Here is a 230,686-nt window from a genome sequence, read left to right on the forward strand (position 1 = left end):
CCGCTTTAAAAAAGCGTAACGCGTAAACGAGAGTAAGGTTGAACGTGAGGGTTCAGCCTTACTCTTTCCCGCTAACCACTCGCCACTCAACAGCCAGCTTACCGCCAGGAACATCAGACTCAGTAAACAGCATTGAAAGTAGAACCCGCTCCAACCATTGGTTATCAATTTAAACAACACGACACTGACCAGAATTCCCGTAATTGTATGAATTGCAAACTTAATAATCCTGAACATGCCGCGTCTTTTCCTCCTGAAAATACGTTTACTGTTTTGCAAACTGCGAAAGCAAACTTGCCGGTGACCCGGCAGAGTTAATGAGGAAAGATTTTCACATGAAGTGTGAGGGAGATCCTGACCGACTTTCGAATGAGAAATCCAGTCAGTTAAAGGTCCCAGCTGACTGTTGCGCAAACTGGTGCGGTGTTACGCCATAGTACTGGCGGAAAGTATTAATAAAGTACGACGTACTGCTATAGCCACATTTTTCTGCGACCATCGGCAGCGGGATTTGTCGTAACTCGAGTAATCGTCTGGCCATCGACATTCGCGAGGCCAACAATATTTTACTGAAGCAGGTATTTTCATCCTGCAATTTTTTCTTGATTAGGCTTTCACTGGTATACATTTTTTCGGCGATATCACGCAGATACCAACGTTTGGCTATATCACAGCCAATAATGCGTTCAACTTTACCTGAAACGGTACTAATGCTATTAAAAAGGAAAGGAATAAGTTCTTTATTTCGTGAAAACATCGAAAGGCAGGAAAAGTAAAGCATATTACTTAATGTCCTGGACGCAATATCTTCTTGAGCAAAACTATCAAATATCGCAGTGACCAGCGGCATTGGTGGTGTTGGGTTAACTAGCAACCGTTTTTTACCATGCAGCCCTAAACACCGCCCCGAAAGACGGATATTGTGCAAGTAATAGCTAATGATCCTTTCATCGATATCTAGTCTGCGGGCATAGGATTCATCAAAAGGAAAACTCTCCACCATATTTTTGTCCATCAAAAGAATACTCTCTTTTTGCAAATAGAGTTTCTGCTGCTCATGATAAATATCAAATGAACGGCGGGTGAGGATCACTGAGCAAACGTGTGTCATGACAAGCCCTTATATTCCATTACTACAACCATTACAATTTCAGTATACAAATGAAATGATGTATGACTCCTGTAAAAATCCAAAACTGCCAAAATTGGTAGGACCAAAAAGTAATCACATACATAAGCGCATATATCAGTTAAGCCATAAAAAGTAAATGCATGCGTGATATATCTTAAATTTGTGTATAGCTTATGTTTATAAAAAATTGGCTGATCTTATCTCCAGCAAAAGTTATATTTAACCCACTGAGAGCACAAAGTTTCCCGTGCCAACATGGAGTGTTATAACGGCTTATTAGTCTGGAGACGGCAGACTATCCTCTTCCCGGTCCCCTATGCCGGGTTTTTTTTATCTTCAAAAAGCAATTATAACCTTACTATCCTTTCATGGTGACAACACTTTTCTGCTACACAAATATCCATCATCAGATGGTTATCACACCCTCTTTCAGCTATTCGTTCATGATACTCTGTCGGTGTCATGCCATAATAATTACGAAAAACATAAATAAAATACGACACACTGTTATAGCCACACGACACGGCCACTCGCTTTATAGAAAAGCCATGAATTACAATGAGTTGTAACGCACGTCGCATTCTACATTCGGTAAGCAGTTGCGAATAAGACGTCTCTTCTTCACGCAATTTTTTCTTTAACAAACTTGGACTCATCAATAACTCGCTGGCTATTTTCGCCAATGACCATTCATGAGCGATATTACGGTTAATAACCGTACAAACCCGCGTTCGCATATTGGGCTGTAGGATATTCATGAGTAGCGCTATAAACTGTTCATCTTCAAGAAAAATCGACAATATCGCGAATATTAATGCCCTTTTACGTAAAACCTCACCATAGCGGAGATTTTTACTCTGCGAAAGTTGTATAACTTCCTGAAAAACAGGGATATCTCGTGTACAGTGATGAACGATTAACGAAGGAACTTTTTTACAGGCATGAAGATTTAATGCCTCCTCCTTGAGCATCGGGAGAAATAATGAAAGTGTTTCCTTCGTGACAAAGACTACGTTCTCTGCACATTTATCAACTACAATCTGGTTTGCATCCGCAAAAACCAAATCACCACCGTTAAAACAGCGATATTCACCATTCTGCATGGTGAGAATATATTTATGCTTTGCGTACGCAATTAAACAAGCTCCATGTAGTGATTGCATCATTAATACACTATAACAGAAACATATTGTTGTATTTAATGTAGCACGCCAACACCCTAAGTCAAATCGCGACTTAAACAAAGTTTAAACGAAAAAAAGAGTAGCACCCTAAGTGGTTAGAAGCATTGTTCCGGGTCACTTATTTTTCAATCTGTTAGAGAAAAAAATAAGCAATAATAACGGATATGAATAATAACTGATGCATTCTATTGTAATTTGCACAAGATTTAATTTACATTGCAATTTATTCAATTATCTGAATTTCCCAAAAAACAAAAAAATGATCAGAATTAGCATCCTGATCATTACGCCACTGCTCTTATTTATAGGATATATTTCTTTACCGTGAATGAATTACACCCGCATGCTCCTGGCATGCAGGTGACATTCTGTTATCAGGTATGTTTAAAGCTGTTCTGCTGGGCAATACCCTGCAGTTTCGGGTGATCGCTGAGGTATTTCAGGGAGGCTTTGTAGTCTTCCAGTAACAGTTCAGCGAAGTCCATTTCGAAGCCACGGCGGCACATAATGCGCATTACCACGATGTCGGTGGCTTCACCGCCGAGGGTAAATGCCGGAACCTGCCAGCCGCGCAGACGCAGACGTTCGGAAAGGTCATACAGGGTATATCCTGGATTTTCCCCGTCTTTCAGTTTGAAGCACACCGCCGGGATACCTTCATCCGGGCGCCCCGTACAGATGAACTCATACGGCCCCAGTTTGGCGATTTCATCCGCCAGGTAAGCAGCAACCTGGTAAGAGGCGTTCTGTACTTTGGTATAGCCTTCACGACCGAGGCGCAGGAATTCATAGTACTGGGCAATCACCTGACCCGCCGGACGGGAGAAGTTGATGGCGAAAGTACCAATCTGACCGCCGAGATAGTCAACGTTGAATACCAGTTCTTTCGGCAGCGCTTCTTCGTCACGCCAGATAACCCAGCCGCAGCCCAGCGGAGCCAGACCGAATTTATGGCCTGAAGCACTGATCGATTTCACGCGCGGCAGGCGGAAGTCCCAGACAATATCCGGTGCCACGAACGGCGCAAGGAATCCACCGCTGGCGGCGTCAATGTGCATGTCGATGTAGATACCGGTGTCGGCCTGGAATTTATCCAGTGCATCGTGCAGTGGTTGCGGGAATTCATAGTTACCGGTATAGGTCACGCCGAAAGTCGGCACCACGCCGATGGTGTTTTCGTCGCAGGCCTCAATCATGCGTTTCGGATCCATAAATAGCTGGCCGGGACGCATAGGGATCTCACGCAGCTCGACATCCCAGTAGCGGGCAAATTTATGCCAGCAGATTTGCACCGGACCGCAGACCAGGTTTGGTTTATCGGTCGGCTTACCTGCGGCTTCCATACGCTTGCGCCAACGCCATTTCATCGCCATCCCACCGAGCATACAGGCCTCGGAAGAACCAATGGTGTTGGTGCCAACGGCCTGGCCGTTTTTCGGTGCAGGCGCGTGCCACAGGTCAGCAACCATATTTACACAGCGCAGGTCGATGGCTGCGGATTGCGGATATTCTTCTTTGTCGATCCAGTTTTTATTGATCGACAGGTCCATCAATTTATGGACATTTTCGTCGTCCCAGGTCTGGCAAAAAGTTGCCAGATTCTGACGAGCGTTACCGTCGAGAAATAATTCATCATTGATAATTTGAAATGCGACATCATCACGCATTTCATGCAGCGGAAAATGTTTAGATTCCGCGATAGTAGAAATTGCCTTCGCGCCAAAACGCGAGTCGAGTAGTTCTGAGCGGAAATCCGTTAACAGCTTCTGGTCCATTTCGAACTCCTTAAATTTATTTGAAGGCAATAAAAAAGTAGGATTTATCTGGAATGGGCGCAAGGGGTTACGGGTATAATTTAAATAACAAAATCCTAAGCATAAAATTGATTTATTTATATAATAAAAGAGCACTATTAATATTTACACCAGAAATTACCAAATTGATTTCAAATATATATTTGAGGAATGCCTGTTATTTCTTTAATTACCAAATAGATTTTACTTCCTTCGGCATTCTTACACAGATAACCGCCACTCTTATTTGTAACAACAACGATGTACTTGCTTTTATCATAGAGTGCGTGAATGTTCCGAAAATGAAATTTCGCAAAAAAACGTTTATCACTCATTTTCTTTGTATATTAATGGGTTATATTTTTTGACACATTAATAAACGTGATCTTCCGCACACTTCATCCCCCATCGACCGTAGCGAATGACTACTCTTAAAGGAAAGCCCGATAATTAGAGACGAATTTCGGAGGTCGGATCCTTATGCTCAATCAGAAAATTCAAAACCTTAATCCAGATGAACGGATGATCGAAGTCGATCTCTGCTATGAGCTGGATCCGTATGAATTAAAACTGGATGAGATGATGGAGGCAGAGCCAGAACCCGAGATGATTGAGGGGCTACCCGCCTCTGATGCGCTGACCCCTGCCGATCGTTATCTCGAACTGTTCGAGCATGTCCAGTCGGCGAAAATTTTCCCTGACAGCAAAACCTTCCCTGACTGCGCCCCCAAAATGGACCCGCTGGATATCTTAATCCGCTATCGTAAAGTGCGCCGTCATCGCGATTTCGACTTACGCCAGTTTGTTGAAAAGCACTTCTGGCTGCCGGAAGTCTACTCCAGCGAGTATGTATCGGACCCGCAAAATTCCCTGAAAGAGCATATCGACCAACTATGGCCGGTGTTAACCCGCGAACCCCAGGATCATATTCCCTGGTCTTCCCTGCTGGCGCTACCGCAATCGTACATTGTCCCGGGGGGCCGTTTTAGCGAAACCTACTATTGGGATTCCTATTTCACCATGCTGGGGCTGGCAGAGAGCGGGCGTGAGGATTTACTGAAATGCATGGCCGACAACTTCGCCTGGATGATAGAAAACTATGGCCACATCCCCAACGGCAACCGCACCTATTATTTGAGCCGCTCGCAGCCACCGGTTTTTGCGTTGATGGTGGAGCTATTTGAAGAAGATGGTGTGCGCGGTGCACGCCGCTATCTCGACCACCTGAAAATGGAATATGCCTTCTGGATGGACGGCGCAGAATCACTGATTCCGAATCAGGCCTATCGCCATGTGGTGCGGATGCCGGACGGCGCCCTGCTCAACCGTTATTGGGATGACCGCGACACGCCGCGCGATGAATCCTGGCTGGAAGATGTGGAAACCGCGAAACACTCCGGTCGCCCGCCTAACGAGGTGTATCGCGATTTGCGCGCAGGTGCCGCCTCTGGCTGGGATTACTCATCACGCTGGCTACGTGACGCGGGCCGTCTGGCAAGCATTCGTACTACCCAATTCATCCCCATCGACCTTAATGCTTTCCTGTTTAAACTGGAGAGCGCCATTGCCAACATCTCGGCGCTGAAAGGTGAGAAAGAGACAGAAACGCTGTTCCGCCAGAAAGCCAGCGCCCGCCGCGATGCAGTTAACCGTTATCTCTGGGATGATGAAAACGGCATCTACCGCGATTACGACTGGCGGCGCGAGCAGTTAGCCCTCTTTTCCGCTGCCGCTATTGTGCCGTTATACGTGGGCATGGCGAATCACGAACAGGCAGACCGCCTGGCAAACGCCGTACGTAGCCGTTTACTGACGCCGGGTGGGATTCTGGCGAGCGAGTATGAAACCGGAGAACAATGGGATAAACCCAACGGCTGGGCGCCGTTGCAGTGGATGGCGATTCAGGGATTTAAAATGTACGCCGATGACTATCTGGGTGATGAAATCGCGCGTAGCTGGCTGAAGACAGTGAACCAGTTTTACCTGGAACACCACAAACTGATCGAGAAATACCATATTGCCGATGGCATTCCCCGTGAGGGCGGCGGGGGCGAATATCCGTTGCAGGATGGATTTGGCTGGACCAACGGTGTGGTACGGCGCCTGATAGGTTTGTACGGCGAACCGTAATATTTTTACAGCCAGCCACGAACAACCTGCTGGCTATAAAATTACCCTCTTCAGGAGGCGATATTTAACATCATCGCCGCCTGAGTGCGGTTTTTCACTTCCAGGCGGCGGTAAAGCGACTCCAGATGCGCTTTAACCGTTCCGGTACTGATATTTAGCGCCCTGCCGATCTCTTTATTTGATTCACCTGCCGCCAGCATAGTTAAAATTTCCCGCTGGCGGGCGCTTAGCGATTTGAGATCTTTTGTGTCTTTTTCCGGTGTAGTTCGCCAGTCTCCGGGCAGAAACATCATTCCCATCGCCGCGCTATTTACCGCCAATGCAAACGTCTCGACGGCTGAATCACGCGGTACAATTGCCATCACGTTAAAATGGATAACTTCCTGTAACCATCGTTTGCTGCAATCTGTCGCCGTTATCAACACTTTAACATCAGGAAATTGCACTACGGTTTTTTGCAGTAACCAGTAGCAAAACTCACCATCCTGATCGCCATCAAGCATGACTAAGGCTTCAGGGGAGCTTTCCAGTTTTTGCCACAGTGCATCTGCCTGATCGACGCCCTGAATACTCACTCCTGGAATACGCTGCTGTAAGCTGATTTTCATTCCGTGAATAAATATTGACTGCCTGTCAAACATGATTATATGCATTACTGAATCTCCACCTGGATACGTTAAAACTCTTAAGTAGGGGAAGGGTATTACCCGAGAGGCAAAATAAGAATTCGCCATTTGGCGGTAGCCATTCTACAGATATGCAATGTGGAAAATAGTTACCGATATAAATAGTTACAGCTGACAGCCTGAAATTACATGTCGAGGGCATTATTTAAAACATTTTTGAGGATATCCTTATATCTTCATCTGGCCGCCATTCAAATAAACCGTGATTTTCGCGAGAACTGACTAAATACCTGACCGCAAAACGATTAAATTGCGCACGAATAGCCAATACTACATTTACTATTTTGCAGGAATTTGCTGAAAAGACAGTCTTTCAAGCGTTAATTTTCCTTTTCCGTGCAGCTAATCAGACATTTCCTTCTAAAAAATACCTGTATTAATCATTACTACATTGTGAAACCTTGCATTAGATGCTAGAAAAAACAATAAATAATGCGATATACGCGTTACTGTTTCGCTGTGAACAACAATCGGTCAAAGAAATGGATAAAATTCACGCAATGCAGTTGTTCATTAAGGTCGCAGAGCTGGAAAGTTTTTCCCGCGCAGCGGATTTCTTTGCTCTGCCAAAGGGAAGTGTTTCACGCCAGATACAGGCGCTGGAACATCAGCTTGGCACCCAGTTGCTGCAGCGCACTACGCGGCGGGTCAAACTTACCCCCGACGGCATGACCTATTACCAACGAGCGAAAGATGTGTTGAGTAATCTCAACGAACTGGACGGCCTGTTTCAGCAGGATACCACCAGCATCAGCGGCAAATTACGCGTCGATATCCCGCTCGGAATTGCGAAAAACCTGTTGCTGCCGCGCCTGCCAGAATTTCTTCATCAGTACCCAGGGATTGAACTGGAATTAAGTAGCAGTGACCGGGCGATTGATATTCTTCGTGATGGCTATGATTGCGTGATGCGCACTGGATCGTTGCCCGACGAGGGTATTATTACCCGCCCCCTCGGCAAACTGACGATGATCAACTGTGCCAGCCCGCACTATCTGACGCGTTTTGGTTATCCACAAAGTGTGGACGATCTGACTTCGCACGCGGTGGTGCATTACACGCCGCATTTGGGCGCGCATCCATTAGGTTTTGAGGTTGCCACCAGTAATGGCGTCCAGTGGTTTAAGTCCGGCGGCATGTTGACGGTAAACAGTAGCGAAACCTATCTCGCCGCCGGCCTGGCGGGTCTGGGTATTATTCAAATCCCCCGCGTCGCCGTGCGCGAAGCCCTACGCGCCGGGCGGCTTATTGAAGTGTTGCCCAACCACCGCGCCGAGCCGCTATCCATTTCTCTGGTTTATCCCCAGCGTCGGGAGCTTTCCCGCCGTGTAAATCTGTTTATGCAGTGGCTGGCTGGCGTAATAAAAGAGCACCTGGACTGACCGACTATACTTTTAAAGACAGACAACGACAGAAGGACTAAAGAGCGGATGACGCAGGAAAACGAGATCAAACGTCCCACCCAGGATCTGCAGCACGAGCCGATTAAACATCTGGATAATAGCGATAAAGGCAGCAAAGTCAGTCAGGCGTTGGAAACCGTCACCACCACTGCCGGGAAAGTCCAACGTCAACCAATCATCGCTCACCTGATACGCGCGACAGAACGCTTCAATGATCGGCTGGGTAACCAGTTTGGCGCGGCAATCACTTATTTCTCGTTTTTATCGATGATCCCGATTTTGATGGTGTCGTTTGCCGCAGGGGGCTTTGTGCTGGCCTCCCATCCGATGCTGCTGCAGGATATCTTCGACAAAATTCTGCAAAACATCAGCGATCCGACGCTGGCGGCCACATTGAAAAACACCATCAACACCGCCGTTCAGCAGCGTACGACCGTAGGGCTTGTCGGCCTTGCGGTGGCGCTTTATTCCGGGATTAACTGGATGGGAAATTTGCGTGAAGCAATTCGCGCTCAATCGCGTGATGTTTGGGAACGTTCGCCGCAAGATCAGGAGAAGTTCTGGGTAAAATATCTGCGTGACTTTATTTCGCTGATTGGTTTGTTGATTGCGCTGATTGTGACGCTCTCGATCACTTCCGTTGCAGGTTCTGCGCAACAAATGATTATCAGCGCGCTGCACCTGAACAGCATTGAGTGGCTGAAACCAACGTGGCGGTTGATTGGCATGGCGATTTCTATCTTCGCCAACTATCTGCTTTTCTTCTGGATCTTCTGGCGGTTGCCGCGCCACCGCCCGCGTAGAAAGGCGCTGATTCGCGGGACATTCCTTGCGGCGATTGGTTTTGAAGTAATAAAAATCGTGATGACGTATACCCTGCCGTCGCTGATGAAATCCCCCTCTGGCGCGGCATTTGGTTCCGTGCTGGGGCTGATGGCGTTTTTTTACTTCTTTGCCCGTCTGACGTTGTTTTGCGCGGCGTGGATTGCCACCGCCGAATACAAAGACGACCCGCGAATGCCGGGGAAAACGCAGCATTAAAATAGGTCGGATGCGGCGTAAACGCCTTATTCGGCCTACGAATTTATTCGACCTGGCTCCCCGTAGGCCGGATAAGCCCCTGTAGGTCGGATAAGACGCGCAAGCGTCGCATCCGACACCGGCATCAAAACCATCAACCAGGTATTTTACTACCCCACTCCTTACCATATCAGCATATAAATCCAGTTGGTAACTTTTATTTAACCTGAAACCAGTTTTATCCACCATTTATGAAATTATGTGAAGCATTTCATAGAAGAAAAATCACTAGTCTAAACATTATCCGCTTTTTGCCTGATTTTTAACCTTTTCCGCGATTTGTTACACATTGAAATATCACTTTTGCTGTGCGTAATATGGCTATTCGTTCGCCAAAAAATAAGAAAAGATTATGCAAGCAACAGCCACAACACTCGACAACGAGCAAGAATACAAGCCGATAAACTCACGTAATAAAGTCCTTGTCGCCTCCCTCATTGGCACGGCCATTGAGTTCTTCGACTTCTACATTTACGCCACTGCGGCCGTTATTGTGTTCCCGCATATCTTCTTCCCGCAGGGTGATCCGGCGGCAGCGACGCTACAATCGCTCGCTACCTTCGCCATCGCTTTCGTCGCACGCCCAATCGGTTCTGCCGTATTTGGTCATTTCGGCGATCGCGTTGGGCGTAAAGCGACGCTGGTCGCCTCGTTGCTAACGATGGGGATTTCAACAGTGGTGATTGGTCTGCTGCCGGGCTACGCCACGATTGGTATTTTCGCCCCGCTGCTGCTGGCACTGGCTCGATTTGGTCAAGGTCTGGGATTAGGCGGTGAATGGGGTGGCGCAGCGCTGCTGGCAACCGAGAACGCACCACCGCGTAAACGTGCGCTGTACGGATCCTTCCCACAGCTGGGCGCACCGATTGGCTTCTTCTTTGCTAACGGCACTTTTCTGCTGCTTTCCTGGCTGCTGACTGATGAGCAGTTTATGAGCTGGGGCTGGCGCGTGCCGTTTATCTTCTCGGCGGTGCTGGTCATTATCGGCCTGTATGTTCGCGTGTCGCTGCATGAGTCACCGGTGTTTGAGAAAGTCGCTAAAGCGAAAAAGCAGGTGAAGATCCCGCTGGGTACTCTGCTGACCAAACACGTACGCGTCACGGTGCTCGGTACCTTCATCATGCTGGCAACCTATACGCTGTTTTACATCATGACCGTCTACTCTATGACCTTCAGTACCGCCGCCGCGCCAATTGGGCTTGGCCTGCCGCGCAATGAAGTGCTGTGGATGCTGATGATGGCAGTTATTGGTTTTGGCGTGATGGTACCAGTAGCCGGATTGCTGGCCGATGCCTTTGGGCGGCGTAAAAGCATGGTGATCATCACGACGCTTATCATCCTGTTCGCGCTGTTCGCCTTTAATCCACTGCTCGGTTCTGGCAATCCGATTCTGGTTTTTGCTTTCCTGCTGCTGGGGTTAAGCCTGATGGGGCTGACCTTCGGGCCGATGGGCGCGCTGTTACCAGAGCTGTTCCCGACAGAAGTGCGTTACACCGGAGCATCATTCTCTTACAACGTATCGTCGATTCTCGGGGCTTCCGTTGCGCCGTATATCGCGGCCTGGTTGCAAACTAACTACGGGTTAGGTGCGGTGGGGTTATATCTGGCGGCAATGGCTGGCTTGACGTTAATCGCCCTGCTGCTGACGCATGAGACGCGACATCAGTCGTTGTAATCTGTTTAACCGCCGGATGTCAGACATCCGGCAATTTCCATCACTTCTTCATCTGCGACAAAATCATCCGGCACTGATTAGCTTCACCTTCTGAAGGGGAAATCAGCGCCAGTAACGCCGCCGCAGGCGTCACCAGCGTTGCCAGTGCCGCCGCAACAGCACCTCGGGCAATTAACGGCCCGGCTTTCACCCCAGCCTGCGGATTTTTAAACGTCCCACGCACATACAGCGGCGAACGCAGTGTGATAATCCGAATCCCTTTACTCTCCGGATCAATAGTCAAATCCAGCTGTTCCGAAGCAAAACTTGCCGTGCCGGTAACATTAATCAACGCGTTCTCAGTATCAAAAGCAAAAATCTGCGGACGCGCCACGCCGTTGGCAATATTCAGATTTGCTGCCGCGCAGTTCACCCGCACCTCATCATCACCGAAAATCGCACCGACAATGTAGTTACCGACGTTCAGCCCGACAATCTCCATCAGGTTGCGGCTCACCAGCCCGTCATTCATCAACAGTTTCAGGTTACCGTTACTGTTCCCCAAAAGCGCCGCCACTGAGTTACCGCTACCGCGTAGTTCCGCATCACCGTTCATTTCCCCCAGCGTCTTCTGCATCAATTCCACATCCGGCATCAGTTCTTTCAGTTTCAGCCGACGAGCCTGAATATCTGCCCGTCCTTGCATCGGCTTTTTATCGCCTTCCAGATGAATATTCGCCGCAATGCTGCCGCCCGCCATGCCAAATTTCAGCGGTTGCAGGCGTAGGTCAGCGTTTTTGAGGATGATATGGGTAGAAAGATCGCTAATCGGCAGGCTGCTGCCATGCTCAATACGACGGCCTTTGAATCGAACATCGGCATCCATGACGTCCCATTTATCGGTTTCGAAGCGGTCATACGGCAGCACTTTGCCCGCAGGCTGAACGCTTTTTTCGCCCTTCTTCTGTTCAGACCGTTTCGACTTTTCCGCTCCTTTACCGGAATCAACGCCAATTAACGGCCCTAAATCAGCCAGCCGCAATTGCCGCGACTCGACATCACCTTCCAGTTTTGGCCGTGGCTTACCGGTGGTGTAGACCAGAGAACCGTGAATATCGCTATCGCCAATACGCCCGTTAAAGCCACGATAATCAAAGACCGACGATTTTTCCGTGTCAATTTTCGCTACCAGCCGACCATCGGTTTCAAACGGTGGGGTATCAGGCAGCAGAACGCCCGTCAGTTCATAGAGATCGCCCAGCGAATCGCCGGAAAATTTAAGCCGTAAATCGACGCCGCCCATTTTCATTGGGTCATTCACTACGCCATCAAAAGCAACACGGGTGTTACCAGAGCGGAAATCAGCCTGTACCGGAAACGGCGTCCCTTCGCCACGCAGCGCCAGCATGCCGCCGATTTTTCCCGTGCCAGTGAGCGGTTCGCCGTTATAACGTCCCTGCGCCTTCAGGCCAAAAACGTAATCGCCCACCTTTTCTTTCTCGTTCTTACCTTTCGATCCGCTGACTTCACTGAACGGTAACGGCTTGCCTAATGGATCGACAAAAATTTCCAGATCCGCTTTGCTTACTTTGTCATCAATAGCGATCCGCCCTTGATCGAACAGAATATTATCCAGCCGAAACGACCACGCCGACGGCTTTGCATTCGCGTCTTTGTTGTCATCGCTGGCGAGATTAAACGTCCAGTTGTTGTTCTTTTCTGAGAGGCGAATCAGGCGTGCGTCGGGCTTTTCCAGTTTGATCCACGGTAGCCAGACCGTTTTGGTCAGCAGCGCCAGAGGGGCCAGCGTTGCTTCTACCCGTGGCAGATGCACCATTGTGACTTCGGGAATGTCTGGCGGGTTGCCGAGAATGATGTCTTCCGCGTGTACATGGGGCCACGGCACCCAGCTGCGCCAGCCGGTTTCCTGTTTTTGCCGCTCCCATACCACGCCCAGATCGCCACGAATAGCGAACGGACGATTCAGCTCCGCAGAGACTTTCTGGTTGATGGTCGGTTTGAGTCGATTCCAGTCAAAAGTCGCAATCAAAATGATCGCCACAACGAGCAACAACAAGAAAGCCCCTGAAATCGAAGCGGTTATTTTGCCTGCCTTGCTCATAGTTCGCTTCCTCATATTCTTCCTGGGCCAGTCCTAAAGATAGTCCAGCCAGGCGGAAAATGAGGCGGCTACACCACCAGAGCCACCGTATCCAGCGTTTCTATCGGTGCCGGACGCGAAAGAAACCAGCCCTGTGCGGCGAATGCGGGCGAGTTCTGTACATCGAGCCACTCTTCCGGCGTTTCCACGCCCTCGACAATCACCCCGCGACAATAGCGATTCATTAGATGTAAAAGCTGCGAAAAGAGCGTGCGGCCTTCCGGCGACTGGCGCAGCATCACAAACAGTTCGCGAGCGATTTTAATGTAGTCATAACGGACTTCACTTAGCGCGGAGAAATTTGCCATCCCGGTGCCAAAATCATCAAGCCATAGCGGACCAAATTCGCACATCGAGGCAAAGGTTGAATCTTTTGGCAGGCGGATATGTTCTACCAGTTCAAAACGCAGCCAGGGAAGGCGGTCAATCTGACGCAAAATTTCCGGCTGCTGACGTAGGGCGAGAAGTGTCGGACCATCGATATTAACCGATGCCAGCAGGCCATGCTCAACAAAGAACACGGCTTTTTGCGCCAGCAAATCAATCTGTTCTTTCACCACATCCATACGATGTCTGATGGTGATTTCAGCAAAATAACGATCCGGCGGCAGTCGTTGCGAAGGATCCTCGGGATGAGTAACGACCGTTAATAGCTCTACGGCCATCAACCGACCGGATGTCTGGTAAATCGGTTGCCAGGTGTAAGCACGTTCACACTGCAACCAAAAGCGTCGTTCCTGCAAGCTTTCGATACTTGCTTCAGGATGGCTTATTCGCTGAATAACCTGCCTTATCATCGAAGATGTCCTGTGTTTAAAAGTGATGCTGCCCGGACTCGACAAATGTTATCGGCGCGCAACGTCAGAACTTTACCGCCCGAAGCGGCTAAATTTGCCCGTCCTGCGGCGAAATCGTCCAGGAATACGTTCTGGCTCAAAAAAATAATGGAACAGTGTTTTAATATAGTTGACCAACAAACCACCACAGCGCAAACTAACGCTAATTTTTTTACAGATCAGGTTCACGACTATGTCCAAAAAGATTGCCGTGATTGGCGAATGCATGATTGAGCTTTCCGAGAAAGGCGCAGACGTTAAGCGCGGTTTCGGCGGCGATACCCTGAACACCTCCGTCTACATCGCCCGTCAGGTCGATCCTGCGGCATTAACCGTTCATTACGTGACGGCGCTGGGAACGGACAGTTTTAGTCAGCAGATGTTGGACGCCTGGCACAGCGAGAACGTTGATACTTCCCTGACCCAACGGATGGAAAACCGCCTGCCGGGCCTTTACTACATTGAAACCGATGACACTGGCGAACGTACGTTCTACTACTGGCGTAACGAAGCCGCGGCAAAATTCTGGCTGGAGAGCGAGCAGTCAGCGGCGATTTGCGCAGAGCTGGCGAATTTCGATTATCTCTACCTGAGCGGGATTAGCCTGGCGATTTTAAGCCCAACCAGCCGCGAGAAGCTGCTTGCTCTGCTGCGCAAATGCCGCGCCAATGGCGGAAAAGTGATTTTCGACAATAACTACCGTCCGCGCCTGTGGGCCAGCAAAGAAGAGACGCAGCAGGTGTATCAGCAGATGCTGGAATGCACGGATATCGCCTTCCTGACGCTGGACGACGAAGACGCGCTGTGGGGTCAACAACCGGTGGAAGACGTTATTGCGCGTACCCATAACGCAGGCGTGAAAGAAGTGGTGGTGAAACGCGGGGCAGATTCTTGCCTGGTGTCCATTGCTGGTGAAGGGTTAGTGGATGTTCCGGCGGTGAAATTGCCGAAAGAAAAAGTGATCGACACCACTGCTGCGGGTGACTCTTTCAGCGCCGGTTATCTGGCGGTACGTCTGACAGGCGGCAGTGCGGAAGATGCCGCGAAACGTGGGCATTTGACCGCAAGTACCGTTATTCAGTATCGCGGCGCGATTATCCCGCGTGAAGCGATGCCAGCGTAATGGTTTTTGGCGGAGAACGGATAGATATTCGTTCTCCGTTAATAGTTTCGGCAGTACACTATTGCCCTGTTGATAATCGTTATGCCGTGACAATATGCCATTTTGCAAAAGGATTTTTGCAGCTTTACTTCTTCTGATTTGCCTGGGTTACGGGCTGCATATTTTATTTACCCCCGCACAGCCGCTTCGCTTTGATCAGCAAGTCTATATTTGGCAACGCGTCTGGACGGCAGAACATAACGACGCACTAAAACAAAGCCGCCCACTTTTCTCTACGCTACGCATACTCGAGATGCAATTTCATCCACAGGAAGGCATCCGACATTTTGCGGTGAATACTTCGCTTATTAAGCAAGATGGTCGCCCGGTCTGGCTGGTTGCGAGACTCGATGGTCAGCTTACACGACTTAATAACCAGCAAATTATCCAGCATATTCAACAGACACTACGTGAGTGGCAAAAGGCAGGTATTACGCTGGCAGGTGTGGAAATTGATTATGACGCGCCAACAGCAAAATTGCCGGACTATCTGACACTACTTAGTACGTTACATCAGACGCTTCCTACAAATATAAAACTTAGCGTTACCGCCCTGCCGACCTGGCTTGAATCACCACATCTCGCCCGATTATTGCGCATTGCGGATACTTCGGTTTTGCAGGTACATAACGTGCTATCACCCGAAAAAGGTCTGTTCGATGCCAGCCTGGCGCAACGTTGGGTAAAGCAGTATGCCAGGCAAACTACGCATCCTTTTTTCATCGCATTGCCCGCTTACGGTTCCGCGCTCACCAGTGATAATCGCGTCGAGAGCGAAGCTCCGCTATACGTTGCTGAGGAGATGCGTGAGCTAAGCGTGTCGCCACAAACGCTTGCCGATTTCATTCAATATTTAAAACAGCAACCACCGCGTGGATTACAGGGCCTGGTATGGTTTCGACTACCGTTAGCAGGCGATCGTCGCGCCTGGTCCCTGACGACGCTGGAAGCCGTGATTAGGCATAAACCGCTGACGCCATGCTGGTCGTTAATAATTACTCAACATACAGACGAGCAACTTTTTGATCTGGCCATTAAAAACAGCGGCGAAATTGATGCGCCGTTGCCGAAACAAATAATTCTACCCAATGCAGATTGTCTATTCGCGGATGGAGCCAGCCACTATCAAGTGCTACCTGGCTCATCCAGCCTGAATCTTGTGAGAGGAAGCGCCAGACAACTGCGCGCCGGAGAAAGCAGTCCGCTGGGATGGGCGCGCTGCAATAAAAGACTACAAGGAGAGTTTAATGTTACGCCATGAGATATCACGGATTGCCAGCGTTGTGTTATTCACGCTTATTTGCGAGAACACTTATGCTTGCGGGCCTTATGCGCCGAACTCACTTTTGCACGATCGACAACACACATTAACAGAAATGCCTAATGGTAGTTTCATATATGAAGCTCGCCATTTAGTCGAACGTGATCCACGTTTACCTTTATGGCAACCAGAAATCAAACCAAACAATTTAGAGGACTATTATCAGTACAGAGAAACACAAAAGGATACCGATTATCAACATTATACTCGCGAAAAACGTCTACAAGAGATAGCAGAGAAACTTAAGACAAAGCTACCTACAGCGGAACGACTCTATTATCTGGGAGCCATAGACTTTTATAACTTCATCTATGACAGCCCCTGGTTCGATAAATTATTAGCCTTACCCAAAAGCGAACAAGGTGAATGGCGGCTGAAGGCAATGTATACGCAAGCCCGTAAAATATTCGATTCAGGTGAAAATGACGAGTTAGCTTATAATAGCGGAGTGTATATTAGTGAGGAATCCATAAAGGGGATTAATCTTTATCAACAAATTATAGAAGAAGTTCGCAATGGTGAGCCAGACCCCGAACAACTCTCTCTCGCCAGTTTGGGACAGTTAGGTTTTTACAGGCTGAATAAAGCGGATATGAAGGGAGCCATCAAATATTATGCGCAACAGGCCGCACAAGGTTCCCCTGTAGGTAAAGTCTCATTACGCAGAATTGCACTGTATCTGACAAATAAAAAAAATCTCGCCCTTCTGGAAAAAATTATTGATGATCAAATAGTTCAGAAATTAATCATTGCAGAACTTTTTATTCGTCACGACAGAAAATATAACCAGGATGGGTGCATTACCGCATACAGTGAATATTTCTGCACAACGCAGCGTGATAAATTGATAGATTTATTGGCAAATCATCGAATAAAAGGTTTTATTTATAGCGATCGACTAGCGGCATTAGCTTATCGCAACGGTGATTACTCGTTAACAAAAATCTTATTAGAGGATGCACCAGAAAGTGGCCTCCGCGAATGGTTAAACGCAAAAATGGCGCTGCGTGAAGGTAATATTCCTTTAGCGACTCGCTATTATTCCAGTGCGGCAAAATTCTTCCCGGAAAATGAAACGTGGGGCAACCCGATGACAGAAAGTGATTACTACCACGGTAATGAGATCATTATGCCATCATGTCGTATTGCTGGCGAGCAAGCAATTCTGGCGTTGAAGCGCGATGATTACTTGCAAGCAATGACGCTGTTTTATAAAGGCAAAGATACTTATTGGGCAGATTTAGCTGATGTGGGGGAAAGTGTATTAACGTTACAGGAGCTAAAAACGTTTATTGATAAAAATGTGCCACCGCCAGACCAACAACTGAAACCCTTTAATTTACAGTCATCTCAATATGATGATGACAGCGAATATAGCGGTTACTTCGTCCCCCCAACGCTCATCCCAACTGACGTGAAATTACGTGCATTACTGGCCAGAAGGCTTATTCGTAATGGTCAGTATCAACAAGCCGTCAGCTACTTTGATATTCCAAATTACCGTAAAATGGCGCAGCAACTGGCAGATTTAATGGAGAAAAGCCGGAAAAAGAATATCAATAATCGGGAACGCGCGCAGGCGCAATATGAGGCTGCAAGCTTATTACGATTTAACGGCATCGAACTTATCGCCTACGAAATGTATCCCGACTATGCTATTACCAGTAGCGCATATTCAACACCCTATGCCTACACTAATGATGGCGGTTGGATAAGCGAGAAAGAAAACCGTCGTTTTGCTAATGCAGTGCCTGACAAAAATCATCACTTTTTGCATTACCGCTGGCAGGCTGCGGAATGGGCCGGACAATCTGCCGATTTACTTCACCCTAAAACCCAGGCATGGGCTGCCGTGTTATGCCATGCTGCAAGTTGGGTCAGATATCTTGATCCAGAAACCGGTGCATTAATTTATCAACGCTACGTGAAAAACGGTAAAGCTTTTGGCTGGGCTGCGCATTTTGGTCGTGATTGTCCAGAACCGGTATTCAGGAAGGAACTGAAAAAATAACCTTGCAGGGATGAGAAGTGCTATCTTTATAGGTTGGCGAAAACTGCTGACGCGTATCATTCAAACTACGCGTAAATTTAAGTGGATTCTCGCCTTTAATTTCGACCGTGACGAAGATATTTCCATTATTGCTAAAGAAGTCAAAATAATAATCATGTTGATGTCGACGACTAGTTTTAAAGTGACGAAATGACAAATAACACCGTTCGTCATAGGTAATCAAAAAATCATTTTCCCCGTACTCATTTACCATCTTGTTTTTTAATTTACCCTCGAAGAGAACAGTATACTTATCTCTGTCAGCAAATAATTCGGCATCCGTTTCTCGGTTGATCGTGTTGACGCTGATGCCGAATTCTATCTTTACCTTGTCTTTATCGATATTATTTCTTGTACTGACATAAATATTATTCGCATCCCAGAGTAAGAGGAAGTTCTTGTTGCAGGAATAGAGTCCTGTTAAGCAGAGAATCATGGTCAGCAAGAACAATGTGACTTTGTAGCGCATTTATATTTCTTTAGCATGTTACGTTCACAAAGTGTGGTTACTTCCTTTTGCATAAACCACAGCAGTCAATAATTATTCGCGCGCTACCGCCGTGCCTGGAAAAATATCTGCGGGTATATCACGGTAACTTATTTATTACCGTTAATCCCGGCTGCGTAGAAGAAACGCTGCCGGGTTATTTATTACTGCGCAGGTGGAATATCCGAAACTTCAGGATGGACGTCATCCGTGGCAACAGATGTGGCGGCAGCCGCAGTCGATGGGGCCATGATTTGATCCCAGGCCGCCTGCAACGATTTCATGTTAAATTCCGGCTCGCCTTTCGGCTGCAGCAGAATTAACGCCATGTCGTTCGACAACTGCTGACGCAGATCCTGATTTAACATCTCTACCGTCAGGCTGTTAAGGAAATCCTGACGCAGTTTCTGATATTGCTCCGGTGCGATATCGACAACCTGATTTTGCAACGAACGCATCCGCTGGCCCATCAGAATATCGGTATCAGCTCGCGCATAGGCGGCAAACAATTTCTGCAGCTCCAGTTTCTTTTGCGCGACCAGGGCGTTGAACTCTTCTTCCGGCAGACCTTTGTCACGAACTTTCGCCAGTTCACGCGCCACCAGATTAAGGTTGCTGTTCAGCTTGTCATTTGGTGACTCGATGTTGATGGCACACTGCGCACGCAGATATAGCACACGGCAGTCAAAACCAAGACCGATATCTTTGCTGTTATTGGCGCTTAATGCTTGCTGAACATGCCAGAACAGCGCCTCACGGGCCAGGTCCGCACGCCAGTAGCGCAGGAGTGCAGCTGACTCACGAATCGGCTGCCACGGCGTATCCCACATGATGGATAACCGGTCCTGGCGTACCGCATCGGTCATAATACTCACCGCTTCCGCACGCAGAGGAGAAAGCGTCGGCACCGGAGCTGGTGTTTCACGTTTGCCTTTCAGTTCGCCAAACGTTTTGTTGATTTGGTCTACAACCGAGCGCGCATCAACGTTCCCCACCACCAGCAGCGTCATTGCATCCGGGGTGTACCATTTCTGGTAGAAGTCTTTAATCTTTTCTGCTTCAACGGGTTGTTTCAGCGGATCGGCAGGATCGTGACCTAACAAGGTTGATCCTTTCAGACGATAGCGCCACCAGCCTTCTTTGGTGTCGGCAGGCCAGGTTGCCACCATGTCCTGACTTTGCAGCGCGTGGTTGATGGTTTCTGGCGTGATAGTCAGTTTGCCACTGGCATTTGCCAGATAAGAGAGCGCCTCTTTCAGCAAGTCGTTGCGGTTATTTGGCAGACTAAGATTAAACAGCGTGGTGTCGTAAGAGACGATTACCGGCGGCATCGGACGCTTAGGGTCGATACCCTGTTGCCACAATGAACGCGCCTGCGCTGCGTCAAGGCCACCGCTTTGTGTCAGCGCAATGCGGGGAATGGCATGACTATAACCGCTCTGTTGGGTACTTTCGGCGAGCGAACCGGTATTAACCAGCAGGCGAATTTCAACACGATCGCTGGGACGCTGGGGCGTGGTCAGCACTTGCCACTGTAAACCGTTGGAGAGCGTCCCCTGTTGCCATGCTGGATCAGGCTGGAGCGCATCTGCCTGCACATAGCCAGCAGTGGCCATCATCAGCAAACCGCCCGCTAAAAGTCGAATTTTTGTGCCCTGCATGTGAACCCCTGATCAACTATCCTGGTAATAAAAAACTGCCCGTTGTCGGTCAGTCTAAATGACATTGAAAACACTTCGTGTTAGACCGCAAGAATATAAAAATGTCACGGAAGAAGTGAAATAAACCTGAACTCACCCAGGTGGTAAGTTCAGGCACAGGGGGCAATTATGCGCAAACACCCGCACTCGGGGAAGGGAGTGCGGGCATAAGTGGTGAGATTAAGAGGATAATTCGTGCGTTTTGCCTTCCGACGCACGATTATTCAGCACATCGTCCAGTTTTTTGTGGTCCAGTTCTTTAACCCACTTAGCGACCACGATGGTTGCTACACCGTTACCGACCAGGTTAGTCAGCGCACGAGCTTCCGACATGAAGCGGTCAATACCGAGGATCAGCGCCAGACCCGCCACCGGTAAATGACCCACCGCAGAGAGCGTCGCCGCCAGCACGATAAAGCCACTGCCCGTTACCCCTGCCGCCCCTTTAGAAGAAAGCAGCAACACGATTAACAACGTGATTTGGTGGACGATATCCATCTGACTGTTAGTGGCCTGGGCGATAAATACCGCCGCCATCGTCAGGTATATCGATGTGCCATCAAGGTTAAACGAGTAGCCTGTCGGGATGACCAACCCCACCACCGATTTCCGGCAGCCGAGTTTTTCCATCTTGTCGAGCATACGTGGCAGCGCCGATTCGGAAGACGATGTTCCCAACACAATCAGCAGTTCTTCACGAATGTAGCGGATAAATTTGAAGATACTGAAACCGGTCGCTTTAGCGATTGAACCCAGTACCAGCACCACAAACAGGATACAGGTGATGTAGAAGCAGATAATCAGCTGCCCCAACTGCACCAGTGTTCCGACGCCGTATTTACCGATGGTAAATGCCATCGCCCCGAACGCCCCTATCGGTGCCAGGCGCATGATCATATTGATGATGCCGAAGATGACCTGCGAGAAACTTTCGATAACGTTAAAAATCAGCTGGCCTTTGCTGCCCAGACGGTGCAGCGCAAAACCAAACAGTACGGCAAACAGCAGCACCTGCAGGATGTTACCGCTGGCAAACGCGCCAATGACGCTCGCCGGGATGACATCCATAATGAAGGCGACAATGCCCTGGTCTTTCGCCTGCGCGGCGTAAACGGCTACCGCTTTCGCATCCAGACTCGCCGGATCGACGTTCATTCCAGCACCTGGCTGTACAACGTTAACGATAATAAGACCAATAATCAGCGCGATGGTACTGACTATCTCAAAGTAAAGCAGTGCGACTGCGCCGGTACGACCGACCGCCTTCATGCTTTCCATGCCCGCAATGCCAGTGACGACGGTACAAAAGATGACGGGAGCGATGATCATCTTAATGAGCTTAACGAACCCGTCGCCAAGCGGTTTCATTTGCTCGCCTATTTCAGGGTAGAAATGGCCAAGGAGAATACCAATGGCTATCGCTGTCAGGACCTGAAAGTAAAGGCTTTTAAACAGAGAGGTTTTCATAGGGTGTCCTTTAGTAAAACCACAGGTCTTGTAAGGTTATGGGGTACCTGCGGCCTTAAAATAACACCCAGACAACATCACAGAAATGTACCTGGATCATAATTGAAACAAAAAGGTTAAAAAGTTTGAGCTGGCTCGCACAAACCAGCACTTTTTAAAGTTTTGTAATCAGTTTGGGGTAGCTATTTTTCTTCCAGGTAACTTTCTTCGAAGATTTCAATGGGAAGTGGACGTGCAAAAAGGAAGCCCTGGGCAATTCCAACGCCCGCCTTTGCCAACCAGTCACGTTGCGCTTCTGTCTCTACGCCTTCAGCAATGATTTGCAGATTCAGGCTTTTCGCCAACATGATAATCGCGGCAATCATGCTGCTATCTTCCGGCAAACCATCAATGAACATTTTGTCGATTTTCAAAACGTCCACCGGGAGAGATTTCATATGCTGCAACTGACGCAACCCTGAATAGCCCATACCGAAATCATCCAGCGCCACCTGTACTCCGGCGTTGCGCAGCGGACGAAGGATTGCCACCGCCGCGTGAGGGTCATCAATGCGTCGGCTTTCTGTCACTTCCAGAATCAGCGTTCCTGGCTGAACACGATAGCGCGTTAGCAGTTCCAGCATATCCGCCACCATATTCGGGTGCATCAGTTGCAGAGCTGAGATGTTCACCGATAATGGCAGCATAATGCCGCGCTCCTGCCAGGCGGCAAGCAGTCGGCATGACTCTTCCAGCACCCAGTGACCGACGGTAACCATCAGTCCACAAGACTCAATACGATCAATTAACCCATCCGGTAGGTCCCAACTCCCATCCGGTTGCTGGATACGCAATAACACTTCCGCGCTGACTAATTTGCCGCTGGTCATCTCAACTTGTGGCTGTAGCCAAATCGCAAACTGATGATTTTCAAGAGCATTAAGGATATCGCTCTCTTCCGTCAGCCGCTGTTGAGCGGCTTCCATCTGCTGCGGATCATAGAACTGAATCTGATTCTTCCCTTTATGACGAGCAGTAAACGCCGCAGAAATAGCACGACCATAAAGTTGTTCGGCGGTGATATCGCCATAGAACATCGCCACGCCGATGTTACAGTGTGGGCGCAGTTGAATGCGTTCAATCGGCAAAGGCTCGCGAATGATAGTGAGTACTTGCTGACCTAACGTAATAGCGTGCCACGGCTCCTGCACACCGTTGGCGATAACAGCGAAGTCATAGCCACTGACCTGCGCGAGAACCATGCGTGGTGACAGCACCGACTTGAGTTTTTCCACCAGCGTAAGTAGCAGGATTTCCCGCTGCGCCTCTTTCAGCACACCGGCGGTGTCGCGCAGGGTTTCGCAGGTGATAATCATCAGCGCAGTAGTCTGTTTACGCGTCACCACCTGTTCCAGCATCTCCATCAGCAGGGCTTTGTTTGGCAAGTCCGACACCGGGAAGCGCATCGCGTTTTCGATCTGCTCTTCATAATGGCGCTGTAACAGTTGCTGGTTAAGGTTATAACTGCGCACCAGCATGCCTATTTCATCGTCCTGATGCAGACGCGGCAGCGCCAGCTGATGGCCGATGATCTCTTGCGGTGGAATGGCGTTCAGCTCACGAGCAATATTGCGTAAAGGATGTAATATCAGTCGGTTAATACACCAGCTAATCGCCACTGTCAGGATGAGCGACAAAAGTAAGTAAATGGTCACTAACGTTGAGAGCGTACTCATCACGAACTTATACATGCGAAAGGAATCCGCCTGTAACACCAGATAGGCAATCGGTTGTGGGTTTGCCGGGCGCTCCAGCGAGTAGACGCCCAGCGAGATTTGCACCGGTAGTTCGAGCAGTCGGGTAACCATTACCGGCACCGGGCGTTCAGGAATAAAACTTTTACGCAGCGCCTGGAACTGGTTAGGCAGCACCACATCTGCGCGGCTGACCACGCCCGCAGGTTTGATGCTGGAGAGAATGGCCTCCGCCTGGGGAATATCCCCTTTGAGGATGGCTGAGGACAAGGGTTCGCGGACAGAACGAGCAATGCTTTCCAGTTGCGTAGCCGTGTTATAGCGATTCTGCTGTACCAGGTGGAACAGCAAAACGGTGCAAAAAACAAAGACAAACACCAGAACAACGGCCGCCACCATTGCCATCTGCTTGATTGTTAACGAACGACTAACGCGCAAATTATCTCTCCCCCGGAAATCCCAGACTGCCGCCCGAGTATACCCGATCGCAGCGGCATTAAGAGAGGCGCTATCTGAAAACTTACCAGTCGGCGTAAGGTATCAGCGGCTGTGGCGGTAAATCCATATCGCCCTGCCATCCGGCGGCAGAATACCGTACGTAGAGCAGGAAATGGCTTGGCGCATAATCTTTCGCCTGTTGGATATCAATCGCCGTGCCGACAAACCAGTTGGATGTGACACGTCGTTCAAGTAACGCTCGCGCCGTATAGCCAAAGCCCTGACTGCTGCCGCCGTCGTTGGTCTGGCTGGCAGCATCATCTTTCCAGTCAGTCGGGATCAGGTTCATCAGCGGATAACGCGGCATGGTTTTGGTGCGCGAATGCGACCATGAGCCAGACGCGCCCAGCTCCCATGACCAGTTTTCCGTGCGCTCACGCCACATCACCGGTACGGCAAACGACAGATATTCCTGCGGGCTGTAGTAGCCGCCCTGCCCAAGTGAGTACCCACTCAGGTCTTTGTCGTAATGCCAGATCATGTTGTTCAGGCCGATAGTGACGCGACGATTATTCTGGTTGATGACTTTATAGTAATAGCCCGTCATCCAGCGCACGCGCCAGTTATCTTCGACATTTTTGCCGGTTAACTGGTCACCGCTAAGTGATGCCCAGATGCCGTTTGCCTCGCCTTTATCATAGCTCAGACTTAACCCCACACCATCGGCACGTACGCCGCCCCATTTTTTCCCGGTATTGCTCGGAGAGTCTTTCTGTCCGCCGAAGGCAAGTAATGAACTGGAAATAGGTCGGCGATGGGCGTTAACGGTGTAGCCAAGCGGACCGACATCGTCGCTGTAACTGACGCCGCCGACCACGTCCACGACGTTGAAGCCCATCGGCGTGGTGCCGATATCCCAGCTCCAGACGTCATTTCGCCAGCCGACCGCCACGCTGGCGCCGGAATCCGACTGGCTGCGATTACCGCTGCAGTCCTGCAACGTACAGGTGCCCCAGTTGTTATCCCATTTACCCTCAGCATCGGCGGAAAAACTGCCGACATTCATATTGACGAAATCGCTGCGGAAGAACATTCGTCCATCCGCATATGGCGCATCTACCTGCAACATGGTGGTGTGCGCTTTCAGGTCGGAGTAGCCGCCAGTACCGCTCGATCCCCAGTAATCGTGTTCCAGGGTGACGTTAAGATCCTGCTGACGATAGAGGTCCGCCGCATCGCTACGTACGCCGCGTTTCAGCCAGTCATCTTTTTCATCATTACGCGTAAGACGAGTGAAAGTGTCGTTATCCTGCGGACGCGTCGTGGTCACACCGGATGCGACCATCGCGTCTTTGTAGGTTTCCAGCGCCTGCTTTGGATCGCCCGCCTGTGCTTCAAACTTCGCACCATCGCGCAGTACCATCGCGCTTTCCATCGACGGCGGCTGAGATTTTGCCTGCGGGATCAGCTTGTTAAATGTCTGCTGCGCCGCTGCGATATCGCCAAGCTGCGCCTGCGCCAGCGCCACGCGCCGCTGAGTGTTCAGAGAGGCGTTATCGGTGGCGGGCAGTTTCGCCAGCTGGCTACGTGCCGCCGCTTTGTCACCAGCAGCGATATCCACTTCCGTCAGACCAAGAATGGCGTCGGCGTTAGTTGGCTCGCGCGTCAAAACGTTCTGATACGCCGCACGGGCGGCGGTGTAATCGCGCCGTTGCTGCGCCCAGTCGGCCAGGGTGAGATCAATGCGTGTGGAAGGTGGCTGCTGGCGCAGCATCGCTTCCGCTTCGGCTTCTTTGCCGCTTTCACGCAGGCGACTGGCTGTTTCCAGCACCTGATCGCTTTGCAGTCGGTTTGCCAGTTCATGAATATTGCTGTTCCACTGCGCGCGCGGCAGGCTGTTTATATGCGCCAGTGCCGCCCGGTCCTGATCATGACCGGAGAGATACAGCCCGTAGGCGTAAACCTGCTCCGGGTCGTTCGGCTTCTGCTGCGCCAGATTGCGCATCAGAGTATCTGCCTGGCTGCGTTGTCCGGCCTGCCAGAGATCCTGCGAAAGCCGGTAAGTAATCCACACACTGCCGGGGTCCAGCGCCAGTCGCTGGCGCTGAAGTGCTGCTGCCTGCGCCCATTTGCCCTGTTTTTCCAGCGCTTCGGCCTGCTGTGACAAACGGTCGTTTTGCAGACTGCGTTCGATGTCATCAACGCTGCGCCGCTGGCTGGCAGAGAGCGAGGCAATAAATGCTTCAGCCTTTTCCGGCGATTGCTGGCGATAAAGATTCGCCAGACCGCGCACGGCGTTGGTGTTGCCGCTGTCCATCCGCAGCGTCTGCTGATAATAACGTTCGGCGGCGGGGTAATCTTTGCGCGCCATCGCCACATCGCCCAGCCCCAGCACCGCATAGCTGTCGGCGTTATCGACATTGCGCGCCTGCTGGAACAGACGCTCTGCGCGGTCAGGATTATTGGCTTTCAGCGCAGCATCGCCCTGCTGGATCGCCAGCCAGTAGCGGTTCACTTTCAGCAGACTGTTCCACTTGTCGTTGTTGCTGCTGTGCGGGTCCAGCGCGAGGGCTTTTTCCAGATTCGCCACCGCATTAGCACGATCGCCATTCTGGGAATACGCTTGCCCCAGCGCCCCAAGGGCTTCACTGTCTTTCGGGTTAGCACGCACCGCCTGTTGCAGTTCGGGAATGGCTTTACCTGCCATGCCTGAGTCCACCGCTGCTAAACCTTGCGCACGGGCGCGGAAATTAGGATCGGCCAGCTGCTTTTGTTGTTCTGCCAGTTGCGATTGCGCAGCCGCCACATTATCGCCATCGCTAAAAATAGAGAGATATTTTTTCAGTGCCGACACGCTGGCGTCGCTAACGGGCATATCTTTTATCTGCCCGTACCAGATTTTAGAAGCACCATCACGACCGGCGTTAGATTTCGCCATCTGCTCCAGTACGGCAAAACCTTCGTCACGGCGATCGCTACTAAACAGCAATAGCGCCAGATTGTTTTGCAGGGCCGTGTTGCCCGGCGTATCCGCATTGATGCGTTTTAGCTGATTAATCGCTTCGCCACGGCGAGCCGGAATTTTTGCTACCGTACTCCAGTACTCGACGGCAATGTCACCTTCCGGCGGTGCCCCGTTGAACAGTTTGTTGTAACCCGCCACGGCTTCTTCCGCATGCCCGGTGGTGGCCTGCAATCGTGCCTGTTGCAGTGCCTGGCGACCATCCGGCGTGGAAAGCAACATCGTCGTCCGCGACGATTTGTAAGCGTTTGAACTCGGCGCTAATTGCGACAATCGGTCGAGTTGTTTTTGCGCCCCATCAACATCACCCTGCCGTAACAGAGAGCGAAAGCGGGCAGCAACGACGTCCGGGTTATTCGGATCAATAAGTTCCAGACGATACAGAGACTGCTGCACCAGGTCTTCGCGGTGAGTCGCTTCGCCAACTCGTACCTGCTCCAGTAACTGTTGCTGGGCGGTTGGCGCCGCCTCGACCATCGGCATCACAGCCAGACCGAGGGAAAGTGTGAGGATGTTTAGTGTGAATTTGCGCATTCCTGGCCCCAGTCAGGTAATAACTCACCTTTTGTCGAGAAGCGGAAACGGTGTTGATCCCAGCCTTGCCCGAACAGGGTCAGCACATAAGTGTAATAGGCATCGCTGCCAGGAAAGTTATCTGCCACACGCTGGCGCTGTACAGCCTGCGCGTCACGGTCCTGTAGAAACGGCAACATAGCCGCAGAAAAACCTACCAGCCCTTTACCCTGCGCTTTACCCGTAGCGACATCGACTTTCTCCGGCGGATAGCCGTTTTTCTCGGTGAATGTCGCCATCGGTTTAAAACGGTTGAGCATCCGCGCTTTTTGCGGATCGCTGTCGGGCATCATACCAACCCACATATAAACACGAATGGCGTCATAGCTGCTGATCAGCGTTTTTTCAGCTTTCAGCTGCCAGCCTTTATCTTTTTCATAACGCACCCAGTCAGGCGAAAAACCTTTCGGTGCAGTTTCCAGCAGCAAACGTTGATTCGTTTCGCGCAACGTAGTCCAGGGCGCGCCAAAGCGGGTGAAATACTGTGCCAGCGTCGGTGGTAGATAACTCGGGTTAAAACGCCAGGTGTTATCCTCAGCAAAGCCCACTTTGCCTGGTAACAGCATCGACCCCAACCCCGGCACAGTCACCACTTCCTCTTGCGCAATGCGTTTTAACAATGCGCTACCGATGTCGGTATAACGTTGTTCTTTCCACAAGCGGCCCGCCTCAAGCAATGACCAGGCCATCCAGATATCACCATCAGAGGCCGAATTGCTGTCCAGCACTTCCCACTTACTGTTCTCTTTTTTGCCCCACAGCCAGGCAGGCAAATGTTCGTTTAAGGCCCCCTGAGCAAGATTGTTCTGGGTCCAGTCAAGTAGGTTGTCAAATGTCGCACGATCATTAGCCGCCAGGGCAAAGAACATGCCGTAGCTTTGCCCTTCAGAGGTGGTAATTTTGCGTGCGTCACTGGGGTCAATGACGCGCCCTTCCTGACTGATGTAATCCTTTTTGAACTGCTCCCAGGCAGGCCAGTTGCAGGCGGCCTGAACACTGAAAGCAGCCAACAGCAGCATCGTCACGATCCCACTACGCAAAACTTTCATCATCGATTACTCATTATCCGGATTAAGACGACGACGGCTGATGATACGCAGCAGACGCCACAGTACCCAGGCCAGCAGCACCACGCTGATTGCCGCCAGTATCGCCAGCAGAATCGGATGGTTCGCCAGTGCGTACCATAAACGTTCAAACCACGGCAGATGACCGACGTAATAGACGTCGCCAACGCGCAGGCTGTTAACACCGGACTCGCGAATCACCGCTACGGAACCAAACATAGTGGCGCGTTTACCGCTGTCGTTCACCGCATCGTTGAGCATCTCGTAACCGCGTGGACTATCCGCCAGTAACGCAATTACGCTGCGCTGGTCGTTATACGGTGACTGGAAGCCAATCACCGCCGCCATCGCACCAGAAGAGGTCAGTGTGGACTGAGTTTCTGCTGCGCGGTCGTTTTCGTCTGGCACAATGCCGGGGAACGGAGTCTGGCGCATCGGCGTTTTCACCCAACTTTCGGTAGCCTGCACCAGCATATCGATCTGCTTGTCATCTTTTAATTTGTCCGGGATACCGCCAATTATCATGATATCGGCGTCTTTCCCCTGAATAGTGCTGCCATCATCGGTCACCGTCAGGTTGATCGCCGGGAAGCCCGTCTGTGCACCAATAAAGCCCACGGTATTAAGCAGTGTTTCCATCTGTGCTTCGTTTGGTGTTTTTGGCATCACGGTAATGGTTTGCGACAAATCCGCCATCCGGCTGAACGGGAAGCCCGCATTAGCAAACGCGCGCAGATCCGGCATCGGGATGAAGTGGTAATACTTTGAGAAATCAATAGTTGAGTCATCGCCAATCACGACGTGATTCTGCACCGGCTGGAAGGTAATGCAGTTATCCACCGAACCGCCCGGCATTGGGTTCATATACTCAAAATCGAAACGCAACTGGTTGGTCGCCCCCAGTTTCAGCGCCGGGATGGAGACATCGGTTTTACCATCCAGCAAACCTTGCAACACCGGGATCCGCAGCAGCAGGCGGTTCGCCTCCTGTTTACTGCTCAGGTTGAAAGATTGCAGGAACTGGTTGTTCAGGCTGATATCCATCCGCGAGCTGTCTTTCACCGGCGGCATGGTGTAGCGATAGTTGATATCCATATCGATACCGGTGCTGCGCATCAGGTAGAGATCTGGCGGCAAGTTCAGCGAGATGTTAATCGCTGCCGGCTCCAGCCCGCTGGACTGTAACTGTTCTTCATAGGTTTTCAGCTCACCAAAGGTGACCGGACGATCGGTTCGCACCCAGTTTGGCGCATCGTACGGTTTACGCGGCAATAGTGGTTTAACATCGTTCACCACTACGCTGTCGCCACGGAACAAAATATTGCCCTGAGCAATGCCTTTCGCCGCCTGCAATAGATCTTTGTCATCACGCCCAAAGACCACCAGCAATTTGACGTAAGGATTCTCCGGATGGTTGATCATCTCAATCACCGGGGCTTTTACTGCCGGATGATCGCGCAGGAAGTCCGGTCGCTTGTCATTGGTCGCAAAGACAATCGCATTGCGGTCCGGAAGCTGATTATAGAGTACCGGGAAGTTCTGTCCGCGCCAGCCAGAACGGGAACCAAACCACGACGCAACAATCGCCGAAGCCTGTTGCAGACCAACATCCGGCGCACCAGCAAAAACTATCGGCAACGTATTGGCTCGGTTATCCCTCGGGTCGAAAAACGGAATCGGGAAGTGCGACAGATCATTTTTCACATTCAGTGATTGATATGTCAGATCCAGTCCGCTACTGCGTCCGACATCCAGCCAGAGCGTTGTGCTGGCCGGGTTTTCACAGACATCCTGATAATGACCAACAAACTCCAGCCGCACGCGGTTGAAGTCGGTGATAAACAGCGGATTAATCGGCATTTGCGCCAACGTCTTTTTACCCAACTGCTCTTTGGTCACTGGCAGCACGCCCATCAACTCATCGTTCAGATAGACTTTCAACTGTGACTGTATCGGCAGCAGTGATGGCGACGGCGTATATTCAAGGTTAAGCATCGCCTTCGTCACCACTTCATCACTGCGCATACCAAACTCTATGCTGCCGTTCGGGTTAATACCACGCAGTACCATACTGCCCGGCGGCGGCGCGATTTGCGCAAAGGTCAGCTTCACATCGCGCGAAGGGCCATTCTGCGCCACGATGGGCGCGTCCGCGCCCTGCACGCCTGGCATCACCTGTCCGACCCGCGGATTTTGCTCCGCCTGGGCGGGTACAGCTGGCTCAGCATTGATCAGTGGTTGCGTCGTCGGTGTCGCCTGCGTCATGAAAGAGGGGAACGCACTCATCCCCATAGCCACTGCACAAATCCAGAATAGTTTTCTTTTCATCGCGTTATCATCATTGTTGAGCCAAAGCCTGATCCGATGGTTGTACCGTTTCGCTCCGCTCCGGGCGACGCGGAATGAACGAAACAACCCAGGAAACCAGAGAAGTCAGCACACGGAAAATGCCCTTCACCGAAGAAGGCGCAAACTCCGCCAGATGGCGGTAGCCACGGAAGCCGAGCTTCAAAATATCCAGCAGACTTTCCAGCGGCTTATCTTCCGGGTAGCTGTCCTGCCAGAGCGCCCATGTATCCGCACGGGCAAACGTACACTGCACAAAATCGATATGTTGCTGGGTAGTGAGCGGCATCAATTGCAGCCCCACTTCGTTACCCATCACGCGCGCAACCTGAGTCGGGAAGGCATACTCTTGCTGACCGCGTTTGAGCAGCAGATTCACTTTCTGTCCTTCCAGAATCTGCGCCTGACCGTTGATCTTGATCCCCAGTCCACCGTCAGAGAAGTCCTGAACGGTGCAGGAGAAAAGATGCCCATCTTCCCGGGCAATCGCCGCTGGCATGGTCATCTCAACACGGTGTGAACGACGTACCTGCTTGCTTTCTACCGATACCGCTACTGCGCCACCGAGAATAATCAGGTTGTAGAACACCCAAACCATACTAACGACCACGGTGAGCATTTCGGTCGGCGGGCCATAGAAGTAACGCCAGATGCCGACAGCAACACCGACCAGGTTGAGTAATACGAGGAAGATGTACGGTCGCGAGATCACCCAGTCGACGTACTCTTCCTCCACCAGACCACCTTTGGCGGTGACGTTAAATTTGCCTTTGTGCGGGTTAATCAGCGCCACCAGCGTCGGCGGGGCGATATACCAGGCGAGCACCGTCTCGTAGATTTCGCTCCAGAAGGAGTGGCGATATTTACCCTGAATCTTCGAGTTGGTCAGGCTGGCGTGAATCATATGCGGCAGCACAAACAGGGCTATCATCAACGCAGGCGCGTAAATGATGTAGGCGTGCAGCAGCAGAAACGCCAGCGGCGCGGTCAGGAAGATCAGCCGTGGAATCCCCGACAAAAAGTGGAACATAGCGTTGACGTAGCACAGCCGCTGGGCGAACTTCAGCCCTTTACCCGTAAGCGGGTTATCAAGACGGAAGATTTGCACCATCCCGCGCGCCCAACGGATACGCTGCCCAATGTGCGCCGAAAGGCTTTCAGTCGCCAGCCCCGCCGCCTGGGGAATACGCATATAAGCGGAAGTGTAGCCACGACGGTGTAAACGCAGAGAAGTATGCGCATCTTCAGTAACGGTTTCGACCGCGATGCCGCCAATCTCGTCCAACGGCTTACGACGAATCACCGCACAGGAACCGCAGAAGAAAGTGGCATCCCACATGTCATTACCGTCCTGCACCAGACCGTAGAACAGCGTACCTTCGTTCGGCGTTTTACGAAAACGCCCCAGGTTGCGTTCGAACGGATCTGGCGAGAAGAAGTGGTGAGGCGTTTGCATCATCGCCAACTGCTTTTCTTTCAGGAACCAGCCCATGGTCATTTGCAGGAACGAGCGTGTGGGAACGTGGTCGCAGTCGAAAATCGACACGAACTCGCCTTTGGCATATTTCAGTGCATTGTTGATGTTGCCTGCTTTCGCATGTTCATGCGTCGTTCGGGCGATATATTTCACCCCAACGTTTTGCGCAAACTGGCGGAACTCTTCCCTGCCACCGTCATCAAGGATCCAGATGTTGAGTTTGTCTTTCGGCCAGTCGATACCCAGCGAGGCATAAATGGTGTTTTTCACCACGCTGAGATCTTCGTTGTACGTTGGCACGAAAATATCCACTGACGGCCATTGCGACATATCTTTCGGCAGCGGTACTGGCTGACGATTCAGCGGCCACACCACCTGGAAGTAGCCGAGCACCAGCACAATCCACGCATAAGTTTCCGCAAATAGCAGGATTAAGCCACATACCAGACTGACCGGATCGTCCCAGTTCAGTGTGGAGGTGTAGCGCCACCAGATATAGCGACACGAGACAGTCAGCGACAGCACAATCAACATCAACGCCGAGAAGCGCCCTGGCAGACGCCGCACCATTAGCGCCACGCCCCACAGCAACATCAGGAAGATAAATTGCGACAACGGGTTAAAAGGCTGAGTGACGCAAATTAGCGCCAGAATCAGCGAGAAAGTCACAATGACGCCAAGAATAAAACGCCGTGCTCCGGCGCTCAGATGGCCCAGTTCTTTTTTCTCATCAAGATGTTGCGTGTTCTGGCTGACACGCTCTGGCAGTTTGTCCATCCATTGATGGTAACGCCCACGGATATTCTGCAAGCCAGAAAATGCCCGCCAGCGTGGTTTTGGCGTCTCTCTGCGTGAAGCGCCGATCAACAACCAGCAAGTCTGAATGACATAGCGGACCGGATCCAACGGGCGCGGACGCGAAGCGTTGATATGTGGGTAAAGATTTTTATGTTCTGCGCGAATACGCTGCCAGCGCGGGTGTTCAAGCGGAATGAACACCCAGGCCAGGATCAGCCAAAAACAGCCAAGCGTCGCGCTGAAAGCCGATGCGCCGTGACGACGATAATCCCGATAACGCCCGATAAGACGCGCGTTGACCGGCGGGATAAGCAACCACCGGGTCAAGATACTCATGACGCGCTCCCGGCTGGCTTTTTCAGACCGGAATAGTTCAACAGGCACCAGTTTGCCAGCGTCAGAACTTCCTCCGCCGCCAGCGCATCACTGCGGTATTCACCTAACGGCTGTTTCGCCGCCTGGCATTCAGCCATCGCTTCATCGCGATGAATCAACATTGGCAGTAACCGGCGCTGGCTTTGCAACCACAACTGGTAAATATCTTCCTGAACCTGGCTGCCAATGCGGAAATCATTAATCAATATATGCGCGCCAGCAGGCAGTGCTTGCTGATGCAGCCGAATATGGCAGTTAGCATCCACTTTAACGATTGCCAGCGAGTGATCGCACAGGCTCAGGATTTGATGCGTTATCTGCGAGGCGTCGCGCGGTAAGTCGATCAAAATCCATTGATAACGCCCACTGGCCTGCAGCTGCTGCAAGCCTTCGCAAATTGCACCCAACTGAGTTTGCCAGTGCTGGGGATTCTCTTGCTCTTCAATGGTTAACTGACCAAAAGGCAGCAGATCGAGCTGCGAGGTATAGCGCATCCCGGCATCTCGCCAGTCGTGACCATCCAGTATGGCTCTGGCCCAGCCCTGACGATGGGTAAAATCAACGTTGAACGACAAGCGCAACAAATTGTCCGGGCAGGCATCAACCACCAGGACATTTTCTCCCAACATTTGCAATGACCAGGCCAACGCGGCGGTGATGGTTGTTGTACCCACACCTCCCCGCACCCCCTGTAATCCCAGTACGGCCATTCACTACTCCCCTACTTCTGTTGCGCAAACTCAGCCAACAATGGCCAGCGTTTTAACGCTGCAGCCAACTGCTCACGCTGAGAAATATCGGCATAATCGATATCAGGCAGTGAAAACGCCTGCTTTAACGCCAAAATATCATTCTGAAAGATATAGCCTATCGCGGGATCAGGCAGAGTATCCTGTTCGTTGTTATTCATTATGCTTAATCTCGATAAAATATACCCGCCACGCATCAGTCAATTCTAATCAACAGAATTTTGCCCGTATAATGCCAGACGGCAATACGTAATCCGTTCATTTTTTAACTTTCATGTACGCAACTAACGAAAGTAAAAAACGAAAAGACTGATATCATAAGGCTTCCAGCCTGCTAAATTGATTCACATGCTAAATCTGATAAGTTTTAATTTCAATGGTAGGTTTATTTCTTAGCTTTCGCTAGTAAACTGATAATCAGACAAAATGGTGACTTGAGGGACGTTGTGGACCCTGTATTCTCTATCGGTATCTCATCTTTGTGGGATGAGTTGCGGCATATGCCAGCAGGCGGCGTCTGGTGGTTTAACGTCGATCGTCAAGAAGATGCTATCAGCCTTGTGAATCAAACGATGGCTTCTCAAGCTGAAACCGCGAAAGTCGCGGTCATTAGCATGGATAACGATCCCGAAAAAACCTTCAAATTAGATGATTCTCACGGACCGGAAAAAATAAAATTATTTTCAATGCTAAATCATGAAAAGGGGCTATACTATTTGCCCCGTGATTTACAATGTTCTATTGATCCCGAAAATTATCTTTTCATTCTTGTTTGCGCCAATAACGCATGGCAAAACATTCCAACTGAGCGGCTTCGTTCATGGCTGGATAAAATGAACAAGTGGAGCAGATTATACCATTGTTCACTGCTGGTAATTAATCCAGGAAATAATAACGATAAACAATTTTCATTGTTGCTAGAAGAGTACCGTTCTCTTTTTGGCCTCGCCAGTTTGCGTTTTCAGGGCGATCAACATCTGCTGGATATCGCCTTCTGGTGCAACGAAAAAGGGGTTAGCGCCCGTCAGCAACTCATCGTTCAGCAGCAAGAGGGTATCTGGACGTTAGTTCAGCGTGAAGAAGCGGAGATCCAACCACGCAGCGATGAAAAACGCATTCTTAGCAATATTGCTGTGCTGGAAGGCGCCCCCCCGTTATCAGAACACTGGCAACTGTTCGACAACAACGAAACTCTGTTCAATGAAGCCCGGACTGCACAGGCTGCAACCGTCGTTTTCTCTTTACAGCAAAATGGGCAAATTGAACCACTGGCCCGCAGCATTCATACCCTGCGTCGCCAGCGTGGTAGTGCGATGAAGATCCTCGTGCGGGAAAATACCGCCAGTCTGCGCGCCACGGATGAACGCCTGTTACTGGCCTGTGGCGCTAACATGGTTATTCCCTGGAACGCCCCGCTCTCCCGCTGTCTGACGATGATTGAAAGCGTGCAAGGGCAGAAGTTCAGCCGCTATGTTCCGGAAGATATCTCGACCTTGCTGTCAATGACCCAACCGCTGAAGCTACGCGGTTTTCAAAAGTGGGATGTGTTCTGTAACGCAGTAAATAACATGATGAACAACACGTTGCTGCCTGCACATGGTAAAGGGGTGCTGGTAGCACTGCGCCCGGTTCCTGGCATTCGTGTTGAGCAAGCCCTGACACTATGCCGTCCAAATCGCACTGGCGACATTATGACCGTTGGTGGAAATCGACTGGTCCTGTTCCTCTCATTCTGCAGGATCAACGATCTGGATACTGCGTTGAATCACATTTTCCCGTTACCTACCGGCGATATTTTCTCTAACCGCATGGTCTGGTTTGAAGATGACCAAATCAGCGCCGAGCTGGTGCAAATGCGTCTGCTGGCCCCGGAACAATGGGGGGTACCACTGCCTTTAACTCAGGCCTCCATGCCGGTAATCAATGCCGAGCATGATGGGCGTAACTGGCGACGAATACCGGAACCGCTGCGACTGTTGAGTGATCCTGTGGAGCATTCATCATGATGACCATCAGCGATATCATTGAAATCATTGTCGTTTGTGCGCTTGTTTTTTTCCCGCTGGGCTATCTGGCGCGCCATTCCCTACGGCGCATTCGTGACACCCTGCGTTTGTTATTTGCGAAACCTCGTTATGTAAAACCGGCCGGTACGTTACGCCGCGCAGAAAAAGCCAGGGCTACCAAAAAATGACTCAATTTACCCAAAATACCGCTATGCCTTCTTCCCTCTGGCAATACTGGCGCGGCCTTTCTGGCTGGAACTTTTATTTTCTGGTTAAGTTCGGCCTGTTGTGGGCGGGCTACCTTAACTTCCATCCACTACTCAATCTGGTATTTGCCGCATTCTTGCTAATGCCGATTCCGCGCTACAGCCTGCATCGCCTGCGCCACTGGATCGCCCTGCCGATCGGCTTTGCCCTCTTCTGGCATGATACCTGGCTACCTGGCCCGGAAAGTATTATGAGCCAGGGGTCACAAGTGGCAGGCTTTAGTACCGATTATTTAATCGATCTGGTCACGCGCTTTATTAACTGGCAGATGATTGGTGCTGTCTTTGTTTTGTTAGTGGCCTGGTTATTCTTGTCACAATGGATTCGCATCACCGTTTTTGTGGTCGCCATTCTGGTATGGCTGAACATACTTACGCTGGCTGGTCCAAGTTTCTCCCTGTGGCCAGCCGGTCAACCGACCACCACGGTAACAACGACGGGCGGTAACGCTGCAGCTACTGTCGCGGCAACCGGCGGCACGCCAGTAGTTGGAGATATGCCAGCGCAAACTGCGCCACCGACAACCGCAAACCTCAATGCCTGGCTGAATAATTTCTATAACGCCGAGGCGAAACGTAAATCGACCTTCCCATCCGCGCTGCCAGCGGATGCGCAGCCATTTGAGCTTCTTGTGATTAATATCTGTTCGCTTTCATGGTCGGATATTGAAGCTGCCGGATTAATGTCACATCCGTTGTGGTCGCATTTCGATATTGAGTTCAAGAATTTCAACTCTGCAACCTCATACAGCGGTCCGGCGGCGATTCGTTTGCTGCGCGCCAGTTGCGGTCAGCCATCGCACACCAATCTGTATCAACCAGCAAATAATGACTGCTATCTGTTCGATAACTTGTCAAAACTGGGCTTTACCCAGCATCTGATGATGGGACATAACGGCCAGTTTGGCGGCTTCCTGAAAGAAGTTCGCGAAAACGGCGGTATGCAAACCGAATTGATGGATCAAACAAATCTGCCGGTTATTTTACTGGGCTTTGATGGTTCGCCGGTTTATGACGATACTGCCGTGCTTAACCGCTGGCTGGACGTTACCGAAAAAGATAAAAACACCCGTAGCGCTACGTTCTACAACACGCTTCCACTGCATGATGGCAACCATTATCCGGGCGTCAGCAAAACGGCGGATTACAAAGCGCGAGCGCAGAAGTTCTTTGATGAACTGGACGCCTTCTTTACTGAACTGGAGAAATCGGGTCGTAAAGTGATGGTCGTCGTAGTACCGGAACACGGTGGCGCGTTGAAAGGTGACAGAATGCAAGTTTCTGGTTTGCGTGATATCCCCAGTCCGGCAATCACTGATGTACCGGTTGGCGTGAAATTCTTCGGCATGAAAACACCACATCAGGGCGCGCCAATTGTCATCGACCAACCAAGCAGCTTCCTGGCAATCTCTGATTTGGTGGTTCGCGTTCTCGATGGCAAGATTTTCACCGAAGACAATGTTGACTGGAAAAAACTCACTAGTGGATTACCACAGACTGCGCCTGTTTCCGAGAACTCGAATGCGGTGGTCATTCAATATCAAAATAAACCGTATGTTCGCCTGAACGGTGGAGACTGGGTGCCTTATCCGCAGTAATTACGAAAAAGGCCGCAGAGTTTCCCCCTGCGGCCTGGTCCGGGCGCAAATTGCCATTACGGCAGCCTGACACCCGCATGACATATTACTTCCGCTTATTCAGCCAGCTCACGATCAGGCTGGCGAGGATGCCAGCAATGACCGGAGCCGCTAAATCGTGCCAGAAGGCCATGCCCAACTCTGCGAGCGTCATATAGCCGCCTCTGTTGTAATGACAACGTTTCGCGGCTATTCTTGAATGGTCTAGATGCAAGAATGGCCCCCGTGATGTTGTCAGGTGCATACCTGCAGCGTGCGGGGGTTTTCTCTCTCCAGCAACCAATGCCACCAGGGATAAAGCCCCCGCAACATTGCGCCTCACCGGAATCTTCCGGCTTGCCGCTGATTCTACGATTGTTTTTCTGTTCCGGAATCCGTCAATTCTTCACTCTGTGCTGCGCATTCCGCAGAATATTATCCGCTTGCAACCATTGCATTTTTCTTACGAAAAAGGCCGCAGAGTTTCACCCCTGCGGCCTGGTCCGGGCGCAAATTGCCATTACGGCAGCCTGACGCCCGCATGACACGTTACTTCCGCTTATTCAGCCAGCTCACGATCAGGCTGGCGAGAATGCCAGCAATGACCGGAGCCGCTAAATCGTGCCAGAAAGCCATGCTTAACTCTGCGAGCGTCATATAGCCGCCTCTGTTGTAATGACAACGTTTCGCGGCTATTCTTGAGTTGTTCAGGTTCAAGATTAGCCCCCGTGATGTTGTCAGGTGTATACCTGCAACGTGCGGGGGTTTTCTCTCTCCAGCAACCAATGCCACCAGGGATAAAGCCCCCGCAACATTGCGCCTCACCGGAATCCTTCCGGCTTGCCGCTGATTCTACGATTGTTTTTCTGTTCCGGAATCCGTCAATTCTTCACTCTGTGCTGCGCATTCCGCAGAATATTATCCGCTTGCAACCGTTGCATTTTTCTTACGAAAAAGGCCGCAGAGTTTCACCCCTGCGGCCTGGTCCGGGCGCAAATTGCCATTACGGCAGCCTGACGCCCGCATGACACGTTACTTCCGCTTATTCAGCCAGCTCACGATCAGGCTGGCGAGAATGCCAGCAATGACCGGAGCCGCTAAATCGTGCCAGAAGGCCATGCCCAACTCTGCGAGCGTCATATAGCCGCCTCTGTTGTAATGACAACGTTTCGCGGCTATCCTTGAGTTGTCTATTATCAAGAATGGCCCCCGTGATGTTGCCAGGTGCAGACCTGCAACGTGCGGGGGTTTTCTCTTTCCAGCAACCAATGCCGCCGGGGATAAAGCTCCCGCAACATTGCGCCTCACCGGAATCCTTCCGGCTTGCCGCTGATTCTACGATTGCGTTTTACCGTCAGCATCTGGCAATTTTCCTCATTGCGTGATGCCTTCCAGCTTAATTTCTTTGTTTACAATAGTTGCAGTTCATATCCGAGCTGACTCCAGACTGGTAGTGAAATGCGCAATTTTGTAGAATTGCGCCTCCTCGCAATCTCCCCAGTGAATCTGTTGTCTCATTCATTACACACTGCGTATTCAACTTCTCTACCAGTTGCGCAAGAGAAGCTGGGGTTATTCATTTTTACGAGGCTGACTTCTTTCTGGACAGGACTTTATGCAGCACAACACACAACCATTACACGATCACAAATTGCCGTTTACGCGCTACGACTTCGGCTGGGTTTTATTATGTATAGGAATGGCGATTGGTGCCGGAACCGTGCTGATGCCGGTACAAATTGGCCTGAAGGGGATTTGGGTATTTATTACCGCTGCAATTATTGCTTATCCGGCAACCTGGATAGTGCAGGACATTTATTTAAAGACACTTTCAGAAAGTGATTCCTGTAATGACTATACAGATATTATCAGTCATTACCTGGGCAAAAACTGGGGAATTTTCCTCGGGGTCATCTACTTTTTGATGATTATTCACGGGATTTTTATCTACTCTCTCTCCGTAGTTTTCGACAGCGCCTCATACCTGAAAACCTTCGGTTTAACCGATGCCGATCTTTCACAATCTCTACTTTATAAAGTCGCTATTTTCGCCGTACTGGTGGCGATTGCGTCTGGTGGTGAAAGGTTGCTATTTAAGATCTCCGGGCCAATGGTGGTGGTCAAAGTCGGCATTATTGTCGTGTTCGGTTTTGCGATGATCCCGCACTGGAATTTCGCCAATATAACCGCCTTCCCACAAGCCTCCGTATTTTTCCGCGACGTCCTGCTCACCATTCCATTTTGTTTCTTCTCTGCGGTATTTATTCAGGTGCTTAACCCGATGAATATTGCCTATCGTAAGCGGGAAACAGATAAAGTACTGGCAACTCGGCTCGCGCTGCGTACCCACCGGATTAGCTATATCACGCTCATCGCGGTGATCCTGTTTTTTGCCTTTTCGTTTACCTTCTCAATTAGCCACGAAGAAGCCGTTTCTGCCTTTGAACAAAATATCTCGGCACTGGCACTAGCCGCGCAGGTGATCCCCGGGCATATCATTCATATCACCTCTACGGTGCTGAATATCTTTGCCGTACTGACCGCATTCTTTGGCATTTACCTCGGTTTCCACGAGGCCATTAAAGGCATTATTCTCAATCTGTTAAGCCGAATTATTGATACCCAGAAAATTAACTCGCGTATGCTGACTCTGGCAATTTGCGCTTTTATCGTCATTACGCTGACAATTTGGGTTTCATTTCGTGTATCGGTGCTGGTGTTCTTTCAGTTAGGAAGCCCGTTATATGGCATTGTGTCGTGCCTGATTCCGTTTTTCCTGATCTCTAAAGTTTCACAACTGAAAAAACTACGCGGGCTAAAAACATGGCTTATCCTGTTTTATGGCATTTTGCTGTGCTTTTCGCCGCTGTTGAAGCTGATTGAGTAAAAGTAACGGGGGCTGCTCACAGCAGCCCCAGACGATGTCGATAGCATTTCAGTACAGCCTGGATATGCTCCTGAGTCATAAAGGACTGTTCATACGTTTCCATAACAATGGAATTTTCTTTACGTATATCCTGAAAGATTTTTTCCAGCAATCTGGGCGCTAATCCCATCGATTCACCCAACAGCAAAAAGTCCTGCCCGATATACTCGCCATAACCACTGTCAAATCCAGGAGCCAGTTCCCGGCCGCCTTCTTCTCGCATCAATAACGGCAGCGCCAGATAGTTTGAGTGAAAATATTCCGGATAGGGAGCGACAGAAACAAAGTCATACACCGGCGCTAACGCTGGCGTCAAACCATCGGAGTACACTAAGCCAAAGTTTCGTAAATGCATGTCGTTATTACCCAGCAACCAGGCGTAAACAATGCGACGAAAGAGATCGATTTTAAATGCGATGTTGTCGTTAACATGGGCAATTAAAAATCGGGCCAGCGTTTCATAGCTGACGTATTGCTCGTTATCATTTCCCGTTTTGCCATATTTATCTGTAATCTGCATCGCGCCATCAAGTTGCTCCTGATGCACTGGCTGCCCCTTGTCATCCCGGTCATAGCGCCGGATAACAAACGCGTATTCAAGCTCCTCCTCTGATTGTGGTGCAAAACTCAGCAGGCCATGCACAGGTACGTCAAATCCCAAACGAGACATTAATGTCATTGTTGCGTGTTCATTTTCGGCCAAACCGGGAAAGTCGGCTGGAGAGGGCTTAAGGATAAAATTTCCCTGATGATCTACGACGCGGAACTCTCCTTCATCCAGCACTAATTGCAACTTGGGCTGGTAACCGGAAATACTCATCCCTTTTTGTTGACGCGGAAGTTCCTGCACAAACTGAGTTCGCGTAAACCCCAGCCGAGGATTCAATTTTGTAGTGCCGCTCAGGCGCTTCAACCCCTGTGTCGAATATCCGCGCTGTTCGTCACGTTCATTCAGCGGCGTTAACAGAATGCGACAATTCGCCATTATTCCTCCCAAGGTAAAATTTGGATTGCCCCCAGCAGATTCTTGCCGTTATCAATAAGCATTCCCAGCGGATCGTTTTCGTCACGATGCTGTATCTGGCTGTAGCGTTGACGCAGCCATCCTTCTGGCGCCAGTGAGGCAAAATAAGGATGCAACGTCTCACTGGGAAACTGACGCTGTGCGACGGGCAGACTGATTGAGATTGCCGGTCCGTGGTAATCCGGGGCGTACTGGAACAAAAAACCACTGTCGTTCTGAGAGAGTTCACCCACTACCTGACCATAGAGCAACACTTTCACTCGTCGATGCATAGTTTCACTCCAAGAACGTTCGCCACCGCAAACACACTGCCGAATTTAACCTGTTCAGGATCCTTAAAAAGTCGCTTTAACGTGGACGTTGAGATCCCCGTTTGTAGTTCAAGGGTGTATAAATCAATGCCCAATTCTTTGCGCCGTGCGTTCAGTTTTTCCCCCAAATGACGGGGAGTCTCAATGGTCCGGAGGGGGCGTGGTTGACTAATATTCGGCCCCTGGATAAGTTTCTTCTGCAACTCCTGGAGCTGGTCGCCGATCGCTTTCAACTCTTGAGCCAGATTCTGTGACCCCGTGTAGATCATTAAAGAACCTTTCAATTGATAAAAGACAAAAAAAGATCATTTATGGTTAAAGGAGTTCGTTAAGAATCCACAAATGAGCCATTGTTTATTAATTATTATAATTTAGCTCATATATAATCCATTGGCAACAAAAATGGTCAAAAAAGATCTATAAGTGATAGTCAGAGTACAATGAGGTCATATTTGACATGAGACCAGCATGAAAACCGGTCTCATCGGGTGGGTTATACAGCTGGCTTCTGCGGATTTTCATCCTGATCAACAGCAAAGCAGGCAACCAGTTGACCGCCGTAGTCTTTTAGCTGCGGCTGCAACTGGGTGCAGGGGCCGAAGCGTCGACGACAGCGGGCGTTGAAGGCGCAGCCCGGCGGTGGATTCAGCGGGCTTGGCAGTTCACCAGTGAGTTTGATGCGCTCGCGGCGATCGTCCGGGTTCAGGCGCGGCGTCGCAGAGAGCAGTGCCTGGGTGTACGGATGACGTGGGTTATTGAAGATTTGGTCCTTCGTTCCCTTCTCCACGCAGCGGCCCAGGTACATCACCATCACTTCATCAGCAATGTGCTCCACCACCGACAGATCATGCGAGATGAAGACATAAGACAGCCCCAACTCTTGCTGCAAATCCATCATCAGATTGAGCACCTGCGCACGCACCGAGACGTCCAGCGCAGAAACCGGTTCATCGGCAATCACCACATCCGGGTCGAGCATCAGACCACGGGCAATGGCGATACGCTGACGCTGACCACCGGAGAACATATGCGGATAGCGGTCGTAGTGCTCGGTTTTCAGGCCAACTTTTGCCATCATCGACAAGGCTTTTTCCCGACGCTGTTCTTTGCTTAAGCTGGTATTAATCAGCAGCGGCTCTTCAAGAATTTGCCCGACTTTTTTACGCGGATTCAGCGAACCATAGGGATTCTGGAAGACGATCTGGATTTTCTGCCGACGCAGCTTCTGCGCCTGCGGATCGTGCTTGAGCAGATCCTGCCCCTGGTAATACAGTTCACCGCCGGTGGGCGTTTCAATCATCGTCAGCAACCGACCGAGGGTCGATTTACCGCAGCCAGATTCACCTACTACCGCCAGCGTTTTGCCGCGTTCAAGAGTAAATGAAACGCCGTCCAGCGCTTTAACCAGACGTTCCGGCGCGAACATGCCTTTCTTCACCGGGTAATGTTTTTTCAGGTCGATAGCCTGCAACAGCGGTTGTTGCGAGGTGGCCTCATGCGTACTCATAGTGTCGGCCTCCCGGCATCATCAAGTGGGTAGTGGCATTTGGACTGACGCCCGTCAGCGAGCATATTCAGCGCCGGTTCTTCAGCGCGACATCTGTCCGTGGCATAGGGGCAGCGCGGGTTAAGCAGGCAGCCGTTCGGGCGGTCGTACTTGCCGGGAACGACGCCAGGTAACGACGCCAGACGTTCTTTGTCCTGAGCAAATTCCGGCAGCGCGCGTAGCAATGCCTGAGTATACGGGTGACGCGGCGCACGGAAGATGGCATGGGCTTCGCCCGTTTCCACTACCTGACCGGCATACATCACGATGATTTTATGCGCCGCTTCCGCCACCAGCGCCAGGTCATGGGTAATCAACACCAGCGCCATGTTCTCTTTCTGCTGCAATTCCAGCAGCAGTTCGATGATTTGCGCCTGAATGGTCACGTCCAGCGCGGTGGTCGGTTCATCAGCAATCAGCAGTTTTGGTCGACAGGCAATCGCCATCGCGATCATTACACGCTGGCTCATGCCGCCGGAAAGCTGATGCGGGTAAACATCCAGACGCGATGCTGGATCGGGGATGCCAACCAGATTCAACAGGTCAATCGCCCGCTGACGACGGGTACTTTTGTTGCCGCCCTGATGCACTTTAATCGCTTCCATAATCTGGAAACCCACGGTGTAGCACGGGTTAAGGCTGGTCATCGGGTCCTGGAAGATCATCGCCACTTCGGCACCCACCAGATTGCGGCGCTCTTTTTCTGAGATACGCTGCAAATCCTGGCCGTTAAACTCCAGCTTTTCCGCCATTACGCGACCCGGATAATCAATCAGCCCCATAATCGCCAGTGAACTGACCGATTTACCCGAACCGGATTCACCCACAATCCCGACCACTTCTCCCTGTTTTACGCTGTAGCTGATGCGGTCTACGGCGCGGAACGGTGCGCTTTCGTCGCCGAAATGCACCGATAATTTATCTATATTTAATAACGCCATCTCGAACCTCTTACTGCTTCAGTTTGGGATCGAGCGCATCACGCAAACCGTCACCCATCAGGTTAAATGCCAGCACCGTCAGCAGGATCGCCAGACCCGGGAAGGTCACGACCCACCAGGCGCTTTGCGCGAACTGCAACACATCGGAGAGCATGGTGCCCCACTCCGGTGTTGGCGGCTGCGCCCCCATGCCGAGGAAACCAAGAGCAGCCATATCGAGAATGGCGTTAGAGAAGCCGAGCGACGCCTGAACAATCAGCGGTGCAAGGCAGTTGGGAAGAATATTGATAAACATCTGGCGCAGCGCCCCGGCACCTGCCACGCGAGACGCGGTGACGTAATCGCGATTCACCTCCACCAGCACGGCGGCGCGGGTTAAGCGCACATAGTGCGGCAAGGCAACGAAGGTTAGCGCCAGCGCGGCGTTACCAATCGACGGGCCGAAAATCGCCACCAGCACCAACGCCAGCAGCAGACTTGGCAGCGCCAGCATGATATCGACCACGCGCATGATGATGTTATCGACCAGGCCGCCGAAGTAACCGGCGATCAGGCCGAGAATAACGCCCATAATCAGCGATAACACCACCACCAGACAGCCGACCAGCAGCGACAAGCGCGCGCCGTACATCAGGCGCGACATAACGTCACGACCGACGTCATCTGTACCGAGCAAGTGCGCCATGCTGCCGCCTTCCTGCCAGGCTGGCGGGGCGAGTAGCGCATCGCGGAACTGTTCTGCCGGGTTATACGGCGCAATCCAGTTGGCAAAGATCGCGATAAACAGCACGATGACGACGTAAACCAGCCCGACAACCGCGCCTTTGTTGCGTTTAAAATAGTGCCAGAACTCCTGTAACGGGGTCATCGGCACCGGTGCGATAATCACTTTATTTTCAGTAATCTGTGACATGACGTTCCCTTACTTCTTATGACGAATACGCGGGTTCACCACGCCGTACAGCAGATCGACCAGCAGGTTGACGAGGATAATCATCGTCGCCACCAGCAATACACCGCCCTGCACTACCGGATAATCACGGCGTTGCAGCGCGTCAATTAACCAGCGACCCAGACCGGGCCACGAGAAGATGGTTTCAGTCAGAATCGCCCCCGCCAACAGCGTCCCTACCTGCAGGCCGATAACGGTCACCACTGGCAGCATCGCGTTACGCAGCGCATGAACGATAATCACCCGCATACGAGTAAGGCCTTTGGCGCGCGCGGTGCGGATGTAATCCTCGCCCAGCACCTCCAGCATCGAAGAGCGCGTCATACGCACGATAACCGCTAGCGGAATTGTGCCCAGCACCATCGCAGGTAAGATCATATGGGCGACGGCATCGATAAAGTTACCGTCTTCACCCCAGATAGCGGTGTCGATCAACATAAAACCGGTTAACGGATTGGAGTCGTCAAGGAACACCATGTCGCTCACGCGACCGGAGACAGGCGTCAGGTTCCAGTGCACCGAAACCAGCATGATCAGCATCATGCCCCACCAGAAGATAGGCATTGAGTAGCCGGTCAGCGCCAGGCCAACCGCAGTGTGATCGAAAATGGAACCACGTTTAACCGCTGCCAGTACACCGACCGGAATACCGACTGCCGTAGCAAAAATCATCGCGCAGACACCAAGTTCCAGCGTGGCCTGGAAGCGTGGCACGAACTCTTCCCAAACCGGGATGCGGCTTTTCATCGAAATGCCTAAATCGCCGTGCATTACGCCCCAAATGTAATGGAGATACTGCTGCCACATCGGTTTATCCAAGCCGAGTTCTGCCAGCAATTGCGCGTGACGCTCTGGGGAGATCCCACGTTCACCCGCCATGATCATCACCGGATCGCCCGGGATCATGTGGACAAAGGCAAATGTGAGAAGGGTAATACCGATAAACGTGGGGATGACGAGTCCCAAACGTCGGAGAATAAACTGCAACATAACCCGGATTCTCTGTAGTGACCCGCAGCCTGGAACTGCGTGTCTGTATTGCTCACAAATCAATTCCCGCCCGTGCCGGACAGAGAATGAAGTATTGCTGCCGGATGGCGCTGCGCGCAGAGGCACAGCACCACCGGGTATGCAGATTGTTGACAAAGTGCGCTTTGTTTATGCCGGATGCGGCGTTAACGCATTATCCGGCCTACAAAATCGTGCAAACTCAATAAATTGCAGAATTTTCGTAGGCCTGATAAGCGGAGCGCATCAGGCAGTTTTGCCTTTGCCATCAGTCTTGTATGGCTTTTAATTATTCGATAGAGACGTTTTCGAAGTGATGTTTGCCTAATGGATCAACCACATAGCCTTTAACTTCTTTGCGTACCGGTTCAAACACGGTGGAGTGAGCGATGATCAGTGCCGGAGCCTGATCGTGCATCACCACCTGTGCTTGTTTGTACAGTTCAACGCGCTTGTTGTGGTCGTCGGTGGCACGCGCCGGTTGAATCAGGTCTTCAAACGGTTTGTAGCACCATTTTGAGTAGTTGGAGCCTTGTTCAGAGGCGGCGCAGCTGAAAAGGGTGGCGAAGAAGTTATCCGGATCCCCGTTATCGCCAGTCCAGCCCATCATTACCGTCTGGTGCTCGCCATCTTTCGCACGCTTGAGGTACTCACCCCATTCGTAGGTGACGATTTTGGCCTGCACGCCTACTTTCGCCCAGTCAGCCTGAATCATCTCTGCCATGCGGCGAGCGTTCGGGTTATACGGACGTTGTACTGGCATAGCCCACAGGTCGATGGAGAAACCTTTTTCCAGACCCGCTTCTTTCAGCAAGGCTTTCGCTTTTTCAGGATCGTAGGTGTAGTCCTGAACGTCATCGTTATAGCCCCACATGGTTGGCGGGATCAGGTTTTTCGCTGCCACGCCCGCGCCCTGATAAACCGCTTTGATGATCGCATCTTTGTTCACTGCGTAGGTCAGAGCCTGGCGAACTTTCACGTCATCCAGTGGTTTTTTCTGCACGTTATACGAGAGATAACCGACGTTCAGCCCCGGCATTTCCATCAGGTTGATGGATTTATCCTGCTTCATGCGGGCAATGTCTGCCGGGTTCGGGTACGGCATCACCTGGCATTCATTTTTCTGCAATTTTGCGTAACGCACTGAAGCGTCAGGGGTAATAGAGAAGACCAGCGTATCGATCTGCGGTTTGGTACCCCAGTAGCCATCAAACGCTTTGTAGCGAATACGGGAATCTTTTTGATACTGCTGTAACTGGAACGGGCCGGTGCCGATCGGGTTGAGGTCCAGTTTTTCCGGCGTACCGGCTTTCATCATCGCGTCTGCATATTCTTTTGACAGAATAGAGGCGAAGTCCATTGCCAGATCAGCAAGGAACGGCGCTTCCGGGCGAGTCAGCACGAATTGAACGGTGTTGTCGTCCACCTTTTTCACTTCGCTGATCAGCTCCGGCAAGCCCATGCCTTCGAAGTATTCGTAGCTGCCGCCAGAAACTTTATGGTACGGGTTTTGCGCGTTTTTCTGACGGTCGAACGAGAACACCACGTCATCGGCGTTCAGTTCGCGCGTCGGTTTGAATTCTTTGTTGTCGTGCCACTTCACACCTTTACGCAAGTGGAAGGTATAGGTTTTACCGTCATCGCTGACTTCCCACTTTTCAGCGAGGCCCGGAATCACTTCGGTGGTGCCGATTTTAAATTCAACCAGACGGTTATAAAGCGGTACGGAAGAGGCGTCATAGGTGGTGCCGGAAGTAAACAGCTGCGGGTTAAACCCTTCTGGAGATCCTTCTGAGCAATAAACCAGAGTTTTAGCCTGAACACTTGCTGCGACGGTCATAGCCACCAGGCTGAGACCAAGCTTCAGCATCCCTGACTTTTTCAAGGAAATACGCATTATTCTGCTCCAATTGTGATGTTTGTTGTTTTAACCCTTTGCAGTGGGTTGTCGCTGCCTGACCTTTTTTGTTTTTTGCCCGGTCGGGTCAACGTTATGAGGTGGGGATGCCGTACTAATTAACATCAGTGTTACAGTGCGGATCCTCCATAAAATGCCCCTCGTGACCTACAATCTGTCAACAGAATGTGAAAACGTCAATACAGCCCACCGGGATTTACACCAACGGTGAGAATCCACAAACAAAGATTAAAAAAACTTCAAACAACTATTTGCAGCAGAGAAATTTGTGCTACGCCAACATAACCAGAACAATCAGCTTAATATTTGGCAACAATTGGTGATTAAGTTTTATGCATTTAGTGAAAAAAATCTGATGGAAAGGTGGATATCTGAGCGATTAATACCATGAACGCTAAACCGCACAGCGGAAAATGCCAGCGCCAGCCATAAGTAACGCAAAAAAAGATTTAAGCAAATATAGAAAAAGACAATGGATTCTGTCACAAATCCGTTAATGGATAGTGAGATATGGGGCGCAAATTTGGCAGGGAAATGTGTGGTGTGTAGGTCGGATAAGGCGTTCACGCCGCATCCGACAATAAGTGCGGTGCCGTTGCCTGATGCGACGCTGCCGCGTCTTATCAGGCCTACGTTCGAGCGGGTTACAGAAAGCAAAAAACCAGCCCGTAGGCTGGTTTTTCTAAATTGGTCGGTGATAGAGGATTCGAACCTCCGACCCCTTCGTCCCGAACGAAGTGCGCTACCAGGCTGCGCCAATCACCGAATGCGGGGCGCATCTTACTGCGCAGTTACGCCCTCGTCAATCCCTTAATAGCAAAATGCCTTTTGATCGGCGAGAAACTCAGCAGTGCATTTAGTTAGCTTCTGCCTTCTTCGCCTGAGGGATTCGACACCAGTTGTTGTTTTCGTTGATACCACCGTCCGGTGAAGTATAACCAAGGCAACCTAAAATGGTGTCGTACAGTTCTACATGACGGCGTGGCACTTTGATATCCGCCTCTTTTTTCAGCTGCGCGAATGCCTGCGCGTTGGCCGGATTCTCCAGATATTTATCCGACATCCAGACCATCATCGGTACGCGAAACTGCTCCGGTGGCGCATATTCACGTGGTGTGCCATGCAAGTGCTCACGCTCATTAATTGATTCACCGTGGTCCGCTGCATAGAAAATAATGGCCTTCTTATCGCGGAATTTGTCGATGACTGTGTCGATAAAATGATCAACATAGGTGATGGAGTTATCGTATGAGTTAATCATCGGCGCTCGTGGGCATTTGCGGTCAATTGCATAGCACTCTGGCTTCCACTGGGCAAACTCACGGGGATAACGTTGAGTATAATTATAGTGTGACCCTTTGGTATGCAGCACAATCAGATGCTTACCTTCTGGTTTTTTCTCCAGAGAGCGCTCGATTTCATTGACCAGCAACATATCGTCCACCGCTTTCCCACGGTTACGCGGCTCTGCTGCAATTTGCTCGCGATAGGCAATGTTGTCAGCCATGGTGTTGCTATAGAACCACATCTCACTCTGCATAGCGTACAAATCAGAGCTAAAGCCCAGCTGTTTGAGAACCGCAAATACGTTCTGCTCTTTAAGCGTACGTTGTGGGTTATCTTCCGTTCCACCTTCACGCACAAACATACAACGTAGTGATAATTTAGTCGCGGTATCACAAGAATAACCACGGTACATCACCAGGTTTTTCTCTTTGGCCAGCTTCGGCGTGGTATCGCGCTCGTAGCCCAGCATCCCCATATGATCCCAACGCGTAGTTTCGCCAATAATGAAAACCACATAGGTGTCGTCGAGATTTTGCGTCGGGGTATAGGTGAATTTTTTTGCCGGATTCATCAGCGACCGATTGTCTGACGATTCATCCACTTGCGCCCAGGCATACAGCCCCAACGCAGAAAGCCAGTTCGAAGGCAAATAAGAGTTCGCCAGTACGCCACCGTAGCTCGGCATATCCACTCCGGCCATACGGTCTGCACGCTTTTGCACTACATCCATCAGACGAATTGGACCCCATACCAACAAGCCCGCCAAAAGCACGGTAAGCGCACTACGCCAGCGAGTTTTCGGGGTACAAAGCTGACGCCAGAAGGTGTCTTGTGAGCGGTTCATCCAGATAAATAGCAACGGGATAATACTCACCAGTACAACCCATGCGATAAGCGTCCAGCCAACCACTTCTTTCGATAAGTCAATGTCGGTGGTCATCACCGAAGCAACAATCCCGTAGCCAATCATGACATTCATAAATGTCATGTAGTAGCTGGCTCCGGCAGAAATCAGCACCAGCAATGAAGCCAGCACTTTCCAGGCCGTTCTGCCAAAGAGTGAAATTAAACGTAAAAAGAAGAAGGTTGCCAGAACCGTCCCTGCCAGTTCGATAACCGCCGAGACGCCATTAAGAAAAGTGAAGTTATGCGCGTAACCGTCAAACCGACGGAAATAGACTGCGCAATTCATAAACAGACCGATATAGACAGCGAGCAAAAAGCTTAGCTTTTGCTGCGTTATCGTTTTGATATATCTCATGCAAACAAACCCTGGAAAAACAGGTGATAACACCCTGCATAATGGCCTTTCAAGCCAGGCAAGGGAAAAGTGCGAAGGTCGTCAGATAAGGAAAATCTGCACACGCTGATAAGTAGACCACAGCAAAGGGAAAAAGTGTGGGGAAAGAATGTACTTGAAGCACAAATTTACAAAAATACAAGTATGAAAGGAAACTTATGCGGTAATTGAACGCTTAAAAGGGCCAGCTTTATGGCCCTTTTAATCTCAGGACAACTCTAAAACCTGTCGCTAAACTTAACCATGTACTTCGCGCAACACTCTGATCTCAGGCTGGCGAATGGTCGTTGAAAGCGCCAGAGACAAAATCAGCAGGGCAAAAATGACGTAGAAAGTCACATAGAAGCCGCCAAACAGCGAGGCGATAATCGAACCACAAATGCTACCGATACCGAAGCCGAGATAAATTACGCCGTAGTTTTTCGCCAGGTTATTGAGGCCGAAGAACTCACTGACCAGTGACGGGAAGACGGTAATTGTGCCACCGAAGTTAAACGCCACACAGGCAATCGCCGCGAAGAACGTCACCGCATTCAATGGTGCAAATAGCAGTGCTGCCATACCCACCAGCGAAATCACCTGTCCGATAGTGATGACGCGGATACGGGCGATTTTGTCAGACAGAATGCCCAGCACCAGACGACCAGAAAGGTTAGCAATAGAAATAACCGTTACTGCGTTGGCCGCGGAAATTGCATCAAGATGCGCCAGGCTCTGAGCAATATCTTTCGCCACACCAATCACATACAGACCGCTCATGCAGGCCGTGAGGAACATCACCGCCAGCATCCAGTATTGCGGTTTACGCATAGACTCTGCCAGGGTGTAGTCCTTCTCTACTACGCCATTACTGGTTTTCACTTCCTGTTTCGGCGCATCTTTCATTAACGTCGCGCCAAAGACAATCATCACCAACGCAATCGCACCCCAAATTACAAAGGTTTTTTCCAGACCGACCGTTTCCAGCAGTTGTGTGTCGATAAATTTGAACCCCAGGCTTCCCAGGCCATAAGAACCAATGGCGAATGCGGAGATCAGACCTTTACGCTCCGGGAACCACTTCACGCAGTTAGAAAGGGTCAGCAGGTAACCCGCACCATCTGCCAGACCGACCAGCACACCAGCGCTCAACCAGAGCATCATTAGGCTGTTGGAATGCGCGGTAAGGAAGAAACCCAATCCCAGCAGAATACCAGAAGCCATTGTGACGCGCTTGACACCAAAACGTTCCTGTAACTTGCCAGCAACAGAAGAAGAAATTGCCAGTCCCAGACTCAACAGGCCGAAGGAGAAAGCAACCTGACTGACCGGCGCATCCAGTTTGGCAGAGAGCGCGCCATTAAACAGGCTCCAGGTATAAACTGACCCCAGCGCAAACTGGGTAATAATGGTACCGATAAGGGTAAGCCAGCGCGTACGCTGATAGTTTGAAGGTGTCATGGCAGTATTCCTGCGGTAGTAAAAAGGAAAATTCTCTGCCGACAAACATAACGAAGTGCATTTTATGCAGGGGGAAAAAAGGCATGAAATGCCATCAAAACGGAATGAAATGCCTTAGTTCGGGAATGAATGACGTGACAAATATTCACCACAATAATTATTTGGTCAGTTAGCACCCACTATCATTGCAATGGTTGTTATTAGCAGCACATGTTTGTAACAAATCCGTTAAAATCTGGCACTAACGCCCATGGTATACAAATAATCACTATCATTGGCGCTATTCTCCGCCTGGGATAACGCGGCATAGGCGGCAATATGCTGGTTAAGCAACATATCGGCTCCTACGGTTACATCGAGCCAGTTACCATTCTGATTTGTCGCTGTCATGCGACTTAGGCCTGATTGAGCCTTCCAGATATTTTCACCAAATTGCTGGTTGTAGCTGATTTGCGCCCAGGGACGGAAATCGCCAAGTCGGGAATCGACACGCCAGCCTAACGTACTGACGCTGGCATGCCATAACGGATCAGTCAGCGTTGCAGTACTGTCGCCAAACTCGTTATACATGGAGGTGGTTGTGCCATCGTAATGTAATGCGGCGACTGGACCCGTTGTAACCTGCTCATATAAAGGAAAGTTCCAGCCCATACTCATACTGCTGGTCACATCCGCAGGGGTTTCTTCCGCCAGATTAACTTCCAGTCCCAACGCTCTTTGGCTACTTTGAATACGTTGCGACAAAATATCGTTGTAGTCCGGTTGGTGATCGCTATCCCAGGTATAACGCTCAGTGGTATGTCCTGGTTGCGTATCAACGATATATTCTTGTTGCCAGGCGTAAGCTGTGTTGAGAAAAAAAGAACTGATTACCACGCTCGCCAGCAGACTTAAGTGCCAGCGACCACCGCATTTTTTTATGATCATTAACACGACTCCAGGGAAGAGCCGAATTCGGCAATATTATTGTCATTGTATGTAGGATGTCGGGCATCTTAGCCCTGTATTAAATATTGACTTTTTCACCGATGCGTCAAGACAAGAGGGTGAAATATTTACGATCTGGTACATAGCGAGGGAAAGTATGGAACGTTGCGGCTGGGTGAGTCAGGACCCGCTTTATATTGCCTACCACGATAATGAGTGGGGCGTGCCTGAAACCAACAGTAATAAACTGTTCGAAATGATCTGCCTTGAAGGACAACAGGCAGGGTTATCCTGGATTACCGTTCTCAAAAAACGTGAAAACTATCGCGCCTGTTTTCATCAGTTCGATCCGGTAAAAGTCGCGGCTATGCAGGAAGAGGACGTTGAAAGACTGGTGCTTGATGCCGGGATTATCCGCCATCGTGGGAAAATTCAGGCGATAATTGGTAACGCACGGGCATACCTGCAAATGGAGCAGAACGGCGAACCGTTTGCCGACTTTGTCTGGTCGTTCGTAAACCATCAACCACAGGTGACACAAGCCAAAACGTTGAGCGAAATCCCCACCTCAACGCCCGCCTCTGATGCGCTTTCCAAGGCACTGAAAAAACGCGGCTTCAAATTTGTTGGCACGACGATTTGTTACTCCTTTATGCAGGCATGCGGACTGGTGAACGATCATGTCGTTGGCTGCTGTTGCCATCCGGGGAGGAAATAATGATTCGAGAAGCGCAACGTTTGGAATTACCTGCGATCCTTGAATTATGGCTGGAAAGTACAACCTGGGGACATCCTTTCATAGAAGAAAGCTACTGGCGTGACTGCATTCCGCTGGTGCGTGATGCTTATCTTGCCAACGCGCAAAACTGGGTGTGGGAAGAAGATGGCAAGCTTCTCGGTTTTGTCAGCGTGATGGAAGGACGATTTTTAGCTGCGATGTTTGTCGCACCAAAGGCCGTCAGGCGCGGTATTGGTAAGGCGCTGATGCAACATGTGCAACAACGCCATCCCCATTTATTGTTGGAGGTTTACCAGAAAAACCAGCCCGCGATAAATTTCTACCATGCGCAAGGATTCCATATTGTCGACTGCGCCTGGCAGGAAGAAACCCAACTTCCCACCTGGATTATGGATTGGCAGGCGGATCAAACGCCGTAAGTGGCAGTTCCGGGCCAGTGTATTTCTCCAGCCACGCTAACGCCGTGTTACCCGCGCATCCATTCCCCAGCCGCGAGCTGGGGAGATCTTTCGTCAGCACGTTCACCGCGCCGTTTTTACAAATGCCGCCAGCGGTTAAATCCAGATCGGGCCATGCCCCTTCGTGAATGCAAATCACGCCAGGTTTAATACCTTCGCTAATGACCGCTCCGGCAAGAATTTGCCCGCGCGAGTTCCACACTCGTACCGTGTCGCCCTCTTTTATGCCTCGCGCTCGTGCATCATCAGGGTGAATGGTGGCAGGTTCACGGTTTGCCACCGCATATAATTCACGCAGAGAACTGTAATTTAGCTGGCTGTGCAAACGATGTGCGGGGTGGGCAGAAAGTACCTGCAACTGTTCCGGTTCGGCATTGCCCTGCCACTCATCCGGCTCCAGCCACATGGGATGCCCCGGACAATCCGGGTAACCGTAATCCGCGATACGCTGCGAGAAGATTTCAATCTTACCACTGGCCGTTTTTAACGGATGCGCCAGTGGGTCGCGGCGAAAATCAGCAAACCGGATAAACTGTTCGCTGATTGGGTTTTCCGGCATCTCAATGAATTGGTTTGCTTCCCAAAACGCGTCAAACGATGGTAATTCAACCTGCTGACTTGCCCCTCGTTGTCGGGCGACGTTATAAAAAGTTTCCAGCCATTGCAGCTCAGTTTTCCCTTCCGTAAACCGCGCGTAGCCCCCCTTCTCCCAACGTTCGCTTAATTCAGCAAAGACGTCGAAATCATTACGCGCTTCGTCACGCGGCGGCACGACTTGTTTCATCGGAACAAGATGCTGATTGCTGTAATCTCCGGTCATGGTGAGATCGTTACGCTCAAAAGACGTGGTTGCAGGCAGGACGATATCGGCATGTTTCGCCGCCGCCGTCCAGAAGCATTCTGAAATGACCACCAGTTCCGGTTTTTGCCAGGCACGAATCAGACGATTAGTGTCCTGATGATGTGTAAAATTGGCGCCGCCCGCCCACCAGATAAAGCGTATATCCGGAAAGTGACGATTCATGCCGTTGTGTTGGTATGCGCCACCAGGATTTTCAAGAGCCTCGACAATACGGGCGACAGGAATTTTTTCTACCGCATCCGTACCACCCGGCAAACTGCCCTGCATGGAAGAGAGCACTGCGGCGCGGCGCGTGGGGTTACCACCATTCGCAAAATGGTAGGAGAGGCCAAAACCGCCACCAGGTGTGCCAATTTGCCCCAACATTGCCGCCAGCGTGACGAGCATCCAGTGCTTTTGCTCGCCAAACTGCTGACGCTGCATTCCCCATCCTGCCATCAGCATGGTGGTATTTTGATGGAAAATAGCCGCCAGTTCGCGGATTTTATCTGCCGGTACACCACAAATCTCCGCCGCCCATTCGGCAGTTTTCGCTATGCCATCACTCTCGCCCTGTAAATAAGAAGCGAAGACGCCATAGCCGATAGTGCAACGTGCCAGAAACTCTTCGTCGTGCCAGCAGTTTTCCACCAGCGTATGGGCGATCCCCAGCATCAGCGCCACATCTGTTCCCATATGCGGTGCTACCCATTCCATTTTATCGCCAAAGAAATCAACGGTTTCCGATCGCATGGGATCAATGCAGATCAGCTTTTTCCCGCTATCCCGCAGTGCGGAAAAGTAAGAAAGCCCCTGCTCATCGGATGCATTCCACGCAATTTTCAGTGTATTTAGAGGGTTAGCACTCCACAGCACCACCACATCGCTATGTTCAAGCACCAGCGACCAACTGGTCTGCTGCTGATAAACTTCGCTGCCGCCCACAACATACGGCATGATCGCCTGTGCTGCGCCGGTCGAATAATCCCCCAGATGGCCAGTATAGCCGCCTGCCAGCGCCATATAGCGTTGTAACAAGGTTGACGCTTTATGCAGCACGCCATTTGAACGCCAGCCGTAGGAACCGGCAAAAATCGACGCCGGACCATAAGCTCCGCGAATGCGTTTGTGTTGTTGGTGAATAAGATCCAGTGCCTCATCCCAACTCACGCGAACAAATTCGTCCTGCCCGCGAATCCCTTGTGGATTTTCTGGTGACGCAAGAAAGCCTTTACGCACCATCGGAAATCGCACCCGCGTATTGCTATGAACCTGGTCGCGAACCGCACTCTGCAAGGAGTTTTCCATTCCTGTGGTTAACGCACCACGCGAGCTGAAAACTGTTTCACCGTCGGTTTCAACCAGCATTGGTCCCCAGTGGGCGGCAGTAAGAACAGAAAAACGTGAGGATGAGTTGGCCAAACCGAAGGCTCCTGAAAAGTTAGATGTATTGAGCAGTTAAATATTACTTACAAATTTCCGAGTATTCCCAGGAATAATCTTCATGTTCACACGGCATAATCTTCCGCCACGAAACCCGTGGCAAAGAATAAAAAGGTTATTAAGGATTAACAATGAAGAAACGTGTTTATCTTATTGCCGCCGTTGTGAGTGGCGCTCTGGCGGTATCTGGCTGTACAACTAACCCTTACACCGGCGAACGCGAAGCGGGTAAATCTGCTATTGGCGCGGGTCTGGGCTCTCTCGTTGGCGCGGGCATTGGCGCACTCTCTTCTTCGAAGAAAGATCGTGGTAAAGGCGCACTGATTGGCGCAGCAGCAGGCGCGGCACTGGGCGGCGGCGTTGGCTATTACATGGATGTGCAGGAAGCGAAACTGCGCGACAAAATGCGCGGCACTGGCGTTAGCGTAACGCGCAGCGGGGACAACATTATCCTCAACATGCCGAACAATGTGACCTTCGACAGCAGCAGCGCCACTCTGAAACCAGCAGGTGCTAACACCCTGACCGGTGTTGCAATGGTACTGAAAGAGTACCCGAAAACGGCGGTTAACGTGATTGGCTACACCGACAGCACTGGTGGTCATGACCTGAACATGCGTCTGTCGCAGCAGCGTGCAGATTCCGTTGCCAGTGCATTGATTACCCAGGGCGTTGACGCCAGCCGTATTCGTACCCAGGGTCTTGGCCCAGCTAACCCGATCGCCAGCAACAGCACCGCAGAAGGCAAAGCCCAAAACCGTCGCGTAGAAATTACCTTAAGCCCGCTGTAATCACTTTCATGCCAGGTGGTGATTCAATCACCTGGTATTCTTAGGTTTTCCTGCTTCTTTTTTCAGGCTAAGGTGATCGCCTAATCAGTGAATGGAGAGAAGCATGAAGCCGTCCGTTATCCTCTACAAAGCCTTACCTGATGATTTACTGCAACGCCTGCAAGCACATTTCACCGTTCACCAGGTGACAGACCTCACTCCACAGACCGTCGCGCAGAACACGGAAATTTTTGCCGAAGCCGAGGGCTTGTTAGGTTCAAATGAAAATGTTGATGCCGTGTTGCTGGAAAAAATGCCGAAACTGCGTGCCGCATCAACTATCTCTGTAGGCTACGACAATTTCGATGTCGATGCGCTTACCGCCCGAAAAATCCTGCTAATGCATACGCCAACCGTATTAACGGAAACGGTGGCCGATACACTGATGGCATTGGTGCTGTGTACCGCGCGTCGGGTTGTCGAGGTAGCAGAACGCGTAAAAGCAGGCGAATGGACCGCGAGCATTGGCCCGGACTGGTACGGCAGCGACGTGCATCATAAAACACTTGGCATTGTCGGGATGGGACGGATCGGCATGGCACTGGCACAACGGGCACACTTTGGCTTCAACATGCCTATCCTCTATAACGCTCGCCGCCACCATAAAGAAGCTGAAGAACGCTTTAACGCCCGTTATTGCGATCTGGATACGCTGTTACAAGAGTCGGATTTCGTTTGCCTGATCCTGCCGCTAACTGAAGAAACGCATCACCTGTTTGGCGCTGAACAATTCGCCAAAATGAAATCCTCCGCCATCTTCATTAATGCAGGACGTGGACCGGTGGTTGACGAAAATGCACTGATTGCGGCATTGCAGAAAGGGGAAATTCACGCCGCCGGACTGGATGTCTTCGAACAAGAGCCGCTGTCAGTAGATTCACCGCTGCTCTCAATGGCAAATGTCGTCGCAGTCCCACATATTGGTTCTGCTACTCATGAGACGCGTTATGCCATGGCCGCCTGTGCGGTGGATAATTTGATTAATGCGTTACAAGGGAATGTCGAGAAGAACTGTGTGAATCCGCAAGTCGCGGAATAACCGCGACTGCGTGAAGAAAAGCCCGAAAATCTCTCGGGCTTTTACTCTTTATTGGGTTGCAGTTACTGCTGCGGTCCAGGCCTGATTAAACGCCTGATGCTGTGCCGGTAATGGCGCAATCAGTTTGTTATATTCACTCGCCTGCTGCGAAGTCGGGAACTGAATGCCATTCGCCACAAAGCTTACCTGAGTACCCTGCTGGGAAATATAGTCACCAACCATCACCAGTTGTTGTGTAAAGGTTTGTGCCGCCGGAATCAACGGTTGTAACGCATCAGCCGGTGTCGTCACCACTTTGGTGAATGCCTGATCAAAGACCGGTTTCAGATCATCAGTCTGTTTCAGCGCAGAGTGCGCTGCATCGGCCTGCAACTTCGCATTTTGTAGCTGTTGCGCCAGTACACCCAGCGAACCGTTCATTTCACGCAGCGGACCACTTTGCGTGACATAATCCTGTGGTACACGAATTGCGTTAACGCTGTCTACAACCGGACGCAGACCGGAATCCATCGCCTGATTCACCTGTTGGGAATAGCCATACAGAATCGCGTAATCAGAGACAAAAGGACCAAATTGTTTTTTCTGATCGGCAGTCAGGGTTGGTAGACGTTCACCGCTACGCATCACTGTATTCTGCAGGAAGTCGATAAACGCTTTACGCTGATCGCCTTCTTTATCAAAACACCCACTCAGGCTAACTACCATTAATAACGCCGCAAGAGGCGCAAACCAGCGAGAGCAGGACTTTCCTGTCGCCATTTTCTTACTCCTTTCACCCAAAAAAAGCGCACAACGACACACGCGTGTCTGACGTGACAAGGATAGTCCAGGACAAGCTTGCAAGATACCCTTTATGCATAATCTTCCTGGGAAAATGATGTAGAAAATGAAGGAAGGTTAATTTGTTGTTTCATTGTTAAAAACAGGCATTGCTATTGCGTTTTTTAGCCAGGACTTTACTTCTCTTCGCTAAGTGAAATTTTCGGAATCTTTACAATCCGGGATTCTGCGAAATATATCGGCATTAATCATATCGTTAGGCAACTATAAGTCACAGTTATTGATAAGCTGAATCGAATCACACTCCGGTTGCTTCCCGCTGAGTCAGTGTTTCCCGACTATTCTTAATGAGCTTCAATGCAATTCACGATCCCGCAGTGTGATTTGAGGAGTTTTCAATGGAATATAAAGATCCAATGCTTGAGCTGTTGAGCAGCCTGGAACAAATTGTTTTTAAAGATGAAACACAGAAGATGACCCTGACGCACAGACCTACGCCCTGTACCGAGATTGAGCAATTACGCAAAGGAACGGGGTTAAAAATTGATGATTTCGCCCGTGTTTTGGGCGTATCCGTTGCGATGGTAAAGGAATGGGAATCCAGACGAGTGAAGCCTTCCAGTGCTGAACTAAAATTAATGCGTCTGATTCAGGCCAATCCGGCATTAAGTAAGCAGTTGATGGAATAGAGTTTTATTAACTTTTTTGATGTTTACGGTCCTGATGACAGGGCCGTTTTCCGACCGATTAATCATAAATTTGAAAAATAATTGTTGCATCCACCTTCAATGCGTGGCTTAATGCACATCAACGGTTTGACGTACAGACCATTAAAGCAGTGTAGTAAGGCAAGTCCCTTCAAGAGTTATCGTTGATACCCCTCGTAGTGCACATTTCCTTTAACGCTTCAAAATCTGTAAAGCACGCCATATCGCCGAAAGGCACACTTAATTATTAAAGGTAATACACTATGTCCGGTAAAATGACTGGTATCGTAAAATGGTTCAACGCTGACAAAGGCTTCGGCTTCATCACTCCTGACGATGGCTCTAAAGACGTGTTCGTACACTTCTCTGCTATCCAGAACGATGGTTACAAATCTCTGGACGAAGGTCAGAAAGTGTCCTTCACCATCGAAAGCGGCGCTAAAGGCCCAGCAGCTGGTAACGTAACCAGCCTGTAATCTCTGCTTAAAAGCACAGAATCTAAGATCCCTGCCATTTGGCGGGGATTTTTTTATTGGAAAAACCGCTTTATATGTAGAGAAGAACAGTCCCAGGAACAATCCAGATCCGGCACCGGAATGTTCGGGCAAAAGTCCGGGATGTGGCAATCACGACAGACCGCACCATCACATCCGGAACAATCACAATCATTATTCTTCTTTTTACGTATAACCTCGTTCAGTTGTTGCTTCTGCCTGACTGTCTGTGCCGCAAGTCGGCAATCTGCAAAACGCTGACGTATCTCGCCTCAGCCTGCAATAACACCTTTCTGTTGAATAATCTCTTTGACTGCCCCCGAACATCCCTGCGTTTGGTACAACACACTGTAAGCACAGCGATATCCTTTGCGAGGAGAAAGATGTCGTTGATAAAGCATTATCAACAGTAAAAGCAGTTTATTCATGAAGGCTCCGAACCAATCCTGTTCTCAATTAAAAATCTATTTAATAGCCAAATCCATTCGTATTTTTTAAATAATATTCATCAAGGAAATAAATTAGGGTGCATTGAGAATACCCAACACCGTAAGAAAGGCGGGAATAACTTCCCGCCAAAGACTCTTACTCTTTCAAATTGCAGGCTAAAAATGCCGCCAGCTCATAACTCCCCTGTTTAATATGCAATTCACACAATGAATCTCTTATCATCCAGGTGAAAAATAAAAGCGTGAAACAAATCACTATTAAAGAAAGCAATCTATATTTCTGCGGCATTCCCAGCCTCCTGTGTTGATTTCCAACGAGTAAGAGGCTAACCTTATGGTGTTCAGGCATAGGGTAGCCTCACTTTGATTTATAGTCAGGTGGGGCTTTTCTCTGTCTGCCTTTCGGTGATACCTGAGACAAACAGTCTCAAGCACCCGCAGCTATTCTAGCGTAAATTCTGATTTCACTCTTGTTGATAAATTCCGAAAAAAATCTCACTTACTGAATAGATAAATAATATTTTATTCAACCGGTGATTATTAATGATAATCATATTAACCAGGAATCATGGGATATGTGGATTTTATTATTTATAATCAAACTCATACCCAATCTGCTGTAATATCTCAGTACCGTTCTCGTACTCGATCACACCTGATGGTGTACCTTGAAGAATATTCTCCAACACATAAGTAAGTAACTGAGCCACAAAGCGAGGTTGATTCAAATTAATATTGATTTTTACATTATTGTATAAAGCTGGCAGGCCATCATTAAATGGGCAACCACCGTAATGGCAAGTAGCAGTTCTGAAATAGATTAAAATCTGTGCTTTTTTATCTTTGCTTATTATCCTTAAATAACAATCTCGCTCATCTGCATAGTAGTAACGATAAACCCAAAGCCAGGTGCGGCCAGCCACTACTATCTTTCGTAACTTTGCCATATCTCATTCCTTAAGATAAAAAAAAACCGACACCCAAAATGAATGTCGGTTTTTCGATTACTTATCAATTACTGCAACAGCGAAATATCCGCAACGCGCAGGAACAATTCGCGCAGTTTTTCCAGCATGGTCAGGCGGTTGATACGCAGATCTTTATCATCAACCATGACCATCACTTTATCGAAGAAAGCATCGACAGGTTCACGCAACTCGGCCAGTTCGACCAGCGCATCCTGGTAACGACCTTCAGCAAAGTACGGCTCCAGTTTGTCTCGCAGAACAACCACCTGCATCGCCAGTTTAATTTCTTCCGGCTCTTTCAGGGTAGAGGCATTCACGCGGTCGCTCAGCACTTCGTCAGATTTCGCCAGAATGTTGGATACACGTTTGTTCGCCGCCGCCAGTGCAGCAGCTGCATCCAGGGTACGGAAATGCGATACCGCCTTCATACGGGCATCGAAATCTGCCGGACGGGTCGGACGACGCGCCAGTACCGCCTGGATGGTGTCAACGGTGTAACCTTCGTCCTGATACCAGGCGCGGAAGCGACCGAGCATAAAGTCGATAACATCATCAACCACGTTGGCATTAGTCAGCTTATCGCCATACAAACGCACCGCTTCTTCTGTCAACGTTTGCAGGTCAAGGTTGAGGTTCTTCTCAACGATAATACGCAGCACGCCAAGTGCCGCACGACGCAGCGCAAATGGATCTTTGTCGCCTTTCGGATGCTGACCGATACCGAAGATACCCGCCAGGGTGTCCATCTTGTCAGCAATCGCCAGCGCACAGGCTACCGGGTTAGACGGCAGGTCATCACCGGCAAAACGCGGCTGATACTGTTCGTTCAGCGCTACCGCGACATCTTCCGCTTCGCCATCGTGACGCGCGTAGTGCATCCCCATCACGCCCTGGGTGTCGGTGAACTCGAAGACCATGTTGGTCATCAGGTCACACTTAGACAGCAGGCCCGCACGGGTAGCGTGGTTAACGTCAGCGCCAATCTGTTCAGCAATCCAGCCAGCCAGCGCCTGAATGCGGTCAGTTTTGTCGCGCAGCGTACCCAGCTGTTGCTGGAACAGCACGGTTTGCAAGCGCGGCAGGTTATCTTCCAGACGTTTTTTACGGTCGGTGTTGAAGAAGAACTCGGCATCTGCCAGACGTGGACGAACGACTTTCTCGTTACCGGAGATAATTTGCTGCGGATCTTTCGATTCGATGTTGGCAACGAAGATAAAGTTCGGCAGCAGTTTGCCGTCGTTCGCGTACACCGGGAAGTACTTCTGGTCACCTTTCATGGTGTAAACCAGTGCTTCAGACGGCACAGCGAGGAATTTCTCTTCGAATTTCGCGGTCAGAACAACCGGCCATTCAACCAGAGAAGCCACTTCTTCCAGCAGACTTTCGCTTAAGTCAGCGTTACCGCCAATCTTACGCGCTGCTTCTTCGGCATCGGCTTTAATCTTCGCCTTACGTTCTTCATAATCGGCGATGACTTTCCCGCGCTCACGCAGAATTTCCGGATACTGATCGGCATTGTCGATAGTGAATTCCGGCTCGCCCATAAAGCGGTGGCCGCGAATCACGCGATCGGACTGAATGCCCAGAATGGTTGCCGGAATGACTTTGTCGCCCAGCAGCAGGGTCACGGTGTGCACCGGACGCACGAAGTGTACGTCGCTTGCGCCCCAACGCATCAGTTTCGGGATCGGCAGTTTCGCCAGCGAAGTCGCAACCATATTCGGCAGCAGTGCTTCGGTGCTTTCGCCTTTCACGTGGGCGCGATACAGCAGCCATTCACCTTTATCGGTAGTCAGACGCTCAGCCTGGTCAACGGTAATACCGCAACCACGCGCCCAACCTTCTGCCGCTTTGCTCGGTTTACCTTCGGCATCGAACGCCTGGGCAATTGCCGGGCCACGTTTTTCGATTTCACGGTCAGGCTGGGCTTCCGCCAGGTTAGCCACTTTCAGCGCCAGACGACGCGGAGCAGCAAACCATTGAACGGTGCCATGTGCGAGGCCAGCGTTATCCAGCTCCGCAGTAAAGTTCGCAGCAAAGGACTCAGCCAGACTGCGCAGTGCTTTTGGTGGCAGTTCTTCAGTGCCGATTTCCACCAGAAAAGTTTTCTCAGACATAGCCGCCTCTTACTTATCTTTGTTGCACATCGGGAAGCCGAGGGCTTCACGGGAAGCGTAGTATGCTTCTGCCACTGCTTTTGTCAGGGTGCGAATGCGCAAAATGTAACGCTGACGCTCGGTGACGGAGATGGCTTTACGCGCATCCAGCAGGTTGAAGCTGTGGGCGGCTTTCAGAATACGCTCGTAGGCTGGCAGCGGCAGCGGATTTTCCAGCGCCAGCAGCTGCTGGGCTTCTTTCTCGTACTGCTCGAAGCAGGTGAACAGGAAGTCCACATCCGCGTATTCGAAGTTGTAAGTGGACTGCTCCACTTCGTTCTGATGGAACACGTCGCCGTAGGTGGTTTTACCCAGCGGGCCGTCGCTCCAGACCAGGTCGTAAACGCTGTCTACGCCCTGAATGTACATTGCCAGACGTTCCAGACCGTAGGTGATCTCGCCGGTAACCGGTTTACACTCCAGACCACCAACCTGCTGGAAGTAAGTGAACTGTGTCACTTCCATGCCGTTCAGCCACACTTCCCAGCCCAGTCCCCAGGCCCCCAGCGTCGGGTTTTCCCAGTTATCTTCCACGAAACGGATATCGTGGATAGTCGGGTCCATGCCCAGCTCTTTCAGAGAACCGAGGTACAGCTCCTGAATATTGTCCGGCGATGGCTTAATGACCACCTGGAACTGATAGTAGTGCTGTAAACGGTTGGGGTTTTCGCCGTAGCGACCATCGGTCGGGCGACGAGAAGGCTGGACATAAGCAGCCGCCATCGGTTCTGGCCCCAGCGCACGCAGACAGGTCATTGGGTGAGAGGTTCCCGCGCCGACTTCCATGTCCAATGGTTGAACAATGGTGCAGCCCTGGCGAGCCCAGTAATCCTGTAAGGTCAGGATCAAGCCCTGGAAGGTCCTGGTATCAAACTTTTGCATATTATTTCGTGCTGGATACGTGTGGATTTAAAGGAAGGGATCAGTATACCCGCTGGATGGAAGATATACAGTACGAAACGGGAAAAAGCAGGGCTTAACGCATGGAAAGATGCAAAAAATGGCCATCTGCGTCAAAAGAACAGACAAACTGCTCTTTCCGGAAGGTATAACCACGCATTTCGTAGCTCCCCTGGAACTGTTCAAATGCGGTGACGTCGATTTTTTGCTCACCGGTGTTATAACGTTTTGCTGCCTGATCCTTGCACAACGCTTCCATATTCAATGAACGCAGCGGCTCAACCTTTACCCGCTGTGCTTTCTGCTCGGGTGGCGGTGTCGAGCATCCCACTAACACAATAAGTGCCATTGCTGGAAAGAAATAGTTCATCATCATTAAATTACCGTCTTATTTGCAGGTGAGTCTTATTATTAATATCGGTATAGTGGCTGAATCTAACTAATTTCCTCAAGCCTCTATAAGCTGTAGAGATAAAACTCGGATTATTCCAGTGCACCAGCTGAATGATTTATCGGTCAGACCTTTTTTAACCAGTTACAGAGACACAGATGCAGCCCAAAATTTATTGGATTGATAACCTGCGAGGGATAGCCTGTTTAATGGTGGTGATGATTCATACCACCACCTGGTATGTAACCAACGCCCATAGCGTTAGCCCCATAACCTGGGATATCGCGAATGTTCTAAATTCTGCCTCCCGTGTCAGCGTGCCGCTATTTTTCATGATTTCAGGCTATCTCTTTTTTGGCGAACGTAGCGCCCAACCGCGTCATTTCTTGCGTATTGGCTTATGTCTGCTGTTTTATAGTGTCATCGCGTTGATCTACATTGCGCTTTTTACCGCTATCAATGTGGAGTTAGCGCTGAAAAACCTGCTACAAAAGCCTGTGTTTTATCACTTATGGTTTTTCTTCGCGATTGCGGTGATTTATCTGGTTTCGCCGCTGGTTCAGGTGAAAAACGTTAGCGGTAAAATGTTGCTGGTACTAATGGTGGTGATTGGCATCATCGCTAACCCAAACACAGTGCCACAGAAGATCGACGGCTTCGAATGGCTACCGATTAACTTATATATCAATGGCGATACTTTTTACTACATCCTGTATGGCATGTTGGGCCGCGCCATTGGCATGGTGGATACGCAACATAAATCACTGTCGTGGGTGAGCGCCGTACTGTTTGCTGCGGGGGTATTTATCATCTCTCGCGGGACATTATATGAATTACAGTGGCGCGGAAATTTTGCCGATACCTGGTATCTCTATTGCGGACCGATGGTTTTTATCTGCGCAATCGCGTTACTGACTCTGGTAAAAAATACGCTGGATACACGCACAGTTCCCGGGCTTGGGCTGATATCACGCCATTCTTTAGGTATATACGGGTTCCACGCATTGATTATCCATGCGCTGCGTACCCGGGGGATTGAGCTTAAAAACTGGCCAATACTGGATATTATCTGGATCTTCTGTGCCACGCTGGCCACAAGCTTATTACTTTCTGTGCTGGTGCAACGAATTGACCGAAACAGATTCGTAAGTTGAGCAAAAGCCCGGTCACATTGGCCGGGCTTACAAGGATTATTCGCTATATTCTTCCTGAGCAACCACTGTTTCTTTTGATGGGTTAACTCCAGCATCACGAATATTCTTCTGTACTGCTACTGCACCAAACAAACTTAAAAAGAAGGCCAGACCATAAAACCCTTTTTCGCTGAGTAATAATGTTGCATTCCACAGACCAACTATCAGTAATGCGACAGAAATGATAAAGACAACCAGACAGGTCATATAATAAATGGATGTAGTGGGGATGCCTTCATATTTGTCCCGCACAGTTTTTTGATAAGATGCGGCTGAAAATAGTCCTAGCACCAGAACAGCAAAGTAATATCCTTTTTCATTTAACTGCATTTCCGCATTCCATAGCCCTAATAAATAGGTAACAATACCGCCGCCAAGCGCTATCCATGACACAATGCTAAATGCTGGAGAATAGGTTGATATTTCGTTTTCCATCACAGAGTTCCTTTCATATTACATTGTAAGAGCTACATAGCTCATGCTGAACGCAATAACCGCATCTGACCAAACAAGCAAGTAAAGAAGGCAATGGGATAAATCACCATTTCATAAGCGTTAACGGGTGCATTTAAAACACCGATAAACAACAGACCGATAGTGATTAACGCAACTAACTGGCAGATGCGAATAAACATGTCATCCAGTTGCCCGAGTTTTTCAGCACGAAGGTAAGCATAATTGCCAAACGTTCCCGTCATTATCACACCGAGAAAATAGCCTTTGCCGCTTAACAATGGGCATGAGATCCATAGCCCAACCAGATAAACTAACGCCCCGACAACGAATAATAGTTTTGCCACAGTCTTTGAGGTTTTCATAATGATCTCCGTATCTACCAGCGATACATTACGATTAACCAACGAAAGACAAAACTGAAAAACACTATTAACAAATGATTTTCAGAATAAATTCATATGAAATATTAATGAATTGATAGTATATATAGACAAGAATTATCCCCTGCCCGGCCAGGCGGGGGATAAGTTTACGCCATTAGTGGCAGAAGTTGCTGATAGAGACGACGGAATGTTTCGCGTCGTGGCTGATAAGCGGCATGATGCTGCGCGTTCGGCATATGCGACTGCTCTAACGGCAGTTGCGGCAACAATTCACTGAGCGATTTATCTGGATTCACCGCAATCTGCGCCAACCTTGCTGCGCCCAGTGCAGGCCCTACATCACCACCCGTGCGGTAATCCAACTGCTGACCGCTGATATCCGCCAGCATCTGACGCCAGTACTCACTACGCGCTCCACCACCAATCAGGGTAATACTTTGCGGTTTAATACCGCAGGCGTGCACTACATCCATGCCGTCGGCCAGCGCATAACCCACGCCTTCCAGCACTGCTCGCGCCAGTTCATTAGGGCCGTGTTGATGGGTCAGGCCAAAGAAAACCCCCTTCGCCTGTGGATTATTGTGCGGGGTACGCTCGCCGGAAAGATAAGGCAAAAACCAGATTGGCTCGGCACTTTCATCTGCCTGTTGCGCAGCTGTAATTAAGGCCTGGACATTACTCAGGCCGGTTAATTTCGCTGCCCAATCCAGACACGATGCCGCACTCAACATCACCGACATTAAATGCCAACGCTGTGGTAATGCATGGCAAAAGCTGTGTACGGCGCTTTCCGGCTTGCTTAAGAACCCTTCGCTCACCGCAAAATAAACACCAGAAGTTCCCAGCGACAGCATTGCCTGGTTGGCATCAACCATACCCACACCAACCGCGCCAGCCGCATTATCGCCGCCGCCCGCGACAACGGGCACTGCCGCCATTCCCCATGCTTTTGCCACCTCAGGTAGCAAAGTTCCGGTAACTTCACTGCCTTCGTATAATGCTGGCATCTGGTCACGGGACAGCTGGCAAGCTTGCAGCATGACATCACTCCAGTCACGCTTCGCGACATCCAGCCACATGGTGCCCGCCGCATCAGACATATCACTGGCAAACTCTCCGGTCATACGCAGACGCAAATAATCTTTTGGCAATAAAACTTTGTCTACCTGACGGAATATATCTGGCTCATGGCGTTGCACCCACAGCAGCTTAGGCGCGGTAAATCCGGGCATCATCAGATTGCCGGTTATAGCGCGCGAATCCGGGACTCGTGCTTCAAGCAAAGCGCACTCTTGCGCACAGCGCCCGTCATTCCACAAAATCGCTGGACGTAATACCTGCTGCCGAACATCAAGTAACGTTGCTCCGTGCATCTGTCCAGCAATACCTAACGCCTTAACCTCTTGCAAAGAATATTGTCGCGCAAGCGTTCTCACTGCACGATCTGTTGCCTGCCACCACTGTTCCGGGTCTTGTTCAGACCAGAGGGGATGCGGGCGCGAAACGGTTAGTTTTTCTGTTTGTGAAGCAATTACCTCACCCTGTTCGTTGAGCAGAATGACTTTCACGCCCGATGTGCCAAGATCTATCCCGATATACATAGCGATCGTTCCTTAAAAAATGCCCGGTATCGCTACCGATAACCGGGCCAACGGACTGCACAGTTAGCCGTTATTTGTCGAACAGATAATGGTTTACCAGATTTTCTAACTGCTCCTGGCGACCACTCTGATGCACCGGTGCAAGATTATGTTCCTGGGCATATTTTGCTAAATCCGCCAGAGACATTTGGCCTTTCAGAATTTGCTGGCCCAGTTCGCTATTCCAGCCGGAATAACGTTGCGCTACGCGTTTATCCAGCTCACCGTCTTCAATCATGCGTGCTGCAATTTTCAGCGCCAGTGCCATCGTATCCATCGCGCCAATATGACCGTAGAACAGGTCATATTTATCGGTGCTCTGACGACGTACTTTGGCATCGAAGTTCAAACCACCGGTGGTAAAACCGCCCGCTTTGAGAATTTCATACATCACCAGCGCATTCTCTTCCACGCTGTTCGGGAACTGGTCGGTATCCCAGCCCAACTGCGCGTCACCACGGTTAGCATCGACAGAACCGAACAGACCAAGCGCAATGGCGGTGGCAATTTCATGGTGGAAAGAGTGCCCCGCCAACGTTGCGTGGTTTGCTTCAATATTCAGTTTAATCTCTTTTTCCAGGCCAAACTGCTTCAGGAAGCCGTAGACCGTCGCGGCATCGTAATCATATTGATGTTTGGTCGGCTCTTGCGGTTTCGGTTCGATAAGCAAGGTACCCTGGAAACCGATTTTATGTTTATGCTCAACCACCATCTGCATAAAGCGGCCAATCTGTTCACGCTCCTGACGCAAATCGGTATTCAGCAGCGTTTCGTAACCTTCGCGACCGCCCCACAACACATAGTTTTCACCACCCAGTTTATGCGTCGCTTCCATCGCCGTAACGACTTGTGTTGCTGCCCAGCTGAAAACTTCCGGGTCGGGATTCGTAGCTGCGCCCGCACCATAACGTGGGTTAGTAAAGCAGTTAGCGGTTCCCCACAGCAGTTTCACGCCGCTCTCTTCTTGTTTACCTGCCAGCACATCGACCATTTGCGCAAAGTTATTGATGTACTCTTTTAACGATGCGCCTTCCGGGGAAACGTCCACATCGTGGAAGCAATAAAAAGGCACATGTAATTTGTGGAAAAACTCAAATGCGACATCTGCTTTACGCTTCGCCAATGCCAGCGCCTCGCCAGGTTGCTGCCAAGGACGGTTAAACGCGCCTACGCCAAACATATCCGCCCCGTTCCAGCAGAAGGTGTGCCAGTAGCAAGCGGCAAAACGCAAATGGTCTTCCATACGCTTACCCAACACCAATTCGTCGGGGTTGTAGTGACGGAATGCTAACGGGTTAGAGGATTTCGGGCCTTCATAACGAACGCGATCGAGCTGGTCAAAATAAGCTTGCATAATGAACTCCATAATCAGGTAATGCCGCGGGTGATGGATGATGTCGTAATATTGGGCACTCCCTTTAAGTTGCTCAATTATGTTATTTCACACTGCTATTGAGATAATTCACAAGTGTGCGCTCGCTCGCAAAATAAAATGGAATGATGAAATTGGGTAATTACTCGAAGAGAAAAATGCAACAAATTCGATTAACCAACAAAAATAAGATCTCGGTCATAAATCAAGAAATAAACGAAAAATCGTAATCGAAAGATAAAAATCTGTAATTGTTTTCCCCCATTTAGTTGCTAAAAATTGGTCACGTTAAACGCGGTGATTGTTACTTTTTAAAGCTACCCTCTAACAAAAGAAGGCCTCTGAACCATGAAAATAAAGAACATTTTACTCACCCTGTGCACCTCACTTCTGCTAACCAACGTTGCGGCACATGCTAAAGAAGTCAAAATCGGTATGGCTATTGATGATCTCCGTCTTGAGCGCTGGCAGAAAGACCGGGATATTTTCGTAAAAAAAGCTGAATCTCTCGGCGCAAAAGTATTTGTGCAGTCTGCAAATGGCAACGAAGAAACTCAAATGTCGCAGATTGAAAACATGATTAACCGGGGAGTCGATGTTCTTGTCATTATTCCGTATAACGGACAGGTATTAAGTAACGTTGTAAAAGAAGCAAAACAAGAAGGCATTAAAGTATTAGCTTACGACCGCATGATTAATGATGCTGATATCGACTTTTATATTTCTTTCGATAACGAAAAAGTGGGCGAACTACAAGCAAAAGCGCTGGTCGATATCGTCCCGCAAGGAAATTATTTCCTGATGGGCGGCTCTCCGGTGGATAACAACGCTAAGCTTTTCCGCGCCGGGCAAATGAAAGTATTAAAACCTTACGTCGACTCCGGGAAAATTAAAGTCGTAGGCGACCAATGGGTTGATGGCTGGTTACCAGAAAACGCGCTGAAAATTATGGAAAACGCGTTGACCGCCAACAATAACAAAATTGACGCTGTTGTTGCTTCTAACGATGCTACTGCTGGCGGGGCTATTCAGGCATTAAGCGCGCAAGGTTTGTCAGGGAAAGTCGCCATTTCCGGTCAGGATGCGGATCTCGCCGGCATTAAACGTATTGCTGCGGGTACGCAAACCATGACGGTGTATAAACCGATTACTCTACTGGCAAATACTGCCGCAGAAATTGCTGTTGAACTGGGTAACGATCAACAACCTAAAGCAGATACCACGTTGAATAATGGGCTGAAAGATGTGCCATCCCGCCTGCTGACACCTATTGATGTGAATAAAAACAACATCAAAGACACGGTGATTAAAGACGGTTTCCACAAGGAGAGCGAGCTTTAAGCGTTACGTCCCTGTCGACAACGGGGACGTGATTTCTCTCCATGCCGCATGAACTGATTGGCTTAGGTGGAGTCGTTATGTCTTATCTACTTGAAATGAAGAGCATTACCAAAACTTTCGGCAGCGTAAAGGCGATAGATAACGTCAGTTTGCGGCTAAATGCTGGTGAGATCGTCTCACTTTGCGGTGAGAACGGTTCTGGTAAATCAACATTAATGAAAGTGCTATGCGGAATTTATCCCTTTGGCAGTTACGAAGGCGAAATTACTTTTGCTGGTGAAGTAATACAGGCAAGTCACATCCGCGATACCGAACGCAAAGGTATCGCCATCATTCACCAGGAATTAGCATTGGTGAAAGAGTTGACCGTGCTGGAAAATATCTTTCTTGGCAATGAGATAACCCGCAATGGGATCATGGATTATGATCTGATGACGCTACGCTGTCAGAAACTGTTAGCGCAAGTCAGCTTATCCATTTCACCAGATACCCGCGTTGGTGATTTAGGTCTTGGGCAACAACAACTCGTTGAAATTGCCAAGGCACTAAATAAACAGGTGCGTTTATTAATTCTCGATGAACCAACAGCCTCATTAACTGAGCTGGAAACCACAGTTTTACTGGATATTATTCGCGATCTGCAACAACACGGCATCGCATGTATCTATATTTCTCACAAGCTCAACGAAGTCAAAGCGATTTCCGACACAATTTGTGTTATTCGCGACGGTCAGCACATAGGTACGCGTGATGCAGCCGGAATGAGCGAAGACGATATTATCACCATGATGGTTGGGCGAGAATTAACGGCACTGTACCCAAACGAACCACATACCACTGGCGATGAAATATTACGCATAGAACATCTGACGGCATGGCATCCGGTTAATCGTCATATTAAACGGGTTAACGATGTCTCGTTTTCACTGAAACGTGGCGAAATACTGGGGATTGCTGGACTGGTCGGCGCTGGTCGCACCGAAACTATTCAATGCCTTTTTGGCGTTTGGCCCGGACAATGGGAAGGGAAAATCTATATTGATGGCAAACAAGTGGATATTCGTAATTGCCAGCACGCCATCGCCCAGGGTATTGCAATGGTGCCAGAAGATAGAAAGCGTGATGGCATCGTTCCGGTAATGGCAGTTGGTAAAAATATTACCCTCGCCGCACTCAGTAAATTTACCGGGGGTATTAGCCAGCTTGATGATGCCGCAGAGCAAAAATGTATTCTGGAATCAATCCAGCGACTCAAAGTGAAAACGTCGTCTCCGGAACTTGCTATTGGACGTTTAAGCGGCGGCAATCAACAAAAAGCGATCCTGGCACGCTGTCTGTTACTCAACCCGCGCATTCTCATTCTTGATGAACCTACCAGGGGTATCGATATTGGCGCGAAATACGAGATCTACAAATTAATTAACCAACTCGTCCAGCAGGGTATCGCCGTTATTGTCATCTCTTCTGAATTACCTGAAGTACTTGGTCTTAGCGATCGCGTACTGGTGATGCATGAAGGAAAACTAAAAGCCAACCTGATAAATCATAACCTGACTCAGGAGCAGGTGATGGAAGCCGCATTGAGGAGCGAACATCATGTCGAAAAGCAATCCGTCTGAAGTGAAATTAGCCGTACCGACATCCGGTGGCTTCTCTGTGCTGAAGTCACTGAATTTACAAGTTTTCGTGATGATTGCAGCAATCATCGCCATCATGCTGTTCTTTACCTGGACTACTGACGGCGCCTATTTAAGCGCCCGTAACGTCTCCAACTTGCTGCGCCAGACCGCGATTACCGGCATCCTTGCGGTAGGGATGGTGTTCGTCATAATTTCTGCCGAAATCGACCTCTCGGTCGGCTCGATGATGGGGCTATTAGGCGGCGTCGCCGCTATCTGCGACGTCTGGTTAGGCTGGCCTCTGCCGCTCACCATTATTGTGACGCTGGTTCTGGGCCTGCTTCTCGGCGCATGGAATGGTTGGTGGGTCGCGTACCGCAAAGTGCCTTCATTTATTGTCACCCTGGCGGGCATGTTGGCATTTCGCGGCATCCTCATTGGCATCACCAACGGTACGACAGTTTCACCCACCAGCGCCGCGATGTCACAAATTGGACAGAGCTATCTACCCGCCAGCACCGGTTTCATTATTGGCGCGCTTGGCTTAATGGCTTTTGTCGGCTGGCAATGGCGTGGAAGAATGCGCCGACAAGCTTTGGGTTTACAGTCTCCGGCATCTACAGCGGTGGTCGGTCGCCAGGCTTTGACCGCCATCATCGTATTAGGCGCAATCTGGCTACTGAATGATTACCGTGGCGTTCCTACTCCTGTCCTGCTGCTGACGTTGCTGTTACTCGGCGGCATGTTTATGGCAACAAGGACAGCTTTCGGGCGGCGCATTTACGCTATTGGCGGCAATCTGGAAGCGGCGCGACTCTCCGGGATTAACGTAGAACGCACCAAACTTGTCGTGTTTGCTATCAACGGTTTGATGGTGGCCATCGCGGGGTTAATCCTCAGTTCACGGCTTGGCGCAGGCTCGCCTTCTGCCGGTAATATCGCCGAACTGGATGCCATTGCAGCCTGCGTGATTGGCGGCACCAGTCTGGCTGGCGGCGTAGGGAGTGTTGCGGGGGCTGTGATGGGGGCATTCATCATGGCTTCGCTGGATAACGGCATGAGTATGATGGATGTTCCGACCTTCTGGCAGTATATCGTCAAAGGTGCGATTCTGTTGCTGGCAGTGTGGATGGACTCCGCAACCAAACGCCGTTCCTGATTTTGATAAAAATTTTCTCAAAACCGGTAACGTGTTGCCGGTTTTGAGTTTTTGCATGATTCAGCAGGAAAAGAACCATGTTTACTAAACGTCACCGAATCACATTACTGTTCAATGCTAATAAAGCCTATGACCGTCAAGTTGTAGAAGGTGTGGGGGAATATTTACAGGCGTCACAATCGGAATGGGATATTTTCATTGAAGAAGATTTCCGCGCCCGCATTGATAAAATCAAGGACTGGTTAGGAGATGGCGTTATTGCCGACTTTGACGATAAACAAATCGAGCAAGCGTTGGCTGATGTCGACGTCCCCATTGTCGGGGTTGGCGGCTCGTATCACCTGGCAGAAAGCTATCCGCCCGTACATTACATTGCCACTGATAACTATGCGCTGGTTGAAAGCGCATTTTTGCATTTAAAAGAAAAAGGCGTTAACCGCTTTGCTTTTTATGGTCTGCCGGAGTCGAGTGGCAAAAGATGGGCAGCCGAACGCGAATATGCTTTTCGCCAGCTTGTTGCCGAAGAAAAGTACCGTGGTGTCGTTTATCAGGGACTGGAAACTGCACCAGAAAACTGGCAGCACGCGCAAAACCGGTTGGCCGACTGGTTGCAAACGCTGCCACCGCAAACCGGGATTATTGCCGTTACTGACGCCCGGGCGCGGCATATTCTGCAAGTTTGCGAGCATCTGCATATTCCCGTACCGGAAAAATTATGCGTAATTGGCATCGATAACGAAGAGCTGACCCGCTATCTTTCTCGCGTCGCGCTTTCTTCGGTTGCCCAGGGCGCACGGCAAATGGGCTATCAGGCGGCAAAACTTCTGCACCGGTTGTTAGATAAAGAAGCGATGCCGTTGCAGCGGATTTTGGTCCCGCCAGTACGCGTCATTGAACGGCGTTCTACGGATTACCGTTCGTTGACCGACCCGGCTGTTATTCAGGCCATGCATTACATCCGCAATCATGCCTGTAAAGGGATTAAAGTGGATCAGGTGCTGGACGCTGTCGGCATATCACGCTCCAATCTTGAGAAGCGTTTTAAAGAAGAGGTGGGCGAAACCATACACGCAATGATTCATGCCGAGAAGCTGGAGAAAGCGCGCAGCCTGCTAATTTCAACAACCTTATCAATCAACGAAATATCGCAAATGTGCGGTTATCCATCGTTGCAATATTTCTACTCTGTATTTAAAAAAGCATATGACACAACGCCGAAAGAGTATCGCGATGTAAACAGCGAGGTCCTGCTGTAGCAGGAGGGGAAAAGCCGCCAGGCATGATAAGACGCGCCAGCGTCGCATCAGGTAACTCAGCACAACTCTCTGATGCGAGCAAAAGCCTTATCCGACCAACAAGTCGGATAAGGCTCGAGGGAATGCAATTACATATGCGCAGCGATTAACCGCTGGTTATCCTGGTACATCGCGAACAGGTAGTTGTTATAACTCTGTCCCTTCGTTGAATAACCTTTCAGCTTGTGAATCATCGCTGTGGCGGTGACTTCCTGATCAGCTTTACGCAATTGTGCACGTGATTTACGGAACGAAGCGTAAGCCGGGTGCGTATTCAGGTTAGTGACATAGGCGCTCACCGATTCTTTGACAGAACTGAACTGTGAGTAGCCCTTCACTTTACCCGGCGCATTGGTACAACGCCCTTTCATGCACTTCATGCCAAACAGGTTGTTGTTGTTACGCGCCAGCTTCGACGTCCCCCAACCACTTTCTGCCGCAGCCATCGTCGCCACCATACTGGTCGGGATAATGTCTACACGTTCAAGCAGCGTATTCCACGGGATTTTTCGTGTATTACCAGACCACTTCACCTTATAGCGTTTGGCGATGTCTTTCAGACGCGCACGCTCTGCAGGTGACCATTGGCCCTGGTACTGTTTTGAAATCAGCCAGTTACGTTCCGCCGTAATGGCAGCATTTTGGCTGGTAATGTAAGGCATTACGGTCCGGAGAAACGCTTTTTTCCTTGGTGTTCCGGAAGGGTATTTTCGCAAATCAGGAAGTGAACTGCTCTTTGCACTATTGCGAGAATACTCTTGTTTACTGCTTACCTGTTTATTACTAGCTTTGGTTATGTGGGACTTTTGACTCGCTGTTGTCGTGTGCGTTTTCGCTAACACCTCACTCGAAAACATCAGAGTGAGTAACATAAGAATCATCGCCCCATATCGTCGTATGGGAGTCAAAATCATCAGTTCTCCTGGTCGGATTTAATCATTCCAACACCTTATATTTTTCACAAATTTGAGAGTTGAATCTCAAATCATATCAAAAATAGCTGTCAAGAGCACCCCAAGGAATAGTCCAAATCTGAAACTATGTCACGTGTTAACCGTTCAGATTGGCGCTAAATCGCAGAAAATGTGGGGTTTATCGCAAAAAATAAGCTTAAATCTCAGGTGAAATACTCCCCCTTTCGTCTCATCCTGGCGCAATCCTCATCAGGGAGGAGTTTTACCAGTATTATCACTGGCAAACTGGTGAAATTCGCAGCAACAAGGACTCATCCGTTATGAAACTTGCCGCCTGTTTTCTGATACTCCTGCCCAGTGTTGCCATTGCCGCCGACTGGACATCTCAGGGATTTCCCACCTTTGCTGAACAAAGTGCAGGAACATTTGTTAGTCATGCCCAGCTGACCAAAGGTACGCGACCGCTGACGCTAAATTTTAACCAACAATGCTGGCAGCCTGCGGATGCGATAAAACTCAATCAGATGCTTTCTCTCAAACCTTGCGACAGCACGCCACCTCAGTGGCGATTGTTCAGGAACGGTGAATATACGCTGCAAATAGATACCCGCTCCGGCACACCAACGTTGATGATTTCGGTCCAGAACACCGCCGAACCGGTAGCGAACCTGGCTCGTGAATGCCCCAAATGGGATGGAAAACCACTGACGCTTGATGTCAGTGCCACCTTCCCGGAAGGTACGGTAGTCCGGGATTATTACAGCCAACAAATCGCGACGGTGAAAAACGGTCAAATAACATTACAACCTGCCGCCACCAGTAACGGCTTACTACTACTGGAACGGGCAGAAACAGACACCTCTGCCCCTTTCGACTGGCATAACGCCACGGTTTACTTTGTGCTAACAGACCGTTTCGAAAACGGCGATCCCAGCAATGATCAGAGCTACGGACGTCATAAAGACGGCATGGAGGAAATTGGCACTTTCCACGGCGGTGATTTACGCGGCCTGACCAACAAACTGGATTATCTCCAGCTGCTGGGCGTCAATGCTTTATGGATAAGCGCCCCATTTGAGCAAATTCACGGCTGGGTCGGCGGCGGTACGAAAGGCGATTTCCCGCATTATGCCTACCACGGTTATTACACACAGGACTGGACGAATCTTGATGCAAATATGGGTAACGAAGCCGATCTACGGACGCTGGTTGATAGCGCGCACCAGCGCGGTATCCGCATTATTTTTGATGTGGTGATGAACCACACCGGCTATGCCACGCTGGCGGATATGCAGGAGTATCAGTTTGGCGCGTTATACCTTTCAGGTGACGAAGTGAAAAAAACGCTGGGTGAACGCTGGAGCGACTGGAAACCTACCGCCGGGCAAACCTGGCATAGCTTTAACGATTACATTAATTTCAGCGACAAAACAGGCTGGGATAAATGGTGGGGGAAAAACTGGATCCGTACCGATATCGGCGATTACGACAATCCTGGATTCGACGATCTCACCATGTCGCTAGCCTTTTTGCCGGATATCAAAACCGAATCAACTACCGCTTCTGGTCTGCCGGTGTTCTATAAAAACAAACCGGATACCCACGCCAAAGCCATTGACGGCTATACGCCGCGCGATTACTTAACCCACTGGTTAAGCCAATGGGTCCGCGACTACGGTATTGATGGTTTTCGGGTCGATACCGCCAAACATGTTGAGTTGCCCGCCTGGCAGCAACTGAAAACTCAGGCCAGCGCCGCACTTCGCGAATGGAAAAAAGCTAACCCCGAGAAAGCATTAGATGACAAACCTTTCTGGATGACCGGCGAGGCCTGGGGTCATGGCGTAATGCAAAGCGACTACTATCGCCACGGATTCGACGCGATGATCAATTTCGATTATCAGGAACAGGCGGCGAAAGCGGTCGATTGCCTGGCGCAGATGGATACCACCTGGCAGCAAATGGCCGAGAAATTGCAAGATTTCAATGTGTTGAGCTATCTCTCCTCGCATGATACCCGCTTGTTCCGCGAAGGGGGCGACAAAGCAGCAGAGTTATTGTTACTCGCGCCAGGTGCAGTGCAAATCTTTTATGGTGATGAATCCTTACGTCCGTTCGGCCCCACCGGTTCTGATCCCCTACAAGGCACACGTTCTGATATGAACTGGCAGGATATCAGTGGTAAATCTGCCGCCAGCGTCGCCCACTGGCAGCGCATCAGTCAGTTCCGCGCACGACATCCAGCCATTGGCGCAGGCAAACAAACGGCGCTTTCGCTGAAACAGGGGTACGGATTTGTTCGTGAACACGGCGACGATAAAGTAATGGTCGTCTGGGCGGGGCAACAGTAACTTTCCCGGCTTCCCGTGCGGCAGTACGTCGGGAAGCCTCCCAGCCTAAAATACCAGCCTAATCGAAAACCACAGCATAAAGTGTCAATCCACCGTCAACGGCGTGATTTGCACCCTGGCAAATGTAGCGTTATTGTTACCTTCCTTGCTACAGAGTTCGACAGATATCCCGCTATGACATTCTCCCTTTTTGGTGACAAATTTACCCGCCACTCCGGCATTACGCTGCTGATGGAAGATCTGAACGACGGTTTACGCACCCCCGGCGCGATTATGCTTGGCGGCGGCAATCCGGCGCAGATCCCGGAAATGCAGGACTATTTCCAGACGCTGCTAACCGACATGCTGGAAAGTGGCAAAGCCACTGATGCGCTGTGCAATTACGATGGGCCACAGGGGAAAACGGAGCTGCTGTCTCTGCTTGCCGGTATGTTACGCGAGAAGCTGGGTTGGGATATCGAACCACAGAATATTGCGCTAACAAACGGTAGCCAGAGCGCCTTTTTCTACTTATTTAACCTGTTTGCCGGACGCCGTGCCGATGGCCGGGTCAAAAAAGTACTGTTCCCGCTGGCACCGGAATATATTGGCTACGCGGATGCCGGGCTGGAAGAGGATCTGTTTGTCTCTACGCGTCCGAATATCGAACTACTGCCAGAGGGCCAGTTTAAATATCACGTCGATTTCGAACATCTGCGCATTGGCGAAGAGACGGGGATGATTTGCGTCTCGCGACCGACGAACCCAACAGGTAATGTGATAACCGATGAAGAGTTGCTGAAGCTGGATGCGCTGGCGAATCAGCACGGGATCCCGCTGGTGATTGATAACGCCTATGGCGTCCCGTTCCCGGGCATCATCTTTAGCGAAGCGCGCCCGCTGTGGAATCCGAATATCGTGCTATGCATGAGCCTTTCCAAGCTAGGTCTGCCAGGTTCGCGCTGCGGCATTATCATCGCCAATGAAAAAATCATCACCGCCATCACTAATATGAACGGCATTATCAGTCTCGCGCCTGGCGGCATTGGTCCGGCGATAATGTGTGAAATGATTAAGCGTAACGATCTGCTGCACCTGTCAGAAACGGTCATCAAACCGTTCTATTACCAGCGTGTTCAGGAGACTATCGCCATCATTCGCCGCTATTTACCGGAAGATCGCTGCCTCATTCATAAACCAGAAGGGGCAATATTCCTCTGGTTATGGTTTAAGGATTTGCCGATTACCACTGAGCAACTCTATCAGCGCCTGAAAGCGCGCGGCGTGCTGATGGTGCCAGGCCACAACTTCTTCCCAGGGCTGGATAAACCGTGGCCGCATACGCATCAATGTATGCGCATGAACTACGTACCAGAGCCGGAGAAAATTGAGGCAGGTGTGAAGATTCTGGCGGAAGAGATTGAACGCGCCTGGGCTGAAAGCCATTAATAAGACTGATGGCAAACGCAAAATTGCCTGATGCGCTGCGCTTATCAGGCCTACAGAATTTCTGCAATAGATTGAATTTATAAGATTTTGTAGGCCGGATAAGGCGTTTATGCCGCATCCGGCATAAACAAAACGCATTATTCCGGCGTTGAGAACCGCCGGAATAATGTCTCAAACAGGCTGCTGTAGTAGCCGATTCCGCTGCACTTTCTCAACATCCATACACTGCAACGCCTTTGTCGGGCAGGCTTCAACACAGGCCGGTCCCGTCGCCCGATGCCAGCACAGGTCACACTTAATCGCCCTCGCCTTTTTGCGCGAAGAAACGACCTCCATTGCGCCAAACGGACAAGCCAGCATACAACTTTTACAGCCAATACAACGTGATTGTTCAACGAAGATATGCCCATGTTCGCGGCGAATCGCCTCCACAGGGCAAACATTCGCGCACGGTGCATCTTCACACTGATGACAGGCTACTGCCGTGGTACAGGTATGGTCTTTGATGACGCGAATCCGCGAAACAAATTCGCCAGGCAACAACGAAGCGCAATCCTGATTCTCCTGATGCGACACCGCACAAGCCACTTCACAGGTACGGCAACCGATACATTTCGTCGCATCCGCAATAATAAACCGGTTCATGATCACTCCTTTGCACTAAAACAGCAGAGTGCCAGAGAGCGCCCCTCTACTGCTTTGATCCAACGAAGGAAATGTTAAAGTTTTGTCACCTGTCTAAAGCGTTATGTGATTGCACTCTGGTCGTCTCTGACAGTAAATCCCAATTCATTAGAGATAGCCTGAGCGGTTTCACGCAGTGGTTTCAGAAGATTCTTCTCCCCTACCTGTTTCAACCGTGATGTCGAAAGCGAAATCGACACGGCATACGGCACCCGTCGATGAATATCAAATACCGGAACAGCAATACAGGAGACACCGAGCTCATTTTCTTCTCTGTCCATCGCCACGCCGCTTTCACGAATGTGCGCCAGTTCGTCGAACATCGCAGGCAGTTCGGTAATGGTATTGCGGGTTAGCGGCTGAATTTCATTCTGATGGCTTTCCCAATACGATTTCACGTAGTCCTGGTGACCAAACGCCATATAAACCTTACCCATCGCCGAGCAGTAGAGCGGCATATGCTGACCAATATAGGCGCGGGTTCGTAGCATACCGGTAGTAGGTTCCAGTTTATAAATCAAAATAGCGTGATCATCTTCTCGACTGGAAAAGTTAATGGTTTCACCAGTGGCGATGTTCAGCGTCTCAAGATGCGGCGCGGCAATATGAATGATATTCAGCGACGACAGCGCCTTTTGCCCGACAGCAATAAATTTTGTGGTCAGGCGGTAACTCCCCGCAGCGGGCGCGGTTGTCACATAGCCACAGGACTGTAATCCCTGCAATAAACGATGGACCGTACTTTTATTTAAGCCAGCCAGTTCCGAAAGATGCGCCAGCGGGCAACCGTTTGGATAATTGCTCAAAATCTCAATCAGCATCAACCCGCGAAACAGGCTCTGACTTCCAGCTGGGCGCTCTTTTTCCTGCGCCAACTCGTGCTCTTTTTTTCCCATCGCTTTCTTCCCCTTTTTATCGCGACCTGATGGTAACGCAAAGTGTGTCGCAGTTCACGATCTCGACAGATAATTTATAACTATTTGATTTAGATGATTTTTGAAAATCATGGTGCGGATTGCTTTGTTAAAAAGCGATCGATATATTTGAAATCAAATTTCGTATAGTGGAATTTTAAGCTAAAAAAGCGATCAATAAACACAAGGAAGCCAGGGATGAAAGTGACATTTGAGCAATTAAAAACAGCCTTTAATCGGGTCTTAATTTCACGCGGCGTTGACAGCGAAACGGCTGACGCCTGCGCAGAGATGTTCGCCCGCACCACCGAATCCGGCGTTTATTCTCATGGCGTTAACCGTTTCCCACGCTTCATTCAACAACTGGAAAACGGCGATATCATTCCTGACGCCCAACCCAAACGTATCACCAGTCTCGGTGCGATTGAGCAGTGGGACGCCCAGCGTTCGATCGGTAACCTCACAGCGAAAAAGATGATGGATCGCGCCATTGAACTGGCGGCAAATCATGGGATTGGCCTGGTGGCGTTACGTAATGCCAACCACTGGATGCGCGGTGGCAGCTATGGCTGGCAGGCGGCGGAGAGAGGCTACATTGGCATCTGTTGGACCAACTCCATCGCCGTAATGCCGCCGTGGGGTGCAAAAGAGTGTCGCATCGGCACCAACCCGCTGATCGTCGCCATTCCTTCCACGCCGATCACCATGGTCGATATGTCGATGTCGATGTTTTCCTACGGCATGTTAGAAGTTAACCGCCTGGCAGGTCGTCAGCTCCCGGTAGATGGTGGCTTTGATGATGAGGGCAATTTGACCAAAGAACCTGGCGTTATCGAGAAAAATCGCCGCATTTTGCCGATGGGCTACTGGAAAGGTTCGGGCATGTCGATTGTGCTGGATATGATCGCTACTCTCCTTTCTGATGGCGCATCGGTTGCTGAAGTCACCCAGGATAACAGCGACGAATACGGCATTTCGCAAATCTTTATCGCCATAGAAGTAGACAAACTGATCGAAGGCACCACCCGCGACGCCAAGCTACAACGCATCATGGATTACGTTACCAGTGCCGAGCGTGCTGACGAAAATCAGGCCATTCGCTTACCCGGCCACGAATTTACTACCCTGCTGACCGAAAACCGCCGTAACGGCATCACCGTTGATGACAGCGTGTGGGAAAAAATCCAGGCGTTATAAGGAGATAAGCCATGATTTTTGGACATATCGCGCAGCCTAACCCGTGCCGTTTGCCCGCCGCCATTGAAAAGGCGCTCGATTTTCTGCGCACCACTGATTTCAACGCCCAGGAGCCGGGCGTTGTTGAAATCGACGGCAAGAATATTTATGCACAAATTATCGATTTAACGACGCGCCCAGTGGAGGAAAATCGCCCGGAAGTGCATCGTCGGTATATCGATATTCAGTTTCTGGCGTGGGGTGAAGAGAAAATTGGCATTGCCATTGATACGGGAAATAACAAGATCAGCGAGTCTCTATTAGAGCAGCGCGATATTATTTTTTATCACAATAGTGAACATGAATCATTTATAGAAATGATACCGGGCAGCTACGCTATTTTCTTCCCGCAGGATGTTCATCGACCGGCATGTAATAAAAATGCCACAACGGCAATCCGGAAAATCGTGATTAAAGTGGCCCTCTCTGCTTTATAAAAAATTTATTACTGGAGCACAAAATGAAAGCGAATAATGCCGGTTATATTATCGGTGCGTATCCCTGTGCACCCTCTTTTCACCAAAGAAGTGAAGAGGAAGAGAAGGAATTCTGGCGACAATTATCAGATACCCCTGATATTCGTGGGCTGGAACACCCCTGCCAGGAAAACTTCCATCCTCTTGGCGATGAATGGTTACTCCGACATACGCCAGAAAGCTGGAAATTTGTCGTCACCGCTGTGATGGAAACCATGCGTCGCCGCAGCGAAAACAACGGTTTTGGCCTCGCCTCCAGCGATGAAGAACAACGCAAGGCGTGCGTGGCGTACTATCGACACTTATTCAATAAAATCAATTCATTGAATCCCAATAAAGTCCTCGCACTGGAGATCCAGGCTGCACCGTTAGCAACGAATCCCAATGTTATGCAAGCGACGGACGCTTTTGCCCGCTCGTTGAAAGAAATCGCCAGTTGGGACTGGCCATGCAAACTGGTGCTGGAACACTGCGATGCCATGACTTCTTCTGCACCCCGTAAAGGTTTTCTGCCTTTAGAAAATGTTCTGCAGGTCATTGCCGATTATGACGTCAGCATCTGTATCAACTGGGCACGCTCCGCCATTGAAGGGCGCAATACAGCGTTGCCGCTGACCCATACCCAAATGGCGAAACAGGCTGGAAAACTCGGCGCGTTGATGTTCTCTGGTACGACGCTAAACGGAACATACGGCGAATGGCAGGATTTACACGCGCCGTTTGCACCATTCTGTGCAGAAAGCCTGATGACCACAGATCATGTTCGCGAGTTATTTAATGCAGCAGAACCGTCAACATTGCATTTTGCTGGCATCAAGCTGCTAGAAATAAATGCAACGGCTGATGTACAACATCGAATCGAAATATTACGTAACGGCATTCACACTCTGAATGAATCTCGTTAATCCGTTTCACTTAAATAGCACATTGAATGTCTGATTAGTCGCTTTCCAATAAATATTACGAATACCAACAACATCAATTAATGAAAACATATTACATAACAAGAAGGACTCGTTATGAAACGGATACTCGAAGGCATTCTTGCGGTCATCATCGCAATACTGTCTTGTATTATTTTTATTAATATAATTCTTCGATATGGATTCCACACAAGCATATTATCGATTGATGAATTATCCCGGCTTTTATTTGTCTGGTTAACCTTTATTGGCGCTATCGTTGCTTATATGGACAACAGCCATGTGCAGGTTACTTTTTTAGTCGAAAAACTCTCTCCCGCTAATCGACAACGTGTTTCGCTGCTAACCCATACGCTCATTTTATTGCTGTGTCTGGGGCTGGCCTGGGGTGCAATAGAAAAAACGTCACAGGACTGGAGTAACTTATCGCCCATTCTCGGCGTACCTGTTGGCTTAATGTACGCCGCCGCTATCCCCACCAGCCTGATTATCGCATTGCTGGAATTGCGTCATTTATACCGGCAGTTCACAAATACCCCCAGCCAAAACCAACAAGGAGCCTGACGATGACAATCCTTATATTTATTGTCAGTTTGTTGGGGGCTATCGCGATTGGTGTTCCGATCGCCTGGGCATTATTGCTGTGCGGCATTTCATTGATGTTCTGGATGGATATCTTTGATGTGCAAATTCTGGCACAAACGCTGGTAAATGGCGCTGACAGCTTCTCCCTGTTAGCCATCCCCTTCTTTGTGCTGGCGGGGGAGATCATGAACGCGGGCGGCCTATCGCAACGTATTGTCGACTTGCCAATGAAGCTGGTAGGCCACAGGCCAGGCGGTCTGGGCTACGTTGGTGTACTGGCGGCAATGATCATGGCAAGCCTGTCCGGTTCTGCGGTTGCCGATACCGCAGCCGTCGCGGCGCTGCTGGTGCCGATGATGCGTCAGGCCAATTATCCGGTAAATCGCGCTGCCGGACTTATCGGTTCTGGCGGTATTATTGCGGCCATTATTCCGCCATCTATTCCACTCATTATCTTCGGCGTCTCCAGCGGACTCTCCATCAGTAAACTGTTTATGGCGGGCATCGCGCCGGGCATCATGATGGGCATCACGCTGATGATTACCTGGTGGTGGCAGGCGAAACGACTGAATTTGCCTTGTCAGCCGAAAGCCTCACTGCGGGAGGTCTGGCAATCCTTAGTTTCCGGTATTTGGGCGCTCTTTTTACCGATAATTATTATTGGCGGTTTCCGTTCGGGGTTATTCACCCCCACCGAAGCTGGCGCGGTTGCCGCCTTCTACGCCCTGTTTGTATCCATTGTTGTCTATCGCGAAATGTCGTTCGCCACGCTTTACCATGTACTGGTTAACGCGGCGAAAACCACTTCCGTGGTGATGTTCCTGGTGGCCTCTGCTGCGGTGTCTGCATGGCTTATTACTATCGCCGAATTACCCATGATGGTATCGGAGCTATTACAACCGTTGGTTGATTCACCTCGCTTATTATTCATCGTCATTATGCTCGCCATTATGGTGATCAGTACGGTCATGGACTTAACACCTACCGTATTAATTCTTACACCGGTATTAATGCCATTAGTAAAAGAAGTGGGAATAGATCCGGTCTATTTCGGCATCATGTTTATTATCAACTGTTCCATATCACTGATTACACCTCCGGTGGGTAACGTTCTTAACGTGATATGCGGCGTGGCGAAACTTAAATTTGACGATGCGGTAAAAGGCGTTGCGCCTTACGTCATGGTTTTATTCATGTTGTTAGCATTATTTATTTTTATACCGGAGCTCATTACCGCTCCTATTAAATGGATGAGTTAAAAGGAAATCATAATGAAATTACGTTCTGTAACCTACGCATTATTAATTGCCGGAGTGGCGGCGTTCAGTACATCTTCTCTGGCGGCACAATCATTACGTTTCGGTTATGAAACCTCGCAAACCGATTCACAACATATTGCGGCAAAAAAATTCAACGAATTACTGCAGGAAAAAACCAAAGGCGAACTGAAATTAAAACTGTTCCCGGACAGCACCCTCGGTAACGCACAGGCGATGATCAGCGGCGTGCGCGGCGGCACTATTGATATGGAGATGTCTGGCTCCAATAACTTTACGGGACTCTCGCCCGTCATCAACCTACTTGATGTCCCTTTCCTGTTCCGCGATACCGCTCACGCGCATAAAACGCTCGACGGTAAAGTCGGTGATGACCTGAAAATTTCCCTTGAAGGTAAAGGGCTGAAAGTACTGGCCTACTGGGAAAACGGCTGGCGCGATGTCACCAACTCGCGTGCACCAGTTAAAACTCCCGCCGACCTGCAAGGACTGAAGATCCGTACCAACAATAGCCCGATGAATATCGCGGCATTCAAAATCTTTGGCGTTAACCCAATCCCGATGCCGTTTGCCGAAGTGTATACCGGGCTGGAAACCCGCACTATCGACGCTCAGGAACACCCGATCAACGTCGTCTGGTCAGCAAAATTTTATGAAGTACAGAAGTACCTTTCTCTGACCCATCACGCCTATTCGCCACTTCTGGTGGTGATCAACAAAGCGAAGTTTGATGGCTTAACCCCGGAGTTCCAGCAGGCGCTGATCTCATCTGCGCAGGAAGCAGGTAGCTATCAGCGAAAACTGGTCGCTGAAGATCAGCAAAAAATCATCGACGGTATGAAAGAAGCAGGCGTGGAAGTGATTACCGATCTCGACCGCAAAGCCTTTAGCGATGCATTGGGTAATCAGGTTCGCGACATGTTTGTTAAAGATGTTCCGCAGGGCGCCGATCTGCTGAAAGCCGTGGATGAGGTGCAATAAACCATGACGCAATACTGGCTGGGGTTAGATTGTGGCGGTAGCTGGCTGAAAGCCGGGCTGTACGACCGCGAAGGCCGGGAGGCAGGCGTGCAGCGCCTGCCGCTGTGCGCATTAAGCCCGCAGCCAGGCTGGGCAGAGCGCGATATGGCAGAACTGTGGCAATGCTGCATGGCTGTCATTCGCGCCCTGCTTACTCATTCTGGTGTTAGCGGGGAGCAAATTGCCGGAATTGGCATCTCCGCACAAGGGAAGGGCTTATTTTTACTCGATAAAGATGACAAACCGCTCGGTAACGCCATTTTGTCCTCCGACCGTCGGGCGATGGAAATCGTTCGTTGCTGGCAGGAAGATGGCATCCCGGAAAAACTCTACCCGCTGACCCGACAAACCTTGTGGACCGGGCATCCGGTGTCGCTGTTGCGCTGGCTGAAAGTGCACGAACCGCAACGCTATGCGCAAATTGGCTGCGTGATGATGACGCACGACTATCTGCGCTGGTGTTTAACCGGCGTCAAAGGCTGCGAAGAGAGCAATATTTCCGAGTCTAATCTCTACAACATGAGCTGCGGTCAATACGACCCGAGTCTCACCGACTGGCTGGGGATCAGTGAAATCAATCACGCCCTGCCACCTGTGGTTGGCTCTGCCAAAATCTGCGGGGAAATTACCGCTCAGACAGCCGCACAAACCGGTCTGAAAGCGGGTACGCCCGTTGTCGGCGGCCTGTTTGATGTGGTTTCCACCGCACTCTGCGCTGGGATCGAAGACGAATCTACCCTCAATGCGGTGATGGGAACCTGGGCAGTGACCAGCGGCATAACCAGCGGTTTACGTGACGGTGAAGCGCATCCGTATGTCTATGGCCGTTACGTTAATGATGGTCAATTTATCGTTCACGAAGCCAGTCCTACCTCTTCCGGCAATCTCGAATGGTTTACCGCGCAGTGGGGAGAAATCTCGTTTACAGAGATCAACCAGGCCGTTGCCAGCTTGCCGAAAGCCAGTGGCGATCTCTTTTTCCTGCCGTTCCTGTACGGCAGCAACGCCGGACTCGAGATGACCAGCGGTTTCTACGGGATGCAGGCCATTCACACCCGCGCGCACCTGTTGCAGGCCATTTATGAAGGCGTGGTGTTCAGCCACATGACCCACCTCAACCGGATGCGCGAACGTTTTACTGATGTGCACACCCTGCGCGTCACTGGTGGCCCGGCGCATTCCGATATCTGGATGCAAATGCTGGCGGACGTTAGCGGCTTACGAATCGAATTGCCGCAGGTGGAAGAAACGGGATGCTTTGGCGCGGCGCTCGCTGCCCGTGTCGGCACGGGCGTATATCACAACTTCAGCGAAGCCCAGCGCAACTTGCAACATCCGGTACGCACCCTGCTGCCGGATATGACCGCTCATCAGCATTACCAGCAAAAATATCAACGCTATCAGCAACTCATTGCCGCACTTCAGGGTTATCACACCCGTATTAAGGAACACACATTATGAGCAGACCACTTCTGCAACTGGCCCTCGACCATTCGTCACTGCAGGCTGCGCAGCGCGACGTTGCGCTGTTAAAAGACAGCGTCGATATCGTTGAAGCGGGCACTATTCTCTGTTTAAACGAAGGGCTTGGCGCGGTGAAAGCCTTGCGTGAACAGTGCCCGGACAAAATCATCGTCGCTGACTGGAAGGTCGCCGACGCTGGTGAAACACTCGCTCAACAAGCATTTACCGCAGGTGCTAACTGGATGACCATCATCTGCGCCGCGCCGCTCGCCACGGTGGAAAAAGGCCACGCGATGGCGCAACGCTGCGGCGGTGAAATCCAGATAGAGCTGTTCGGCAACTGGACGCTGGACGACGCCCGCGACTGGCATCGTATTGGCGTGCGGCAGGCGATTTATCATCGTGGTCGCGACGCACAGGCCAGCGGGCAACAGTGGGGCGAGGCCGATCTGGCACGCATGAAAGCGCTTTCCGATATCGGCCTTGAGCTTTCGATTACCGGCGGGATTACCCCTGCTGACCTGCCGCTGTTTAAAGATATCCGCGTGAAAGCGTTTATAGCCGGGCGGGCGCTGGCAGGCGCAGCAAATCCAGCGCAGGTAGCTGGCGATTTCCATGCACAAATCGACGCAATCTGGGGAGGTGCTCGTGCGTAATCATCCGTTAGGGATTTATGAAAAGGCGCTGGCGAAAGATCTCTCCTGGCCGGAGCGGCTGGTGCTGGCAAAAAGCTGCGGTTTTGATTTTGTCGAAATGTCGGTGGATGAAACCGACGAACGGCTCTCACGTCTTGACTGGAGCACCGCACAAAGGGCTTCGCTGGTTACCGCGATGATCGAAACGGGCGTTGCCATTCCGTCAATGTGCCTGTCTGCCCATCGTCGTTTTCCCTTTGGCAGCCGGGACGAGGCGGTGCGCGAACGGGCGCGGGAAATCATGAGTAAAGCGATTCGCCTGGCGCGCGATCTCGGTATTCGCACCATTCAACTGGCTGGTTACGACGTCTATTACGAAGACCATGACGAAGGCACGCAGCAACGCTTTGCTGAAGGGCTGGCGTGGGCGGTTGAACAGGCCGCCGCTGCGCAGGTAATGCTGGCGGTAGAGATTATGGACACCGCGTTTATGAACTCCATCAGCAAATGGAAAAAATGGGACGAGATGCTCGCCTCGCCATGGTTCACCGTCTACCCGGACGTCGGCAACCTCAGCGCCTGGGGCAATGATGTTCCCGCTGAACTAAAACTGGGCATTGACCGTATTGCGGCTATTCACCTGAAAGACACTCAACCCGTAACCGACCAGAGTCCTGGCCAGTTTCGTGACGTACCGTTTGGCGAAGGTTGCGTTGATTTCGTTGGCATCTTTAAAACGCTGCATGAACTGAATTATCGCGGATCATTTCTGATTGAGATGTGGACAGAAAAAGCCAATGAGCCGGTACTGGAAATTATTCAGGCGCGGCGCTGGATTGAAGCACGTATGCAGGAGGCCGGTTTTATATGTTAGAGCAACTGAAAGCCGAGGTTCTGACGGCGAATCTGGCGCTTCCCGCTCACCATCTGGTGACATTCACCTGGGGCAATGTCAGCGCGGTAGACGAAACGCGGCAATGGATGGTGATCAAGCCTTCCGGCGTCGAGTATGAAGTGATGACCGCCGACGATATGGTGGTGGTTGAGATAGCCAGCGGCAAGGTGGTGGAAGGCAGCAAAAAGCCCTCGTCCGACACGCCAACGCATCTGGCGCTTTATCGCCGCTATGCAGAAATTGGCGGCATTGTGCATACCCACTCGCGCCATGCCACTATCTGGTCGCAGGCCGGGATTGATCTCCCTGCCTGGGGTACGACTCACGCTGACTATTTTTACGGTGCGATCCCCTGCACGCGCCAGATGACCGCAGAGGAGATCAACGGCGAGTATGAATACCAGACTGGCGAAGTGATCATTAAAACCTTCGAAGAGCGCGGCAGGAGTCCGGCACAAATCCCGGCGGTACTGGTGCATTCTCACGGCCCGTTCACCTGGGGTAAAAACGCCGCCGATGCGGTGCATAATGCCGTGGTGCTGGAAGAGTGCGCGTATATGGGGCTATTCTCGCGTCAGCTCGCGCCGCAGCTTCCTGCCATGCAAAACGAACTGCTGGATAAGCACTATCTGCGTAAGCACGGGGCGAATGCCTATTACGGACAGTAATCTCTCACGCCGGGGCTTCATCGCCCCGGTACTATGAATTGATATGCTTCCGTATCCGCACAACACTGCCACTTCGGTTAGCAGCTCGTCTGTTGCGATGGCTCGGTCAGGCTGATGTCCATAGCCGTATCCGACATTACATTGATCAGCAAAATCAAAAACGTTTAACGCAGGCGATTATAATCATCGACCATTTCGTTGTACTCGCGTAAAGCTCGCGGAAATGAGTCGTCGACCATCCAGCTTGTATTTGCATCCTGAAGTTGCTCTTTATCCCAGTCAGAGTACGGAACTTTATCTCTGACGCGGCGAACATATTTTTTAGCCTCAAGTTGATACTGGTCTGCCGAATTAATGAACGAGAAATTCATGCCGCCTTTATCCGCTTCTTTGGCCTGCGCCACCAGCGTTTCCAGTTCAGAGGTTTTCTTCATTGCCGCTTCTGCGTCAAACTTCTCTTGCGATATCAGGTTATTAATTTGTTTCGCTGAAATCATGACTGCCAGAGAGTAGTAGTGGAATGTTTTCCCTTCACTTTCTTCAATATTTTTCAGTTCCACAAGCTGACGCTTATCATTAATCTCCTGAATAGCCGCATGATAAGATTCTGCTACAGGTTCAAAGGCTTCAAGATTTTTTAAGAATGCCTGATGCAATGTTTTCCCTTTCGCAAACGCATCGTCTTTATAATTTTCCTGGGTGTAATATCTATCCATTTCGTTAATGGTATTACCCAATGCCACGGCAGCATCGATATAACTCACCGCCACGCCATCAATAGGTTGCAGCGCAGGTGTTAACGCCACAGCACTTTTTACGCCTTTTTCACACTCAGAGAGACTGGATTCACTAATGCTGTAGATGCCATAAACAGTACGCTCTTCACCGGTAGGCCCCTGTTTAAAATCTTTCAGCCAGTCGGCATAACGCGCCAGACTGCTCTGTACAGGGATCTGTAACTTGTTGTAGCACTTAATATAGACATCCATTTTTTCGTCGAAAACCGCTTGTTCATCTACCACCGGTTGCGCAGGCGTTTCAGGCTTAGCTTCTGCTTTTGCAACGGGGGCTTCAGGAGCTGGTGCGGCAGGTTGACTATTGGCGGGCGGGGGAGTTTCTGTTTCGGCTTTTTTATCATCACATCCGGTGATACCGAGGGCCATTATGCCGATAATAATAGCTGAAGATAATAAATTCCTTTTCATTTAATTGCCTTATAAATAGATAAATAAGAGAGTGAATATAATAAAGGAAAAAAGAAAGCGTCACTACACGTGTTTTGTTTATAAATAAATAGATACAATTCACTGAATGAATAAGTCCTGTAATTTCATATATAAATTACAGGACTTAATTCAATTAACAGTTTAACCGCTGCGGGAGAGAAGTTTCTGCCCCCCGTTATTTAAATCTGCATTACATCCCATAACGTTCAGAAATAGCAGCATGTTTCTCTTCATTTGCTCCGGCTTCTTTGGCAAGACGCCACCAGCACAACGGATGTTCCCAGTCAGAGGTCAATTCGTGCAAGGTCTTATCGATATCACCTTTAGAAACTGAACGCGGCGCACTGATAACAAAATAGAACGCGGGCAGCGGATCAGCGCCTTCTCCCTGATGACTATCGGTTAACGTATAGTCGTCATTACTGTTGCTCCAGTAGTACCAGTTTCGTTCACGGAGCGCCTCACGGAAGGCATTAAACTGTTCTTCACCAGGCATGACACCTTCGCAGAACCAGGACTCGCCGTACTCGGTCGGGATAATGGTTTTCAGACACCCATAAAGTGGCGTGAAATTCTTCTGCTCTTCTTCGTCTTCAGGTCGGGTATTCAACATTTCTGCATCGAAAACCACAATTTCATCAACATGTTGCGGGAAATCGGTCCGGTAAGTCGGCTCTATAATCCTTGCTGTTACTGGCCCAATCCGCTGAGCATAGTAATAGCGGTATTCGAAGTTTTCCCGGAAACGGATGTTCAGTAGTCCCCATTTTTCGTCGATAAAACCTTCGCCTTCTGTGAGTTCGATTTCCAGTTCTGCGGCGATAGTTCGCACCAAATCCCACTGTTGTAAGATGCTGGCGGTCGCCATGATATCCCACTGGAGATTACGAATATCTTCTTCGCGACGGAGCAAAAGTTGCTGAAATTGCTGTAAATAATCCAGTTGTCGATCCCAGGCTTCCTGTTTTTGTGCTGCCCAAGAGCACATGCGATAAACGCCGATCCACTCACGCCCTTTTTCATGTTGTAGCAATTGCTGGCCAATCGCTTCCAGTTCGACCCAATTTTCTTGCTGGTTAAGCACACGTGCACGGAACCACAATGCCATATGCATCAGGCCCGCCTGTTCATACTGCTTCGCCAGTTGTTCGATCGCTTGCTGATCGCCACGGTGTAGCAGGAGATCCAGCAGATCAAAGCAGAGATTGTTATCTTCCTGGATGTGGCTTTCAACGTAGCGTTGCAGGAGTTCGATCGACTCATCAAGCGCATTGCAAGCCTTTAACGCATTGACCAGTTTACCCAACAATTCCGTATCATCTGGCGTGTTCAGATAAGCGCGACGGAATATCTCTACGTCTTTTTCTGGATCTGGCTGCGTTTCTTCATCACTATCTTCAGGTGCTTCAACAACCGGACGAGCAAGCAGTTCCGCCTCTTTAGCAGCGATTTTTTCACTAAGTTCAAGAAACTCGCGATCAACGCCCAGTAACGCGCGTAATTTCGGTATGTGCTGCTGAGCCAGTTTCATCGCCATTTTGGCAACCCAGACGGATTCACGCTCCAGTGCAAGGGTGATTTGCAGTTTCGCCAGATCAACCACTTTGCGGTGCGCCCCGGCCTGTGAACGGTGCTCCAGCATTTTTTGGATGATTCGCGCCAGTTGCCAGTGGTTTCTCTGTGAATTACGAGGAAGTAATTCAGTAATAATCTTCAGCCATGGTCCCCATGAATAGGGAGTCAGATCTGACCAACGCGGCAATTCCTCCCAGACTTCTTCGTCCTGCCCGCATAACGCCATGATGTACATTTTTTTGAGTTGATAATTGATGCGGTCGCGTCCCCAATAATCATTCTCTTTTGCCAGTTCATCAATCACTTCACGCGCTTCATCGTAACGCTGAAGGGCAACCAAAATATCAGCGCGTGTTGCCAGCAGCGCTTCTAAATATTCACTCCCCGATGCTTTCACCGCCTCGATTTGCCTGTCGATATAAACCAACGCCTCCTCTGTTCTGTTGGAATCCATCAGCGCACTGGCATATTCGCAGGATAAACACATAAAGCAGCTCCAGGTCGGATCAATGCGCGCGATGGTTTCTTCACATACCGCCATGCGTTCATTGGCCCAGCCTGGGGCATCTATATTCTCGTAGCAGGCGGATAAATCCTGCGTAACGCAGATAGATTGCGGGCAATCTTTAGCCTCTTCCCGATGCGCTTTTTCAAACAGCGCCACCACGTCAGGCAGCACTTTTTCGCCTTCTTCGTAGTTGGTCAGACGATGGCGCATCTCCCAGTGTCCGATAAATATTTCCAGCCACGGATTTTTTGCCACCTGATTCAGTGCTTTCATTTCCGGTAATAACGAATCGCACTTTTCCATTTGCAGATGTAAAACACCTTCAGAAAAATCATCAATTATCTGCGGAATATACTCCTGCCCGGCATCACGCAACTCCTGGCTATATTTGTTGTACCACTCCCATGTATCCATTTTATTTTCCTTGATTAATTAAGACAGGAATAACCTGAGTAAAATCTTCCAGTGCCTGGTGTAAATCCCACTGCTGTTCTTTATTACCGCTGGAGCACAAAATCACTTTCAGCGATTTTAATAACCGTAATGCTGCCGTTGGCTGCTGATGCTGTTGTAAGGCCGTCACCAGTTGCATGACACAGGGGTTATTAAGATTGATATACAGACTTGAGGTTTTCGTTTTTTGGATTTGCGAGGTAAATTGCCGCGCCAGCATTAACGCTGCGGTACTGATGCGTTTATCTGCGTCATCCTGTTCGAGAATTTGTTTTAATTCTGCTTCGCGGTCTGGCGTGACCACGAGCGGTAAAACGGCGGGTTCGAAGCGGGAGATAATTAATTGCTCGCCATCGCAAAGATGCTCTTCCAGATAAGCCACCTGCTCTTCGGGTAATTCTGCCAGGCTGAACAACTGCTCATTGCCCGTTTGCGTACCGACTTCGATAATCCGGCAGTGATACAACAGCGCCCAACGGCGTAAAAATGGCACCACCGCATAGCGATCGCCACGGGCTACAGGCCGTTGCAGAATATGGAACAACATCTCTTCAAAACCGCCGTCGCGGCTTAACAGAATATGAATGCTGTTATTAACGCGTAAATCCTTCGCCAGCAGCGCGCCTTTTGACGTTGGCACCTGCAAGCGATCTTTGAGCAAATCAAACAGACGATCATCACACAAGGCCGCACCCAGCAACGCTTCGTTGTGGCGCATTAATACACGCCGCCAGATTTCTGGCTGATTTTGTGCGAGATCGGACAAGCCAGAAATCAGCGCCTCTTTTAATGCCTCTTGTACCGCAACCCAGGTTTCATCCCGCTGGAGATCTTCCCTGCTCGCCGTCGGCGTCAGTTTCGATGACTCAATCACGCCGCCAATAAATCCGGCCCAGGGCGGTAACAACTCACGCGCTTCATCATCCAGTAACATACCGCGCAAAAACAACGACAGGTTGCGGTTATCGCTGGTGCCGTAGGTCGCGCCATCCTGAATCCATAAAATCCCCACCGCGTCGCTCATTCCCGCTGGCACCACCGGAATGGTGCAAATCGGTTCGAAGGAGGATTCAAACTGTGCGGCAAAGGCGAGATTTTTACGCTGTACCAGCGCGCGGTGTATGGTTACGCCATCTGGCGTTTCTTCACGCCACGGCGGCTGGAGTTTGTTCACCGGCTCGCTGGCATCCCCCACATAGACCGGTTCGTGCAGCAATATGCAGTAGCGGGAAAGAACGCGGTTCAGCAAATTGTTACTCGCCAGATGGCTGTACTCTTCTTTGAGCGTCAGAATCACCTGCGTTCCCGTTTCCGAGGACTGATGCGGCGTAACGGTATATTTTTGCCCGTCGGTAGAGTGGTATTTCCAGCTCTGATCCGGCGTTTGCCAGGATGTGGTCAACACCGTGACCTCTTTTGCCAGTACAAAGGCCGACAAAAAACCGAGGCCGAACATACCAATTAAACCGGTGTTGTCATCCTGCTGGCGCAACATTCGGGTATAACCCACGCCCACTGTAGCCAGGAAGCCGTGAATTTCGCTTTCTGTCAGTCCCGCACCGGTATCGGTAATAGTGATAGTGGACTTCACCACGTCAGCCACCACACGAATTTGGTTATCCTTTGGCGCATCGGGCTGCTCAATCCTGCGGCGCACGATCGCATCGTGTCCGTTTTGCACCAGCTCGCGCACGGCAACCACGGGAGTGGAGTAAAGATGCTTGCTGAGCACCTCAATTAAGCCGTTTAAATTAACTTCTGTAGAATATGAACTGCCAGGTAACTGTAATGTACTCATTTTTCAATACTCATAATCCATCACCCACTATTGAAAATACATTGCTGTTTTTACAACCGGTGCAAGGTTTGTTATTTTCATTCACGCATCGGAAACATTTATTTATTGACGCGATGATTAAAACAAAATGTCTTATATAAATAATGATTAATCCTTAAAGGATTAATGCAACTGGAGTATATCGATATAAACCGGAGTTAACGAGATAATTTCTTGTGGTGAAATTATTATTTAAATGCTGAATAATATATTGAGTATTATTTAATAGAAAAATAGAACCGCAATCCAGAATCAGAATTGCGGTATTTCTTTAATTATGAATCAAACGCTGCGGATGGGTATAAACCGTTGCCCGACCCGGCTTACAAAAACCCACCAGCGTCAAATTACAGCGTTCAGCCACTTCTACAGCAAGTGTGGTCGCGGCAGACACCGCAAACAAAATCTCTACGCCGCACATCGCCGACTTTTGCACCATTTCATAACTGGCACGGCTGGAAACCAGCACCGCACCTTGCTGCCAGCTTTCCCCTTCTTGTGACCGGCGGCCTAACAGTTTGTCCAGCGCCACATGGCGACCCACGTCTTCATGCCCACCAGCCAGTTCGCCAGACGGCAGCATCCAGGCGGCGGCATGGGTACAACCGGTCAATTGCCCCACTGGCTGGAAGTCGATGAGATGGCGTAACGCGTCATCAAGATTATTGAGATCAAACGTCTGGGTGAACGGCAGCGGCTGCACCGGTTTTCCGATGTCATTAAGTTGCTCCACGCCGCATACGCCACAGCCCGTGCGCCCCGCCAGCGCCCGGCGACGCTCCTTCAACCCCATAAAGCGGCGGCTGGAAAGCTCAATTTGTACTTCAAGACCATTACAGGAAGGAACGACATCCATGCCGAAGATATCGCGCGGGCTTTCTATAATCCCCTCGGAAAGCGAAAATCCGAGCGCAAAGTACTCAAGGTCTTTGGGCGACGCCATCATCACTACATGCGAAATACCGTTGTAGACCAGCGCAACGGGAACTTCTTCCGCCACCTCATCTAACCGTGGGTGTTGTAAATCGTCACGACGCCATAACTCAATTTGGCTAACGCCTGTGACATTTATCACATTTTTGACTTCTTTTTGCCGTGTTTTTTTCACTTTATATTAACCAGATAAGAACACACACACCAACATTATGGTATTCTGTTACAAACCCTTCCTGGATGGAGGGAAATTGAGCCAATTCTGGACCTTTGCGGCCCCTTCCGCAAAGAAAAATAACTCCCACTCCCTGCACACTCAGCAAGCGAATGTAAATGGGACGTGACAATGTCGAAACAAGGAGCAATCCATGCAGGTCAGCAGAAGGCAGTTCTTTAAGATCTGCGCTGGCGGTATGGCAGGCACCACGGCAGCGGCACTGGGTTTTGCACCCAGCGTAGCACTCGCGGAAACCCGGCAGTATAAACTGCTGCGCACCCGCGAAACCCGTAATACCTGCACCTATTGTTCCGTAGGCTGTGGGCTGTTGATGTACAGCCTCGGTGACGGAGCAAAAAACGCCAAAGCATCTATCTTCCATATCGAAGGCGATCCGGATCACCCGGTCAACCGCGGTGCACTTTGTCCGAAAGGCGCTGGCCTGGTGGATTTCATCCACTCCGAAAGCCGTCTGAAGTTCCCGGAATACCGTGCGCCAGGTTCTGATAAATGGCAGCAAATCAGTTGGGAAGAGGCGTTTGATCGCATCGCCAAACTGATGAAAGAAGACCGCGATGCTAACTACATTGCGCAAAACGCCGAAGGCGTGACAGTTAACCGCTGGCTCTCCACCGGGATGCTGTGTGCTTCCGCGTCGAGTAACGAAACCGGCTATTTAACGCAAAAATTCTCCCGAGCGCTGGGTATGCTCGCGGTCGACAACCAGGCGCGTGTCTGACACGGACCAACGGTAGCAAGTCTTGCTCCAACATTTGGTCGCGGTGCGATGACCAACCACTGGGTCGACATCAAGAACGCCAACCTCGTCGTGGTGATGGGCGGTAATGCCGCTGAAGCTCACCCGGTAGGGTTCCGCTGGGCGATGGAAGCCAAAATTCACAACGGCGCGAAGCTGATTGTGATCGATCCTCGCTTTACGCGTACGGCGGCGGTGGCTGACTACTATGCCCCTATTCGTTCCGGTACTGATATTGCTTTCCTGTCAGGCGTATTGCTGTACCTGCTGAACAATGAAAAATTCAACCGCGAATACACCGAAGCCTATACCAACGCCAGCCTGATCGTGCGTGAGGATTACGGCTTTGAAGATGGCCTGTTCACCGGCTACGACGCGGAAAAACGCAAGTACGATAAATCCAGCTGGACCTACGAACTAGACGAAAACGGCTTCGCCAAACGCGATACCACGCTGCAACATCCACGCTGCGTGTGGAACTTGCTGAAACAGCACGTTTCCCGCTACACGCCAGATGTGGTTGAAAACATCTGTGGTACGCCAAAAGACGCGTTCCTGAAAGTCTGCGAATACATCGCAGAAACCAGTGCTCACGATAAAACCGCCTCGTTCCTTTACGCGCTCGGCTGGACGCAACACTCCGTTGGCGCGCAGAACATCCGCACGATGGCGATGATCCAGCTGCTGCTCGGCAATATGGGCATGGCAGGCGGCGGCGTTAACGCCCTGCGCGGTCACTCCAATATTCAGGGGCTGACGGACCTGGGGCTGCTGTCGCAGAGCCTGCCAGGTTACATGACGCTGCCGAGCGAGAAGCAGACCGATCTGCAAACCTACCTCGCCGCCAGCACGCCGAAACCTCTGCTGGAAGGCCAGGTTAACTACTGGAGCAACTACCCGAAATTCTTCGTCTCAATGATGAAGGCCTTCTTTGGCGATAAAGCAACGGCGGAAAATAGCTGGGGCTTTGACTGGTTGCCGAAGTGGGATAAAGGCTACGACGTCCTGCAATACTTCGAGATGATGAAAGAGGGCAAGGTCAATGGCTATATCTGCCAGGGCTTTAACCCGGTTGCCTCATTCCCGAACAAAAACAAAGTGATCGGTTGTCTGTCGAAACTGAAGTTCCTCGTCACCATCGACCCGCTGAACACTGAAACCTCCAACTTCTGGCAGAACCACGGTGAGCTGAACGAAGTTGACTCGTCGAAGATCCAGACCGAAGTGTTCCGTCTGCCATCGACCTGCTTCGCGGAAGAGAACGGTTCTATCGTTAACTCAGGTCGCTGGTTGCAGTGGCACTGGAAAGGTGCGGACGCCCCGGGGATTGCGCTGACCGACGGCGAGATCCTCTCCGGTATCTTCCTGCGCTTGCGCAAGATGTATGCCGAACAGGGTGGTGCTAACCCGGACCAGGTGCTGAACATGACCTGGAACTACGCCATTCCTCATGAGCCATCTTCAGAAGAAGTGGCGATGGAGAGCAACGGTAAAGCGCTGGCCGATATTACCGATCCGGCAACCGGTGCGGTTATCGTCAAGAAAGGCCAACAACTTAGCTCGTTCGCCCAACTGCGCGATGACGGTACGACTTCCTGTGGCTGCTGGATTTTCGCCGGTAGCTGGACGCCGGAAGGCAACCAGATGGCACGCCGTGATAACGCCGATCCGTCTGGCCTCGGTAACACGCTGGGCTGGGCATGGGCATGGCCGCTTAACCGCCGCATCCTGTATAACCGCGCCTCCGCTGACCCGCAGGGCAACCCATGGGACCCGAAACGTCAGTTGCTGAAATGGGACGGCACCAAGTGGACTGGCTGGGATATTCCGGACTACAGCGCAGCGCCTCCGGGCAGTGGCGTCGGGCCGTTTATCATGCAGCAGGAAGGCATGGGGCGTCTGTTTGCCCTCGATAAGATGGCGGAAGGACCGTTCCCGGAACACTACGAGCCGTTTGAAACGCCGCTGGGGACTAACCCGCTGCATCCAAACGTTATCTCGAACCCGGCTGCACGTATCTTTAAAGACGACGCCGAAGCATTGGGTAAAGCCGATAAGTTCCCGTATGTCGGAACCACCTATCGTCTGACCGAACACTTCCACTACTGGACCAAACACGCGCTGTTGAACGCGATTTTGCAACCAGAGCAGTTTGTGGAAATCGGGGAGTCGCTGGCGAATAAACTTGGCATTGCCCAGGGTGATACCGTGAAAGTCTCCTCCAACCGTGGCTATATCAAAGCCAAAGCGGTGGTGACCAAACGTATACGCACGCTGAAAGCAAATGGCAAAGATATCGATACCATCGGCATTCCGATTCACTGGGGCTATGAAGGCGTAGCTAAAAAAGGCTTTATTGCCAATACGTTAACGCCATTCGTCGGTGACGCGAACACGCAGACGCCGGAGTTTAAATCCTTCCTTGTGAATGTGGAAAAGGTGTAACGGAGACGACATATGGCTTATCAATCGCAAGATATCATTCGTCGTTCCGCGACTAACGGTCTGACCCCCGCGCCTCAGGCGCGGGATTTCCAGGAAGAAGTGGCGAAACTCATCGACGTCACCACCTGTATCGGCTGTAAAGCCTGTCAGGTGGCGTGTTCAGAGTGGAACGATATTCGCGATACCGTCGGCAATAACATTGGGGTGTACGACAACCCCAATGATTTAAGCGCCAAATCGTGGACGGTGATGCGCTTCTCGGAAGTGGAGCAGAACGACAAACTGGAATGGCTGATCCGCAAAGACGGCTGTATGCACTGTTCCGATCCGGGCTGCCTGAAAGCGTGCCCGGCGGAAGGGGCAATTATTCAGTATGCCAACGGTATCGTCGACTTCCAGTCTGAGCAGTGCATTGGCTGCGGTTATTGCATTGCGGGCTGTCCGTTCGACATTCCGCGCCTCAACCCGGAAGACAACCGCGTCTACAAATGTACGCTGTGCGTTGACCGCGTGGTGGTTGGGCAAGAACCGGCCTGTGTGAAGACCTGCCCGACGGGTGCGATTCACTTCGGTACGAAAGAGTCGATGAAAACGCTGGCGAGCGAGCGCGTGGCTGAACTGAAAACCCGCGGTTACGACAATGCGGGTCTGTATGATCCGGCGGGCGTTGGTGGTACACACGTCATGTACGTGCTGCACCATGCTGACAAGCCAAATCTGTATCATGGTTTGCCGGAGAACCCGGAAATCAGCGAAACCGTGAAATTCTGGAAAGGCATCTGGAAACCGCTCGCAGCTGTTGGCTTTGCGGCTACCTTCGCAGCCAGTATCTTCCACTACGTGGGTGTCGGTCCGAACCGTGCGGATGAGGAAGAGAACAATCTGCACGAAGAGAAAGACGAGGAGCGCAAATGAAACGACGTGACACCATCGTGCGCTACACCGCGCCGGAACGTATCAACCACTGGGTAACCGCCTTCTGCTTCATCCTGGCAGCGGTGAGCGGGCTGGGCTTTTTGTTCCCGTCCTTCAACTGGTTGATGCAAATCATGGGCACACCGCAGCTGGCGCGAATTCTGCACCCGTTTGTCGGCGTGGTTATGTTTGCCTCGTTCATCATCATGTTTTTCCGTTACTGGCATCACAACCTAATCAATCGGGATGATATCTTTTGGGCGAAGAATATTCGTAAGATCGTCGTCAACGAGGAAGTAGGTGACACCGGGCGTTATAACTTCGGTCAGAAATGCGTTTTCTGGGCGGCGATTATTTTCCTGGTTCTGCTGCTGGTGAGCGGCGTGATTATCTGGCGTCCTTATTTTGCGCCTGCTTTCTCAATCCCGGTGATCCGATTCGCGTTAATGCTGCATTCATTTGCCGCAGTGGCGTTAATTGTGGTTATCATGGTGCATATCTACGCCGCCCTTTGGGTGAAAGGCACGATTACCGCCATGGTGGAAGGATGGGTTACCAGCGCCTGGGCGAAGAAACATCACCCGCGCTGGTACCGTGAGGTCCGCAAGACAACGGAAAAGAAAGCTGAATGAGTATTCGCATAATCCCGCAAGATGAGCTGGGTTCGAGCGAGAAACGTACGGCGGATATGATTCCGCCGTTATTGTTCCCTCGGCTCAAGAATTTATACAACCGCCGCGCCGAGCGCCTGCGCGAGCTGGCAGAAAATAATCCGCTGGGTGATTACCTGCGCTTTGCTGCGCTTATCGCCCACGCCCAGGAAGTGGTGCTGTACGACCATTCGCTGGAGATGGATCTGACCGCGCGCATTAAAGAAGCCAGCGCACAAGGCAAGCCCCCGCTGGATATTCACGTTCTGCCGCGTGATAAGCACTGGCAAAAGCTGCTGATGGCGCTGATTGCTGAGCTGAAACCTGAAATGAGCGGCCCGGCGCTGGCAGTGATTGAGAATCTGGAGAAGGCATCGACTCAGGAGCTGGAAGATATGGCCAGCGCACTGTTTGCCTCTGATTTCTCGTCCGTCAGCAGCGATAAAGCGCCGTTTATCTGGGCTGCACTGTCGCTCTACTGGGCGCAGATGGCCAATCTGATCCCCGGCAAAGCCCGCGCTGAATACGGCGAACAACGTCAATATTGCCCGGTTTGTGGTTCTATGCCTGTGTCCAGCATGGTGCAAATTGGCACCACTCAGGGGCTGCGTTACCTGCACTGCAACCTGTGTGAAACCGAATGGCACGTAGTGCGCGTAAAATGCAGCAACTGCGAGCAGAGTGGCAAACTGCACTACTGGTCGCTGGATGACGAACAGGCCGCGATTAAAGCCGAAAGCTGCGATGACTGCGGCACTTACCTGAAGATTCTTTATCAGGAAAAAGAACCGAAAGTTGAAGCCGTGGCAGATGACCTCGCCTCTCTGGTCCTGGACGCACGAATGGAGCAAGAAGGCTACGCGCGTAGCTCCATCAACCCGTTCCTGTTCCCGGGTGAAGGAGAGTAATCTCTGACGTTTTCCGGGTGGCGCTGGTCGCCCGGATTACAGCTCATAGGGTGTGACGACACCATCTCTCGTATTCCGCGTTACCCATTCAAGATCATGCCGCAAGTGTCTGTTTGCCTCGTTCTTCCCTCCAACACATCGATAAGGTTATTGGTATGTCACTGATGACAAGCGCAAGATTGCCTGATGCGCTGCGCTTATCAGGCCTACCAGTAAACCGCAATACATTGAATTTGCAGTACTTTATTTGCAGGTTAAGGCGTTCACGCCGCATCCGGCATGAACAACGCGCACGTTGTCAGCAATCTGATTGATATCATTTTTTCCCATTACCATTCCTCGCGCAGCTTACACTGGTATTCGACACCATCTTCCTCACGCCCTTGCCATATGCCAAAAGCACTGGTTCTTGCTGTTTGCGATTGATTTACCAGGTATTGATCTACCGCTTCCCGTAATAGCTCCGCACGAGGAAGATTACGCTGCACCTCAAGATCATCAAGTTGCTTAATCACCTCATTCGATAAATCGAGTAAAATTCTGCCCATATCCATACCTGCCAGAGAGTTCATAAATATCTCGCCAATATCATTTTTGAATCTATGGGGAGAAAAGTACCTTTGTCGAATGCTTAAAGAAAGCTCATTTACGCATCACTTTTTATTTTTGCGAGGCGTTTTCCAGATATGATGTAACAGTTGCAGTTATTATAAGTTCAGGTAAAACAACCTTGTATTAATACCAGAATAAGGGCATCTGTTCTTTATATTCAAGAATGAAAAAATCTTTTTGTCATTCCTTATGCTGCTTACATAGTTCTTCAACACCAACTGCCTCGTCCCTTTGCCTGCCGCCTTTTGCCTTACGCACCGGAAATTGCTGCCGCTCCAGATATTGCTCTACCGCTTCGCGTAAAATTGCAGATCGCGAAACTTTACGCCAGCCCCTGAGCTTATTCAGTCGTTTAATTGCCTCTTCTGATAAATGAAGAAAAACCGTATTCATCGCCATTGCCACCACCTTACATATATTACTCATTAATGTATGTGCGAAAACTACGCCGAAAAATTAATTAACGAAAGCTGATCTTTGCATATTGTTTTGTTTTTGCGAGACGTTTTCCAAAGATAATGCAACAGTTGCAGTTATTTCAATTACGACTCTTAATTAGGCGGAATCGCATCCACAGAAAAGCAACAACAAATAATAAGGATGAGCTATGGGTGCTATGAATATATTATATTCAAGGATATTTGTTTTTTTGATTTGGTCTTCATTTACATCATCAGGATAGTGTACCCGAAAAAATTCAGCGTATTTAACGCATCAGGCTTAAGATAAAATTTATCACCCATCGCAGACCGGTCAGTGCCGCCACCAACCGGTATTTAATTAAAACGCCCCTACTCTTCTTCGTTCCCGCCCTCTTCATACGGGCCAAATGGCTTCGCGGGCAGAACGATATACGTACCTTCAAACACCGCACCCGGCGTCTCGTCGCCAAAGATTTCGACCTGCATCTGCACCCGTGCTTTTCGTCCGCGCGCCAGACGGTCGAGATCGCCGCTTAAGGCACCGAGGTCGGCTACCGCATGAGGTTTGCCGCTAATCGGCTTGCTGTAGCGGATATGCGCATCCGCCAGAATAATCGTTCCGCCGAGGTGGCGTTCGCGCAGCATCAGCCAGATAAGCCCCCAACCGGTGAGCGTTGCCAGTGAGAATAAACTCCCGGCAAAAAGCGTATGATGCGGATTCTGATTGCCGGTTTCCGGCATGGTGGTGATAAATTTTTGCCCGGTATATTGCTGAATGCGCACGCCCATTTTTTCACTAAGCGGGATGTGTTCATACCACGCTTGTTGCAACTGCGCGCACCAGTCGCCGCGATGCAGAATGTCATCCAGAGTAGCGACAGGTTTAATCATCAAAAAATGGCGAATCGGCGTGGTGGTTGGCGTGGTGATCTCTCCCTGATTAACAAACCCCAGTTTGGCAAAAAACTCCACCGCGTCTTCACGGGCGCTGCAGGTCACGCGCTTAACGCCTTCCTGGCGCGCTACCGACTCCAGGGTCATCGCCATCAGCGTTCCCAGCCCTTTGTCCTGCACGTCGGGATGAACAGCCATAAAGCGAATGGACGCTTCGTTATCGGCATTAATATACAGCCGCCCTACTGCCACCAGATTACCCTGCTCGTCGACGACCATCTGGTGATGCGCCATCGCATCCCACGCGTCGCGTTCCGAACCTTTTGGTTGATGCAGGGGCTTACGCAACATTTCCCAGCGGAACTGATAGTAGCGCTCTAATTCTTCTTCTGTTTGTGGAACCCGAAGGTGATACATAGCGATACTCTCTCTTGTTTCCCGTGACACACCTGGAAGCTGGCTCATACCTGCAACCAGAATGTCACGGGACCATCATTGACCAGCGATACCTGCATATCCGCAGCGAAGCGTCCTGTTTGCGTGTTCATCTCCTGCTGACGGCAGCGTTCGACGAAATAGTCATATAACGCCTCTGCGCGATCCGGTGATGCGCCTTTGGAGAAACTTGGGCGCATCCCCCGTTCGGTATCTGCGGCGAGGGTAAACTGGGAAACTACCAGCACACTACCGCCCGCCTGTTGCACGTTGAGGTTCATCTTGCCTTCGGCATCGCTGAAGATACGATAGCCGAGCACACGCTCGCACAGACGGTTTGCTTTCTGTTCGTCGTCATCCTTTTCGACACCCAATAACACCAAAAGTCCCGCGCCAATTTCGCCCGTCACTTCTCCCTCCACGGTGACGCTGGCACGGGTTACGCGTTGAATTAATGCAATCATGGTTCGTCGTCTTCTTCTTGTTCAGCTGCTTGTTTTAGTTTGCGGTATTCCCCGAGAGTGACAGTAATTTCCGCGCCAAGCAAGACGATACACCATGTCCAGTACACCCAGACAAAGAGAATGGGGATCACCGCCAGCACGCCGTAAATGAGCTGATATGACGGGAACATGGTGATATAAAGCGCGAAACCTTTCTTTCCGGCTTCGAACAGGAGTGCGGCGACAAACGCGCCGACAATAGCATCGCGATTCGGCACGCGGATGGTGGGAACGATGCTGTAAAGCAACCAAAAGGAGATCCACGACAACAGCAGCGGAAAAATACGCAGCACATTGTCGATGACAGTATTGAGATCGCTCGCCCAGCGCAGGGAGAGCAGATAGGAACTGATCGCCAGACTGGCCCCCGCCAACAGAGGCCCTAACGTCAGGATCATCCAGTACACAGCAAACGAGTAAATTTTTGGCCGTACCCGTTTACTTCGCCAGATGGCATTCAATGCGCTATCAATGGAATACATCAACAATAACGCCGTGACGATCAGGCCACATGCCCCGACGGCGGTCATCTTGTTGGAATTGGCAACAAACTGTTCGATATATTGCTGGATAACATCGCCGGTGGCAGGCAGAAAGTTAGCGAAAATAAAGTGACGCAACTGAATGCTGACGTCGGAAAACATGGGAAAAGCGGCGAAAAGCGCAAAAACAACGGCAACCAGCGGCACTAATGAGAGCAACGACACATAGGCAAGGTTACCTGCCAGGGTTGTCATGTTGTCCTCATTAATGCGTTGCCAGAGTAGTTTCAGCCAGGCCCATAGCGGACGGGTACGATGCCTGGCTTTTTCATGGATGGTTTTTAGCATAACACCTTCGCGAAATAGTCCGGGATGGTGGTTTTATCTTTCACCTGAATGCTGGTAATGCCTAACTGATTAGCCCCTTCTATATTATCGGCGTTATCGTCGAAAAAGACTGTATCGCTGGGTGAAAAACCTTCTGCCTGCAAAACATGCTGGTAAATTCGCGCTTCAGGTTTGCGCATGCCCAGATCTTGCGAAAGATAGATATAGTCAGCAGCATCACGGATTTCCGGGTATTCCTCCGGCCAGAAGGTAGTATGCAGGCGGTTGGTATTGGAAAGCACCACCACGCGATGCCCCTGCTCACGCAGTTTATGCATGATGGCGATCACTTCCGGGCGCAGCGCGACAAACACCGCCTGCCAGCCGTGGGAGAACTGCTCGTAGCTTAGCGGTAGAGCCATCTCATGGCACATCGCCTCTGCGAACGCTTCGTCGCTAATTTCCCCGCGCTCATGCTGATGAAACGCCTCCCCCATATGGAAACTCTTCTTCAGAGATGCCAGCGGAACACGCGTTAAATCGCTCCAGGTTCCCAGCACACGGTTAAAGTCGATATCGACAATCACATTACCTAAATCAAAGATATAGAGCATTTTTGCCTCCTTTCTCGCCACAGGAAATTAACTGTAGCGGGAAAGGAGGGGTTTGGCTATGTGGCAATAAGGGTAATCTTGTGATGCTGATTGCGAAAAAGCAGAGTAATTTCACTGGCTTTTTCGCAATAGATGAATGGTTAAGATTCAGGTGTAAATTGCCAACGAGTTTCGATGACCAGCGGCTTCTCTGGCGTCACCAATTCTGGCGTTAAATTTATTGCGTTAGGTGCCTGGGTAAGCGGATTAACACAGGTAGCATCAGGCTGTTTATCAAATACCACCAGACTGTTTGCAGAAGAGGTCATGGTCATCGCGAGTTTACCTGGCCACAGTAACTTAACCTTCATCCTGTCATAAAAACCAAAACAGTCATCCCAGGGACCGGCTTGAGGAGAGATGCGATTTCCTGTTGGCAGTTCATCACTACCCGCTTCTTCTTGCCAGTCCGCATCAAAAAGCACCTGCAACGATTCTGTACTTTGCGGAGTCAGCTTTTTAGCAAACCACGGATGCCAGCCTGCAGAGGCCGGGAATGTATCGGCATGTGAATGGATTTCCAGTTGCAAAACCAGCGCATCATTCTCCAGCAAAAAAGTCTGAACCACTTCCCCTTGCCAGGGCCACGGTGAAGCCAGGGGCATACGTAAAGTCAGGGAATCTGTTGTTTTGTCGATGATTTCCCACGTTGAGTAACAAGCCATACCATGCAATGCATGTGGTGGTTTATTGGCGGGTAAAGAATAACATTGCCCACCAGCATTCAGCGTCGCGTTCCCCAGTCGCCCTGCCCACGGCACCATTGGAAAACAGCCGTACTGAAAAGCTCTGCGTTGCGGCTGCCATTGGCGTAATACTTCAGAACCAAATGCCTGTAACGAGGTTATCCTGGCACCATCATGCGGATAAATCTGTAGGCGAATATTGCCTTTTTCCAGCGTAACAAACTCTCCTACAGGACCAGGCCAGGGCGCGTCAAATGCGAGCTGTAGCGCCTGGTGATGTTCGTTTTTCCGTTCAGTTTTCATGAGATTGTTCCCTGATGTAGCGGTAAGAAGCGGTTTCTTGTTCATCGGTCGGCTCAATCAGCCAGACGCAAACAAAAGAAAGAACTGAGACAGCAAATAAAAACAGGGCGACATACCACGGCTTTCCTCCCCCTAGCGCCAGCAAACTTGAGGCGATAAGAGGGCTTAATCCGCCAAGAATCGCGGAAAATTGATAGGCAAAAGAAAGGCCGGTATATCGTACTTTGGTGCCGAACATGCGGGTGAAGAGTGTCGGCTGCACGGCGAACATCATCGTCGGGCCTAAGTTATAGCCGAGGATCATACTGCACCAGATGATGAGCGTACTTTTACTATCCAGCAATAAGAAGAAAGGAAACGCGAACAGGACACAAAATCCCGCGCCTGATAAATACAGACATTTTTGACCTATACGATCTGATAACCATCCAACCAATGGGCAACTGAAAATACCGATCGCCGAGGCAATCAACATACCCGTCAGGGGAATATCTCGCGATAATGCTAATTGGCTGGAAATATAAACAATACCAAAGGCGTTAATAATATTGGAAGAGACACTCTCCGCCAGCCTCGCGCCCAGCGCTAATAAAATATTTCGCGGATGTTTTTTGAATAATTCAATCAACGGAGGAACAGACTTTTCTTTATTATTCGTCGTTTTTTGCTTTTGAAAATCCAGTGTCTCCTCAGTATGCAGGCGGATAAATAATCCAACGATCAACATCACCGCAGAAAGCCAGAACGGAATACGCCATCCCCAGGAGAGAAACTGTTCCTGAGTCAGTAAATGGTTACAGAGCGCAAAAACACCGGTTGCCAGCATAATCCCCACTGATGCAGCCGTTTGTGGGAGCGAACCTAAAAAACCGCGCCGGGATTCGGGCGCAGATTCAATGGTCATTAATGCCGCTCCGCCATACTCGCCACCAAGACCAAAGCCCTGAATTAAACGCAGCGCCATTAATATGAGCGGTGCCCAGATCCCAATTTCCTGATACGTCGGAATAAAACCAATCAAAAATGTGGAGCAACCGACAATAGCCAGTGTCCAGATAAGTGTTATTTTTCGCCCAATTTTATCGCCAAAATGGCCAAAGACGATGCCACCTAAGGGACGAGTCAAAAAACCAACGCCAAAGGTCGCAAAGGAGGCTATAAGACCTATAAAAGGATCGCTGTTCGGGAAAAAAAGCGGAGCAAATACCAGCCCTGCTGCCGTGCCAAAAATAAAGAAGTCATACCATTCCATCAACGCGCCCGCGAAACTGCCCATAACGACACGTCTCATGGCTTTACCGGAAAGTCCTTCTCGCGGTGTGGGTAACGTTTCAGACATCATTTTCCTCTCCTGGTCGGCGAGAAATTGGGGAATAACCCACTACAAAGTGGGCAGTCTGATAAATACGCGCATCGGCCTGATGCCGATACGCGTTATGTTTATTTGTTCAATTCCGCCAGAACTTCCGCGTCTTCGGCATCCACATTCGCCCCCAAAGGTTCCCAATTAATCAATACGCAGGTCAGGAATCCCAGGAATGGCACAATTGCCAACCAGTAAAACGCTTCAGTTTTCAACGCACCCCACAGCATCGGCCAGAAAATAAGCCCGGCAATCGCACCGGTGCGCATAATCGCGCGGGCAAATCCGACCCCTGTAGGGCGAATAGCAGGAGGATAAGAGAGTGTGGCAATGGTCATACCCAGCCCACCAGGACCCGCTGAATGGAAGAAAATAATTGATCCCAATAACCCTAAAGACAGCCAGGGATTAGTCGTTGCCAGCGCGCCTAACGACAGTAATGCTAAGGTCACAACGGCAAATCCATACATTGACTGTCGGCGAGTACCCAGTCGTTGGAGAATAAACGAGCCGATCATCCCGCCAGTCACCCCACAAAGGGCATTCACGACGGCAGAACCCGTCAACGCGCCAGTAAGCCCGCCACTTATTATTCCCGCCAACGTAAGAGGAAGATAAACACCTACGGCGTTATATTGCCACGCCTGCATGGTTGCCACGACACAGCCGAGGATGGTGCGTTTACGGTAACGATCATTAAATAAGATGCCATATCCACCACTGTATTTATTCTCTGCTTTTTCCGAGGATCTGGCTTCTGCTTTACCCGGTGCCGCAACGCAAGCCTGAACACCATAACGTTTTCTCAGGATGTCGCAGGCTTCCTGGTAACGCCCGACGCGTGCGGCCCACATTGCGGATTCACCAATAAAGAAGTAACGCAAAACCATGAAGATGACTGCGAAAATAGCTCCGATGAATATTCCGTAACGCCACAACTGTTCTTCAGCGATACCCGACAGAAGCAGTGGCAAAAGCACCAAATAAACAACAGTTGTCGAAACATACCAGGCCATTTGCCAGAGGTTGACCGACGTTCCGGTTTTCTTCGACGTTGAACCACGAAGCTCTGCCACGGCATTGGTTGCCAAAGGGAAGTCGATGCCTAAACCAAAGCCCATGATGACGCGACACACCAGCACCCACCAGATACTGGGCGCAATAGCTACCGCTGCAGCACCGATGGTGCACAGCCCCATGCCAATAATAAATGCTCGCTTTTGCCCAAAGCGGTTTATTACTCGGTTCGCTAATAAACCGCCAATTAACGCGGCGATTAATACTGACGCATTAACGGTTGCGGCAAGGCCCGGCGAAATGCCAAATTGAGCGGCAATATATTTATTACCAAACCCCACCATCGCCGCCTGGTAGGCATCAATCAATATGCCGCCTAAAGCGATAAAGATAACGCCGATGCTGGTGTTGATTGCAGAGTTCTTATTAACAATATCAATTACGTCCTGTGGACGACTAATTGAATAAGTTGCAGGACTGGTGATTTGACTCATCGCAGTGTCCTTTTTAATTGTTGTAGGGTGGCGCTGACGTGACGCAGCGCCAGACAGAGATTTAGAAAATCATTCCGGCGCAAATTGCAGCATGACCTTTATGGAGTCATTTTGCTGCGCGCGTTCGAATGCCGCCGCTGCATCCTCAATGGCAAATAAATCGGTAACCAGTTCACTGGTATCAAACCGCCCATCCGCCAGCCATTCGATAACGGCATCGAAATCTTCAGGGATGTACATGCCAGAGTTGAGCAAGTCACGCTCGAAACGTTGCATCATCGGTAGCGGTATTTCTCGCGGCCCACTCGGCACCCCCATGCACACAACGGTGCCTCCGGCATACACACGGGTACAGGCATCATTAAGCGTGGCCTGCGCTGCAACAACATCAATCGCCCCCGTAAATCGCACATCTGCGGCCAGTTCCCCTGGTGCCCACACTTCTGCAGCCCCTAGTTTTAACGCCAGTTCGCGTTTAGCAGCGTCAGGTTCAATCACGGTGATCTTTCCTGCTCTCATAATGCGCAGTGCCTGCACGATGGATAAGCCAATCGTTCCGGCACCAATAACCAGTACGCTTTCCAGAGAAGCCTTCGGCATCCGGTTAACACAATGGCGAGCACAAGCCGCCGGTTCGGCAAAGGCCAACACTTTTAGCGGTAAAGAGGCTGGTGCAACATGGCAATTACGCGCAGGAACAATGTGCTGTGAGCGAGCAAAGCCCGGCGCGCGAAAACCGGCAACCTGCGGTGGTTCACAAAGATTAAAACGTCCTGCTTTGCAGGCTCGGCATTCCATGCAAGCCATGATGGGATCGACCACAACATGATCGCCCGGCTGTACATTTTTAACGTCGCTGCCAACTTCCGTAACGCGCGCTGCAATTTCATGACCGGGGACGACAGGCGGTTTGGCAAACGGATGACCGCCTTTCAGAACATGCAGATCCGAACCGCATATCCCGTAGAACACGGGCGCAATCCGTACTTCGTGCGGTTTAAGTTGCTGGTGTGGTACTTCAACATATTGAGTGGTGACTTTCCCAATATCTGAAAATAAAACCTGGGTAATTTTATCCATTGTTATTCTCCAGAATCGATATCCATAGGGGATTAGCGTTGCGCGATACCTTCATCGATAATTTCAGCCAGCCGTTGCAAGCGTGGAACGGAGACATCGCGCAGCATAGTTTGTGGATCTTGTGCACCAACAACCGACGCCCAAACCGCTCGTCCAGCCAGGAAGCCCGACGCACCACCTTTCATGGCAATACTTACCGCGCGGCCAAAAATATCGGCATCAACGCCAGAAGAAAGAATTACCCACGGCATCTTCATCTGATCGTTAAGTTTCTGACAGGCGGCAAGTAAGATTTTTTCATCGCCTTTGCCCCCTAATGGCATCTCGGCTTTGTAAAGGTCAGCCTCTGTTCCACCAAGCTCTGCGGCGGCGGCAACAATGGCGCTTTCACGATCAAAGGCCCAACCGCGACGAGGTGGACGCACCACAGGTTCAATAATGCTAACCAGCCCGGCACTACGGCAGCGACGAACAAATTTATCAACCATTGCCAGACGTTCCTCTGCGGGTTCATCTTCACGCCAGAGCACAAGTAATTTCATCGCCTTAGCTCCCATTTCACGGGCTTTATGCGGGTCGACGGACATATCTATTTCAACGCTATCAACCGGGATGCCATTACCTGGGATAAAAAGATCGGCAGCGACAATCAGGCCGCAAGAATTAGCAACAGCGCCCTGCTCGACTATTTGCTCAAGACAAAATTGTTTATCCGCCAGAACGGCAGAAGCATAAGGAGAAAGGATTCGGGTCGCGGCAACTTTAAAATCGGTGAGTACACTGTCGGCGATGGGTTTTGGCTGCCCTGCTGCCGCAAACATCAGGCGCATGGCTTCACGCTGATCGACAGCTAACATGGCGAATCCACCACCTGGGCGGGAGATATCTTTCAGCGTGTATGGGGTGAAGTGGGATGACATAGAAACTCCTGTTAATAGATAAAATTAAAGACCAGCCTGCTGGCGAACCTGATTTAGCAGGGCGCTCCAGTCCTGCCGCCCTTTGCCGTCTTGACTTGCTGCGGCGTAATAACTTTCTGCTGCAATCCCCATATTGAGCGGCGCCCCCGTTTCCCGGGCGACGTCAACTGCAATACGCAGATCTTTCAATGCCAGGTCCACCATGAAGGCGGGAGAAAGATCGCCTTTCAGCACTTTGCCAGGCCAGGTGGTCGTAAAATGTCCTTTCCCTGCTGCCGTACCACTCATCACCTTAATTGCGACATCAAGATTTAATCCCAGTGACTCACATAACACAGCGGCTTCGGAGGACAGCGCATTAAGCGCAATGCTCATATAGTTGTTAATTAGCTTCACACGGATCCCCATTCCTGGGCCGCCAGCCTCAACCAGCTCATTACCCATGCACATGAGAATCGGGCGTGCACGCGCAATCTGCTCATCAGTGCCACCCGCTAAAATCAGCAATGTGCCATCAATCGCATTCACGGACGTTCTGCCCACGGGGGCGTCCATCATACTGATGCCTTTTTCTTGTAATTCCCGTATTAATGCATCGGTCTGTAAGGGATGAATAGTCGACATATCAATCACTAACGCGTCAGATGAAACAGTCTCACAGACGCCTTTTTCCCCCAACAGCACCTGTCGAACAATGTCACCATTGGGAAGCATAGTGATGATAAATTCAGCGCCTGCTGCCGCTTCCGCTGGGGTTTGTGCCGCAGTGGCCCCCTGCGTAACTAGCGCATCGACGGCTTGTGCATTGACATCAAATACCTGCAATGAATGCCCTTTTTGCAATAGATTGTTAGCCATTGGGCTACCCATCTGCCCCAACCCTAGAAATGCAATGGTTGCCATGAATGCTCTCCTGTCTGACATTGACAAAATAATGACAATTAAAAATTCGTTTTCGTCTGTTTTTGAGCATATTTGTAATTTATGTTCAAAAACACGACACACATCACTAATTTGATCATTTGTGTCATTTAAATTGACCAAAGACGACAAAATTAAACAGGACAAGACAAATATGACCAGAATTGCATGCGTGGGTATCACAGTTCAGGACAGGATTTATTCTTTGCCCACTCTGCCGGAGGGCGGCGGAAAATATCAGGCAAATCATTATCTTGAGATTGGTGGCGGCCCGGCAGCAACAGCCGCTGTTGCAATCGCAAAGCTTGGCGTGGAGGTTGATTTCATCGGTCGCGTCGGCGATGACAGTTGTGGAAATACCTTACTTGCAGAACTTGAGGGTTGGGGCGTCAATACCGCATTTTGCCGCCGATATCCTAACGCCCGTTCGTCGCAATCAGCGATCCTCGTTGATCAGCATGGCGAACGGATTATCGTTAATTATCCAAGTCCCGATCTCGGTACTGATGCCGAATGGTTAGAAGCGATCGATTTCTCTCGTTATGATCTGATTCTGGCCGATGTTCGCTGGCATAGCGGTACTGAAAAAGCATTCTCGCTAGCGCGCCTTGCGGGTGTGACAACACTTTTAGATGCCGATATGACACCGCAGGATATTTCTCCACTTGTCGCGCTTGCCGATCATGCTGTGTTCTCTACGCCAGGGCTGAAACGTATGACTGGCCTTCAGTCACCTGAAGAAAGCTTGTACCAGGCAACGACACAAACAGCAGGTAAAGTGTATGTCACGCTGGGTTCTGAAGGTTCGTTGTGGATTGAAGATGATCATTTGTGTCAACAGGAGGCATTTTCTGTCAATGTGGTTGATACCACTGGAGCAGGCGATGTTTTTCACGGTGCACTCGCGGTAGCGTTGGCAGAAAAAATGCCAACAAAAGAGGCTATTCGTTTTGCCAGTGCGGTTGCCGCGATGAAATGTACCCAGCCTGGCGGTCGGGCTGGCATTCCTAATCGTGAGCAAACCGAATCATTTTTGTCACTTTATGCGTAAAATGGTAAACATCTACCGAGGAGGGGCAAGGGAGTATTCATGAGTATCATCGAAGTGACAGGTAATCCACGCCATGACCAACTCGTTCATCTAATCGCAGAACGCGGTTATATGAATATTGAAGAACTGGCACAACTGCTGGATGTTTCAACGCAAACCGTGCGCCGGGATATCCGAAAACTCAGTGAGCAGGGGTTGATCACCCGTCATCATGGAGGGGCCGGGCGCGTCTCCAGCGTCATGAATACCGCTTTTGAGCAACGGGAACTTTCGCTCACCGCCGAGAAACGGGCGATCGCTGAGGCGGTCGCCGATTACCTTCCCGAACGCTGTACCGTCTTTATCACCATCGGTACAACCGTAGAAGCCGTTGCCAGGGCATTACTCAACCGTCGTGATTTACGCATTATCACTAACAGCCTGCGTGTGGCACAGATTCTTTATAAGAATCAGGATATTGAAGTGATGGTGCCGGGAGGCACTTTACGCGCCCATAACGGCGGGATTATCGGCCCAGGAGCCGTGGATTTTATTGAAGGTTTTCGCGCAGACTATTTAATCACCAGTATTGGTGCCATTGAGCATGACGGCACCCTGCTGGAATTTGATGTCAATGAAGCGTTAGTCGCGAGAACGATGATTAAACATGCGAGGAATACATTGCTAGTGGCAGACCATACTAAGTTTGCCGCGTCTGCTGCTGTTTCAATTGGCAATGCGCGGAATGTCAGGGCTTTTTTTACTGATGCCCCACCTCCCAATTCTTTCTGCCAGTTGTTAAGTGAAGAGAATGTTGAACTGGTGGTTGCCGAGCAGGAAGTATCCTGAAATTGAAACTTCGAAAAATCCGCTGGGGATTCAGCGGATTTTGTTTTGCCGGATGCGGCCTACGGTTGATATGGTTTTCGTTGGCCGGATTAAGCACATCCGGCCATTAATTAAGCTTCAGCCGCCAGCATCTCTTTCTTACGCTGACTAATTCGCTTAACCAACATTACGGAAACCACCGCACCGCAGAATGCGAAGCAGGCCATAATGCCAAACACGATTTTGTAGCCAATAATCCCCGGATTTAAATCCAGAATGTAGCCATACAGACTGAAGCAGAACATCGCCGGGGCATAACCAATAAAACTACCCAACGCCATTGCCGCGCCTGTTTTATTTTCAGCAATTTTCGCTTCGCCAATAGGCGCAAAGAATACGGCACGCTGTGTAAAGACTATCGCGCCAAAGCCCAGCGTACATGCCATCCCTAAATATACCGGCATACTTTCGTGCGGCAGCATAATCAACAGTACGAGCGCAGCGGTACTGATGATAAAGGTGTAGCACAGATATTTACTCGGTGATTTCAGGATCTTATCTGAAATCATGCCACCAATCGGTCCACCGATCATTTTCAGACAGTATTGGTTAATGATGCCGTAAGCCCCCACCAGCGCAACGGGCAGTAGATAGATGTTTTTCAGGAATGGAATGAAGAATGTCAGGCCACAGTAAACCGCGTAAACGAAGAAGACGTTGAAAGCGATAAGCCAGATGGTTTTGTCTTTCAGCACCGAGGTCATACTAGTGTTTTGCGATGCTTCGTCTTCTTTTTTCGCCTCCACGGACGGTGCCTCTTCTTTGTCATTGAGTACAAAGAAAATGATAATGCCCACGGCAATCACAATAAGGGAATAGAACCAAATGCCCGCTTTAAAGCCCAATAAGCCACTGCCAAACCAGGTAAATACTGCCAACGCAGAAAATGCCACCACGGTATCGACAATGCCACGCCCTGTTTCGAAGAAGCCAAACAAACGACCTTGTTGTTCGCTATTGCCCAATCGACTTACCGACTTGAGCAAGACCGGCCAGTTCATCATGTCGCAGGTAACGCCAAATAGCGCCCAGACAAAGAGGATGCCCCAATATCCCGGCATTGTTGTCAAATAAACACCCAGTAATCCCGTCGCAATGAGTGAGAGTGACATGGTGTATCTGCGCGGTAGTTTATCGGCAAAATAAATAGACAGAAAAAAGCCCACTGTGGTGACAAATGAGTTTACCGACATAGCATTACCAATTTGACCATTAGTCAAATGGAAATATTCCTGCATCGGGATATAAAACGCATCTTTCAGCGACGGTAATTTATAAATTGTACCGCCACACAGTGTTAATAGACTAAATAACGCCCATTTCTTTTTCGTGAGCATAACATCCCCTAAGCGATTTTTAAAATCACTGTTTTAAAGGCAATAAGATATCGACCATTCTTATGGAATAGTTTTATTAACTGCGTATGAGTTAAAACTTATTAGTGGTTCAGAAGATGGCTTGCCTCTTGTTTGATTTGTTGTAGTACGTTACGCACATGATTTATCTGATTAATCGCATCTTCTATTTCTTTACGTAACCGAGCATCCAGTAAATGATTTTCTGGTAGTGGTGTTTCACTCATCTGGCGATAAGGGATCCACGGATTATCATCTTCGTCTTCAAAGCGGAACGCCGGCGCATAATAATCAACCTCTTCTTCCAGGCCATATGCCGTCACCTGCGGCTCATCATCACCCAGGCAGATAAGGTGCGTTAATAACGCTTTGAATGACATATCTCCCTGACCTGAAATACAGGCTTTATGGCCCAAACCACCCTGTTCTTTAACAATCAATGCATCTTTGATATGCACCTGGGTAATATGCGGCGCCATCGTTTTTAAAGCGTCGATGGGATGCTCATTGGCATTGATCATGTTCGCAAAATCAAACAGTAAGGAAAGAGACTCCATCTCACTTTCTTTGACCAGCGAAACCAGTTCATGGCTTTTTAAATCTTCATGCTGCTCGATCGTAAAAGTCAGGCCGCTGTCCTGATACGTTTCCCGTACATAGGCAATGTCGTTAGCGATGATCGATAATACGTCGCGCAAATTACCTTCATAACGTGGATAAAAACGTACGGACGATGCCCCGGTTTTCAACGCGATGGCGACGGCTTCATCAATAGATGCCTTATCTGAGGCGCTAGTTTCAATATGAATATCAAGGTTCAGACGGCGGGCTTTATCACCAAAGGCAGAGAGTTCTTTATCGTCCATATTGCCAAGAGAAAAACGCTCGCCATCCAGAACATGAATTTTGACGCCCCGCAGATTATTTTCACTCGCGATATCAAGTAAATCAGCAGGCAACACTCTTTCCAGCCGCATATTTAAATGAAAGGCATAAGCATGTAAATAAAGAGGAAGAGTATCGACACGTTGTAGAATCTTTCTTGCGTTATTTGTTGTCACCATAAAACACCTACAGATTAATGATGAGGTCTACGGCCTCAAATCGCCAATATTCAATATCTATCTGGACAATATTTCCTTGCGGGTCGGCGCGATGCTTTTCAATTAAGATCGCAGGCATACCCGCAGAACCGCCAAGATACTTGCTGATATCGCCCGGCATTCTGACGGGTTTGAAAATCAATTTTTTTACTACCGTCTCTTTTTGGTAGCACTTTTCCCAGACTGAAGAAAATGAGTGATTTTCAAGTTGTTCAATAAAACCCGGGGCAACTTCAGGATTAATATATGTTTCGTGATAGAAAACTTTATGTCCTTCCAGCGCCCCCCAGCCGGTAATACGATAGAGTTCAGTTGATGGCGTCACTGCAATCAGTGGCGCAAGCGTCTGGGGAATGTCGCTGGTGCGGCTTTTCTCGGTAAACCCCCAGGAAGGTTCCCGCCCTTGCTCAATTGCGGCCCGCTGAAAGCTCGCCGACAGCTCCGGGCTGTAATTAAATCGCGGCTGAGTCACGAACCACCCTTTACGATCCTTACGGAAGATTTTGGATTCTGCCTCGAGGTTCAGCAACGCCTGGCGCAGCGTCATACGTTTAATGCCCAGCAGCTCTCCCAGCTCTCTTTCTGAAGGGAGTTTTCCACCCGGCGTAGTGATGCCATCTTTTAACCACCGATCCAGTTTCTCTTTTGCATTTTCTACGGTGGATTGATTTCCCGTCATTGTTTAATCCTTTTGGTTTAAACCAGATGAGGCATCTTACGCTTACGCCAAAAAAGAAAGCAATTAACGGCGTATGACTTTGCAGATAATTGTGACAAAGCTCTCTATTGACGTAACCACAGACTTATAAGGGAGATACTCGCATTGGTGAGCGCTCACGACAGGCAAAAAAAAACCTGCCATCGCTGGCAGGTTTTTTATGACTAAAAAACGAAATTAATCGTCTTTCGGTGCGCGGTTAGCGCGACGACGATCGTTTTCCGTCAGGTGACGTTTACGAATACGGATAGAGGTCGGAGTCACTTCTACCAGTTCGTCATCATCGATGAACTCCAGAGCTTGTTCCAGAGTCATGCGGATAGGCGGAACCAGAACAACGGCTTCGTCAGTACCGGAAGCACGCATGTTGGTCAGTTTCTTACCGGTCAGGCAGTTTACAGTCAGGTCGTTAGAGCGGCTGTGAATACCGATAATCTGACCTTCGTAAACTTCTGCACCGTGACCGAGGAACAGCTTACCGCGATCCTGCAGACCAAACAGCGCGAACGCTACCGCTTTACCCTGACCGTTAGAGATCAGTACGCCGTTCTGACGCTGACCTACTTCACCCGGACGAACGTCGTCGTAGTGGCTGAAGGTGGAGTACAGCAGACCTGTACCGGAAGTCATGGTCATGAACTCAGAACGGAAGCCGATCAGACCACGGCTTGGGATCACGTAGTCGAGACGTACGCGGCCTTTACCGTCTGGATTCATGTTTTTCAGGTCGCCTTTACGTTCGCCCAGCGCCTGCATCACAGAACCCTGATGCTGTTCTTCAACGTCCAGAGTCACGTTTTCATACGGCTCTTGTTTACGACCGTCGATTTCACGGAAGATAACTTTCGGACGGGATACCGCCAGTTCGAAACCTTCACGACGCATGTTTTCGATCAGAACAGACAGGTGCAGTTCGCCACGACCAGAAACGCGGAACGCATCGGCGTCTTCGGTTTCTTCTACGCGCAGCGCAACGTTGTGTACCAGTTCTTTGTTCAGACGGTCCAGGATCTGACGAGACGTTACGAACTTACCTTCTTTACCGCAGAACGGCGAGGTGTTAACGCAGAAGAACATAGAAATGGTCGGCTCATCAACGGAGAGTGCCGGCAGCGCTTCAACGTTTTGCGTGTCGCAAACGGTGTCAGAAATATTCAGTTCGCCAAGGCCCGTGATCGCCACGATATCGCCAGCTTCCGCCAGATCGGTTTCGATACGTTCCAGACCGAGGTGGCCCAGCACTTTACCGACTTTCGCGTTGCGGGTTTTGCCTTCGCTATCGATGATAGTAACTTGCTGGTTCGGCTTCACTTTACCGCGCTTGATGCGGCCAATGCCGATAACACCAACATAGCTGTTGTAATCGAGCTGAGAAATCTGCATCTGGAACGGACCGTCAAGGTCAACGTCCGGCGCAGGAACGTGGTCAATAATCGCCTGATACAGCGGGGTCATGTCTTCCGCCATATCTTCGTGGTCCAGACCCGCGATACCGTTCAGCGCAGAAGCGTAAACGATCGGGAAGTCCAGCTGCTCATCGGTCGCATCGAGGTTTACGAACAGGTCGAATACCTGATCCACAACCCAGTCAGGACGCGCGCCAGGGCGGTCAACTTTGTTGATAACAACAATCGGCTTCAGGCCGTAAGCAAACGCTTTTTTGGTTACGAAGCGCGTTTGCGGCATCGGGCCGTCAAATGCGTCAACCACCAGCAGCACTGAGTCTACCATGGACATTACACGTTCAACTTCACCACCGAAGTCGGCGTGCCCCGGGGTATCAACGATATTGATACGGTAATCATTCCATTTGATAGCGGTGTTTTTCGCGAGGATGGTAATCCCACGCTCTTTCTCCAAATCGTTGGAGTCCATCACGCGCTCTTGGGTTTCGGCACGAGAGTCGAACGTACCGGATTGTTGGAGCAGCTTGTCTACCAGGGTGGTTTTACCATGGTCGACGTGCGCGATGATGGCGATATTACGCAATTTTTCGATCACAACTTTGCCTCAGGCATTAGAAATAGCGCGTTATTGTACACGGATTAATCGCACTACAAAACAGGATCACAAACATCCTCCGCAAACAAGTATTGCAGAGTCCCTTTGTGATCGCTTTCACGGAGCATAAAAAGGGTTATCCAAAGGTCATTGCACCAACATGGTGCTTAATGTTTCCATTGAAGCACTATATTGGTGCAACATTCACATCATGGTGCAGCCCTTTTGCACGATGTTAAGCATGATAACGCCTTTTAGGGGCAATTTAAAAGTTGGCACAGATTTCGCTTTATCTTTTTTACGGCGACACGGCCAAAATAATTGCAGATTTCGTTACCACGACGACAATGACCAATCCAGGAGAGTTAAAGTATGTCCGCTGAACACGTACTGACGATGCTGAACGAGCACGAAGTGAAGTTTGTTGATTTGCGCTTCACCGATACCAAAGGTAAAGAACAGCACGTCACTATCCCTGCTCATCAGGTGAATGCTGAATTCTTCGAAGAAGGCAAAATGTTTGACGGCTCCTCGATTGGCGGCTGGAAAGGCATTAACGAATCCGACATGGTGCTGATGCCAGACGCATCCACCGCAGTGATTGACCCGTTCTTCGCCGACTCTACCCTGATTATCCGTTGCGACATCCTTGAACCTGGCACCCTGCAAGGCTATGACCGTGACCCGCGCTCTATTGCGAAGCGCGCCGAAGATTACCTGCGTTCCACTGGCATTGCCGACACCGTACTGTTCGGGCCAGAACCTGAATTCTTCCTGTTCGATGACATCCGTTTCGGATCGTCTATCTCCGGTTCTCACGTTGCTATCGACGATATCGAAGGTGCATGGAACTCCTCCACCCAATACGAAGGTGGTAACAAAGGTCACCGTCCGGCAGTGAAAGGCGGTTACTTCCCGGTGCCTCCGGTAGACTCTGCTCAGGATATCCGTTCTGAAATGTGTCTGGTGATGGAGCAGATGGGCCTGGTGGTTGAAGCACATCACCACGAAGTAGCGACTGCAGGTCAGAACGAAGTGGCTACCCGCTTCAATACCATGACCAAAAAAGCCGACGAAATTCAGATCTACAAATATGTTGTGCACAACGTGGCGCACCGCTTCGGTAAAACCGCGACCTTTATGCCAAAACCGATGTTCGGTGATAACGGCTCCGGTATGCACTGCCACATGTCGCTGTCTAAAAACGGCGTTAACCTGTTCGCGGGCGACAAATACGCAGGTCTGTCTGAACAGGCGCTGTACTACATTGGCGGCGTAATCAAACACGCTAAAGCAATTAACGCCCTTGCAAACCCGACCACCAACTCTTACAAGCGTCTGGTCCCGGGCTACGAAGCACCGGTAATGCTGGCTTACTCTGCGCGTAACCGTTCTGCGTCTATCCGTATTCCGGTGGTTTCTTCTCCGAAAGCACGTCGTATCGAAGTGCGTTTCCCGGACCCAGCGGCTAACCCGTACCTGTGCTTTGCTGCCCTACTGATGGCCGGTCTTGATGGCATCAAAAACAAGATCCATCCGGGCGAAGCGATGGACAAAAACCTGTATGACCTGCCGCCGGAAGAAGCGAAAGAGATCCCACAGGTTGCAGGCTCTCTGGAAGAAGCACTGAACGAACTGGATCTGGACCGTGAGTTCCTGAAAGCCGGTGGCGTGTTCACTGATGAAGCAATTGATGCGTACATCGCTCTGCGTCGTGAAGAAGATGACCGTGTGCGCATGACTCCGCATCCGGTAGAGTTTGAGCTGTACTACAGCGTCTAATAGTTGAAGTTGTACTACCCGGCGCAACAACGCCGGGATTTAGTTGCCGTGGAAACTTTCAGCCCATCTCTGCATGGGCTTTTTTCTCCGTAACTTCTGTGATGCTTCGCGCTTTTTATCCGTAAAAAGCTATAATGCACTAAAATGGTGCAACCTGTTCAGGAGACTGCTTTATGGCAACAGGCACGCAGCCCGATGCTGGGCAGATCCTCAACTCGCTGATTAACAGTATTTTGTTAATTGATGACAATCTGGCGATCCATTACGCCAACCCCGCCGCGCAACAACTGCTCGCCCAAAGCTCCCGCAAATTGTTTGGTACACCGTTACCGGAACTATTGAGCTACTTCTCATTAAATATCGAGCTGATGCAAGAAAGTCTGGAGGCGGGGCAAGGTTTTACCGATAACGAAGTGACGCTGGTCATCGACGGGCGCTCGCATATCCTTTCTGTGACGGCTCAGCGTATGCCGGACGGCATGATCCTGCTGGAGATGGCACCGATGGATAACCAGCGCCGCTTAAGTCAGGAACAGCTACAGCACGCCCAGCAGGCTGCTGCCCGTGATTTAGTCCGTGGCCTTGCGCATGAGATTAAAAATCCGCTTGGCGGTTTACGTGGCGCGGCGCAGCTGCTCAGCAAAGCATTACCTGACCCGTCACTGCTGGAATATACCAAAGTGATTATCGAACAGGCGGACCGGCTGCGAAATCTGGTCGACCGTCTGTTGGGGCCGCAGCTGCCCGGTACGCGCGTTACCGAAAGTATTCACAAAGTGGCTGAACGCGTGGTGACGCTGGTGTCGATGGAACTGCCGGACAACGTGCGGTTGATTCGTGATTACGACCCCAGCCTGCCGGAACTGGCGCACGACCCGGATCAAATTGAGCAAGTGCTGCTGAATATTGTGCGCAATGCGCTACAGGCGCTGGGACCGGAAGGCGGTGAAATCATTCTGCGTACCCGCACCGCGTTTCAACTGACCTTACACGGCGAGCGTTATCGGCTGGCGGCGCGGATTGATGTGGAAGATAACGGGCCGGGCATTCCGCCTCATTTGCAGGATACGCTGTTTTACCCGATGGTCAGCGGCCGCGAAGGTGGCACCGGGCTTGGCTTATCCATCGCCCGTAATTTGATTGATCAGCATTCAGGCAAAATTGAATTTACCAGTTGGCCAGGTCATACCGAGTTCTCGGTTTACCTGCCTATCAGGAAATAAAGGTGACGTTTATGCAACGAGGGATAGTCTGGGTAGTCGATGACGATAGTTCCATCCGTTGGGTGCTTGAACGTGCGCTCGCTGGGGCAGGTTTAACCTGTACGACGTTTGAGAACGGCGCAGAAGTGCTGGAGGCGCTGGCGAGCAAAACGCCGGATGTGCTGCTTTCAGATATCCGTATGCCGGGAATGGACGGGCTGGCGCTGCTCAAGCAGATTAAACAGCGCCATCCGATGCTTCCGGTCATCATTATGACCGCACATTCCGATCTGGATGCTGCCGTCAGCGCCTATCAACAAGGGGCGTTTGATTATCTGCCCAAACCGTTTGATATCGACGAAGCCGTGGCGCTGGTTGAGCGCGCCATCAGTCATTACCAGGAACAGCAGCAGCCGCGTAATGTTCAGCTTAACGGCCCAACGACCGATATCATCGGCGAAGCGCCAGCCATGCAGGACGTGTTCCGTATTATCGGTCGGCTTTCGCGTTCTTCCATTAGCGTGCTGATCAACGGCGAATCCGGCACTGGTAAAGAACTGGTCGCTCATGCCCTGCATCGCCACAGCCCGCGAGCCAAAGCGCCGTTTATCGCGCTGAATATGGCGGCTATCCCAAAAGATTTGATCGAATCAGAACTGTTCGGTCACGAGAAAGGCGCGTTTACCGGCGCGAATACCATTCGTCAGGGGCGTTTTGAACAGGCCGATGGCGGCACGTTATTCCTTGATGAAATTGGCGATATGCCGCTGGATGTACAGACGCGTTTGCTGCGCGTGCTGGCAGACGGTCAGTTTTATCGTGTTGGCGGCTATGCGCCGGTGAAAGTGGATGTGCGGATTATCGCTGCGACTCACCAGAACCTGGAACTGCGCGTGCAGGAAGGCAAGTTCCGTGAGGATTTGTTCCACCGCCTGAACGTTATCCGTGTTCATCTGCCGCCGCTGCGTGAGCGTCGGGAAGATATTCCCCGTCTGGCACGCCATTTTTTACAAGTTGCCGCTCGCGAGCTGGGCGTAGAAGCAAAGTTGCTGCATCCGGAAACTGAAGCCGCTCTGACGCGTCTGGCGTGGCCAGGCAACGTGCGCCAGCTGGAAAACACCTGCCGCTGGCTAACGGTAATGGCCGCCGGACAGGAAGTGTTGATTCAGGATTTGCCTGGCGAACTGTTTGAATCAACCGTACCGGAAAGCCCTTCCACAATGCAGCCGGACAGTTGGGCTACGTTGTTAGCGCAGTGGGCAGATCGGGCGCTGCGTTCCGGTCATCAAAACTTGCTTTCTGAAGCGCAACCAGAGCTGGAGCGGACGTTACTGACCACCGCGTTGCGACATACGCAGGGACATAGACAAGAAGCGGCGCGACTGCTTGGTTGGGGGCGTAACACTCTGACACGTAAGTTAAAAGAGTTGGGGATGGAGTGATTCAGGCTCGCCATGTAAAGATTGATTATTGAGCGCAAATTGCTGGTATTTTGCGCTTTACTGTTCCGATAAGTTCAGTATGATCTTGCCCGGAAAACGGGGAGAGTCATTATGCTGGAATCAATAATTAATCTGCTATCAAGTGGCGCAGTTAACAGCCACACGCCGCAAACTGCCGTTGCTGCCGTGCTGTGTGCCGCGATGATTGGGCTGTTTAGCTGAGTTTCAGATTGCTGATGAAGTGCTCTTTGTTCATGCCGGATGCGGCGTGAATGCCTTATCCGGCATACAAAAATAGGTTTTGTAGGCCTAAGCGTAGCGCATCAGGCAATCTTGTTCTCAGCACATTGATGGCGCTTTCGTTTTCTCCTTTGTAAACGAAGCGCCATTCACTATTTAAATCACCCGTGAGAACTGCTGCATTCGCGCTTTCTGGCGCAGATAAGTATCAAAGCACATGCAAATGTTGCGGATCAGCAAGCGACCTTTCGCCGTCACCTGAATCCCCTTCTCATCCACATCCACCAGCCCATCTTTTGCTAATGGGGTCAGCAGCTTGAGATCTTCCGCAAAGTAATCAGCGAAGTGCAAATCCCACTGTTGCTCAATGGGGGCGTAATCCAGACGGAAGTTGCAGATGAGCGACTTAATCACATCGCGGCGAATACAGTCATCGCGCGTTAGCGCAATACCACGCCACAGCGCATTACCTTGTTCATCCACCTGCTGATAGTACTGCTTCAACTCTTTCTGGTTCTGCGCGTAGCAGTCGCCAATCATGCTGATGGCGGAAACGCCCATCCCAAGCAGATCGGTATCGCCCTGGGTGGTGTAGCCCTGGAAGTTACGATGCAGCACGCCTTCACGCTGGGCCACCGCCAGCTCGTCATCCGGGCGAGCAAAGTGATCCATACCGATAAACTGATAGCCCGATTGTGTCAGGAAGGCGATGGTTTCCTGCAGAATATCGAGTTTTTGTTGCGGACTCGGCAAGTCAGCATCTTTGATTTTGCGCTGGGCGGCAAAAATAGTTGGCAGATGCGCGTAGTTAAAGACGCTCAGACGGTCAGGGTTCAGTTCCGCCACACGCTTCAGGGTAAAGGCGAAACTCTCCGGCGTCTGTTTCGGCAGGCCGTAAATCAGGTCAATGTTGGTGGAGGTAAAGCCAATCTCACGTGCATGTTTGAGCAGCGCAAAGATGAACTCTTCATCCTGCTCGCGGTTAACCAGACGCTGCACTTCTTTGTTGAAGTCCTGCACGCCCATGCTCAGGCGGTTAAAGCCTTCCGCGCGTAAATGATCCAGTACATCCAGTTCGATTTCGCGCGGATCGATTTCGATCGAGATTTCCGCATCGGCATTGAACTGGAAGTTTTCGCGCAACAGCTTCATCAGGCGGCTGATTTGCGCTTTATTCAGGTATGTTGGCGTTCCACCGCCCCAGTGCAGCTGGCTCACCTTGCGCCCGGCAAACAGCGGTGCACGATGAACGATTTCTTGCTCAAGCACGTCCAGATACTGGTCGGCCTTGTGCTGCTGACGAGTCACAATCTTGTTGCAACCGCAGAAGTAGCAAAGTTTGTGGCAGAACGGGATATGTACGTAGAGAGATAAGGGACGCTCAGGGTAGCGCGCCACGGCTTGTAAAAACGCCTGTTCACCGAAGTCTTCTGAAAACTCCAGCGCGGTCGGGTACGAGGTGTATCGTGGCCCGGAATAGTTATATTTCTGGATCAGGGCCAGGTCCCAGTCGATTTGCTGTACAGACATGCTCACTCCTTCCGATGGCGTCTCTGGCGGCTACGGCGTACCGGCGGATGCCCATTTCGGGTCATCAGCCGGTTGCGCAGCCACTTTTGTCGCCGCGACAACCGCTGTAGTTTAACGAATAACCACACCAGATAACATATAACCGGAAGGGTTATCAGCAGAACGGGAAGGCCCACGGCGGCAATCCGTTAGTTGCCCCGCAGCAGACGCATCATGTCTTCTTGCTTCTCGTCTTCTTCCTCTTCTTCGTCGTCGTCATAAGAGAGGCCGAGTTTCTGCATCAACTCATCAATACGATCCAGCTTGGCATCTACCCAGGATTGCTCTTCGGCACTCAGGGTTTCGCCTGCTTCCAGACGTTCCAGCAGCGCATCCAGACGCTCATCCGTCTCCAGTAACTCCAACTCCGCCTGCGGTGAAAGCATAGGTTTCTCACTCTTCGGTTTGTGCTGTTTGGTGACTTTTTCAGTCACGCCCAATGGAATAGGGGTTTTACTGCCAATACGTGGATCTTTCGGTGCATTCTGGCCTTTGCTACCCGAAGTAGCGCTACCGCCCGCTGCACGGCTGCCCGGCGCATGACCACGACGTTTTTTCTGGCGCTTGCGGTCACGAGCTTCCTGATCCAGCTCCTCGCGTGTTTTTCGACGCGCTTTTGCGTGACCTTTGCTGCGTGAGTTTGAAGATGATGGTTTCATAATGGTTCGTCTTTTTGCCGTTTTATTCAGTATAGATTTGCGGCGGAATCTAACAGAAAGCAAGCAAAGAAAAAAGGCGACAGATTACTCTGTCGCCTTTTTTCCTGACTCATAACCCTTAACGGGTCTTACAATCCTTGCAGGCCGCCAACACACCCTGTTTTTCCATTAGCCAGAACATTCCGTGTTGATTCCATTTCCGTTTAATTACGTCTCCGGACGTTTGTCTTCCTGACAATCCTCTGTCTTCGCCTCCTGGCGCTCCTGACCCTCATCCTGAGTCATCTTCCTGTTAGCGTCCTCGCTCTATGGGTGCTACTTTACGCTTCTGCGCTAAACAAACAATAAACTATCATCAGTATTTACTCATTTTCAGATTATTGTATAAAACTAATCACATGATTTATTTAGCCTATTTGACATGCGTCGCAGAAATTTCTCTTCGATTTCGCATAAAAACAATCGGCAATGTCTCACAAAGTACATGGTATTTACTTACACCGTTCACGCCGAAAAATCCGTCTTTTATTGTGGTTCAGGTATAATCGCCGCAAAGCTTTAACTGACGGAGACGACCGCTTTGACTAATTTGAATTATCAACAGACGCATTTTGTGATGAGTGCGCCTGATATTCGCCACTTACCTTCCGATACCGGAATCGAAGTGGCTTTTGCAGGCCGTTCCAACGCAGGTAAATCCAGCGCGCTGAACACGCTGACTAACCAGAAAAGCCTGGCGCGTACCTCGAAAACACCAGGACGTACCCAGCTTATCAACCTGTTTGAAGTGGCTGATGGCAAACGTCTGGTCGACTTGCCTGGCTATGGCTACGCGGAAGTTCCTGAAGAGATGAAGCGCAAATGGCAGCGCGCGCTCGGTGAGTACCTCGAAAAACGTCAGAGTCTACAAGGCCTGGTCGTGCTGATGGATATTCGCCATCCGCTGAAAGATCTCGACCAGCAGATGATTGAGTGGGCGGTGGACAGCAATATCGCCGTACTGGTGCTGCTGACCAAAGCGGACAAACTGGCGAGCGGTGCACGTAAAGCGCAATTGAATATGGTGCGTGAAGCAGTGCTGGCGTTTAACGGTGATGTGCAGGTAGAGACATTCTCTTCTCTGAAGAAGCAAGGTGTGGATAAGCTTCGCCAGAAACTGGATACCTGGTTCAGCGAGATGCAGCCTGTAGAAGAAACGCAGGGCGGCGAATAATTTTCTAGCCCTTATGCATGTGCCGGATATCGCGTATCTGGCACATAAAATCATGCAAATTCAATGAGCTATTTTCTACCGTAGGCCTGTTAAGCACAACGTATCCGGCAATACGGATCTTTTCTTTCGCACAATAAAAAACGCCCCAGTCATTACTGACTGGGGCGGCTAAAAAATTCAGCCAAATCCGATTACGTGAAGTAAAAGGTCTGAAAGATAGAACATCTTACCTCTGTACCCTACGCGACTAACTTTACTCTTTTTTGTTCAGTTCAGAAAGCACTTTTTGTAATTTTTTTTCAGTTGTTGCATAGGAATTTCTAATACCCATCACAAATCGTGGCTGGTTATGTTGCTTAGTTACGAAAAAAAGGCTTGTTAAGGCAAATCTTAGTGCGCCTGATCCCAGTTTTCGCCACTACCCACCTCCACCAGCAACGGCACATCCAGGCGGGTACAGTTTTCCATCAACTGATGGATCTTCTTCGCTACCGCATCGACATCATCTTTATGAACTTCAAACACCAGTTCATCGTGTACCTGCATGATCATACGCACGCGCGGTTGCTCTTCCTGTAGCCAGGCATCAACGGCAATCATAGCCCGTTTGATGATATCCGCTGCGGTTCCCTGCATTGGTGCGTTAATGGCTGCACGTTCAGCCGCAGCACGACGTGCACCGTTGCTGGATTTGATATCCGGCAGATAAAGGCGACGTCCGTCCAGGGTTTCAACGTATCCCTGCTCTTTCGCCTGAGCACGAGTGCGTTCCATATACTCCAGTACGCCTGGGTAGCGTTCGAAGTAAAGGTCCATGTACTTCTGCGCCTCTTTACGCGGAATGTTCAATTGCCGTGCCAGACCGAAAGCACTCATGCCATAAATCAGACCAAAGTTGATCGCTTTCGCACTACGGCGTTGTTCGCTGGTGACGGTTTCCAGTGGCAAACCAAACACTTCTGCCGCCGTTGCCCGGTGGATATCTTTTCCTTCTGCAAATGCGGTCAGCAAGCCTTTGTCTCGTGAAAGATGCGCCATAATGCGCAGTTCAATCTGCGAGTAGTCCGCCGAGACAATCACATAATCCTGCGGCGCAATAAACGCCTGACGGATACGGCGACCTTCTTCGTTACGCACCGGAATGTTTTGCAGGTTAGGATCGGTTGAGGATAAACGCCCCGTCGCGGTTACTGCCTGATGATAAGAGGTATGTACACGCCCGGTTTTCGGGTTGATCATCAGCGGCAGCTTGTCGGTGTAGGTCGATTTCAGCTTCGCCAGGCCACGGTACTCCAGAATCACTTTGGGCAGCGGGTAGTCCAGCGCCAGCTCTTCCAGTACCTCTTCAGACGTTGACGGCGCACCACCCGGCGTTTTCTTCAGCGGCTTAATACCCTGTTTTTCAAAAAGAATAGTTTGCAGTTGCTTGGTGGAAGAAAGGTTAAATTCTTCACCTGCAATTTCATGCGCTTTCTTTTCCAGTTCTGCCAAACGCAGGGTGAGTTCTTCAGAATGATTGTGCAGCACTTTCGGGTCGATCTTCACACCGTTGCGTTCGATGCGCGAAAGCACCGGCACCAGCGGCATTTCGATGTTTTCGAAGACGTTCAGTGGCCCTTTGTGTTTTTGCAGATCCGGCCACATTTTCAGATGCAATTGTAAGGTGACATCCGCATCTTCGGCAGCATAGCGTCCGGCCTCTTCCAGGGCAATCTGGTTAAAGGTCAGTTGATTTTTACCTTTACCGGCAATCTCTTCAAAAGTGATGGTTTTGTGCTTCAACCAACGTTCCGCGAGGCTGTCCATATCGTGACGCCCGGCAACGCTATTGAGAATGTAGGACTCCAGCATGGTATCAAACGCAATCCCACGCAGCTCAATTCCGTAATTAGCCAGAATACCGCGGTCGTATTTCAGGTTTTGCCCGACCTTCAGCGCCTTTTCATCTTCCAGCAGCGGTTTTAGCAACTCGAGTGCACGCTCGCGGGAGATCTGATCGGGCGCATCAAGATAATCATGAGCAACCGGAATATAGGCCGCTACGCCTGGCTCGATAGCAAAAGAAAGCCCTACCAGGTTGGCTGAGATGTTATCGAGGCTGTCGGTTTCGGTATCAAACGCAAATACAGGCGCTTTTTCCAGCTTCGTAATCCATGCTTTTAGAGTTTCTTCGTCCAGAATAGTGACGTAGTTATCGTAAGAAATCACTGTTGCAGTCACTTCGGGTGTTTCGTCGACAACAATGGTTTCCTGCGGCTTCGCGGCTGGTTTTGTCCCTTTGGCCTGTAACCATTTGCCCGCTTCGACATCAGCAGTCCAACGCTTGAACTCATACTTTTTGAACAGTCCCAACAACTCTTCAGCCGCCGGTTGTTGTACTTCCAGTTGTTCGCAGGTCAGTTCCAGTTCAACGTCGGTTTTAATCGTCGCCAGCTGGTAAGAGAGATAGGCCACCTCTTTATTTTGCTCAAGCTTCGCCGCCATTGTTTTCGCGCCGCGGAAGCTCAATCCAGCAATTTTTTCCGGCTCGGCATACAGCGTATCCAGGCCGCCAAGACCTTGTAGCAGTGCCTGCGCGGTTTTTTCGCCGACGCCCGGTACGCCAGGAATGTTATCAGAGGAGTCGCCCATCAGCGCGAGGAAGTCGATGATCAGTTCTGGCGGTACGCCATACTTATTCACCACCTCTTCCGGGCCGAGGATAGTATTTGTCATGGTGTTGATAAGCGTGATATTTGGCGTCACCAGTTGCGCCATATCTTTATCACCGGTGCTGATCAATACCGGACGCCCGGCTTTTTCGGCTTCGCGCGCCAGAGTACCGATAACGTCGTCTGCTTCTACGCCAGAAACGGCCAGCAGAGGCAGCCCCATCGCTTTTACCATTGTGTGCAGGGGTTCGATCTGCGCGCGCAAATCGTCCGGCATTGGCGGGCGATGTGATTTGTAATGTTCAAACAGTTCATCACGAAAGGTTTTTCCCTTGGCGTCAAAGACCACCGCTGCATGCGTCGGTTGGTATTGCATGATCAGACTACGCAGCATGTTGAGGACACCGTACATCGCACCGGTTGGCTCGCCTGCGCTGTTAGTCAGCGGCGGAAACGCGTGATATGCGCGATAAAGATAAGATGAACCATCTACAAGGATTAGTGGGTTTTGGGGGATCTGAACCATAATGTCCGTGCCTGTTTATCAGATTATGCGTAAAGGATGCCACAGACAGGATGAAAACATGAGTTTTTCACCGCTTTTCGTGAAAATCTTTTGTAGATCTTCTGGATCGTTCGCAAATCGTCATGTGGATAACTTTGTGCATAAATTATTTACATCGCTTTAAATTTATTATCATGCTTTTTACGGCATGATGTTTATCTTTGTTTTTCATGAGGTTAAAAATAAATTTATCCCTAAGAATTGAGATAATAGGATTTTTTCTAATGTGGATAGATATAAATTATTTTTCTACTTCAGGATCATCCGTTATTTAGGGCGTTTTCTGATAAAATCTGCGCCTTGCGCTTCTTTAGCGCACTGTCTATGGCTAACCTTTTGAATAATTTAATTATGACGAGAATACTCGCTGCGATAACACTTTTGGTGAGTATCGTATTGACCATTTTGGTCACCATTTTTTGTTCTGTCCCGATCATCATTGCCGGGATCGTAAAACTATTGTTACCTGTGCCAGTGATTTGGCGAAAGGTATCACTTTTTTGTGATTTTATGATGTATTGCTGGTGTGAAGGATTAGCACTATTACTGCACCTTAACCCACACCTGCAATGGGAAGTTCGCGGACTGGAAGAGCTAAGTAAAAAGAACTGGTATCTGCTTATTTGTAACCACCGCAGTTGGGCTGATATTGTTGTACTGTGCGTGTTGTTTCGTAAGCATATTCCAATGAACAAATATTTTCTCAAGCAGCAACTGGCCTGGGTGCCTTTCCTTGGCCTGGCATGCTGGGCGCTGGATATGCCATTTATGAAGCGCTATTCCCGCGCTTATTTGATACGTCATCCGGAACGGCGCGGTAAAGATGTTGAAACCACTCGCCGATCTTGCGAAAAGTTTCGCCTGCATCCCACCACGATTGTGAATTTTGTTGAAGGCTCCCGTTTTACTGAACAGAAACACCAGCAAACCCACTCGACATTTAAAAACCTCCTGCCTCCCAAAGCCGCCGGTATCGCGATGGCACTGAATGTACTGGGTAAACAATTCGATAAACTACTCAATGTTACGCTGTGTTATCCGGACAATAACCGCCAGCCATTCTTCGATATGTTAAGTGGCAAACTGACGCGGATTGTCGTGCATGTGGATTTACAACCTATTGCTGAAGAGTTGCATGGCGACTATATCAATGACAAAAGCTTCAAACGTCATTTTCAGCAGTGGCTGAACACACTGTGGCAGGAAAAAGACCGACTTCTGACTTCACTGATGTCATCACGGAATCAGGATAAGTAGTTATAACTCGCCTCCGTATTAGCAGAGGCGAGTTATCATTTTAATGCACTAAACGTCCGGCACGAGACATAAATTCTTCTTCGCTCATTTCCTGCCCGTTAAAAACAACTTTACCTGGCAAATAATGCAGTTGCAGCGAGGCAATATTGTTGTCAATTGTGATTAACTGAAACATCTTACCTAATGTTGCCATTCCGCCGATTTGTTTATCAGCCAGCTTTTGAGCTTTTTCAGCATCCATTCCTTCAGATAAATTAAGCTGTTTAGCTATTTCAGTGACGACATTAATCGGTACATTCATATCCAGATTGATCGATTTAATTTCTTTGTTTGTGGGTGATGAAGATTTGGCTGGATCGGCAATACTAATATCCAGATTAGCATTTAGTTCACCGACTGCGTTCTTCCAGCTTACAGGTAGTTTAATGATCGGCTCACTTTTTTGTAATAACGGTAAATACTCTTTGAACAATGCAGTATTCATTGCTTCCAGTGCATCTTCATCATTTACTAACTCGGGGTGTGCAGCGAGTTGCTTCTGCATCGCAATGTTGTACTGGATGATAAACTGGCGAACTGCTAAGGGATCAATAGATTCAGCAATCAATGACCACTGACCGCTACCGAGTTGTTGATTCCCTTTTGTTAACTTATCAATTTCGTAGGTCAGATTAGCATTGATATAATCTTTATCTTTTACGCGATCTAGTGTGGTTTTCGCGACAAAAGCGTCGATTTTGGCAACTTCACCACCACGATTGATAATGCTAATCTGATTAAATTTCGACTCGCTTTCACCAACCGGAAATTTCTTTTCTGCTAATCGCGTCAGAGAATTAATGGTAAAATTTTTCGCCGTGACTTTATTCATTGGCGATAATTCCAGAACAATATCTTCGACTTTGCCTTCAACATCGAGATTAGACAATGAACTGTCATCACCATTAAAAGTAAACTGACCTTCACCAAAGGAGAGTTTTCCATACTCTGCAGGGGCAACGTCCAGAGTTGTAGAGAAAGAACCGCCAAAGGCGAATCGCAATGTCGCTTCGACGGGCGCTCTATCTTTTGCAGCAATAAATAGCGGCTGTGTCAGTTCATTATTGACTAATTTAACTTTTGCTGCCGCCATAGCAGGTAAGATATTGCCGCTTTTTAACATTGATAGCGGCAAGGGGCCATGATCGACATCCACATCAAATGCAATACCTTGTCCTGGCTTGATATTGAGATCTGGCGCACCTTTATCAAAGGTAATAAGCATTTGAAAATGAGAGCTAAAAAAACCTTTGTCAAAGTTTTTATAGCTGGCGGTCATATCATAGGCATGCTCTCCCTTCTTTTTACTGTCGTTAAAATCTTTAATAAATTTTTCGACGCCAGACTGGATTTGAGTCCCTTCATACCATGTTCCACCGCCCCAGATAATGGCTAATGCAACAATAACACCTGTGGCTGACTTACGTATCATTTCTAATATTCCCTGATAAAACAGCAAAACTTTTAATATCCGCGCTTGATATTAAAATGTCCAGAAACGAGGTGAATTATCAGAAAGTATTTATATTGATTAAACAACAAAAAAAGCCCGTGAATATTCACGGGCTTTATGTGAATTATAATAAATTATTTTTTCTCAGACAGATATTTCACTGTATCAGCATACTGCTGAACAAAAACATCCATATTGCTGGTATCCATACCCTGCGGATTCAGCTGATATTTACCGTTAACAAACATCGCTGGAACGCCACGCAATTGTACATCTGCAGCCGCTTTTTCTTGCTGTGCGACCAGAGATTTAACAACAAAGCTGTTCCATGCTGCATCATACTCTTCGCCTTTAATACCTGCGTTGATAAATACATCGCGGATATCAGATGCTGAACGAATGGTCTGGGTTTTCTGTACGCCTTCAAACAGCGGAACAGTCACTTTGTCTTCCACGCCCAGCGCCATCGCCACAGCCCATGCCTGAGTCAGATCTTTGCCCAGGTCACCACCCATGAAGTTGACGTGGTATTTAGTCATCTTCGCACCTTCCGGCAGTTTTTTCTTCACATTCTCAGAAATATGCAGAACTTCTTCAAACTGATAGCAGTGTGGGCAGAAGAAAGAGAAAAACTCCAGCACTTGCGGTGCGCCAGCAACCGGCTTTTCCAGCGTGGTGTATTGTTTACCATCTTCATACTGCGCCGCCGATGCGCTAAACGCTAAAACCAAACCAGCCAGCGCCAGCCAAATCTTTTTCATGATCTACTCTCTCCGATTAATACATAGGTGTTAATTGCAAAGGGGGTTCTTGTAGAACTTTTGCCTGTTCTATAAAAGTCGCCGTCTGTCGCAGCCAGTAATCTTCCCCGGTTAACCACGGAAAATTTTTCGGGAACGCGGGATCGGCCCAACGCCGCATTAGCCAGGCAAGATAATAAACCAAACGCATGGCGCGTAAAGGTTCAATCAGTCCGATTTCAGCGGTGTCGAACTCGCTAAATTCTTCATAAGCTTCAATAATAGTTTCTAACTGCATCCGCTGCTCAGCTTTATCACCATTCAGCAACATCCACAGGTCCTGAATTGCAGGGCCATTACGCGCATCATCCAGATCGACAAACATTGGGCCATCGCGCCAGAGAATATTTCCGGCATGGCAGTCACCATGTAATCGCAGAACGGTGAAGTCCTCCCGCCAGTGTGCTGTAACGGCGGTAATAAGCTCATCCGTTGCCTTAAGGAAGGCCGCTTTCAGCCCAGAAGGTATCAGCGTAGCATTTTCAAACAGCTTGCGTGGTTCAATGAGATATTCATTCAGACCGATGGTCGGGCGATGGATAAAAAGCTGTTTGCGCCCCGTCTGGTGCATGCGCCCTAAATAACGCCCAACCGCTTCCATCTGATCAATATTATCGGCTTCGAACTGACGACCACCGACGCTTGGGAAAACGGCAAAATAAAATCCCTGATGAATCAATAAGGTCTGGCCGTTAAAAGCCAAAGGGGCCGCGACAGGAACTTCGTCGTTTACCAGTTGCAGCGCAAATTGATGCTCTTCGAGGATTTGATCTGCTGTCCAACGTTCAGGGCGATAAAATTTGACGACAAAACGCCGACGATCTTCGTCCTGAAATTGATAGACTCGGTTTTCATAGCTGTTAAGCGGGGTAAGACCGGAATCCACCCGGATCCCTTGCTCAAAAAGAGCGTCCATGATGGTATCCGGGTGTAGTGTCTGGAAAGTAAAAGCGCTGTTGTTCATCCCATCATCCGGAAAACATTACGAATGATGAAGGATATCATTTCACAACGATTTTGTTGGTAGCGCTTACAAGCTTTTACTCTTTAATTACGCCACGCGCGCGTAATAGCGCCGTTTTGAAATCTTCTTCATAGTCTTTCTGCAACCCTGGGATCACCGCATCTTTCGCGGAATCGCGCATTTTCAGGTGATAGATCAGAATGTCATCCGTCAAATCCGCCAGTTCGCCGTCAAAACCTGACTCTTTCGCTAGTTTCTGCAAAAATTGCAGCAGGTTAAGGTCTGGCTCTTTTTGCCAGGCTGGCTGGAGGAGTTCAATAACTTCATTCAGACGTTTACATTTCATAGTAATGCTCCTTACTCTTGAGACAGACACGTTAGCAGGGTCAATCCCACAATAAAAGAGGCGATATCGGTGAATCTGATGACGACGATAACAGGCGTTATACTGGCGGGCGGTAAAGCCAGACGAATGGGCGGCGTAGATAAAGGATTGCTTGAATTAAACGGCAAACCGCTGTGGCAACATGTCGCTGACGCGCTTATGACGCAGCTATCTTACGTCGTGGTTAATGCCAATCGTCATCAGGAAATCTATCAGGCAAGTGGTCTGAAAGTAATAGCGGATTCACTGGCGGATTATCCTGGCCCGCTGGCGGGAATGCTTTCGGTAATGCAGCAGGAAGCAGGTGAGTGGTTTCTGTTTTGTCCGTGCGATACGCCTTATATTCCCCAGGATTTAGTCTCCCGGCTTAATCATCAGCGCAAAGATGCACCTGTTGTGTGGGTCCATGACGGTGAACGCGATCATCCAACTATTGCTCTGGTAAATCGCGCTATTGAGCCGTTGTTGCAGGAATATCTGCAAGCAGGAGAACGCCGGGTAATGGCATTTATGAATCTTGCTGGCGGTCACGCGGTTGATTTTAGCGACCGTAAAGAAGCATTTGTGAACATGAATACGCCAGAGGAGCTTGCCCGATGGCAGGAAAAACAATGATACCGCTACTCGCCTTTGCCGCGTGGAGCGGCACCGGTAAAACGACGCTGTTGAAAAAACTTATCCCGGTATTATGCGCCAGAGGGATCCGCCCGGGGCTGATTAAACATACGCATCATGATATGGATGTCGATAAACCGGGCAAAGATAGCTATGAGCTGCGCAAGGCTGGCGCGGCACAAACCATCGTTGCCAGCCAGCAGCGATGGGCCTTGATGACAGAAACACCAGACGAAGAAGAGCTGGATCTGAATTTTCTCGCAAGCCGAATGGATACCTCAAAGCTGGATCTGATTCTGGTTGAAGGGTTCAAGCATGAAGAGATCGCGAAGATTGTGCTGTTTCGCGATGGTGCCGGACATCGACCGGAAGAATTAGTGATAGACAGGCATGTTATTGCTGTAGCCAGTGATGTGCCGATTAATCTTGATGTCGCGTTACTGGATATTAATGATGTTGAGGGGCTGGCTGATTTTGTGGTGGAGTGGATGCAAAAGTAGGAGGGATAATGCAAGGATGGATAAAACGCGCCAGCGTCGCATCCGGCATTTTTTCTGCATCAACGCAAAAAGGCCATCCTGACGGATGGCCTTTCGCTTTATTTGATGCCTGGCAGTTTATGGCGGGCGTCCTGCCCGCCACCCTCCGGGCCGTTGCTTCGCAACGTTCAAATCCGCTCCCGGCGGATTTGTCCTACTCAGGAGAGCGTTCACCGGCAAGCAACAGATAAAACAAAAGGCCCAGTCTTCCGACTGAGCCTTTCGTTTTATTTGATGCCTGGCAGTTCCCTACTCTCGCATGGGGAGACCCCACACTACCATCGGCGCTACGGCGTTTCACTTCTGAGTTCGGCATGGGGTCAGGTGGGACCACCGCGCTAAGGCCGCCAGGCAAATTCTGTTTTATCAACACGTCTTTCTTCGACATGTCGATGTAATCTGTATCAGGCTGAAAATCTTTCTCTCAATCCGCCAAAACATCTTCGGCGTTGTAAGGTTAAGCCTCACGGTTCATTAGTACCGGTTAGCTCAACGCATCGCTGCGCTTACACACCCGGCCTATCAACGTCGTCGTCTTCAACGTTCCTTCAGGACTCTCAAGGAGTCAGGGAGAACTCATCTCGGGGCAAGTTTCGTGCTTAGATGCTTTCAGCACTTATCTCTTCCGCATTTAGCTACCGGGCAGTGCCATTGGCATGACAACCCGAACACCAGTGATGCGTCCACTCCGGTCCTCTCGTACTAGGAGCAGCCCCCCTCAGTTCTCCAGCGCCCACGGCAGATAGGGACCGAACTGTCTCACGACGTTCTAAACCCAGCTCGCGTACCACTTTAAATGGCGAACAGCCATACCCTTGGGACCTACTTCAGCCCCAGGATGTGATGAGCCGACATCGAGGTGCCAAACACCGCCGTCGATATGAACTCTTGGGCGGTATCAGCCTGTTATCCCCGGAGTACCTTTTATCCGTTGAGCGATGGCCCTTCCATTCAGAACCACCGGATCACTATGACCTGCTTTCGCACCTGCTCGCGCCGTCACGCTCGCAGTCAAGCTGGCTTATGCCATTGCACTAACCTCCTGATGTCCGACCAGGATTAGCCAACCTTCGTGCTCCTCCGTTACTCTTTAGGAGGAGACCGCCCCAGTCAAACTACCCACCAGACACTGTCCGCAACCCGGATCACGGGTCTACGTTAGAACATCAAACATTAAAGGGTGGTATTTCAAGGTCGGCTCCACGCAGACTGGCGTCCACACTTCAAAGCCTCCCACCTATCCTACACATCAAGGCTCAATGTTCAGTGTCAAGCTATAGTAAAGGTTCACGGGGTCTTTCCGTCTTGCCGCGGGTACACTGCATCTTCACAGCGAGTTCAATTTCACTGAGTCTCGGGTGGAGACAGCCTGGCCATCATTACGCCATTCGTGCAGGTCGGAACTTACCCGACAAGGAATTTCGCTACCTTAGGACCGTTATAGTTACGGCCGCCGTTTACCGGGGCTTCGATCAAGAGCTTCGCTTGCGCTGACCCCATCAATTAACCTTCCGGCACCGGGCAGGCGTCACACCGTATACGTCCACTTTCGTGTTTGCACAGTGCTGTGTTTTTAATAAACAGTTGCAGCCAGCTGGTATCTTCGACTGATTTCAGCTCCACGAGCAAGTCGCTTCACCTACATATCAGCGTGCCTTCTCCCGAAGTTACGGCACCATTTTGCCTAGTTCCTTCACCCGAGTTCTCTCAAGCGCCTTGGTATTCTCTACCTGACCACCTGTGTCGGTTTGGGGTACGATTTGATGTTACCTGATGCTTAGAGGCTTTTCCTGGAAGCAGGGCATTTGTTGCTTCAGCACCGTAGTGCCTCGTCATCACGCCTCAGCCTTGATTTTCCGGATTTGCCTGGAAAATCAGCCTACACGCTTAAACCGGGACAACCGTCGCCCGGCCAACATAGCCTTCTCCGTCCCCCCTTCGCAGTAACACCAAGTACAGGAATATTAACCTGTTTCCCATCGACTACGCCTTTCGGCCTCGCCTTAGGGGTCGACTCACCCTGCCCCGATTAACGTTGGACAGGAACCCTTGGTCTTCCGGCGAGCGGGCTTTTCACCCGCTTTATCGTTACTTATGTCAGCATTCGCACTTCTGATACCTCCAGCATGCCTCACAGCACACCTTCGCAGGCTTACAGAACGCTCCCCTACCCAACAACACATAGTGTCGCTGCCGCAGCTTCGGTGCATGGTTTAGCCCCGTTACATCTTCCGCGCAGGCCGACTCGACCAGTGAGCTATTACGCTTTCTTTAAATGATGGCTGCTTCTAAGCCAACATCCTGGCTGTCTGGGCCTTCCCACATCGTTTCCCACTTAACCATGACTTTGGGACCTTAGCTGGCGGTCTGGGTTGTTTCCCTCTTCACGACGGACGTTAGCACCCGCCGTGTGTCTCCCGTGATAACATTCTCCGGTATTCGCAGTTTGCATCGGGTTGGTAAGTCGGGATGACCCCCTTGCCGAAACAGTGCTCTACCCCCGGAGATGAATTCACGAGGCGCTACCTAAATAGCTTTCGGGGAGAACCAGCTATCTCCCGGTTTGATTGGCCTTTCACCCCCAGCCACAAGTCATCCGCTAATTTTTCAACATTAGTCGGTTCGGTCCTCCAGTTAGTGTTACCCAACCTTCAACCTGCCCATGGCTAGATCACCGGGTTTCGGGTCTATACCCTGCAACTTAACGCCCAGTTAAGACTCGGTTTCCCTTCGGCTCCCCTATTCGGTTAACCTTGCTACAGAATATAAGTCGCTGACCCATTATACAAAAGGTACGCAGTCACCCCATAAAGAGGCTCCCACTGCTTGTACGTACACGGTTTCAGGTTCTTTTTCACTCCCCTCGCCGGGGTTCTTTTCGCCTTTCCCTCACGGTACTGGTTCACTATCGGTCAGTCAGGAGTATTTAGCCTTGGAGGATGGTCCCCCCATATTCAGACAGGATACCACGTGTCCCGCCCTACTCATCGAGCTCACAGCATGTGCATTTTTGTGTACGGGGCTGTCACCCTGTATCGCGCGCCTTTCCAGACGCTTCCACTAACACACACACTGATTCAGGCTCTGGGCTGCTCCCCGTTCGCTCGCCGCTACTGGGGGAATCTCGGTTGATTTCTTTTCCTCGGGGTACTTAGATGTTTCAGTTCCCCCGGTTCGCCTCATTAACCTATGGATTCAGTTAATGATAGTGTGTCGAAACACACTGGGTTTCCCCATTCGGAAATCGCCGGTTATAACGGTTCATATCACCTTACCGACGCTTATCGCAGATTAGCACGTCCTTCATCGCCTCTGACTGCCAGGGCATCCACCGTGTACGCTTAGTCGCTTAACCTCACAACCCGAAGATGTTTCGTAAAACACCATCGTGTTGCGAAAATTTGAGAGACTCACGAACAACTTGCGTTGTTCAGTGTTTCAATTTTCAGCTTGATCCAGATTTTTAAAGAGCAAAACTTCGCAGTGAACCTTTGCAGGTACACTCTGAAGTATTTTTTATTTAATCACTACAGAGATGGTGGAGCTATGCGGGATCGAACCGCAGACCTCCTGCGTGCAAAGCAGGCGCTCTCCCAGCTGAGCTATAGCCCCATAACATGTAGTTAAAACCTCTTCAAATTTGCGGTGCAAATTTGGTAGGCCTGAGTGGACTTGAACCACCGACCTCACCCTTATCAGGGGTGCGCTCTAACCACCTGAGCTACAAGCCTGTAGAGGTTTTACTGCTCATTTTCATCAGACAATCTGTGTGAGCACTGCAAAGAACAGTTCTTTAAGGTAAGGAGGTGATCCAACCGCAGGTTCCCCTACGGTTACCTTGTTACGACTTCACCCCAGTCATGAATCACAAAGTGGTAAGCGCCCTCCCGAAGGTTAAGCTACCTACTTCTTTTGCAACCCACTCCCATGGTGTGACGGGCGGTGTGTACAAGGCCCGGGAACGTATTCACCGTGGCATTCTGATCCACGATTACTAGCGATTCCGACTTCATGGAGTCGAGTTGCAGACTCCAATCCGGACTACGACGCACTTTATGAGGTCCGCTTGCTCTCGCGAGGTCGCTTCTCTTTGTATGCGCCATTGTAGCACGTGTGTAGCCCTGGTCGTAAGGGCCATGATGACTTGACGTCATCCCCACCTTCCTCCAGTTTATCACTGGCAGTCTCCTTTGAGTTCCCGGCCGGACCGCTGGCAACAAAGGATAAGGGTTGCGCTCGTTGCGGGACTTAACCCAACATTTCACAACACGAGCTGACGACAGCCATGCAGCACCTGTCTCACAGTTCCCGAAGGCACCAATCCATCTCTGGAAAGTTCTGTGGATGTCAAGACCAGGTAAGGTTCTTCGCGTTGCATCGAATTAAACCACATGCTCCACCGCTTGTGCGGGCCCCCGTCAATTCATTTGAGTTTTAACCTTGCGGCCGTACTCCCCAGGCGGTCGACTTAACGCGTTAGCTCCGGAAGCCACGCCTCAAGGGCACAACCTCCAAGTCGACATCGTTTACGGCGTGGACTACCAGGGTATCTAATCCTGTTTGCTCCCCACGCTTTCGCACCTGAGCGTCAGTCTTCGTCCAGGGGGCCGCCTTCGCCACCGGTATTCCTCCAGATCTCTACGCATTTCACCGCTACACCTGGAATTCTACCCCCCTCTACGAGACTCAAGCTTGCCAGTATCAGATGCAGTTCCCAGGTTGAGCCCGGGGATTTCACATCCGACTTAACAAACCGCCTGCGTGCGCTTTACGCCCAGTAATTCCGATTAACGCTTGCACCCTCCGTATTACCGCGGCTGCTGGCACGGAGTTAGCCGGTGCTTCTTCTGCGGGTAACGTCAATGAGCAAAGGTATTAACTTTACTCCCTTCCTCCCCGCTGAAAGTACTTTACAACCCGAAGGCCTTCTTCATACACGCGGCATGGCTGCATCAGGCTTGCGCCCATTGTGCAATATTCCCCACTGCTGCCTCCCGTAGGAGTCTGGACCGTGTCTCAGTTCCAGTGTGGCTGGTCATCCTCTCAGACCAGCTAGGGATCGTCGCCTAGGTGAGCCGTTACCCCACCTACTAGCTAATCCCATCTGGGCACATCCGATGGCAAGAGGCCCGAAGGTCCCCCTCTTTGGTCTTGCGACATTATGCGGTATTAGCTACCGTTTCCAGTAGTTATCCCCCTCCATCAGGCAGTTTCCCAGACATTACTCACCCGTCCGCCACTCGTCAGCGAAACAGCAAGCTGTTTCCTGTTACCGTTCGACTTGCATGTGTTAGGCCTGCCGCCAGCGTTCAATCTGAGCCATGATCAAACTCTTCAATTTAAAAGTTTGATGCTCAAAGAATTAAACTTCGTAATGAATTACGTGTTCACTCTTGAGACTTGGTATTCATTTATCGTCTTGCGACGTTAAGAATCCGTATCTTCGAGTGCCCACACAGATTGTCTGATAAATTGTTAAAGAGCAGTGCCGCTTCGCTTTTTCTCAGCGGCGCGGGGTGTGCATAATACGCTTTCCCGCTACAGAGTCAAGCATTTTTTTGCTTTTCTCTGTCAGGATTCTCAGGAGAATCCCGCTGACCCGGCGGCGTGTTTGCCGTTGTTCCGTGTCAGTGGTGGCGCATTATAGGGAGTTATTCTGAGCTGACAAGAGGAAATTTAAAATAATTTTCCGAATGCGCGTTTTTTATTCTTTATGCTTATTTCGACGCCTATCTGTTGGTTAATTGAGCTATTTCTCGGGCAAAATTCGCGACCTGCTCCCAATCGGTATAGACAACCTCTTTGCGCGTATCTGTTTCTCCGCCTGACATCTTCATAATCAGCTTGATCATAAAGCGGTCGTACCAACGATAGCGTGGATAACGCAGCGCCCCGGCAATAACGGCACAGCGATCGGGGCGCCATTGTGAGTTCATCAGAAACTTCCGCGCGTAGCTGTTAGTCTGCACAGTACGCTTCTCCGGTTTACGCGCCACCAGGTTTACGGAGTAAAAGGCGCTCGGCATTGAGTTCAGCTGCGTCGCATGTTTTTTGACAAACTCCTGGAACGCAGAATGGTAGTGACCGTAGCGAATAGAAGCACCAATGACCACGCGATCGTAGTTTTCCCACTGTGGCTCTTCAATGCGGTGCACATTAGCAACATCCGCCTGTATCCCCAGTTCTTTCAGTTCCGAAGCCAGGTAGGAGGCAATCTCGCGCGTTTGTCCGTCCCTTGTTGAGAAAAGAATTAATGTTTTCACGTATTACTCCATCATTCACGCCAGAAAGTCGGGGTAAAGAGCACCAGCAATGTAAAGACCTCAAGACGACCAAACAGCATGTTGGCAATCAGGATCCATTTAGCCACCGGGTTCATGCTGGTAAAGTTATCAGCAACCACGCCAAGCCCTGGCCCCAGGTTATTCAATGTCGCAACAACCGAGGCAAAGGCAGAAAAGTCATCCACGCCCGTGGCGATTATCGCCAGCATACTGACAATAAACACCAATGCATAGGCGGAGAAAAATCCCCAAACGGCTTCGAGGATACGTTCCGGCAGTGCACGGTTCCCCAGCTTAATGCTGTAGACGGCGTTCGGATGCACTAGTCGTTTCAGCTCACGGTTCCCCTGCTTAAACAGCAGCAGGATGCGGATCACTTTCAGGCCGCCGCCCGTTGACCCGGCGCAACCGCCGATAAAAGCTGAACATAAAAGCAGTACCGGCAAAAAGAGCGGCCAACGGGCAATGCTGTCTGTCGTAAATCCGGCAGTCGTCGCCATCGACACCACCTGGAAAAATGCCTGATTAATCGTCATCAGCGCCGAACTGTAGACATTATGAAACCACAGTACGAGGGTACAAATAACCACCAGCGTAAACTGTACGCCGATAAACATGCGAAATTCCGGATCGCGCCAGTAAACCTTCAGACTACGCCCACTTAGCAGCGAGAAGTGCAGACCGTAGTTACAGCCGGAGATCAGCAGGAAGATAGCAATGATAGTGTTAATGGTCGGGCTATCGAAATAGCCAACGCTGGCATCATGGGTTGAGAAGCCGCCAATGGCGATTGTCGCAAAGCTATGACCGATGGCATCAAAGGCATCCATTCCAGCAAACCACAACGCCAGCGCACAGGCGACGGTCAACAAGACATAAATCAGCCACAAGGTTTTCGCCGTTTCCGCAATACGCGGGCGCATTTTGTTATCTTTCAGCGGGCCGGGCATTTCCGCGCGATAGAGCTGCATCCCACCCACGCCGAGGATAGGCAGTATCGCAACCGCCAACACGATGATCCCCATCCCGCCAAACCATTGCAGCATCTGGCGATAAAAGAGGATGGCATGAGGGAGCGAATCCAGCCCCACCAGCGTAGTGGCCCCCGTGGTGGTCAGGCCGGAGAAAGATTCAAAAAACGCATCGGTAATCGTGAGGTTCGGGCTTTCCGAGAAGATAAAAGGGAGCGCACCGACGCTACCCAGCACGGTCCAGAACAGCACCACGATCAGAAACCCTTCACGAGATTTCAGTTCGCCCTTCTCTTTACGGTTCGGCCACCACAGCATAGAGCCAATGGCGAGGGCGACAAAAAAGGTCTGGGTAAAAGCGCGGCCCGCTCCATCCCGGTAGATGAGTGCTACCAGCCCAGGAATAATCATCGTCCCTGAAAACAAGATGACCAGTAGTCCAACGATTCGGGTAATGGCGCGAAAATGCATCTCTGCCGCTTCCTTAGTTCTGCAAAACGAAGTGGGGATTATTCTTCAATCGCTAACAATTGCAATGAACCACGGCTAAAATCCGCCAGCTTTGCGGAAAATTCAGCCACTTTCGCTGCCGGAAGCGCCACCCGCAGCAGAACGAATGCCTGATAATCACTGTTGATAATTTTGCCGTCACACTGCCCCAGCAACGCTTCAATGCCGGTTAACTGACTATATTCACATTGCAAAGTATATTCGGTTAATGGCGTCTTGCGTTGGGTCGTTAGCTGGCGCAGCGCCTGATTCACGCCGCCGCCATACGCTTTCACTAACCCACCGGTGCCCAGCAATATGCCGCCGTAGTAGCGCACCACCACAGCGGTAATTTCCCCGACGCCGCTGCCCATTAGCTGGGCGAGCATCGGTTTACCTGCCGTTCCCGCCGGCTCCCCGTCGTCAGAGAAACCCAGCTGTTGAGAATCATCCGGCGCACCCGCCACCCACGCCACGCAATGGTGGCGGGCATCGGGGTGTTCTGCCCGCACCGATTCAACAAACGCTTTCGCCGCCTCAACGCCATCGGTATGCGCCAACATCGTCATGAAGCGGCTCTTTTTGATCTCTTCAACGACCGTGACCGGTGCCGCAGGAATTAACCAGCTTTCCATCACGCCAGTTTCAGATCCCGGGTCATGTTTTCCACGTTGTTTTCGTGGATCACCACGTTGTCTTCGATACGAATGCCGCCGAACGGTTTCAGTGCTTCAATTTTCTGCCAGTTGAAGTGTTTGCTGAACTGCCCTTCACGCCACGGTGCCAGCAGCGATTCGATGAAGTAGATACCCGGTTCGATGGTTAACACCATGCCCGGCTGGAGAATACGGGTGCAGCGCAGGTACGGATATTTTGCCGGTGCCGCGAGGTGCGTACCGCTATCATCCTGCATAAAACCGGCTACGTCATGCACCTGCAGGCCCAGCGGATGGCCGATACCATGCGGCATAAACGGTCCGGTGAGATCGTTTTCGACCATCGCTTCTTCACTCATATCGGTGATGATTTGATGTTTACGCAGCAGTTTGGCGATGCGCTGATGGAACTGGATGTGGTAATCCACATAGCTGACGCCTGCTTTCATGGTAGCGATCAGCGCCAGTTGTTCATCATTAACGTCTTTCACCAGCTGCGCGTAGTCGTTGTCGCTTTTTGCCGACCAGGTACGAGTCAGGTCAGCCGCATAACCGTTATATTCAGCCCCGGCATCCAGAAGGAAGCTGCGCATCTCTTCCGGTGCCTGATGATCTAGTTTGGTGTAATGCAACACCGAAGCGTGTTCGTTAAGCGCCACAATGTTGCTGTAAGGTACGTCGGTATCACGATGACCGGTCGCGGTCAGATAGGCAATGTTGATATCGAACTCGCTCATGCCAGAACGGAACGCTTCTTCTGCCGCGCGATGACCGTTGACCGCCATTTTCTGCGCTTCACGCATACAGGCCAGTTCGTACTCGGTTTTGAAGGAGCGGTAGTAATGCAGGTAGTCGATAACCCCTTTCGGGTTGATGTTGCTGGCCTCAATACCCAGTTGCAGCGCACGTTCCGGCACCGGACCGATATAACCGATATTGCCGCGCGCAGCAGGCAGCAGGCTACCAATGCCATCGGCTTTCGGCAGCGCGATCACTTCCACGTCTTCAGTCCAGAAAGAGGTCGGCAGCGGTTCGACGTTGTGCCAGTAATCAACTGGCAGATAGAACCACAGTTTCGGCTTGTTCACGCCATCCACCAGCAACCAGCAGTTTGGCACCTGAGTTACCGGCACCCACGCTTTGAATTGCGGGTTCACTTTAAACGGGTAGGGATGATCGTCGAGAAAAACATTGAACAGCTCGCCGGAGTGAATAAGTAATGCATCCAGCTTGAAGCGCGCCAGCGCATCGCGAGTCCGTTCTTGTAAGGTAGCTATATGATTTTTATAGAGCGAGGCCAGTGATTCCATTTTTTACCCTTCTGTTTTTTTGACCTTAAGTCTCCGCATCTTAGCACATCGTTCATCCAGAGCGTGATTTCTGCCGAGCGTGATCAGATCGGCATTTCTTTAATCTTTTATTTGCATATTTTTAACACAAAATACACACTTCGATGCATCTGGTACGACCAGATCACCTTGCGGATTCAGGAGACTGACATGCTTTACAAAGGCGACACCCTGTACCTTGACTGGCTGGAAGATGGCATTGCCGAACTGGTATTTGATGCCCCAGGTTCAGTTAATAAACTCGACACTGCGACCGTCGCCAGCCTCGGCGAGGCCATCGGCGTGCTGGAACAGCAATCAGATCTAAAAGGGCTGCTGCTGCGTTCGAACAAAGCAGCCTTTATCGTCGGTGCTGATATCACCGAATTTTTGTCCCTGTTCCTCGTTCCCGAAGAACAGTTAAGCCAGTGGCTGCATTTTGCCAATAGCGTGTTTAATCGCCTGGAAGATCTGCCGGTGCCGACCATTGCTGCCGTCAACGGCTATGCGCTGGGCGGTGGCTGCGAATGCGTGCTGGCGACCGATTATCGTCTGGCGACGCCGGATCTGCGTATCGGTCTGCCGGAAACCAAACTGGGCATCATGCCGGGCTTTGGCGGTTCTGTACGTATGCCACGTATGCTGGGCGCTGACAGTGCGCTGGAAATCATTGCCGCCGGTAAAGATGTCGGCGCGGATCAGGCGCTGAAAATCGGTCTGGTGGATGGCGTAGTCAAAGCAGAAAAACTGATTGAAGGGGCGATGGCGGTTTTACGCCAGGCCATTAACGGCGACCTCGACTGGAAAGCGAAACGTCAGCCGAAGCTGGAACCGCTAAAACTGAGCAAGATTGAAGCCACCATGAGCTTCACTATCGCTAAAGGGATGGTCGCGCAAACGGCGGGGAAACATTATCCGGCCCCCATCACCGCAGTAAAAACCATTGAAGCTGCGGCCCGTTTTGGTCGTGAAGAAGCATTAAATCTGGAAAACAAAAGTTTTGTCCCGCTGGCGCATACCAACGAAGCCCGCGCACTGGTCGGCATTTTCCTTAACGATCAATATGTAAAAGGCAAAGCGAAGAAACTCACCAAAGACGTTGAAACACCGAAACAGGCCGCTGTACTGGGCGCAGGTATCATGGGTGGCGGCATCGCTTACCAGTCCGCGTGGAAAGGCGTGCCGGTTGTCATGAAAGATATTAACGACAAGTCGTTAACCCTCGGCATGACCGAAGCCGCGAAACTGCTGAACAAGCAGCTTGAGCGCGGCAAGATCGATGGTCTGAAACTGGCTGGCGTGATCTCCACAATCCACCCAACGCTCGACTACGCCGGGTTTGACCGCGTGGATGTTGTGGTAGAAGCGGTTGTCGAAAACCCGAAAGTGAAAAAAGCCGTACTGGCAGAAACCGAGCAGAAAGTACGCCCGGATACCGTGCTGGCGTCTAACACTTCAACCATTCCTATCAGCGAACTGGCTAACGCGCTGGAACGCCCGGAAAACTTCTGCGGGATGCACTTCTTTAACCCGGTGCACCGAATGCCGTTGGTAGAAATTATTCGCGGCGAGAAAAGCTCCGACGAAACCATCGCGAAAGTCGTCGCATGGGCGAGCAAGATGGGCAAAACGCCGATTGTGGTTAACGACTGCCCCGGCTTCTTTGTTAACCGCGTGTTGTTCCCCTACTTCGCCGGTTTCAGCCAGCTGCTGCGCGACGGCGCGGATTTCCGCAAGATAGACAAAGTGATGGAAAAACAGTTTGGCTGGCCGATGGGTCCGGCATACCTGCTGGACGTCGTCGGGATTGATACCGCGCATCATGCCCAGGCGGTGATGGCAGCAGGCTTCCCGCAACGGATGCAGAAAGATTATCGCGATGCCATCGACGCGCTGTTTGATGCCAACCGCTTTGGTCAGAAGAACGGCCTCGGTTTCTGGCGTTATAAAGAAGACAGCAAAGGTAAGCCGAAGAAAGAAGAAGACGCCGTCGTTGACGACCTGCTGGCAGAAGTGAGCCAGCCGAAGCGCGATTTCAGCGAAGAAGAGATTATCGCCCGCATGATGATCCCGATGGTCAACGAAGTGGTGCGTTGTCTGGAAGAAGGCATTATCGCGACTCCGGCAGAAGCGGATATGGCGCTGGTCTACGGCCTGGGCTTCCCTCCGTTCCACGGCGGCGCGTTCCGCTGGCTGGACACACTCGGCAGCGCGAAATACCTCGATATGGCACAGCAATATCAGCACCTTGGCCCGATGTATGAAGTGCCGGAAGGTCTGCGTAATAAAGCGCGTCATAACGAACCGTACTATCCCCCGGTTGAACCAGCCCGTCCGGTTGGCGACCTGAAAACGGCTTAAGGAGTCACAATGGAACAGGTTGTCATTGTCGATGCAATTCGCACCCCGATGGGCCGTTCGAAGGGCGGTGCTTTTCGTAACGTGCGTGCGGAAGATCTCTCCGCTCATTTAATGCGTAGCTTGCTGGCGCGTAACCCGGCGCTGGAAGCGGCGGCCCTCGACGATATTTACTGGGGCTGTGTGCAGCAGACGCTGGAGCAGGGTTTTAATATCGCCCGTAACGCGGCGCTGTTGGCTGAAGTACCACACTCTGTCCCGGCGGTTACCGTCAATCGCTTGTGTGGTTCATCCATGCAGGCATTACATGATGCAGCACGAATGATCATGACTGGCGATGCACAGGCATGTCTGGTTGGCGGCGTGGAGCATATGGGCCATGTGCCGATGAGTCACGGCGTCGATTTTCACCCCGGCCTGAGCCGCAATGTCGCCAAAGCGGCGGGCATGATGGGCTTAACGGCAGAAATGCTGGCGCGTATGCACGGTATCAGCCGTGAAATGCAGGATGCCTTTGCCGCGCGATCACACGCTCGCGCCTGGGCCGCCACGCAGTCGGGCGCATTTAAAAATGAAATCATCCCGACCGGTGGTCACGATGCCGACGGCGTACTGAAGCAGTTTAATTATGACGAAGTGATTCGCCCGGAAACCACCGTGGAAGCCCTCGCCACGCTGCGCCCGGCGTTTGATCCAGTCAACGGTACGGTAACGGCGGGTACATCTTCTGCGCTTTCCGATGGTGCAGCTGCCATGTTGGTGATGAGTGAAAGCCGCGCCCGTGAATTAGGTCTTAAGCCGCGCGCCCGCGTACGTTCGATGGCGGTCGTCGGTTGTGACCCGTCTATTATGGGTTACGGCCCGGTTCCGGCCTCGAAGCTGGCGCTGAAAAAAGCGGGGCTTTCTGCCAGTGATATCGGCGTGTTTGAAATGAATGAAGCCTTTGCCGCGCAGATCCTGCCATGTATTAAAGATCTGGGGCTAATGGAGCAGATTGACGAGAAGATCAACCTCAACGGTGGTGCGATCGCGCTGGGTCATCCGCTGGGTTGTTCCGGTGCTCGTATCAGCACCACGCTGCTGAATCTGATGGAGCACAAAGACGTCCAGTTTGGTCTGGCGACGATATGTATCGGTCTGGGTCAGGGTATTGCGACGGTGTTTGAGCGGGTTTAACCACTTGCCGGATGCGGCATAAACGCCTTATCCGGCCTACGGTTCAGGACTATTTGTACGCACGATAAGACGCGCAAGCGTCGCATCGGGCATTGTTTGCCGGATGCGGCGTAAACGCCTTATCCGGCCTACGGTTCAGGACTATTTGTACGCACGATAAGACGCGTCAGCGTCGCATCGGGCATTGCTTGCCGGATGCGACATAGCTCCAAATGCCACTGTATAAAGTTTTAGTTGCCGTTCTTCCCGCCTGTCAGGGGCGGGTTTTTTATGGCTTAGATAAACGCAAACGCATCGCCAAACAGGCGATCTTCCCGTGCATTACGCTCATTGCAGAACAGGTCACGGGCGATTTTCGCCATCTCAAAGCGGCCAGCGATATAGATATCATGCTCCGCCAGCGTACCGTGATCCTGCAATACCGCTGTTAACACGGTGCCAGTACGTCCACGCCAGCCCGCTTCTGGTTGTTCAACCACCGGCACCACACGCAAACCAGGATGCTTCAGAGAAAGCGCCTCAAGCTCGGACAGATCATAAAGATGTTGCTCTTCACGCCCGCCCCAGTAAATGGTGATATCGCGATTGGGATTACGCGCCAACGCTGTCAGTAAAATCGAGCGCGCATAAGAGAACCCCGTGCCGCCCGCAATCAGAATCATCGGACGTTCTTCATCATCGCGCAGCCACGCTTCACCGTGGGGAATATCCACCACGATTTGATGATCTTTAAGGATGCGATCCATAACGGCTTTGGCGTAGAGATTGATTTCCGAAGCGCCAATGTGCAACTCAATGAAACCTTGTTCATTCGGCGTCGAAGCCATTGAAAACGGGCGTTTGTCGCGCTCATCCATCACTACCATCAAATACTGACCAGCACGAAAAGAAAAGGCCGCGTCTGGCACGATGCGGACACGATATACGGTATCCGTGATAGCTTCTACCGAGGTCACTTTACAGCTTAAGGTTGTCATGCGCTTTCTCTGTCGGATCGATAAATAGGGCAAAACAAACGCGCATCAGGCGCTTTTACCGTTGTTAAAAATAGCCAGTTCATCCCAGATGGCGTCAATATGCGCGACAACATCTGGATCTTTTTTGATGGGACGCCCCCATTCACGCTGGGTTTCCCCTGGCCATTTATTCGTGGCATCCAGCCCCATTTTTGAACCCAGCCCGGAGACGGGCGAGGCAAAATCCAGATAATCAATGGGCGTATTTTCTACCAACACCGTATCCCGCGCAGGGTCCATACGGGTGGTAATTGCCCAAATCACATCGTTCCAGTCGCGTGCGTTGACATCATCATCGCAGACGATCACGAACTTAGTGTACATAAACTGGCGTAAGAATGACCAGACCCCCATCATGACGCGCTTCGCATGTCCGGCGTACTGTTTTTTGATTGTCACTACCGCCAGGCGATAAGAACAGCCTTCCGGCGGCAGGTAAAAATCGACAATTTCCGGGAACTGTTTTTGCAGTATCGGCACGAACACTTCGTTCAACGCCACGCCCAGTACCGCGGGTTCATCTGGCGGACGCCCGGTATAGGTGGAATGGTAAATCGCATCTTCACGCTGGGTAATATGCGTCACGGTAAATACCGGGAAACTATCGACTTCGTTATAGTAACCGGTGTGGTCGCCATACGGCCCTTCCGGCGCAGTTTCGCCTTGTTCGATATACCCTTCCAGCACAATCTCCGCACTGGCGGGCACTTCAAGGTCATTGGAGATACACTTCACCACTTCGGTCTTGGTGCCGCGCAGCAATCCGGCAAAGGCGTATTCCGACAATGTATCCGGAACGGGCGTCACTGCACCGAGAATCGTAGCGGGATCAGCGCCCAACGCCACAGAAACCGGGAAACGTTCCCCTGGATGCGCCGCACACCACTCCTGGAAATCCAGCGCGCCGCCGCGATGCGACAGCCAGCGCATAATCAATTTATTTTTACCAATCAGCTGCTGGCGATAAATGCCCAGATTCTGCCGCTCTTTATGCGGGCCGCGCGTTACGGTCAGCCCCCAGGTAATCAGCGGAGCGGCGTCTTCCGGCCAGCAGGTCATAATGGGAATGCGGTTAAGATCGACGTCATCACCAGAGACGATTTTTTGTTGGCAAGGCGCACCACGCAATCGCTTTGTCGGCATGTTTAACACCTGCTTAAACTGCGGCAGTTTATCAAACAGGTCGCGGAAACCTTTTGGCGGCTCAGGCTCTTTCAGAAACGCCAATAATTTACCGACTTCACGCAGCGCCGAAACATCTTCCTGGCCCATGCCCATCGCCACGCGCTTTGGCGTACCAAACAGGTTGCACAGCACCGGCATCGAATAATCTTTGGGGTTTTCAAACAACAACGCAGGTCCACCGGCACGCAGAGTGCGGTCAGCAATTTCAGTGATTTCCAGATGCGGATCCACCGGGAGCGTGATACGTTTTAGCTCACCCTGCTGTTCAAGCAGCGTCAGGAAGTCGCGTAAATCGTTATATTTCATGGCGTCCATTGTAGCCTCTTAATCTTCGCCCATTATACGGCGTTCATCTTCGCGATGCTGTAAATTTGTTAAATTAGCGTGAACTCTGACGGCATAACGCAAACCGGGGAATATAATTAACTTAGCGTAAAGCTTTTGCTATCCTTGCGCCCCGATTAAACGGATAAGAGTCATTATGCAATCCTGGTATTTACTGTACTGCAAGCGCGGGCAACTTCAACGTGCCCAGGAACACCTCGAAAGACAGGCGGTGAATTGCCTGGCGCCGATGATCACCCTGGAAAAAATCGTGCGAGGCAAACGTACCGCAGTCAGTGAACCATTGTTCCCCAACTACCTGTTTGTGGAATTTGACCCGGAAGTGATTCATACCACAACCATCAGTGCGACCCGCGGCGTCAGCCACTTTGTGCGCTTTGGCGCATCGCCGGCGATAGTCCCATCTGCGGTTATTCATCAGCTGTCGGTGTATAAACCGGAAGACATTGTTGATCCGGCGACGCCCTATCCTGGTGATAAGGTGATTATCACCGAAGGCGCTTTCGAAGGTTTTCAGGCTATTTTCACCGAACCCGACGGCGAGGCTCGCTCTATGCTATTGCTTAATCTTATCAATAAAGAGATTAAGCACAGTGTGAAGAACACCGAGTTCCGCAAACTCTAGAACGCAATCCTAAATAATTTTTTGACATTGGCATCCGTGGTGGCAGCCAGCCATGCGGCATCTTCCCCACGCCAGTGTGCAATACGTTGCAAAATATGGGGCAGATAGGCTGGCTCATTACGCCGTGACGATGGCTTCGGCGTGAGATCGCGCGGAAGCAAATACGGAGCGTCTGTCTCAACCAGCAATTGCTCCGCCGGAATAAATGGCAACAGTTCTCGCAGCTCCAGTCCGCGTCGTTCATCGCAAACCCAACCAGTAATGCCGATATAAATTCCGCGCGCCACGCACGCCTGCATCTCTTCGCGTGTGCCGGTAAAACAGTGCAACACCGCGCCAGGCAGTTTATCCAGCCACGGCTCCAGCAACGTCATAAACCGCTCGTGGGCATCACGGCAGTGCATAAATACCGGCATGTTTAACTCTGCGGCAATACGTAGCTGGGCAACAAAAGCGCGTTCCTGCTCTTCCGTCGAGGAAAAGTTGCGGTTAAAGTCGAGGCCACACTCACCAATCGCCACCACTTCTGGCTGCGAGGCCAGCGCCACAATCATTTCTTCTGTTGCGTCTTGCCACTGGCTACTGTCATGAGGATGTACGCCCGCCGTTGACCAACAGGACGAATACTGACGCGCCAGCTTTTGCGCCTGCTGGCTTTCGCGCAGGTTAGTGCCGGTGATGAGTAGTCCATTAACTCCCGCAGCAAAAGCGCGCGCTACGACATCATCACGGTCTTTCGCAAATTGTGAGCTGGTCAAATTAACGCCGATATCAAACATCCTGCACTCCATATGACAACCGCCCTGACGGGCGGTTGAGTTTATTCTTCAGTTTTTTCGCTTTCAGCGTCGTTTTCTTCTTCCCGGTTTCGGCCTTTACCAACGTAAAAGCGTGAGAAGAAGACACCGATTTCAAACAGGCAGTACATCGGAATCGCCAACAGCGTTTGCGAGAAGACATCCGGCGGCGTCAGCAGCATCCCGACGACGAATGCGCCAACCAGCACATACGGACGTTTTTTGCGTAAGTCTTCTGGCGAGGTAATCCCCATCCAGCACAGCAGCACAATCGCCACAGGTACTTCAAAGGAAATACCAAACGCCATAAACAACGCCATCACGAAGCTCAAATAGCTGGCAATGTCGGTGGATACCTGCACCCCTTCAGGCGCGGTATTGGCAAGGAAACCAAACGCCAGCGGGAAGACCACGAAATAAGCGAACGCCATGCCGATATAAAACAGCAGAGAGCTGGAAACCAGCAGCGGCACCACCAGGCGACGTTCGTGCTTATAGAGTGCAGGAGCGATAAATGCCCACACCTGATAGAGAATCACCGGCGCTGACAGAATCAGCGACACCATAAAGGTCAGCTTGATTGGCGTAAAGAACGGCGAGGCCACATCGGTGGCGATCATCGTTGAACCTTGCGGCAACTGCTTGATCAATGGCGCGGATACCAGGTGATAGATGTCATTGGCGAAATAGACCAGACACAGAAATATCACGATCACCGCGATAATGCAGTTCAGCAGACGCTTACGCAGCTCAATCAGATGCGTGATAAGCGGTTGAGTATCTTCTACAGACATGTTTACGGTTTATCACTCGACGAAGGGGAATGTGCAGCGGTTTTCGGTTCAGCGTCCGCAGCAGGTTTTACCACCGGCTCTGGCGTGGTTTCTGGCTTCTGTTCCGGCGAACTGGCCTGCGTTTGTGCAGCGGCAGGCGTGACGCCTTCATGCGCAGCCTCATTGTCTTTCACCACCGGGTTATGAATGGTGTGCGCTTCATCGCTCGCCTTTTCAGGGTCATTCGCAACGTAGGAACGCTTCATCGACTCCGCAGCCTGGCGCAGCTCATCCATTGACGCTTTCAGTTCAGGCGTCAGGTTGGTGAGACTCGCCTTTTCAACCTTTTTCAGGCTGTCCTGAAACTCCTGGAGTTTTAACTCCTGGGTCAGTTCGTTCTGCACCGTTGTTGCCAGTGAACGCAACGCACGAATCCAGCCCGCTACCGTTTTTACCGCCACAGGCAGTCGTTGCGGCCCCAGAACTACGAGGCCGATGATGAACACCAATAGCAGTTCGCTAAAACCGATATCAAACACGGATTACACCTGCTCTTTATCGTGGCGCTTTGCGTCTTCTGTTTTAGCCTGTTCCTGATTCGCATCCGTCTGCTTATCGGCGATGGTTTTCGCAGTAAAATCAGCATCCTGACTGGTTTTATCCTGCTTTGGTTCATCATCGCTCATTGCTTTTTTAAAGCCTTTGATCGACGCACCAAGATCGGAACCGATGGAGCCGAGCTTTTTGGTGCCAAAAAGCAGTACAACGATGACGGCAATAATCAATAACTGCCAAATACTGATACCACCCATACATGTTCCTCTGTGGTAGATGATGATTAAACAAGGCCGCATTATACGTTACACGGCCCGCCTTGAGCGATGAAAAAATCAGCGTGTTTTGCACCAACCGACAAACCAGGCGATCAGACCGGCCGCCATTAACCAGCCGGGCATCAGCCCCCATTCCGGTCGGCTGACCAACAAGAATGTGCCGCTTAATACTAACGTCGCACCAATCCCCAATAAGTAACGAGATTGTCCCTGACGCACATGATTCGACTGTAACTCGCGCGCAATCTTATCAACACTATGCTGTAAATACTTGCCCTGGCGCAAACTGTCATAAACCAATTCAGGCAGTTCTGGCATTTTTTCGATCCAGAACGGCGCTTTTTCCTTAAATGCTCTCACCAGCGCGGGAATACCGACCTGATCTTTAATCCACGATTCAAGGAAAGGTTTTGCAGTTTTCCATAAATCGAGCTGCGGATAAAGCTGCCGTCCTACCCCTTCGATATAGAGCAAGGTTTTCTGAAGTAACACCAGTTGCGGCTGCACTTCCATATTGAAGCGACGCGCCGTATTAAACAGATTTAACAGCACATGTCCAAACGAAATTTCGGCCAGCGGTTTCTCAAAGATAGGTTCACAGACAGTACGAATGGCAAATTCGAACTCTTCAACGTTGGTATCTGGCGGTACCCAGCCTGAATCGACATGCAGCTCCGCCACTTTGCGATAGTCGCGGTTAAAGAAGGCGATAAAGTTTTCCGCCAGATAGCGTTTATCTTCCTTGTTTAGCGAGCCGACTATCCCGCAATCAATGCCGATATATTTCGGGTTTTCCGGGTGTTCATAGCTTACGAAGATGTTGCCTGGATGCATATCGGCATGGAAAAAGCTGTCACGGAAAACCTGGGTGAAGAACACCTGCACACCGCGTTCCGCCAGCAATTTCATGTTAGTGCCGTTTTTCTCCAGCGCCGCAACATCAGAAACGGGAATGCCGTAAATGCGCTCCATCACCATCATCCCTTCGCTGCAATAGTCAGGGTAAACTTCCGGGATGTAGAGCATCGGGCTGTCTTCAAAATTGCGTCGTAACTGAATGGCGTTGGCAGATTCCCGCAGCAAATTCAGTTCATCAATCAAGGTCTTTTCGTACTCGCGCACCACTTCAGTTGGGCGCAGACGGCGGCCATCCGGCAGCAAACGCGGCACCCAACGGGCCAGACGGTAGATAAGTTTCAGGTCCGCTTTAATCACCGGCAAAATATCCGGGCGAATGACTTTAATTACCACATCTTTGCCATTCGATTTCAATCGCGCGGTATGAACCTGGGCGATTGAGGCCGACGCCAGCGGCTCGATTTCAAAATCGTCAAACCACGCCTCCACCGGCAGACCGCCCATTGCAGCTTCAATCTGTTGCTTCGCCAGTCTGCCATCAAACGGTGCGACTTTGTCCTGCAATAACGCCAGCTGATCGGCAATATGCGGCGGGAAAAGGTCGCGACGGGTAGACAACATCTGCCCGAACTTGATCCATACCGGCCCCAGCTCTTGCAGCGCCAGTCGCAGTCGCTCACCTAACGGTTTTTCTTTATGCCGGTTCGGCATCCAGAAGAGCGTGTATCGCCATAACCGCAGCGGCAGGGTGATACGCATGTTGGGGATCAGTTCATCAAGTCCGTAGCTTAGAAAGGTGCGAATGATGAAATATAGGCGCCGTACTTCACCTGGCGTCATTTAGCCTCCAGTTTTTCCAGCCGTTTGGTCAGGGCATCAACAGCACGCTCGACGGCAGCCGTCTCTTCCGCAAACCAGGCCACTTCAAGCGGACCTGGCGCCATACGCCACTCTTCGGTGATAGCTTCCGCCACGTAACGTTGCTGGCGTTTAATACCATGATGCAGGAACTTCGCACCGCCGCGCAGGGCTTTGCTGATACCTTCAGCGGCGATATCACCGGTATAAGGGGCCAACAGTTCAGCAGGGTCGAACTCTGCCAGATCTGCCAGCGCAACGAAATTCTGTACCACCTGAATATCGCCCTGCACTTCCAGCTCACCGCTACGAATTAGTGCGGCAAGCTGCTGGCGGTCACGAAGTTTCGGCAACACGCTGGCGTAAGCGATAACGGTGCAATCAGCATCGCCAGACCATTCGCCCAGCACATCGACCTGGCGTTCACTAAACACCAGAATTAGCGACGTCGAAAAGCCTTTTACCTCCACGCGCAATACTTTACCCAGCAGACGCGAGCGGGCTGTTTTCAGCGCGGGTGAGCGATACAGGAAAGTGTTGAGCAGACTTTCAATTCCTGCCGTCACTAAAGGTTTAAAAGGCATAGTCGTACTCCTGTCAGAATTTATAACCACGATGCAGCGCCACAACGCCAGCCGTCAGGTTGTAATAATCGACACTTTCGAATCCGGCATCCTGCATCATGGCTTTCAGCGTATCCTGATCGGGATGCATACGGATGGATTCGGCCAGATAGCGGTAGCTGTCGGCATCGTTCGCCACCAGCGAACCAATACGTGGCAGCACATGGAAGGAGTAAGCGTCATAGGCTTTGCTTAACGGTTCGATAATCGGCTTCGAGAACTCAAGCACCAGCAGGCGGCCGCCCGGTTTCAGCACGCGATACATCGAACGCAGTGCTTTATCTTTGTCGGTAACGTTGCGCAGACCAAACGAAATGGTGATGCAGTCAAAGGTGTTATCCGGGAACGGCAGCGCCTCGGCGTTCGCCTGAACATACTCAACGTTGCCAATCACACCGATATTACGCAGTTTCTCGCGCCCCATTTTGAGCATGGATTCATTGATATCGGCGAGGACCACTTTGCCAGTCTCACCGACCAGGCGGGAGAATTTTGCCGTCAGGTCACCGGTGCCGCCAGCCAGATCCAGCACGGTCTGCCCACGGCGTACGCCGCTGCAATCGATCGTGAATCGCTTCCACAAACGATGAATACCAAATGACATCAAATCATTCATGACATCATATTTCGATGCCACGGAATGGAAAACGTGGGCGACCATATCTGCTTTTTGTTCTTTCGCGACGGTCTGAAAACCAAAGTGCGTCGTTTCTTGTGACTTATCCACCATCTCAATGCCTGCTCATCAAAAAATTGTTCCAGAAGTGTAACAGATTGGGCGTCGATGCCCTAGATTTCTACCCGGCGTAACTACCCCCAATGGGCTAGCGCGACTGCTGATTATATTCATCATCGCGTTGATAAGCTTCATCATTCGGCTGCCCTGGAACCGACCGCAGTCGATACTCTTCATCCTGGCTCACCGCCTGTTCAGCCAAGTCCGGATTAATCTCGCGTTTAATTTCTACCCCTAAACCGCGAAACGCTTCTGCCTGCGCCAGCACATTTCCGCGACCTGAAGAGAGTTTTTTCATCGCCTGGCGATAGTTATCCTGCGCTTTGTCCAGACTTTGACCAATCGCGGACATATCATCAATAAACAGACGCATCTTGTCGTACAGCTTGCTGGCACGATCGGCGATTTGCTGGGCGTTACGGCTTTGATGCTCATAACGCCACAGGTTGGCGATAGTACGCAACGCCACCAGCAGCGTGGTGGGGCTAACCAGCATGATGTTGTTCTTTAACGCTTCGGTGATCAGCTCCGGCTGGCGATCAAGCGCCAGTAAAAACGCTGGCTCAACGGGGATAAACATCAGCACGTAATCCAGCGTTCGTAGCCCCGGCAGCTGTTGATAGTCTTTGCGCCCAAGCAAGCGGATGTGATTACGTACCGAAGCAATATGCTCCTGCAATGCGCTTTCACGTGTGTAGTCGTCTTCCGCGTTGAAGTAGCGTTCATAGGCGACCAGCGTCATTTTTGCATCGATCACCACATCTTTCCCCTGCGGTAGCCGCACGATGACATCCGGCTGCATCCGCGAGCGAGCGTCATTTTCAATGCTTACCTGGGTTTCGTATTCATACCCTTCACGCAGTCCGGAAGCCTCCAGCACCCGCGTCAGTACCACTTCGCCCCAGTTCCCCTGGGTTTTGTTATCACCTTTCAGCGCGCGCGTCAGGTTGATCGCTTCCTGGGCCATTTGCGCGTTGAGTTGCTGTAGATTACGAATTTCGTGGGTCAGGGTATGGCGTTCTTGTGCTTCTTTACCAAAGCTGTCCTGTACCTGTCGGCGAAAACCATCCAGTTGTTCACGCAGCGGCGATAGCAGGTTGTTCAGACTCTGGCGATTTTGTTCATCTACACGGCGATTACTGTGCTCAAAAATACGGTTGGCGAGGTTTTCAAACTGCTCGCTCAAGCGCTGCTCGCTGTTAATCATCTGGCGAATTTTATCGTCAGCATGTTGCTGTGCAGCTTCCATCCGCGTGGTTACTTCACGCAGATCTGCCTCCAGCGAGGTGTTAATACTTTGCAGACTACGCACTTCGTTATTGAGCAATTCACACTCTGCACGCCAGTGCTCACTTTGGGTAATTTGTTGTTTTGCCGCACTTAACTCCGCGACCATCTCTTCACGTTCGGCTAATTGCTCGGCTTTTTGCTGCGCATGTTGATAACTGGCAAACAGCCAACCGATGGCCACACTGACCAGCCCAATAATGGCATAAACAATGATTGAGAAATCCACAAAGCCTCCTGACGCAACAACTTACCCGCACAAAATAGAATTGTGCTGTACAAACGTCCAGTTTGAAAGGTATTTCCTGCGAGGCGCTACGCAAAACAATCGTTTATTTTGCTTATTTTATCCCACAATATGAGACTAAGTTTATATTGTGGGACGAATCACCTTTTCCCCACTTTATTCTGTGAAACACTCGGCAATATCATCAGGAGACACCTATGGCAGAAACCTCTTCAACCACCGCTGGCGCACAAACATTATTACGCGGACTGGCGGTTATTAATGCCGTTTATAACGGTTGCCATGACCTGAAAAGTATCGGCGAGTTCACCGGCACGACGCGGAGTACAACCCATCGTTTAGTCTCTGTTTTGGTGGAGCAACGCTATCTGCGCCATGTCCCAACTCAGGGCTACCAACTGGGCGCCAAACTGATCGAACTCGGTGCCAGAGCGCTGGAAAGCACTTCATTGTATGAAGTTGCACAGCCCGTTTTGCAGCGTCTGGCCCGTTACACCCTGGACACCGTGCATCTGGGTATCGTTGAAAGCAACGAAGTGCTGTATCTGGAGAAGATCAACGGTCAGCGCGGGCTGGAGATGCGCTCACGTCCTGGGCATCGCATGCCTCTGGCGGTTACGGGAATCGGTAAGGCGTTGATCCTCAACCGAACAGAAGAAGAGTGGCGCACACTATTTTTGACTTGTGGTGATGAAACAAAACTGGGCGCATTTATACAAAACATGCGCCGTTATGCCGCCAGTGGTTTTGCTTTTGATCTGGAAGAGAACGAGCCCACTATCCGTTGCATTGCAGCGCCGATTTACAACGCCCGGAATGAAATTGTGGCGGCCATTTCTGTCGCCAGTACCACCACGTATATGTCGCTGGTGCGCCTGGAAGAACTGGCACCTTACGTCAAATCCTGTGCAGAAGAGATCTCCGCTGAACTGGGCTGGGGTAAGCATGTCCGCAAAGATAATTAAACCATGATTAAAGGAAACGGCTAATGTCGGGAAATACCTCATTTATTGCCCTGGATTGGGGAACATCATCGCTTCGGGCATGGCGTTTTGGCGACTCATCAGATCCACAAGAAAAACGTGAATTCCCCTGGGGAATCATGAAATTACCCTCCCAGGCAGCAACACGTGAGGACGCTTTCCACGATACATTTTTGCGTGTCTGTGGAGACTGGCTGGCACAAACCTCATGCCCGGTTCTGGCTTGCGGCATGATTGGCAGTGCGCAAGGGTGGCAACCAGCAGCTTATTTACCTTGCCCGGTCACTCTCGATGGACTGGCGAAGCAACTGACGCCGGTTATCCACCAACAGCAGACAATGCTGCACATTATTCCTGGCGTGATTAAAGAAGGTGAAATGCCCGAAGTGATGCGTGGCGAAGAGACACAAATCTTCGGTGCTATCGCAATGGAACCTGCCCTGCAAGACGCAATCCGTAGGGGTGTGCCGGTGCTGATTGGCTTACCTGGCACACATGCGAAATGGGCGGTGGTTGAAAACAACACCATTACCGATTTCCGAACTTTTATGACGGGCGAGTTATTTGATGTTTTATCCCGCCATTCTATTCTTGGCGCCACCATGCGTCCGGGCGACGAGCCGTACTGGGATGCCTTTGCCCAAGGACTGACAGCGGCACTGGAGCATCATCAGACCGGATTATTATCGACGCTGTTTTCGACCCGTTCGCGCTTGCTAACTGATAATCTTACGCCGTCCTCACAGGTCGATTATCTTTCCGGATTACTGATAGGCCATGAATTATGTGGTCTGGCATCCAGCTTGCTGCGTGATTTACCCGCCACAACGCCGATCGCCTTAATCGGTAGCGCCACCCTGAACAGCCGCTATTCACGGGCGTTCAGCCACGTTTTTCCCGACAGACAGCTTCACGCCATTCCTAATGCCACTGAACAGGGACTATGGCGAATCGCCCACGCTGCCGGGTTACTCTCCACCAACGCCAGGGAATGTACTCATGCCATTTAATACTCTTTTGCAAAAAACCGGGTTAGTCGCCATTTTACGCGGCGTGAAACCGGATGAGATTGTCGCCATCGGTGAAAAGCTATATGCCGCCGGGTTCCGCCTGATTGAGATTCCCATGAACTCGCCGGAGCCGTTGCAAAGTATCAGTCTACTGCGCGACGCCCTGCCTAAGGACTGCCTGGTCGGAGCCGGAACTGTGCTTTCAGTAGAGCAGGTGGTCGCGGTTAAAGAGGCTGGAGGCCAGATTATCGTGATGCCGCATTGCGATACTGCGGTGATCCGTCGCGCCCGTGCGCTGGGTATGTATTGCGCGCCTGGCGTCGCTACGCCCACCGAAGCCTTTGCTGCCATTGAACATGGCGCCAATGCCATCAAGCTGTTCCCGGCCGAACAAATTACGCCAGAAGTCACCAAAGCCTGGCGTGCGGTTATTCCGCAATCCGTTCCAATGTTACCGGTTGGCGGTATCACACCGGAAACAATGGCGCGTTATCTGAGCCACGGCGCAAACGGTTTTGGCCTCGGTTCTGCGCTATATCGCCCCGGCATGACGCCAGAGCAGGTCTATGAAAATGCAGTGCTGTTTATGAACGCATGGAACAATTTAAATAATAAATAACTGAACAGAGGATGCAGCCAACCACGGGGATGTCGCTCCCCGAAGTTGGGGAGCGTGAGACTGATGACAAACGCTAAATTGCCTGATCTCTGCAATATACTGGATATGCAGACTTTTGTTGGCCAGATAAGGCGTTCACGCCGCATGCGGCAAAGGCAGCGCAGCCCGATTTAGCGATAGCGCCGGATGCGATGCTGGCGCATCTTATCCGGCCTACAGGACGCTGCAATTTATTGAATTTACACGATATTGTAGGCCGAATAAGGCGTTTACGCCGCATCCGGCATGAATAAATCGCACTTTATCAACAAGTTGTCATTTCAGCAGACGACGCGCCGCTTCCACCACGATTTTCACCGCATGGCTTTCGGTTTGCTTCATCGTCTCGGCATTCGGGATCTCTTGCTGAGTGCGGTTAACGATAACGCCCGCCACCATACCCGCACGCAGGCCCTGGCTTGCACACATGGTCAGCAGAGTTGCAGATTCCATTTCATAGTTCATCACGCCCATCGCCTGCCACTCTTCCATAGAACCTTTAAAGTGACGGACTACGCGACCAGAGTAAGTATCGTAACGTTCCTGACCTGGGTAGAAGGTATCAGAAGAAGCAGTCACGCCAACGTGAGTGGTCGCGCCAATAGACTTCGCTGCTTCAACCAGCGCAGTCGTACATTCGAAATCAGCGACAGCCGGGAACTCCAGCGGTGCGAAGTGCAGGCTCGCGCCATCCAGACGAACAGACGCCGTGGTAACCAGTACATCGCCAACATTAATATGCGGCTGAATAGCGCCAGTTGTACCGATACGCAGGAAGGTGCGAATGCCCAGCTGTGCCAGTTCTTCAACGGCAATAGAAGTCGACGGGCCGCCGATACCGGTAGAGCAGACAATAACAGGTTTACCATCCAGCTCTGCACGCCAGGTGGTAAATTCGCGGTGAGATGCCAGCTTAACCGGCTTATCCATCAGCGCGGCGATCTTTTCCACACGATCCGGGTCGCCAGGGACGATGGCAAGCGTAGCCCCTTGTAAATCGTTTTTAGTGAGGCCGAGATGAAAAACATCAGACTTGGACATATACAACTCCTCTGTGAATCGGTTTAGTCAGAAGAAGCAAAAAGGTACTTTACCGAAGGGATTAAGATTTTTTCGTGATAATCATCACTATGATGCAAATGTGTTGCATACATTTACTCATCAAAAGTGACTTAAATCACATAATTTTCTCTTAAGTCAGTAAGACTGCTTAAAAGATGAGCCATTTGAGGCAATGTGAATTGTTGCACGCTGACTATAGTTAACATTGCGCAAAATTTTTATAAGGGTACGGAGAATACCATGACAACAACACAACACTCTGGATTTGCACCTGCTGCATCCCCCCTCGCCTCGACCATCGTTCAGACTCCGGACGATGCGATTGTGGCAGGGTTCACCTCTATCCCTTCACAAGGGGATAACATGCCTGCTTATCATGCCCGTCCAAAACAGAGCGATGGTCCACTACCAGTGGTCATTGTAGTGCAGGAAATTTTTGGCGTGCATGAACATATCCGTGACATTTGTCGCCGTCTGGCGCTGGAGGGGTATCTGGCTATCGCACCAGAACTCTACTTCCGCGAAGGCGATCCTAATGATTTCGCCGATATTCCCACGTTGCTAAGCGGCCTGGTAGCAAAAGTGCCTGACTCACAGGTGCTGGCCGATCTCGATCATGTCGCCAGTTGGGCATCCCGCAACGGCGGCGATGTTCATCGTTTAATGATCACAGGATTTTGCTGGGGCGGGCGTATCACCTGGCTATATGCCGCGCATAACCCGCAATTGAAAGCGGCGGTGGCGTGGTACGGCAAGCTGACAGGCGATAAATCGCTGAATTCACCGAAACAACCTGTTGATATCGCGACCGATCTCAACGCGCCGGTTCTCGGCTTATATGGTGGTCAGGATAACAGCATTCCGCAGGAGAGCGTCGAAACCATGCGTCAGGCGCTACGGGCAGCGAACGCGAAAGCAGAGATTATCGTGTACCCGGATGCCGGACATGCGTTCAACGCCGATTATCGCCCGAGCTATCATGCCGAATCTGCAAAAGATGGCTGGCAGCGTATGCTGGAGTGGTTTAAGCAGTATGGTGTTAAAAAATAACCACCATAGCAGCTAACTCAAGTGCTTAAGCTCACACAATTTCAACGATTTTTTTAAACTCAAAACCATACAGCATCAAAAATTTTGTTGCTGTATGCCACGATTTGACCCCCTTCACATTCGTCATCACGCCGCCTGCTGAATGCAAAAATTTCGTTGCTGTGCGGCAAACTTTTTTCCTGTTTTGTGCCGCTTTTCTCCTGAATACTCGTTCTCAGAACAACTGGATCGTTTAAACATCAGACAGGAGATTTACCATGACGCAATCCATTTTTCAGGCTCAACCCTTTGAATTACCTTTTGATCCGCGCACAACTGCACTGGTCATGATCGACATGCAGCGTGACTTTGTCGAAGCAGGGGGCTTCGGTGAAGCACTGGGCAATGATGTTTCACTGGTACGCACGGCTATCGCACCATGTACAGAGGTGCTGGCAGCCGCACGTCAAAAAGGAATTATGGTTATTCATACCCGTGAAGGCCATCGTGCAGACTTAAGCGACTGCCCACCAGCCAAACTGACGCGCGGCGGTAAAACCTTTATTGGTGAAGCAGGCCCGATGGGGCGCATTCTGGTCAGAGGTGAAGCAGGTCATGACATCATTCCTGAACTGTACCCGGTCGCAGGCGAACCGGTGATTGATAAACCCGGCAAAGGCGCTTTTTATCAAACCGACTTACATCTGATTTTGCAAAACCACGGCATCAAAACGCTGATTGTTTGCGGAGTAACCACGGAAGTCTGTGTGACCACCACCGTGCGCGAAGCGAATGATCGTGGTTATGAGTGCATCATCCCGGAAGATTGCGTTGGCTCCTATTTCCCGGAATTCCAGAAATACGCCCTGGAGATGATCAAAGCACAAGGTGCCATTTTCGGTTGGGTTACTGATTCCAAAGCCATTATTGCAGGCCTGGAAGGCTAACACCGATGGTACAGGTTACGCTTTGCGCATCGTCGTTGGGATATCTTTTCCCGTGGAATGAAACGCAAGATTTACGTCTGCACAGTGCTTTTAAACATGCGGTAAATCTGTATTCAGAAGCGGGAACATTCATCACCCTGTTGTGTGCGCAAACGTATCTGAATCTCCCTGATGCTGCCAGAGTCTGGCTGCCTGAGCGTTGGGACTGGCGAAGAGAGATTGCCCATTCCGATCCCGTTCAGTTAACCCCAGGCTTGCTGCAGACACCTCGCTTTTGTGTGGCTCTCGATAACGCAACGCTCTGGCAGCCGTCATTTGTGGGAGGAAGGCTGACACTTGAGGCGTTCCCTTTGGTTTTTCAGCACTACCCAACGATGGCATCGCAACGGCTTTTATTTTGTCTGGAGCATAACGTTCAAAGCACATTGCACCTGCCGGATAGTCTCACGCACCAGGGATTAGAGATTATGGAACATCCAGATGCGCTGGAACGCCAGGTGCCACAACTGATCGGCTTTGGCAAAGGCTTAACTCCCGATGGAGATGACTATTTGTTGGGCTATCTGGCGGCGCTCTGGTTATGGCAACTACCTGCACCACTTGCCGCTCATCAATACCGGTTGCAGCAGGCAATTGATCAACATGCGCACAACACCACTGACATCAGTCGTCATTATCTGGAGCGTGCGCTTCGGGGCCATTTTTCAGAACCGATTTGCCAGTTACTCGCACAACTGGTTGGGGGCGCATCGGCAATGACAATCGCATCCTGTGCAGAACAGGTCATGCAATTTGGCGCAACGTCAGGAGTGGATTGCCTTGCAGGAATGCTGCATGGCTTTCGAACCCTGAACACCATGAATTGATTTCAACCTTTTCTCCTGTAGCTCATTTATGGCGCTACACGGGGATGCTTTGCCCGAATTTTACTATCGGGCGGAATGAAACAGGCGTAACAGCATGAAAGTTAAACATAAAGTTTTCAGCAATCTTTATCAGGACTCGGTTTCTCTGATGCAGATTTCCGCGCAAATCAGCAAATTGCCCGGTATTCAACAGGCTTCGGTCGTCATGGGAACACCCAATAATCTCGAACAATTACGCGATGTGGGTCTGGGTAACGAAATCAACGCCAGTCCCAATGATTTAGTGATTGCAGTCATGGGTGAAGAAGATATTTGCAATGAAGCACTGGTACTGGCCCAGCAACGTCTGACCAGCAAACCCGATGATGAAACGGATAGTGGCATTAAAACACCGGAAAAGGTCAGCCTGGAAATGGCACTGGAAGCCGAACCCGAAGCCAACCTGGCACTCATATCTGTACCTGGAGACTACGCCGCCGCCGAAGCAATTAAAGCGTTAAACCTCGGAATGAACGTAATGATGTTCAGCGATAACGTCAGTATCAAGCAGGAAAAATCCATCAAAACGCTTGCCCGAGAACGTCAGCGCATCGTAATGGGACCGGACTGTGGAACCGCCATTATTAACGGTATTCCGTTAGGCTTCGCCAATGTGGTGAAACGCGGAGCGATTGGTGTTATCGGCGCGTCAGGCACCGGGTTACAGGAAGTGACTTGCCGAATCGACCAGCTCGGAGCGGGTATTTCTCAGGCGCTGGGAACAGGTGGGCATGATCTCAGTGAAGAGATTGGTGGAATATCGATGCTCTTTGCTTTAGATGCGCTCGCGCAAGACGATGAAACGCGCGTGATTGTGCTTATTTCAAAACCGCCTTCACCGATCGTTGCCCGGAATATTCTGGAGCGCGCCCAGGCTTGTGGAAAACCCGTGGTGGTGAATTTCCTCGGTGCGAATCCGCACGATCTTGCACGTCCCAATATCACCGCTGCCACCACACTTGCCAGCGCCGCAAATATCGCCGTGGCGTTACTGAATGATCAGCCACTTCCTGCTGTCGAGACAGAGATTTCCTGCGACGATCTCACAATGTTACAAAACGCCAGCCAGCGTCTGCCAGCCCATCGCCAGGCGATACGCGGAGTTTTCGCCGGAGGAACCTTCTGTTACGAAGCGCAACTTATCTGCCAACAAAAGGGATTCAGCGCAGCCTCCAATACGCCAGTTGCGGGTAATCGTACTCTGGCAAATATCTGGCAAAGCGAAGCTCACACGCTGATCGATATGGGCGACGATGATTTCACCCGTGGCAAACCGCATCCAATGATCGACCCGACTCTGCGCAATCAACGTCTGCTCAACGAACTCAACGACTCACACACCGCCGTCGTGTTATTCGACCTGGTACTTGGTTATGGCGCTTCCGCCACGCCTGCCAGCGAATTACTGGATCAACTTTCACACATCGACATGCATAACGCACCGTTGCTGATTGCGCACGTTTGCGGAACGGAAGCTGATCCACAAATGCGCAGCCAACAGATAAGTGCACTACAAAACGCGGGCGTCATCATTGCCAACAGCAATGCACAAGCGGCGCTATGGGCCAGCATCGTTGCGCAGACTCAGTTGCAGAAAAAGGGACTAAACGCATGAATACCTTATTTAATCAGCCTTTGAAGGTCGTAAACGCGGGGCTACACAGTTTTGCTGACAATATTCAACATGCTGGAGGAAATGCAATTGCACTCAACTGGCAGCCACCAGCACAAGGCAATATTGACGCTGGATTGGATCTGGCATCGTTGCTACGTCATCCCCTGGTAGAAAATGCCAACCAAATCGCCATGACACGTTATCTCGAGGCACAACCCGTTTTGGTAGATGTCATGTTCGCTAAAGAGGCGATCCCGGCAATGGCTGGACAAAAACGCATTCTGCACTCTGGCCCGCCAATTGCCTGGGAGGAGATGTGTGGTCCGGTAAAAGGGGCGATTATTGGTGCCATGCTGTACGAAGGTTGGGCCACCAGCCAGCAAGACGCAGAAAACCAGATAAACGCAGGCGAAATCGACCTTGCCCCTTGTCATCATTATCACGCGGTTGGACCAATGGCAGGCATCATCAGCCCGTCAATGCCGTTATGGGTGGTGGAAAATAAAACCAACGGTCATCGTACTTTTAGTAATTTCAATGAAGGTCTGGGTAAGGTTCTCCGTTTTGGCGCCAATAACGACGAAGTTCTCAATCGTCTGGCCTGGATGCGCGATGAACTGGCTCCGGCAATGAAAGCAGCAATCGCACAACACGGCGAGCTGGAACTCAAGCCATTAATGGCGCAGGCGCTACATATGGGGGATGAAGTTCATAACCGCAATGCTGCCGCTACCGGTTTGCTGATTAAGCGTCTGATCCCGGCATTGCTGGCCTGCTCTCTTCCACAGGAACATATTCAGCGCGTCGTAGCATTTATCACCGGTAACGATCACTTCTTCCTCAATCTGTCGATGGCTGCCTGTAAAGCAATGATGGATGCCGCCGCCAATGTACCGTTCAGTTCAATGGTTACGGTGATGGCGCGTAACGGGGTGAATTTTGGTATTCGGCTTTCCGGTACTGGCGATCGCTGGTTCCAGGCTCCCGCCAATGCAGTTGAAGGTCTGTTCTTCCCTGGATTTGGCGTTGACGACGCCGCTGCTGACCTGGGCGATAGCGCAATTACCGAAACCGCTGGTGTAGGTGGCTTCGCGATGGCGTCATCTCCGGCAATCGTTAAATTTGTGGGAGGCACACCTGCCGATGCCACCAATAACAGCCGTCGGATGCAGGCAATCACCCTCGGCGGTAACCCCGCATTTACACTTCCTGCCCTCAATTTTGCCCCCACCGCAGCAGGGATTGATGCGCGTAAAGTTACCGATCGCGGCATTTTACCGGTCATCAATACGGGTATCGCCCACAAACAAGCGGGAGTCGGGCAAATTGGTGCCGGGATCACCACTGCGCCGATGGCCTGTTTTGTCGCCGCTATACGTGCACTGGCTGAGATCGTCGCAAAGGAGAATCATCATGGTTAAGCCACTGGCTGTTGTCGCGGTTGGCGGCAATGCGCTCATTCAAGACGATCAACACAATAGTATTCCCGATCAATATGTTGCAGTGATGGAAAGCGTGCAGCATATCGTTGATATGGTTGAAGCCGGATGGGATCTGGTGTTAACCCACGGTAATGGACCGCAGGTGGGCTTTATTCTGCGTCGCTCTGAACTTGCTTGTAACGAAGTTTCTCCGGTTCCGCTTGATTACGCCGTGGGTGATACACAAGGCGCAATTGGCTACATGTTCCAGAAGGCGCTGCATAACGAACTCGCTCGCCGTGGCATAAACAAACCGGTAATTGCGCTAGTGACACAAACGCGAGTTAGCCCACATGACGATGCTTTCGCCAGCCCCAGTAAACCGATTGGCGCGTTTCTTGATGAAGCAACGGCCCAACAACGCCAGCAACAGCTCGGCTGGACTCTGATGGAGGATGCCGGGCGCGGGTGGCGGCGTACGGTTCCCTCTCCTGCGCCACTGGAAATTATTGAACACAACACCATCGCTCATCTGGTGCGTCAGGGATACCTGGTCATTGCCTGCGGCGGCGGTGGTATTCCGGTGGTGCGAGACGGACAACAACTGAAAGGAGTGGAAGCAGTGATCGATAAAGATCTGGCCTCCGCGCTGCTCGCCAGTCAGTTAGGTGCGGATCTGCTGGTGATCCCCACCGGAGTAGAAAAAGTGGCGGTTAACTTTGGTACACCACAACAACAATGGCTCGACGCTATCAGCGTTGTCGAAGCGCAAACGCTGTTGCGGGAAGGTCAGTTTGGTGTCGGCAGTATGCAACCAAAAGTGGAAGCCATTGTTGATTTCATCAATGCCAGCCAGCAACAAGGCAAACAGGCCAGCGGCCTGATTACCTCACCGCAAACCATAAAAGCGGCCCTGGCGCATCAGAGCGGTACATGGATAACCCTTTAATTTTCTGGAGAACATAATGACTACAACGCTTTTAGCCGTTAACGGAACACTGATGCGCGGCCTGGAACTTAACCCAAATATGCAAAAAGCGGGCGGCATTTTTGTCCGTGAAGACAGAACTGACGCCCATTACCGGCTGTGGAGTATTAACGATCGCCATCCAGGAATGATTCGCGTGAATGAAGGTGGAACACACGTCGACGTAGAAATTTGGCAACTACCGCTGGCCAGTTTTGCCGCGCTGTTAATGAGCGAACCTGCCGGGCTGGCAATTGGCAAAATCAAACTTGCCGATGGTAGCGAAGTGCTCGGTGTACTGGCTGAAAACTGGCTCACAGAAGGCCAACGGGAAATTACAGAACTGGGTAGCTGGCGCAAATACACCGGGCATTTTCATACTGTGTAACACGCATTTATAAAGGGAACATACTATGCGTAAAAAAGAAGAGAGTCTGAATACGGCATCAGGATTGCGTATTGCCATGATTTTGCTAGGTATTGCGGTTACACCTGTGCTGTTGTCATCCTCAAGCCTTGGTAATCAACTTTCCAGCAGCAGTTTAATTAGCGTCGTATTGTTAGGCGGCGTCATTCTGACCTTACTTTCTGCCATCACCATTAGCGTTGGAGAAAAAGCCCGTCTGCCAACGTATGGCATTGTGAAATATTCATTTGGTGAGAAAGGAGCCGTCGCTATTAACATTTTGATGGCGATAAGTCTGTTCGGCTGGATTGCCGTTACCGCCAATATGTTTGGTCATTCGATACATGACTTACTGGCTCAGCATGGGCTGGAAGTTCCACTGGCACTGTTAGTGGCGGCAGGCTGTGTCATTTTTGTCGCCTCTACAGCATTTGGTTTCGCCGTTCTGGGGAAAATTGCTCAGGTTGCCGTGCCGGTTATCGCGCTGGTGCTGTGTTATATCCTCTACGTTGCAACCCATACTGAAGTGGCAGCACCAGCGGCGATAGCGGAGATGAATACGGGTGTCGCCGTTTCCACCGTTGTTGGTACGATTATTGTGCTGGTTGCCACATTGCCTGATTTCGGTAGTTTTGTGCATAACCGCAAACATGCGCTGATCGCCGCAGGCATGACGTTTCTGGTTGCCTACCCTCTACTTTACTGGGCGGGTGCAACGCCGAGCGCCATTAGCGGTCAGGGCTCTTTACTGGGCGCGATGGCGGTATTCGGCGCCGTTCTGCCTGCGGCACTGTTGTTGATTTTCGCCTGCGTCACCGGTAACGCGGGCAATATGTTCCAGGGCACGCTGGTGGTTTCCACGCTGCTTACCCGCTTTCCCAAATGGCAGATTACCGTGGCGCTGGGTATCCTTTCCGCCATCGTAGGCAGTCTGGATATTATGGCGTGGTTTATTCCGTTCCTGCTGTTCCTCGGTATCGCCACGCCACCCGTTGCCGGAATTTATATCGCTGACTTTTTCCTTTATCGCCGTAATGGCTATCAAGAGTCAGTGTTAGCCCAGGAGTCACAGATTAAAGTGCTGACATTCGCGGCATGGATCATAGGCGCAGCGGTTGGCTTTATGACTGTAAAAGGTTTATTCACCCTGACGACGATCCCTTCGGTGGACTCCATTCTGGTGGCATGTATCGCGTATGCGATTCTCAGCCGGGTAAGTCAACGCAGCTAGTTCCTGGGTATACTAAAGCAATAATTACGGCTGGATCTGGAGAGATTCAGCCGTTTTACCACTGACCAGGGAGCCTTATGTTCATCTCTGACGAAACGCTTCGTGTTATTCATCTGGTCGCCAGACACCAGAGCATTACCACCGCAGCCGAGCAGTTAAATAAAGTACCTTCCGCCATCAGTTACACCATTAAGAAAGCAGAAGAGAGTCTGGGCGTTGAGCTGTTCATTCGTAAGGGACGCTATATTGAATTATCCCCGGCGGGGAGTTATTTCATCGAACATAGCAAAACTATTTTGGGCGATCTGGAGGCGTTAAAGCGCAACACAGTGTTGATTCACGATGGTATTGAACGTGAACTGACAATTGCTGTGAACAATATTATTCCTGGTGATTTGCTGGTGGCATTTATTCGTGATTTTGAACGGCAATTCACATCAACAACGCTGACGGTTGATCTTGAGGTATACAACGGCTGCTGGGATGCTCTGTACAGTAAGCGTGCCGATCTGATCTACGGTGCTCCTCATGCAGTGCCAAGCAGTGAAGGCATCATTAGCGAACCGATCGGACAAATGGAATGGGATTTTGTCGTCAGCCCACTCCACCCACTGGCAGCGAAGCGGCATCCATTAGAAAACAGTGAATTGCGTCATTATCCGGCGGTTTGTATCCGCGATACCTCCGTTAACTTTCCCCCGATGCAAGCCTGGCTGTTGGAAGGACAAAAACCCATTTTTGTTCCTGACTTCGCTACGGCAATCGCCTTAATAGAACAAAACGTCGGTATTGGCTATATTCCACATCATCTGGCATTGCCATTATTAAACAGCGGTAAATTGCTTAAAAAGCCAATGCGCGAACATAAACACGCCACCAAGTTATTTCTTGCCGCTCGTTCCGATGGTATGGGCAAAGCCTGCCAGTGGTGCATGGAATATTTAAGAAATCCGCAATTAATTTTCTGTTCCTGAGAATCCTTTAATACCCAGCACACATAGCAAAATGGCTTCCAGTGCTGGAAGCCATTATTGTGCTGTAATTTACAGTGACTCGTTAATATTCATCATCCCCGACGCAAATTCTGCGCCGCCTGCACCATGTTCGCCAGTGCCGCGCGGGTTTCTGGCCAGCCGCGCGTTTTCAGGCCGCAGTCCGGGTTGACCCACAGGCGCTCTGCCGGAATGCGTTTTGCCGCTTTCTTCAGCAGGGCTTCAATCCATTCCACGCTCGGTACGTTTGGCGAGTGAATGTCATAGACGCCTGGACCGATTTCATTCGGATAATCAAACTCTTCGAATGACTCCAGCAACTCCATGTCGGAACGCGAGGTTTCGATAGTGATGACGTCAGCATCCAGCGCCGCAATCGAATCCATAATGTCGTTGAACTCGCAATAACACATGTGAGTGTGGATCTGCGTTTCATCCTTCGCCACGGCGGCGTTGATGCGGAAAGCCTCTACGCCCCACTGGAGATAGGCGTCCCAGTCACTACGACGCAGCGGTAAACCTTCGCGCAGCGCCGGTTCATCAATCTGGATGATGCCAATTCCAGCCGCTTCCAGATCCGCCACTTCATCACGCAGCGCCAGAGCAATCTGTTTGGCGATGGTTTCACGGCTGACATCTTCACGCGGGAACGACCAGCAGAGAATGGTCACCGGACCAGTCAGCATCCCTTTCACCGGTTTGTCGGTCAGCGATTGCGCATACTTCGCCCACTCTACGGTGATCGGCGCCGGACGGCTAACGTCACCAATCACAATCGGCGGTTTCACGCAGCGGGAACCGTAGCTCTGTACCCAACCATTTTGCGTAAAGACAAAACCGTCGAGGTGTTCGCCAAAGTATTCCACCATGTCGTTACGCTCGGCCTCGCCATGTACCAGCACATCCAGTCCCAAACGTTCCTGCTCAACAATGGCCTGCTTGATATGTTCCGCAATGCCCGTGCGGTAGTTATTGGCGTCAAGATTGCCCTTTTTGAAATCCAGACGCAGGGTACGAATTTCCGTGGTTTGCGGGAAGGAACCAATCGTGGTGGTCGGCCACGCTGGCAGTTTAAAACGCGCACGCTGGGCTTCAGCACGCACTTCATAGACATTCGCACGCTGGCTGTCCTGGGCGGTGATCGCCGCCAGACGCTTTTCTACTGCCGGGTTATGCACACGGGTTGAGTGACGACGCGCCTGAATTGGGGCGCTCCACTCTGCCAGAGCCGCCGTATCACCACTGTTCAACGCATCGCGCAGCAGCGCCAGTTCATGACATTTTTGCAGGGCGAAGGCAAACCAGCTTTTCACTTCTGCATCAAGACGCGTTTCCACGCTCAGGTCGATAGGGCTGTGCAGCAGTGAGCAAGAAGATGCCACCCACAAATCACGTTTGCCGACAATGTCCTTAATTTGCGCATATTTCTCGGTGAGGTCGGCGCGCCAGACGTTACGACCATTGACCAGCCCGGCAGACAGCAGCCAGTCAGAAGGCAGGCGCTTGTGTAGTTCTGCTACATCATCTTTGCCATGAACGAGGTCGACATGCAGACCCTGAACAGGCAGCGCAATAATCGTGTCGAGGTTTGGCGTTACACCTTCAAAATAGGTGGTCAGTAGCAGTTTCACCTGCCCCTGCAGTGCATCGTAAGCAGGTTTATACGCGTCCAGCCACGCCTGCGGCAGTTCCAGCACCAGCGCCGGTTCGTCAATCTGTACCCACTCAATGCCGCGTTTTGCCAGTTCTGCCAGAACTTGCTGATAAACCGGCAGAATGTCGTTCAGCAGGCTCAGGCGGTCAAATTGTTCACCTTTCACCTTACCCAGCCACAGATAGGTAACCGGCCCCAGAAGCACAGGTTTCACCTTGTGGCCCAGCGCCAGCGCCTCGTCCACTTCCTCCAACAGCTGCGTCCAGGTCAGTTTGAACTGCTGGCCTTTAACGAACTCCGGCACCATGTAGTGATAGTTGGTGTTAAACCATTTGGTCATTTCTGCCGCCGCCGCAGGTTCACCTGTTGGCGCACGTCCGCGACCAATACGGAACAGGGTGTCGATATCCACCGAACCGTCTTTATTCTGATGGCGCGCCGGAACGTTACCCAGCAGCAGGCTGGTGGTCAGAACATGATCATACCAGGCAAAATCGCCCACCGGCAGCAGGTCGATACCCGCTTGCTTTTGTTGATCCCAGTGACGAGCACGTAATTCACGCCCTACTGCCAGCAGTTCTTCACGCGTGGAGTTCCCCGCCCAATAACTTTCTTGCGCTTTTTTCAGCTCGCGACGCAGGCCAACGCGAGGAAAACCGAGGGTGTGATTAAGAATTGTCATTATATGCCCCTTGTGGAATTTTTAGTATTTAGACGTCCAGATGTTTACACATCCATATTTGCCAGTTACTGTATATTCCTCAAGCGCAAATTATTCATGCCGAAGTGAAGGACTTTCATGATCGAAGTAAAACACCTGAAAACGCTACAAGCGTTGCGGAACTGCGGCTCGCTCGCAGCCGCTGCGGCGACGTTGCATCAGACGCAATCCGCCCTGTCTCACCAGTTTAGCGATCTGGAACAACGTCTTGGCTTCCGGCTATTCGTGCGTAAGAGCCAGCCGCTTCGCTTTACACCGCAGGGGGAAATCCTGCTACAACTGGCAAACCAGGTACTGCCGCAAATCAGCCAGGCGCTGCAAGCCTGCAATGAACCGCAGCAGACACGCCTGCGCATCGCCATCGAGTGCCACAGCTGTATTCAGTGGCTGACACCCGCGTTAGAAAACTTTCATAAGAACTGGCCGCAGGTCGAGATGGACTTTAAATCGGGCGTGACGTTTGACCCGCAGCCCGCGTTGCAACAGGGCGAGCTGGATCTGGTGATGACGTCCGATATTCTGCCGCGCAGTGGACTGCATTATTCGCCGATGTTCGATTATGAAGTGCGTCTGGTGTTAGCACCTGACCATCCACTGGCGGCGAAAACGCGTATCACGCCGGAAGATCTCGCCAGCGAGACGCTATTGATTTATCCGGTGCAGCGTAGCCGACTGGATGTCTGGCGGCATTTTCTTCAGCCGGCAGGCGTCAGCCCGTCACTGAAAAGCGTCGATAACACCTTATTGTTGATTCAGATGGTTGCTGCGCGGATGGGCATTGCCGCCCTGCCGCATTGGGTAGTAGAGAGTTTTGAGCGCCAGGGTCTGGTGGTCACCAAAACCCTGGGCGAGGGATTATGGAGCCGACTGTACGCCGCCGTGCGCGATGGCGAGCAGCGTCAGCCGATTACGGAAGCGTTTATTCGCTCAGCGCGCAATCACGCCTGCGATCATCTGCCGTTTGTGAAGAGCGCGGAGCGACCCACTTACGATGCACCCACAGTGAGGCCAGGATCACCAGCGCGCCTGTAATAAACGTTGGCCAGTGCGGCTGTTGATGCCAGATAGCCAGGTTTACCAGCAGCCCTGCCGGAACGTGCATATTATTCATAATGCCCAGCGTTCCGGCGTCCACCTGCGTCGCGCCGTAGTTCCACATAAAGTAGCCAATCCCGGAAGCCACCACACCAAGAAACACCAGAATGCCCCATTGCAACGTGGTTTGCGGCATTTTCTGCGCATTTCCCAGCAAGAACCATGCAATCAACGCCACCAGGAACGCGCCGAGATAGAACCACGCAAAAGCGTTATGCTGCGGCATCGGGCGAGTTTCCATCAGGCGTTTGTAACCCACCATGCCGATGGCAAAAGTGATATTGGAGAGTTGCACCAGCAGCAGGCCGGTCCAGAAATGGTCTGTGACCTGATCGTAACGAATAATTCCGGCACCAATCACCGCCAGCAAGGCGCTAAAGGCATATCCCCAGCGCAGACGGCGCTTACTCATGATGTCATAAATCAGCGTGATGTAGAGCGGCGTCAGCACGGTAAATAACAGCAACTCGGAAACCGTCAGGTAGAGATAAGCACGGAAACTCAGCATATACATCACGCCAAGCTGCATCGCGCCCACCAGCATATACAGGCCGACCGTTTTCAGGCTATTGCCACGGGTGCGCAGAAACGGCAGAAAAACGAGTGCAGCCAGGCCAACGCGCACCAGCACCGCAAAATAGCTATCGACGTGCCCCGCAAGGTACTCGCCATAAAAGCTAAAGGAGAAGGCCCACAGAATCGTGGTGATGATAAGTAGCGCCACAATGGAAAACTCTTTGATTAACGAGTATCCATTGTAGCGAAGTATCAGGTTGACAACTGGCTAAATAAAGAACGATTACGATAAATAGAGTTTACGCAGATAATGCGGCACCGCGTCTTCGGCATTAGTGCCAATCACTTCCAGTTCTGGATGCAGATCTTTCAGGCGCTGATGCGCGCTGCCCATAATGCAGCCTTTACCCGCCATCGACAGCATTTCGGCATCGTTCATTCCATCGCCAAAGGCAATACAATCTTGCAGGCTGTAGCCCAGTTTCTTCGCTACCGCTTCCAGGGCATGGCCTTTTGAAACGCCGCCAGCCATCACTTCCAGACAAGTCAAAGTAGAGAAACTGACATTGACTCGATCACCCCAGCGAGCGTTAATCGCTTGCTCCAGTGGCAGAAGTTTTTCATGGGAATCACTGGTGAAGAACACTTTGCTGACGCCTTCTGGTTCCAGCAATCCCGGCTCATACAGCGCGTAATTGAACACCGCTTCTTTGAAAAAGCGCATCTCTTCCGGGCGATGGCGATTCATAAACCATTCGTCGTCGCGATAAACGTTAGTAATGATCTCCGGGTTGTCGTTGACCACGCCAAACAGGTCACTGGCAATGTCGCGATCCAGGTTATGAGCAAAAATCAGATTGCCATCCAGATCGTGAACGCGCGCGCCATTGGAGGTAATCATGTAAGACTTAATCTCCAGATTATCGCGAATCTGCCCCACATCGACGTGGTGGCGCCCCGTCGCAAACACAAAGTTGATGCCGCGCGCGGTGAGCAGCTTCAGAGTTTCTTTGGCGTAAGGGGATAACGTATGGTCGGGAGAAAGTAACGTGCCATCTAAATCAGACGCAACAACCTGGTACATAAGAAATTTAAACCTCTGTAGAGCGGTTTCCGCTGGGTGAGTTATGCCTGTTGAAAAAATCAACGATGGCGTGGAGCGCGACTGAGCGCATTGCGTCCTTTTCAAAAAGGATCTCGTGGTACGCACCTTTAATTACCAACGGTCGACCTCCTTCTACAGGGTGGCCCGCGGCGGCGCGAAGTTCACAAAAACGGTCGTGCATGCGGTTATCCACCACGCGCTCTTCTTCAGCCTGCAAGAGAAGCGTTGGCGTGGCGTCATCACCGGCTCCGGCTAACACCTGTTCTCCGGCCAGAATACTTTCACGTACCCAATGGTATGTCGGCCCGCCGACACGAATTGTTGGGTCATCAGCATAGAAGCGTAGATTGCGCCGATATCGCTGCCTGCTGTGGGTAAGCACGTTGATGGCAAACGGCAAGGCGCGCCAGCGCCCGGTGCCTATCGCATAGCCATCGCGAAAACGTGGGTGCGCTTCGGCCCAGTTTAGGATCTGCCGCGCCATAAATGACGGCATGCGAATCACAATGCCGAACATTGGCGCGGTCAGTGCAATGGCATCGCACACGCCAGGATGGCGTTGCAGGAACAGAGTGGAGATTGCGCCGCCCATCGAGTGGGCCAGTATATAGCGTTTACGCCACGGACCTGGCTGGACCTCTTGTTGCCAGAACGCCGCCAGATCATCAACATAATCATCAAAACGATTAACATGGCCGAGATGTGGATCGGCTAACAGACGACCAGAACGCCCTTGCCCGCGATGGTCGATGATTAATACGTCAAACCCCAAATGGAACAGGTCGTAGGCCAGTTCCGCATATTTTACGTAGCTCTCAATACGCCCCGGGCAAATGACGACCACCCGATCATGGTGCGGAGCGCGAAAGCGGACAAAACGCACCGGAATGTCATCCACGCCGATAAACTCTGCTTCGTCCCGCTGACGCCAGAAGTCGGTCAGTGGCCCCATCGTAAAAGCAGCAAACGCTTTTTCTCTTGTTTCCCAGTCTTTTTGCTGCTGAAACATCGGGTAATCTGCCTCTTAAACCACGTAAAATCGTTTTTTTAAGCGTGCCTGACACAACGCTGCGACAGTAGCGTATTGTGGCACAAAAATAGACACACCGGGAGTTCATCATGACTTTAGAATGGTGGTTTGCCTACCTGCTGACATCGATCATTTTAAGCTTGTCGCCAGGCTCTGGCGCAATCAATACCATGACCACTTCCCTTAACCACGGCTATCGTGGTGCAGTGGCGTCTATTGCTGGTTTGCAAACCGGGCTGGCGATTCATATCGTGCTGGTTGGCGTGGGATTGGGGACACTATTTTCCCGCTCAGTGATTGCGTTTGAAGTGTTGAAGTGGGCGGGAGCGGCTTACCTGATTTGGCTGGGAGTCCAGCAATGGCGCGCCGCTGGTGCAATTGACCTTAAATCGCTGACCCCGACCCAATCACGGCGTCATCTGTACCAACGGGCCGTGTTTGTGAATCTCACCAATCCTAAAAGTATTGTGTTTCTGGCAGCGCTATTTCCGCAATTCATCATGCCGCAGCAACCGCAAGTTATGCAGTATATCGTGCTCGGCGTCACCACCATTGTGGTCGATATTATTGTGATGATCGGTTACGCCACCCTCGCCCAACGGATCGCGTTATGGATAAAAGGGCCGAAACAGATGAAGGCATTGAATAAGATTTTCGGCTCGCTGTTTATGCTGGTGGGAGCGCTGTTGGCATCGGCGAGACATGCTTAAAAAATAATGTCGGATGCGGCGTAAACGCCTTATCCGACTTACTCTGATGACGCGTCTGGCATCAACGCGAAATAATCAAATGAATGCCAAATCCAGCAAATAACGCCCCGGCAAAACCATCAATCCACTTCGCCAGACGTTGATAACCACGGCGCATTTGCGGCAGGGCAAACAGGCTGGCAACGACGGTAAACCATGCCAGCGTTTCGACAATGATCAGCGCGAAAATGCCCCAGCGTTCGGTGGTGCCGACGTTATCGCCGACAAACAATGAGAATACCGAGCCAAAGTAGATAATCGCTTTCGGATTGGCGAGATTAGTCAGTAAACCTTTCAGGAAACTGCGTCCGCTTTTTGCCAGTTCAACCTGTGGCGCTGGTGCAGAAACCACCTCTTTTTTCAGTGCACTACGCAGCATCTGGTAGCCCATCCAGCAGAGATACAGGCCGCCGCCTACCATAATCAGCGTATGCAGCCAGGCCATTTTTTCGATAATCAGATGCAGGCCAAGCAGCGCAATCCCTGCCCAAACCATAACGCCGCAGGTAATGCCCAGCACACCCATCATCGCTTCTTTACGGGAACGACTGACAGCGGTCTGAGAGACAAAAAAGAAATCGGGACCGGGACTCATAAGCGCCACGATGTGCACCATGGCAACGGTGAGGAATAACATCAACATACAATTGACTCGCGGGGAAAACGTTTACGGAATCTTCATCCTGGCACTTTTTTATGCCGCTGACTACTCTTCGTCGTCGCCGTCAACATGCGCGCGGATAAGCGTCATAAACGGTTTACCAAAGCGTTCCAGCTTGCGCATCCCAACGCCGTTAACGCTGAGCATTTCGCTGGCAGTGATCGGCATCTGTTCCGCCATCTCAATCAAGGTAGCGTCGTTAAACACCACGTACGGCGGGACATTGCTTTCATCGGCAATCGATTTACGCAGTTTGCGTAATTTAGCGAACAGTTTACGGTCATAGTTGCCGCCGAACGATTTCTGCATCGCTTTCGGTTTGAGCGCCACAATACGCGGCACGGCAAGTTGCAAAGAGGATTCGCCACGCAGTACCGGGCGCGCGACTTCTGTCAGCTGTAACGCGGAGTGCTGGGCAATATTTTGCGTCACCAGGCCGAGGTGAATCAGCTGGCGGATCACGCTCACCCAGTGCTCATGACTTTTATCACGGCCCATGCCGTAGACTTTCAGTTTGTCATGACCATAGTCGCGGATACGCTGGTTATTGGCGCCGCGAATCACTTCCACCACATAGCCCATACCAAACCGCTGATTTACGCGACCAATAGTGGAAAGGGCAATCTGCGCATCGGTTGAACCATCGTATTGTTTGGGGGGATCGAGGCAGATATCGCAGTTACCACATGGTTCCTGACGACCTTCGCCAAAATAGTTCAGCAACACCAGACGGCGGCAAGTTTGCGCTTCGGCAAATGCGCCCATCGCATTGAGTTTATGGCGCTCGATATCCTGCAACTGCCCCTGCGGCTTCTCTTCCAGACAACGGCGCAGCCACGCCATATCAGCCGGATCGTAAAACAGCATCGCTTCCGCAGGCAGGCCATCACGCCCGGCGCGACCGGTTTCCTGATAATAGGATTCGATATTGCGTGGAATATCAAAGTGCACCACGAAGCGGACATTAGGCTTGTTGATGCCCATGCCGAATGCCACGGTCGCCACCACAATTTGCAGGTCATCGCGCTGAAATTTTTCCTGCACGTCGGCGCGAACATTATTTTCCAGGCCGGCATGATACGCCGCCGCGCTAATTCCTTTACTTTGCAGACGCGCGGCTGTGTCTTCTACTTTCGCCCGACTGTTGCAGTAGATAATGCCGGACTTTCCCCGCTGTTCCTGCACGTACCGCATCAACTGATCGAGAGGTTTGAATTTCTCCATCAGCATGTAGCGAATATTCGGACGGTCAAAACTGCTGATTTGAATCAGCGGATCGTTTAGCCCCAGCAGACGCACAATATCCTGGCGCGTGGTGTCGTCGGCGGTAGCGGTTAGCGCCATAAACGGCAGCGTCGGAAAACGCTGACGCAGCTGACCGAGCGCGGCATATTCCGGGCGGAAATCGTGGCCCCATTGGGAAATACAATGCGCTTCATCAACGGCTAATAAGACAGGATTCCAGTGCGCCAGATGCTCAAGGAAGTTATCCAACATCAGGCGTTCCGGCGCGATATAGAGCAGACGGATTTGTCCGGTGCGGCAGCCTGTCATCACTTCAAGCTGCTGCTCGCGGGTTTGCGTCGAGTTAAGGCACGCCGCCGCCACGCCGTTGGCTTGCAGTTGATCCACCTGATCTTTCATCAACGAAATCAGTGGTGAAACAACGACAGTAAGGCCATTCAATAACAATGCAGGGATTTGATAGCACAGGGATTTTCCGCCGCCAGTTGGCATGACGACCAGGCAATCGCGACCGGAAAGTACGGTGTCGATAATCTCTTCCTGACCAGGGCGAAACTGTTGGTAGCCAAAGGTTTCTTGTAAAACCTGCTTAGCTCCTGACTCCAGATTCAACACTTCCGCCTGCGCCACATTCACCCCGATTGCCTGAAATAAAAACAGGCGCTATTTTCAGCGCCTGCGCGAGAAACTGCAATGCTTTTAGTCTCTGAGAGGGTAATCCTGGATGCTGGATTCCAGATTTGCCTTTCAATCAACTCGCATCAGAACAGGTCGTTTAGCATAACTCCCACACCGACGCGGGTCTGGTTAAAGTTATAGTCGATGAGCGATTCGCCATAGCCGCTGTAGACTTGGGTGTAAAGACGCACATGTTTGGTGATCGGGTAACTTAAGCCTAACTCCGCGCCGCCGTAACCGGTGTTCCAGTTGTACTGCCCTTTCGCGCTCAGCACAGCGTCACCGAGGTGATAACCAATTTTAAGCTGGTAGTAACCCATATATTTGGTGATGTCCGGGTTATCGTCCGTATTACCCACCACATACCACGGTTTCACTTCCACCAGCCAGTTGCCGTTCTCTGCCATCAGGCGGGTGTAGATACGGTTCCAGCTACGGGAAGTCGGGTCTGAACGTCCGTTTGAGTCGTGGTTGTAGCCCATTTCCACATCGCGCAGCGTCCAGCCAGCAAAACTATAATCGGTGGCAAAACCGAGGAACAACTGCGGTTCGTAGTTAGTTTCACGAAACGGTGATGACTCATCGCTATTAGAAAGCTGCCACCAGGATTTCTGGGTGTAGGAAGCGCCCAGTACAGAGTTTGGTCCCAAAATCCCCCGCCACAGCGGAAACGCCAGGCTCAACTGGAACTTTACTTCATCCTTACGCGCGTTTTCTGCCCAGTCGTAACTGGCAATCGCTTCTTTATTCAGATCGCTGGTTTGGGTATAGATGATGTAGTTGGTGTCATAAGGATAAAGGGTGAAAGGATTGTCATGCTCCTGCAACATATTGGCGATGATGCTGCCACGTACTGCAGGCGCATCATGCACATCTTTCACCGTTGCTTCTTGTGCATTTGCCACTATCGGCAGCATACACACCGGCAACAAGCAGCCCAGTAGAGTCCGCATCGATCGTGTTCTCCGTAACGAATTATTGATTAGATGAATATTTTTTCTGCGGGCTATTTTACATACTTAACTCAATTGCCGTTAGTTATCCCTTCCTAAAGTAGAAACCAACAACAAAGAAGCATAAAATCAACATTTCATTAACCAATGAAGTGTAAGGATGATATGTCTACCGTACTGACCGCCGAACAAGCCCTGAAATTAGTGGGTGAAATGTTTGTTTATCACATGCCATTTAACCGCGCATTGGGGATGGAGCTGGAGCGTTACGAAAAAGAGTTTGCACAGCTGGCCTTTAAAAATCAGCCGATGATGGTTGGTAACTGGGCGCAAAGCATTTTGCACGGTGGGGTCATTGCGTCGGCGCTGGACGTCGCCGCGGGTCTGGTGTGTGTAGGTAGCACCTTAACCCGCCACGAAACCATCAGTGAGGATGAACTGCGCCAGCGGCTATCGCGGATGGGGACAATTGATCTTCGCGTCGATTATCTACGTCCAGGCAGAGGCGAGCGTTTTACAGCTACCAGTAGCCTGCTGCGTGCGGGTAATAAAGTCGCCGTCGCCCGCGTTGAACTGCATAATGAAGAACAGCTTTATATTGCCAGTGCTACCGCCACCTATATGGTGGGTTGAATATACTCGTCATACTTCAAGTTGCATGTGCTGCGTCTGCGTTCGCTCACCTCAGTCACTTACTTATGTAAGCTCCTCGGGATTCACTCGCTTGCCGCCTTCCTGCAACTCGAATTATTTAGAGTAGACGTAAAAGCAGGTAAACTGCTGTTACCAATTAAAAATGAGTATTCCCGATGGATGCAAAACAAACGCGGCAGGGCGTATTACTCGCTCTTGCCGCTTATTTTATTTGGGGTATCGCCCCAGCGTACTTCAAGCTGATTTACTACGTGCCCGCCGATGAGATCCTGACGCATCGTGTAATCTGGTCGTTTTTCTTTATGGTGGTGTTGATGAGCATCAGCCGCCAGTGGTCTTATTTAAAAACCCTGATTCAGACGCCGAAGAAAATATTTATGCTGGCAGTCTCTGCTGTGCTGATTGGCGGCAACTGGCTACTGTTTATCTGGGCGGTGAACAATCACCATATGCTGGAAGCGAGCCTTGGTTACTTTATTAACCCGCTGGTGAACATTGTGCTGGGGATGATTTTCCTCGGCGAGCGATTCCGCCGAATGCAATGGCTGGCAGTGATTCTGGCAATTTGTGGCGTACTGGTCCAGCTCTGGACTTTTGGTTCGCTACCTATTATCGCGCTGGGGCTGGCGTTTAGTTTTGCCTTCTACGGCCTGGTACGCAAGAAGATTGCCGTTGAAGCTCAAACCGGCATGTTAATCGAAACCATGTGGCTGCTACCCGTGGCGGCGATTTACCTGTTTGCTATTGCCGACAGTTCTACCAGCCATATGGGGCAAAACCCGATGTCACTGAATTTACTGCTAATAGCCGCCGGTATTGTCACTACCGTACCGCTGTTGTGTTTTACTGCAGCTGCGACACGCCTGCGTCTCTCAACGTTAGGCTTTTTCCAGTACATTGGCCCGACGCTGATGTTCCTGCTGGCAGTGACGTTTTATGGTGAAACACCGGGGGCGGATAAAATGGTGACCTTCGCCTTTATCTGGCTGGCGCTGGCAATTTTTGTGATGGATGCAATTTATACGCAGCGTAGAAAAAGTTAATAGATTCATTTGGGTAGATCCATTTTAATGGGTCTACCCAGTGGTTTAACTATCTTTTTTTGAGAAACAATAAGATAACAAAAAGAACAATATTTGTTATTGGAAACACACCTAACACCCCCCAGAACTTACTCAATCCAAGAGAAGTCGTATATCTTCCTATTATTTGACAAAATCCAAAGCATAACCCTAAGCCTATACTTTTTAAGCTTAATGTCGTTGCCAGACTTAAAATAAATAGAATGAGGAGAGTAATAACCCACCACAATAACCATGCCTTAACAAAATCTGCTTTTCTGCTGTAAGGTTCTTTACCCAAGAACAACTGCCAAAAATTACCATTTTCCATATAGAATCCATTCACTAAAAATATCATTCACAGAAACAAATATTATTTAATTATATTTAATTAAATATAGTTCCACTCAATAAAAACTTACACACTCTAAATTACTACTGTATAGTTATCAATACAAAGGCTGCCCTATTGCATAGATATAGCAAGCTATATATTCTAAATAATGTATATACCCTTAAACCAATCATATACAAAACAATATAAAAATGTTTAAATCATGTATTAAAAATATATTATACCCATCCAGGATTGAGCGTTTATCACGTTTGCAGTTCATAATCTACACATTAACATCATGGTCGATATTAATAACTTTGAATGATATCAACCTGGCTTTAAGTTTTATTCTGGTCATCACTAATACGTATGTGAATATCAATATCGGAGCTAAAAGAATAAGAGATACTGGGTGTAAGGCAATATATTTCGTATTGATTTCATTGAGTTTGACACTGTTTTCTATTGTTCATGCTGTAATAGAAGGGGTGAGTTGTGATTCATTAAGTGTCCAACTCAACATGGCATGGGTATTATTCACTACAATTATGTTATCTGCGATTCCCTCGGCTAAAGTGTCGCTGTCAGCACACTAACTTACTCACAGCGACATCGTATAGTTACAACCAGTTCTTCCGCTTAAAGTACAGATACGGTGCCAGGCCCGCGAGGATCATAAAGATAATCGCTGCCGGGTAGCCGAAGCTCCACTTCAGTTCTGGCATAAACTCAAAGTTCATGCCATAGCTGGAGGGCAATCCGCGTAGGAAAAAGTTTCCTAATCGGTAAATTCAGCATTTTGTTATTAACAATGAGTAAGACCAATCATTAACGATGTTCTCTTCATAATGTAATGAAAAAATGTGAAGCAAAGTTCTTTTTTAAATATTTTTTTACCCTAGCATTTGTTCTCGAATTGATATTGAGCCTAAATATAACCAAGGTAAATGCAAATGAATAACACATTACATCCATCAATTAATATTCCTTTTACACTTTTCGAAACTATTACTTTATTCGATGATTCTTCTGCTGACGATATGCAATATGGTGATATGGTAGAACAAGATTTTCTCTCACTCGGCCTAAGCGATATCTCAGAAAAAGTTGATCCTTACCGACTTATTAAATACCATTTTCCTGGACCAGGTTCTATTGATGGTGCTTTTAGTGCCCCAAGTTCCGGAACAAAAATATCAAAAAGTGAATGCATTGATATTTTATTTGCAGAAATGAAAGATCTAGCAAAAATGTTTTCCTTTTTTGGACAATACAAAACGCTTATCGAAGATCTGATTGAACATTTTAGATATGGAAATGGCAGCAATTTTCATAGCCAACAATTAAACTTATCTTTTCATGAAAAAATAAATAAATATGATTATAATAGTCCAATACGAATAATCAGAGAATGTATCGAAAATGGCATTAATTCAACTCCCTCGACAGGATACCAACCTCTTATCCTGCAAAGCATTAAAACCAAATTACTTTCATCAAGACTAAATAAATTTAATGACTTCGAGGACAGTTTTAATGGCTTAGGAGTCAGTGTTCATGATATTTCAGCTCAAAAAATATCTCTTTTAAGTTTTCAAAAATACGCTATAGGATGGAGTGCGACAATTCATTTTGTAGCACAGGACCACTTCGGTCTTGATGTACCTGATATCAAAAACAATACTTACAGCAAATATAGATTTTTTCGCATATGGTTCTTTTTACAACGGCATAAAGACTTTGCTTTCAAACCTTTTTTCACCAATTTTAACACTATCGAAAGAATCGAAAATTATCTATGAAAAGCAAACTCCAGAAAATTATATTATGTTTATTTCTTCTATGCTGCATCTATAATTTATGGACATTGCGTCCTGTACAGATTTTGTATACATACTCTGATGCTGGCAACTCAGTCTTTCTGGTCGTTGATCATCTGCCATGGACTGACAGCGATAAAATAAATTGGTATCTGAAGCATCAGAATGAAATTAAAAATCAACATCTCCTACCAGAAGGTAGTTGGCATACCTGGTATGTCATTGATATCGGTAATGGCTTCACTGACTATAAAAAATATATCGAAGGGCCGTATGAAGATCTCTACTGTTTCCCAACGATTAAGAGCAATGATAATTGCATCGTGAAAAATTACTTAATGGTTATTAATGAATACCTTTATCGTAACACTCATATTGGTATTAACGATTTTACTGAGTATCAATTAACACAAGAAAATAAAATAGAACGAGTTTTCAATCCGCATGACTTTAAAAAAGACAATTTTTAGAAATAAGCCGGATAAAAAATAGCTTTATCCGGCACTCATATTACAACCAGTTCTTCCGCTTAAAGTACAGATACGGTGCCAGGCCCGCGAGGATCATAAAGATAATCGCTGCCGGGTAGCCGAAGCTCCACTTCAACTCTGGCATAAACTCAAAGTTCATCCCGTAGCTGGAAGCGACCAGCGTTGGCGGCAGGAACACTACGGATACCACCGAGAAGATCTTGATGATGCGGTTCTGCTCGATGTTGATAAAGCCCATCGCCGCCTGCATCAGGAAGTTCACCTTCTGGAACAAGGATTCGTTATGCGGCAGCAGGGACTCGATATCTCGCAGGATTTCACGCGCCTGCTCCAGTTGCCCACCCGGTAAGCGTGCTTTACGCACCAGGAAGTTGAGCGCGCGCTGGGTATCCATCAGACACAGGCGAACTTTCCAGCCGATATCTTCCAGTTCTGCCAATGTGGAGAGTGCCTCGTCGTACTCATCGCCCTGACGCCCTTCCATAATCACCCGGCTCAACTGCTCCAGATCGCTGTAGATGTTTTCAATTTCATCCGCCAGCTGTTCGATTTTGGTTTCGAACAGATCCAGAAGTAGCTCGTAGGCGTTACCGTCAACCATTGACTGGCTACGGGCGCGCATACGATACAGACGGAATGCAGGCAGCTCACGCTCACGCAGGGTAAACAGGCGACCATCGCGGATGGTAAATGCTACAGTAGAGTTACCGGCGTGATCTTCCGCATCTTCAAAGAAGAAGAAGGAGTGAATATGCAGGCCGTCATCGTCTTCAAAGAAACGCGCCGATGCTTCGATGTCTTCCAGTTCCGGGCGGGTTGCCAGGCTCTGGCCAAGTTCAGATTGTACGCGCAGTCGCTCGTCGTCATCCGGTTCGACAAGATCAATCCATACTGCATTTACAAGGGGTTGTGACTCTTCGACTTCCAGCCGGGTCAGTCGGTTATTTTCCAGTTGAAATGCGCTCAGCATGACCGGGACTCCCAATGCTTAAAATATCGGACAGTTCGGTGGGCACACAGAAACAAATTGAGTTTCAGACCATTAAACAGCCTGACTCAGCGCGACGGGAAAATTGAGGTCGCTGACAACCGCTAAGGCTATCAGCAAAAAGGGATAGCCTTAGGAGTTGATCCTGGATGACAGGATAGTGAGCCAGTATCTACTGGGTGTGTCCAAGGCGAATGTCCTCTTAGAGTGATCGTGCGCGCATGTTACGCCAGCAAAATTTTGCCGTCAACACGCAACGGAACACCACAGAACAATAGTTGAACTTCGCGCTTTTTGGTACTCGTCAAGGTCGTTAACAGGATAAAAAAATCACACATCCAGGACCTATAATGGCGCATCGGCTACTCATTGGTAAAGGAATGATCACCTTGAATCTCAAACGGATTTTTCTCGCCCTCACCTTGCTCCCTTGGTTTGCTGTTGCAGCTGATGACTGCGCACTCTCCGATCCGACGCTGACCGTACAGGCGTATACCGTTAATCCTCAGACAGAGCGGGTGAAAATGTACTGGCAAAAAGCCAATGGCGAAGTATGGGGAACGTTACATGCACTGCTGGAGGATATTAATAGCCAGGGGCAAGTTCAGATGGTGATGAACGGCGGCATCTATGATGAAAGCTATGCGCCGCTCGGTTTGTACATCGAAAACGGTCAGCAGAAGGTGGCGCTAAATCTCGCCTCGGGGGAAGGTAATTTCTTTATCCGTCCTGGCGGCGTTTTTTATGTTGCGGGAAATAAAGTCGGCATCGTTCGTCTGGATGCCTTTAAAACCAGTAAAGAGATTCAGTTTGCGGTGCAGTCAGGGCCAATGTTGATGGAAAATGGCGTAATTAATCCGCGCATTCATCCCAACGTCGCCTCACGCAAAATCCGTAACGGTGTGGGGATTAATAAACAAGGGAACGCTGTGTTTTTGTTGAGCCAGCAGGTGACAAATTTTTATGATTTTGCCTGTTATGCCAAAGCGAAACTGGACGTCGAACAGCTGCTTTATCTTGATGGCACGATTTCGCATATGTATGTGAAAGGCGGAGTAATCCCGTGGCAACGCTATCCTTTTGTCACCATGATTTCCGTCGAGCAGAAAGGTTAAAACGACTGTTTTGTGTCAAATACTGAATATGGTGCAGATGCCGGATGCGGCGTAAACGCCTTATCCTGCCTACATGATGTTGCAATTTATTGAATCTGCATGTTTTGTAGGCCGTATAAGGTGCGCAGCACCGCATCCGGAAACGTAAATTACACCGTCTCCAGTCGGGCGTAAGCCGCCACCAGCCATTTGATTCCCTGGCCCTGGAATGCCACCTGCAAACGGCTATGCTCGCCGCTGCCTTCCATATTGACGATGGTGCCTTCACCAAATTTGGCGTGGCGTACGCGCTGGCCGAGTTTGTAACCACTGTCGTTCTCGACCATCGGCGTACCCATGCGCTGATGGCTGACCGGGCGGCTTACCGTGGCGCGCAGTCGCACCTCTTCCACACACTCTTCCGGCAGCTCGCCGATAAAGCGCGACGGGCGATGGTAAACCTCTTTGCCATACAGACGGCGAGTTTCCGCGTAGGTCAGCGTCAGTTTCTGCATCGCACGGGTTACGCCAACGTAGGCCAGACGGCGTTCTTCTTCCAGACGCCCGCCTTCATCCAGCGACATCTGGCTTGGGAACATGCCCTCTTCCATACCAACAATAAACACCTGCGGAAACTCCAGACCTTTCGCCGAGTGTAGCGTCATCAACTGCACCGCATCCTGCCAGGTATCCGCCTGCCCTTCACCTGCTTCCAGTGCCGCATGGGAGAGGAACGCCTGTAGCGGCATTAAATCTTCGTCTTCTTCGTTGTAGCTGAACTGGCGCGTTGCCGTCACCAGTTCCTCTAAGTTTTCGATACGCGTCTGACCTTTTTCGCCCTTCTCCTGCTCGTACATGGTGCGCAGGCCGGAGTCTTTAATTACCCGGTCAGTCTGTACATGCAGCGGCATATCGGCAGTTTCCTGCGCTAAGGCGTCGATCAGTTCCATAAACCGCTGTAAGGCGCTGGCAGCACGTCCGGCGAGGGCTTTTTCCTGCAACAGTTCACGACACGCCTGCCAGAGAGTTAACTGGCGATCGCGCGATGTCTGACGCACTACGTCCAGCGTCCGGTCACCAATACCACGCGTTGGCGTATTCACCACACGCTCAAATGCTGCATCATCGTTACGGTTGGCAATCAGGCGCAGATATGAGAGCGCATCTTTGATTTCCTGGCGTTCGAAGAAGCGCATACCGCCATAAATACGATACGGCATACTGGCCTGCAATAACGCTTCTTCCAGTACACGCGACTGGGCGTTGCTACGGTAGAGAATGGCGCACTCAGCGAGCGCCCCGCCGTTGTCCTGCCAGGTTTTGATGCGGTTAACGACGAAACGCGCTTCGTCGAGTTCGTTAAAAGCGCAATAGAGGGAAATCGGCTCACCGTCCGCGCCATCGGTCCACAATTTTTTACCCAAACGCCCGTTGTTGTTTTCAATCAGGGCGTTCGCGGCGCTCAGAATATTGCTGGTAGAGCGGTAGTTCTGCTCCAGACGGATAGTTTCAGCACCGGGGAAATCATTGAGGAAACGCTGAATATTCTCTACCTGCGCCCCGCGCCAGCCGTAGATTGACTGGTCGTCATCACCGACGATCATCACTTTGCCGGTATCGCCCGCCAGCAGGCGGATCCACGCGTACTGAATGTTGTTGGTATCCTGGAATTCGTCCACCAGGATGTTGGTAAAACGTTCGCGGTAGTGTTGCAGGATATGCGGCTTGTTAAGCCACAGTTCGTGGGCGCGCAGCAGCAACTCGGCGAAGTCCACCAGGCCCGCGCGGTCACACGCTTCCTGATACGCCTGATACACCTTCTGCCAGGTCTGCTCCACCGGGTTACCGTAGCTTTGAATATGATGCGGACGCAGGCCTTCATCTTTTTGGCTGTTGATGTACCACATTGCCTGGCGCGGCGGCCACTGCTTCTCGTCGAGGTTCATCGCCTTGATCAGACGCTTAAGCAAGCGTAACTGGTCTTCACTGTCGAGGATCTGGAAATCCTGCGGCAGGTTGGCGTCCATATGGTGCGCACGCAGCAGGCGGTGTGCCAGCCCGTGGAAGGTGCCGACCCACATGCCGCCCTGACTGGTGCCCATCAGTTGCCCGATACGATGGCGCATCTCCGCCGCCGCTTTGTTGGTAAACGTTACCGCCATAATCGAGTACGGCGAGCAGTTTTCCACGCTCATCAGCCAGGCGATACGATGCACCAGAACGCGCGTCTTACCACTGCCCGCGCCCGCCAGCACCAGAAGATTGCTGCGTGGCGCGGCCACCGCTTCGCGCTGTTTGTCATTAAGGCTTTCGAGCAGGTAAGAAACGTCCATTGGCACCGCCGCGTAAAAATAGGTTGGGCGGAGAAGCGCAACGCCCTCCGCCAAAAAGCTGGGTATATATACAGATTTGCTGATTATATCAGCGAGGTCAGAGATGCCAACCGGGAAATTTCCAGATGCGGGAGTAAACGGCTGTCCCAGGTTTGCATCAGACAGCCGTTTTCCGGTCTGATCCAACAGGCCTGCATTCCGCTGCGGATCGCCCCACCCACGTCAGTGGTGAGATCGTCACCTACATGTAAGATCTCGCCGATCGGCACATTGAGTTTTTCTGCCGCCAGAAAGTACATATCGCTGAACGGTTTCGAGCGCCCGTGTGGGCCAGCGCGCAGCACAAACTCAAAATAATCCCCCAAACCAAACAGCTCCGGCTGCGCGTTACCGTTGGTGATCGCCACCAGCGGCCATTTCTTCGCCAGCTGTTTTAAGGTGTCGTGGGTTTGCTGCGGAACATCGATTCGGCTGCGCCATTTGGCAAAGTTGATCATTGCCGCGTGTGCGCCTGCACTGGCTTCTTCGGCACTCAGCCCGGCGTCAAGCATCGCTTGTTCAATCGAACGAAAACGCCAGCGCGTTACGTCGTGATAAATCTCGGGTTCCGCTTCCCGTACCGCCTGACGCAGACGTTGCAGATCTTCATTCTGGAAGCTGCGCAGCGCCGGATGATAATTTTGCACAAAAGTCAGCGCCTCCCGCTCGGTGCGCAAAATCACCGGACGGTTGTCGTAAAGGGTATCATCCAGGTCAAAGGTGAGCGCCGAGATGCGCCCCAAAGGCCGGTAAAAACGCATTATTTCCCCCGTTTGGCGCGTGGATGCGCCGCATCATACACCGAGGCAAGGTGTTGAAAATCAAGATGAGTATAGATTTGCGTGGTGGAGAGATTGGCATGACCCAACAGCTCTTGCACACCACGCAGATCGCCGCTCGACTCCAGCATATGCGTGGCGAATGAGTGGCGTAATTTATGCGGGTGAACGTGATTATTCAGCCCCTGTTTTATGCCCCATTCGGCGAAGCGTTTTTGTACGTTACGCGCAGAGATGCGTTTGCCCAGTTTCGACAGGAAAAGTGCGTCGTCTTCGCTGCCAAACAGGTCGCGTAAATCAAGCCAGTGCTCAATCCACGCCACGGCGTTGCGACCAATCGGCAGGCGGCGCTCTTTGCTGCCTTTCCCCATCACCCACACTTCGCCGGACTCCAGGTCGAGGTGTTTGATATCCAGCCCCACCAGTTCGGAAAGACGCAGACCCGCACCGTACATCACTTCCAGCATCGCCCGGTCGCGTACAGCGAGGGGATCGTTAATATCAATATCCAGCAGCCGATTCATATCATCGACGTCGATATTTTTCGGCAGATGACGCGGCGCTTTCGGTGCCGAAACACCTTTTGCCGGGTTAGCTTTGAGTTCGTTCTGGCTGACCAGCCAGTCAAAAAAGCTACGTAGCGCAGAGAGGCGTAATGCGAGGCTTGCCGCGCCCAGCCCTTTACGGCGACTGCGTACTGCAAAATTGCGCACCATCGTCACATCACATTGCTGCCAGCTTTGCAGGCCGTTTTCGCTGGCAAAATTGATGATCGCCTCAAGCTGGCGCTGGTAGTTAAGCAGGGTTATCGGGCTAAGCTGACGCTCCACGCTCAGATAACGTAGATAGCGTTCTACATCGGTATGTAAATTGGTCATACGCGTTCAATCCAACGCTCCAGAAGCTCCGGCAACATCAGCGCAATTTCATCAAGTAACTGCGTTCCCTGACCTTGTTGATAGTGATTAGCATCGCGACTGGTGAACAGCACTACGCCTAAATCAGCATCGCTTCCCAGCATCGACATCGCCACCGATCCCACCGCTTTCGCTTCCGGTAGCACCACCAGCAACTCCGGCCCGTTAAGCGGCCCCAAATAATGCTGCTCCTGGCCCAGACGCTGAATACGCAACGGTTCGAAAGACTGACGACTTAATGCCAGATGAGTGTGGTTCGACGGCGCACCTAAGCGCCAGCGATCCGGAAACAGACGCACACTCGCGCCCGCCAAACCGAGATCGCGCGCCCAGCGGTGAAAGCGCATCAGCATATCGTCGAGACTGCCGGCGGCGGTGAGACTGCGCTGCAGGTAGAGTAAGCGATAAAACAGGCCTTCGTTGGCGATAGACTGTTCCATCAACAGCGACATGTTCTCTTCCAGAACATGAATATGGTTACGCGCGCGAGCCATATGCCATTCGACCAACGAAACGGTACCGCGTACCGGATGTGGCACACGTATCGCTTCTACTGCGCGCGCATTGCGGATAAAAAACTCAGGATTTTTAATCAGATAATCGACAACCGCCCGGTCATCAAGCTCCGTGAGTGTTTCCTGTAGTTCTTCCCCTGGTTGCTTCATAGATGAATAAATCCGTCGTAAACATGTACTGCCGGACCCGTCATATATAACGGATGACCCGGACCTTTCCAGGCGATATCAAGACGACCACCAGGGAGTTCCACACGTACTTCTTCGGCCAGCAAACCTTGCTGAATCCCTACCGCAACCGCCGCACACGCGCCGCTGCCGCAGGCCTGGGTTTCTCCTGCCCCACGCTCATAAACGCGTAAACGAATATGCTCGCGCTTAACCACTTGCATAAAACCGATATTGGCGCGCTCCGGAAAACGTTCGTGGCTTTCCAGAACAGGGCCAAGCGTTTCTACCGCCGCGGTATCGACATCATCGACCTGAATCACGCAGTGCGGATTTCCCATCGACACCACGCCACATAAGATTGTCTGCTCGGCGGCGCGCATAATATAGGTCTTTTCCGCTTTGTTAGCGCGAAACGGCACAGCGGAAGGTTCGAAGTTGGGCTCGCCCATATTTACGCGGACCAGATCATCATCGGTGACGGTCAGAACCATCCGCCCGTTGGCGGTGCTGACGCGGATATCGCGCTTATTGGTCAGCCCTTTCAGGCGTACAAAGCGGGCAAAGCAGCGTGCGCCGTTGCCGCACTGCGCCACTTCACTGCCATCAGCATTAAAAATGCGATAGTGAAAATCCAGTTCAGGATCGTACGGCGGCTCGACCACCAGTAGCTGATCAAAACCCACACCCAGGTGCCGATCCGCCAGGCGACGAATCAGTTCCGGCGAAAAAAAGACATTCTGCGTTACCGCGTCGACGACCATAAAATCGTTGCCAAGGCCATGCATTTTCGAGAACTGCATCATTTACTCCAATCACGCGGGTACAGAAACTGACTTTTAGTAATTCACCTGGGATGGACCATCGCCAGTGGCGCGGTCGTTTTTATCCGGCACCGTGGATTGCGTTTGCGTCTCTACCGGTTTGGTCGGTGGCGGCGCGTTTTTATCTGCAGGCGGGAAATAGAGCGGACCTTTCAGACCGCAGCCCGTCAGGCTGAAGAGAGTAAGTAATACAGTGAGTGCCTTAAACACGTTTTTCATTATGGATTGCCTGTAAAGTTCATCGCTTTCTGCTTTCTATCATCGCAGGAGAAGGCGTAAAAGCAAGCGTTTAGCGACTCTTTATGAAGTCTGAAAAGTGAGGAATTGCTGCGAGTATAACGCTTACACGTGGGGATTTATGTTTTGCTGGTGGTTTCGTGATCGGCACCTCGCGCCAGGATGGCTTTATGCACTATCGCAATGTGGTTTGTTTGTGGGCTTGTTCGTTGTTCTTATCGTCGGCATGGGGATGTCGGCTTGATGCGCCTGAACATAATATTTACCAGAAACAGGGAAAAGGCGTGGTGTACCTGCGCCCTTATAAAGAAACAAATCTTTCTCTACCTGACGTGAATTACAAAAGTTTGCGTCGTTTACCCAATTTATTAATAGACCCGACAACACTAGACGAATGGGATAAAGAACCGCCTCTGACCGATCTGACAACCGACTACCTCTATAAGGGCGCACAGGCCTGGTATCCTCATTATTCCTGGCATAGCGATGGTCGCTATATACTCTACGCGGGTGAAGTAGTGCAAAACCCGCCAGACAAACCTCCCGTCGATGTCGCCTCGTTCAAGGCATGGGGTGATTTTGCCGCAGATAAACACAGTCTCTATTTCGAAGGCAAGCGCACCGATGACAATGACGGAGAAAATAGTTTAGATATCAAAACGCTGCATCAGGTGGAATTCCGTCCCCCCTGGAAACCTGACTTACTGGGGCTGATATTACGTGACACTAACTTCTTGTATATCAATGGGCATCGCCTCGCAGATCCCGATAGTTTCCGTGTGCTGGCACAAAAGTCATGGGATCAGCGAGGAAAGTTTTCTACCGCGTTTAATCCCTGTGTGGCTACCCCATTTGGCCCCTGGGATACCCTTGCCCGAACATGGACCAAAATCCTGATCAACGGCGAACAACTGGATGCCGACCCGAACACCTTTTCCGTCGTACGCTGGATGCCCGGCTCACTCTTGACCTGGCGTGATAAAAACGGGCTGCAGCGTAAAGTGCTGAATCAGGGAAATCTGGACAAAGATAGGGCAAATAGCTGCGCAGCGTTCAATTTACAGGAACACTACGTTTCATGGCGTAAAGGGCCAGAATGCCAGCAAGAAGTCCTACCCGGCCTCGATCCAGAACAATTTCACCCTCTTAGTAATACCGTTGCTCAGTATCAGGACAAGCTGTACACCATTAATAAGACAGAATTTGGCGAAAATAGGCTGGATATCGTCACGCTGGATAATCCTGGTTTGGTGATAGATAAACGCTTTAACGCGGGAAGAACTCACGGCTATTTATTGACCAAATTACCAGCTGATGGTGAAGAAGAAGATGGTCTCCAGGTATTCGAGTCTTCCGGGCCGCTTATCCTGATGGATTATCGTGTTCCCGATGAGCACGAGGCTCACCTTGGCGATAGCCCCCATTATAAGAAATGGTATGCGCACGACGATCGTTATGTTTACGCATTCGATGGCTCGCAGCTGTGGCGCTACCCAACACCCAACACCAAAGCCGTGCGGGTAACATGGAAAACCGAACATTCAGGTTATGGCTACTGGGCAGACTACCGTAGTGGAAAGTTGGACGGCAGACTTCTTGAGGATGGTGCGTTTATTCCAACGGGAATCCCCTATAACTCATCCGTTAACATTGCTCAATATTCTAATGGCGAAAGCTCTTTTCTCGTAGGCGAAACCGATGTTAGCTGGCGTAAGCTTCGCTCTACAGACCAGCAATGGAGTCAATGGGAGAAACTCCCCGATATTGACCCAAAAGCATTTCATCCCATCACCGATCGTGTCGCACAGTACAAAAATCATCTGTACATTGCGAAATTGTCTCCTTTCGGTGAGGACACACTGGAAATCATAACGCTCGACTCTTCTGCACCTTTCCTGAAACAACGAATTAACGCCGGGAAAAACCATGGCTACTTTATGCGATCTTCCCGATTACGCGACGATATTCAAATCTTTGCCATTGATGGACCATTGAAGACCACCGAACGCTTCGCTTATGACAATCACTATGTTTATACCTGGATCGGCAGCCAACTTTATCGAACCGTATCGCCCTGCCCGGCAAAGACACGTAATCTGGATCAGAACATGTTTTCATCCAATGATGACATCATCATCTTGAAGACGGAGGAAGAGTGCCGCAAAACACCAGACATTGAGCAAACTTTGAAGCCCTGACCCCATGCCGCTATACTGCCGCCATCACTTAAAAACAGGATACAACAATGAACGACAGTGAATTTCATCGCCTGGCTGACCAACTGTGGCTAACCATTGAAGAGCATCTGGACGACTGGGATGGCGACAGCGATATCGACTGCGAAATCAACGGTGGCGTGCTGACCATTACCTTTGAAAACGGCAGCAAAATCATTATTAACCGTCAGGAACCGCTGCACCAGGTATGGCTGGCAACCAAGCAGGGCGGCTACCATTTTGATCTGAAAGGCGATGAGTGGATTTGCGACCGTAGCGGCGAAACCTTCTGGGATTTGCTGGAGCAGGCGGCGACGCAGCAGGCGGGGGAAGCAGTCAGTTTCCGTTAAAATTGCATGCCGGATAAGCCTCGCTTTCCGGCACACGCATCACGAGAAATACTGCTGTAACTGCGGCGTATCGTTGTCCTGATTGGCAGGCGGCATGTTGCCGATAGATTTGGTGCGGAACGGAATGACCTGTTCGCGACCATCGACCTTCACAATCTGATAGAACTGCGGCAGGTTGAAGTTGATGAAGCTTGAGCCGTAGGTAAAACGGTCGTGCGATGACGAGTAAAAGCGACTGACGTCACGCACCAGCTCCTCTTTGCTACCTTCGCAGTGGTGATACACCTCAACCCGGTTGCTTTCGTCGAGAATGTAGATATTAAAGCCATTCTCGTCTTGCGTTTCTTCGAAGAAGAATTGGATGATCCCTTCGCTGGCAAAGCCGTCCACCACCGCCGGTAATTTGACGTGATTGGTTTCAACCTGCACTGACAAGCCGTGCAGTTTGTTATGCGAAATAGCGCCATAAAACTCGATGGCATTTTCCAGTTTCTGTACCGATACATTCAGGCGTTCGAAGAACAAGCCCCAGGTTTGACCAGAAACGCGCAGCGCCTTGAAACGTCCGGTTTCCTGGCGGGTGCTGGAAAGACGCAGTTCAATACACTCAGAAACCAGTTGCTGCACGCGAGTACGGATTAAGCCGCGCAGATGCTGGCTATAACAGAAGACTTCCACGCTATCTGGCGGTGCGGCGTCCTGATGCATTTTGCCGAGAATGGTTTTCAGGGCTTCAATCATCGACTGCTCACCGTTGAAGTGCAGCGTACGCACTTCGTTCCACGAGTTGCGGTACAGCAGGTCAACGCTACCTACCAGGCAATTTTGATTCTCGCCAAAGCTGAAGACGTCCAGCTTACGGAAATCAAAATGCACCACCTGATTGCGGAACGCTGCTGTCGGGTCATACTCCAGGTTAACGATAATCGCCAGATGGCGGATCTCACAAGGGCTATAGAGCGCCTTCGGTGTCGGTGCAGGTAAGCGCAGCGGGAAATGGTGCGACACATCAGCGACCATTTCCTGCAACTTCGGCAAGTCGACAACGCCGTTGCCTTTAATGTACAAACGGGTGCGCGAGGTCAGCAAGCCGTTAAACCATGCCCACGCCACCAGCTTATTCAGGTAACGGTTATATTCCAGCGGCTGATGGCTGATGATCGACTCAATATTTGGCGCGCGGTTATACAGATACCAACCTGAACGGTTAGCACGGCCCGGCGGTACATAAATAAAGGTCAGATTCGGTTCCGAGAGATCAGGTGAAATCTGCGGGTTCACCAGCGTCACTTTACCCGGTAATGCTTCAAACGCGGCGTACAGTTTACGCGTCAGCACGCCGATATCCTGCGGGCTGGCAGAGACGCTAAGGTTATTGCGGCGCGCAAAGCGGATCAGATTACGGTAGCTCTGCATCATTGCGTCGAGCAACTCGTTGTGCGCCTCACGCACCTGATCTATCTTCCAGTTAGCGCGGTTATCGAGCATTGCCAGACGAGCATCGTCCCATTCCCACTCTTTCACCAACTGGCTTAACACTTCACGACGCCAGCCTACGCAGGCGCGTTCACGGCTGAGTTTTTCGCACACTTTTAAATAGAAGCAGCGGCGTACTAAATCCAGACGGGTGAAATCTTCAATCGCTGTCAGGTATTCAGTAACACGCTCCAGCATCATGCAGTACGGATCGAGGCCAAATGACACTATCTCGCCGTCGTGCAAACGCTGTTTGATATCTTTCGCCAGCAGGCGTGGATTCGGATATTCCCAGGAATAGGCTTCCAGCAGCAGTGTCTTCAGCACCGCTTTATACGGGGAATCGATACTTTTGTAGAGTTGCCAAAGGCTGGCACCAAAGTATTCTTCAGCGGAAAGCGAGCTTAATCCGCCAAGATCCAGCCATTCATTTGGCGTCAGCACGCCCTGCGCGTAGAGCGTCATTACGTAGTCATCGTAATGCTCTTCTTCGTCGCAAGGCACCATATTCCACAGAATACGCTTACCGGCGAGACGCACGGCGGTACGGTAAAATTCATCAAGTAGCAGTATATGCTGGGTGGAGCCGCAATCTTCGCCCCCCAGACTGCCACTCTCGTTGTGGCGGAAACGGTTTTCATCAATCAGGAAGAAGCTAACTTCCACCCCCAGCGAGGCGGCCCAGCTTTCCAGCAGGCTACATTTACGTTGTAGTAATTGGCGCTCTTCGCTATCGAGCCAGGATTGATGACAGACCCAGATATCCAGGTCAGAGGAACAACTTTGCCCTACGGACGAAGTACTGCCCATGGTGTATACACCAGTAATCGGAAGCTCGCCTTTCGGCGGGTCCTGTACTGACATTCCACGATACAGTTCAAGTTCGTTCAGGTAGTGGCGTTGGGTTTCATCAGGCGTGTAAAGGCAAATGCCTTTGGGAACGTTACCATCCAGGTAACCCGGCATTAGCGGATGGTGATAGTGCAACAATGTCGGCAGCAGACTGTAAACCTGTTGGAATGCAGGCCCCATGGCAGCAAGCGCGCGATCCACGCGCAATTGATTTATGGCATCCAGTCTCTGTTTCAGAGTCTCAATATAGAGGTACAAGACGTATCGCCTGATTTGCTACCCGTCATGTCTGTGATTCCGGCAACATCAACGGAAACACGCGGCATTCGGGATATTTCGTATGTCAAAGGTAACTGTTACCACTTTCCGCGCCTGGTTTTTTTAGTTTCACGACGAAAAAATGGTCTAAAACGTGATCAATTTAACACCTTGCTGATTGACCGTAAAGAAAGATGCGCTACATACAAGTGTAGCACCGTTTATTCTCTGTAAATTCCTTATTACGACGGCTTGAAACGCCTGTCAGGATTCCATTTACGTTTTGCATTAACGTCAACGTTTCACCACAACACTGACATCGCTCCAGCAAGGATGTTAGGATGGACCACGGATGATAATGACGGTAACAAGCATGTTAGACAATGTTTTAAGAATTGCCACACGCCAAAGCCCACTTGCACTCTGGCAGGCACACTATGTCAAAGACAAGTTGATGGCGAGCCATCCGGGATTAGTCGTTGAACTAGTACCGATGGTGACGCGCGGCGATGTAATTCTTGATACGCCGCTGGCGAAAGTAGGCGGAAAAGGCTTATTTGTTAAAGAGCTGGAAGTCGCGCTTCTGGAAAACCGCGCCGATATCGCCGTACATTCGATGAAAGATGTGCCGGTTGAATTCCCGCAAGGTCTGGGGCTGGTCACCATTTGCGAACGCGAGGATCCGCGTGATGCCTTTGTGTCCAATAATTATGACAGTCTGGATGCGTTACCGGCTGGCAGTATCGTCGGGACTTCCAGCTTACGTCGCCAGTGCCAACTGGCGGAACGCCGCCCGGACCTGATTATCCGCTCTCTGCGTGGGAACGTTGGTACACGCCTTAGCAAGCTGGATAACGGCGAATACGATGCCATTATTCTTGCCGTGGCTGGATTAAAACGTTTAGGGCTGGAGTCCCGCATTCGCGCTGCGCTGCCCCCTGAAATTTCTCTTCCGGCAGTCGGACAAGGTGCCGTAGGTATTGAATGCCGCCTTAATGATACGCGTACCCGCGAGCTTCTTGCCGCGCTTAATCACCATGAAACCGCGCTACGCGTCACCGCTGAACGTGCGATGAATACCCGTCTGGAAGGGGGTTGTCAGGTGCCGATTGGCAGCTATGCCGAACTTGTCGACGGCAAAATCTGGTTGCGTGCGCTGGTCGGTGCGCCGGACGGTTCGCAGATTATTCGTGGTGAACGCCGCGGTGCGCCGCAGGATGCCGAGCAAATGGGGATTTCACTGGCGGAAGAGCTACTGAATAACGGCGCACGGGAGATTCTCGCTGAAGTCTACAACGGAGACGCGCCAGCATGAGTATCCTGGTCACCCGCCCATCTCCAGCTGGAGAAGAGTTAGTGAGCCGTCTGCGCACACTGGGGCAGGTGGCCTGGCATTTTCCGCTGATAGAGTTTTCCCCGGGTCGGCAATTGCCACAACTTGCCGACCAGCTATCAGCACTTGGTGAAGGCGATCTGTTGTTTGCCCTTTCGCAACACGCCGTTGCTTTTGCCCAATCACAACTGCATCAACAAGCTCTTAAATGGCCATTACTTGCTGATTATTTCGCCATCGGCCGCACCACTGCGCTGGCGCTGCATACCGTGAGCGGGCACCAGGTTCGTTATCCGCAGGATCGGGAAATCAGTGAAGTCTTGCTACAATTACCGGAATTACAAAGTATTGCGGGCAAACGTGTGCTGATATTACGTGGCAACGGCGGTCGTGAGCTGATTGGAGAAACTCTGACGGCACGCGGTGCTGAAGTCACTTTTTGTGAATGTTATCAAAGGTGCGCCATTCATTATGACGGTGCAGAAGAGGCGATGCGTTGGCAATCCCGCGAGGTGACGACCGTCGTTGTTACCAGCGGTGAAATGTTGCATCAACTCTGGTCATTGATCCCACAATGGTATCGTGAGCACTGGTTACTACGCTGTCGGCTTTTGGTCGTCAGTGAGCGTTTGGCGACACTCGCCCGGGAACTGGGCTGGAATGACATTAAGGTCGCCGATAACGCTGACAACGATGCGCTATTACGGGCATTACAATAACTCTCATAACAGGAAGCCATAATGACGGAACAAGAAAAAACCTCCGCCGTGGTTGAAGATACCAGGGAGGCCGTGGACACCACGCCACAACCTGTCGTTGCAGAAAAGAAGAGTAAGAACAGTACCGCTCTGATTCTCAGTGCGGTGGCTATCGCCATTGCTCTGGCAGCAGGCGTCGGTTTGTATGGCTGGGGCAAACAACAGGCCGTCAGTCAGACTGCCACCAGCGATGCCCTGGCGAGCCAACTCACGGCACTGCAAAAAGCCCTGGAAACCCAAAAAGCGGAGCTGGAAGGCATTATTAAGCAACAGGCTACGCAGTTAGAGCAGGCGAATCGACAGCAAGAAACGCTGGCCAAAAAGCTGGATGAAGTTCAACAAAAGGTCGCCACTATTTCAGGTAGTGACGCCAAAACCTGGCTTCTGGCACAGGCGGACTTTCTGGTAAAACTTGCCGGACGTAAACTCTGGAGCGATCAGGACGTCACCACCGCAGCAGCGTTACTGAAAAGCGCTGATGCCAGCCTGGCAGATATGAATGACCCCAGCCTGATTGCTGTTCGTCGGGCAATTACCGATGATATCGCCAGCCTTTCTGCGGTATCACAGGTGGATTATGACGGTATTATCCTCAAGTTGAATCAGCTCTCTAATCAAGTGGATAACCTGCGTCTGGCCGACAATGATAGCGACGGTTCGCCGATGGATTCCGACGGTGAAGAGCTTTCCAGCTCCATCAGCGAATGGCGCATCAATCTGCAAAAAAGCTGGCAGAATTTTATGGACAACTTCATCACGATTCGCCGTCGTGATGATACTGCCGTACCGCTGTTAGCGCCGAATCAGGATATCTATCTGCGCGAAAATATTCGTTCCCGTCTGCTGGTCGCCGCACAAGCTGTGCCGCGTCATCAGGAAGAGACGTACCGTCAGGCGCTGGAGAACGTCTCCACCTGGGTTCGTGCTTATTACGATACTGAAGATGCAACGACCAAAGCATTCCTCGACGAGGTGGACCAGTTAAGCCAGCAAAATATCTCGATGGATCTTCCGGAAACCCTGCAAAGCCAGGCGATGCTGGAAAAACTGATGCAGACTCGCGTGCGTAACCTACTGGCACAACCGGCAGCAGGGGCAACGGAAGCTAAACCTGCACCTGCACCTGCACCTGCACCTGCACCGCAAGCTGATGCCCCGGCAGCCGCGCCGCAAGGAGAATAACCATGCTAAAAGTGTTATTGCTCTTTGTGTTGCTGATTGCGGGGATCGTGGTCGGCCCGATGATTGCCGGTCATCAGGGTTACGTACTGATCCAGACCGACAACTACAATATCGAAACCAGCGTGACTGGCCTGGCGATCATTTTGATTCTGGCGATGGTCGTGCTGTTTGCCATTGAGTGGCTACTGCGGCGGATCTTCCGCACCGGCGCACACACCCGGGGCTGGTTTATCGGACGTAAGCGTCGCCGCGCACGTAAGCAGACAGAACAAGCGCTGCTAAAACTGGCGGAAGGCGATTATCAGCAAGTTGAAAAGCTGATGTCAAAAAATGCCGATCACGCTGAACAGCCGGTGGTGAACTACCTGCTGGCTGCCGAAGCCGCACAGCAACGCGGGGATGAAGCGCGCGCCAATCAGCATCTGGAACGCGCAGCGGAACTGGCGGGCAACGACACCATTCCGGTGGAAATCGCCCGCGTTCGCCTGCAACTGGCGCGTAATGAAAACCATGCTGCACGCCACGGCGTGGATAAGTTACTCGAAGTCACACCACGCCATCCGGAAGTGCTGCGTCTGGCGGAACAAGCGTATATCCGTACCGGCGCGTGGAGTTCACTGCTGGACATCATCCCGTCAATGGCGAAAGCCCACGTTGGTGATGAAGAACATCGCGCAATGCTCGAACAACAGGCATGGATTGGCCTGATGAATCAGGCACGAGCCGATGACGGCAGCGAAGGTCTGCGTAACTGGTGGAAAAACCAAAGCCGGAAAACGCGTCATCAGGTGGCTTTGCAGGTGGCAATGGCGGAACATCTTATTGAATGTGACGATCATGATACTGCCCAGCAAATTATCATCGACGGCCTGAAACGCCAGTATGACGATCGCCTGCTGCTGCCGATTCCACGATTGAAAACCAACAATCCGGAACAGCTTGAAAAAGTGCTACGCCAGCAAATCAAAAACGTCGGCGATCGCCCACTGTTGTGGAGCACATTGGGCCAGTCACTGATGAAGCACGGCGAATGGCAGGAAGCATCCCTCGCCTTCCGCGCGGCGCTGAAACAACGTCCGGACGCCTACGATTACGCATGGCTTGCCGATGCGCTGGACAGACTGCACAAGCCGGAAGAAGCCGCATCGATGCGCCGCGACGGCTTGATGTTGACGTTGCAGAACAACCCGCCGCAGTAATTTATATCGCCTCGTTCAGAGGCGATATTTTTTTACAAGGATGTCAAAAATGTGCATGCCTTCCCGCTACCTTTTCCGCTTGCCATCGGCTGAAAGTAATCCTGTTCGGGTAAGGTTGTTACTCTGCTTTTTGATATGTGCTGCTCTGGCTGGCGTGGGCTGGCTGACTATTTCCTTCGTGCGTACGGGCAACACCTTCATCTTCTGGTTATCACTTTTTATTGTGTCTCTGATTGCCGCCGCAAAGCAGGATAAAATCAAGCTCCTCGAGAAACGCCGAATCATGGCTGATAAACGTCAGGGGCTTTCCATTTGTCAGTTTGCACGCCAGTTTAACCCTCGTACCGTAGATACATGGATCATTCGGGCTGTGTGGAATACCTTGCAAGAAAACGGCTATATCGGCTACCCACTGCCACTTAAAGCCGACGATAAACTGGACGAAGATCTGGATTTGGTAAACGATGCCGTTGAGTTAGAAGAGCTGGTCGAAGATATCGCCGCTCGCTGCGGACGCGATTTAACCGGAATAGAGAACAATCAGTTTCTTCCCATCGTCACGGTAGGCTCTCTTGTAAGGGTGCTAAATGCACAACCAATGACGCAAGAGCGACGTAGCCTGTTGTTTATTCAGCCATAAAAAAACGCCTGCTCTTATTACGGAGCAGGCGTTAAAACAGGTCTGTATGACAACAAGTGGGTGCTTCACTCAACGTTGTGTCCATGGTGTCTGATGAGGCATAAGCGACATCTGTCAGTGGACGATAAGCACCGTAAACGGCTCTGCGTCATTCCTAAGTTTATGAGGCACTAAGGCGAACATAAGAGATGGAATGAGCATCTACCCAATTATTATGCCACACAGGCCCGGAAAATAACATCCTTTAATACTTGTTATGAGACAATTCTGCAATCCAGGTTTCTTTCGTTCGCAAATAATTACCTGAGCAAATATTATCCAGAACCTTACTCTCTTTAATTATAAATAAAGTGAATTGTTAAAAATATTCAATAATAAATATATATATTAATTACACTCCTAATCAAAAACAGCATCAATAATCAACACCATACAATAAACTTGCCTTACATATCCCCCGCTCCAGGGGTAGGATTGAAAACGCTCTCCTGATTTTTCGATACATTCTCATGGCAAATAAATAATATATTTTCATCATAATTATTTATATCCCCATTTTATCAGGGAGAGGGATCTCAATTATCAATGCTTAATTACGTCATCCATTTAATGACATGAAACCGGAGCATTTTGCATGGAAATTTCGTTTTCACCCAAACTACTGGTGGTCGCAGTCGCCGCCGCTATTCCTTTACTGGCCAGTGCTGCAGATACTCCGTCAACCGCTACCGCGCGCGAAGGCTATGCCGGGTATGATCACCCCAATCAGTATTTGGTTAAACCGGCAACCACTATTGCCGATAATATGATGCCTGTGATGCAGCATCCGGCACAGGATAAAGAAACTCAGCAGAAGCTGGCGGAATTAGAGAAAAAGACTGGTAAGAAACCGAACGTGGTTGTTTTCTTACTGGATGACGTGGGCTGGATGGATGTCGGCTTTAATGGCGGTGGCGTAGCGGTAGGTAACCCAACGCCAGATATTGACGCCGTTGCCAGCCAGGGGCTGATTTTAACCTCTGCGTATTCTCAACCGAGTTCTTCCCCTACCCGCGCCACCATTCTCACCGGGCAATACTCCATCCACCACGGCATTCTAATGCCGCCGATGTACGGGCAACCAGGCGGACTGCAAGGGTTAACCACTCTGCCGCAATTGCTGCACGACCAAGGTTACGTCACTCAGGCCATCGGGAAATGGCATATGGGGGAAAACAAAGAGTCGCAGCCGCAGAACGTCGGCTTTGATGATTTCCGTGGCTTTAACTCAGTGTCCGATATGTATACCGAATGGCGCGATGTTCACGTCAATCCGGAAGTCGCCCTGAGTCCGGACCGTTCTGAATACATCAAGCAATTACCATTTAGCAAAGATGATGTTCATGCGGTGCGCGGCGGTGAACAACAGGCCATTGCCGACATTACGCCGAAATATATGGAAGATCTGGATCAGCGCTGGATGGAATATGGCGTTAAGTTCCTCGACAAGATGGCGAAGAGCGATAAGCCTTTCTTCTTATATTACGGTACGCGCGGCTGCCACTTCGATAACTACCCGAACGCCAAATATGCGGGAAGTTCTCCGGCACGCACCTCGTATGGCGACTGTATGGTGGAGATGAACGATGTATTCGCTAATCTGTATAAAGCACTGGAGAAAAATGGTCAGCTGGATAACACGCTGATCGTCTTTACCTCCGATAACGGACCGGAAGCTGAAGTACCGCCGCACGGTCGCACACCGTTCCGTGGTGCGAAAGGATCGACCTGGGAAGGCGGCGTTCGCGTTCCGACTTTCGTGTACTGGAAAGGCATGATCCAACCGCGTAAATCTGACGGTATTGTTGATCTGGCAGATCTCTTCCCAACCGCTCTGGATCTGGCGGGGCATCCTGGGGCGAAAGTGGCGAATTTAGTGCCGAAAACCACCTTTATCGATGGTGTAGACCAGACATCTTTCTTCCTGGGAACAAACGGCCAGTCTAACCGTAAGGCCGAGCACTACTTCCTCAACGGCAAACTCTCTGCTGTACGTATGGATGAGTTCAAATACCACGTGCTGATTCAGCAGCCATACGCTTATACCCAGAGCGGGTATCAGGGTGGGTTCACCGGCACGGTAATGCAAACAGCCGGATCGTCGGTGTTTAACCTCTACACCGATCCACAGGAAAGCGACTCTATCGGCGTGCGCCATATTCCGATGGGAGTACCACTGCAAACCGAAATGCACGCGTATATGGAGATCCTGAAGAAATACCCTCCACGCGCGCAGATTAAATCTGATTAAGCTGGCGCTATCGCTGAGATCTGCCTTTGCCAGATGCGATGCTGACGCATCTTATCCAGCATACAGAACGCTGCAATTTATTGAATTTGCACGATCATGTAGTCCGGATAAGGCGTTTACGCCGCATCCGGCAATCAACCGCAGGCGGCCACAAAATGGCCGCTTTTTTACTTATTCACCACCATCAAATGTGCCTGCATAATGTCGCTGGCCGGGCGTCCGTGCGCCAGCAAATCAGCCATTGCTTTAAGATACGGCGGTAGATGGCGGAAATAGCGTTGATATCCGGCACACAAATAATTCAGCCCAGGTTTACCGCTGGCATCGAGCATAAAGCGATGTTTCGGGCAGCCTCCCCAGCACGCTTTTAACACGTTGCAACTGCGACACTGCGCCGGTAACTGCTTAAATTTATCTTCACCAAAAGTCTGCTGCTGCGGAGAATCTACCATTTCTGCAATTGTCTGCTGATGCATATTCCCCAGTCGATATTGCGGATAAACATAGTGATCGCAGGCGTAAACGTCGCCGTTGTGTTCAACAATCACCGAGCGCCCACAGGTTGGCTGATGATGGCAAACCGCACCCGGCGCACCGACAAAATTGGCAAACGCCCATTCGATATTCATCACGAAAATCTTGCCGACGTCGCGTTTGATCCAGTGGTCAAAAATCGCCACCAAAAACTCACCGAATTCCTCGGGGCGCACCGACCATTCCGTCAGTTCACCCTGAATATCGCCGGGGGCGTGTAACTTAAGTCCATCATGAGCAGACGTTTCATCCACCAGCCGCTCCACCACCGGAATAAACTGGATGAATTCGACTCCCGCATCGCACAAAAAATCATAAACCTGCAACGGTTGCTGCGCGCTGGTGCGGTTGACGCAGACCAGCACGTTATAGTCGACATGATGTTTTTGCAGGAGCGTAAGGGCACGCATCACCAGCTTCTGCGTTGGTCTGCCACCTTTGGTCACGCGATATTGATTGTGGATCTCAGCCGGACCATCCAGCGATAACCCAACAAGAAAATGCTTTTCTGCCAGAAATGCACACCATTCGTCATCGAGCAGCACGCCGTTAGTCTGGAAGCTGTTACTTATCTTCCTGCCAGCACCATATTTCGCCTGTAGCGCCACGGCACGGCGGTAAAACTCCAGCCCGAGTAACGTTGGTTCGCCGCCCTGCCAGGTAAAAGCCACTTCGTTTTGTGGTTCACTGGCAGCGATATAGTGACGGACATACGCTTCCAGCGTGTCATCGTCCATATGCGTGACTGGCTTTTCGCGATAAAGGGATTGTTTTTCGAGATAAAAACAGTAGTCACAGTTCAGATTACAATCGGAACCGCTCGGTTTCGCCATCACATGAAAAGCACGCGTTGGAACCTGTTGCAGCATGGTCGCTCCTTGCCTGAAGTCGTCCTTCGATGAATTTAAGGGCGAAATAATACCGTGTGGCAATGAGTTACTACGGGCGTTTATTGCGAAGGGAGAGTGATGAAATGCACAGAAAACAAAAAACCCCGCCGAAGCGGGGTTCAAAATTGGTCGGCGAGAGAGGATTCGAACCTCCGACCCACTGGTCCCAAACCAGTTGCGCTACCAAGCTGCGCTACTCGCCGAAATACTGCTTTTTGAATTTTTAGTTCAATTCTTTAAAGTCGTGGTGCGAGGGGGGGGACTTGAACCCCCACGTCCGTAAGAACACTAACACCTGAAGCTAGCGCGTCTACCAATTCCGCCACCTTCGCATTGTCACAACTTCTAATAATGGGGTGGCTAATGGGATTCGAACCCACGACAACTGGAATCACAATCCAGGGCTCTACCAACTGAGCTATAGCCACCACTACAAATCTTGTTACGCGGTATTACTACCACCGCAGCTCAAGCGCCGGGACTAAATGGCGCGCCCGACAGGATTCGAACCTGAGACCTCTGCCTCCGGAGGGCAGCGCTCTATCCAGCTGAGCTACGGGCGCTTAGCGCCGTTGCGGGGGTGGATAATACGGACTTCCCACCCCTCTGTCTAGTCCCTTTTTAAATAAAATGCGCGTTTGGTTACGGTTTGTGCGCTTTGCTGATTATTTCTCCAGTTTATGCGCTTTACCGTGCCGATTAAGGCCAAAAACTTTATAAATCGCCGTCACCGCCAGCATGAAGATGATGCCGACAAACAGCGACATACGGGTATCTTCATTAAAGTACATACCGATCAAAACGCAAATCAGGAATGCCATTGTTACGTAGTTGGCCCACGGGAACAGGATTGAGCGGAACGGATGGCTAGCAATTGCCGCTTTATGCGCACGACGAAAACGCAGCTGGCTTATCAATATCACAAACCATGGCACCATCCCCGGAAGCACGCTGGCACTGTAGACGTAGACAAACACACGCTGCGGATTGGGAATGATGTAGTTCAGGCATGAGCCAATTAGCAGAATAGCAATAGATACTGCCACACCCGCAACCGGTACGCCGTGACGGGAAACTTTCGCCATTGCCGCCGGCAACTGACGGTTTTTCGCCAGCGCGTAGAGCATACGTCCGCAACTGTACATGCCACTGTTACAGCCAGAGAGCGCAGCCGTCAGCACCACAAAGTTGATAATGCCCGCCGCTGCGGTAATGCCGATTTTGGCGAAAGTCAGTACGAACGGGCTGCCGTTGCTGCCTATTTCATTCCACGGGAAGATGGTGACGATAACGAAAATCGCGCCAACGTAGAAAATCAGGATTCGCCACAGCACCTTGCCTACGGCACTGCGCAGCGTCACCTGCGGATTCTTCGCTTCACCGGCAGTAATACCGATCAGCTCTACGCCCTGGTAGGACGCCACCACGATACACAGTGCGGTCAGGAACCCTTTCCAGCCACCCGCAAAGAAACCGCCATGCTCTGTGAGATTGCTAAAACCAATCGACTGCCCGCCATTGCCAAAGCCAAAGAAAATCACGCCCAGGCCAATGACAATCATCACGATAATCGTGGTGACTTTGATCATCGCGAACCAGAACTCGATTTCACCGTACAACCGCACCGCTGCCAGATTCGCCAGTGCCACCAGCGCCACCGCGATCAATGCTGGTATCCACTGCGCCATCTCCGGGAACCAGAACTGGACATAAACGCCAATGGCGGTGATTTCCGAGATCCCCACCGCCATCCACATAAACCAGTAAGACCAGGCGGTGAGATAGCCAAAGAACGGGCTCATGTAACGATGCGCATAAACGGCGAACGAACCGGTAACCGGTTCGAGGAACAACATTTCGCCCATTGAACGCATGATGAAAAAGACGAACAGCCCGGCGATGATATAGGCCAACAATACGGATGGCCCGGCCCATTTCAGGGTGCTGGCGGCCCCCATAAACAGACCAACGCCAATGGTGCCCCCCAGGGCGATGAGTTCGATATGTCGAGCTTCCAGCCCACGCTGTAGCTCTGGTTTGTTATCTGCCATAAATCCTCGTGTTGTGTTTGCATGCTTTCCGGTGTTACCGGTTATCGTTATGGGTACATCGAGTGTTGCGAATGTTTTCGTAATTCAGGAGAAATGGCAAATAAAGCATTAAAAATTTGAATGCTTTGTGTAATAAAAAGACAGGCAGGCGACGAAGTAACCACTCCGTCGCTTTACAGAGAAAGGAAAATCAGAGATCGCCGGTGTAATGCCAGCGTAAATAACGCAGCAAACGAAGCTGGCGCTTAATGCGACTCGGCTGCGAAAGCAGTCTATAAAGCCACTCCAGTCCCAGTTTTTGCCAGATTTTCGGCGCGCGTTTTACGTGACCGGTAAAGACATCGTACGTTCCACCAACGCCCATATACAGAGCATTAGGGTGCACCAGGCGGCAGTCGCGCATGAAGATCTCCTGCTTTGGTGACCCCATTGCGACAGTGACGATTTGCGCACCACTGGCGTGAATACGCTCAAACAGCGCCTGACGCTGCTCAGGCTTGAAATAACCGTCCTGGCTGCCAACGATATTCACATTCCACTGGTTGCGCAGTTTAGCTTCGGTCTGCGCCAGCACATCAGGTTTACCACCCACAAGAAACACCGGCGTCCCTTCCTTGCCAGCGCGCGCCATTACTTCTTCCCAGAGATCGGCACCGGCAACGCGGGAAACCTGTGCCTGCGGGTACTTTTTACGCACCGACCGCACAACGCTAATGCCATCGGCATATTTAAATTCGGCAGCGTTAATTAACTCCCTGACCTCGGCGTTATCTTCAATGGTCAGCATTTTTTCGGCATTAATGGCAACCAGCGTTCCCTGCTTAAGCCGCCCGTCAGCGAACAGATAATCGAGGGCATGCTGCATATCACGCCAACCGATCAACTGTAAGCCACGCAGCGTATAGGTCGGTGCCGTGGTGTTGTTATTCATTGTTATCCTTCAACCTGCGTCCGGAGCGATGATTTTATTCGTTTATGAACGAGTCCGGCGCTATCAAAAAGCCAGTACAACAGTTTTGCAATCATCAGGCTTGCGCCGAAGACCACGATAAAAAAGACGACACGCGAGACAAACGAATCCAACCCTTCGCGCGCCAGCACGATCATATTGAAGATCGCCCCGAAGCAGAAACTGTGGAGAATCGCAGCCTTATAGCGATTAGTTTCGCGGTTGCCCAGCTCATACAACCAGTCGAACCATTTGATGATCAGACCAACCACAATCGCCCCGAGCGGGATGAACAACGCGCCGCCCATAACAACCAGTGAGCCTATAAGCGTAGGCGAGATCGCCAGCCCGGAGTGGTTATTCAGCACTTCCCAGGTAAAGTAGTTGGCGGAGTTCAGCACCATACTCGGGCGACCCGGCCACAGCCAGGAAGGGATAAAGACATAGAAATCGCGAACAATTGGTGCCAGCCCCTGGAAGTCGATGTTGTCGTAGTTCTGCAACAGCAGCGCCAGATTCTCCCACGGCGAGAAGGTGTCGCGGGTGAGATAGAGAAACGTATAGAACGCCTCATCGCCGCTGACGCTCATTCCATAGCGTTTTAGCGCCAGCCAGAACATGCCAACAATCCCCAGCACGCCCGCCGCCGCCAGCATCCACAACGAAATCCAGCCGCGAATAATGCCGATAAACAGGAAGATAGCGAACGCGATAATGATATTGGCGCGAGTGCCGCCGACAATCATGTAAGTCAGCAAACCGAAGGCAACCGTGCTGACGAGGAAAAACAACCACGCTTTACTGTCCTGGCGCAGAAAGTAGACCACTAACATTGCCGGGATGAAAAAGTAAAAGAAACGCTTTAACGCCACACCAGAGACTTCGCTGGAGAAGATCTGGCTGTAGGAGTTAAGCCGGAACAGCAAAAAACCGTTATGCATGAAAAAGATGCCAACGCTCACCAGCGCGATGCCCATCAGAATCACCCACGTGAGATTGGTTTCCACGCGGTTCATGGTAAACACTGGACGGCGCGGTGCATCGGCAACGCGTTTGCGTAAACGTGTTTTGTAAGTGACGTAGTAAACTGCGTAAAATCCCCCCGCAGAAAGTAACGCCTGCAACAAGATCTCTGGCGGCACCACGGCAACATCAAAGCGAAACACCAGCAAGCTGGTCAGCGGGAAGCCGAAGAAAAAGGTCAGCAAAAACAGCAATGAAAAGAAGACATTGAAGTTAAAGCGCACGCGACGAAATTCAAACCATGTCAGCGTGGCGATAAACAGCGTGCAGAGCAGCCAGACAACAAAAAGACCGCTAAATTGCAGCAGGCTCATGCGACCTCCCCGGTAGCAATAGCCAGCGCCCGCTGCCAGCCTTGCAGATAGTTCGGGCTAAAGAAGGCAATGGTGTTTTTATCCACCGACGCCAACTGGCGCTGCGCTTCACGCACAATATCTTCGTTGAGATCGTCAGTGGTAAACAGCACCGGCAAATGCTGCTCTGTCATATCCTGCCAGAACGGATTTTCCCGGTTAAGCACACAAGGAATGCCCGCCTGAATCAGTAAACACAGCGTACCAATGCCCTGCTGGCGGGCAAAAATAAAGTAGCCGAGATCGCACTGGCGAAGTAGCGCCAGATAGGCGTCAAATTCCAGTTTTTCGCTCAGAACTTGCAGATTTTCTTCGCTGAATAACTCGAGCCCCGCCTGACGAACTTCGTCGATATACGCTGCGTTATTAGGCGGATAGCCCATCGGTACAACCACTTTTACCGTATCGCCAAACTGCTGATGAACAGCGCGCAAGGCGGCGATATGCTCATTGCTGCGATCGCCGGAGTTCCCTACCAAAATGGTCATTTTCCCTTCACGTTGCCGATCGTTCGCCATTGTATTGAGAGAAGGGTCCATCCGGGTTGGGAAGTAAATCAGTTCACCCCGCACCTTTGGATGCGTTTTGGCAAAAAAGCTCAAGTCTCCCCGAGTGGCAAATACACAGCCCACTCGCTTTTGTGCCAGTCGGCGCAACGGATAAAAAAGTTTATATTTCAATCCACTGGAAACTTCATAGAGATCTGCCCCCCAGATGTGCCAGTAAAACTGGCTGGGTTTGATTCCGCCACTAAGTAGCGCCAGCCACAGCTTTGGATTGAACTGACCGTGGAAGAAAAACCGCTGCTGACGGTTAGCTTTCGCTTTAGCGATAACGGCTTCTGCCAGCGATTTTTTCCCAGGGAAAAATTGCACAGAAAGCGCCGGACAGCTATCACTTAAGCCGTCGTCCTTGCCAACAACCATAAACTCGCGCGCGTGCTCGCTCGTCGCGGCCAGCGCGTCATTGAAAAACCGCAGAACGGTTTGGTTATGGTGAGGGATATCCGATCCCAGTACGTGAATCAGTACAGTCATGCCCGCCTACGCCAGAGTAAAAATACGCCACAACAAAGAGAAAAATAGACGATATAAGTTGCCATGTAGGCCTGCGCCGCGCCCAGGGCGCCATGCTCGGGGATCAACCAGTGGGCAAATACCATCAATAAAGTGAACTGACTGACTTCCGCCAGAATATAAAACCGCAGCGACGCTTTGGCGATCACCAGATAACCAAAGACATAAGCGCCCACTTTCAACACATCGCCGACCAACTGCCAGGCAAAGAGATCGCGCATAGCGGTAAATTTATTCGACAACAGCAGCCAGATAGCAAAATCACGCAGTAGCCAGACGGTAAAACTCGCCGCCGCCACGGCCGGTAAAACGAATTTCAGCGATTTAACCACTTCCCTGGTAATATCGCGCTTTTCCGTTAGCCGCGACAGTGTAGGCAGTAAATACACGCTAAAGGAGGCTGTAATAAATTGCAGGTAGGCATCGGAAATACTGCTCACCCCTTGCCAGATACCCACCTCATCCCAGCTATACTGCGCTGCCAGCAGTTTACGCATCATGATGTAAGCAACGGGCAAGGTCACCGACGTAATCAACGCCATGAGCGTAAATTTGCTCAACTGCCCTGCCAGACCGTTATCCCAGCTGGGTTTCAGATAGCTTAACGGGATAGCGCCACGCTTAATTAACATGACGGCGGCAGGCATTACCACCAGCGCGGGAATCAGCGCAAGACCAAGCAACGCGCCTTCATAACCGCCAAAACGGTAACTGACATAATAAGCAATAACGCCAATCAGGCTGCCGACAATCAGTGATAATGCATTACCCGCGGCATCGCGAAAGCCTTTCATTAGCGCCAGCAACAGGTTGCCCCAGGCGATCCCCATTTGCACCAGCGCCACTAAACGCACCAGCCCCTGATAGTCGGTATTACCAAACAATCCCTGGCTGATTGGCGCAGCCGCCAGCACAAATACCAGCGCCATCAGCGTGGAGAAGCCAAGCACCATCGCAGATGAAGTGCCGACCACACGGCGCAGCTGCTGCGGATTATCATGGTACTGGGCAACGTATTTGGTTACACCATTAAAGATGCCCGCCCCGGCAAGCACGCCGAGCACGGTAATCAACTGGCGGAAATTTGCCGCCAGCCCTAGTCCTGCCGGACCAAATGACACCGCCAGTAATTTACCAACCAGTAACCCAGCGCCAATCTTGACCAGTGTACTGGCCGCCGTCCACAAGGACGCTTTTGCCAGAGACATATCAGGAGAAGTAGTTCAACAAGGTCGCAATTACCGTGCGCTGATTGACGGACGACAGGTTGTAGAATAACGGCAAGCGCAGCAAGCGCTCGCTCTCTTTGGTGGTGTAGCGATCTTCGCCGTGGAACTCACCAAAGCGTTCACCCGCAGGGCTTGCGTGTAGCGGAATATAATGGAACACCGCCATAATTTCCGCTTCTTTCAGGAAGTTAATCAATGCGCTCCGGTCATCATTATCCCGCAGCTTAATGTAGAACATATGCGCGTTTTGCACACAGTCATCCGGAATCGATGGCAGTTCGATACGCCCGGCTTTCGCCAGAGGTGCTAACGCATCGTAGTAGTTTTGCCACAGCGCCAGACGTTGCTGGTTGATGCGTTCGGCTGCTTCCAGTTGCGCCCACAGATACGCAGCTTGCAGATCGGACATCAAATAGCTGGAGCCGATATCGCGCCAGGTATATTTATCAACCTGACCACGGAAGAACTGGCTGCGGTTAGTCCCTTTTTCGCGAATGATCTCGGCACGTTCAATCAACGCTTTATCATTAATCAGCGTCGCCCCGCCTTCACCACCCGCCGTGTAGTTTTTGGTTTCATGGAAGCTAAAGCAGCCAATATGACCAATGGTTCCCAGCGCACGCCCTTTGTAAGTGGACATTACGCCCTGAGCAGCATCTTCCACCACAAACAGATTATGCTTTTTCGCCAACGCCATAATGGTGTCCATTTCGCAGGCCACACCCGCGTAATGGACTGGCACGATAACGCGTGTTTTGTCGGTGATCGCCGCTTCAATCAGCGTTTCGTCGATGTTCATGGTGTCCGGGCGAACATCAACAAAAACGATTTTTGCTCCACGTAGCACAAAGGCATTGGCGGTGGAGACAAAGGTGTAGCTCGGCATGATCACTTCATCGCCAGGCTGGATATCGAGCAGCAACGCCGCCATCTCCAGCGAAGCGGTGCAGGACGGCGTCAGTAACACTTTGGCGCTGCCAAAACGTTGTTCCAGCCACTGCTGGCAGCGACGGGTAAAACCGCCATCGCCACACAGTTTGCCGCTACCCATTGCCGACTGCATATAGTCGAGTTCGGTTCCCACCACCGGCGGTGCGTTAAATGGAATCATGTGATCACCTGTATAACCAGTACGCGGTGCTTTCTACATTCGCACCACTTTGTATGTATCGTTTAAGCGCGGCGGTGTTGCCCATTTGGGTCGCCACCCGCAAAGTTGTTTTACCGCGAGCATACGCCCAGTTTAGCGCTGCTTGCATCAGGTGTGCACCTTCTCCGCGTCCTGCCAGTAAACCAATGCGCGCCTCAGTGGCATTCAACTCTCGCAGAGAAACATAGCCGCGAATCTCGCCGGAAGCCGCGCGTAAAACCAGGCATTGATGATCAAAGGTGCCGCGCACGGCATTTTCAATCCACTGCGCATAAAAGCGGCCGCTGGCGTCAGGCGCATACCACGGCGCACGAAAACGGCTTTGCGCGAATGCTTCACGGGCTAACTGGCGCAGTACTGGAATATCTGATTCCTGAGCCACTTCCGCATGGCTTTCACTGACGTTGATCACGGGGAGAGCCAAATCCACTTCCCCTTCTACCAGAGAGAATCCCAGCTGTTGCAGAGCACCCAGTTCATCGGTATTGGATGCGGCAATTTTGGCCTGCACCCGTGACCACGGCGCCAAAACGTCAGGTGTCAGGAGCGGTGCATCAGGACTAATGCGCACGATGGCACTGTTAACGCCAAAGAAGGCGTTTTCCCAGGTTAGTGGTTCAATACTGGCGCGGACGGGCATTCTAATCTCCCTCAACACAGTCTTTTACTGTAATCAGTATCAGCGCCAGACTCCTTTGGTATCCACCACATACTGCTGCTGAACATCATCACCGCTAATGGCTTTAAACTGGCTGTGATCTACCAGCATCACCAGCACATCTGCCGTCGCCAGCGCCTCGTCAAGCTGCGACAGCGTGCAAAGCCCGGTCAGTTTTTTCGGCAACTGGTGAATGTTAGGCTCAACAACCAGCGTTTCGCCGCTGTGCCACTGGGCGATCAGTTCAGCGATTTCCATCGCCGGGCTTTCGCGCAGATCATCAATATTCGGTTTAAATGCCAGGCCAAAGCAGGCAATTTTCAGCTCGCTGGCACGTTTATCAGTGGCAGCCAGACAATCAGCGACCGCCGCTTTCACCTGATCGATAACCCAGAAAGGCTTGTGATCGTTCACTTCGCGCGCGGTACGGATAAGCTGCGCCTGCTGCGGGTTCTGTGCCACGATAAACCACGGATCAACAGCGATACAGTGACCGCCCACGCCCGGACCAGGCTGGAGAATATTGACTCGTGGATGGCGATTCGCCAGACGAATCAGTTCCCAGACGTTAATTCCTTGCTCGGCACAAATCAGCGACAGTTCGTTAGCAAAAGCAATATTCACGTCGCGGAAGCTGTTTTCGGTGAGCTTACACATTTCCGCCGTCCGCGAGTTAGTGACGACACACTCACCTTCGAGGAAAATTTTGTACAGTTCGCTGGCGCGCGCCGAGCAAACTGGCGTCATGCCGCCAATCACGCGATCGTTTTTAATCAGCTCGACCATCACCTGGCCCGGCAACACGCGTTCCGGGCAATAAGCAATATTGACGTCCGCCTGCTCACCCACCTGCTGCGGGAAAGTCAGGTCCGGACGCATCTCTGCTAACCATTCTGCCATCTTCTCGGTTGAGCCCACTGGCGAGGTGGATTCAAGGATCACCAACGCGCCTTTTTTCAGCACCGGCGCAATGGAGCGGGCAGCCGATTCGACGTAGGCCATATCCGGCTCATGATCGCCTTTAAATGGCGTTGGGACAGCAATCAGCCAGGCATCAGCCTCAACCGGCGTCGTGCTCGCTCGTAAAAAACCACCTTCTACGGCAGTTTTTACCACGCTCGCTAAATCAGGTTCGACGATATGGATTTCGCCACGATTGATGGTATCAACCGCTTGTTGGTTGATATCAACACCAATCACCTGTTTTTGCCGTGAGGCAAACGCAGCCGCCGTTGGCAGCCCGATATAACCTAGTCCGATAACAGAAATGGTCGCAAAACTCATAGTGATATCCGATTATTTTTTAACGCTTCCAAAATGCGAGAGCATGCCTGACCATCACCATACGGGTTATGGGCGCGGCTCATAGTTTGATATTCATCTTCGTCTTCTAAAAGACGCGTCACTTCCTCGACGATCCGTTGCTTATCCGTTCCCACCAGACGTACCGTACCTGCGGTCACCGCTTCTGGGCGTTCGGTGGTATCGCGCATCACCAGCACCGGTTTACCCAGAGAAGGTGCTTCTTCCTGAATGCCGCCAGAGTCAGTCAAAATCAACCAGGCGTGGTTCATCAACCAGACAAACGGTAAATACTCCTGGGGATCAATCAAAATGACATTTTTCACATGTCCCAGAATGCGATTGACCGGCTCTCTGACATTCGGGTTAAGGTGTACCGGATAAACAATCTGGATGTCCTGATGAGTGGTAGCGATTTCAGCCAGCGCATGGCAGATTTCTTCAAAACCACGACCAAAGCTCTCACGCCTGTGACCGGTCACCAGAATCATCTTTTTATCGGGGTCGATAAACGGATAATTTGCCGCCAGTTCTGAACGCAGCGTATCGCTGCTCATTACCTGGTCGCGCACCCACAGCAGCGCATCAATTACTGTATTACCGGTAATAAATATTCGGTTGTCAGCGACGTTTTCACGCAGCAAATTTTGCCGGGAAGTTTCAGTTGGTGAGAAATGGTACATCGCCAGATGCCCGGTCAATGTACGGTTAGCCTCTTCCGGCCACGGCGAATAGAGATCGCCCGTGCGCAGTCCGGCCTCAACGTGACCAACAGGAATTCGCTGATAAAAGGCTGCCAGGCTGGTTGCCAGTGTGGTGGTAGTATCACCGTGAACCAGCACAACGTCTGGTTTGAACTCGGCAAGAATAGGTTTTAGTCCTTCCAGAATCCGACAGGTTATCTCTGTCAGGCCCTGTCCTGGCTGCATTATGTTGAGATCGTAGTCAGGTACAATGGAAAAGAGTTTCAGCACCTGATCGAGCATCTCCCGATGCTGCGCAGTGACGCAAACTTTAGCCTCAAAAAAAGGATCTTTTGCCAACGCATGCACCAACGGCGCCATCTTGATGGCTTCCGGGCGCGTACCAAATACAGTCAGTACTTTCACATCGATTCTCTTCGAATAAGCGGCGAGCGCCTTTGCGCTCACCACAGCTGTGTTGCTATTTCGAGCAACGGCGGGTTAATGCGACACCAGCCCCGATCAGCCCCCCGACAATGCCCCACATAATCATCAGGAAGGCACGACGTGGGCTATCGCGTTTTACCGGTTCTTCCGGTGTACGCAAATAGCGATAGGTCTGAAAACGCGGATCCAGGGTTGGACCAACATTAAGGGTGTTTAACATGGCCCGATTCTGATCATAGTCGAGATCAAAGGCTGGGCCGACAGCCTGTAAATTTTCCAGTCGCGCCTGGAGCATCGGGCGCCCCAACAGGAACATTTCTGAATCAGGTAATTCCTCGGCTGGCACGTCTGTCGCACTGCGAGAAATATTGTGTTGCTCGGCGATTTTAAGTGCCTGTTCAATACTGTTCATCCGGCGGTCGTAGATGGACTTAGCCACTTCTTCCTGACGCTTCACCTGAGCTTTCATCTGAATAGTGCGCGCCGCCCATGCGCCTTTCAGCTCATCATTCAGATGGCTGGCTGCACGCTGGCTGGCAAAAGCAACATATTGACGAAGCAGGTTATTAGCATCGGGGGCGGTTTCGGCAACCAGCTTAACGCTGTCATTGACCGCGCGGGCGAAATCACCAGGAATAAACAGGATGTTGTTGATCATTTCATCCAGCAGAGCCGCATCGGCTTTACTGTTACCAACCATCCGCTGTTTGTAATAGTCAGTCTGCAACCAGAAATCGCGGCGGGTATCCCACGATGCCAGTTGCATAACAAACTCTTTATAGGCTTCATCCATAACCGATGGCTGGTCGGCAGGGGCCATATTTGAACGAACATCCAGGTTACGCAAAAATTGCTGCTGCGAGTAGTACCCGCCCAGCATATTTACGGTTGGACGATCGGTAATCGCCGTCGCACTCCACTCCTGACGCGCAAAAAAAGTATACGCCAACGCGATTAAGGCAAACGCCAGCCCCATGCCAATAATCCACAGCTTCCCAGCCCACAAGGTACGAAACAACCCACGAATATCCAGTTCATTTTCAGCGTCTTCGGCTGGTTTCCCAGGCATTGGTTGCGTCATTACATCCTCATTTTATTTGGTTAAATTAGGGCTGCCATCACGGTTTCTGCGCAGTCGACGTTTCACGCGTTTGATGAAGCGAGCAACCTTCCAGGCACGCTTAATGCAATAGCCATAGAGGAAGAATGCTAGCAAAAAGAGCACCAGCATGACCCATTCCGGGACAAAATGAGAATATTCTGCCAGTACGCCAATAGAAGCGAGCAGCGCTGCAGCAAGGGTAATCAACACAAACGCCTGACGAGAAGTAAATCCAGCGCGCATGATCAAATGATGAATGTGCTGTCGGTCAGGTGAGAATGGACTCATGCCTTTACGCAAACGACGATACATAATCGCCACCATGTCCATCAGCGGGATAGCAATGATCCATAAGGCGGTAACCGGGCTGATTGGATGTGTGGCTCCCTGGGTAGTTTCCAACAGGATCCAGATAACAGTAAAACCAATCAGCGTACTGCCGGCATCGCCCATAAAGACTTTGTAGCGACGCCCCAGAATACCAAGGTTGAGCATGATATAAGGCAGGATGGCGGCGATCATGGCAAAGCACCAGATAGCGAGGCTGGTTTGCCCGTCGAACCACAAAATCATACCGATTGCCGCAAACGAGACACAGGATAACCCGCCCAGCAAGCCATCAATACCATCGACCATGTTGAAGGCATTAATCGCCGCCCAGACAGCAAACAGCGTCAGGAAGTAACCAAACGGTCCGAGCACCATCTCCCAGGAGCCAAAGATATACCCCAAACTACTGAGATAAAGTTTGCCGAACACCATCATAACAATGCCAACAGCTGCCTGTATGGTGGCACGGATTTTTACGCTGATATCAAAACGATCATCCAGCGCGCCAATGAACACAAGCACACCGGCACAAACGAGATAGAGAGCTGCATGTGGAATATAGTAATCGACGATTCCGAACGTGAAGCAAATCCCTGCGTAAACCGAAATCCCCCCAACGAGCGGTATCAATCCCTGGTGACGTTTGCGGAAGTTAGGTTTATCCACTAAACCGACTTTTTTTGCCACCTTGCGGGCAAAAAACAGAAACAGTGTCGTGAATAAAAAAATACTGATGAGATCAGTACTCACTGTCAGTAAATTCACAATGCATGCTCTCAGAGAAAATTATTAGCTGAAGTATACCCACGAAGACCTTTATTCAGAAGGGAAACTACTTTCTGAACCTCTCAGAAGCGAGCAAAAATCAACCAATTGATATGTAAATCGCATAAAACACCCGCAAAAACCAGGAATTTTCACACCATCACAGGTATACCGCTAAGATTACAGATATAAAAGCAAAACGCCACGTAAACACGTGGCGTTTTGCTGTAACACTAACTTATGAGCGTTTCATCATCTCGAAGAAATCATCATTGGTCTTGGTCATCGCAAGCTTATTAATGAGGAATTCCATTGCGTCGATTTCGCCCATCGGGTGAATGATTTTGCGCAGGATCCACATTTTCTGCAGCTCTTCCTGAGTGGTAAGCAACTCTTCTTTACGAGTACCAGAACGGTTGTAGTCGATTGCCGGGAAGACGCGTTTTTCAGCAATTTTACGAGAGAGGTGCAGTTCCATGTTACCTGTACCTTTAAACTCTTCGTAGATAACTTCGTCCATTTTGGAGCCGGTATCGATTAGCGCCGTTGCAATGATGGTCAGGCTGCCGCCCTCTTCCACATTACGTGCTGCACCGAAGAAGCGTTTCGGACGATGCAGGGCGTTGGCGTCCACACCACCGGTCAACACTTTACCGGATGCCGGTACGACGGTGTTGTAAGCGCGCGCCAGACGAGTGATGGAGTCGAGCAGAATAATAACGTCTTTCTTATGCTCAACGAGGCGTTTTGCCTTCTCGATCACCATTTCAGCAACCTGAACGTGGCGAGATGCTGGTTCGTCGAAGGTAGAAGCAACAACTTCACCTTTAACCAGACGCTGCATCTCGGTCACTTCTTCCGGGCGTTCGTCAATCAGCAGAACCATCAGTACGCAGTCTGGATGGTTGTAAGCGATGCTCTGAGCAATGTTCTGCAGCAGCATGGTTTTACCCGCTTTTGGCGGTGCCACAATCAGACCACGTTGCCCACGACCGATAGGCGATGCCAGATCCAGTACGCGTGCGGTTAAATCTTCGGTAGAACCGTTACCACGCTCCATACGCAGACGAGAGTTTGCGTGCAGCGGCGTTAAGTTCTCAAAGAGGATTTTGTTACGGGCGTTTTCTGGTTTGTCGAAGTTAACTTCGTTAACCTTCAGCAGCGCAAAATAGCGTTCACCTTCTTTCGGCGGGCGAATCTTACCAGAGATGGTATCACCAGTGCGGAGGTTGAAACGGCGGATTTGGCTAGGAGAAACGTAGATGTCATCAGGGCCGGCGAGGTAGGAGCTGTCTGCGGAGCGGAGGAAACCAAATCCATCCTGCAATATCTCCAGTACGCCATCACCAAAGATATCTTCGCCACTCTTTGCGTGCTGCTTCAGGATGGCAAAAATAATGTCCTGCTTACGCATACGAGCCAGGTTTTCCAGCCCCATATTTTCGCCGAGAGTGATCAGCTCAGAAACCGGCGTATTCTTTAATTCGGTAAGATTCATAGTGGTGTGAGTTCTTAAACTTGGGGTAAATCTCGAACTTAATGTTGTGAATGGTATGGCAGGATCATCCATGCCTGTTTACGGTCATCAACTCATGTCTTTTCGCTGTCTGGTCACAGGAGAGTACGCAGAACTGAAACGACAAGACGGATTGAGTGACGAGCCAGAAATCTGTTCACTTCGCATTTAAGAAAAACAGGAAGCGTTGGATATTACAAGATTCAAACTTAATAAGGTATGTTTAATACGAAGTCAACATTAAGTTAGCATGACTCACGCCGGGCGTCCAGTTTTTAGCGACGGGGCACCCGAACATGAAATTCCCTTACGCCAGGTTAGCGTCGAGGAACTCTTTCAACTGACCTTTAGACAGTGCGCCCACTTTGGTTGCGGCCAATTCGCCGTTTTTGAACAGCAGCAGAGTCGGGATACCACGGATGCCATATTTCGGCGCAGTGCCAGGGTTTTGATCGATGTTCAGTTTTGCAACAGTCAGTTTGCCCTGATATTCGTCAGCGATTTCATCCAGAATCGGGGCGATCATTTTGCACGGACCGCACCACTCTGCCCAGAAATCAACGAGGATCGCCCCGTCCGCTTTGAGTACATCCGTGTCAAAACTGTCGTCAGTCAGGTGAATAATTTTATCGCTCATATATAACTCCACAGGAATAAGCCTGGCGTGTTGGTTTCGTTGTTGGTGTAACATTAACCAACTAAAGGTTGACTTTATTTCACCGGATACGCTTTCGTAAAGCAATAGTAAGCTGATATTCTACCACACTATGAGCAAAACACATTTAACAGAACAGAAGTTTTCCGACTTCGCCCTGCATCCGAAAGTTGTAGAAGCCCTTGAAAAAAAAGGGTTTCATAACTGTACGCCCATTCAGGCACTGGCCCTTCCGCTAACGCTGGTGGGTCGTGACGTAGCCGGGCAGGCGCAAACCGGTACCGGAAAAACGATGGCGTTTCTTACGTCAACGTTTCATTATCTTCTCTCTCATCCCGCGATTGCCGATCGCAAGGTGAATCAACCGCGTGCCTTAATTATGGCACCGACGCGTGAACTTGCCGTGCAGATCCACGCCGATGCGGAACCACTAGCGCAAGCTACTGGCCTGAAATTGGGTCTGGCTTACGGTGGCGACGGCTACGACAAACAGCTGAAAGTGCTGGAAAGCGGCGTTGACATTTTGATTGGCACTACGGGTCGTTTGATCGACTACGCCAAACAGAACCACATCAACCTCGGCGCCATTCAGGTAGTGGTGCTGGACGAAGCCGATCGTATGTACGATCTGGGCTTTATTAAAGATATCCGCTGGCTGTTCCGCCGTATGCCGCCTGCAAACCAGCGTCTCAACATGCTGTTCTCCGCCACGCTTTCGTACCGGGTACGTGAACTGGCGTTCGAGCAGATGAACAATGCCGAATATATTGAAGTGGAACCGGAACAGAAAACGGGCCACCGCATTAAAGAAGAACTTTTCTACCCTTCTAACGAAGAAAAGATGCGTTTATTGCAAACGCTGATCGAAGAAGAGTGGCCAGACAGAGCGATTATTTTCGCCAACACCAAACATCGTTGTGAAGAGATCTGGGGTCACCTGGCGGCAGATGGTCATCGTGTTGGCCTGTTAACGGGTGATGTAGCGCAGAAAAAACGTCTGCGTATTCTTGATGAATTTACCCGTGGTGATTTGGATATTCTGGTTGCCACCGATGTTGCCGCGCGTGGCCTGCATATCCCGGCTGTGACGCACGTCTTTAACTACGATTTACCCGATGACTGTGAAGATTACGTTCACCGTATTGGTCGTACAGGTCGCGCTGGCGCAAGTGGTCATTCCATCAGCCTGGCATGTGAAGAGTATGCATTGAATTTGCCTGCTATTGAGACCTATATTGGTCACTCAATTCCGGTAAGCAAATACAATCCGGACGCATTGATGACCGATCTGCCAAAACCGCTGCGCCTCACGCGCCCGCGTACAGGCAATGGTCCGCGTCGTACTGGCGCTCCGCGTAATCGTCGTCGTTCAGGTTAAATAAAAAATGTCATACTCAAAATCATTCAAACTGTATCAAGATGGCAAGAGAATGAATCCCGACGAGCTTACTGTAGTAAGTGATTCGGGTGAAAGAACGCAGCCAACGCAGAGACAGATTGAAGGATGAAGAGTATGGGTTCCACCTCGTCGCTTTATGCCGCTATTGATCTCGGTTCGAATAGTTTTCATATGCTGGTTGTGCGCGAGGTGGCTGGCAGTATCCAGACGCTGACGCGAATTAAACGCAAAGTGCGTCTGGCTGCTGGCCTGAACAGCGAAAAT

At 50.7% G+C, this 230,686-nt stretch carries 203 protein-coding genes, 7 tRNA genes, 3 rRNA genes and 2 pseudogenes (2 of these 215 running past the window's edge); 83 read left to right on the forward strand and 132 right to left on the reverse strand.

Annotated features, from left to right (window positions below; all coding sequences use genetic code 11):
• Positions 1-19 carry the end of a multidrug efflux pump RND permease MdtF gene (gene mdtF / locus FEM44_RS08695; RefSeq protein ID WP_135523863.1) on the forward strand. It extends 3,095 nt beyond the left edge of the window, so 19 of the gene's 3,114 nt are visible here — the last part of the coding sequence; the start codon falls outside the window, past its left edge; its stop codon occupies positions 17-19.
• 363 nt (positions 20-382) lie between these two features.
• Here the strand turns inward: mdtF and gadW are convergent, their stop codons facing one another.
• The 3 genes from gadW to FEM44_RS08710 form a co-directional block, all read right to left on the reverse strand.
• Positions 383-1,111 (reverse strand): acid resistance transcriptional activator GadW, encoded by a 729-nt coding sequence (gene gadW, locus FEM44_RS08700; RefSeq protein ID WP_135523862.1) that lies wholly within the window; start codon positions 1,109-1,111, stop codon positions 383-385.
• Positions 1,112-1,479: 368 nt separating this feature from the next.
• A complete protein-coding gene (gene gadX / locus FEM44_RS08705; RefSeq protein WP_135523885.1) occupies positions 1,480-2,295 on the reverse strand; it encodes a DNA-binding transcriptional regulator GadX in 816 nt (271 codons plus the stop codon).
• Positions 2,296-2,690: 395 nt separating this feature from the next.
• A complete protein-coding gene (locus FEM44_RS08710) occupies positions 2,691-4,091 on the reverse strand; it encodes a glutamate decarboxylase (protein WP_138158972.1) in 1,401 nt (466 codons plus the stop codon).
• Between the two features lie 498 nt (positions 4,092-4,589).
• Here FEM44_RS08710 and FEM44_RS08715 point away from each other — a divergent pair, with 498 nt between their 5' ends.
• Positions 4,590-6,239: an alpha,alpha-trehalase gene (locus FEM44_RS08715; protein ID WP_135522602.1), complete on the forward strand. Its 1,650-nt coding sequence runs from the start codon at positions 4,590-4,592 to the stop codon at positions 6,237-6,239.
• Between the two features lie 50 nt (positions 6,240-6,289).
• Here the strand turns inward: FEM44_RS08715 and FEM44_RS08720 are convergent, their stop codons facing one another.
• Positions 6,290-6,892: a helix-turn-helix transcriptional regulator gene (locus tag FEM44_RS08720; RefSeq protein ID WP_130216310.1), complete on the reverse strand. Its 603-nt coding sequence runs from the start codon at positions 6,890-6,892 to the stop codon at positions 6,290-6,292.
• Between the two features lie 515 nt (positions 6,893-7,407).
• Between FEM44_RS08720 and FEM44_RS08725 the strand changes: the two genes are divergently transcribed.
• The 3 genes from FEM44_RS08725 (at position 7,408) to FEM44_RS08735 (ending at position 11,083) form a co-directional block, all read left to right on the forward strand.
• On the forward strand, positions 7,408-8,307 hold the full coding sequence (locus FEM44_RS08725; protein ID WP_205713477.1) for a LysR family transcriptional regulator: 900 nt from the start codon (positions 7,408-7,410) through the stop codon (positions 8,305-8,307).
• A 48-nt stretch (positions 8,308-8,355) separates the two neighbouring features.
• A complete protein-coding gene (gene yhjD / locus FEM44_RS08730) occupies positions 8,356-9,369 on the forward strand; it encodes an inner membrane protein YhjD (RefSeq protein ID WP_138158974.1) in 1,014 nt (337 codons plus the stop codon).
• 391 nt (positions 9,370-9,760) lie between these two features.
• Positions 9,761-11,083 (forward strand): MFS transporter, encoded by a 1,323-nt coding sequence (locus tag FEM44_RS08735; protein WP_130216306.1) that lies wholly within the window; start codon positions 9,761-9,763, stop codon positions 11,081-11,083.
• 40 nt (positions 11,084-11,123) lie between these two features.
• Here FEM44_RS08735 and FEM44_RS08740 read toward each other — a convergent pair whose 3' ends face one another.
• Together FEM44_RS08740 and pdeH are read right to left on the reverse strand one after the other, a co-directional pair.
• Positions 11,124-13,184 carry an AsmA family protein gene (locus FEM44_RS08740; protein WP_135522599.1) on the reverse strand — a complete coding sequence of 687 codons (2,061 nt, stop codon included), beginning with the start codon at positions 13,182-13,184 and terminating at the stop codon, positions 11,124-11,126.
• A 68-nt stretch (positions 13,185-13,252) separates the two neighbouring features.
• Complete coding sequence (gene pdeH / locus FEM44_RS08745; protein WP_135522598.1) at positions 13,253-14,020, reverse strand: cyclic-guanylate-specific phosphodiesterase; 768 nt, start codon at positions 14,018-14,020, stop codon at positions 13,253-13,255.
• 232 nt (positions 14,021-14,252) lie between these two features.
• Between pdeH and kdgK the strand changes: the two genes are divergently transcribed.
• From kdgK to FEM44_RS08760, 3 genes are all read left to right on the forward strand, one after another.
• Complete coding sequence (gene kdgK / locus FEM44_RS08750) at positions 14,253-15,182, forward strand: 2-dehydro-3-deoxygluconokinase (protein WP_135522597.1); 930 nt, start codon at positions 14,253-14,255, stop codon at positions 15,180-15,182.
• A 94-nt stretch (positions 15,183-15,276) separates the two neighbouring features.
• Entirely contained in the window at positions 15,277-16,482 is a 1,206-nt protein-coding gene (locus FEM44_RS08755) for a DUF3142 domain-containing protein (RefSeq protein WP_135522596.1), read from the forward strand.
• Positions 16,469-18,553, forward strand: coding sequence for a hypothetical protein (locus FEM44_RS08760; RefSeq protein WP_138158976.1), 2,085 nt, complete (start codon positions 16,469-16,471; stop codon positions 18,551-18,553). The genes FEM44_RS08755 and FEM44_RS08760 overlap by 14 nt, the downstream gene beginning before the upstream one ends.
• Here the strand turns inward: FEM44_RS08760 and FEM44_RS08765 are convergent.
• The 10 genes from FEM44_RS08765 to bcsR all read right to left on the reverse strand — a co-directional run bounded on the left by FEM44_RS08765 (position 18,531) and on the right by bcsR (position 34,985).
• On the reverse strand, positions 18,531-19,061 hold the full coding sequence (locus FEM44_RS08765; protein WP_135522595.1) for a hypothetical protein: 531 nt from the start codon (positions 19,059-19,061) through the stop codon (positions 18,531-18,533). The two genes, FEM44_RS08760 and FEM44_RS08765, sit on opposite strands and share 23 nt — an antisense overlap.
• A 182-nt stretch (positions 19,062-19,243) precedes the next feature.
• A complete protein-coding gene (locus FEM44_RS08770; protein WP_135522594.1) occupies positions 19,244-20,740 on the reverse strand; it encodes a M16 family metallopeptidase in 1,497 nt (498 codons plus the stop codon).
• A 219-nt stretch (positions 20,741-20,959) separates the two neighbouring features.
• Positions 20,960-22,246: a C4-dicarboxylate transporter DctC gene (gene dctA, locus FEM44_RS08775; protein ID WP_135522593.1), complete on the reverse strand. Its 1,287-nt coding sequence runs from the start codon at positions 22,244-22,246 to the stop codon at positions 20,960-20,962.
• Between the two features lie 182 nt (positions 22,247-22,428).
• Positions 22,429-24,417, reverse strand: a complete 1,989-nt coding sequence (gene hmsP / locus FEM44_RS08780) for a biofilm formation regulator HmsP (RefSeq protein ID WP_135522592.1) — start codon at positions 24,415-24,417, stop codon at positions 22,429-22,431.
• A gap of 82 nt (positions 24,418-24,499) precedes the next feature.
• A complete protein-coding gene (gene bcsC / locus FEM44_RS08785) occupies positions 24,500-27,973 on the reverse strand; it encodes a cellulose synthase complex outer membrane protein BcsC (RefSeq protein WP_135522591.1) in 3,474 nt (1,157 codons plus the stop codon).
• Complete coding sequence (gene bcsZ, locus FEM44_RS08790) at positions 27,955-29,061, reverse strand: cellulose synthase complex periplasmic endoglucanase BcsZ (protein WP_135522613.1); 1,107 nt, start codon at positions 29,059-29,061, stop codon at positions 27,955-27,957. The genes bcsC and bcsZ overlap by 19 nt, the downstream gene beginning before the upstream one ends.
• A 6-nt stretch (positions 29,062-29,067) precedes the next feature.
• The gene (gene bcsB / locus FEM44_RS08795; RefSeq protein ID WP_135522590.1) at positions 29,068-31,407 is read right to left on the reverse strand and encodes a cellulose biosynthesis cyclic di-GMP-binding regulatory protein BcsB; all 2,340 of its coding nucleotides are present in this window, start codon (positions 31,405-31,407) and stop codon (positions 29,068-29,070) included.
• Positions 31,408-31,417: 10 nt separating this feature from the next.
• A complete protein-coding gene (gene bcsA, locus FEM44_RS08800) occupies positions 31,418-34,036 on the reverse strand; it encodes a UDP-forming cellulose synthase catalytic subunit (protein WP_135522589.1) in 2,619 nt (872 codons plus the stop codon).
• Positions 34,033-34,785, reverse strand: coding sequence for a cellulose biosynthesis protein BcsQ (gene bcsQ / locus FEM44_RS08805; protein WP_135522588.1), 753 nt, complete (start codon positions 34,783-34,785; stop codon positions 34,033-34,035). Before bcsQ ends, bcsA begins: the two co-directional genes overlap by 4 nt.
• A gap of 11 nt (positions 34,786-34,796) precedes the next feature.
• Entirely contained in the window at positions 34,797-34,985 is a 189-nt protein-coding gene (gene bcsR, locus FEM44_RS08810) for a cellulose biosynthesis protein BcsR (RefSeq protein WP_064527810.1), read from the reverse strand.
• Between the two features lie 273 nt (positions 34,986-35,258).
• Between bcsR and bcsE the strand changes: the two genes are divergently transcribed.
• The 3 genes from bcsE to bcsG are packed head-to-tail and all read left to right on the forward strand — an operon-like array spanning position 35,259 to position 38,694.
• Positions 35,259-36,830, forward strand: a complete 1,572-nt coding sequence (gene bcsE, locus FEM44_RS08815; protein ID WP_135385357.1) for a cellulose biosynthesis c-di-GMP-binding protein BcsE — start codon at positions 35,259-35,261, stop codon at positions 36,828-36,830.
• Complete coding sequence (gene bcsF / locus FEM44_RS08820; RefSeq protein ID WP_130216286.1) at positions 36,827-37,018, forward strand: cellulose biosynthesis protein BcsF; 192 nt, start codon at positions 36,827-36,829, stop codon at positions 37,016-37,018. The genes bcsE and bcsF overlap by 4 nt, the downstream gene beginning before the upstream one ends.
• Positions 37,015-38,694 (forward strand): cellulose biosynthesis protein BcsG, encoded by a 1,680-nt coding sequence (bcsG, locus tag FEM44_RS08825; protein ID WP_138158978.1) that lies wholly within the window; start codon positions 37,015-37,017, stop codon positions 38,692-38,694. The genes bcsF and bcsG overlap by 4 nt, the downstream gene beginning before the upstream one ends.
• 85 nt (positions 38,695-38,779) lie before the next feature.
• Here the strand turns inward: bcsG and FEM44_RS08830 are convergent, their stop codons facing one another.
• The 3 genes from FEM44_RS08830 to FEM44_RS08845 all read right to left on the reverse strand — a co-directional run bounded on the left by FEM44_RS08830 (position 38,780) and on the right by FEM44_RS08845 (position 39,852).
• On the reverse strand, positions 38,780-38,887 hold the full coding sequence (locus FEM44_RS08830; protein WP_002431793.1) for a type I toxin-antitoxin system toxin Ldr family protein: 108 nt from the start codon (positions 38,885-38,887) through the stop codon (positions 38,780-38,782).
• A gap of 374 nt (positions 38,888-39,261) precedes the next feature.
• Positions 39,262-39,369 (reverse strand): type I toxin-antitoxin system toxin Ldr family protein, encoded by a 108-nt coding sequence (locus FEM44_RS08835; RefSeq protein WP_074399497.1) that lies wholly within the window; start codon positions 39,367-39,369, stop codon positions 39,262-39,264.
• Between the two features lie 375 nt (positions 39,370-39,744).
• On the reverse strand, positions 39,745-39,852 hold the full coding sequence (locus FEM44_RS08845) for a type I toxin-antitoxin system toxin Ldr family protein (protein WP_002431793.1): 108 nt from the start codon (positions 39,850-39,852) through the stop codon (positions 39,745-39,747).
• A gap of 71 nt (positions 39,853-39,923) precedes the next feature.
• Here FEM44_RS08845 and FEM44_RS08850 point away from each other — a divergent pair, with 71 nt between their 5' ends.
• The gene (locus FEM44_RS08850) at positions 39,924-40,097 is read left to right on the forward strand and encodes a hypothetical protein (RefSeq protein WP_171022592.1); all 174 of its coding nucleotides are present in this window, start codon (positions 39,924-39,926) and stop codon (positions 40,095-40,097) included.
• Between the two features lie 230 nt (positions 40,098-40,327).
• The gene (locus tag FEM44_RS08855; protein WP_130210096.1) at positions 40,328-41,599 is read left to right on the forward strand and encodes an amino acid permease; all 1,272 of its coding nucleotides are present in this window, start codon (positions 40,328-40,330) and stop codon (positions 41,597-41,599) included.
• 16 nt (positions 41,600-41,615) lie between these two features.
• Here FEM44_RS08855 and FEM44_RS08860 read toward each other — a convergent pair whose 3' ends face one another.
• The 12 genes from FEM44_RS08860 to FEM44_RS08920 all read right to left on the reverse strand — a co-directional run bounded on the left by FEM44_RS08860 (position 41,616) and on the right by FEM44_RS08920 (position 54,292).
• A complete protein-coding gene (locus FEM44_RS08860) occupies positions 41,616-42,623 on the reverse strand; it encodes a type II toxin-antitoxin system HipA family toxin (protein ID WP_135522587.1) in 1,008 nt (335 codons plus the stop codon).
• A complete protein-coding gene (locus tag FEM44_RS08865) occupies positions 42,623-42,934 on the reverse strand; it encodes a HipA N-terminal domain-containing protein (protein ID WP_130210092.1) in 312 nt (103 codons plus the stop codon). The genes FEM44_RS08860 and FEM44_RS08865 overlap by 1 nt, the downstream gene beginning before the upstream one ends.
• The gene (locus FEM44_RS08870) at positions 42,919-43,242 is read right to left on the reverse strand and encodes a helix-turn-helix domain-containing protein (protein ID WP_130222989.1); all 324 of its coding nucleotides are present in this window, start codon (positions 43,240-43,242) and stop codon (positions 42,919-42,921) included. Before FEM44_RS08870 ends, FEM44_RS08865 begins: the two co-directional genes overlap by 16 nt.
• Positions 43,243-43,466: 224 nt before the next feature.
• Positions 43,467-44,480: a dipeptide ABC transporter ATP-binding subunit DppF gene (gene dppF / locus FEM44_RS08875; protein ID WP_135522586.1), complete on the reverse strand. Its 1,014-nt coding sequence runs from the start codon at positions 44,478-44,480 to the stop codon at positions 43,467-43,469.
• On the reverse strand, positions 44,477-45,460 hold the full coding sequence (gene dppD / locus FEM44_RS08880) for a dipeptide ABC transporter ATP-binding protein (protein WP_135522585.1): 984 nt from the start codon (positions 45,458-45,460) through the stop codon (positions 44,477-44,479). The genes dppF and dppD overlap by 4 nt, the downstream gene beginning before the upstream one ends.
• Positions 45,461-45,470: 10 nt before the next feature.
• Complete coding sequence (gene dppC, locus FEM44_RS08885) at positions 45,471-46,373, reverse strand: dipeptide ABC transporter permease DppC (protein WP_135522584.1); 903 nt, start codon at positions 46,371-46,373, stop codon at positions 45,471-45,473.
• A gap of 9 nt (positions 46,374-46,382) precedes the next feature.
• A complete protein-coding gene (dppB, locus tag FEM44_RS08890) occupies positions 46,383-47,402 on the reverse strand; it encodes a dipeptide ABC transporter permease DppB (protein WP_000938857.1) in 1,020 nt (339 codons plus the stop codon).
• A 307-nt stretch (positions 47,403-47,709) separates the two neighbouring features.
• Entirely contained in the window at positions 47,710-49,317 is a 1,608-nt protein-coding gene (dppA, locus tag FEM44_RS08900; protein ID WP_016262652.1) for a dipeptide ABC transporter substrate-binding protein DppA, read from the reverse strand.
• A 709-nt stretch (positions 49,318-50,026) separates the two neighbouring features.
• Positions 50,027-50,103, reverse strand: a tRNA-Pro gene (locus tag FEM44_RS08905).
• Positions 50,104-50,194: 91 nt separating this feature from the next.
• Positions 50,195-51,886, reverse strand: a complete 1,692-nt coding sequence (gene eptB / locus FEM44_RS08910) for a kdo(2)-lipid A phosphoethanolamine 7''-transferase (protein ID WP_130216274.1) — start codon at positions 51,884-51,886, stop codon at positions 50,195-50,197.
• Positions 51,887-52,162: 276 nt separating this feature from the next.
• Entirely contained in the window at positions 52,163-53,365 is a 1,203-nt protein-coding gene (locus tag FEM44_RS08915; protein WP_135522583.1) for an L-lactate MFS transporter, read from the reverse strand.
• 228 nt (positions 53,366-53,593) lie between these two features.
• The gene (locus tag FEM44_RS08920) at positions 53,594-54,292 is read right to left on the reverse strand and encodes an autotransporter outer membrane beta-barrel domain-containing protein (protein WP_130216270.1); all 699 of its coding nucleotides are present in this window, start codon (positions 54,290-54,292) and stop codon (positions 53,594-53,596) included.
• A gap of 157 nt (positions 54,293-54,449) precedes the next feature.
• Between FEM44_RS08920 and tag the strand changes: the two genes are divergently transcribed.
• Both tag and FEM44_RS08930 read left to right on the forward strand, forming a co-directional pair.
• Positions 54,450-55,010 carry a DNA-3-methyladenine glycosylase I gene (gene tag, locus FEM44_RS08925; RefSeq protein WP_130216268.1) on the forward strand — a complete coding sequence of 187 codons (561 nt, stop codon included), beginning with the start codon at positions 54,450-54,452 and terminating at the stop codon, positions 55,008-55,010.
• A complete protein-coding gene (locus FEM44_RS08930; RefSeq protein WP_130222999.1) occupies positions 55,010-55,450 on the forward strand; it encodes an N-acetyltransferase in 441 nt (146 codons plus the stop codon). Before tag ends, FEM44_RS08930 begins: the two co-directional genes overlap by 1 nt.
• Here the strand turns inward: FEM44_RS08930 and bisC are convergent.
• Positions 55,419-57,752, reverse strand: a complete 2,334-nt coding sequence (bisC, locus tag FEM44_RS08935) for a biotin sulfoxide reductase (protein WP_135522582.1) — start codon at positions 57,750-57,752, stop codon at positions 55,419-55,421. The genes FEM44_RS08930 and bisC overlap by 32 nt on opposite strands.
• A 152-nt stretch (positions 57,753-57,904) precedes the next feature.
• Here bisC and FEM44_RS08940 point away from each other — a divergent pair, with 152 nt between their 5' ends.
• Together FEM44_RS08940 and ghrB are read left to right on the forward strand one after the other, a co-directional pair.
• Positions 57,905-58,564: an OmpA family lipoprotein gene (locus FEM44_RS08940; protein ID WP_000747625.1), complete on the forward strand. Its 660-nt coding sequence runs from the start codon at positions 57,905-57,907 to the stop codon at positions 58,562-58,564.
• Between the two features lie 103 nt (positions 58,565-58,667).
• Positions 58,668-59,642 (forward strand): glyoxylate/hydroxypyruvate reductase GhrB, encoded by a 975-nt coding sequence (gene ghrB, locus FEM44_RS08945; RefSeq protein WP_135522581.1) that lies wholly within the window; start codon positions 58,668-58,670, stop codon positions 59,640-59,642.
• A 48-nt stretch (positions 59,643-59,690) separates the two neighbouring features.
• On the opposite strand, the gene FEM44_RS08950 is transcribed toward ghrB, so the two are convergent.
• On the reverse strand, positions 59,691-60,401 hold the full coding sequence (locus FEM44_RS08950) for a DUF3053 domain-containing protein (protein WP_130216260.1): 711 nt from the start codon (positions 60,399-60,401) through the stop codon (positions 59,691-59,693).
• Positions 60,402-60,820: 419 nt separating this feature from the next.
• Between FEM44_RS08950 and FEM44_RS08955 the strand changes: the two genes are divergently transcribed.
• Positions 60,821-61,111, forward strand: coding sequence for an HTH-type transcriptional regulator (locus FEM44_RS08955; protein WP_135522580.1), 291 nt, complete (start codon positions 60,821-60,823; stop codon positions 61,109-61,111).
• A gap of 281 nt (positions 61,112-61,392) precedes the next feature.
• A complete protein-coding gene (cspE, locus tag FEM44_RS08960; protein ID WP_000014594.1) occupies positions 61,393-61,605 on the forward strand; it encodes a transcription antiterminator/RNA stability regulator CspE in 213 nt (70 codons plus the stop codon).
• A gap of 290 nt (positions 61,606-61,895) precedes the next feature.
• On the opposite strand, the gene yidD is transcribed toward cspE, so the two are convergent.
• The 6 genes from yidD to FEM44_RS08990 all read right to left on the reverse strand — a co-directional run bounded on the left by yidD (position 61,896) and on the right by FEM44_RS08990 (position 66,472).
• Positions 61,896-62,051 carry a membrane protein insertion efficiency factor YidD gene (gene yidD, locus FEM44_RS25465; RefSeq protein WP_276606471.1) on the reverse strand — a complete coding sequence of 52 codons (156 nt, stop codon included), beginning with the start codon at positions 62,049-62,051 and terminating at the stop codon, positions 61,896-61,898.
• 157 nt (positions 62,052-62,208) lie between these two features.
• Positions 62,209-62,361 (reverse strand): type I toxin-antitoxin system toxin HokA, encoded by a 153-nt coding sequence (gene hokA / locus FEM44_RS08970; RefSeq protein WP_001135738.1) that lies wholly within the window; start codon positions 62,359-62,361, stop codon positions 62,209-62,211.
• A 298-nt stretch (positions 62,362-62,659) separates the two neighbouring features.
• On the reverse strand, positions 62,660-63,019 hold the full coding sequence (locus FEM44_RS08975) for a hypothetical protein (RefSeq protein WP_135522579.1): 360 nt from the start codon (positions 63,017-63,019) through the stop codon (positions 62,660-62,662).
• Positions 63,020-63,087: 68 nt separating this feature from the next.
• Positions 63,088-65,157 carry a glycine--tRNA ligase subunit beta gene (gene glyS, locus FEM44_RS08980; RefSeq protein ID WP_130216252.1) on the reverse strand — a complete coding sequence of 690 codons (2,070 nt, stop codon included), beginning with the start codon at positions 65,155-65,157 and terminating at the stop codon, positions 63,088-63,090.
• A 9-nt stretch (positions 65,158-65,166) separates the two neighbouring features.
• On the reverse strand, positions 65,167-66,078 hold the full coding sequence (glyQ, locus tag FEM44_RS08985) for a glycine--tRNA ligase subunit alpha (RefSeq protein ID WP_001168544.1): 912 nt from the start codon (positions 66,076-66,078) through the stop codon (positions 65,167-65,169).
• 94 nt (positions 66,079-66,172) lie between these two features.
• Complete coding sequence (locus FEM44_RS08990; protein WP_130216250.1) at positions 66,173-66,472, reverse strand: YsaB family lipoprotein; 300 nt, start codon at positions 66,470-66,472, stop codon at positions 66,173-66,175.
• Between the two features lie 173 nt (positions 66,473-66,645).
• Between FEM44_RS08990 and wecH the strand changes: the two genes are divergently transcribed.
• Positions 66,646-67,641 (forward strand): O-acetyltransferase WecH, encoded by a 996-nt coding sequence (gene wecH / locus FEM44_RS08995; RefSeq protein ID WP_135522578.1) that lies wholly within the window; start codon positions 66,646-66,648, stop codon positions 67,639-67,641.
• Between the two features lie 36 nt (positions 67,642-67,677).
• On the opposite strand, the gene yiaA is transcribed toward wecH, so the two are convergent.
• The 4 genes from yiaA to xylA form a co-directional block, all read right to left on the reverse strand.
• On the reverse strand, positions 67,678-68,115 hold the full coding sequence (yiaA, locus tag FEM44_RS09000) for an inner membrane protein YiaA (RefSeq protein WP_135522577.1): 438 nt from the start codon (positions 68,113-68,115) through the stop codon (positions 67,678-67,680).
• Between the two features lie 41 nt (positions 68,116-68,156).
• Positions 68,157-68,498, reverse strand: coding sequence for an inner membrane protein YiaB (gene yiaB, locus FEM44_RS09005; RefSeq protein WP_135522576.1), 342 nt, complete (start codon positions 68,496-68,498; stop codon positions 68,157-68,159).
• A 167-nt stretch (positions 68,499-68,665) separates the two neighbouring features.
• The gene (gene xylB / locus FEM44_RS09010; RefSeq protein ID WP_135522575.1) at positions 68,666-70,120 is read right to left on the reverse strand and encodes a xylulokinase; all 1,455 of its coding nucleotides are present in this window, start codon (positions 70,118-70,120) and stop codon (positions 68,666-68,668) included.
• Positions 70,121-70,190: 70 nt separating this feature from the next.
• Positions 70,191-71,513, reverse strand: a complete 1,323-nt coding sequence (gene xylA / locus FEM44_RS09015; RefSeq protein ID WP_064527882.1) for a xylose isomerase — start codon at positions 71,511-71,513, stop codon at positions 70,191-70,193.
• Positions 71,514-71,879: 366 nt separating this feature from the next.
• Between xylA and xylF the strand changes: the two genes are divergently transcribed.
• The 4 genes from xylF (at position 71,880) to xylR (ending at position 76,906) form a co-directional block, all read left to right on the forward strand.
• Complete coding sequence (gene xylF / locus FEM44_RS09020; RefSeq protein WP_130210040.1) at positions 71,880-72,872, forward strand: D-xylose ABC transporter substrate-binding protein; 993 nt, start codon at positions 71,880-71,882, stop codon at positions 72,870-72,872.
• Positions 72,873-72,949: 77 nt separating this feature from the next.
• On the forward strand, positions 72,950-74,491 hold the full coding sequence (gene xylG / locus FEM44_RS09025; protein WP_135522574.1) for a D-xylose ABC transporter ATP-binding protein: 1,542 nt from the start codon (positions 72,950-72,952) through the stop codon (positions 74,489-74,491).
• On the forward strand, positions 74,469-75,650 hold the full coding sequence (gene xylH, locus FEM44_RS09030; protein WP_130210036.1) for a xylose ABC transporter permease XylH: 1,182 nt from the start codon (positions 74,469-74,471) through the stop codon (positions 75,648-75,650). The genes xylG and xylH overlap by 23 nt, the downstream gene beginning before the upstream one ends.
• 77 nt (positions 75,651-75,727) lie before the next feature.
• The gene (xylR, locus tag FEM44_RS09035) at positions 75,728-76,906 is read left to right on the forward strand and encodes a D-xylose utilization transcriptional activator XylR (protein WP_130210034.1); all 1,179 of its coding nucleotides are present in this window, start codon (positions 75,728-75,730) and stop codon (positions 76,904-76,906) included.
• Between the two features lie 128 nt (positions 76,907-77,034).
• Here xylR and FEM44_RS09040 read toward each other — a convergent pair whose 3' ends face one another.
• On the reverse strand, positions 77,035-77,859 hold the full coding sequence (locus tag FEM44_RS09040; protein ID WP_032337158.1) for a protein bax: 825 nt from the start codon (positions 77,857-77,859) through the stop codon (positions 77,035-77,037).
• 320 nt (positions 77,860-78,179) lie between these two features.
• On the opposite strand from FEM44_RS09040, the gene malS reads away from it, so the two are divergent.
• On the forward strand, positions 78,180-80,210 hold the full coding sequence (gene malS, locus FEM44_RS09045; RefSeq protein WP_135522573.1) for an alpha-amylase: 2,031 nt from the start codon (positions 78,180-78,182) through the stop codon (positions 80,208-80,210).
• Positions 80,211-80,384: 174 nt separating this feature from the next.
• A complete protein-coding gene (gene avtA / locus FEM44_RS09050; RefSeq protein WP_135522572.1) occupies positions 80,385-81,638 on the forward strand; it encodes a valine--pyruvate transaminase in 1,254 nt (417 codons plus the stop codon).
• 171 nt (positions 81,639-81,809) lie between these two features.
• Here avtA and FEM44_RS09055 read toward each other — a convergent pair whose 3' ends face one another.
• Together FEM44_RS09055 and yiaJ are read right to left on the reverse strand one after the other, a co-directional pair.
• Positions 81,810-82,283 (reverse strand): 4Fe-4S binding protein, encoded by a 474-nt coding sequence (locus FEM44_RS09055; RefSeq protein WP_135522571.1) that lies wholly within the window; start codon positions 82,281-82,283, stop codon positions 81,810-81,812.
• A 101-nt stretch (positions 82,284-82,384) separates the two neighbouring features.
• On the reverse strand, positions 82,385-83,218 hold the full coding sequence (gene yiaJ, locus FEM44_RS09060) for an IclR family transcriptional regulator YiaJ (RefSeq protein WP_135522570.1): 834 nt from the start codon (positions 83,216-83,218) through the stop codon (positions 82,385-82,387).
• 216 nt (positions 83,219-83,434) lie between these two features.
• On the opposite strand from yiaJ, the gene yiaK reads away from it, so the two are divergent.
• The 10 genes from yiaK (at position 83,435) to araD (ending at position 92,415) form a co-directional block, all read left to right on the forward strand.
• Entirely contained in the window at positions 83,435-84,433 is a 999-nt protein-coding gene (gene yiaK / locus FEM44_RS09065; protein WP_135522569.1) for a 3-dehydro-L-gulonate 2-dehydrogenase, read from the forward strand.
• A gap of 11 nt (positions 84,434-84,444) precedes the next feature.
• Complete coding sequence (locus FEM44_RS09070) at positions 84,445-84,909, forward strand: YhcH/YjgK/YiaL family protein (protein WP_135522568.1); 465 nt, start codon at positions 84,445-84,447, stop codon at positions 84,907-84,909.
• Positions 84,910-84,932: 23 nt separating this feature from the next.
• On the forward strand, positions 84,933-85,853 hold the full coding sequence (locus tag FEM44_RS09075; protein WP_135522567.1) for a DUF4862 family protein: 921 nt from the start codon (positions 84,933-84,935) through the stop codon (positions 85,851-85,853).
• Positions 85,854-85,967: 114 nt separating this feature from the next.
• Positions 85,968-86,435: a 2,3-diketo-L-gulonate TRAP transporter small permease YiaM gene (gene yiaM, locus FEM44_RS09080; protein WP_135522566.1), complete on the forward strand. Its 468-nt coding sequence runs from the start codon at positions 85,968-85,970 to the stop codon at positions 86,433-86,435.
• A 2-nt stretch (positions 86,436-86,437) separates the two neighbouring features.
• Entirely contained in the window at positions 86,438-87,715 is a 1,278-nt protein-coding gene (yiaN, locus tag FEM44_RS09085; RefSeq protein ID WP_135522565.1) for a 2,3-diketo-L-gulonate TRAP transporter large permease YiaN, read from the forward strand.
• A 12-nt stretch (positions 87,716-87,727) separates the two neighbouring features.
• Positions 87,728-88,714 carry a 2,3-diketo-L-gulonate TRAP transporter substrate-binding protein YiaO gene (gene yiaO / locus FEM44_RS09090; RefSeq protein WP_135522564.1) on the forward strand — a complete coding sequence of 329 codons (987 nt, stop codon included), beginning with the start codon at positions 87,728-87,730 and terminating at the stop codon, positions 88,712-88,714.
• Between the two features lie 3 nt (positions 88,715-88,717).
• Entirely contained in the window at positions 88,718-90,214 is a 1,497-nt protein-coding gene (gene lyxK, locus FEM44_RS09095; RefSeq protein WP_135522563.1) for an L-xylulokinase, read from the forward strand.
• A complete protein-coding gene (gene ulaD, locus FEM44_RS09100) occupies positions 90,211-90,873 on the forward strand; it encodes a 3-keto-L-gulonate-6-phosphate decarboxylase UlaD (RefSeq protein ID WP_135522562.1) in 663 nt (220 codons plus the stop codon). The genes lyxK and ulaD overlap by 4 nt, the downstream gene beginning before the upstream one ends.
• On the forward strand, positions 90,866-91,726 hold the full coding sequence (locus FEM44_RS09105; RefSeq protein WP_135522561.1) for an L-ribulose-5-phosphate 3-epimerase: 861 nt from the start codon (positions 90,866-90,868) through the stop codon (positions 91,724-91,726). Before ulaD ends, FEM44_RS09105 begins: the two co-directional genes overlap by 8 nt.
• The gene (gene araD, locus FEM44_RS09110) at positions 91,720-92,415 is read left to right on the forward strand and encodes an L-ribulose-5-phosphate 4-epimerase (RefSeq protein ID WP_135522560.1); all 696 of its coding nucleotides are present in this window, start codon (positions 91,720-91,722) and stop codon (positions 92,413-92,415) included. The genes FEM44_RS09105 and araD overlap by 7 nt, the downstream gene beginning before the upstream one ends.
• Positions 92,416-92,579: 164 nt before the next feature.
• Here araD and FEM44_RS09115 read toward each other — a convergent pair whose 3' ends face one another.
• From FEM44_RS09115 to fdhD, 4 genes are all read right to left on the reverse strand, one after another.
• Positions 92,580-93,620 (reverse strand): YiiG family protein, encoded by a 1,041-nt coding sequence (locus FEM44_RS09115; protein ID WP_135522559.1) that lies wholly within the window; start codon positions 93,618-93,620, stop codon positions 92,580-92,582.
• A 211-nt stretch (positions 93,621-93,831) separates the two neighbouring features.
• Positions 93,832-96,138 carry a tetratricopeptide repeat protein gene (locus tag FEM44_RS09120; RefSeq protein ID WP_135522558.1) on the reverse strand — a complete coding sequence of 769 codons (2,307 nt, stop codon included), beginning with the start codon at positions 96,136-96,138 and terminating at the stop codon, positions 93,832-93,834.
• A 1-nt stretch (position 96,139) separates the two neighbouring features.
• Complete coding sequence (locus tag FEM44_RS09125) at positions 96,140-97,975, reverse strand: ATP-binding protein (protein ID WP_135522557.1); 1,836 nt, start codon at positions 97,973-97,975, stop codon at positions 96,140-96,142.
• Between the two features lie 310 nt (positions 97,976-98,285).
• Positions 98,286-99,122 carry a formate dehydrogenase accessory sulfurtransferase FdhD gene (gene fdhD / locus FEM44_RS09130; RefSeq protein ID WP_135522556.1) on the reverse strand — a complete coding sequence of 279 codons (837 nt, stop codon included), beginning with the start codon at positions 99,120-99,122 and terminating at the stop codon, positions 98,286-98,288.
• Positions 99,123-99,315: 193 nt separating this feature from the next.
• Between fdhD and fdnG the strand changes: the two genes are divergently transcribed.
• Genes fdnG through fdhE form a run of 4 tightly spaced genes read left to right on the forward strand, consistent with a single transcriptional unit; the run spans position 99,316 to position 104,839 of the window.
• Positions 99,316-102,366, forward strand: coding sequence for a formate dehydrogenase-N subunit alpha (fdnG, locus tag FEM44_RS09135; RefSeq protein ID WP_130209998.1), 3,051 nt, complete (start codon positions 99,316-99,318; stop codon positions 102,364-102,366).
• Between the two features lie 12 nt (positions 102,367-102,378).
• Complete coding sequence (fdoH, locus tag FEM44_RS09140; RefSeq protein WP_000331377.1) at positions 102,379-103,281, forward strand: formate dehydrogenase O subunit beta; 903 nt, start codon at positions 102,379-102,381, stop codon at positions 103,279-103,281.
• Positions 103,278-103,913 carry a formate dehydrogenase cytochrome b556 subunit gene (gene fdoI / locus FEM44_RS09145; RefSeq protein ID WP_000829031.1) on the forward strand — a complete coding sequence of 212 codons (636 nt, stop codon included), beginning with the start codon at positions 103,278-103,280 and terminating at the stop codon, positions 103,911-103,913. The genes fdoH and fdoI overlap by 4 nt, the downstream gene beginning before the upstream one ends.
• Positions 103,910-104,839, forward strand: a complete 930-nt coding sequence (gene fdhE / locus FEM44_RS09150) for a formate dehydrogenase accessory protein FdhE (RefSeq protein WP_135522555.1) — start codon at positions 103,910-103,912, stop codon at positions 104,837-104,839. Before fdoI ends, fdhE begins: the two co-directional genes overlap by 4 nt.
• 329 nt (positions 104,840-105,168) lie before the next feature.
• Here the strand turns inward: fdhE and FEM44_RS09155 are convergent, their stop codons facing one another.
• The 12 genes from FEM44_RS09155 to yihU form a co-directional block, all read right to left on the reverse strand.
• On the reverse strand, positions 105,169-105,411 hold the full coding sequence (locus FEM44_RS09155) for a CopG family transcriptional regulator (RefSeq protein WP_135522554.1): 243 nt from the start codon (positions 105,409-105,411) through the stop codon (positions 105,169-105,171).
• Positions 105,412-105,631: 220 nt separating this feature from the next.
• Positions 105,632-105,850 carry a CopG family transcriptional regulator gene (locus FEM44_RS09160; RefSeq protein WP_001314326.1) on the reverse strand — a complete coding sequence of 73 codons (219 nt, stop codon included), beginning with the start codon at positions 105,848-105,850 and terminating at the stop codon, positions 105,632-105,634.
• Positions 105,851-106,242: 392 nt separating this feature from the next.
• Positions 106,243-107,184, reverse strand: coding sequence for a fatty acid biosynthesis protein FabY (gene fabY, locus FEM44_RS09175; protein WP_001297068.1), 942 nt, complete (start codon positions 107,182-107,184; stop codon positions 106,243-106,245).
• 44 nt (positions 107,185-107,228) lie between these two features.
• Positions 107,229-107,666: a D-aminoacyl-tRNA deacylase gene (gene dtd, locus FEM44_RS09180; RefSeq protein ID WP_000560983.1), complete on the reverse strand. Its 438-nt coding sequence runs from the start codon at positions 107,664-107,666 to the stop codon at positions 107,229-107,231.
• The gene (locus tag FEM44_RS09185; RefSeq protein WP_000920721.1) at positions 107,663-108,535 is read right to left on the reverse strand and encodes a virulence factor BrkB family protein; all 873 of its coding nucleotides are present in this window, start codon (positions 108,533-108,535) and stop codon (positions 107,663-107,665) included. The genes dtd and FEM44_RS09185 overlap by 4 nt, the downstream gene beginning before the upstream one ends.
• Positions 108,529-109,128 carry a glucose-1-phosphatase gene (gene yihX / locus FEM44_RS09190; RefSeq protein WP_135522553.1) on the reverse strand — a complete coding sequence of 200 codons (600 nt, stop codon included), beginning with the start codon at positions 109,126-109,128 and terminating at the stop codon, positions 108,529-108,531. Before yihX ends, FEM44_RS09185 begins: the two co-directional genes overlap by 7 nt.
• 140 nt (positions 109,129-109,268) lie before the next feature.
• Positions 109,269-110,156, reverse strand: a complete 888-nt coding sequence (locus FEM44_RS09195; protein WP_135522552.1) for an aldose 1-epimerase — start codon at positions 110,154-110,156, stop codon at positions 109,269-109,271.
• Positions 110,146-111,495, reverse strand: a complete 1,350-nt coding sequence (locus FEM44_RS09200; RefSeq protein WP_105283807.1) for an MFS transporter — start codon at positions 111,493-111,495, stop codon at positions 110,146-110,148. Before FEM44_RS09200 ends, FEM44_RS09195 begins: the two co-directional genes overlap by 11 nt.
• Positions 111,496-111,596: 101 nt before the next feature.
• Positions 111,597-113,030, reverse strand: coding sequence for an MFS transporter (locus tag FEM44_RS09205; RefSeq protein ID WP_135522551.1), 1,434 nt, complete (start codon positions 113,028-113,030; stop codon positions 111,597-111,599).
• A 69-nt stretch (positions 113,031-113,099) separates the two neighbouring features.
• The gene (locus FEM44_RS09210) at positions 113,100-114,110 is read right to left on the reverse strand and encodes a zinc-dependent alcohol dehydrogenase (protein ID WP_135522550.1); all 1,011 of its coding nucleotides are present in this window, start codon (positions 114,108-114,110) and stop codon (positions 113,100-113,102) included.
• Positions 114,111-114,142: 32 nt separating this feature from the next.
• Positions 114,143-115,030: an aldolase gene (locus FEM44_RS09215; RefSeq protein ID WP_135522549.1), complete on the reverse strand. Its 888-nt coding sequence runs from the start codon at positions 115,028-115,030 to the stop codon at positions 114,143-114,145.
• A gap of 24 nt (positions 115,031-115,054) precedes the next feature.
• A complete protein-coding gene (yihU, locus tag FEM44_RS09220) occupies positions 115,055-115,933 on the reverse strand; it encodes a sulfolactaldehyde 3-reductase (RefSeq protein WP_135405259.1) in 879 nt (292 codons plus the stop codon).
• 172 nt (positions 115,934-116,105) lie between these two features.
• On the opposite strand from yihU, the gene FEM44_RS09225 reads away from it, so the two are divergent.
• Together FEM44_RS09225 and FEM44_RS09230 are read left to right on the forward strand one after the other, a co-directional pair.
• Positions 116,106-117,002: a sugar kinase gene (locus tag FEM44_RS09225; RefSeq protein ID WP_135405538.1), complete on the forward strand. Its 897-nt coding sequence runs from the start codon at positions 116,106-116,108 to the stop codon at positions 117,000-117,002.
• A 39-nt stretch (positions 117,003-117,041) separates the two neighbouring features.
• Positions 117,042-117,830: a DeoR/GlpR family DNA-binding transcription regulator gene (locus FEM44_RS09230; protein ID WP_000022286.1), complete on the forward strand. Its 789-nt coding sequence runs from the start codon at positions 117,042-117,044 to the stop codon at positions 117,828-117,830.
• Positions 117,831-117,940: 110 nt separating this feature from the next.
• Here FEM44_RS09230 and FEM44_RS09235 read toward each other — a convergent pair whose 3' ends face one another.
• The 4 genes from FEM44_RS09235 to typA all read right to left on the reverse strand — a co-directional run bounded on the left by FEM44_RS09235 (position 117,941) and on the right by typA (position 123,046).
• Positions 117,941-119,206, reverse strand: coding sequence for an MFS transporter (locus FEM44_RS09235; protein ID WP_135522548.1), 1,266 nt, complete (start codon positions 119,204-119,206; stop codon positions 117,941-117,943).
• Positions 119,207-119,307: 101 nt separating this feature from the next.
• Positions 119,308-120,288 (reverse strand): sugar phosphate isomerase/epimerase family protein, encoded by a 981-nt coding sequence (locus tag FEM44_RS09240; RefSeq protein ID WP_135522547.1) that lies wholly within the window; start codon positions 120,286-120,288, stop codon positions 119,308-119,310.
• A 7-nt stretch (positions 120,289-120,295) separates the two neighbouring features.
• The gene (locus tag FEM44_RS09245) at positions 120,296-121,006 is read right to left on the reverse strand and encodes a GntR family transcriptional regulator (protein WP_135522546.1); all 711 of its coding nucleotides are present in this window, start codon (positions 121,004-121,006) and stop codon (positions 120,296-120,298) included.
• Between the two features lie 216 nt (positions 121,007-121,222).
• Positions 121,223-123,046, reverse strand: a complete 1,824-nt coding sequence (gene typA, locus FEM44_RS09250) for a ribosome-dependent GTPase TypA (protein WP_135522545.1) — start codon at positions 123,044-123,046, stop codon at positions 121,223-121,225.
• A gap of 372 nt (positions 123,047-123,418) precedes the next feature.
• Here typA and glnA point away from each other — a divergent pair, with 372 nt between their 5' ends.
• The 4 genes from glnA to FEM44_RS09270 all read left to right on the forward strand — a co-directional run bounded on the left by glnA (position 123,419) and on the right by FEM44_RS09270 (position 127,694).
• On the forward strand, positions 123,419-124,828 hold the full coding sequence (gene glnA, locus FEM44_RS09255; protein ID WP_001271717.1) for a glutamate--ammonia ligase: 1,410 nt from the start codon (positions 123,419-123,421) through the stop codon (positions 124,826-124,828).
• A gap of 173 nt (positions 124,829-125,001) precedes the next feature.
• Positions 125,002-126,051 (forward strand): nitrogen regulation protein NR(II), encoded by a 1,050-nt coding sequence (gene glnL / locus FEM44_RS09260; protein WP_135522544.1) that lies wholly within the window; start codon positions 125,002-125,004, stop codon positions 126,049-126,051.
• Between the two features lie 11 nt (positions 126,052-126,062).
• The gene (gene glnG / locus FEM44_RS09265) at positions 126,063-127,472 is read left to right on the forward strand and encodes a nitrogen regulation protein NR(I) (RefSeq protein WP_135522543.1); all 1,410 of its coding nucleotides are present in this window, start codon (positions 126,063-126,065) and stop codon (positions 127,470-127,472) included.
• A gap of 111 nt (positions 127,473-127,583) precedes the next feature.
• Positions 127,584-127,694, forward strand: a complete 111-nt coding sequence (locus FEM44_RS09270; protein ID WP_064527982.1) for a YshB family small membrane protein — start codon at positions 127,584-127,586, stop codon at positions 127,692-127,694.
• 174 nt (positions 127,695-127,868) lie between these two features.
• Here FEM44_RS09270 and hemN read toward each other — a convergent pair whose 3' ends face one another.
• From hemN to FEM44_RS09285, 3 genes and pseudogenes are all read right to left on the reverse strand, one after another.
• On the reverse strand, positions 127,869-129,242 hold the full coding sequence (gene hemN / locus FEM44_RS09275) for an oxygen-independent coproporphyrinogen III oxidase (protein WP_135522542.1): 1,374 nt from the start codon (positions 129,240-129,242) through the stop codon (positions 127,869-127,871).
• A 188-nt stretch (positions 129,243-129,430) separates the two neighbouring features.
• Complete coding sequence (gene yihI, locus FEM44_RS09280; protein WP_001517353.1) at positions 129,431-129,940, reverse strand: Der GTPase-activating protein YihI; 510 nt, start codon at positions 129,938-129,940, stop codon at positions 129,431-129,433.
• 118 nt (positions 129,941-130,058) lie between these two features.
• A pseudogene (locus FEM44_RS09285) lies at positions 130,059-130,286 on the reverse strand (hypothetical protein).
• Between the two features lie 234 nt (positions 130,287-130,520).
• Between FEM44_RS09285 and yihA the strand changes: the two are divergent.
• Positions 130,521-131,153, forward strand: coding sequence for a ribosome biogenesis GTP-binding protein YihA/YsxC (yihA, locus tag FEM44_RS09290; RefSeq protein ID WP_126680307.1), 633 nt, complete (start codon positions 130,521-130,523; stop codon positions 131,151-131,153).
• Between the two features lie 177 nt (positions 131,154-131,330).
• Here the strand turns inward: yihA and FEM44_RS25975 are convergent, their stop codons facing one another.
• Positions 131,331-131,378 carry a spot 42 RNA, inhibition of DNA synthesis gene (locus FEM44_RS25975; protein ID WP_071892919.1) on the reverse strand — a complete coding sequence of 16 codons (48 nt, stop codon included), beginning with the start codon at positions 131,376-131,378 and terminating at the stop codon, positions 131,331-131,333.
• A 165-nt stretch (positions 131,379-131,543) separates the two neighbouring features.
• Complete coding sequence (gene polA, locus FEM44_RS09295) at positions 131,544-134,330, reverse strand: DNA polymerase I (protein ID WP_135522541.1); 2,787 nt, start codon at positions 134,328-134,330, stop codon at positions 131,544-131,546.
• 363 nt (positions 134,331-134,693) lie between these two features.
• On the opposite strand from polA, the gene FEM44_RS09300 reads away from it, so the two are divergent.
• Entirely contained in the window at positions 134,694-135,626 is a 933-nt protein-coding gene (locus FEM44_RS09300) for an acyltransferase (protein ID WP_135522540.1), read from the forward strand.
• A gap of 40 nt (positions 135,627-135,666) precedes the next feature.
• Here FEM44_RS09300 and FEM44_RS09305 read toward each other — a convergent pair whose 3' ends face one another.
• The 4 genes from FEM44_RS09305 to FEM44_RS09320 form a co-directional block, all read right to left on the reverse strand.
• A complete protein-coding gene (locus tag FEM44_RS09305) occupies positions 135,667-137,097 on the reverse strand; it encodes a DUF945 family protein (RefSeq protein WP_135522539.1) in 1,431 nt (476 codons plus the stop codon).
• Between the two features lie 155 nt (positions 137,098-137,252).
• Positions 137,253-137,879, reverse strand: coding sequence for a thiol:disulfide interchange protein DsbA (gene dsbA, locus FEM44_RS09310; RefSeq protein WP_135522538.1), 627 nt, complete (start codon positions 137,877-137,879; stop codon positions 137,253-137,255).
• Positions 137,880-137,895: 16 nt separating this feature from the next.
• Entirely contained in the window at positions 137,896-138,882 is a 987-nt protein-coding gene (srkA, locus tag FEM44_RS09315; protein ID WP_130260082.1) for a stress response kinase SrkA, read from the reverse strand.
• Positions 138,883-138,958: 76 nt separating this feature from the next.
• Positions 138,959-139,228, reverse strand: coding sequence for a YihD family protein (locus FEM44_RS09320; RefSeq protein ID WP_001295263.1), 270 nt, complete (start codon positions 139,226-139,228; stop codon positions 138,959-138,961).
• Between the two features lie 69 nt (positions 139,229-139,297).
• Between FEM44_RS09320 and mobA the strand changes: the two genes are divergently transcribed.
• From mobA to FEM44_RS25145, 3 genes are read left to right on the forward strand one after another with little or no spacing between them, the layout of a single operon-like run.
• Positions 139,298-139,882 (forward strand): molybdenum cofactor guanylyltransferase MobA, encoded by a 585-nt coding sequence (mobA, locus tag FEM44_RS09325; protein WP_135522537.1) that lies wholly within the window; start codon positions 139,298-139,300, stop codon positions 139,880-139,882.
• Positions 139,864-140,382 (forward strand): molybdopterin-guanine dinucleotide biosynthesis protein MobB, encoded by a 519-nt coding sequence (gene mobB, locus FEM44_RS09330; RefSeq protein ID WP_135522536.1) that lies wholly within the window; start codon positions 139,864-139,866, stop codon positions 140,380-140,382. Before mobA ends, mobB begins: the two co-directional genes overlap by 19 nt.
• Before the next feature lie 8 nt (positions 140,383-140,390).
• Positions 140,391-140,612: a hypothetical protein gene (locus tag FEM44_RS25145; protein WP_167850658.1), complete on the forward strand. Its 222-nt coding sequence runs from the start codon at positions 140,391-140,393 to the stop codon at positions 140,610-140,612.
• A 45-nt stretch (positions 140,613-140,657) separates the two neighbouring features.
• On the opposite strand, the gene rrf is transcribed toward FEM44_RS25145, so the two are convergent.
• From rrf to pepQ, 9 genes are all read right to left on the reverse strand, one after another.
• Positions 140,658-140,773, reverse strand: a 5S ribosomal RNA gene (gene rrf, locus FEM44_RS09340).
• A gap of 101 nt (positions 140,774-140,874) precedes the next feature.
• A 23S ribosomal RNA gene (locus tag FEM44_RS09345) occupies positions 140,875-143,776 on the reverse strand.
• Between the two features lie 181 nt (positions 143,777-143,957).
• Positions 143,958-144,033 (reverse strand) — tRNA-Ala (locus tag FEM44_RS09350).
• 42 nt (positions 144,034-144,075) lie between these two features.
• A tRNA-Ile gene (locus FEM44_RS09355) sits at positions 144,076-144,152 on the reverse strand.
• A 68-nt stretch (positions 144,153-144,220) separates the two neighbouring features.
• Positions 144,221-145,762: ribosomal RNA gene (locus tag FEM44_RS09360) — 16S ribosomal RNA — on the reverse strand.
• Together the 16S, 23S and 5S rRNA genes with 2 tRNA genes alongside form the textbook arrangement of a ribosomal RNA operon.
• A 388-nt stretch (positions 145,763-146,150) precedes the next feature.
• Entirely contained in the window at positions 146,151-146,684 is a 534-nt protein-coding gene (hemG, locus tag FEM44_RS09365; RefSeq protein WP_135523426.1) for a menaquinone-dependent protoporphyrinogen IX dehydrogenase, read from the reverse strand.
• 11 nt (positions 146,685-146,695) lie between these two features.
• Positions 146,696-148,147 carry a Trk system potassium transporter TrkH gene (gene trkH, locus FEM44_RS09370; RefSeq protein WP_000545680.1) on the reverse strand — a complete coding sequence of 484 codons (1,452 nt, stop codon included), beginning with the start codon at positions 148,145-148,147 and terminating at the stop codon, positions 146,696-146,698.
• A gap of 38 nt (positions 148,148-148,185) precedes the next feature.
• The gene (locus tag FEM44_RS09375) at positions 148,186-148,800 is read right to left on the reverse strand and encodes an IMPACT family protein (protein WP_135523425.1); all 615 of its coding nucleotides are present in this window, start codon (positions 148,798-148,800) and stop codon (positions 148,186-148,188) included.
• Positions 148,800-150,131: a Xaa-Pro dipeptidase gene (gene pepQ / locus FEM44_RS09380; protein WP_000444568.1), complete on the reverse strand. Its 1,332-nt coding sequence runs from the start codon at positions 150,129-150,131 to the stop codon at positions 148,800-148,802. Before pepQ ends, FEM44_RS09375 begins: the two co-directional genes overlap by 1 nt.
• Positions 150,132-150,320: 189 nt before the next feature.
• Here pepQ and fadB point away from each other — a divergent pair, with 189 nt between their 5' ends.
• Both fadB and fadA read left to right on the forward strand, forming a co-directional pair.
• Positions 150,321-152,510, forward strand: coding sequence for a fatty acid oxidation complex subunit alpha FadB (gene fadB, locus FEM44_RS09385; RefSeq protein ID WP_135523424.1), 2,190 nt, complete (start codon positions 150,321-150,323; stop codon positions 152,508-152,510).
• Positions 152,511-152,519: 9 nt separating this feature from the next.
• Positions 152,520-153,683 carry an acetyl-CoA C-acyltransferase FadA gene (fadA, locus tag FEM44_RS09390; RefSeq protein ID WP_135523423.1) on the forward strand — a complete coding sequence of 388 codons (1,164 nt, stop codon included), beginning with the start codon at positions 152,520-152,522 and terminating at the stop codon, positions 153,681-153,683.
• A gap of 275 nt (positions 153,684-153,958) precedes the next feature.
• Here fadA and fre read toward each other — a convergent pair whose 3' ends face one another.
• Complete coding sequence (gene fre / locus FEM44_RS09395) at positions 153,959-154,660, reverse strand: NAD(P)H-flavin reductase (protein ID WP_130209480.1); 702 nt, start codon at positions 154,658-154,660, stop codon at positions 153,959-153,961.
• 45 nt (positions 154,661-154,705) lie between these two features.
• Positions 154,706-156,199: a 4-hydroxy-3-polyprenylbenzoate decarboxylase gene (ubiD, locus tag FEM44_RS09400; RefSeq protein ID WP_135523422.1), complete on the reverse strand. Its 1,494-nt coding sequence runs from the start codon at positions 156,197-156,199 to the stop codon at positions 154,706-154,708.
• 166 nt (positions 156,200-156,365) lie between these two features.
• Between ubiD and rfaH the strand changes: the two genes are divergently transcribed.
• On the forward strand, positions 156,366-156,854 hold the full coding sequence (gene rfaH / locus FEM44_RS09405; protein WP_130209478.1) for a transcription/translation regulatory transformer protein RfaH: 489 nt from the start codon (positions 156,366-156,368) through the stop codon (positions 156,852-156,854).
• Here the strand turns inward: rfaH and tatD are convergent.
• The 8 genes from tatD to rmuC all read right to left on the reverse strand — a co-directional run bounded on the left by tatD (position 156,851) and on the right by rmuC (position 163,848).
• Positions 156,851-157,633 carry a 3'-5' ssDNA/RNA exonuclease TatD gene (tatD, locus tag FEM44_RS09410; protein ID WP_135523421.1) on the reverse strand — a complete coding sequence of 261 codons (783 nt, stop codon included), beginning with the start codon at positions 157,631-157,633 and terminating at the stop codon, positions 156,851-156,853. The genes rfaH and tatD overlap by 4 nt on opposite strands.
• 41 nt (positions 157,634-157,674) lie before the next feature.
• Entirely contained in the window at positions 157,675-158,445 is a 771-nt protein-coding gene (tatC, locus tag FEM44_RS09415; RefSeq protein ID WP_135523420.1) for a Sec-independent protein translocase subunit TatC, read from the reverse strand.
• A gap of 2 nt (positions 158,446-158,447) precedes the next feature.
• A complete protein-coding gene (gene tatB / locus FEM44_RS09420) occupies positions 158,448-158,963 on the reverse strand; it encodes a Sec-independent protein translocase protein TatB (RefSeq protein ID WP_130209474.1) in 516 nt (171 codons plus the stop codon).
• A 3-nt stretch (positions 158,964-158,966) separates the two neighbouring features.
• Complete coding sequence (gene tatA / locus FEM44_RS09425; RefSeq protein WP_135523419.1) at positions 158,967-159,236, reverse strand: Sec-independent protein translocase subunit TatA; 270 nt, start codon at positions 159,234-159,236, stop codon at positions 158,967-158,969.
• Between the two features lie 78 nt (positions 159,237-159,314).
• Entirely contained in the window at positions 159,315-160,955 is a 1,641-nt protein-coding gene (gene ubiB, locus FEM44_RS09430; RefSeq protein ID WP_130219478.1) for a ubiquinone biosynthesis regulatory protein kinase UbiB, read from the reverse strand.
• Positions 160,952-161,557 carry a ubiquinone biosynthesis protein UbiJ gene (ubiJ, locus tag FEM44_RS09435; RefSeq protein ID WP_130223349.1) on the reverse strand — a complete coding sequence of 202 codons (606 nt, stop codon included), beginning with the start codon at positions 161,555-161,557 and terminating at the stop codon, positions 160,952-160,954. Before ubiJ ends, ubiB begins: the two co-directional genes overlap by 4 nt.
• Before the next feature lie 13 nt (positions 161,558-161,570).
• The gene (gene ubiE, locus FEM44_RS09440) at positions 161,571-162,326 is read right to left on the reverse strand and encodes a bifunctional demethylmenaquinone methyltransferase/2-methoxy-6-polyprenyl-1,4-benzoquinol methylase UbiE (RefSeq protein ID WP_000227958.1); all 756 of its coding nucleotides are present in this window, start codon (positions 162,324-162,326) and stop codon (positions 161,571-161,573) included.
• 94 nt (positions 162,327-162,420) lie between these two features.
• Positions 162,421-163,848: a DNA recombination protein RmuC gene (gene rmuC / locus FEM44_RS09445; RefSeq protein WP_135523418.1), complete on the reverse strand. Its 1,428-nt coding sequence runs from the start codon at positions 163,846-163,848 to the stop codon at positions 162,421-162,423.
• Positions 163,849-164,063: 215 nt separating this feature from the next.
• Between rmuC and FEM44_RS09450 the strand changes: the two genes are divergently transcribed.
• The 3 genes from FEM44_RS09450 to FEM44_RS09460 are packed head-to-tail and all read left to right on the forward strand — an operon-like array spanning position 164,064 to position 166,478.
• On the forward strand, positions 164,064-164,831 hold the full coding sequence (locus FEM44_RS09450; RefSeq protein WP_135523417.1) for an IclR family transcriptional regulator: 768 nt from the start codon (positions 164,064-164,066) through the stop codon (positions 164,829-164,831).
• 23 nt (positions 164,832-164,854) lie between these two features.
• On the forward strand, positions 164,855-165,859 hold the full coding sequence (locus FEM44_RS09455) for a 2-dehydro-3-deoxygalactonokinase (protein WP_135523416.1): 1,005 nt from the start codon (positions 164,855-164,857) through the stop codon (positions 165,857-165,859).
• Positions 165,849-166,478, forward strand: a complete 630-nt coding sequence (locus tag FEM44_RS09460; RefSeq protein WP_130209460.1) for a 2-dehydro-3-deoxy-6-phosphogalactonate aldolase — start codon at positions 165,849-165,851, stop codon at positions 166,476-166,478. Before FEM44_RS09455 ends, FEM44_RS09460 begins: the two co-directional genes overlap by 11 nt.
• A 315-nt stretch (positions 166,479-166,793) precedes the next feature.
• On the opposite strand, the gene udp is transcribed toward FEM44_RS09460, so the two are convergent.
• On the reverse strand, positions 166,794-167,558 hold the full coding sequence (gene udp, locus FEM44_RS09465; protein ID WP_000045178.1) for a uridine phosphorylase: 765 nt from the start codon (positions 167,556-167,558) through the stop codon (positions 166,794-166,796).
• Between the two features lie 261 nt (positions 167,559-167,819).
• Here udp and FEM44_RS09470 point away from each other — a divergent pair, with 261 nt between their 5' ends.
• From FEM44_RS09470 to FEM44_RS09510, 9 genes are all read left to right on the forward strand, one after another.
• The gene (locus tag FEM44_RS09470; protein WP_135523415.1) at positions 167,820-168,629 is read left to right on the forward strand and encodes a dienelactone hydrolase family protein; all 810 of its coding nucleotides are present in this window, start codon (positions 167,820-167,822) and stop codon (positions 168,627-168,629) included.
• A 257-nt stretch (positions 168,630-168,886) separates the two neighbouring features.
• On the forward strand, positions 168,887-169,555 hold the full coding sequence (locus FEM44_RS09475; protein ID WP_065227979.1) for a cysteine hydrolase family protein: 669 nt from the start codon (positions 168,887-168,889) through the stop codon (positions 169,553-169,555).
• A 5-nt stretch (positions 169,556-169,560) separates the two neighbouring features.
• Positions 169,561-170,421, forward strand: coding sequence for a DUF2877 domain-containing protein (locus FEM44_RS09480; RefSeq protein ID WP_135523414.1), 861 nt, complete (start codon positions 169,561-169,563; stop codon positions 170,419-170,421).
• Positions 170,422-170,515: 94 nt separating this feature from the next.
• Positions 170,516-172,075 (forward strand): acyl-CoA synthetase FdrA, encoded by a 1,560-nt coding sequence (gene fdrA / locus FEM44_RS09485; protein ID WP_135523413.1) that lies wholly within the window; start codon positions 170,516-170,518, stop codon positions 172,073-172,075.
• On the forward strand, positions 172,072-173,496 hold the full coding sequence (locus FEM44_RS09490) for a DUF1116 domain-containing protein (RefSeq protein ID WP_135523412.1): 1,425 nt from the start codon (positions 172,072-172,074) through the stop codon (positions 173,494-173,496). The genes fdrA and FEM44_RS09490 overlap by 4 nt, the downstream gene beginning before the upstream one ends.
• A complete protein-coding gene (gene arcC, locus FEM44_RS09495; RefSeq protein ID WP_135523411.1) occupies positions 173,489-174,445 on the forward strand; it encodes a carbamate kinase in 957 nt (318 codons plus the stop codon). Before FEM44_RS09490 ends, arcC begins: the two co-directional genes overlap by 8 nt.
• Before the next feature lie 16 nt (positions 174,446-174,461).
• The gene (locus FEM44_RS09500) at positions 174,462-174,851 is read left to right on the forward strand and encodes an allophanate hydrolase-related protein (protein WP_000214035.1); all 390 of its coding nucleotides are present in this window, start codon (positions 174,462-174,464) and stop codon (positions 174,849-174,851) included.
• Positions 174,852-174,876: 25 nt separating this feature from the next.
• Complete coding sequence (locus FEM44_RS09505; RefSeq protein WP_135523410.1) at positions 174,877-176,100, forward strand: cytosine permease; 1,224 nt, start codon at positions 174,877-174,879, stop codon at positions 176,098-176,100.
• A gap of 77 nt (positions 176,101-176,177) precedes the next feature.
• A complete protein-coding gene (locus FEM44_RS09510; RefSeq protein WP_135523409.1) occupies positions 176,178-177,074 on the forward strand; it encodes a LysR substrate-binding domain-containing protein in 897 nt (298 codons plus the stop codon).
• 92 nt (positions 177,075-177,166) lie between these two features.
• On the opposite strand, the gene metE is transcribed toward FEM44_RS09510, so the two are convergent.
• Entirely contained in the window at positions 177,167-179,428 is a 2,262-nt protein-coding gene (gene metE / locus FEM44_RS09515) for a 5-methyltetrahydropteroyltriglutamate--homocysteine S-methyltransferase (RefSeq protein ID WP_135523408.1), read from the reverse strand.
• 117 nt (positions 179,429-179,545) lie between these two features.
• Between metE and metR the strand changes: the two genes are divergently transcribed.
• Positions 179,546-180,499, forward strand: coding sequence for an HTH-type transcriptional regulator MetR (gene metR / locus FEM44_RS09520; RefSeq protein ID WP_000573618.1), 954 nt, complete (start codon positions 179,546-179,548; stop codon positions 180,497-180,499).
• Here metR and bioP read toward each other — a convergent pair.
• The 3 genes from bioP to pldB form a co-directional block, all read right to left on the reverse strand.
• Positions 180,387-181,286, reverse strand: coding sequence for a biotin transporter (gene bioP, locus FEM44_RS09525; RefSeq protein WP_135523407.1), 900 nt, complete (start codon positions 181,284-181,286; stop codon positions 180,387-180,389). The genes metR and bioP overlap by 113 nt on opposite strands.
• 75 nt (positions 181,287-181,361) lie before the next feature.
• A complete protein-coding gene (gene yigL, locus FEM44_RS09530; RefSeq protein ID WP_064530561.1) occupies positions 181,362-182,162 on the reverse strand; it encodes a sugar/pyridoxal phosphate phosphatase YigL in 801 nt (266 codons plus the stop codon).
• A gap of 7 nt (positions 182,163-182,169) precedes the next feature.
• Positions 182,170-183,192 (reverse strand): lysophospholipase L2, encoded by a 1,023-nt coding sequence (pldB, locus tag FEM44_RS09535; RefSeq protein WP_135523406.1) that lies wholly within the window; start codon positions 183,190-183,192, stop codon positions 182,170-182,172.
• A 110-nt stretch (positions 183,193-183,302) separates the two neighbouring features.
• Between pldB and rhtB the strand changes: the two genes are divergently transcribed.
• Entirely contained in the window at positions 183,303-183,923 is a 621-nt protein-coding gene (rhtB, locus tag FEM44_RS09540) for a homoserine/homoserine lactone efflux protein (protein ID WP_064530559.1), read from the forward strand.
• Between the two features lie 61 nt (positions 183,924-183,984).
• Here rhtB and rhtC read toward each other — a convergent pair whose 3' ends face one another.
• From rhtC to pldA, 3 genes are all read right to left on the reverse strand, one after another.
• The gene (gene rhtC / locus FEM44_RS09545; RefSeq protein WP_000928845.1) at positions 183,985-184,605 is read right to left on the reverse strand and encodes a threonine export protein RhtC; all 621 of its coding nucleotides are present in this window, start codon (positions 184,603-184,605) and stop codon (positions 183,985-183,987) included.
• Positions 184,606-184,668: 63 nt separating this feature from the next.
• Positions 184,669-186,498 (reverse strand): ATP-dependent DNA helicase RecQ, encoded by a 1,830-nt coding sequence (gene recQ, locus FEM44_RS09550; protein ID WP_135523429.1) that lies wholly within the window; start codon positions 186,496-186,498, stop codon positions 184,669-184,671.
• A gap of 131 nt (positions 186,499-186,629) precedes the next feature.
• Positions 186,630-187,499 carry a phospholipase A gene (pldA, locus tag FEM44_RS09555; protein WP_064530557.1) on the reverse strand — a complete coding sequence of 290 codons (870 nt, stop codon included), beginning with the start codon at positions 187,497-187,499 and terminating at the stop codon, positions 186,630-186,632.
• Positions 187,500-187,664: 165 nt separating this feature from the next.
• Here pldA and yigI point away from each other — a divergent pair, with 165 nt between their 5' ends.
• Together yigI and rarD are read left to right on the forward strand one after the other, a co-directional pair.
• Positions 187,665-188,132: an acyl-CoA thioesterase YigI gene (gene yigI, locus FEM44_RS09560; RefSeq protein ID WP_135523405.1), complete on the forward strand. Its 468-nt coding sequence runs from the start codon at positions 187,665-187,667 to the stop codon at positions 188,130-188,132.
• Between the two features lie 176 nt (positions 188,133-188,308).
• On the forward strand, positions 188,309-189,196 hold the full coding sequence (rarD, locus tag FEM44_RS09565) for an EamA family transporter RarD (protein ID WP_135523404.1): 888 nt from the start codon (positions 188,309-188,311) through the stop codon (positions 189,194-189,196).
• 49 nt (positions 189,197-189,245) lie between these two features.
• Here the strand turns inward: rarD and FEM44_RS09570 are convergent, their stop codons facing one another.
• Together FEM44_RS09570 and FEM44_RS09580 are read right to left on the reverse strand one after the other, a co-directional pair.
• Entirely contained in the window at positions 189,246-189,545 is a 300-nt protein-coding gene (locus FEM44_RS09570) for a hypothetical protein (protein ID WP_135523403.1), read from the reverse strand.
• A gap of 626 nt (positions 189,546-190,171) precedes the next feature.
• A pseudogene (locus tag FEM44_RS09580) lies at positions 190,172-190,303 on the reverse strand (CorA family divalent cation transporter); the annotation flags it as partial.
• A 201-nt stretch (positions 190,304-190,504) separates the two neighbouring features.
• Here FEM44_RS09580 and FEM44_RS09585 point away from each other — a divergent pair.
• Both FEM44_RS09585 and FEM44_RS09590 read left to right on the forward strand, forming a co-directional pair.
• Complete coding sequence (locus tag FEM44_RS09585; RefSeq protein ID WP_138158980.1) at positions 190,505-191,353, forward strand: YPO3983 family protein; 849 nt, start codon at positions 190,505-190,507, stop codon at positions 191,351-191,353.
• Positions 191,350-191,841: a DUF943 family protein gene (locus FEM44_RS09590; RefSeq protein WP_135523401.1), complete on the forward strand. Its 492-nt coding sequence runs from the start codon at positions 191,350-191,352 to the stop codon at positions 191,839-191,841. The genes FEM44_RS09585 and FEM44_RS09590 overlap by 4 nt, the downstream gene beginning before the upstream one ends.
• A 40-nt stretch (positions 191,842-191,881) precedes the next feature.
• On the opposite strand, the gene corA is transcribed toward FEM44_RS09590, so the two are convergent.
• Positions 191,882-192,832: a magnesium/cobalt transporter CorA gene (gene corA, locus FEM44_RS09595; protein WP_130209436.1), complete on the reverse strand. Its 951-nt coding sequence runs from the start codon at positions 192,830-192,832 to the stop codon at positions 191,882-191,884.
• Positions 192,833-192,982: 150 nt separating this feature from the next.
• Entirely contained in the window at positions 192,983-193,039 is a 57-nt protein-coding gene (gene ysgD / locus FEM44_RS25275) for a protein YsgD (RefSeq protein ID WP_211180520.1), read from the reverse strand.
• A 161-nt stretch (positions 193,040-193,200) separates the two neighbouring features.
• Here ysgD and FEM44_RS09600 point away from each other — a divergent pair, with 161 nt between their 5' ends.
• A complete protein-coding gene (locus tag FEM44_RS09600; RefSeq protein ID WP_135523400.1) occupies positions 193,201-193,965 on the forward strand; it encodes a phosphodiester glycosidase family protein in 765 nt (254 codons plus the stop codon).
• 149 nt (positions 193,966-194,114) lie between these two features.
• On the opposite strand, the gene uvrD is transcribed toward FEM44_RS09600, so the two are convergent.
• From uvrD to lptM, 6 genes are all read right to left on the reverse strand, one after another.
• Positions 194,115-196,277 (reverse strand): DNA helicase II, encoded by a 2,163-nt coding sequence (gene uvrD / locus FEM44_RS09605; RefSeq protein ID WP_000383446.1) that lies wholly within the window; start codon positions 196,275-196,277, stop codon positions 194,115-194,117.
• Positions 196,278-196,360: 83 nt separating this feature from the next.
• A complete protein-coding gene (gene yigB, locus FEM44_RS09610; RefSeq protein ID WP_001213580.1) occupies positions 196,361-197,077 on the reverse strand; it encodes a 5-amino-6-(5-phospho-D-ribitylamino)uracil phosphatase YigB in 717 nt (238 codons plus the stop codon).
• Positions 197,077-197,973, reverse strand: coding sequence for a tyrosine recombinase XerC (xerC, locus tag FEM44_RS09615; protein ID WP_130209428.1), 897 nt, complete (start codon positions 197,971-197,973; stop codon positions 197,077-197,079). Before xerC ends, yigB begins: the two co-directional genes overlap by 1 nt.
• Positions 197,970-198,677: a DUF484 domain-containing protein gene (locus FEM44_RS09620; protein WP_135523399.1), complete on the reverse strand. Its 708-nt coding sequence runs from the start codon at positions 198,675-198,677 to the stop codon at positions 197,970-197,972. Before FEM44_RS09620 ends, xerC begins: the two co-directional genes overlap by 4 nt.
• Positions 198,674-199,498: a diaminopimelate epimerase gene (dapF, locus tag FEM44_RS09625; RefSeq protein ID WP_001160654.1), complete on the reverse strand. Its 825-nt coding sequence runs from the start codon at positions 199,496-199,498 to the stop codon at positions 198,674-198,676. Before dapF ends, FEM44_RS09620 begins: the two co-directional genes overlap by 4 nt.
• A gap of 36 nt (positions 199,499-199,534) precedes the next feature.
• Positions 199,535-199,738 (reverse strand): LPS translocon maturation chaperone LptM, encoded by a 204-nt coding sequence (lptM, locus tag FEM44_RS09630; RefSeq protein ID WP_000799889.1) that lies wholly within the window; start codon positions 199,736-199,738, stop codon positions 199,535-199,537.
• 188 nt (positions 199,739-199,926) lie between these two features.
• Between lptM and FEM44_RS09635 the strand changes: the two genes are divergently transcribed.
• Both FEM44_RS09635 and cyaY read left to right on the forward strand, forming a co-directional pair.
• Positions 199,927-201,954 (forward strand): hypothetical protein, encoded by a 2,028-nt coding sequence (locus tag FEM44_RS09635; RefSeq protein ID WP_135523428.1) that lies wholly within the window; start codon positions 199,927-199,929, stop codon positions 201,952-201,954.
• A 47-nt stretch (positions 201,955-202,001) separates the two neighbouring features.
• Complete coding sequence (cyaY, locus tag FEM44_RS09640; RefSeq protein ID WP_135523398.1) at positions 202,002-202,322, forward strand: iron donor protein CyaY; 321 nt, start codon at positions 202,002-202,004, stop codon at positions 202,320-202,322.
• Between the two features lie 39 nt (positions 202,323-202,361).
• Here the strand turns inward: cyaY and cyaA are convergent, their stop codons facing one another.
• Entirely contained in the window at positions 202,362-204,908 is a 2,547-nt protein-coding gene (gene cyaA / locus FEM44_RS09645; protein ID WP_135523397.1) for a class I adenylate cyclase, read from the reverse strand.
• A gap of 373 nt (positions 204,909-205,281) precedes the next feature.
• Here cyaA and hemC point away from each other — a divergent pair, with 373 nt between their 5' ends.
• The 6 genes from hemC to aslA all read left to right on the forward strand — a co-directional run bounded on the left by hemC (position 205,282) and on the right by aslA (position 212,310).
• Positions 205,282-206,223, forward strand: coding sequence for a hydroxymethylbilane synthase (gene hemC, locus FEM44_RS09650; protein ID WP_135523396.1), 942 nt, complete (start codon positions 205,282-205,284; stop codon positions 206,221-206,223).
• On the forward strand, positions 206,220-206,960 hold the full coding sequence (hemD, locus tag FEM44_RS09655; protein WP_135523395.1) for a uroporphyrinogen-III synthase: 741 nt from the start codon (positions 206,220-206,222) through the stop codon (positions 206,958-206,960). The genes hemC and hemD overlap by 4 nt, the downstream gene beginning before the upstream one ends.
• Before the next feature lie 21 nt (positions 206,961-206,981).
• The gene (gene hemX / locus FEM44_RS09660) at positions 206,982-208,181 is read left to right on the forward strand and encodes a uroporphyrinogen-III C-methyltransferase (protein WP_135523394.1); all 1,200 of its coding nucleotides are present in this window, start codon (positions 206,982-206,984) and stop codon (positions 208,179-208,181) included.
• Between the two features lie 2 nt (positions 208,182-208,183).
• Positions 208,184-209,380, forward strand: a complete 1,197-nt coding sequence (gene hemY, locus FEM44_RS09665; protein ID WP_130223391.1) for a protoheme IX biogenesis protein HemY — start codon at positions 208,184-208,186, stop codon at positions 209,378-209,380.
• A gap of 49 nt (positions 209,381-209,429) precedes the next feature.
• Entirely contained in the window at positions 209,430-210,020 is a 591-nt protein-coding gene (locus FEM44_RS09670) for a hypothetical protein (protein WP_135523393.1), read from the forward strand.
• Positions 210,021-210,654: 634 nt separating this feature from the next.
• Positions 210,655-212,310, forward strand: a complete 1,656-nt coding sequence (gene aslA / locus FEM44_RS09675) for an arylsulfatase AslA (RefSeq protein WP_135523392.1) — start codon at positions 210,655-210,657, stop codon at positions 212,308-212,310.
• Positions 212,311-212,477: 167 nt separating this feature from the next.
• Here aslA and FEM44_RS09680 read toward each other — a convergent pair whose 3' ends face one another.
• The 19 genes from FEM44_RS09680 to trxA form a co-directional block, all read right to left on the reverse strand.
• Positions 212,478-213,713 carry an anaerobic sulfatase maturase gene (locus FEM44_RS09680; protein WP_135523391.1) on the reverse strand — a complete coding sequence of 412 codons (1,236 nt, stop codon included), beginning with the start codon at positions 213,711-213,713 and terminating at the stop codon, positions 212,478-212,480.
• Between the two features lie 147 nt (positions 213,714-213,860).
• Positions 213,861-213,937 (reverse strand) — tRNA-Pro (locus FEM44_RS09685).
• Between the two features lie 42 nt (positions 213,938-213,979).
• Positions 213,980-214,066: transfer RNA gene (locus FEM44_RS09690), tRNA-Leu, on the reverse strand.
• 20 nt (positions 214,067-214,086) lie between these two features.
• A tRNA-His gene (locus tag FEM44_RS09695) sits at positions 214,087-214,162 on the reverse strand.
• A 58-nt stretch (positions 214,163-214,220) separates the two neighbouring features.
• Positions 214,221-214,297, reverse strand: a tRNA-Arg gene (locus FEM44_RS09700).
• Between the two features lie 102 nt (positions 214,298-214,399).
• A complete protein-coding gene (thrP, locus tag FEM44_RS09705) occupies positions 214,400-215,785 on the reverse strand; it encodes a bifunctional threonine/serine APC transporter ThrP (RefSeq protein ID WP_076604711.1) in 1,386 nt (461 codons plus the stop codon).
• Positions 215,786-215,975: 190 nt separating this feature from the next.
• Positions 215,976-216,716, reverse strand: coding sequence for a lipopolysaccharide N-acetylmannosaminouronosyltransferase (gene wecG, locus FEM44_RS09710; protein ID WP_135523390.1), 741 nt, complete (start codon positions 216,714-216,716; stop codon positions 215,976-215,978).
• A 2-nt stretch (positions 216,717-216,718) separates the two neighbouring features.
• Positions 216,719-218,071, reverse strand: a complete 1,353-nt coding sequence (gene wzyE, locus FEM44_RS09715) for an ECA oligosaccharide polymerase (protein WP_130219536.1) — start codon at positions 218,069-218,071, stop codon at positions 216,719-216,721.
• A complete protein-coding gene (gene rffT, locus FEM44_RS09720) occupies positions 218,068-219,147 on the reverse strand; it encodes a TDP-N-acetylfucosamine:lipid II N-acetylfucosaminyltransferase (RefSeq protein ID WP_135523389.1) in 1,080 nt (359 codons plus the stop codon). Before rffT ends, wzyE begins: the two co-directional genes overlap by 4 nt.
• Positions 219,144-220,394 (reverse strand): lipid III flippase WzxE, encoded by a 1,251-nt coding sequence (wzxE, locus tag FEM44_RS09725; RefSeq protein ID WP_135523388.1) that lies wholly within the window; start codon positions 220,392-220,394, stop codon positions 219,144-219,146. The genes rffT and wzxE overlap by 4 nt, the downstream gene beginning before the upstream one ends.
• Position 220,395: 1 nt before the next feature.
• Positions 220,396-221,526, reverse strand: a complete 1,131-nt coding sequence (gene rffA / locus FEM44_RS09730; protein ID WP_135523387.1) for a dTDP-4-amino-4,6-dideoxygalactose transaminase — start codon at positions 221,524-221,526, stop codon at positions 220,396-220,398.
• 4 nt (positions 221,527-221,530) lie between these two features.
• Positions 221,531-222,205 carry a dTDP-4-amino-4,6-dideoxy-D-galactose acyltransferase gene (rffC, locus tag FEM44_RS09735; protein WP_135523386.1) on the reverse strand — a complete coding sequence of 225 codons (675 nt, stop codon included), beginning with the start codon at positions 222,203-222,205 and terminating at the stop codon, positions 221,531-221,533.
• Positions 222,206-222,244: 39 nt separating this feature from the next.
• Positions 222,245-223,507, reverse strand: a complete 1,263-nt coding sequence (gene wecC / locus FEM44_RS09740) for a UDP-N-acetyl-D-mannosamine dehydrogenase (protein WP_135523385.1) — start codon at positions 223,505-223,507, stop codon at positions 222,245-222,247.
• Entirely contained in the window at positions 223,504-224,634 is a 1,131-nt protein-coding gene (gene wecB, locus FEM44_RS09745; protein WP_135523384.1) for a non-hydrolyzing UDP-N-acetylglucosamine 2-epimerase, read from the reverse strand. Before wecB ends, wecC begins: the two co-directional genes overlap by 4 nt.
• A 55-nt stretch (positions 224,635-224,689) precedes the next feature.
• Positions 224,690-225,736, reverse strand: coding sequence for an ECA polysaccharide chain length modulation protein (gene wzzE / locus FEM44_RS09750; protein WP_064530528.1), 1,047 nt, complete (start codon positions 225,734-225,736; stop codon positions 224,690-224,692).
• Positions 225,737-225,748: 12 nt separating this feature from the next.
• The gene (gene wecA, locus FEM44_RS09755) at positions 225,749-226,852 is read right to left on the reverse strand and encodes a UDP-N-acetylglucosamine--undecaprenyl-phosphate N-acetylglucosaminephosphotransferase (RefSeq protein WP_130261196.1); all 1,104 of its coding nucleotides are present in this window, start codon (positions 226,850-226,852) and stop codon (positions 225,749-225,751) included.
• Positions 226,853-227,090: 238 nt separating this feature from the next.
• On the reverse strand, positions 227,091-228,350 hold the full coding sequence (gene rho / locus FEM44_RS09765; protein ID WP_001054527.1) for a transcription termination factor Rho: 1,260 nt from the start codon (positions 228,348-228,350) through the stop codon (positions 227,091-227,093).
• Between the two features lie 87 nt (positions 228,351-228,437).
• Positions 228,438-228,536, reverse strand: a complete 99-nt coding sequence (gene rhoL / locus FEM44_RS09770; protein WP_032145636.1) for a rho operon leader peptide RhoL — start codon at positions 228,534-228,536, stop codon at positions 228,438-228,440.
• Positions 228,537-228,675: 139 nt separating this feature from the next.
• Positions 228,676-229,005 carry a thioredoxin TrxA gene (gene trxA / locus FEM44_RS09775; protein ID WP_064530526.1) on the reverse strand — a complete coding sequence of 110 codons (330 nt, stop codon included), beginning with the start codon at positions 229,003-229,005 and terminating at the stop codon, positions 228,676-228,678.
• 130 nt (positions 229,006-229,135) lie between these two features.
• Here trxA and rhlB point away from each other — a divergent pair, with 130 nt between their 5' ends.
• Together rhlB and gppA are read left to right on the forward strand one after the other, a co-directional pair.
• A complete protein-coding gene (gene rhlB / locus FEM44_RS09780) occupies positions 229,136-230,401 on the forward strand; it encodes an ATP-dependent RNA helicase RhlB (RefSeq protein ID WP_130209386.1) in 1,266 nt (421 codons plus the stop codon).
• A 135-nt stretch (positions 230,402-230,536) separates the two neighbouring features.
• A protein-coding gene (gene gppA / locus FEM44_RS09785; protein ID WP_135523383.1) for a guanosine-5'-triphosphate,3'-diphosphate diphosphatase crosses the window boundary here: on the forward strand, positions 230,537-230,686 show its 5' end (the start). It continues 1,335 nt past the right edge of the window; 150 of the gene's 1,485 nt are visible here — the first part of the coding sequence; its start codon is at positions 230,537-230,539; the stop codon falls past the right edge of the window.

Source organism: Escherichia sp. E4742, from assembly GCF_005843885.1.
GTDB lineage: Bacteria > Pseudomonadota > Gammaproteobacteria > Enterobacterales > Enterobacteriaceae > Escherichia.

Excerpts from the sequence above, each read along its gene's own strand:
- FEM44_RS09500 (WP_000214035.1), top strand. The coding sequence starts at position 174,462 with ATGACTACAACGCTTTTAGCCGTTAACGGAACACTGATGCGCGGCCTG.
- trxA (WP_064530526.1), bottom strand. The coding sequence starts at position 229,005 with ATGAGCGATAAAATTATTCACCTGACTGACGACAGTTTTGACACGGAT.
- fdoH (WP_000331377.1), top strand. The coding sequence starts at position 102,379 with ATGGCTTATCAATCGCAAGATATCATTCGTCGTTCCGCGACTAACGGT.
- trkH (WP_000545680.1), bottom strand. The coding sequence starts at position 148,147 with ATGCATTTTCGCGCCATTACCCGAATCGTTGGACTACTGGTCATCTTG.
- yiaJ (WP_135522570.1), bottom strand. The coding sequence starts at position 83,218 with ATGGGAAAAAAAGAGCACGAGTTGGCGCAGGAAAAAGAGCGCCCAGCT.
- FEM44_RS09480 (WP_135523414.1), top strand. The coding sequence starts at position 169,561 with ATGGTACAGGTTACGCTTTGCGCATCGTCGTTGGGATATCTTTTCCCG.
- FEM44_RS09620 (WP_135523399.1), bottom strand. The coding sequence starts at position 198,677 with ATGAAGCAACCAGGGGAAGAACTACAGGAAACACTCACGGAGCTTGAT.
- dppB (WP_000938857.1), bottom strand. The coding sequence starts at position 47,402 with ATGTTGCAGTTTATTCTCCGACGTTTGGGACTCGTCATCCCCACGTTT.
- FEM44_RS08940 (WP_000747625.1), top strand. The coding sequence starts at position 57,905 with ATGAAGAAACGTGTTTATCTTATTGCCGCCGTTGTGAGTGGCGCTCTG.
- wecH (WP_135522578.1), top strand. The coding sequence starts at position 66,646 with ATGCAGCCCAAAATTTATTGGATTGATAACCTGCGAGGGATAGCCTGT.
- fre (WP_130209480.1), bottom strand. The coding sequence starts at position 154,660 with ATGACAACCTTAAGCTGTAAAGTGACCTCGGTAGAAGCTATCACGGAT.
- rffA (WP_135523387.1), bottom strand. The coding sequence starts at position 221,526 with ATGATTCCATTTAACGCACCGCCGGTGGTGGGAACCGAACTCGACTAT.
- rhtC (WP_000928845.1), bottom strand. The coding sequence starts at position 184,605 with ATGTTGATGTTATTCCTCACCGTTGCCATGGTGCACATCGTGGCGCTT.
- cyaY (WP_135523398.1), top strand. The coding sequence starts at position 202,002 with ATGAACGACAGTGAATTTCATCGCCTGGCTGACCAACTGTGGCTAACC.
- FEM44_RS09125 (WP_135522557.1), bottom strand. The coding sequence starts at position 97,975 with ATGAGTACATTACAGTTACCTGGCAGTTCATATTCTACAGAAGTTAAT.
- tag (WP_130216268.1), top strand. The coding sequence starts at position 54,450 with ATGGAACGTTGCGGCTGGGTGAGTCAGGACCCGCTTTATATTGCCTAC.
- FEM44_RS25145 (WP_167850658.1), top strand. The coding sequence starts at position 140,391 with ATGCAAGGATGGATAAAACGCGCCAGCGTCGCATCCGGCATTTTTTCT.
- FEM44_RS08855 (WP_130210096.1), top strand. The coding sequence starts at position 40,328 with ATGCAGCACAACACACAACCATTACACGATCACAAATTGCCGTTTACG.
- pldB (WP_135523406.1), bottom strand. The coding sequence starts at position 183,192 with ATGTTTCAGCAGCAAAAAGACTGGGAAACAAGAGAAAAAGCGTTTGCT.
- fabY (WP_001297068.1), bottom strand. The coding sequence starts at position 107,184 with ATGTATCACCTTCGGGTTCCACAAACAGAAGAAGAATTAGAGCGCTAC.
- FEM44_RS08930 (WP_130222999.1), top strand. The coding sequence starts at position 55,010 with ATGATTCGAGAAGCGCAACGTTTGGAATTACCTGCGATCCTTGAATTA.
- FEM44_RS09585 (WP_138158980.1), top strand. The coding sequence starts at position 190,505 with ATGAATAACACATTACATCCATCAATTAATATTCCTTTTACACTTTTC.
- glnL (WP_135522544.1), top strand. The coding sequence starts at position 125,002 with ATGGCAACAGGCACGCAGCCCGATGCTGGGCAGATCCTCAACTCGCTG.
- xylG (WP_135522574.1), top strand. The coding sequence starts at position 72,950 with ATGTCTTATCTACTTGAAATGAAGAGCATTACCAAAACTTTCGGCAGC.
- FEM44_RS09160 (WP_001314326.1), bottom strand. The coding sequence starts at position 105,850 with ATGGCGATGAATACGGTTTTTCTTCATTTATCAGAAGAGGCAATTAAA.
- uvrD (WP_000383446.1), bottom strand. The coding sequence starts at position 196,277 with ATGGACGTTTCTTACCTGCTCGAAAGCCTTAATGACAAACAGCGCGAA.
- dctA (WP_135522593.1), bottom strand. The coding sequence starts at position 22,246 with ATGAAAACCTCTCTGTTTAAAAGCCTTTACTTTCAGGTCCTGACAGCG.
- FEM44_RS09300 (WP_135522540.1), top strand. The coding sequence starts at position 134,694 with ATGGCTAACCTTTTGAATAATTTAATTATGACGAGAATACTCGCTGCG.
- glyQ (WP_001168544.1), bottom strand. The coding sequence starts at position 66,078 with ATGCAAAAGTTTGATACCAGGACCTTCCAGGGCTTGATCCTGACCTTA.
- yiaA (WP_135522577.1), bottom strand. The coding sequence starts at position 68,115 with ATGGAAAACGAAATATCAACCTATTCTCCAGCATTTAGCATTGTGTCA.
- srkA (WP_130260082.1), bottom strand. The coding sequence starts at position 138,882 with ATGAACAACAGCGCTTTTACTTTCCAGACACTACACCCGGATACCATC.
- FEM44_RS08845 (WP_002431793.1), bottom strand. The coding sequence starts at position 39,852 with ATGACGCTCGCAGAGTTGGGCATGGCCTTCTGGCACGATTTAGCGGCT.
- corA (WP_130209436.1), bottom strand. The coding sequence starts at position 192,832 with ATGCTGAGCGCATTTCAACTGGAAAATAACCGACTGACCCGGCTGGAA.
- araD (WP_135522560.1), top strand. The coding sequence starts at position 91,720 with ATGTTAGAGCAACTGAAAGCCGAGGTTCTGACGGCGAATCTGGCGCTT.
- dppC (WP_135522584.1), bottom strand. The coding sequence starts at position 46,373 with ATGTCACAGATTACTGAAAATAAAGTGATTATCGCACCGGTGCCGATG.
- yiaO (WP_135522564.1), top strand. The coding sequence starts at position 87,728 with ATGAAATTACGTTCTGTAACCTACGCATTATTAATTGCCGGAGTGGCG.
- ubiD (WP_135523422.1), bottom strand. The coding sequence starts at position 156,199 with ATGGACGCCATGAAATATAACGATTTACGCGACTTCCTGACGCTGCTT.
- dppA (WP_016262652.1), bottom strand. The coding sequence starts at position 49,317 with ATGCGTATTTCCTTGAAAAAGTCAGGGATGCTGAAGCTTGGTCTCAGC.
- xylA (WP_064527882.1), bottom strand. The coding sequence starts at position 71,513 with ATGCAAGCTTATTTTGACCAGCTCGATCGCGTTCGTTATGAAGGCCCG.
- rffC (WP_135523386.1), bottom strand. The coding sequence starts at position 222,205 with ATGCCCGTCCGCGCCAGTATTGAACCACTAACCTGGGAAAACGCCTTC.
- FEM44_RS08715 (WP_135522602.1), top strand. The coding sequence starts at position 4,590 with ATGCTCAATCAGAAAATTCAAAACCTTAATCCAGATGAACGGATGATC.
- FEM44_RS08760 (WP_138158976.1), top strand. The coding sequence starts at position 16,469 with ATGTTACGCCATGAGATATCACGGATTGCCAGCGTTGTGTTATTCACG.
- dppD (WP_135522585.1), bottom strand. The coding sequence starts at position 45,460 with ATGGCGTTATTAAATATAGATAAATTATCGGTGCATTTCGGCGACGAA.
- bcsG (WP_138158978.1), top strand. The coding sequence starts at position 37,015 with ATGACTCAATTTACCCAAAATACCGCTATGCCTTCTTCCCTCTGGCAA.
- hokA (WP_001135738.1), bottom strand. The coding sequence starts at position 62,361 with ATGCCGCAGAAATATAGATTGCTTTCTTTAATAGTGATTTGTTTCACG.
- FEM44_RS09185 (WP_000920721.1), bottom strand. The coding sequence starts at position 108,535 with ATGCTAAAAACCATCCATGAAAAAGCCAGGCATCGTACCCGTCCGCTA.
- fadA (WP_135523423.1), top strand. The coding sequence starts at position 152,520 with ATGGAACAGGTTGTCATTGTCGATGCAATTCGCACCCCGATGGGCCGT.
- FEM44_RS09200 (WP_105283807.1), bottom strand. The coding sequence starts at position 111,495 with ATGTCTGAAACGTTACCCACACCGCGAGAAGGACTTTCCGGTAAAGCC.
- FEM44_RS09040 (WP_032337158.1), bottom strand. The coding sequence starts at position 77,859 with ATGATTTTGACTCCCATACGACGATATGGGGCGATGATTCTTATGTTA.
- FEM44_RS09505 (WP_135523410.1), top strand. The coding sequence starts at position 174,877 with ATGCGTAAAAAAGAAGAGAGTCTGAATACGGCATCAGGATTGCGTATT.
- FEM44_RS09635 (WP_135523428.1), top strand. The coding sequence starts at position 199,927 with ATGCACTATCGCAATGTGGTTTGTTTGTGGGCTTGTTCGTTGTTCTTA.
- FEM44_RS08765 (WP_135522595.1), bottom strand. The coding sequence starts at position 19,061 with ATGCGCTACAAAGTCACATTGTTCTTGCTGACCATGATTCTCTGCTTA.
- gadX (WP_135523885.1), bottom strand. The coding sequence starts at position 2,295 with ATGCAATCACTACATGGAGCTTGTTTAATTGCGTACGCAAAGCATAAA.
- yigB (WP_001213580.1), bottom strand. The coding sequence starts at position 197,077 with ATGCGTTTTTACCGGCCTTTGGGGCGCATCTCGGCGCTCACCTTTGAC.
- FEM44_RS09470 (WP_135523415.1), top strand. The coding sequence starts at position 167,820 with ATGACAACAACACAACACTCTGGATTTGCACCTGCTGCATCCCCCCTC.
- dppF (WP_135522586.1), bottom strand. The coding sequence starts at position 44,480 with ATGAGTACGCATGAGGCCACCTCGCAACAACCGCTGTTGCAGGCTATC.
- thrP (WP_076604711.1), bottom strand. The coding sequence starts at position 215,785 with ATGGCAGATAACAAACCAGAGCTACAGCGTGGGCTGGAAGCTCGACAT.
- lyxK (WP_135522563.1), top strand. The coding sequence starts at position 88,718 with ATGACGCAATACTGGCTGGGGTTAGATTGTGGCGGTAGCTGGCTGAAA.
- FEM44_RS08865 (WP_130210092.1), bottom strand. The coding sequence starts at position 42,934 with ATGCATCGACGAGTGAAAGTGTTGCTCTATGGTCAGGTAGTGGGTGAA.
- xylB (WP_135522575.1), bottom strand. The coding sequence starts at position 70,120 with ATGTATATCGGGATAGATCTTGGCACATCGGGCGTGAAAGTCATTCTG.
- wzyE (WP_130219536.1), bottom strand. The coding sequence starts at position 218,071 with ATGAGCCTGCTGCAATTTAGCGGTCTTTTTGTTGTCTGGCTGCTCTGC.
- FEM44_RS09245 (WP_135522546.1), bottom strand. The coding sequence starts at position 121,006 with ATGACGGGAAATCAATCCACCGTAGAAAATGCAAAAGAGAAACTGGAT.
- FEM44_RS09375 (WP_135523425.1), bottom strand. The coding sequence starts at position 148,800 with ATGGAAAGCTGGTTAATTCCTGCGGCACCGGTCACGGTCGTTGAAGAG.
- rarD (WP_135523404.1), top strand. The coding sequence starts at position 188,309 with ATGGATGCAAAACAAACGCGGCAGGGCGTATTACTCGCTCTTGCCGCT.
- metE (WP_135523408.1), bottom strand. The coding sequence starts at position 179,428 with ATGACAATTCTTAATCACACCCTCGGTTTTCCTCGCGTTGGCCTGCGT.
- FEM44_RS09195 (WP_135522552.1), bottom strand. The coding sequence starts at position 110,156 with ATGAAAACTGAACGGAAAAACGAACATCACCAGGCGCTACAGCTCGCA.
- FEM44_RS08835 (WP_074399497.1), bottom strand. The coding sequence starts at position 39,369 with ATGACGCTCGCAGAGTTAAGCATGGCTTTCTGGCACGATTTAGCGGCT.
- FEM44_RS08870 (WP_130222989.1), bottom strand. The coding sequence starts at position 43,242 with ATGATCTACACGGGGTCACAGAATCTGGCTCAAGAGTTGAAAGCGATC.
- FEM44_RS09120 (WP_135522558.1), bottom strand. The coding sequence starts at position 96,138 with ATGGATACATGGGAGTGGTACAACAAATATAGCCAGGAGTTGCGTGAT.
- mobB (WP_135522536.1), top strand. The coding sequence starts at position 139,864 with ATGGCAGGAAAAACAATGATACCGCTACTCGCCTTTGCCGCGTGGAGC.
- fadB (WP_135523424.1), top strand. The coding sequence starts at position 150,321 with ATGCTTTACAAAGGCGACACCCTGTACCTTGACTGGCTGGAAGATGGC.
- pdeH (WP_135522598.1), bottom strand. The coding sequence starts at position 14,020 with ATGATAAGGCAGGTTATTCAGCGAATAAGCCATCCTGAAGCAAGTATC.
- FEM44_RS09270 (WP_064527982.1), top strand. The coding sequence starts at position 127,584 with ATGCTGGAATCAATAATTAATCTGCTATCAAGTGGCGCAGTTAACAGC.
- yigL (WP_064530561.1), bottom strand. The coding sequence starts at position 182,162 with ATGTACCAGGTTGTTGCGTCTGATTTAGATGGCACGTTACTTTCTCCC.
- FEM44_RS09055 (WP_135522571.1), bottom strand. The coding sequence starts at position 82,283 with ATGAACCGGTTTATTATTGCGGATGCGACGAAATGTATCGGTTGCCGT.
- FEM44_RS09590 (WP_135523401.1), top strand. The coding sequence starts at position 191,350 with ATGAAAAGCAAACTCCAGAAAATTATATTATGTTTATTTCTTCTATGC.
- yiaM (WP_135522566.1), top strand. The coding sequence starts at position 85,968 with ATGAAACGGATACTCGAAGGCATTCTTGCGGTCATCATCGCAATACTG.
- dapF (WP_001160654.1), bottom strand. The coding sequence starts at position 199,498 with ATGCAGTTCTCGAAAATGCATGGCCTTGGCAACGATTTTATGGTCGTC.
- wecC (WP_135523385.1), bottom strand. The coding sequence starts at position 223,507 with ATGAGTTTTGCGACCATTTCTGTTATCGGACTAGGTTATATCGGGCTG.
- FEM44_RS08950 (WP_130216260.1), bottom strand. The coding sequence starts at position 60,401 with ATGGCGACAGGAAAGTCCTGCTCTCGCTGGTTTGCGCCTCTTGCGGCG.
- kdgK (WP_135522597.1), top strand. The coding sequence starts at position 14,253 with ATGTCCAAAAAGATTGCCGTGATTGGCGAATGCATGATTGAGCTTTCC.
- FEM44_RS09305 (WP_135522539.1), bottom strand. The coding sequence starts at position 137,097 with ATGATACGTAAGTCAGCCACAGGTGTTATTGTTGCATTAGCCATTATC.
- FEM44_RS09510 (WP_135523409.1), top strand. The coding sequence starts at position 176,178 with ATGTTCATCTCTGACGAAACGCTTCGTGTTATTCATCTGGTCGCCAGA.
- yhjD (WP_138158974.1), top strand. The coding sequence starts at position 8,356 with ATGACGCAGGAAAACGAGATCAAACGTCCCACCCAGGATCTGCAGCAC.
- pldA (WP_064530557.1), bottom strand. The coding sequence starts at position 187,499 with ATGCGGACTCTACTGGGCTGCTTGTTGCCGGTGTGTATGCTGCCGATA.
- rhoL (WP_032145636.1), bottom strand. The coding sequence starts at position 228,536 with ATGCGAAGTGAACAGATTTCTGGCTCGTCACTCAATCCGTCTTGTCGT.
- FEM44_RS09215 (WP_135522549.1), bottom strand. The coding sequence starts at position 115,030 with ATGTCATCCCACTTCACCCCATACACGCTGAAAGATATCTCCCGCCCA.
- FEM44_RS08975 (WP_135522579.1), bottom strand. The coding sequence starts at position 63,019 with ATGGCAAAGTTACGAAAGATAGTAGTGGCTGGCCGCACCTGGCTTTGG.
- wzxE (WP_135523388.1), bottom strand. The coding sequence starts at position 220,394 with ATGTCTCTGGCAAAAGCGTCCTTGTGGACGGCGGCCAGTACACTGGTC.
- FEM44_RS09070 (WP_135522568.1), top strand. The coding sequence starts at position 84,445 with ATGATTTTTGGACATATCGCGCAGCCTAACCCGTGCCGTTTGCCCGCC.
- cspE (WP_000014594.1), top strand. The coding sequence starts at position 61,393 with ATGTCCGGTAAAATGACTGGTATCGTAAAATGGTTCAACGCTGACAAA.
- bcsA (WP_135522589.1), bottom strand. The coding sequence starts at position 34,036 with ATGAGTATCTTGACCCGGTGGTTGCTTATCCCGCCGGTCAACGCGCGT.
- gadW (WP_135523862.1), bottom strand. The coding sequence starts at position 1,111 with ATGACACACGTTTGCTCAGTGATCCTCACCCGCCGTTCATTTGATATT.
- lptM (WP_000799889.1), bottom strand. The coding sequence starts at position 199,738 with ATGAAAAACGTGTTTAAGGCACTCACTGTATTACTTACTCTCTTCAGC.
- yihU (WP_135405259.1), bottom strand. The coding sequence starts at position 115,933 with ATGGCAACCATTGCATTTCTAGGGTTGGGGCAGATGGGTAGCCCAATG.
- FEM44_RS09235 (WP_135522548.1), bottom strand. The coding sequence starts at position 119,206 with ATGCTCACGAAAAAGAAATGGGCGTTATTTAGTCTATTAACACTGTGT.
- xylR (WP_130210034.1), top strand. The coding sequence starts at position 75,728 with ATGTTTACTAAACGTCACCGAATCACATTACTGTTCAATGCTAATAAA.
- glnG (WP_135522543.1), top strand. The coding sequence starts at position 126,063 with ATGCAACGAGGGATAGTCTGGGTAGTCGATGACGATAGTTCCATCCGT.
- FEM44_RS09475 (WP_065227979.1), top strand. The coding sequence starts at position 168,887 with ATGACGCAATCCATTTTTCAGGCTCAACCCTTTGAATTACCTTTTGAT.
- wzzE (WP_064530528.1), bottom strand. The coding sequence starts at position 225,736 with ATGACGCAACCAATGCCTGGGAAACCAGCCGAAGACGCTGAAAATGAA.
- tatA (WP_135523419.1), bottom strand. The coding sequence starts at position 159,236 with ATGGGTGGTATCAGTATTTGGCAGTTATTGATTATTGCCGTCATCGTT.
- ubiE (WP_000227958.1), bottom strand. The coding sequence starts at position 162,326 with ATGGTGGATAAGTCACAAGAAACGACGCACTTTGGTTTTCAGACCGTC.
- hemC (WP_135523396.1), top strand. The coding sequence starts at position 205,282 with ATGTTAGACAATGTTTTAAGAATTGCCACACGCCAAAGCCCACTTGCA.
- tatD (WP_135523421.1), bottom strand. The coding sequence starts at position 157,633 with ATGTTTGATATCGGCGTTAATTTGACCAGCTCACAATTTGCGAAAGAC.
- FEM44_RS09680 (WP_135523391.1), bottom strand. The coding sequence starts at position 213,713 with ATGCTGCAACAGGTTCCAACGCGTGCTTTTCATGTGATGGCGAAACCG.
- udp (WP_000045178.1), bottom strand. The coding sequence starts at position 167,558 with ATGTCCAAGTCTGATGTTTTTCATCTCGGCCTCACTAAAAACGATTTA.
- glyS (WP_130216252.1), bottom strand. The coding sequence starts at position 65,157 with ATGTCTGAGAAAACTTTTCTGGTGGAAATCGGCACTGAAGAACTGCCA.
- rhtB (WP_064530559.1), top strand. The coding sequence starts at position 183,303 with ATGACTTTAGAATGGTGGTTTGCCTACCTGCTGACATCGATCATTTTA.
- yiaN (WP_135522565.1), top strand. The coding sequence starts at position 86,438 with ATGACAATCCTTATATTTATTGTCAGTTTGTTGGGGGCTATCGCGATT.
- yihI (WP_001517353.1), bottom strand. The coding sequence starts at position 129,940 with ATGAAACCATCATCTTCAAACTCACGCAGCAAAGGTCACGCAAAAGCG.
- rho (WP_001054527.1), bottom strand. The coding sequence starts at position 228,350 with ATGAATCTTACCGAATTAAAGAATACGCCGGTTTCTGAGCTGATCACT.
- FEM44_RS08990 (WP_130216250.1), bottom strand. The coding sequence starts at position 66,472 with ATGATGATGAACTATTTCTTTCCAGCAATGGCACTTATTGTGTTAGTG.
- dsbA (WP_135522538.1), bottom strand. The coding sequence starts at position 137,879 with ATGAAAAAGATTTGGCTGGCGCTGGCTGGTTTGGTTTTAGCGTTTAGC.
- wecG (WP_135523390.1), bottom strand. The coding sequence starts at position 216,716 with ATGAATAACAACACCACGGCACCGACCTATACGCTGCGTGGCTTACAG.
- FEM44_RS09600 (WP_135523400.1), top strand. The coding sequence starts at position 193,201 with ATGGCGCATCGGCTACTCATTGGTAAAGGAATGATCACCTTGAATCTC.
- rhlB (WP_130209386.1), top strand. The coding sequence starts at position 229,136 with ATGAGCAAAACACATTTAACAGAACAGAAGTTTTCCGACTTCGCCCTG.
- rfaH (WP_130209478.1), top strand. The coding sequence starts at position 156,366 with ATGCAATCCTGGTATTTACTGTACTGCAAGCGCGGGCAACTTCAACGT.
- FEM44_RS08740 (WP_135522599.1), bottom strand. The coding sequence starts at position 13,184 with ATGAGCAAGGCAGGCAAAATAACCGCTTCGATTTCAGGGGCTTTCTTG.
- dtd (WP_000560983.1), bottom strand. The coding sequence starts at position 107,666 with ATGATTGCATTAATTCAACGCGTAACCCGTGCCAGCGTCACCGTGGAG.
- FEM44_RS09460 (WP_130209460.1), top strand. The coding sequence starts at position 165,849 with ATGCCATTTAATACTCTTTTGCAAAAAACCGGGTTAGTCGCCATTTTA.
- bcsF (WP_130216286.1), top strand. The coding sequence starts at position 36,827 with ATGATGACCATCAGCGATATCATTGAAATCATTGTCGTTTGTGCGCTT.
- xerC (WP_130209428.1), bottom strand. The coding sequence starts at position 197,973 with ATGACCAATTTACATACCGATGTAGAACGCTATCTACGTTATCTGAGC.
- rffT (WP_135523389.1), bottom strand. The coding sequence starts at position 219,147 with ATGACTGTACTGATTCACGTACTGGGATCGGATATCCCTCACCATAAC.
- glnA (WP_001271717.1), top strand. The coding sequence starts at position 123,419 with ATGTCCGCTGAACACGTACTGACGATGCTGAACGAGCACGAAGTGAAG.
- FEM44_RS09570 (WP_135523403.1), bottom strand. The coding sequence starts at position 189,545 with ATGGAAAATGGTAATTTTTGGCAGTTGTTCTTGGGTAAAGAACCTTAC.
- fdoI (WP_000829031.1), top strand. The coding sequence starts at position 103,278 with ATGAAACGACGTGACACCATCGTGCGCTACACCGCGCCGGAACGTATC.
- FEM44_RS09670 (WP_135523393.1), top strand. The coding sequence starts at position 209,430 with ATGTGCATGCCTTCCCGCTACCTTTTCCGCTTGCCATCGGCTGAAAGT.
- FEM44_RS09225 (WP_135405538.1), top strand. The coding sequence starts at position 116,106 with ATGACCAGAATTGCATGCGTGGGTATCACAGTTCAGGACAGGATTTAT.
- eptB (WP_130216274.1), bottom strand. The coding sequence starts at position 51,886 with ATGAGATATATCAAAACGATAACGCAGCAAAAGCTAAGCTTTTTGCTC.
- FEM44_RS09205 (WP_135522551.1), bottom strand. The coding sequence starts at position 113,030 with ATGAGTCAAATCACCAGTCCTGCAACTTATTCAATTAGTCGTCCACAG.
- FEM44_RS08720 (WP_130216310.1), bottom strand. The coding sequence starts at position 6,892 with ATGCATATAATCATGTTTGACAGGCAGTCAATATTTATTCACGGAATG.
- malS (WP_135522573.1), top strand. The coding sequence starts at position 78,180 with ATGAAACTTGCCGCCTGTTTTCTGATACTCCTGCCCAGTGTTGCCATT.
- metR (WP_000573618.1), top strand. The coding sequence starts at position 179,546 with ATGATCGAAGTAAAACACCTGAAAACGCTACAAGCGTTGCGGAACTGC.
- FEM44_RS08755 (WP_135522596.1), top strand. The coding sequence starts at position 15,277 with ATGCCATTTTGCAAAAGGATTTTTGCAGCTTTACTTCTTCTGATTTGC.
- bcsC (WP_135522591.1), bottom strand. The coding sequence starts at position 27,973 with ATGCGCAAATTCACACTAAACATCCTCACACTTTCCCTCGGTCTGGCT.
- fdhE (WP_135522555.1), top strand. The coding sequence starts at position 103,910 with ATGAGTATTCGCATAATCCCGCAAGATGAGCTGGGTTCGAGCGAGAAA.
- FEM44_RS08955 (WP_135522580.1), top strand. The coding sequence starts at position 60,821 with ATGGAATATAAAGATCCAATGCTTGAGCTGTTGAGCAGCCTGGAACAA.
- FEM44_RS08710 (WP_138158972.1), bottom strand. The coding sequence starts at position 4,091 with ATGGACCAGAAGCTGTTAACGGATTTCCGCTCAGAACTACTCGACTCG.
- FEM44_RS08915 (WP_135522583.1), bottom strand. The coding sequence starts at position 53,365 with ATGACACCTTCAAACTATCAGCGTACGCGCTGGCTTACCCTTATCGGT.
- FEM44_RS09455 (WP_135523416.1), top strand. The coding sequence starts at position 164,855 with ATGTCGGGAAATACCTCATTTATTGCCCTGGATTGGGGAACATCATCG.
- FEM44_RS09230 (WP_000022286.1), top strand. The coding sequence starts at position 117,042 with ATGAGTATCATCGAAGTGACAGGTAATCCACGCCATGACCAACTCGTT.
- avtA (WP_135522572.1), top strand. The coding sequence starts at position 80,385 with ATGACATTCTCCCTTTTTGGTGACAAATTTACCCGCCACTCCGGCATT.
- bcsB (WP_135522590.1), bottom strand. The coding sequence starts at position 31,407 with ATGAAAAGAAAACTATTCTGGATTTGTGCAGTGGCTATGGGGATGAGT.
- ubiB (WP_130219478.1), bottom strand. The coding sequence starts at position 160,955 with ATGACGCCAGGTGAAGTACGGCGCCTATATTTCATCATTCGCACCTTT.
- xylH (WP_130210036.1), top strand. The coding sequence starts at position 74,469 with ATGTCGAAAAGCAATCCGTCTGAAGTGAAATTAGCCGTACCGACATCC.
- FEM44_RS08860 (WP_135522587.1), bottom strand. The coding sequence starts at position 42,623 with ATGGCGAATTGTCGCATTCTGTTAACGCCGCTGAATGAACGTGACGAA.
- FEM44_RS09490 (WP_135523412.1), top strand. The coding sequence starts at position 172,072 with ATGAATACCTTATTTAATCAGCCTTTGAAGGTCGTAAACGCGGGGCTA.
- xylF (WP_130210040.1), top strand. The coding sequence starts at position 71,880 with ATGAAAATAAAGAACATTTTACTCACCCTGTGCACCTCACTTCTGCTA.
- FEM44_RS08830 (WP_002431793.1), bottom strand. The coding sequence starts at position 38,887 with ATGACGCTCGCAGAGTTGGGCATGGCCTTCTGGCACGATTTAGCGGCT.
- ulaD (WP_135522562.1), top strand. The coding sequence starts at position 90,211 with ATGAGCAGACCACTTCTGCAACTGGCCCTCGACCATTCGTCACTGCAG.
- bcsQ (WP_135522588.1), bottom strand. The coding sequence starts at position 34,785 with ATGGCCGTACTGGGATTACAGGGGGTGCGGGGAGGTGTGGGTACAACA.
- FEM44_RS09320 (WP_001295263.1), bottom strand. The coding sequence starts at position 139,228 with ATGAAATGTAAACGTCTGAATGAAGTTATTGAACTCCTCCAGCCAGCC.
- hemY (WP_130223391.1), top strand. The coding sequence starts at position 208,184 with ATGCTAAAAGTGTTATTGCTCTTTGTGTTGCTGATTGCGGGGATCGTG.
- FEM44_RS09240 (WP_135522547.1), bottom strand. The coding sequence starts at position 120,288 with ATGGTGACAACAAATAACGCAAGAAAGATTCTACAACGTGTCGATACT.
- FEM44_RS08770 (WP_135522594.1), bottom strand. The coding sequence starts at position 20,740 with ATGCAGGGCACAAAAATTCGACTTTTAGCGGGCGGTTTGCTGATGATG.
- FEM44_RS09210 (WP_135522550.1), bottom strand. The coding sequence starts at position 114,110 with ATGGATAAAATTACCCAGGTTTTATTTTCAGATATTGGGAAAGTCACC.
- yiaB (WP_135522576.1), bottom strand. The coding sequence starts at position 68,498 with ATGAAAACCTCAAAGACTGTGGCAAAACTATTATTCGTTGTCGGGGCG.
- yigI (WP_135523405.1), top strand. The coding sequence starts at position 187,665 with ATGTCTACCGTACTGACCGCCGAACAAGCCCTGAAATTAGTGGGTGAA.
- FEM44_RS09075 (WP_135522567.1), top strand. The coding sequence starts at position 84,933 with ATGAAAGCGAATAATGCCGGTTATATTATCGGTGCGTATCCCTGTGCA.
- FEM44_RS09155 (WP_135522554.1), bottom strand. The coding sequence starts at position 105,411 with ATGAACTCTCTGGCAGGTATGGATATGGGCAGAATTTTACTCGATTTA.
- tatC (WP_135523420.1), bottom strand. The coding sequence starts at position 158,445 with ATGTCTGTAGAAGATACTCAACCGCTTATCACGCATCTGATTGAGCTG.
- yidD (WP_276606471.1), bottom strand. The coding sequence starts at position 62,051 with ATGAATAAACTGCTTTTACTGTTGATAATGCTTTATCAACGACATCTT.
- hemN (WP_135522542.1), bottom strand. The coding sequence starts at position 129,242 with ATGTCTGTACAGCAAATCGACTGGGACCTGGCCCTGATCCAGAAATAT.
- FEM44_RS09115 (WP_135522559.1), bottom strand. The coding sequence starts at position 93,620 with ATGAAAAGGAATTTATTATCTTCAGCTATTATTATCGGCATAATGGCC.
- yiaK (WP_135522569.1), top strand. The coding sequence starts at position 83,435 with ATGAAAGTGACATTTGAGCAATTAAAAACAGCCTTTAATCGGGTCTTA.
- hemD (WP_135523395.1), top strand. The coding sequence starts at position 206,220 with ATGAGTATCCTGGTCACCCGCCCATCTCCAGCTGGAGAAGAGTTAGTG.
- FEM44_RS08735 (WP_130216306.1), top strand. The coding sequence starts at position 9,761 with ATGCAAGCAACAGCCACAACACTCGACAACGAGCAAGAATACAAGCCG.
- yihX (WP_135522553.1), bottom strand. The coding sequence starts at position 109,128 with ATGCTCTATATCTTTGATTTAGGTAATGTGATTGTCGATATCGACTTT.
- pepQ (WP_000444568.1), bottom strand. The coding sequence starts at position 150,131 with ATGGAATCACTGGCCTCGCTCTATAAAAATCATATAGCTACCTTACAA.
- arcC (WP_135523411.1), top strand. The coding sequence starts at position 173,489 with ATGGTTAAGCCACTGGCTGTTGTCGCGGTTGGCGGCAATGCGCTCATT.
- FEM44_RS09450 (WP_135523417.1), top strand. The coding sequence starts at position 164,064 with ATGGCAGAAACCTCTTCAACCACCGCTGGCGCACAAACATTATTACGC.
- hemX (WP_135523394.1), top strand. The coding sequence starts at position 206,982 with ATGACGGAACAAGAAAAAACCTCCGCCGTGGTTGAAGATACCAGGGAG.
- fdrA (WP_135523413.1), top strand. The coding sequence starts at position 170,516 with ATGAAAGTTAAACATAAAGTTTTCAGCAATCTTTATCAGGACTCGGTT.
- bcsZ (WP_135522613.1), bottom strand. The coding sequence starts at position 29,061 with ATGAAAGTTTTGCGTAGTGGGATCGTGACGATGCTGCTGTTGGCTGCT.
- ghrB (WP_135522581.1), top strand. The coding sequence starts at position 58,668 with ATGAAGCCGTCCGTTATCCTCTACAAAGCCTTACCTGATGATTTACTG.
- polA (WP_135522541.1), bottom strand. The coding sequence starts at position 134,330 with ATGGTTCAGATCCCCCAAAACCCACTAATCCTTGTAGATGGTTCATCT.
- FEM44_RS08725 (WP_205713477.1), top strand. The coding sequence starts at position 7,408 with ATGGATAAAATTCACGCAATGCAGTTGTTCATTAAGGTCGCAGAGCTG.
- FEM44_RS08920 (WP_130216270.1), bottom strand. The coding sequence starts at position 54,292 with ATGATCATAAAAAAATGCGGTGGTCGCTGGCACTTAAGTCTGCTGGCG.
- bcsR (WP_064527810.1), bottom strand. The coding sequence starts at position 34,985 with ATGAATAACAACGAACAGGATACTCTGCCTGATCCCGCGATAGGCTAT.
- aslA (WP_135523392.1), top strand. The coding sequence starts at position 210,655 with ATGGAAATTTCGTTTTCACCCAAACTACTGGTGGTCGCAGTCGCCGCC.
- ubiJ (WP_130223349.1), bottom strand. The coding sequence starts at position 161,557 with ATGCCTTTTAAACCTTTAGTGACGGCAGGAATTGAAAGTCTGCTCAAC.